Consider the following 226870-nt stretch of genomic DNA (forward strand, 5'->3'; position numbering starts at 1 on the left):
TGTTCAGCCACAGTTGCTTGATCTTGGATTGTGACGGGTGCTAGCGACGTCATTGAGCGCAGGTGGCTGATATGGACGTGCCCGAGCGCTCCCTGAGGATGAAGCTCGCTGGAACACGACGGGCATTCGGAGCCAGCGCTCGGTCGAAAAATACGCCTTAGTCCTCACCTGCGAATCTGAAGTCGCCTTAAGACCAAGAAGAAAATTGAAGATATTTCCGCTGCCGGCTTCGCGCGTGAAGCTGAGATAGGAGCCGAATCGTTCGTATTCGACATCTTGAAGGTTTTGGATGGACGCAAGAGCATCCTCGAAATCACGCCAGCACGCCTGCTTCACGATGATCTCGAAAATCCGCAGGACGGCTGGGGCGAGACGCCCCTGAGCGTCGGTCGTCGGCCCAATGATCTTGGCGCGGAGCTCAAGAATATTGCCCAATTCATCTCCACGAACCTTAACGAAGGTCGAGCTGAGTGGACGCACCTCGTCCCGTTCGTAGATGCGCTGAAAATAACATTCATAGCTGCGATTGCGCATCGATGCGGCTTTCCATTCGCTCATATCGATGCCGGCTTCTCGAAGAGCACCGCAAAAGTTCGACCCCGAGACACGCCACATCCGCAGAAATTGACTTGCCAACTCCAACTTCGGGATCTCGATCAGCTGCAGCGATATCGGCGTCGGCGGGAGGGGAGAAGGAGCCGCCGGATCAGGGCGGGCGGCTATGCGAGGTGATCGGGCAGCTTTATTGAGAACTCGATTTTCGAAGGGGCCGACCGGATCTTCGAGGTGATGGATTTCACGGTAAAAAACGACGGTGCCTGCAAGAAGCAAAATTAATATCAAAAGCCCTGGCCAAAGCAGGGACCAGCGGTTCCTCGGCATTGGGAAATTCCCGTGCCAAGGCGGGCTGTCGCGAGGAGGATCGACTGCTGATGGCACTTTATCCACGGCGCGACCTCACAAGCAAATAGGAGCGGCTGCGAGTTCGAACTCAATCAATCTCGATCCTATTTGCCGATCAACCGGTGTCAGTCGGCGCATGGACCAATCAACCCTGCTGACGACTCCCCCTGAGATGAGCAACGGATGCGAAAAAACGGTTCCGTCTGTCCGACTCACCTTCGACACTGCAAGTGTGAAGTCGCGTGCGTGGAGCGTCAAGCAGCTACCCCAGTGGATAGCGCTCGTCCCCTAATATTCCCGTGGCGGCTTTGCAATGTCGGCAGCATCGGCGCGTTTCAAAGAACGAACGCAATCTGCGAGCAGACGGCAGCCTTAGACAATACTTTGAAGCAATGGTGTCATGCCGTCATATGACGCGCTTGACGCCAGGCCTCATAACGTTCGAGGGTCTCTCTGTTGGGCGGGTATACTCCCAAGGTCGATTTGCCTGACTCGATTTCCAGCTTGAGAAACTCTTCCTGCTCCTCCATCGCAACAGCTTCTTCGGCAATGTCATCGACATATTCCCGCGGAATAACGATCACCGCTTCGCTGTCGCCAAAGATGATGTCATCGGGATAAACGGCGACGCCGCCGCAGGCGATTGGCTGGTTCATATCTGACGCATGGTGGGCAACCAGGTTCGCCGGCGCTGCCGGTCCCATGCAGTAGGTCGGGAGCCCCAGCTGCGCGATATCGGCCGTATCGCGGACGCCGCCGTCGAGCACGAGGCCGGCGGCGCCACGATAGACAAGACGACGGGCAAGCATGGCGCCAATGCCGGCGACTTCCGCCAATGAACGGCAATCGAAGACGAGAACATGGCCGTCGGGGATCGTATCGATGGCCTTGCGCTGTTGATTGGATGGATCCGAACTGTAAGTCGAACCGTCGATATCCTCCCGGGCGGGAATGTAACGTACGGTGACGGCAGGGCCGATCATCGGCTTGCCGGCGCTGGCCAGCGGCCGCACGCCGCGAACCGCGGTGTTCTTCAGGCCACGCTTCAGCAACAGAGTGCTGAGACTTGCAGAATTCGTCCGCAAAAGCTTTGCGTAAACTGATGGGTCCAAAGCCGTCATGAGATCCTCCATTGTCCGGTGGAAGCTCTACCACAACAAGAAGATAGTTCAATAAAGAATTTTATGTTTCTTATTTGGATAAAGGTTGCTTGCCGTTAATCGCCTTTGTCAAGATGGCGGCACCCTCCACAACCTCGCGCTTGATTGCCCGTGCCCTGTCCGGCGTCGCTTCACCGATAAACGGGACGCTGATCGTCGCGACGAGTCGACCGTCGGAATCAAAAACGGGCGCGGCAAAGGCCCGGAGACCGAGGTTGGATTCCTGATTGTCCTCGGCGCATCCATTGCGCCGAATTTCAACGAGTGCTTCCTTCAGCGCCTCCGGATCGGTAATCGTATATGGCGTCTTCGACTCCAGTCCGCCGCTGCAATAGGCCTCTATGTCACCGTAGTCCGAATAGGCAAGAGCGAGCTTGCCGGCGGCGCCGACATGTTTGCGCGAGCGGCTGCCGACCTTGATGAAAAGCGAATAATCGCCGGGACTGGAGGCTGCAAATATCGTCATCATCTCGTTGCCTTCGGGGGCGGCCAGCCTGAAGGATTCGAAAATGCGGTCAGCCGCAGCCGTCAGGATCGGCCTTGCCGCCTCGATCACCGTTGCCCTGTCGGCGCCGGGCGAGATGCGCCGCGCAAGCTCGACGAATTTTGGCCCCAACTCGTAGGACGCTCCACCATTCACCCGCGCGACAAGCCCATGCGCGGCCAATGAATTGAGGATCCGATAGACGGTCGAACGCGGAACTCCCAGCTGATCAACCAGCGCGGCCAAGGAAATTCCCGTCTTCGCATCGGCAACGGCCTCAAGCAGGTGGGCGGTCTTTTCGACGACGGGTGATCCATGTTTCGGTTCAATCATGAACTACAAATTCCATATGAGAATTATAATATTGACTTCGCAGGACTGAGCGAGCATGCTCAGTCTTGTGAGTGTCACATTTGACACTACGCGCTTGGCGGAGGAAGTAAAGCCATTTGGATACCCGCTGCGGCGGTGCGCAACCGGATGGGTTTCACAAGACGGCACTGCGATGGACGGGATGCCGCTCGTTTGGATCTGGAGGAGGGATTTCATGAAGAAGATGAAGGGAATTGGCGCGCTGAGCATCGGACTGGCATTTTTGCTGGCTCCGGGCACCGCAATTCGCGCCGACGCTGCCTCGGATAAGCTGACGGTGGTGGTGACCGACGAACCGAAGTCGCTCGATCCTTGTGACACCGACCTTTCGGGCAATTCTCGCATTCTGCACAACAACATCACGGAAGCGCTCGTCAATCTGAGCCCGGCCGACGGATCGGTCGTCCCGAGCCTTGCCACCAGCTGGCGGCAAGTGGACGAGCTGACCTGGGAATTCAAGCTCCGCGGCGACGTCACCTTCCACGACGGCAAGGCGTTCGATGCCAATGCAGTCGTTGCCGCTCTCAAGCGGGCGCAGGATCCGGCACTGGCCTGCGAAGTCGGTCTTGCGACGTTGAAGGGCGTCAAGTTCAATGCAGAAGCGGTGGACCCGACGACCCTCCTCATCAAAACTGATATCGTCGAGCCGATCCTGCCGAACAAGATGTCCGCCGTGGACATCGGTTCGCCGGCGACCGCGAACGACGGCAAGTCGCGCTCCCCGGCCGGAACCGGACCTTACAAGCTTGCAGCGTGGACGCCAGGGCAATCAGTCGACCTCGTGGCCTATGACGGCTATTGGGGCGACAAGCCGGCGATCAAGAACGCGACCATCATCTGGCGGGCCGAATCCGCTGTTCGCGCGGCGATGGTCGCCACCGGGGAGGCGCAGATCGCATATGAAATAGCGCCCCAGGACGGCACCACAGAACAGGATCATGCCTTCCCGAACGCCGAAACCTCGCTGCTGAGGATCGACGCAGAAATTCCGCCGCTCAACGACAAACGCGTGCGTGAAGCCCTTAATCTTGCGATCGACCGGGACGGCCTTGTCGGCACCATCTTCCACCAGGATGCCCAAAAGGCGATGCAGGCGGTGCCGCCGTCCGTCTTCGGCTTCAATCCCGACATCCCCATCTGGACGTATGATCCCGAAAAAGCGAAATCCCTGCTCGCCGCGGCCAAAGCCGATGGCGTGCCGGTCGACAAGGAAATCGTCATCTACGGCCGCATCGGCATCTATCCCAATTCGTCCGAAAGCCTGGAAGCCATTCAGGCGATGCTCGCGGATGCCGGCTTCAATGCCCGGCTCGAAATGCTTGAAACGAGTCCGTGGCTGAAGAAGCTGCTGAAACCTTGGGACAAGGAACGTCAGCCGTCGATCCTGCAGACGCAGATCGACAACACCGAAGGCGACGCCGTATTCACGCTGCCGAACCGTTTTACCACCGACGGCAACCAGTCGACCATCGCCGATACCAGGCTCGACACATTGATTGGCGACGCGTCGAAGGCAACCGGCGACCAACGCAAAAAACTGTTCGAGGAGGCGTTCAGCTACATCGCCGTCGATGCGGTCAATATCGTCCCGCTGTTCCACATGGTCACGATTGCCCGCGTCGCCGAGAACGTCACCTATACGCCCGATGTGCAGGCCGGCAACGAGATCAAGCTTAAATCGATCAGCTACCGCTGACGGCGCAGACTGGTTGCCGAACGTCCCTTGAGGAGAGCGGATGTCCTTCACCTACTTCCTGAAACGTGCGGCCTTTGCGGCACTCGCACTTGCCGCACTGATGACATCTGCCTTCTTCCTGGTGCGGTTGACGGGCGATCCCGTCAATCTCTACCTGCCGGTCGATGCCTCGGATGCGGCCCGCGAAGCCATGCGTGTCCGTCTCGGTCTCGATCGCTCCCTCCCGTGGCAATTCCTCGACTGGGCCGGGGACATGCTGAGCCTCGATTTCGGCACGTCGATTTGGCACAACCGCCCGGCCATGGACGTTGTCCTGGAGGCGTTGCCGAATACTCTGGCGCTCGGTGCCATCGCCTTGACCCTGGCCTTCATCGCTGCCGTCATCATTGGATCGATTGCCGCTGTGAACGCCGGCGGCTGGATCGACCGGGCTATCAACGTGCTGTCGCAGGCAGCGGCCAGCGTGCCGGATTTCTGGCTCGGGCTGATGGGCGTCCTGCTGTTTGCCGTCACCTTGCGCATTCTGCCGACATCGGGTTTCGGCGGTCCGATCTATTGGATCCTGCCGGTTGCCTGTCTTTTTGCCAGACCGTTCGGGACGTTGGTACAGATCGTCCGCGGCTCGATGATCGAAGCACTGAACGCTACATTTGTTCGGACTGCGCGGGCCAAGGGCGCGCGTGGCGGCCGGGTTACCTTTGTGCATGCGCTGCGCAATGCCCTGCTGCCCGCGGTGACCGTCACCGGTGACCTCGCCGCCCAGTTCGCCGGTGGCGGTGGCGTCGTCGAGGTTGTTTTCGGGTTTCCCGGCATCGGCAAGCTGCTGATCGACGGCATCCTGAAGCGCGACTTCGCGATCGTCCAGGCATCGATCTTCGCAGTCGCCGTCGTCATTTTCTTCATCAATATCCTGGTCGACATGCTCTATGCGTCGATCGATCCGCGTGTGAGGGTCGAATGACCAGCACGTCCGCCGACTTCCTCCCGGCCCGCGAGCGCCGCAGCCGCCGCATCTTGTGGTTCATGCGCGCGCTCGCAGGCGACCCGATGGCGGTCGCCGCGACAATCTGGCTGCTGATCGTCGTCCTTGCCATCCTTGCGGATGCATCGTCGCTGCTCGGCGAAAACCGCATTTCGCTGAAGGCGCGCAACCTGCCGCCCTTCGACTTCGGCCAGTTCTGGACGTTGTGGCTAGGCGCCGACGCCCTCGGGCGCCCACTCCTCGTTCGCCTCATCCAGGCGGCATCGACGACGATCGGCATAGCGCTTGTGACTGTTCTGACGAGCCTGATCGGCGGAACGCTGCTCGGCGTGATCGCCGGCTACTTCGGTGGCATCATCGGCAACCTGGTCATGCGGATCTGCGACATCATCCTGGGTTTCCCGACGCTGCTGGTGGCGCTCTTCGGGCTCTACCTGTTCGGCCCGAGCGTCGGCAACCTCATCATCGTGCTCGCCGTTACCCGCATGCCTGCCTATATCCGCGTCGCAAGAGCCGAAACTCTGGAAGTCCGGGAGAGGCTTTTCGTTGATGCAGCGCGCGTCTTCGGCGGCGGGCCTGTCTGGATATTGCGCAAACACATTCTCCCGAGCGTCGCTCCCACGATGCTGACGCTCGCCTCGGTCAATCTCGCCATGGTCATGCTGTTCGAATCCGGGCTGAGCTATCTCGGTCTCGGCATCCAGCCGCCTGCAGTGAGCTGGGGTCTGATGGTGGCGCAGGGCCAGGGATATCTCTCATCCGCCTGGTGGCTGGGCTTTTTCCCCGGCCTGGCTGTGATGCTCACAACCATGTCCTTCAATCTCCTCGCCAACTGGTTCCGGATCGTCAATGACCCGTCGCAGCACTGGCGTCTTGTCAGCCGGAGGCGCTGATGGCTCTTCTCGAAGTCGAGGACTTGCAGGTCAGTTTCGATACGGCCGCGGGCCGCATCCTGGCGCTTAACGGCGTCTCCTTCTCGCTCGAGCGTGGAGAGGTCCTGGCGCTTCTCGGCGAAAGCGGCTCCGGCAAGTCGGTGACCGCATCGGCCATCATGGATCTCGTTCCCAACCCGCCGGGCGAAATCAATAGAGGATCGATCCGGTTCGACGGTGTCGAGCTGTTGCAGCTCTCGCGAAACGAGCGGCGCGATCTCTGCGGCGATCGGATCGCCCTGATCTTTCAGGATGCGCTCGCAGCGCTCAACCCGGTCTATTCCGTGGGTTGGCAGATCGCTGAAATGTTCCGCATTCACGGCCGTACTCCGGAAGGCGGTGTCGAAAAAGCCGTGATCGACCTTCTGACGGCCATCGGCATTCCTGACCCTGAAAGCCGTGCCAAGCAATATCCTCATGAGTTTTCGGGCGGTATGCGCCAACGCATCATGATTGCCATGGCCGTGGCGTTGGAACCGGATGTCATCATTGCAGACGAGCCGACGACAGCGCTCGACGTCACGATCCAGGCGCAGGTGGTCGATCTTCTGGGGACGATCCGCAAGCGCAGCGATGCCGGCATGATCTTCATCACCCATGATCTCGGCGTCGTCGCCGAACTCGCCGATCGGGTCGCCGTCATGTATGCCGGCCGCGTCGTCGAGACCGCAAGCGTCTTCGAACTGTTCGAAGATGCCCGCCATCCCTACAGCGTCGGATTGCTTGCCTCGCAGCCGCGCATGGACACGGATGAAGACGAATTGGTGCCGATCCCCGGCTCCGCCCCCAATCCTGTCGCCCTGCCCTCCGGCTGCGCCTTCAGAACCCGCTGTCCACGCGCCGAAGGGCTCTGTGCCGAGGTCGTCCCCCATCTCGAAATCGTAGGGCCGGGCCGCCAGGCCGCCTGCCACTTCCCGGTATCACCAGTATGATCGAACCTCTGCTCAAGGTCCAAAACCTTTCCCGACACTTCGGCAGCGCCTCGGCGCCGGTGCGTGCCGTCGACGATGTCAGCTTCGAGATTGCCAAGGGAGAGACGCTCGGCCTCGTCGGCGAAAGCGGTTGCGGCAAAACCTCGTTGGTTCGGACGCTCTTGAAGCTTGGGCCGGCGACAAGCGGCAGCGCTTTGCTTGACGGCGTGGACATTACGACAGCCAGCGGCCGGCCGCTGCATGAACTGCGCCGCAAGATGCAGGTCGTCTTCCAGGATCCCTACCAGTCGCTCAATCCCCGCATGCGGGTCGACCGACTGATTTCGGAACCCTGGGCATTGCACCCGGGGGTCGTGCCTAGGAGCAACTGGCGTGAAGAGACGGTCAAGCTGCTCGAATCCGTAGGGATGCGCGCCGAGCATGCGGACCGTTATCCCTCGGAATTTTCAGGCGGCCAGCGGCAACGCCTTGGAATTGCCCGCGCTCTCGCCCTCAATCCGACACTTCTTGTCTGCGACGAGCCTGTCTCGGCCCTTGACGTCTCGGTCCAGGCGCAAGTGATCAATCTGCTCGCCGGACTGAGGCGCGAGCGCAATCTGGCGATGCTGTTCGTCGCGCATGATCTCGCCGTCGTGCGGCATGTCTCGGACCGTGTCATGGTCATGTATCTCGGCAAGATCATCGAAACGGGGCCGAAGCAATCGATCTTCAGCGCGGCGGCCCATCCCTATACGCAGGCCCTGATGTCGGCGGTCCCGACACCGGATCCGAGGCGTCGCGCGCAGCACAAGCGCATCGTCCTGCAGGGAGATCTGCCGAGCCCCGCAAATCCGCCCAGCGGATGCCGTTTTCGAACGCGTTGCTGGAAAGCAACGTCGATCTGCGCAGAACAGGAGCCTGTCCTGACCGCGCGAACGGCGGCCTCTGGTCTTCTGACTGCCTGTCATCACGCCGATCCAGAAATCGCCGAGACGGCGCGTGAATCGGACGCCGCACGAGTTCCCTCGCTTTGATGGGACCTGAACCAACGGCGATTCATGAACTCAGGTCTTCAAAAGCCAACCTACTGGAACGGGGCAACAGGCGCATTCCAGATCATTCGAGATCGTCCGGGCCAGACGACGTCAGAGATCCTGTTTTCCCGCGACTGTGCGCGATCGGTCGGCTTGAGTGGCATCTCTCGCGGCTCGCGATCAACGCAGCGGCATCGCGATTGGCCGCATCGGTGTTCCCGTAGCGCCGCGCAACTTGATGCAAGCTCCGAAAAACGCGAGTTCGTAGAGCTTTTCGGCGGCTAACTCTTCAAGATGGGCCATCTCAAGTATGGGCACGCCTGCTTCTGCCAACAGGTAGGTATGGACGGGGAAGAAATTAAGTTCATGCGCCGATGGCGTCTGCTCCAGCGTCAGATTGTCGGCGCCGATCATGATCGCTCCGTGCTTGGCGATATATTCCGCGCCCTCGCGGTTGAGGCCGGGCGTATTCCTGGTGAAAGCCATATCCGGCCAAAGCAGCATCTGGCCGGTGCGCAGCAGCACCACGTCGCCGGGCAGGATCTTCAGCCCCTGCTTCTTCAGGCAGCCCTCTATGTCGGCCTTGCCGATCGGGTGGCTCGGCGGCAGCGTGTCGACGCCGTGCATCGCCGCGATATCGAGGAGAATGCCGCGTGCAAAGATCGGCGGATATTTTTCCGGGCCGCAAATATCCCAGGCTCGGCTGCCGAGGTGATCCCGTGCCGTAAAGCCATTAAAGATTTCGCCATTGTAGCCGAAGTGATTGAACGTATCGATATGCGTGCCGCAATGGGTGTACATCGAGATACTGTCGCCGGAATAGGCGACGAGCTCGTTCTGTTGGCGCGTGACGCCCATGGTGTTGGCGACGATCTCGCCCTGCGGCGTGTGTGTCATCCAGATCTGATAGGGCTGGTCGCCGGCGCCGAACCAGCCGGGCATGCCGACGAAATGGTCGACCGAAAGGTCAAAGACTTTCGAGGCATCGGTGCGGCCGATGATGGCCGAACGCGAATTGGCGTCGATCAGGTTCAGCATGCCGATCTCGTCGTCGCTGCCATAGGGGCTCTTCGTCACCTTATGGAATTCGGCATTGTAAGCGATAATCTTGCTTTTGGTCGCTTCGTCGACATAACACGCCATGCACATTGCAACTCTCCTTGTTCATGTTCGCAGCCGGAGCGACTGCCTTCAAAGTGTCTCGCCGCGAATGATCGGTTCGGCGATGAGCGCCGCCGACAGCAGCCGCTCATCGGCGTGCGCCAGGCCCGACAGCAGGAAGCCGACAGGCATGCCGGCGTCGCCTGCCCCGCAAGGGATCGACACCCCGCACCAGTCGAGGAAATTGCCGAGCAGCGTGTTGCGCAGTGTCTTGCCGTTGGTGGCGACGAAAAGCTGGTCATCGGTCTTCAGCGGCTCGAGCAGCGGTGCCACATGCGCGACGGTCGGGAAGGCGATCAGCCGGCCACCGACCAGCCGGTCCACCGCCTCGATCAGCCGCGTGCGGGCAGAGAGAATGTCGAGGTAGTGCGAAAGGGTGATCTCCTCACCGAAGCGGGTGCGCGAGACCACACGCGGGTCGATCAGTCCGGCGTCCGGCCCGGTGATCCGCGTTCTATGCAGCCAGTAGGCCTCCGCCGTCACCAGGGCTCCGTGGCTTGCCATCAGCTGCAGAATTTCCGCGAAGGCAGGGATTTCCAGCCGCGTGAACATGACCCCGGCGGCGGACAAACGCTCAACCGCCGCTTCGAAGGCGGCAACGACACCCGGCTCGGCATCATCGAAGACGACGTTGGTCGGAATGACGACCTCCAGCCCGCCAAGTGCGTTGCGACCGACCGCCGGTGCCGCGCCTCCACGCATTGCGGCGTCGATCCAGACGGTACCCTGTACCGAGCGGCAGAGCGGCCCGAGCGAATCGAGGCTGCCGGCAAGCGGAAATACGCCCGCCATCGGATAGCGCCCACGCGTCGCCTTGTAGCCGACGATACCGTTTAGCGCCGCCGGAATGCGCACCGAGCCACCTGTGTCTGAGCCGATCGAGATTGGCACGAGACCTGATGCCACGGCCACGCCCGAACCGGAGGACGAGCCGCCCGGGATGCGGGCGACATCGGTGCTGCGGGGGTTTTTCGGCGTGCCGAAATGCGGATTGATGCCAAGGCCGGAAAAGGCGAACTCGCTCATGTTGACCCGGCCCGTCGCCACCATGCCCGCCGAAGCCAGCGCGGAGACGACCGCGGCATCGCCTGTGGCCGGTGCCTGATCACGTAGAAGCAGCCTGGACCCCGCCGCCGTGACGCTGCCGGCGACGTCGAAAAGATCCTTCCAGGCAACGGGAATACCTTCGAGCCGGCCAAGAGAACGGCCATCCTTCAGCCGCTTGGATGAAGCATGCGCCTCGGCCATCGCCCGCTCACGCGTCAGCGAGATGAAGACAGTCTTGTCGTCATGGCTTTCTATCGCGTCCAAGACCTGTTCCGCCACAGCGACGGGATCGACGCTGCCACCCTGGATGAGGGCAGACAGCTGAGCGATCGAGAGAGCGCCGTAAGAGAGTGTCATTCTGTCTTTTCCACTTTGCTCAAGCCGCCACGAACTGCACCCAGCGGCGCACTAGGTAATTGTGTTCATCCATGGTCGTGTTCCAGACGGCGATCGAGTTGGCGCGCTGCCAGTAGGAGCCGCCGCTGCGCACAGCACCCGCCTTGATGCGGAGGAGCCCGTCAGGCCCGGGCAAGTCGGTCGCAGCCGGCAGGCCTTCATACCAATAGTCCCATTCGGCCGGCGTCATGTGCGGCCGCGAGCGTTCCGGCGTCGACATGTAATAGCCCTGGCGGGCCACGACCGCGCCGGGCCAGCCCGAGATCCACCAGTTGAGATAGTCGTAGGCCGCATCGAGCATGCGGCCGGAAAGCCGCTTCGAAAGGCAGAGCCCGCCATGCCAGGCGCGGTAGCCCTCGGCGGGATTGGCGAGTTCGACGGGGAAGCCACGTAGGTTCAGTTTGCTGATGCCGAGAGACCACATCGACTGGATCTGCGTGTCGCTCTTCGTCATCAGGTTCGCCGCGTCCTCGGCCGAACGCCAGAAGCCGCGGAAGAAGCCGGCCTTCTTGCGCTCTTCGAGAATATCCAGCAGCCGATCGATCTCCTCGATGCTCATGTTGCCGAGGTTGTGGAAGGTCATCAGCCCGGCCGACTGCGCCGCAAGTGCTGCGTCGAAGATGCCGATCGCCGGCTCGTTGACGAGGGCAGCGCGCCCATGCCAGCGGCGGTCGAGCAGTGCCGCCCAGGAGATCATCTGGTTGGAATTTGCCGCATCCGTCCGGTAGGCGAAGCTGTCGAAATTATGCGTCGTCGGCAGCATCGAGATGCGTCGCGACGGCGTTTCGGCAAGCGCCAGGTTCGGCTGCACGAATAGCTTGGTCACCGGCGCATCGCCCTGCCCTATCCGTGCATTCGGGCCGATGCGGCCCGTCTTGGTCAGATCGGTGATCTCGTCCCAGAGGGTGATCCGCCCGATGTCGATCGGCTGCACGGCGCGCCAATACCAGACGATATCGAGGTTGTGGAAGCATTGGTCGTAGATGTCATAGGTCATCGGCTCCAGCGCCGCCTTGTGCTGGGCGGTCATGAAGTCCTGGTTGTCGAATTCGATGTCCATGCCGAGATCACGCTCGGCGCCGAGCCGGAGTTCCTCCAGCAGCGAAATCGCCGTGCCGAGGATGCGCAGTTTGATCCGGCCCTCTGTATGGAGCGCGGGCGTCGGAAAGCTCTTCGGCGTCGGCATTTTTCTCATGGCTGCAGTTCCTCGACCCGCCGCGGCGCAACCTGTGCCGCACCGAGCCCGTTGAAGGCGTTGAACGATCGCTCGATCGCCGCGGGCGCGATGCCGTCGACGATGAAGACGATGCGGGAGCGCTGGTCCTCGCCTGGCCAGGATCGCATATGAACGGGCGTGTGGACCAGATGCTGCACCCCGTGGATCGCCACGGGAAAGTCTTCGCCCTCGATGTTGAGAATGCCCTTGACCCGAAGGATACGGTCGCCGTGCCGGTTGAGCAGCATGGTCAGCCAGATGCCGAAGGCCGTCCAGTCGACCCTGCCTTCGCTCACCAGCACGAAGGACTGGATGCCGGCGGAATGTTCGCCGGCAAGGACCGGCCCCGGGTCGTCGCAATAGAAGCCGCCCGGCGATTGCATCGCCTCGGCGCGGCCGGTTGTTGTACCCTCCAGCAGCCTGGCGACACCGAAGGCGTCGTCCGATGCCAGGACGATTGGCGCATCCGGATTGATCCGCCGGATCATCGCCGTGACGCGCGCGACCTGGCCGACCTCGGCGATATCGGTCTTGGTCAGCACCAAAAGGTCGGCCACCGCCACCTGCCGCATCGGCTCGCGATAGCCGGCAAGCTGCGTCCCCGCATTGACGGTATCGACAGTGGCAATCACGCCCGAGGGCTTGAAATGATGCCGCAGAACCGGATCGGCCTTCAACGTGGAAAGAACGGGGAAAGGATCGGCAAGCCCGGTGCTCTCGATGATGATCCTGTCGAAGGGCGGGACGATGCCGCGCTCGCGCTTCGAATGCAGATCGCGGATCGCATCGGCCAGTTCGCCCCGCACCGTGCAGCAGAGGCAACCGGATTGCAGCAACACCATGTTCTCATCGATGCGCTCGAGCAGGTGATGGTCGAGGCCGACCTCGCCGAATTCGTTGATCAGCACAGCGGCGTTCGAGAGCGCCGGATCGGTCAGCAGCCGGCGCAGCAGCGTCGTCTTGCCGGATCCGAGAAAGCCGGTCAGCAACGTGACGGGCGTGAAGGCCGGAAAGGCGTTATCCATGGCCGTTCGCCTCCAACCGGTCGAGAAGCGGCTCGGCCAGCGGATCGAGCGGCCGGCCCGCAAGCCGCTCGGCCGCCGGCCACAGATGTCCGAGATCTTCGATGATCTCGGTCTTTCCGGTCCGGGTCGACAGCAGGAAGGAGGATCCCTGCCAGTCGGAGATGGAGAGACCGAAGGTCTCGAGAATGCAGTTGGCGATCGCAACACGGCGGGCGCGCTCGCGCCGGCGGTCGATCCGCTCGGCGGAGCGGGTATAGACCCCGGGCCGCGCGACCGCGTCGGCCCAGTGCTCGTTGCCACCCAAAATGCCGCAGAGCGAACACATCGGCTTTGCCTCTTACTTCTTGCGCGGGAAGCGTTTGGCGAAGTCGTCGGCGATCTCGTTCATCGTTACGAACTTGACGCCGGGATGTTTGATCATGTGGGCGTAGAGACGCTCCAGCATCATCAGAACCTGCGGCCGGCCGGCGACATCAGGGTGGATCGTGATCGGGAAGACGGCGTAATCCATTTCGCGATAGACCCAGTCGAACTGGTCACGCCACATCTGCTCGATGTCGTGCGGGTTGACGAAGCCGTGGCTGTTCGGCGCCTTCTTGATGAACATCATCGGCGGCAGGTCGTCGAGATACCAGGATGCCGGGATCTCGATCAGGTCGGTCTCGTGACCGCGCTTCAGCGGCACCATCCAGTCCGACGGCTTCTTCGAATAGTCGATCTTGGTCCAGCTGTCGCCGACGCGGACATAGTATGGGGTGAAGTCGTTGTGCATGAGCGAATGGTCGTACTTGATGCCACGCTCGAGCAGGAGTTCGTTGGTGACGTTGGAGAACTCCCACCAGGGCGCCACATAACCGGTCGGCCGCTTGCCGGAGAGCTTGGTGACGAGCTCGATGCACTTGTCGAGCACCTCCGTCTCCTGCTCGCGCGTCATGGCGATCGGATTTTCATGCGTGTAGCCATGGATGCCGATCTCGTGGCCGGCATCGGCGACGGCCTGCATCTGCTCCGGGAACGTCTCGATCGAGTGGCCGGGGATGAACCAGGTGGTCTTGATGCCGAAACGCTCGAACAGCTTCAACAGCCGTGGGCTGCCGACTTCGCCGGAAAACAGGCCGCGCGAGATATCGTCCGGCGAATCTTCGCCGCCATACGAGCCGAGCCAGCCGGCAACGGCGTCCACGTCGATGCCGAAGCTGCAGAAGATTTCTTTTGCCATTGCGGGGTCTCCTTGTGATGTTCTCGTTGGTCCGGCTTTGATCGGCCGGCTGTTCAGTGGGCGGGAATGACCGTGGCGTTTTCCGGCCTCCAGGCGAGCGCGACCGGCGCATCGACTGGAAAGGCGCCGGGCGGATACTTGTCGACATGGGCTTCGAGCGCCAGCAGGCGTCCATCCGGCAGGGCGACCGAAAGATGCGAGATATGCCCGACCACGTCGAAGCGGCGGATCCTGGCGTCGATGACATTGCCGCCGGAGGCCTCAGTGATCGCGTCGCGGCCGCCCGTGTCGAGCGCATGTACCTCGATCGCTTCCGCCGGGATCACGACGCTCACCGCATCTCCGTCCGCGACCGCGCCATTGGCATCGCCGGCGAGAACCCCGAGCGGCGTGTCGACCATGACATGCCCCTTCTCATGACCCTTGACCGCACCCTTGAAGATCGTATTCCGGCCAATAAACTGCGCGACGAAAGGCGTGTTCGGCCGCGTATAAAGCTGATGCGGCGGGCTGATCTGTTCGATCCGGCCTTGGTTCATCACGACGATCCGGTCGGAAAGCGCCAGCGCCTCGGACTGCGCGTGCGTAACGAAAACGAACGTCACGCCGAGCTCGCGTTGCAGCAGTTTCAATTCGCTCTGGATCGTCTTGCGCAGGTTGGCGTCCAGGGCGCCGAGCGGCTCGTCTAGCAGCAGGATATCAGGCTCGACCACGAGGCCGCGCGCAAGCGCGATGCGCTGTCGCTGGCCGCCGGAAAGCTTGTCGCAGCGCTTGTCGGCGACGTCCGCAAGACCGAGCTTTTCGAGAATGCGGTCGACCTTTGCATTGCGCTGGGCCTTCGGCATGCGCTTCACATCGAGCCCGTAACCGATATTGTTGCGCACCGTCATGTGCGGGAAGAGCGCATAATTCTGAAAGATCATCGAGGTCGGCCGCTGCGCCGGGCCGATATCGTTGATCCGCTCGCCCCTGACCATCAGATTGCCGGAGGAGATGCTCTCGAAGCCGGCGATCATCCGCAGCGTCGTCGTCTTGCCGCAGCCGGACGGACCGAGAAACGCGATGAACTCGCCCTTGTCGACGGTGAGGTTGAAGTCGATCACGGCCGGCGTTCCGTTATCGTAGACCTTGCCGATCTGGTAGAGTTCGAGGTCATGTATCATGTCGGTCGTTCCGGGTTGCGGGTAAAGGACAGGCGACCGGAGCCGCCTGCCAGGTGGCGCCCTCACCGCATCTCGCGTGGGATGCCCGGGCGCTGGGAGTACGCATCAAGCGCTGAGGAATTCGTCCCACTTCTGGATGAGGTGGTCGTATTCATCCGGCCACTGGTGCCAGTAAGCGACGTTTGCCGCGCGAGTTTCGAGCGAACCGCCGTCGCGGAGATCGCCTTCCTTGATGCCGCGCTCAGCCGCACCGACCCACGGCTTGCCTTCGTACCAGAAGGCATATTTCTCCGGTGCCATCTTCTCCTTGATGTTGGTGGTCGGCGAATAATAGCCCTGCTCGGAGACCGTGATGCCCGGTTCGCCCGACAGCCAATAGTCAGCATAGGCGACGACGGCTTCCTTGTTCGGCGTGCCCTTCAGCATGGTGTTGCCGATCGACCAGGCGCGATAGCCTTCCTTCGGGATAGCGTATTTGCAGGGCTTTCCTTGCGCCTTGACGGCCATAACCGCCGGCTGCCAAGCGTCGCAGACGACGATTTCGCCGGATGCCAGGAAGTTGACGAGTTCGCCGAAATCGCCCCAGAGCGCGCGGAACTGGCCTTCCTTCTTTTTCGAGATCAGGAACTTCGCGGCTTCGTCGATTTCCGCGGCGGTCGGATTGCCGGGGTTCTTGACATTGGAGAGGCCAAGCGTGTTCATCGCCATGACCGCCTGGCCGAAGGCCGTCAGCGGGTCGGTGTTGAGGCCGGACTTGCCCTTGTACTTGCTGTCGAAGATCGCCGTCCAGCTGTTGGCTTCCTCGTCGGAGAGCACCTCCGGATTGTAACCGACAGAATCGAAGTTGAAGACCGAAGGTACCATCCAGAGCGCCGTCTGCGTCTCGTCCGTCCAGATCTGACCGACGATCTGCGCCTTGGGGTCGAACTTCGGATCAGGCTTGGTGAAGATCTCGCGGATATTCGACCAGCTCTTCAGGCCCGAGGTCTCGATCGGGTCGGCATTGTCGGTCATGACAACGGAGGGAAGGCGCTCGCCGATCGTTTCCCAGACGTCATAGTCCTTCGAACCGGAGAGGATCCGGGTCTGCGCGTCCGGGAAGGTCGCCGCGGTGCCTGATGTCGTGCCGACGCCGCTTGCCGCCTTGAAGTCAGCCAGGATGCGTTCCTGCACGGTGACCGAAAGACCGATCGTGCGCAACTGCTCGCCGGCGAGGCTGGCGGCCTGCGCATAGGCTACCCGCGAAGAAAGGAAGTGCGTGCCGCCGCCGATGGCAAGCGCCATCGCGCCTGCGGATCGCTTCAGCAGTGAACGTCGATTCATGTCCATCGAAATTGTCATTGTCGTTCTCCGGTTTTTTGTTCCCCGGGATGGCCTTCATGACCACCCATCGTTCTCGTCCAGCCTCGGCGTCAGGACGGGATCGGTCCTGACGCGCCCGCCGTCAGTATCGGCCCACGAGGAGCCCTCCATCCACGACCAGCGTCTGGCCGGTCATGTATCTTGCGCTGTTTGACGCCAGGAAGACGATCACGTCGGCAATGTCCTCCGGTTCGCCGAGCCGCCCCATCGGGATGAAGGCGCTTGCCGCTTCCGCGCCCTTCGGTCCGAGCGAGTTCTCTTCCGATAGAAGCTGTGCGGTGCGGATGTAGCCGGGCGCCATGCCGTTGACGCGGATGCCGTCGCGGGCGAGTTCGACAGCCAGGCCGCGCACGAGGCCGACGACACCGGCCTTGGCGGCGGAATAATGCACGTGCTCGTCCCAACCGTAGGCAACACCCATGATCGAGGAAAGAGCCACCACCGCGCCTGATTTGCGTACCTTCATGCCCGGTACGGCCGCACGGACCACGCGGAAGATGCCCTTGAGATCGATGTCGAAGGTCAGCTCCCACTTGTCGTCGTCGAGCACATCGAGCGGTGCCTTGTGAGCGATGCCGGCATTGGCGATAATCACGTCGAGGCGGCCGTAACGTTTCTCCACGTCGGCGACCAGGGCATCGACGGCCGACGTCGAGCGGACGTCGAGTTCGATGAATTCGGCCGCGCCGCCCGCATCCTCGATCTCCGCCACGGCGGCGCGCCCCTCGACCTTCAGGACATCCGTGACGATCACGTGGTCGCCGAGCGCAGCGAATGCCTTGGCGGTCGCCTTGCCGATGCCGATGCCGGCGCCGGTGATCAGTACGATGCGGGGTGTCGAAGAGATCGTGGTCATTCTGTTTTCCTGACTAGAGCATGACGTCGCCGGAGTTCGGGCCAAGCGTCTGGCCGACGAACAGGCTGGCGGCGGGCGATGCGAGAAACGAAACGGTGGCGGCAACCTCTTCCGGCTCGCCGAAACGGCCGAGCGGCAGCTCGGCAGCCTTGCGGACGCGCCATTCCTGCGAGAGTTCGCGCACCAGTGGCGTGTTGATCGGCCCCGGGGCGACGGCATTGACGCGCACGCCGCGGTTCGAGACCTCGCGGGCGAGCGATTTCGTCATGCCGATGATCGCCGCCTTGGCTCCGGCATAATGGACGAGTTCGATGCCACCGATCTGGCCGAGCTGAGAGGCGACGTTGATGATGACGCCATCGCCGACGGCGAGCATCGATGGCAAAGCCAGCTTGGTCATCAGAAAGGTACCGCGCACATGGATCGCGAACATCCGGTCGAAATCCGCGAGCTCGAGGTTCTCGAACAGTGCCTGGTGGACGATGCCGGCACAGTTGACGAGCAACCGGGGATGGCCGAAGGCCGAGACTGCGACGTCGTAGACGCGCGCCGTATCCGTCTCGGAAGAGACGTCGCCGGCAACCGCCGCGGCCGTGCCGCCGGCAACTGCGATCTCGTCGGCTACCGCCTGTGCGCGGTCGAGATGGAGATCATTAACGAGCACGGCATAGCCGTCCTGCGACAGCCGGATGGCGATGGCACGACCGATGCCGGAACCGGCGCCCGTGACGATGGCTGAAGGTATCGGCATCACGCTTCCTCCTGGATCGCTACTCGCTTGGCGCGGCGTATGGAAAGCATCATCAGGACGGCGTAGACGCCGAGCAGCGCGAAAGAGAAAATCGTCGTCAGCACCCCAAAGGCGAAGACGTTTGGATGCACCTCCACCGAGAAGGTGCCGTAAATGGCGAGCGGCAGCGTCAGGTCGCGGCCGGACGCAAACAGCGTGCGCGAGAATTCGTCGTAGGACAGCGTGAAGGCAAAGAGCATGGCCGAGAGCACGCCCGGAAAGATCAGCGGGAACGTCACCTTGCGGAAGGTACGCGCCGGCGACACGCCGAGTGACCACGACGCCTCCTCGACGCTCTGGTCGAAGCGGTTGAGGATCGCCAGCATGACGAGAAAGGCGAAGGGGTAGGTGTAGACCACGTGCAGCACGAAGGCCGTTCCCCACCAGTGCCGGTCGATGCCGAGCGCGTTGGCGACGAGCGCCATGCCGAGGCCGACCAGAACGCCGGGGACCATCATGCCGAGAACGATCAGGTAGAAGACGACGCCCGAGCCAGGGAACCGGCGACGGAAGGCCTGCGCCGAGGTGACGCCGAGCACGGTGGAGACGATCATCGTCATCACCGAGAGCGCCAGCGAGCGGACCAGGGCTTCGTTGATCGGCAGCGGCGCGATGCGCGACGGTGGCGTCAGGCCGAAGAGATGCTTGTACCAGTAGGTCGACCATTCGATGATCGGGAACTGCGGTCCGCCTTCCGGCCCTGTCTGGAAGGACAGAATGGCAAGCACCACCATCGGTGCGTAAAGAAAGATCAGGAAGAGCGCGGTGTAGACGCCGAGTGAGAGCTTGATGCCGCCGGCCTGCATGTCAGAGCTCCTTCCTGAGGTCGACGACGCGCAGGAGTGCTGCGACGACAATGCCCATGAGCACGGTAAGCACGACGCCGACGACGGCGGCGAAGGCCCATTTCAGCGATCCGACCTGGGTGACGATGATATTGCCGAGGAGGTTTACCTTGCGGCCGGAGAGGGCGGCGGCGGTCGCGAACTCACCAAGCACCATGACGGAGACGAAGATCGCGCCGACCACCACGCCCGGCATGGTGAGCGGCAGGATGATGGTGCGGAAGATGCGCCAGAAGCCCGCACCGAGATCCTGCGCCGCCTCGATGACGCTCTGGTCGATGCGGCCCATCATGAAGGCGATCGGCCCGACCATGAAGACGCAATAGATCTGCGTCATGCCGATGATGACCGAGAGTTCGGAGAACAGCAGCACCTCGATCGGCTGATTGATGATGCCGAGGCCCTGCAGGATGAGATTGATCGCCCCCTCCTTGCCCAGCATCGGCCGCCAGGCGAGCACGCGGATCAGGAAGGAGGTCCAGAAAGGGATGACGCAGAGGACGAGAAGCGCCGTCTGGATCGTCTTGTTCTTGACGAAGAGGCCGACATAGAGGGCTGCCGGATAGCCGACGACCAGAGTCGAGACAAGCACGATCAACCAGATCCTGACCGTCGTCCACAGCGCGCTGAGATAGGTGTCCGTGGTGAAGAAGGTCACCCAGCTCTTGATGGTCAGATCAGGCGTGATCTTGAAGGTGGTCTGCGTCCAGAAGGACACGTAGATCATCATCAGGATGGGCGTTACCAGGAAAAGCAGCATCCAGATGACGCCCGGCGCCAACAGCCAGAGCGTCTTGCCGGATGCGTTCCTGAACGGTTCCACGGTGGTCTCGGTCTCGGCTGTTGTGGCACTTATCGACATCAATCAGTCTCCCGTCCCGCGCTGCGCGGTAAGAGTGTCAGGCGTAAACGAGGGCATCCCGGCGCTTCCAGACGAGCGCGTAGCGCGACTGCGGCCGACAGGCAGGTGGCAGGCTCTGGCTGAGATGCGATTCCACTTCGAAGACGCGACCGTCATCGAGCGAGAAGAAGGAGTTTATCGCGGCGCCCGAATATTCGTCGGCGACGAAGGTCGCCTCGAGCTTCACCTCGTCATCGGCAACAGGCGCTTCGGCCGGGCGGATCGCAACACGGTCGTAGCGGATCGCGTAGCCGGTGCGGTCGTCGCGGAACTGCATTTGGTCGCCGAGCGGGAAAGCACCATAGGGACCGAGGAAGCTCTCCCCGGCGAGCCGGCCTTCGAAAAGATTGTAGCAGTTGAGAAAGCCCGCCACCGACAGCGACTTCGGCTGGTTGTAGATCGTATCGGCGTCTGCCGCCTGCGCGATCCGGCCGCTGTCGAGCACCAGCACCATGTCGCCCATGGCAAGCGCCTCGCTCTCGCTGCCGGTCACGTGCAGGAAGGTGACGCCGCAGCGTTCGCGGATCAGCCTGAGCTCGCTGCGCATGCGGGCACGAAGATTGGCGTCGAGTGCGCCAAGCGGCTCGTCGAGCAACACCAGCGACGGTTCGGTTACCAGCGTGCGGGCCAGCGCCACGCGCTGCCGCTGACCGCCAGAGATCTGCGCGACGCCACGATCCTCAAGGCCCGATAGGCCGACAAGCGCAATCATGTCCTTGACCCTAGCCTGCACGATAGCAGGATCGGTCACCGGATTTTCGACGCGGTTTTCCAGCCCGAAAGCGATGTTCCTGGAGACCGACAGATGCGGAAAAAGGGCAAAATTCTGGAAGACGAAACCGATGTCGCGCCGGTGCGGCGGTACCGTCTCGATACGCTGGCCCTTGAAGATCACCGTGCCGGAGTCCGGCTGCTCGAAACCGGCGATGACGCGCAGCAGCGTCGTCTTTCCCGATCCGCTCGGCCCCAGAAGCGAAACGTAGCTGTCGTTCGGCAGCGACAGGTCGATGCCGTCGAGCGCGTTCAGCGTACCATAAGCCTTGGTGACACCTGCGAGCTTGAGAACCGAAGACAAGAGCCTCTCCATTTTGCACCAGCCACGGATCGCTCCTATGCCGCCGCGCGCCTTGCGAAACGGCAGCCGAAATCGTTCGTGGGCGGCAAGGCACACGACGGAAGATCGATCGGCAGTCTGACGTTTTTTGTCGTTCACCCTCGGAATGCTTCTAGCAGCGTCCCTATGCAGAATTGATGACATAAATGATTTTTGTATTCAATAGGCTTTTCATGAAACAGTCGACATTTTGTGCAGAGCAACAACAAATCACAAAATCGGGGCATTCATGCAGGGATCCTGAAAGGAACGAGATGCGCGGTTATGCGCGGCTTTTCAGCGAATCGTTGCCAGAAACCGCGCATTTCTGCATCATCCGAGCCTCGACGCGAGGGCTGTTCGCCCCGTCTGACCATCTGCAGGGCAAAATGGCCTAGACGAAGATGAAATGCCGCCTCACGCGACGCTCTGCGAGAAAATGCAATTTTGGTATGCAAAAGACATTTATTTTGACATAGTCCGGAACGGCAAAATACACTAAAGAGAATTCCGACTTTGTTGCCATCCGCGATTGGATGGAGGATGCCCCGCCCAATGATACGCAATCTCCCAGCACAGACGGCCCAGCGTCGGTACGAGATTGCCGAGCATATCCTGCGCGACAATATCGTCGGTGGACAGTTGCCGCTGGGTCTGGTCCTGCTCGAGGGGCCGATCGCCGATATTCTCCAAACCTCGCGCGCGCCGGTGCAGCGCGCCCTCCTCCGTCTGGAGGCCGATGGCCTCGTCCACCGTTTCCAGGGACGTGGCTTCCTGGTCGGCCCTCAGGATGAGGGTCTCACGCCGAACCGCACGGACATCAAGTCCTTTGGCCTGGTCATAGCCCAGCATGCCGATGAGGCGTTGCAAAGCCGGTCGTCCTGGGCGCGCATCTACAACACCGTCGAGCGCGACGTGGCCGGCTGCGTCGTCTTTGGCCAGTACCGCATCATCGAGATCGAACTCGCCAATCATTTCAAGGTCAGCCGCACGGTGGTGCGCGACGTCCTCAGCCGGTTGCAGGAGCGCGGCCTTGTCCGCAAGAATCAGAGCTCCCACTGGATCGCCGGTCCGCTGACGGCCCAGACGATCAAGGATCACTTCACGCTCAGACGCATGCTGGAGCCCGCGGCGCTTAAGGCTGGCGCTGCCGCCGTCGATCGCGAACGCTTGACCGAACTCTTCACCCGCTTGGCCGGTCTTGAAGCTTCGCAGCCGGTCGACCACCTCGAAAAGCTCGAGGAACTCCAGGAGCAGATGATCGACATCTGCGTGCTGACGACGGCAAACGAGAAGACGCGGGAACTGATCCGCAACAACCTTTTGCCCGTCAACGCCGCTGAGCGGCTGCTGCGTCATCTCGGCCTGCCTGATGATCCGACCGCAATCACCGAGATGCGGCTGATCGTCGAGCTTTTGATGCGCGGCGCCGTCGATGCGGCCGCGGCCATGCTGGAGACCCATCTCGACGCCTCGATGAAGCGCATGATCGCCCAGATGAAGATCGTTGCCATCATCCCTGGCCCCAGCGTGACTGCCGATTACCTGACGCACGTCGAGTGATCGACCGGCCCTCATCATCACCTCACGACAGGCTTTGGCGCAGGCGGTCGAGCAGTGCTGCTCGATCGGCCCTCGCCTTCAGCGCTTCGTCCATCGTCACCTCGACAAAGCGCGCCGGCGTATGCGGCTGCAACTGGCCGATGAGGTCCATGTCCGCCGAGATCACCGTGCCGACCATGAAATAGCCGCCGCCAGAGACCGCGTCGCGATGGAGGATGATCGGCTCCGTCCCGCCTGGTATCTGGATCGAGCCGTAGGGATAACAGCTGTCGACGATGTTCGACGGATCCGAACCGGCGCCGAAGGGCTGCTTGCGGTCCAGAAATTCGAGCCTGCGCCCGCCGCGGAAGCGGTAGCCCATGCGATCGGCCTCAGGCGCCACCTTCCACTCGTCGGCGAAGAAGCTCGCCTTGGCGGCATCCGTCAGCCGGTCCCAGTAGAGCCCTGGCAGCACGCGCAGCTCTGCCGGGGTTCGGGGCTTGCGCCGCAGCTCTTCGGCGACGGTTTTTCCTTCTTCGGCAAGGTCGGCCTTTCCGACCGGCAGTTCGTCACCGGCCGCCAGTGCCCTGCCCTTGAAGCCGCCAAGCGCACCGATCGGATAGGTGGAGCGACTGCCCAGTGCTTCCGGCACATCGATGCCGCCCGAGACCGCGATCAGAATGCGCGCGCCGGATTTCAGGAAGTCGAAGCTCAGCACCTGGCCGGCCTTGATTTTGAAAGCCGTCCAGCCGTGCTGCGCCACACCATCGACCTTGGCCGGCATGTCGGCGCCGGTGATAGACACCAGAGCATCCTCGGTGAATTCGAGCTTCGGTCCCATGAAGACCGCCTCCAGACCCGCCGCCCCTTCGTCGTTGCCGACGAGCAGATTGGCGGCGCGCATGGCGTAGCGGTCCATGGCGCCGCCGATCGGGATGCCGAGGTGGAAATAGCCCGGACGGCCGAGATCCTGAACGCTGGTCGACAGTCCCGGGTGCAGCACCTTAATGGCCATGGAGAACGCCCTCCAGCGCGGCGTTGTAACCGTCGATATCCTTGCTGAATTCGCGAAGGTCGAACCGGACCTCGCGGATCGGCGGGCTGAAGAGCCTCTTGTCGACCTCTTCGACTGCCGTGTCGTAACCGTCGCGATCGACCGGTTTGAACTTGACGATATCGCCAGGACGGAAGAACACCATGAAATCGCGCAGGTAACTTGTTTGCTGCGTCGGGTCGAAGATCGGCATCGGCGTGACGCCGAACATCTGGTAGCCGCCGGCGCCGCGCACCGAATAGATGCAGCCGAAGCAGCCGCCATGGCCGACCGTCAGTTTGGGCGTATCGGTGCGCGGTCTCAGATATTTCGGCACTTCGATCTGCCGCTGCCGCTCGACCATCTGGTACATGAAGGGTAGCCCGGCCACGAAGCCGACCATCGACACGAACCAGGGCGAACCCGCATGCGCGGCAACGAAATCCTCGACAGCGCCATAGCCATTGATCCGCGCAGCATAATCGAGATCGGTTCCACCAGGATCCTGATGCCGCTCGCGAAAGCGCATCAGCGTCTCGTGCGTCCATGGATCATTGTAGAAGACCGGGATCTCGATGATGCGGGTCCTCAGGACCGGCTCGGATTTTTCCGCAACGCCCTCGATCGCCTGGACCTCCTGCAGGATGTCGTCAGGCTTGATGAGATCGGGATTGAACTTCACCTGGAAGGAGGCATTGGCCGGGCAGATCTCGGTGACGCCCTTGATCCGGCTTTCGCGGACCGCCGTCGCCATGGACAGGCTCTTGAAGAAGGCCTCGAGTGACATCTCGTTGCTGCATTCGACGAAGAGGTGTTCGTCACCTCCGAACGTATATCGCGCAGGCATCAGGCGACCTCCTGGGTCCGGCCGGCCGAAGCGGGGAAATCGTGCTCCAGCCATTGTTCGAGAAAGCGGGTATGAAAGGCGCCGGTGGCGACGATTGCGGCGCGGGCGAGCGCCAGATGCAGCGGCACTGTCGTCGGCACGCCTTCGATGGTGAGTGCCGCGAGCGCTGCGGCGAGCTTTTCAAGGCAGGCCTCGCGTGTCTCTGCGTGCACGATCAGCTTGCCGAGCAGGGAATCGTAGAAAGGCGGGATCGTGTAGCCCTCGTAGAGCATCGTATCGAACCGGATGCCCTCGCCTTCCGGAATGGACAGCGACGTGATCATGCCCGGCGACGGCTGGAAGGCCTTGAACGGATCCTCGGCATTGATGCGGCACTCGATCGCATGGCCGCTGACCGCGATGTCTCGCTGTGCGACCGAAAGGACCGCGCCGCCCGCGACCTTGAACATCTCCTGCACCAGATCGAAGCCGGTGATCATCTCGGTAACAGGATGTTCGACCTGGATGCGGGTGTTGACTTCGATGAAGTAAAAGTCGCCCGTTTCGTCGTCGTAGAGATACTCGACCGTGCCGGCGCCGCAATAGCCGACCTCGCGCGCGAGCGCCACCGCACTCATGCAAAGCCGTTCGCGTATGTCGGCAGGCAGCAGAAAGGCGGGCGCCTCTTCCCATACCTTCTGGCGCCGCCGCTGCAGCGAGCATTCGCGTTCGAAGAAGTGCACGAAATTCTGTCCGTCGCCGAAGATCTGCACCTCGACGTGCCGGGCGCGGCCGATGACCTTTTCCAGATAAAGTCCGCCGTCGCCGAAAGCGGCCAGCGCCTCGGCCGAAGCCAGCGGAAGCTGCTGCTCGAGCTCGGCGATGCTGTCGGCGATCCGGATGCCGCGTCCGCCGCCACCGGCCGCTGCCTTGATCATCAAGGGAAAACCGATCTCGCCTGCGAGCAACCGCGCGTCGTCGAGCCCGGCGACACGCCCGTCGCTGCCGGGTACCGTCGGTACATCTGCGCGTTTTGCCACCTGCCGCGCCGCAACCTTGTCGCCGAGCGTGCGGATCGCATCGCCGGAGGGGCCGATAAAGATCATGCCGGCGTCGCGCACCGCATCGGCGAAATCGCCGTTTTCGGACAGAAAGCCGTAGCCCGGATGCACGGCATCGACGCCGGCCGCCTTGGCGGCGGCGATCACTGCCGCAATATCGAGATAGGATTTCTTCGGCGCCGGCGGGCCGATGTTCACCGCCTCGTCGGCAAGCCGCACCGCCTGCATATCTGCGTCTGCTGCGCTATACACCTGCACGGTCCGGATGCCGAGCGCCTTCGCCGCCTTGATGACGCGAACGGCGATCTCCCCGCGATTGGCGATGAGCACCGAGCGGATCGTCATGCCTCGACCTCCGCGATGATCTGCCCGGCCATGACAGGCTCCTCATTATCGACGAGGAAGGTGATCGTCTTGCCGGTAACACCGGCCGGAACTTCCTGGAATGTCTTCATCACTTCGATCACGCCGATCGTCTCGGCTTCGGTGACGTCATCACCGTCCGCTTTGAAGGGCGGAGCATCGGGCGCGGAAGCCCGGTAGAAAGTGCCCGGCAGGGGCGAACGAATTTCAATCTTGCTCATGGTCGGTCTCCGCAAAATCTATTGGCCAAGGATCTGCGACACCGGCGCGATCCGGATTCCCGCACCGATCAGAAGCTCGCGCATGCTGAGAACGATATCGAGCGCGCCGAGCGTATCGGAATGAAAGCAGATGGATTCAAAGTCGATGTCGATATCGTTGCCCGTGACCGTGCGGACCTTGCCTTCCTGGCAGGCGCGCAGGACTTTCTGCGCCAGCACCATCGGGTCCGGGCGGCCGGCATCGCGAGTAAAGACGATCGAACCGCTGTCGTCGTAGTCGCGGTCTGCGTAGAATTCGCGCACCACAGGCTGGCCGGCATCAAGCGCCGCCCTGTGCGTCGCCGAGCCGCCCATGCAGAAGACAAAGGCGTTCGGCGAGACGGTGCGCAGATACTGGACGAAGATCTGTGCGAAATCCGAATTGACCGCCATCTCCATGTAAAGCGCGCCATGCGGCTTGACATGCTGCACCGGCACGCTGTGACGGCGGGCGAACTCGCGCAGCGCCCCCACCTGGTAGATGATGTCGTTGACCAGTTCCTTGCTGCTGCCGACAATCTTGCGGCGGCCGAAGCCCTGCAGGTCGTTATAGCCGGGATGCGCGCCGATCCCGACGCCATGGGCGGCGGCCAGTGCCACGGTCTCGTCGATGAGGTTCGGGTCGCCCGCATGGAAGCCGGTGGCGATATTGGCCGAGCTGATGTGAGAGATCAGCAGCGAATCCTGCGTATCGCCGATCCGCCAGCGACCGAAGGCCTCTCCCATATCGCAGTTGATGTCGACGATATCTTTCAAACTGTCTTCCCGCCATTGTCATCTGACGAAAACGTACGCGACGAAACGGGAATTGAAAAATTCAATTTTTGCGCCATCGTTATCGATAAAATAGATACTAGCGCTCAAATCAAAGGCAAAAGCGTTTTGTTTATTTCCAAAGAGTTAGTTTGATTTCGCCTCCGAAGTGCGAGGCCCTGCGCATAAACTAAATGCAGCCGATCGGATTTTTTGAGGTTGAATTCAGATAAATTGATGGGAAATACCGAACCATGAGCCTCAGTTTCCGCCAACTCCGCTATTTCGTCACAACGGCCGAGCAGGGACAGATTTCCTATGCGGCTGCACAACTATCTATCTCGCAATCGGCAGTAACGACCGCAATCAAGGAACTGGAAAAGTCAATCGGCGTCGCACTGTTTACCCGCATGCCACAGGGCATGGAACTGACCGTCGCTGGCCGGCAGTTTCTTTCCTACGCCTACGAGATCCTCGCCAAGGTCGATGAGGCGACGCACCTCAACTATGTCAGCAGCGACATCGAGGGCGATCTGACTGTCGCGGCCACCTACACCGTCATCGGCTATTTTCTGCCACTCCACATCGAGCGCATGCGCCGGCTCTATCCCAAGCTCCGTATCCAGCTTTACGAGGTGAACCGCGAGTCGATCGAGGAAGGCCTGCTGGTCAACCGCTACGACATTTCGGTGCTGCTGACCTCGAATATCCTGAATAACGCACTTACCACAGAGACGCTTTTGCGTTCCGTCCGCAGGCTCTGGGTGCCGGCGCAGCATCCGCTGCTGAAGCGCGCGGGCGTTGGCCTGCAAGACGTCGCCGAGGAGCCCTACATCATGCTGACGGTGGACGAGGCGGCCTATTCATCATTGAAGTATTGGAGCACGACGCCCTATCAACCCCGCGTGATGCTGCGCACCTCGTCGATCGAGGCGGTACGCTCCATGGTCGCCAACAACCTCGGCGTGGCGATCCTGTCCGATATGGTGCACCGCCCCTGGTCGCTGGAAGGCCGGCGGATCGAGACGATCAACATCACGGATCCGGTGCCACCGATGGATGTCGGTCTCGCCTGGCGCGCCAACACCGACTTCACTCCGGCCATGCATGTCTTTCGCCGATATTTTCAGCAGGCTTTCGGCCTGCCGGGCACCAATGGATAAACTCTCATTCGTGGAAAGATCTATGATTTTCGGGCCTGCTACGGTCTGTGTGTAGCTCGAAAACCTAAACGGCGACGCAGCGTGAACAGGTGCAGATAGCTTCAAAAAAAAGGGCGCCGGGATGATGCCCTCATCCCGGCAGCTAACTGGCCTTCACAGCTAGCTGGTAGCCTGACTACCACTCCCATTGCGCCTCGACGCCGCGTTCAACCGTCAGACGGCAATCTTGCCGCCGCCGGCCTTGGTGATTGCAACGACCGCAGGTCGCACTGGCATGTCGGGCTTGAAGTCCGGCCAGCGGGTCGAAAGGTCCTCGTAATAGGACGGGCGGCCATGGCCCGGCCAGTCCTCGCCGCCATCGGCGGGATGCTGCACGGCGACGAAAGCGGTCTCGTCGTCCGGCGTGAAAAGCGGGCCGCACATTTCGGCGCCGACCGGCACGCGGAAGAACAGTTTCGAGGTGGCGCGCGCCGCCCCTTCCGTATCGACGGCCCACAGACCGTCGGTGCGGCCGGTGGCCTTGTTGTTGTTGCCGTCGGTCGACACCCAGAGGCGGCCGGCAGCATCGACGGCGCAGTTGTCGGGCATGCCGAACCAGCCGTTCTTGGTCGTCTCGGTCGAGAAGGTCGCACCGACGGCCGCAACCGAGGGATCGCCGCACTTCAGCAGCACTTCCCACTTGCCTGATGTGGCAGTGAAGTCGCCGTCGTTTTCAGAGATCTCGATGATGTGGCCGAAGGCGTTTTCCGCGCGCGGGTTGGCGGCATCAACCTGGTCGGCCTTGCGGCGGGTGTTGTTGGTCAGCATGACATAGACCTTACCGTTGACGCCGTTCGGCTGGACGTCTTCCGGGCGGTCCATCTTGGTGGCGCCGAGCGCGTCACCGGCGCGACGACATTCGATCAGCACGTCGGCCTGGCTGGTGAAACCGTTTTCCGCCGTCAGCGGACCCTGGCCGAAGACCATCGGCAGCCACTGCATGGTGCCGTCCTCGTTGAACTTGGCGACATGGAGCGTGCCGCTGTCGAGCAGGTTCATGTTGGCGGCGCGATCATTCGGGTTGAATGTCCCGTCGGTCACGAACTTGTAGACATAGTCGAAACGCTCGTCGTCGCCGAGATAGAAGACGACTTTGCCGTTCTTGGCGACGATCGACTCGGCGCCCTCATGCTTGGTGCGGCCGAGCGCCGTGCGCTTCTTCGGCGCCGACGTCGGGTCCATGACGTCGACCTCGACGATCCAGCCGAAACGGTTCGGCTCGTTCGGCTCCTTGGAAAGATCGAAGCGGTCGTAGAAATTGGCCCACTCGTAGGCGCCTTCCGGAACGCCGTAACGCTTATAGTTCGGGGCTTCCTTGTGGCCTTCCGGCAATGCGCCGGAGAAATAGCCGTGGAAATTCTCTTCGGCCATGATGTAGGTGCCCCAGGGCGTCACGCCGCCGGCGCAGTTGTTGATCGTGCCGATGGCGCGGGTGCCGGTCGTGTCGGCACTGGTCTTCAGGCGATCGTTTGCGGCGGCGGGGCCGGTAATTTCCATCGGCGTGTTGGCGGTGATGCGGCGATTATACTTGCCGTCGGCGACGACCCGCCACTTGCCACCCGTCTTGCGGATCTCGACGATAGTGCCGCCGTGGGCCGCCATCTCGACATCCACCTGTTCCTTGCTGAGCGCGCCCTGCTTGATCTTGCCGTCGACCACCTGGACGAGGCCGGGGAACATCAGATGCGGGTTGGTGTATTCATGATTGACGACGAGCAGGCCGTGCTCGCTGGATCCTTCGAGCGGAATGAAGCCGACATAATCATTGTTGTAGCCGAACTGCTTGTTCTGTGCATCGGCCGTCTGCTTCGCCGGATCGAATTGCGGGGCACCCGGCAGCACGGCATCGCCCCAGCGCAGCAGAATTTCGGCATCATAACCTTCAGCGATAATGCGGTAACCGGGCCGGTGGCTTGCAGATCCTGATCGTGGACCCGTTGCGCCGTTCCGGTACGACTACTTTCCGTCCGTGTTGCCCGATTGTTTTGCGGCTGCCTTGAGCACGCCTTCCTGCAGATCCGCCTCGTCTGCAAGAATGGCGGCGGCCTCGTTCAGCAAGACGTCTTTTGCATTCTTGCGGGCATTCTCGATGGCAATATCAGCGCTCAGGCTGCGCTCGCCTGCCTCCAGGCCGTCATCTCCAAGATCCTCGCCATCCCCTGCTTTCGCTCGATCCTTGAACCGTTTCTCGCGAGCCGTCGCTTCTTTGCGACGTTCGACTTCATTGAGGGAAACGACCCCTTTTTCGCGCTGCACCTTGAGGTCGGCAATGTCTTTTATCAGGCGTTGGTAGTCCGGATCGCTCTCAACCCGCGCATCATGGCGGCTTTGCAATGTCGGCAGCAACGTCGTGACCGTGTCGACAGCCGTGTACTTCGCAGGTTTGATCTGCGCCCACGGCAGGGCATTGTCATAACTGGTCTCGCCGAAGCTCGCCGGATCGAAAAGTCCTGGCAAGCTGATATCGGGCGTCACGCCGTGCAGCTGCGTCGTACCGCCGTTGACCCGGAAAAACTGGGCAATCGTCACCTTTAGCTCCCCTAACTCGGGTTTGCTGTTGCGGACGATCCGGTCAAGATCGACGACGGTCTGAACGGTGCCCTTCCCGAAACTTGGTTCGCCGACGATCACGCCTCGGCCGTAATCCTGGATTGCCGCGGCAAAAATCTCGGAGGCCGACGCCGACCCGCGATTGATCAGGACACCCACCGGGCCTGTCCAGACGGGCGCTGCAAGCTCCGAGCTCCTCACCTCGACCTTGCCATCGCTGCCGCGTTGCTGAACGACCGGGCCATTGCCGATGAACAGACCGGTCAAATCAATTGCCTCGTCCAATGAACCGCCGCCATTGTTGCGCAGGTCGATGAGAACGCTGTCGACTTTTTCTTCCTTCAGTTCGTCGAGAAGCTTGGCGACATCGCGGCTTGCGCTTTTGTAATCCTCATCCCCTTTGCGCTTGGCTTCAAAATCCTCATAGAATACCGGCAGAGTAATGATCCCGATTTTACGCGTGACGTCGCCCGCTTTTACGGACAGTACAGTCTTCCGGGCGGCCTGCTTGTCGAGACTGATCTTATCGCGCACCAGGCTGATGACGCGATGCGTGCCCTCAGCTCCGGCATCTGCCGGCAGGATGTCCAAACGCACGACGGAACCTTTTTTCCCGCGTATCATCTGCACGACTTCATCAAGGCGCGTGCCCACCACGTCCTTGATTGCGCCGTCCTTGCCTTGGCCAACGCCGGTAATTCGATCTCCGACCGAGAGCTTGCCGGACAGCTGTGCCGGCCCGCCAGGCACGAGCTCGCGGATCGTCGTGTAATCGTCGCGCTCCTGCAGGACCGCACCGATACCAAACAGCGAAAGCTTCATCGAGACATTGAAGTCGGCTGAAGCGGCCGTACCGAAATAGTCCGTGTGCGGATCGATCGACGTTGCGTAGGCGTCCATGAACGATTGGAAAACGTCGTCGCTTTTGAACTTGTAAGCGCGCTCGAGTGTGTTTTCATAACGTTTGTCGAGTGTTTCGCGAATGGCCGCGTCGTTTTGGCCGCCCAGTTTCAACCGCAACCAGTCGCTCTTGACGCGCTTGCGCCAAAGCTCATTGCTCTCGGCCTCCGACTGCGGCCACGGCGCTTTATCGCGCAGCACCGAATAATCTTCCTGCGCGCTGAAATCGAAGTCCTGCTTAAGCAGGTTGCGCGCATAGTTCATGCGGTCGACAACGCGCTGCTGATACGCTTTGAAGATCGCAAACGGGATCTTCAAGTCTCTCTCCTCGATGGCATCATCGATCTCGCTGCGGTCGGACATGAATCCGTCGATGTCGGCTTGCAGGAAGAGCATGCGGTCCGGATCAAGTGACTTGATGAACCCATCCATGATCCTAGCCGACAAGGCGTCGTCGAGTGGGACGGGCTTGTAGCTATACCGCGAAAGAAATTGCGCGCTCAACTCAGCGGCTTGCGCCTGTCGCTTTAGCGGCGCCAGAGCAGGCGGTGATGCAACTTCAGCATATGCGGACTGTGCAATTGCAAGAAATGCACCAAGGAAAAAGTAGGCTATGCGCATTCAGCGTTGATCCAATTCTTGATGCCGAGTGTCGATGTGCGATCTATGTGACGCAATCATGGTTTTTTGGCAACCAAATGGCAAACGACATGGTTTGCAAAGCTGCGGACATATCCGGCGCCTGGTCGGCGTCTCCGCAGCCGGCGCTCAATCCGCCTGCACGTCTTGCCAGGAATCGAATGTCGCAGCCTGACCGCGACGGCATCCGCTGCGGTCGACAAGATCCCAAACGATGGCTTTTTCGATATAGAAACGCCGCCCTGACTTGGCGATGCGAAGTCCGCGGTAGTCGGCGATAAAGCCATTCGCCGCCACGGCATTCAACAACCTCTCACGTTCGGCGCGATCGGGCGCCTCCGCCGAAAGACGCGATGGCAAAGTGACGAACTCGTCCCATGAATATTCGAAGCAGGCCTGGGCAGCGCGGTTTGCGTAGATGAAGCGCGGATCGGCGTCGGTGTTGTGGGCAAGGACAACTGCCGGCGACCGGTCGTAAAGCCATTCGGCGCCTTGGCTTTCCGGCGCCAGACGGCGTCCTACGCTTCGTTCGAAGCTTTCCGCCATAAGGGCGTAAAATTCGGGGTCGTATGACAGGTCGAGTCCGGCGTCGTTATAGTTGGCAATCATGCTGCGCATCCTGCATTGCGGCGAGAGATGTTGACGTGATGGTCTCGCTACAAAATCCTTTTGCGCTACTGAAAGTGCAAGCTCCAAATGCGATGCCGTCAAACTGGGCGACCGGGACTTCATGCATCATCCTGGAGGTAGCGTTCCGCGAGCCTTGCCCACATGGCCGCGCCAACCGTCAGGCCGGCATCGGCGAAATCATATTTGGGGCTATGCAGCATGGCGGAATTCATGCCATTGCCAAGTCGCAGGAAGCTGCCCGGCTTGTGCTCGAGAAAGTGCGAGAAATCCTCGCTGCCGGGAATGAGCGGGCACGTCGCGACCTTGTCTTCGCCGACCAGTTCCATCGCGACGATCCGGGCAAAATCCGTCTCATCAGGCGAATTGACCACGACAGGATTGCCGCGATCGTAGTCGATTTCGATGGAAGCATTGTGCCCTTCTGCCACCGAGCGGGCGAGCTTGGTGATGCGTTGCTGCAGGAGGTCGCGAATGCCAGGCTCGAAGGAGCGCACGCTCAATGCGAGCTTGGCATATTCCGGAATGACATTGACTGCATCGCCGGCATGGATCGTGCCGACGGTGATGACCGCCGTCTGGGCCGGATCGAGGTTGCGCGAGATGATGGTCTGCAGCGAGACGACGAGGTTGCAGGCCACGACCACGGGATCGACGGTCAGGTGCGGCCGCGACGCATGGCCGCCTTTGCCCTTGATCGTAATCTCGACGGTGTCCGACGCCGCCATCATCGGGCCGGATCGCAGCAGGATGGTGCCTTCGGGAGCGCCGGGGTGGTTATGCAGGCCAAAGATCGCGTCGAACGGAAACCGCTCGAACAGGCCGTCGGCGATCATCGCCTGGGCGCCGCTATTCTTGCTCGCCTCTTCCGCCGGCTGGAAGATCAGCGTCACCGTGCCGTTGAAGCGGCGGGTGCGGGCGAGATATTCGGCTGCGCCGAGCAGCACGGTCGTGTGGCCGTCATGACCGCAGGCATGCATCTTGCCGGGGGTGCCGCTGGCATAGGCAAGTCCGGTTTCCTCGACGATCGGCAGCGCATCCATATCGGCGCGGATGGCGATGCTCTTGGTGCCCTTGCCCGCGCTGAGTCGGGCGACGACGCCATGACCGCCGACATTGCGGGTCACGTCATATCCCCAGCCTACCAGCTTTTCCGCGACGTAACGGGCCGTTTCCGCTTCTTCGAAGGAGAGTTCCGGATGAGCATGCAGGTATTGGCGGGTCGCTTTCAGCTCCGCCTCCATGGCTTCGAAGTCGGAAACGCGGGCATAGGCATTGTCGAGCGTGGGCATGAAAACATCCAGTCTTGATCGAAAAGGGCATTGCTCCGGCCTAAGTGTCGAAGCAGAAGCTGACATCAGTCAGAGAAAACGGGCGAGAAAAGCCTGGGTCCGGGGATGTTGCGGATTGCCGATAACATCCTCGGGCTTGCCCATCTCGACGACATTGCCGCCGTCCATGAACACGACCCGATCGGCTGCCTCACGGGCGAAACCGATCTCGTGGGTCACGACGATCATCGTCAGGCCCTGTTTGGCGAGATCGCGCATGGTGGAGAGAACTTCGCCGACCAGCTCCGGGTCAAGCGCCGAGGTGGGCTCGTCGAACAGCATCAGCTTCGGCTTGATCGCGAGGGCGCGGGCGATGGCGACGCGCTGCTGCTGACCGCCGGAGAGCTGGCGGGGATAGCTGCCAGCCTTTTCCGACAGACCCACCCGCTCCAAAAGCCGCAGGGCGTTCTCGGTTGCGGCCGTGCGGCTTTCTCCGTGCACGCCGATCGGAGCCTCGACGATGTTCTGCAGCACCGTCATATGCGGATAGAGATTGAACTGCTGGAACACCATGCCGATCTTGCGCCGCTGGCTGGCGATTCCGTTGCTGGACAGCTTTTCCAGTCGGTCTTTGCGAAGGCGATAGCCGATCTGTTCGCCATCGACTTCGATGAACCCTTTGTCGATCGCCTCGAGATGGTTGATGCAGCGCAGGAAGGTCGATTTTCCCGACCCGGACGGGCCGAGCACGACGACGACTTCACCCGGCATGACGTCGAGGTCGATCCCCTTCAGCACTTCGAGCTGGTCGAAGGACTTGTGGACGTTGCGGGCTCTGACGAGAGGCTTTGCAATTTCGGCACCGGTCAATGGCTTGCCTCCTCGGCAAGGGTCTCGGATTTGGCGGCAGTGGCATTGTTGCGCCGTTCGCTGCGGCCGTAATAGGCCTCGATATAGCTCTGGCCGAGATTGAGGATGGAGGTGATAAGCAAGTACCAGAGGACCGCGACCAGCAGCATCGGCACGATCTCGAAGGTGCGATTGTAGATCGACTGGACGGAATAGAGCAGATCGGCCATGGCAATGACGCTGACGAGCGAGGTTGCCTTGATCATGCTGATCAGCTGGTTGCCCGTCGGCGGCACGATCGAGCGCATCGCCTGCGGAATGATGATCCGCCACAGCGCCCTCGCCTTGGTCATGCCGAAGGCTTCCGCCGTCTCGAACTGGCCGCGATCGACTGAGAGCAGGCCGCCGCGGATGATCTCGGCCATGTAGGCCGCTTCGTTCAAGGCAAGGCCGACGATTGCCGCCGTCATCGGCGTGATCACCGAATTGGTCTCCCAGCTGGCGAGGGTCGGGCCGAACGGAATGGTGATCGAAAGTTCGGGAAAGAGGGTCGAGAGATTGTACCAGAAGATCAGCTGCACCAGGAGCGGCGTGCCGCGAAAGAACCAGATGAACAGCGACGCCAGCGAACGTGCCAGCCGGTCATTCGACAGCCGGGCGATCGCCAGTCCGAGGCCGAGAACGATGCCGATGGCCATCGCGACCACTGTCAGGCCCAGGCTGACATAAAGGCCACTGATGACAGTTGGATCGAAGAAATAGGTCGCGACGACCGGCCAGCCGAAATTCTCGTTATGAGCGACGATCCACAGGAAATTCGCGGCAATCAAGAGCACGGCCACCCATAGGACGAGCCGGCCCGTTTGAAAGGGCTTGTGGGCATGGGCAACGTCCCGGAAGTCTGCACCGCCCAAAGGCGGTGCAGCAGTCGTGCGATCGTTGCTCATTTCGGCAGGGCTCCACCAAGATTGATGCCGGGCTGCTTGATCATGTTGTTCTCAAGACCCCACTTCTTCATGATGGCGGCATAGGCGCCGTTATCCATCAACGCCTTGATCGAGTCGAGCAGAACGGGGCCGAGTGGCGAGCCCTTCGGCACGACGGCGCCCTGATAAAGATCCTCGAACCCGTTTTTCTGGCCGACGCCGCTCAATTCCAGCTGGCCATTTGCCTGAGACACGAAATAGGTCAGCGGTGCCTGCGAGGAGAAGAAGGCATCGGCGCGTTTGGAGCGGACTGCCAGGATCGAGCTCGGCTGATCGGTATAGGACTGCACTTCGGGCGCAGACTTGCCGTCCGTCTTGCATTTTTCAACCTGGGCCTGGATCACCTTTTCGGCGGAGCCGCCGGCCATAACTGCAATGCGATTGCCGCAGGCGCTTTCGAGCGAGGTGATGGCCTTCGGATTGCCCTTCTGGACGGAGAAGACCACGTATTCCTGAACCCAGTCGACGAAATCATTGGCCTCTTCACGGCTCTTGAAGTCACCGATCGGGCCGAAGGCGAACTGGTATCGGCCGGAATTGATGCCGGCGAGCAACGCGCTCAACCCGCTGACGGTTTCGTGCTCGATCGTAACGCCGAGCATCTGGCCGATTGCATCGGTCAGATCGGCGCTGGCGCCGGTCAATTTCGTACCGGTGACGATCTCATAGGGAGGAAAGGAACCGTTGTTGACGGAGATCATCTTGCCGTCCGTGCGGATCTTCTCCGGCAGGCGGGCGCGAAGAGCGTCGTTGACGGTCTGCTTTGGCACGGCCGCCTCCTGGGCGAAGACCGACGTCGTCATCATCAGACCCAGCAGAGCGGCGGAAGCGATCAGTTTCGAATGCATGTCATTCCCCTTTTTGGTTTTGCGAAAATGGTAATTCAGCGATGAGGCCTGCGAAGGGTTTCCCAAGGCCTTGTTCATCGGGCTTTGGTGTGCCACGGAAACAGATCGGCGGGCGTCAAAAGGCGCGGCATGATCTTCTGTTCGTAGAGTTCCTCGGCAAAGTCGGCGATCATTGCCTCGTTCTCAGCAAGCCCGCTGGCTCTCCAGGTCGGCGGCAGATCAGCCGCGCAGCGGCGCAGTTCGTCGATCAACCAGGGCGTGGTGTCGGCGTATTTCTCACGCTTTTCCAGCCACAGACGCTGGGACTCGTCGATCAGCGCACTGAGTTCATCCATGATCCAGGGATGCTCCTGGACGATATCAGCCTTGAAGCCGATCAGATGCATGCCCGGGATGTAGCCAACTTCGTGGAAGTAAGCGACTTCAGCGGCGCGGAAATCATCCAGCACTTGGCGGAGCGGCGATTCCTGATCAAAGAAACCTTTCGGCATGAAAGGCGTGAACACAGCATCGAGCCCGCCATCCAGCAAGAGATCGACCATCGGGCGCTCGCCGGGAGCAGCCTCGATGCGGCCAGGCCGTCCAAAACCATCGAGACGGTCGACGATCGGATGAGCCTCCGTCAGGCGCCCGGCATACCACATGGCATCCTCAACGCCGACGCCTTCCCGGCGCAGAGCGGCACGGGTCCAGGTATTTCCGGAATCACGCCAGCCGGTCACGCCGATGTTCTTACCGGCCAAATCGGACAGCTTGCGGATCGGACTGGCCTTGGCGGTGATAATGCAGCGATGGCGGAAGCCGCGCATGATGAAGTTCGGCATGCCAATGACCCGATCATCGCCCTCATGACGCATCTGCGAATAGCGGCTGAAGGACATTTCCGCGGCGTCATGCGCTATGTCATCGGCAAGGTTGGAGACCAGCGTGCCCACACGATCCACTTTGATATCGAGGCGGGAAGAGCTGACATCACCGAGCACAAGCGGTGTCATGTAATCCCAGTCTCTAAGGGCGATGCGAAGCGTCACAGGCATGCAAAAACTCACAAAATTGCTCGACGAGGGGCAAATTAAATGTTCAAAATGGTGAGTACAAATGTTATTACGTTATTGAACATTTAAAGTGAGAAAAAAATGGGCGACGCGGTCGAAGCCTCCTGGTTTGCCGAAAAAATAGCCGACCGGAGCATCAGGGGGATCGCTCTCGAAACGAGTGCGCTGATCCGTGCCGGTGTCCTGCCCATTGGGACGCGCCTGCCGGCGATCCGCGATATCGCTTACGAATTGCAAGTCAGTCCGGCAACAATCTCCGAAGCCTGGAGCGAATTGCGGCGGCAGAAGATCATCAGCGGCCGGGGGCGCAACGGCACCTGGGTCAGCGGCGACCGCTTTGTCGCCAAGCCGGAACGTCTCGCCAGCTCGGGAAATTATGCGGCAGGTGTGCTCGACCTCACCTTAGCCGGACCGGATGCAGCACTTCTTCCTCGTCTCGCCGAAGCAATGGCCTATGGCGCGTCCGTTGATGACCTCAACAGCTATGAGCGCAGCCGGATCGTCCCTGAGTTGAAGGACGCCGTTTCAGAGCGATGGCCCTATGAGGCGGAAGCCTTTCTGGCCACCAATGGCGGTTACAACGCCGTCTATACGATATTGCATGCACTGGTGTCCTCAGGTTCGTCGGTCGCGATCGAACATCCGACCGCGATGCGGCTGCTCGATATTCTGGAAGATCTCGGCGTGAAAATCATCCCTGTCGCCTGCGACGGCGAAGGCCCCCTGCCGGAGTCGCTGCGCGAAGCATTGCAGCAGCGTCCGACGGCTTTTCTGTTCCAGCCGCGGCTGCATTCGGTGACCGGCGTTACGGTCAGTTCATCCCGCCTCGATCAGCTCGGAGATGTGCTGGAAGACAGCGATACGCTTGTCATCGAGGATGACGGCGTCGGCGACGTGTCAGCGGCACCTCCGCAGTCGCTGGGCGGCCGGTTTGCGGAGCGGACGATCCATATCCTCTCACTCTCGAAAAGCCTCGGCCCGGATCTGCGTCTCGCGGTCCTGTCGAGTTCCGCGCCGATCGTCGACCAGATCCAATCTTACCGTTCCTTCAGCGCCGGCTGGACCAGCCGTATCCTCCAAGGTGCCTCCGCCTGGCTATTGCGCGATCCGGCAACCTGGCAGCTCATCGCCGAGGCGCGTGAGATCTATCAGCAGAGGCGGGACGCTCTTGCCGACGCGCTCGGCGAACGGGGCATAGCGATACCGGCGGGCCAGGGCCTATGCCTCTGGGTGCCCGTCGTCTCCGAACCATTCGCGATGGTGACGCTCGCCGCACGCAATATCGCCGTCAATCCGGGCAGCAAATTCTCGGTCCTGCCAAGCAGTCATATCCGTGTCGCGACCAGCACGCTCGGCGATCGCTACGAGGAAGCCGCCGATGCGATCGCGCTGGCTCATGCGCCGTGAAAGGCAGGGCCGCAGCCCGCCTCTCTGATCCCCAGTCATTCCTCCCATGTCTGGAAACTACTTTCCCTCCAGCCACTCCTGCAGCTCTGCCTCGGCCCGCTCCAGAGCGCTATAGTTCAGGAGTTTGCGCAGGAAAGCGACGGTGACGGCGCGGGCGCGCAGATTGAAGCGGCCGTCCTCGTGGTCGTCGCCAGCGCTCTGGTAGACGTCGAGCTTGTCGTAGAGCTGCTGCAGGCGGTTCTGCACGCTGCGCAGCGAAAGGCCCCGACGTTTGGCGATGGCCCGGTCGGTGAGGCCAAGCGCGATATCGACGAGGATCTCGTATTCGGAATCGGTAAAGCCGTTCGTCTGGCCGAGGCTCTTCTGCTGCAGGCCCCGCACCTCGCGGTCGATGACGCATTGGCTCTCGATGAAGATCGAGCGTAGCGCAAGTTTCAGTCGCTCGTCGGAGGCGGATTTCAGCACATAACCATAGGCGGCGCCATCCGGCACGATGCGGGAGACGCCGCGCACATAGGCCTCGTCCGAGTAATTCGACCAGAACAGGATCCGGGTCTCCGGCCGCTCCTTCCAGATGGTGCGCGCCGCTTCGATGCCGTTGCGGTTCGCCATCTGCAGGTCCATGACGATATGCGCCGACTTGTGGTCGCGGGCGAGCTTCTCGCCGACGGTTCCGTTCTCCGCCTCGATCACCGTGTCGCATTCCGGCAGAGCCGCGTTGACCGCCTCGTGCAGATAGGACCGGTGCAGCGGGTCGTCCTCGACGATCAGAACCTTCATCATGCCCTTCTCCTCAGTTTGGCCCGCTCGGCGGGTCGTTCGGTACGAGCGGTAGCACGACGCGCACCACAGTGCCGCGATTGTTGTGGCCGGGGCCGGTCGTGAACCGCGCCGAAATCAGCCGCGCACGGGTCTTCATATTGTCGATGCCGCCGCCGATCCGTCCCCGCGCCTTGGCGAGGCCGGTTCCGTCGTCGGAGATTTCGATCGATAGCCGGTCGTCATCGGCCTCGAGCCGCACCGTGACGGCCAGTGGCGCGGCATGGCGCACCGCATTGTTGATCGCCTCCTGGGCGATCCGGAACAGCGCGACGCTGACGGTCGGTTCCAGTCGCTCCAGTGCGCCGTGCGTCTCGTCGACAAGGCCCCACTCGATCCCCGATCCCGTGTCGCGGGTCGATCGGTCCAGATGATGTTCGATTGCCTGGGCGAGGCCGAAGAGCTGGAGCACGGAGGGTTTTGCCTGCTCGATGATCTGCCGCAGATCCTGCATGCAATGCTGCAGGGAACGGGAGATCGGCTCCAGCGCCTCGGGCGCCACCTCGCCGTTGCGCGACAGCCGATCGATCCGGCGGGCGAGCCGCGTCAAGTCGGCGAGCGTCTGGTCGTGCAGGTCCATGCCGATGCGCTGGCGTTCCTGCTCCAGCGCTTCGGTAAGCTTCAGCGCACCTTGCCGCAAACCCTCCTCGCGGGCGCGGGCCTCTGCCTCGACAATGGCCGAGCGTTGCGCCTGCTCGGCCGCCTGCAGCGCGAAGAAATAGGGCGTCAGCAGGTCGGCGATGATGCGGGCGCGTTCAATATCCTCCATCGTATAGACGCCCGCCCTGTGCGACGAACAGGAGAGCGCTGCGATGATCGTGCCCTGCACTTTCATCGGCACATGTAAGCGGCTCCTCAGCGACTGTTCGACGATCGGCCGCTTGAAGGCGCCCTCGAAGTGGAAACGCGGGTCGGTCATGGCGTCGTCCGCCAGCAGAAAATCCACCTCGCCCCAGAGCAGCGAACGGATGGGGCTGTTGACAACAGGCGCGCCGGCAAGCCCGCCCCAGGCAGTTTCGATGCCCGTCTCGTAGGCCGTGTGGTAGTTGCCGCCCTCAAGCAGCACGCAGACATCGAGGTGGTCGTGCGGGATGATATGGGCGACCTCGGCGGCAACGGAACGGATAGCCGAGCGAAAGTCGAGCTGGCCCGCTAGCAGCCGGGAGATGCCGAGATAATGGTCGAACATGGCTGCGGGTACGAGATGCAGCATCGTCAGTTCCTCCCCGAGGCGGCGGCAGGCTCCTCAACCGGCCGCGACCCTTCGCAGTAAGCGCCCGCGGAAGCGCCGCCGTCTTGCGTAAACCCGCAGCTTGTTGCGCAAATCCCGCAAACGGATTGCCGCCTTGCCCCTGTACAGGCCGGTCGATCTCCCGCATCCTGCCCTTACTGAGAGGAGGAAGCTCAGTGCAAGAACAATTTTCACTCAGACCCAATTGGGCCGGCAGGAGTGAAGCGATCCGCCGACCAGCGCGATCATCAGGGAGGAAGACATGACAATCCGTAAGATGCTTCTGGCATCGGCCGCTATTGCTTGCGCCGCGATGCCCGTTTCCGCCTTTGCCGACACGTCGGCCAAGAAGATCGCCCTTTCCAACAACTATGCCGGCAACTCGTGGCGCCAGGCCATGCTGACGAGCTGGGGCAAGGTGACGGGCGAAGCCGTAAAGGCGGGCACCGTTGCCGCAGCCGACCCTTTCACCACCGCCGAGAACCAGGCGACGGAACAGGCCGCGCAGATCCAGAACATGATCCTGCAGGGCTATGACGCCATCGTGCTGAACGCCGCCTCGCCGACGGCGCTGAACGGCGCGGTCAAGGAGGCCTGCGACGCCGGCATCACCGTCGTCTCCTTCGACGGCATCGTGACCGAGCCCTGCGCCTGGCGCATCGCCGTCAACTTCAAGGAAATGGGGCGGAGCGAGGTCGAGTACCTGTCGAAGAAAATTCCGAATGGTGGCAACCTGCTCGAGATCCGCGGCCTTGCCGGTGTCTTCGTGGACGACGAGATCTCTGCCGGCATTCACGAGGGTGTCAAGCAGTTCCCGCAGTTCAAGATTGTCGGCTCCGTTCATGGCGACTGGGCGCAGGACGTGGCGCAGAAGGCTGTCGCCGGCATCCTTCCGAGCCTGCCCGACATCGTCGGTGTGGTAACGCAGGGCGGCGACGGCTACGGCGCCGCCCAGGCGATTGCCGCGACCGACCGGAAGATGCCGATCATTATCATGGGCAACCGCGAAGACGAACTGAAGTGGTGGAAGGAGCAGAAGGACGCGAAGGGCTACGAGACCATGTCCGTGTCCATCGCGCCCGGCGTTTCCACGCTCGCCTTCTGGGTGGCACAACAGATCCTCGACGGCAAGGAAGTCAAGAAGGACCTCGTCGTGCCTTTCCTGCGCATCGACCAGGATAATCTCGAAACCAACCTCGCCAATACCCAGGCCGGCGGCGTCGCCAACGTGGAATACACGCAGGCAGACGCAATCAAGGTCATAGAGTCGGCAAAGTAATTCTCCCGGCGACTGCCGCGCGGCCGCAGAAGGTCGCGCGGCATTTTTTGCAGCAGGCATGGCGGGCAGCATGGATGACGTTTTGAAGGCGGTGATCGCCGTCGATGGCGCCAAGGTGAGTTTCGGCGCAGTCAGGGCACTCGATGGCGTGACCCTCCACGTCATGCCGGGCGAATGCGTCGGGCTGGTCGGACACAATGGCGCCGGCAAGTCCACCATCGTCAGCGTGATCAACGGCGGTCTCGCGCCGCATGAAGGAAGTGTGGCGAGCGACGGCGAGCGGCTGGAGCGCTACGGCATCAACGCCGCGCGTGCCCGCGGCGTGCGCTGCGTCTTCCAGGAGCTTTCGCTCTGCCCCAACCTTTCGATCATCGAGAACACGCGCATCATGCATCGCCATCTCGGTGGTTTGGGTTGGCGGAAGCGCGCCGCAAAAATCATTGAGACGAGCCTCGACGCCGTCTTTCCCGGCCACGGCATCGACAGCAGCCGGGCCGTGGGAGATCTTTCGATCGCCGAGCGGCAGATGGTCGAGATATCAATGGCCTTTTCCGACTCCGGCATTGCACCGAGGCTGGTGATCCTCGACGAACCGACCTCGTCGCTCGATGCAAGCCTTGCCCGCCAGATGCTCGACCATGTCCGCCGCTTCATTGCCGAGGGCGGGTCCGTCATCTTCATCTCGCATATCCTGCACGAGATCCTCGAAACCGCCGACCGCATCATCGTCATGAAGGACGGTCGCGTCGTCGCCGAGCGCCCGGCGCGGGGCTTTGACCAACACGGCCTCGTCGAAGCCATGGGCACGGTTGCGAAGGAGGAGACAGGGCAGCGCTCAGTGCGCGAACTGTCCGCCGCTCCGGTCATCCTATCCCATCAGGGGAAGGGCCTTTCCTTTGCGGCGCGCAAGGGCGAGATCATCGGCCTGGCGGGTCTGGCGGGCCATGGGCAGACGGAGCTCCTGCTCGCCCTGCATGCCGCCCAGTCCGGCAACTGGCTGCCCGAGCGCGATCCGCTCGTCACCTTCGTCGCCGGCGACCGCCGCCTCAACGGCATCTTCGAACTCTGGAGCATCCTGCGCAACTTCTCCATCGCCTCGCTCGGTGACCTCTCCCGACGCGGCCTCATCCTCGCGGGCGAGGAGGGCACGAAAGGCGCCGACTGGAAGCGGCGGATCGAGATCCGCACGCCCGATATGGACAACCGCATCCTGTCGCTTTCGGGCGGCAACCAGCAAAAGGTGCTCTTTGCCCGCGCGCTTGCAACGCGCGCGCCTGTTGTCCTGATGGACGATCCGATGCGCGGTGTCGACGTCGGCACCAAGCAGGAGGTCTACGCGATCATCCGCGAGGAAGCGGCGCGCGGCCGCACCTTCATCTGGTACTCGACGGAGATGGACGAGGTCCGCCTCTGCGACCGCGTCTACGTCTTCCGCGAAGGCCGCATCACGGCCGAACTCGCCGGTGATGCCGTCAACGAGAAGAACATCATCGCCGCCTCCTTCGAAGGGGTCGCCGCATGACGTTCCGGCTGTCGTCCGACGCCCTGCGTCTAGCCATTCCCGCCCTATCGCTGACGCTGCTGCTCGCCGCCGTCTTCTGGCTGCAGCCGCGCGCCATGAGCTATGTCGGGCTCAACCTGCTGTTCAACCTGGCTGTGCCGATCGCGCTTGCGACGATCGCCCAGATGATCGTGATGGCGGTCAACGATCTCGATCTCTCGATGGGCGCCTTCGTCAGCTTCGTCGCCTGCGTCACCGCGACCTTTCTGCGGGATGCTCCGGTGATCGGCGTGCTGATCCTTGCAGGCGCGATCGCAACCTATGCAGGCCTCGGCGTCGTCATCTATCTGCGCAACCTGCCGTCCATTGTCGTCACCCTCGGCATGAGCTTCGTCTGGGGCGGCCTTGCCGTCCTGCTGCTGCCGGCACCGGGCGGGCAGGCGCCGGACTGGGTGCGCTGGCTGATGACCGTCAAGCCGCCGCTGGCGCCGATGGCGATCGTCGCCAGCATCGTCATCGCCTTGGTCGCCCATCTTCTCGTCATGCGGTCGTCGCTCGGCGTGCTGATGCGTGGCATTGGCGGCAACCAACGCTCGGTCGAGCGCGCCGGCTGGTCGATTGTCGGAGCGCGCGCTGCCGCCTATGGTCTTGCCGGCCTCTTTGCCGTGCTCGCCGGCATCGCCCTCGTCGGCCTGACCACCTCGGCCGATGCCAATATCGCGCTGCGCTACACGTTGCTGTCGATCGCCGGCGTGATCCTCGGCGGCGGCGAGTTCATCGGCGGCCGCGTCTCCCCGATCGGCGCCGTCATCGGCGCGCTGACGCTGACGCTTGCCGGCTCGTTCCTGTCCTTCCTGCGCATCTCGCCGGACTGGCAGATCGGGGCTCAGGGCGCGATTCTGATCATCGTGCTGGCACTTCGGCTGATGCTGAACCGCCTGGAGAAGCGGGAGAAACGCCGATGACCCCGCTCCTTCGCCTATTCCGCAAACCCTGGATCTGGTCGTGGCTTGCCGCCTTTGTCGTCTGGTTCCTGACGATCATGGTGACGCTCGGCGCCAGCGCTCTTGGCCTGTCGCAGGCAGCCCTCACCTTCGCGGCCTTCTCGGTCATCGTCGGCATCGGCCAGATGTTCGTCATCACGCTCGGCCCCGGCAATATCGATCTCTCGGTTCCCGCCACCATGACGCTTGCCGGCACGGTGGCGCTGAAGCTGATGAATGTCGAAAACGGCATGATCCTGCCCGGCCTTCTCGTCGCCATCATCATCGGTGTTGTCGTCGGTCTCGGCAATTATGCACTCATCAAGGCGCTGCGCATTCCGCCGATCATCGCCACACTGTCCATGAGCTTCATCGTGCAGTCCGCCGCCATCTGGACGAACCGGGGCTTGCGCATCAAGCCTCCGAGCGTGCTGGCGGAATTCACCACGTCGAACACGCTCGGCGTGCCGAATGTGGCGATCGTGGCAACCCTCATCTCGCTGCTTGCCTGGTTCCTGCTCGAAAAGACCATCTACGGGCGCTGGATCTCGGCGATCGGCCAGAGCATGCCGGCTGCGCGCATGGCCGGCATACCGGTCGATGGCACGCGCTTCGTCACCTATCTCTTCTGCGCCGTGCTCGCATCGGTCGCAGGCTATCTGCTCGCCTGTTTCTCCGGCGGCGCGGCGCTCAACATGGGCTCGGAATATCTGCTGATGTCGATTGCCGTCGTCGTGATCGGCGGCACGGCAGTCGCCGGCGGCGATTCCAACGTGCCGGGCATCTGGGGCGCATCGCTCTTCATGTTCCTGGTCGTTTCCATGCTCAACACTTACGGGCTCGGCGCGGGCATCCGCCTGATCATGACCGGCCTCATCATCATCAGCGTCATCATGCTCGCCGGCGGTCGCCGGGCCGGCATGCGATAAACGGAAAGACCGCCATGGCCGAGGCCAGCATTTACGAAATCCACGACCCGCGCTTCCGGCAGATGATCGTGACCAGCGCCGGTCTCGACGAACTCCATTCCGGCTGCCGCTGGGCGGAGGGTCCGGTCTGGTTCAACGATGCGAACCAGCTGTTGTGGAGCGACATTCCCAACCAGCGCATGCTGCGATGGACACCTGACAGCGGCGTCTCCGTCTATCGGCAGCCGTCCAACTTCACCAACGGCCATACGCGCGACCGGCAGGGACGGCTGATCTCCTGCGAACATGGGGCGCGCCGCGTCACCCGCACCGAGGTCGACGGCTCGATCACCGTGCTCGCGGACCGTTTCGAGGGCGCCAGGCTCAATTCGCCGAACGATGTGGTGGTGAAATCAGACGGCTCGATCTGGTTCACCGATCCGACCTACGGCATCATGTCGGACTACGAAGGTTTTCGCGCCGAGCCGGAGCAGGCAACGCGCAACGTCTATCGGCTCGATCCGACGACAGGCGCACTTGCGGCTGTCGTCACGGATTTCACCCAGCCGAACGGCCTCGCCTTCTCGCCTGACGAGACAATCCTCTACGTCGCAGACTCAGCCGCCAGCCATGACGAAAGCCTGCCGCGCCACATCCGCGCTTTCGACGTGGTTAACGGCAGCAGCCTGGCAAACGGCCGCGTCTTCTGTCTCATCGACAACGGCATTCCGGACGGCATCCGCACAGACGTCAACGGGAACCTCTGGTCGAGTGCGGCCGATGGCGTGCATTGCTTTGACCCGACGGGCAAACTGATCGGCAAGATCCGCGTACCCCAGACCGTCGCCAACCTCACTTTCGGCGGGCCTCAACGCAATCGGCTGTTCATTGCGGCGACGCGGTCGGTTTATTCGGTCTATGTCGCCGTGAGTGGGGCGCAGGTGCCGTGAGGTTAGTCGCCTTGAACCAGTACAAACCCGTTGCTAAAAAAGCTCGGCGGCCCACGCATGCGCCGCCGAGCTCCACATAAATCTCTTCATCATATGAGCTGATTGAACCCTCCGCTCGAGTCCGTAAGGCCATGCATTTCCCGGATCAGATCGGCCGCCCGCTCTCCAATGACAACACAAGGCGCCATCGTGTTGCCGGTGGTGATGCGAGGCATGATCGAAGAGTCTGCGATGCGAAGGCCATCAATACCATACACTTTGAGCTCGTTATCGACCACCGACATGCTGTCGCGCCCCATCTTGGCTGTGCAGGATTGATGCCAATAGGTGACGGCCGAACGCCGTATAAAGTCGATCATCCCCGATCGGTCGCGCGCACCCGGAGCAGTCTCGGCCGTTACCAAGGGCTTGAAAGCGTCGCTATTTCCCAATTCCCGGCATAGCTCCACCGCGGCCAGGGCAGCAGCCATGTCTTCTGGTTCACTCAAAGAGTTGGGTTCGATCAGGATGGGATCGTTTGTATCCGGCCCGGAAAGCCGTAGTCGGCCACGGCTTTGCGGTTGGGCGAGACCGTTAAACATAGTCCAGCCATGTTCGGGCGTTTCGAGACCCGTCTCGATCGGCGATGGCACTGCGAACTCCAGCTGGCACTGAAGAATGTCCGGCTGGGCAAGACGCGAGTCGCTCTTCCAATATAGTTTTGCTTCGCAGCCGCTACCACCGATTGTTTCAGGTTTTCGATATGCCCAGGTGCAGCCGAATGCGAGGTGATCCTGATGATTGCGACCGACACCAGGTAAGTGCTGAACGACAGGAATGCCATGAGCGTGTAACTCATCTTCCGGGCCTATACCGGACTGCATCAGAACTTTCGGCGTGTTGATCGCGCCAAGCGAAAGCACCGTCTCGCAACGCGCCGTGAACTGACGTCGCTGACCTTCGACGAGAACCTCGACCCCAATCACCCGCTTGCCATCGAAGATGAGACGCGTGACCAGCGCATCGGTCAGCACCGTCAGGTTCGGCCGCGACATGAGCGGACGCACATAGGATCCGAACACGGATTCCCGCTTGCCATCGCGGATCCGCAGTTCAGCGATCGATGCCCCTCCTGGCCCCTCCATCATTTCACCGTTCGAGCTATCGTAGACGGGAATGCCGATAGTGGATGCCGCACGCAACAGGGCCTCTGCGATCGGTTGGGGCGCCTGCGGCTGCGCTACGTAGGCAGGTCCTCCCACGCCGCGACGCGTTGGGTCCGGAGCGCCGTGCCAGTCTTCGATCCGGCGATAGTAGCCGAGGATCGACTGGTAGCCCCACGCGTCATCGCCGGCTTCAGCGGCAAAGTGGTCCCAATCTCCCTTGTGTCCTCTGGCCCACACCATGACATTGATGCTCGAACCGCCACCGAGCCCCTTGCCCATGCTGAGAGGGAGACGTCGTCCATCTAGGCCGGGGGTCGGTTGTCCAACAAGACCCCAGTCCCGGCTCGAGCCGAGATTGAGCGGCCACTGCGCAGGGTCCGTAACGGTTTCGGCCGCATCGTCCCCACCTGCCTCGAGCAGCAGAACGCTCGCGTTCCCATCCTCTGCCAGTCGCGCAGCGACAACGGAGCCGCTGGACCCGGCGCCGCAGACGATGAAGTCGAAAACAGCACCGACCTCGCGCTGAGGAATGGGCGGATTTTCGGGTGCATTTTGGTCATGACTATTCAGCTTCACGTGACTACCTCCGTGAATGGATTCAAAATAATAGCGAAATTGCTGGGGATCCCGGGGGCGAATGCGGGCAATGGATCCCAGTCCGAGATCGTGCGGCCTTCCATGTGCGCGCTTCGGCCCGACCTCGCTCGGTTCGACAGCCCCTGCTCGTCGTCATCGGGACAGTGCGGACTGTCCCGATGAGGCTACGTCTGTCATTGCTTCTTCGCCGAGACGGCCTTAGCGGCCTGATCAATGGTATCGGCGACGACCTTCGGCTGCGTCATGAACAGGGCGTGGCTTGCCGAAACCTTGGTGATCTTCGCCTTGATGCGCTCTGCCATGTGGATCAGCATCGCCTGATCGAATGCCTTGTCTTCGGTAGCGATGACGGCCCAGCTCGGCTTGGTGCGCCATGCAGCATTTTCCAACTTCGTGCCGAACGCCGACATGTTGATCGGAACCTGCGCATCCCTCATGAATGCAACATCCGCATCGCTGACGTCATGAGCAAAGCCAGTCTTGAACTTTTCCGGGCTGACATATCCAAAGCCATCTTTCGTGGTCTCAATGACGAATGCCGATGCAGGAGCAAATCCTTGGTATTGCTGTGCCGTTGTCTCGCCGGCATCGGGGGACAGAGCAGAAACATAGACGAGGCCAGCAACCTTTGCGTCGACGCCCGCTTCCGTGATGACCGTGCCGCCCCAGGAATGTCCAACGAGAATGACCGGACCATCCTGCCGTTCCAACGCACGTTTGGTGGCGGCAACGTCGTCTTCGAGGGAGGTTAGCGGGTTCTGGACGATCGTAACGCGATAGCCGCGCTTGGTGAGATTGTCGTAAACACCCTTCCAGCCAGAACCGTCCGCAAAGGCGCCGTGGACAAGCACAACGTTTCTGACGGACTGGTCTTGAGGGATGGTGTCCGCTGCGTTCGCCGGCAATGCGGCAGCGGACAGTGAGGCTGCAGCAGCAATTGCGGCTACGGTGGTCGTGGTCTTGCGTGTCATGGCTATCTCCTATAACTGCGATAACTGTTATCGCGATATATGTAAGCTCGCAGACTTTAGATTGCTCGTCAAGATAATTCTTATCGCGATATTTAATTTTGCTATTGCATAGGCTATATGGAGGTCTACAGGAGCTTAAAATGACCAAACCTCACAACGATCCACCGCCTTTACACGACCAATTGTGCTACGCGATTTACACCGCCGGCATCGCCATCCAGCGTGCCTACAAGCCCCTTCTCGATGAGTTGGGCCTGACTTACCCGCAGTATCTCGTGCTCAACGTGTTATGGAGCGAAGATGGGCAAACGGTGGGCTCAATTGCCAACGCCCTTGCTTTGGAATCCAGCACGTTGACGCCGCTTCTGAAGCGCCTCGAGGCATCCGGCCTGCTGCGCAGGACCAGAAACCTGAGCAACGAGCGGCAAGTGGTGATCGCGTTGACCGAAGAAGGCCGCGCCTTGCAGCACAAGGCAGGTTGTCTCAGCGACACTTTGCTTGCAGTCTCGACCCAAACACCGCATGAGTTGGCCGCGCTGAACCGCGACGTACGTCATCTCCGCAATGCAATCTATTCCCAAATTGGCGGGTGGGACGCACCCGCCTGATCTGCACGTGCATGGCAGCATCTATGCAGTGGGGACCGTCCCCCCATCAATCGTGAATTCGCTACCGGTGATCGAAGCAGCGCGGTCGGAGGCGAGGAATGCGATCAGATTCGCGACCTCTTCCGGTTTGGCCGGACGACCGAGCGGAATGCCGCCAAGCCCATCCATGATGATCTTTTTGCCGCCTTCAAGGTCAGTTCCGGCCTGCTTCGCCAAGCGCTCAGCAAGGCGAACGGAGGCTTCCGTTTCGATCCAGCCCGGCGACACCCGAACGACGCGGACACCCTTCGGCGACACCTCCTTGGACATGGCCTTGCTGTAGGTAGAAAGTGCTGCCTTGGCTGCAGCATAGGCGGTCGTCGATTCTGGAAGCGGCAGCACCCTCTGTATGGAAGTGACATGCACGACCACGCCGCTCCCTCGGGCGACCATGTCCGGGACGAGCAGCCGATCCAGTCGAACAGCTGGAAACAGATTGAGAAACAGCTCCTTTTGCCATTCGTCGTCTGTTAAAGCGGAAAATCCACCGCCGGCCGCTGACGAACCGCCCAGCATGTGAACGATGATATCAACGCCGCCGAGACGTTGGCGCGCGGCATCCGCGACCATTGCACAGCCTTCCTCGGTGGTCAGGTCCGCTTCAACGAACAATTCATCCGGCAGGGCTTCCGGACGCGCCCGCGCTGTCGTCAGAACCCGCGCGCCGAGTTCCCGAAACAAACTAACGGACGCAGCGCCGGCGCCCTTGGTCCCAGCCGTAATGAGGACGCGTTTGCCTTCCAAATCGAGAAAGTCAGTCATTATCGGATCTCCAGGCTGACGATCTTGCCGCCTTTGATGGCGAAGTCGTAGGCGAGCGTCACCGGGCTACCGGGAAACTGGCCGCTCACCTTGGCTCGGAGAAGCGCTTTGTCGCCGTCGACCGTGCATTCCAAAGGTTCAGCAACGTACTGAGCCGCCTTCTTCGCAGCCACCCACCATTCTCGGATTGCGGCGACGCCCTGATGGCGCGCTCCTTCGTCTTCGACGACGGCTTCGATCGCAAAGGTGTCCAGCAGCGCATCCGCGTCATTGCGACGGTCTGCTTCAAAGTACGTGTTTATGATTCCGGGCGTATCCATTGTGTTCTCCTCATAACCTAACCGATACTTATCCCTCGACCATTGCATAAATAAGTGGGATAAACCGGCATGCGATGATGAACAGTGCGGGACAATGGAGCTAGCCAGCCTGAAGGAACTTGAAGCTGCCATTGCAATTGCGAGGCGCGGGACTTTTCGAGCAGCGGCCATTGATCTCGGCATGTCCACGACCGCGTTGAGCCATACGATAAGCCGGCTCGAGGCTGGACTTGGCGTGCGGTTGTTCAACCGTACCACCCGCAGTGTGTCGCTGACGGATGCCGGCCGGTTGTTTGTGCAGCAGGTAGGGCCCACGCTTAAGGATCTCCATGCTGCTCTGGATCTGGTACGCGCCCACCGCGAGACTCCTTCCGGAACAATACGGATCAACGCAGCGCCGTTTGCGGCGCGCGCCATCATCTCACCGCTCGTGCTGGAGTTCCTGCGCCGCTATCCCGACATGAATGTCGATATCGTCACCGAGGGTAAGTTGGTCGATATCGTCAAGGACGGGTTCGATCTGGGCGTCAGGGTTGAGGGCCTCGTTCCCAGCGACATGATTGCCGTTTCGCTCGGCCGGCCTCAGCGACACGCAGTGGTTGGGTCTCCCGAGTATTTCGGGAAACATGGTAAGCCCATGGTGCCTCCGGATCTTCTCAATCACAGGTGCATTCGTGTGCGCCTGCCGGACGGCTCCTTGTTTCGATGGCGGTTCGAAAAAGACGGCGAGCCGGTGCAGATAGACGTGCGGGGGCCAATCGCACTCGATGAGGCCAGCCTTACGCGGACTGCTGTGCTCGAAAGCGCCGGCGTGGGCTACCTCTTCGAACAAGACATTCTCTCGGACATAGAGGCGGGGCGCGTTATTCGTGTTCTGGAAGATTGGACGCCGCCCTATCCAGGCCTATGCCTCTACTATCCTGGACGCCGGAATCTATCGGCCGGCGTCCGAGCATTCCTCGACTTAGCTCGTGAGTTCTCCCGAAAAGCTGCGTGAGCCACTGCCTTCACCTTGAACGGTTTCGAACCGTTCAAGGCGAATCCTCCTGCGTCGCTCCTGTCTACCGTCCGCCCTTCTACTGCGCCGGCTCCAGCATCGCGCAATCTTCCCCGCCGGTGCACTCGCCCGAGAGGGTACGCTGACCGAGGGTAATGATAAGGACGGTTACGGCCCCGGCGGCCGCAGACACCCAGAATCCGCTCTGGGGACCGTAGGTGTCGACGACCCAGCCCGAGACGAAGGCGCCGAGCGCCATACCGATGCCGATGCCGGTCATCACCCAGGTGACGCCCTCGGTCAGCACCGATTCCGGCACGCGACGCTCGATCAGTCCGAAGGCCGTTATAAAGGTCGGCGAGATCGCGATGCCGCTGACGAAGACGGCGACAGCAAGCAGGGTTACCGAGCTGCCGGCGACGAGCAGCGGTAGCGAGGTCAGTGCGAGGATCGCAACAGCGATCAGCAGCTGACGGTGCAAGGGGATGCGCAGATTAAGCGCGCCGAGGGTCAAACCCACTAGGAAGGAACCGAGGGCATAGACACCGATCACCAGGCTTGCCGCATTCGGCTGACCAAGCTCCTTGGTGATGGCGACAACACTCACTTCCGCCGTTGCGAAGATCGCGCCGACGAAGATCAGCGCGAGCGTGATGATCTGCACCGGACGCTGGCGGATCGCGGAGCCAACCGAAGCCGCGCCGGCGACATGACGCACCTTCGGCTCGGTGCCGCGCTGCAGGATGAAGGCGACCGTCCCGAGCGCCAGAAAAGCTGTGCTCACCATCATGCCGGCTTCGGGGAATAGGGCGACGGCCAGCCCGACCGACAGCGAGGCGCCGGCGATATAGACCAGTTCGTCCGCGGCACTTTCGAACGCGAAGGCGGTGTTGAGCTCGGGCCGGTTGCGAAACAGTTCCGTCCAGCGCGCCCGCATCAGCGCCGGAATGCTCGGCATGGCTGCCGCGAGGAAGGCTGAGGCAAACAGCGTCCACACCGGCCAGTTCTGGTTGGTCGCGGCGATCAGCGCGATGAAGGCCAGCACGGATACGATGGTTGTGGGAACGACGACCGCGGTCTGGCCCAGACGGTCGACCGCTCGCGAAATCTGCGGCGAGATCACCGCATTGGTAAGCGCATAGGTCGCCGACACGGCGCCTGCCAGCCAATATTCGCCATGTGCCTGAGAGAGCATGGCGACGATGCCAATCGGCGCCATGGCGATGGGAAGACGTGCGAAGAAGCCGGCTGCGGAGAAGCCCTTGGCCCCAGGTGCCGCGAATATTTGTTTATACGGATTTGACATGGGACGATCCTTCCAGATATCGGGTAGAACACTTATATACGGAGCGTATGCGTTTAGATAATGCATACGTTCCGTATGTCAATGAAAAAAGATACGCGGCGTATGCCAATGGAGAAGACATGCGCAAACCGCGCCAGGAGATGATCGCAGAGACCCGCGGCAAACTTATTGCAGCCGGGCGGCGTGCCTTTGGTACGATCGGCTACGCGGAAGCCTCGATGGACGATTTCACCGGCGAAGCGGGACTGACGCGCGGCGCCCTCTATCACCACTTCGGTGACAAGAGGGGCCTGCTCCAGGCCGTCATCATGGAAATCGACGCGGAAATGACGGAGCGGCTGAACGAGGTCTCGGCCGCCGCTCCCACGCGCTGGCAGGGCTTTGTCGACGAGTGCTCCGCTTATATCGAAATGGCGCTTGAGCCCGAAATCCAGCGTATCATGTTTCGCGATGGCCCGGCTGTCCTCGGCGATATCTCGCAATGGCAGAACACCCCCGGCTGTATCGCCGCCCTCTCCCGCAGCCTCGACCGTCTCAAGACCGATGGCGAGATCATCGACATCGACACCGAAACCGCCGCTCGCCTCATCAATGGCGCCAGCAGCCACATGGCGCTTTGGATCGCCAATGCGGAGAATCCGGAGGCGGTTTCGAAGCGGGCGGTTACGGGATTTAAGGCTATGCTGGGCAGCCTCCGCAGGCAGCAGTGAGGTGCTTGATTTCCTATTCAGGCTTCGATAGCGGCGCGAGACCGGTGCTGCGCGCTGTCTTCCGCGGGTCAGTTCATTGCGCCGCCGGCCGCCAATACCTCGTCCGGCGTGTCGAGGTCGAGCAGGGCCGCGTCGCCAACATCGACATCAAGCACTGGCAGGCCTGATGTGGCGATGATGTCGCGCGCGCCGACGTCGCCTTGAAGTCGGAGGACTGCCTGGTTGAGAGAGCGTGGTAGGATAACGGGATTGCCAGGCTTGCCCTGTGAAGCGGCGCGCACGACGGCCTCGCCGCGCGAGTTGCGAAAGGCGGAAATCAGGGCGTCGAGATGCGTCGTGGAAATGTCGGGCATATCGGCCAGCATGACGAGAATGCCTTCGGCGCTGTCAGCCCACCTTGATGAGTATCCCGCGATGAGTGAGCTCGCCATGCCGCTGTCGTAATCGGGGTTGTCGACGAAAGTCAGATCGACCCCATCGAGCGCGGCCTCGATCTCGCTCCTGCGATGCCCCGTGACGACAATAACGGAGGCTGCATCGGCAGCGAGCGCGGTCAATGCTGACCGCCGCACGAGCGGCACGCCGTCGAACTCGGCCAGCAGCTTGTGCTTCCCGCCCTCACCCATCCGGCTTGCCTTGCCGGCAGCGAGAATGACAATCGCGACTGACGCCTTACGCATAAGCCACCAGTCTTGCCGCAGCGATATCAGCAAGAACCGACAGGGCGAGCGAGGTTGCATCCCGTGTCGGGCCGAACATCCCAATGGGCGCCTTGATACGACGGATGTCGTCTTGTCCGAAAGCCATGGCTGTCAGACGCTCGACACGCCGACGATGCGTCCGAGTGCTGCCGAGCGCGCCGATATAGAATGCCGGCGAGTGAAGCGCGGCCTCGAGAATGGCGGCTTCGGCGTCGATGTCATGATGTAGGAGCACGACGGCGGTGAAGGGGTCGATGGTGTCGGCGGCACCCTCGCCCCGTCCTCTGACGATCACGTCGTAGCCGGAAGCCTCGGCCAATCGTGCGACGGCCCGCGCTTCAAGCTTCTGTCCGGAAAGGACGACACGAGTACGAGGACGATAGACGGTCAGGAAATCACCCTCGGTCCAGCACGTCCGCACCGGCGGGTCGACCGATATAAGCGTCTGCCGCTCCGGCGAGTAGACAAGACCGGCTGACTGCCTTTGTCCGAGACGATCCAGAACATGCTGCAGAGCGCCGACATCTTTCAGAACATGGATAGCGATGGAGATTCCTCCGCCGCAGGGAAGAACGATGTCGAAGAAGGGCGAACCTTCGCCGAGCTTGATCGTACGGTCCTGTCCGTCTTTCATGGCAAGCAGCGCTTCTGCGGCGACGGCGGCTTCGACGCATCCGCCCGAGACATAGCCGCAGAAACGCCCGTCCGCGGCAACTGCCATATGGGCGCCAAGCGAGCGCGCAGCGCCACCGCGGATTTCGACAAGGGTTGCAAGAGCCGCCGCGCCGAGGCAACGGGCGTCTATCGCGAAGCGAAGCAGTTCCGCAGGATCGTCGGTGGACGAGGCCCTGACGGGAATTGGTGCCGCAATGGGCGCAAGTGTCTGATCCATGCAAGATCCTACAGAAATTGACGGCGGTCCGGCTTTAAGGCCGCCGCCGACTAATCAGGCCACATCCGGCAAGCCGCCGATCAGTTTGTCAAGGGTCAGCGGGTAATGCCGAACCCTGACGCCGGTTGCGTTGTAGACCGCGTTAGCAATCGCGGCCGCCACGCCGCAAAGGCCAAGCTCGCCGACGCCCTTGGCCTTCATCGGCGAGGACATCGGATCGGTCTCGTCCATGAAGATCACCTCCTGGTGCGGAATGTCGGCATGCACCGCCACTTCGTAGCTGGCGAGATCGTGGTTGACGAAGAAGCCGCGACGGGTGTCGACCGCCAGTTCCTCGGACAGCGCGCCGCCCGCCCCCATCGTCATCGCGCCGATGACCTGGCTGCGGGCCGTGATCGGGTTGAGGATCCGACCTGCCGCGCAGACTGCGAGCATTCTGCGAATACGGCTTTCTCCTGTGGCAACGTCGACGCCAACCTCCACGAAGTGTGCTCCAAATGTCGATTGCTGATGGGTCTCGGTGAGCTCGCCCCATTTGATCGTGTCCTCGCCGACAAGGCCATCGGGACCGGCAGCCTCGGCAAGCGGCACCGAACGATTGCCCGAGCGGACCTCGCCATTCTCGAAGACGATGTCTTCGGAGTTGAAGCCGAGCTTCTTGGCAATGGTCTCACGCAGCTTGACACAGGCTGCGTAGACGCCAGACGTGGAAGAATTAGCGCCGAACTGTCCGCCGGAGCCCGCAGAAACCGGAAAACGCGAGTCGCCGAGTTGGACGGCGACCTTGTCGATCGTCACTCCCATCATCTCGGCGGCGGTCTGGGCGATGATCGTGTAGCTGCCCGTCCCGATGTCGGTCATGTCGGTTTCGACCGTTACGACGCCTTCCTGGTCGAGCTTTACTCTTGCTCCGGAGGGAAGGACGAGGTTGTTGCGGAAGGCAGCGGCGACGCCCATGCCGACCAGCCAGTTGCCGTCCCGCCTGGAACCCGGCCTTCCCCTTTCACCCCAGCCAAACCGCTCGGCACCGAGCGTCAGGCAGCCGACGAGATTGCGTTGGGAAAAAGGCCGCTGCGGCTTTTCCGGATCGACCTGCGTGTCGTTGACGATCCGAAACTGCACAGGATCGATCCCAACTTTTTCGGCAACCTCGTCGATGGCTATTTCGAGCGCCATCAGTCCGGGGGCTTCGCCCGGAGCGCGCATGGCATTGCCCTCGGGAAGGTGAAGTGTCGCCAGCCGCATCGCGGTCATGCGGTTTGCCCCGGCATAGAGAAGACGGGTCTGATTGACGGCGGTCTCGAGCTGGCCGCCGGGTTGGTCGCCGGACCAGCTTTCGTGCGCAATAGCGGTTATCTTGCCGTCACGCTCGGTTCCAATACGGATCCGCTGGATTGTCGCCGGCCGATGAGTTGTGTTGTTTGGCATGAGCGGTCGTGGAAGAGCGACTTTTACCGGACGCCCAACAGCCTTCGCTCCGAACGCGGCAAGCACGGCGTCGGCTCGCAGGAAGAGCTTGCCGCCGAACCCGCCGCCGATGAACGGCGACATGAGATGGACCTTTTCCTTGTCTATGCCGAGTGTGGTCGCCAGATCCGTGCGCCACCAGTCGATCATCTGACTTGACGTCCACACCGTCAGTTCATCGCCGCTCCAGGCGGCGATGGAAGCATGCGGCTCCATCATGGAATGGGATTGGTCGGGCGTCGTGTAGGTCGCGTCCAGAGTGACGGGCGCTGACTTGAAGGCAGCATCGAAATCGCCGACCGCAGTATCGGGCTGCTGCGATTCGTCCGGCTTGACGGCGTTATCCTTTGCCTGCCCGAGGTCGTACGCACCCTTTTCTTCGGCGTAATCGACCTTGACCAGAGCGGCTGCGGCACACGCCTGCTCGAAGCTCTCGGCAACGACGACGGCGACTGTCTGGTGATAGTGCTGAACCTCGTCGCCACCGAAGAGCTTGGCGGTGTTGAACTTGCCCTTCTTCCGCTCGCCGACGTCGAGCGTCGTCACCACCGCAAGCACACCAGGAGCCTTTTTGGCGGCGGAAACGTCCATGGACGTGATGCGGCCTTTGGCGATGGCCGCGCCAACGGGATAACCATAGGCGTAGCGCATGTTCGGATCGTGCCACTCATAGGCGTACATCGCCCGGCCGGTGGTCTTGAGCTGGCCGTCGATGCGGTGGATCGGCTGGCCGACAACCTTCAGATTGTCGATCGGGTTGGTTGTCGCTGGCGTATCGAACTGCATGGCTCAACCCCTTGCTTCGGCAATGACCGCGCCGAGCGTACGCTCGACCAGGTCGACCTTGAAACGGTTCTGTTCGGTCGGATGGGCATCGGCAAGAAGAACGCCTGCAGCCGCTCGCGCGCCTTTAGGCAGCTCGGTTTCGGCTGCCTCGATGCGCCACGGCTTGTGGGCGATGCCGCCGACGGCGATACGTCCTGTCCCGTCCGGCTGGATGACCGCTCCGACCGAGACGAGTGCGAAGGCATAGGAGGCGCGGTCTCGCACCTTGCGATAGATGTGCTTGCCGCCGATCGGGGGCGGCAGCAGGACCGCCGTGATGAACTCGCCGCGCTCGAGAACGGTCTCGATGTGGGGCGTGTCGCCGGGCAACCGATGAAAGTCGGCGATCGCGATCGAGCGGCGACTGCCGTTGGCCTTGACCGTTTCCACAACGGCATCAAGCGCCCGCATGGCGATGGCCATGTCACTCGGATGCGTGGCGATGCAAGCTTCGCTTGTGCCGACGACGGCATGCTGGCGGCTGAAGCCGCCGATGGCGGAACAGCCGCTGCCCGGCTGCCGCTTGTTGCACGGCTGGTTCGGGTCATAGAAATAGGGACAGCGCGTGCGCTGCAGGAGGTTGCCGGCAGTCGTTGCCTTGTTGCGCAATTGCCCGGAGGCACCCGCGACAAGCGCCCTGGAGATCAGGCCGTAGTCACGGCGAACGGTTTCATGGGCGGCAAGATCGGTGTTGCGGACCAAAGCGCCGATGCGCAGCCCGCCCTCTGGCGTGGGTTCGATCTTGTCGAGGCCGACACCATTGACGTCGATCAGATGCGTTGGCGTTTCGATCTCGAGCTTCATCAGATCGAGGAGGTTGGTGCCGCCGGCGATGAATTTTGTTTCGGGATTGGAAGCGGCTGCTTTGGCCGCGGCCTCAACGGAGGAGGCGCGTTCATAGGTGAAGGCTCTCATGCTTTGATCCCCGCGACTTCAGCAATGGCATCGACAATGTTGGAATAGGCGCCGCATCGACAGATGTTGCCGCTCATGCGTTCGCGGATCTCGGCCGGAGTGACGGCCGCCTGAGCCGTAAGATCGCCGGTGACGTGGCTCGGTATATTCGCCTTGATCTCCTCGAGCACCGCCACGGAGGAACAGATCTGTCCCGGCGTGCAGTAGCCGCACTGGAAGCCATCATGCTTCACGAAGGCCGCCTGCATCGGATGAAGGTTTTCAGGCTGGCCGAGGCCCTCGATGGTGGTGATTTGATCGCCTTCGTGCATGACCGCCAGCGTCAGGCAGGAATTGATGCGGTGGCCGTCGACCATGACGGTGCATGCGCCGCATTGGCCGTGGTCGCATCCCTTTTTCGTGCCGGTCAGATGCAGGTGCTCGCGCAGCGCGTCGAGCAGCGACGTTCTGTTGTCGACCTCGAGATCGCGGTTCTCACCGTTAACTGAGAAGGAAACTTTCGATGTATAGGCCATGTCATTTCCTGGGGACTGTGCCGCCGCGGGCGCGACGGCTCCGGTGACCGCAATCGTTGCGGCCGACGAGATAAGTAGGTCTCGCCGGGAAATTTCCAGTTGTGTCTGGCTTGGCATGAACTGTTCCACCTTGCTCGTTGGACATAGGCGCGCGTCAACGCCGTCTGCAGACTTAGTGCAACTCTGCCTTCTGATTAGGTCCTTTATTCTGCATACGGTTATCGATCTGGCTCATGAATTCCCCGAGCCGCGGTCATAAGATGCCGCGAGCCACAACTTCAATGAAGTTGCCTTGGACGCGGAAGCGCCAGCGGAGCAACGCCCGCCGATGCGCGCGAAAAAAAGCAGCGCCATGCGCAAAAAATGATGCTTTTCCGGCTCATCATTATTTCCTACTCCCTATCGAAGCAGGTGACGAAAGGGGAAGACCGCATGCCCACGCCGTTTTACTGGAACGAGCTCAATACATATGATTTTGCCGGCCTCCCCCCCGAGACCACGATTGCCGTTCTGCCCATCGCCTCGACGGAACAGCACGGCCCGCATCTGCCGATCGCAACGGATGTCGCCATCGCGACCGGCATGCTGGCGGAGCTGAAGAGGCAGCGGCCGGAGGATCTGGACATGCTGGTCCTTCCGACACAGGAGATCGGCAAGGCCAACGAACACATCTATGGCCCCGGCACGCTGTCGCTCAGTGCAGAACTGCTCATCCCCTTCTGGACGGCTATCGGCGCAAAGGTTGCCGAAGCCGGGGTGCGGAAGATGGTGATCGTCAATTCCCACGGCGGCAATGTCGACATCATGAGCATCGTCGCGCGCGAACTGCGCGTGCGCTATCAAATGGCGGTGGTCTCCACGCAATGGGGCCGCTTCGGCCATCCGGAAGGCATGGTCAGCGATCACGAGAGCAAATACGGCATCCACGGCGGCGATGTCGAGACGTCGTTGATGCTGCACTTCCGCCCCGAGCTGGTGCGGATGGACAAGGCGCAGAACTTTACCTCGAAAGCCGAAGGGATGCGGGAGCAATCCAAATTCCTTCAGCCTCTGCCGCCGCATTCGCTGGCCTGGATCGCGCATGACCTCAATCCCTTCGGTGTGGTCGGCGATGCCTCGATTGCCACTGCCGAAAAGGGTGAGGCGATCTGCCGCCATCAAGTCAACGGGTTCGTCGAGCTGCTCCGGGACCTCAAGGCCTATCCGCTTTCGAATCTCTATGTGAAATAGGATCAGCCGCCGGTTTCACATCTGGTAGGATATGACCCTTGGCCTGCAATTCCTCTACCAGGCCGAGCAGTTCGGCGAGCAGATATTCGACGAAAAGGCTGGTGGCCGCGTCGAGGGGCGCACGGGCACGGGCAAACAGCTTCATCTGCTGGTAACGCGCATGCGGCTCGGCGATCGGCCGGAAGACAAGTTCACCGCGCCGGCATTCGGTGATGACGTCGAGCGGATTGAGCAGCGTCAGCCCGGTGCCGCATTTGACGAGCTGTTTCAGCATCTCCGATGCATTGGTTTCCAGTACCGGCTCGACCGAGATGGGCAGGCGCGCAAAAGCAAGGTTGATCACCTCGCGCAGGCTGGTGCCCGGCTGCGCCAGAACCAGTTTTTCCTGGGTGACATCGGCGAGGTTGATCGGCCCGGAACCGATCAGATGATGCCCCGGCGGCAGCACGACGCCGATCGGGATATCGAAATTTCCGAGCGTGCGGATGCCGGGCATGGCGGGGATGTTGAAGCCGAGACCGATATCCACCTCGCCTGATACAACGGGGCTGGCCGTCGTGCCGCCGGTGTCGTTGCGCAGCTGGACGAAGACGCGCGGATGCTCTGACAGAAAGCGCGCGATGATTTCAGGCAGCGGCCCGGCGGCTAGCCCAACGGTCGTCACCATCCGCACCTTGCCTGCCTGCTGCATCTTGAGGCTGCGGATGCGTCCCTCCAGGCGCTCGTAATTCTTCAGCACGTCGCGAATATGCTCGATGCAGAGCTCGCCGGCAGCCGTCAGCCGCAGGCCACGCGGCAGCCGCTCGAAAAGCGGCGCCCCAATCTCCTCCTCCAGCGCCAAAATCTGCCTGTTGACCGCCGATGACGCCACGTTGAGGCGCGCGGCCGCCTTGCGGATCGAACCGCAACGGGCGATCTCGTTGATGTAGAGAAGGCGTCTTGAGTGCAGCATGATCTCTCCGATGCATAAATTTTGCGCAGGCCGCCCAAATTATCTTCAGCTTTCCTAGGGATGCCAAAAAGGCATCAATGCGCACGAATTTTGATGCTTTTCAAAGCGCATGGCAATGGCTCAAATTCTCTCAAAAGGGAGCCGGATAAGGCTTCCCTCGGTTACAAAAGGGGAACTGCCGACCATGTTGAAAGCACAGACGAAGATGCAATTCCTGAGCTGCCTCGGCCTCGCCTCGATGCTTGCCGCCGCCGCGCCGGCGCTTGCCCTCGACAAGGTGAGCTATGGGACGAACTGGCTTGCCCAGGCGGAACATGGCGGCTTCTACCAAGCCGTCGCCGATGGCACCTATGCGAAATACGGCCTCGACGTCACCATCGTCCAGGGCGGCCCGAATGCTGCAGGCAGCGCGCTGCTGATCTCCGGCAAGCTCGATTTTTACATGGGTGGTCCTCAGGGAGAGATATCCGCCGTCGAGCAGGGCATTCCGCTGGTCGATGTCGCCGCGATCTTCCAAAAGGATCCGCAGGTGCTGATCGCCCATCCGGACAACGGCGTCGACAAGTTCGAGGATCTCGCCAAGCTGAAAACGCTGTTCCTCAGCAAAGACGGCTACCTCACCTATTTCGAATGGATGAAGGCCAACTTCAAGGGCTTCAAGGATGAGCAGTACAAGCCCTATAACTTCAGTCCGGCTCCTTTCCTTGCAGACAAGGAGTCTGCCCAGCAGGGGTACCTGACCTCCGAACCCTACGAGATCCAGAAGCAGGCAGGCTTCGAGCCGAAGGTCTTCCTGCTCGCCGACAACGGCTACTCGCCCTATTCGACGATGATCACGACGACGCAGGCGATGATCGACGGCAAGTCCGATGTCGTGCAGCGCTTCGTCGATGCTTCGATCGAAGGCTGGTACAACTATCTCTACGGCGACAACACCAAGGCGAACGAACTGATCAGGAAGGACAATCCTGAAATGACGGAGGGCCAGATCGCCTATTCGATCGCCAAGATGAAGGAATACGGCATTATCGAATCCGGCGACAGCCTCGACAAGGGCATCGGCTGCATCACCGACGCCCATTACAAGAAGTTCTTCGACGAGATGGTGGCGATCAAGGTCTTCAAACCGGAAACGGATTACACCAAAGCGTTTACGACGAAGTTCGTCTGCAAGGGCGCCGGAATGGCACTGAAGAAGTAGGCCGACCGACGGCTCTCCTGGTCCGCCATCGACGATGTGGCGGGCCGTATCCTCCCGCATGAACGAGACAGCAATGCTCCCAGCAGACGCCCAGGCGGTATCCCCGAAAGAGACGCGCAAGCGGCCGCTTGTTGTCATGCAGTCGGTCTCGAAGGTCTTTTCCAGCGGCACTGTCGCCCTTTCGAACATGTCGCTCACGGTCGAAAGCGGCGAGTTCGTCAGCCTGCTCGGCCCTTCCGGCTGCGGCAAGTCGACGGCGCTGCGCATCATCGCCGGTCTCGGCGATGTCACCTCGGGAACGATCGACTGGCCGAGTTCGCGCATCAATTCCAGAGGTCTGCCGGAGGGCGATATCGGCTTTGTCTTCCAGGAGCCGACGTTGATGCCCTGGAAGAACGTGTTCGACAACGTCCATTTGCCGCTGAGGTTGAGGCGCGTTTCGAAGGCCGCCGCGCATGATCAGATCATCGAAGTTCTAACCACCGTCGGCCTTCAGGATTTTGCCAAGGCCTATCCGCGCGAACTTTCCGGCGGCATGAAGATGCGCGTCTCGATCGCCCGTGCGCTGGTGACAAAGCCGAAGCTGCTGCTGATGGACGAGCCTTTCGCCGCGCTCGATGAGATCACCCGTCAGAAGCTCAACGACGACGTGCTGCGGCTGTGGAAGGCGACCGGCATTACGGTGATTTTCGTGACGCACTCGGTCTTTGAGTCCGCCTATCTCTCGAACCGTATCGTCGTGATGAAGGCAAGGCCCGGGCGCGTGCATGCCGACGTCCCGCTGATCACAAGCCTCGAACGCGACGCGCACTACCGCACCTCGGAAGAATACCGCAAGGCCTGCGAAACGGTGTCGCATTCGTTGATCGGGGCGATCAATTCGGCAGGGGATCATTGATGAGTGACGAAACAGACACATCGCCGCTGCTCGTTAAGGGTACCGCAAGCGCAAGGCGCCGCGATCTTGCGCTGCGCATTGCCATCCCCTTCCTCGTCATCGCCCTGATGATCCTCGTCTGGTACGCCTATGTGAAAATGTCCGGCGTGCCGCCCTATATCCTGCCAGGACCGGCCGCTGTGGCAAACGCCTTCGTGACGGATTGGGGTACGCTTGCCCCTGCCCTCTGGGTCACCACCAAGATCACCTTCATGTCGCTGATGCTGGCGCTTGTCGGCGGCGTCGGCTTTGCGATCTTTCTCGTGCAGTCGCGCTGGGTCGAGCTTGCCTTCTATCCCCTTGCCGTCATCCTGCAGGTAACGCCGATCGTCGCCATCTCGCCGCTGATCCTGATCTATGCGCCGTCGACGCAGGTCGCTCTGCTCATCTGCGCCTTCCTCGTCGCCTTTTTCCCGATCCTTTCGAATATGGTCCAGGGACTGAAGAGCGTCGACCACAATCTGATCAACCTCTTTGAGCTCTACGGCGCTTCGCGCTGGCAGACGCTGCTCTTTCTCAAACTGCCTGCCGCCCAACCCTATTTCATGACCGGCCTCAGGATCGGCGGTGGCCTTGCGCTGATCGCCGCCGTCGTCGCCGAATTTGCCGCAGGCTCGGCCGGTGCCGGTTCCGGCCTCGCCTTCCGCCTGCTCGAAGCGCAGTACCGGATGAACATCCCGCGGCTCTTCGCAGCCCTTTTGATGCTCTCCATGCTTGGCGTAGCGATCTTCGGCCTCACCACACTGATCGCCTGGCTGAGCCTGCACCGCTGGCATGAGAGCAGCATCAAACGGGAAAACTGATGACCTATTCCTTCATATCCCCGCCGAACGCGGCCCGCTTCGTGCTGAGCAATGCGACAGTGCCTGCCGTCAGCCTCGAGCATGTCGACGTGCCGGTCACGGAAGGGCTGGCAACGGTCGATATCGTCATCAGTGACGGCATGATTGCCGCCATCCGGCCGGCCGGCGCCGCACCCGCCGATTATGCCAGGACCGATCTTAAGGACGGCATGGTCTGGCCGTGCTTCGCCGATATCCATACCCATCTCGACAAGGGCCATATCTGGCCGCGCCAGGCCAATCCCGACGGCAGCTTCATGGGGGCGCTCGATGCGGTCAGGGCCGACCGGGAAGCCAACTGGTCGGCGGCAGACGTCAAACGGCGCATGGAATTCTCGCTGCGCTCCGCCTATGCCCATGGCACCAGCCTGATCCGCACGCACCTGGATTCGCTTGCGCCCCAGCATCGCATCTCCTTCGAGGTCTTTGCCGAAATCCGGGATGCCTGGAAAGACAGGATCGCGCTGCAGGCGGTTGCCCTCCTCCCGCTGGATGCCATGGCAGACGGCATCTTCTTTGCCGATCTCGTCACAACAATCCGACAGACCGGCGGCCTGCTTGGCGGTGTCACCAGGATGGGGCCGGAGCTTGTCTGGCAGCTCGACACGCTCTTCAGGACTGCCGCAGAGCATGGCCTGGATATCGATCTGCATGTCGACGAGACGGATGATCGCGGCGCCGAGACGCTGAAGGCAATTGCCGAGGCCGTGCTGCGCAACGGGTTCGAGGGCAAGGTGACCGCCGGCCATTGCTGCTCGCTCGCCCGCCAGGACGAAGACACCGCCGCGCGGACCGTCGAATTGGTCGCCAAGGCAGGTATCGCGGTCATCGCACTGCCGATGTGCAACATGTATCTGCAGGACCGCTATCCCGGCCGCACCCCGCGCTGGCGCGGCGTCACCCTGTTCAAGGAACTGGCCGCCGCCGGCGTCGCGACCGCGGTCGCCTCCGACAATACCCGCGACCCCTTCTATGCCTATGGCGATCTCGACCCGGTGGAAGTCTTCCGCGAGGCGGTGCGGATTCTGCATCTCGACCATCCGCTCGATACCGCCGCCCGTGTCGTCACCACCTCGCCCGCCGCCATCGTCGCACGGCCGGACAAGGGCCGCATCGCCGCCGGCGATCCGGCCGATCTCGTGCTTTTCAGCGCGCGGCGCTGGAGTGAATTCCTTTCCCGTCCGCAGTCTGACCGCGTCGTGCTTCGCCGCGGCAAGGTGATCGACCGCAGCCTGCCGGATTACCGTGAACTCGATAGCGTCGTTGGAGCCTGACATGACCGATTATCAGAAGATCAAAAAGGAGCTCGAAGGCATCGCCGTCGAGGACAATCCGGCGCTCGTTCGCCAGAAGAGCCGGGATTTCTATTGGTACTCGCCGATCCTGAAGGCGCAGCTCGACAATGTTTCCGCCGATCTCGTCGTCACGCCGAAGACCGAGGAAGAGGTCATAAGGACGCTGAAGGTCGCCTATGCCCATGGCGTGCCGGTGACGCCGCGTGGCGCCGGCACCGGCAATTACGGCCAGGCCATGCCGCTTTCCGGCGGCATCGTGCTGAACCTTGCCGCCATGGACAAGATCAAGGAGATCCATCCCGGCCGCGTCATCTGCGAACCCGGCATCGTGCTTGCCCATCTCGACAAGCAGACCAAGGCCCATTCCGGCCAGGAGCTGCGCTTCCACCCCTCCACCGCCCAGACGGCGACGGTCGGCGGCTTCATCGCCGGCGGCTCGGGCGGCGTCGGCTCGATCACCTGGGGCGGCTTGCGCGACCTCGGAAACATCCTGCGCCTGCGCGTCGTCACCATGGAGGCCGAACCGCGCGTGCTCGACCTCACCGGCTGGGATCTCCAGAAGGTGAGCCACGCTTACGGAACCAACGGCATCATCACCGAGATCGAGATGCCGCTTGCACCTGCCTATGACTGGGTCGATGTCCTGGTTGGCTACGATGATTTCATGGATGCCGTGCGCTTTTCCGACGCGCTGGCGAAATGCAACGGCATCCTCGTCAAGGAGATCGCGCCGATCGCCGCTCCCATTCCTTACGACTATTTCACCCGCCACAAGCCCTACATCCGTCAGGGCCAGTCGATCGTCGTGCTGATGATCGCGCCGCACTCCCTGGATGCCTTTCTGGCTTTTACGGCGGCGCAGAAGGGCGAGATCATGTTCCGCTCCGACAAGGTGGAAAGCATGCGCGGCATCCCGCACGCCTATGAGCTTGCCTGGAACCACACGACATTGCGCGCGCTGAAGGTCGACCCGAGCTTCACCTATCTGCAGGTTCAATATCCCGGACCGGATCATGTCGCGAAGGTTCGGAAGATGGTCGAAATCTTTGGTGACGAAGTGCCGGGTCATCTCGAATTCATCAAATTCGGCGGCCAGATCCAGTGCTCCGGCCTGCCGCTGGTGCGCTATACCACCGAGGAGAGGCTGGAGGAGATCATCAAGATCCACCAGGACAATGGATGCCCGATCTTCAACCCGCACCGCTATACGCTCGAAGAAGGCGGCATGAAGCGCACCGACGCGGTGCAACTCGCTTTCAAGCAGGAAACCGATCCGAAGGGCCTGCTCAATCCCGGCAAGATGATCGCGTGGGAAAATCCCGATTTCGACTTCAACGCCGGCAAGAACTATCTCTTCCCCGGCCTGGCGGCCCTGATGGAGGCTTCATGAGGGTTCTCGTCCTCCACTCTCACCCGGTCGAGGAAAGTTACGGCAAGGCGCTTTACCGGCAGACCGTCGAGAGCCTCCGCAAGGCCGGGCATACGGTGGATGGCTGCGACCTCTATGAAGAGCAGTTCGATCCAGTGCTCTCGCGCCACGACCGGCTCGTCTATCACGATTATCCGGAAAACTTGAAGCTGGTGGGATCGCACGTCGAACGGCTCAAGGCGGCCGAGGGGCTGGTGATCTGCACCCCGATCTGGAACTTCGGCTTTCCGGCAATCCTGAAGGGATATTTCGACCGAGTTTGGCTGCCGGGCGTTTCCTTCGAACTGGTCAACGGCAAGGTGGAATCGCGGCTGCGCCACATCCGCAAGCTGGCAGCCGTCCTGACTTATGGCGCAACGCCTTTCCGGGCGTTTGCCGCCGGCAACCCGCCGCGGAAGATCGTCAAGCGCGTGCTGCGGGCGCAGATCAATCCGGTGAGGCCGGTGACGTTCCTCGCCCATTACGACATGAACAATTGCACGCCGGAAACGCGGGCAAAATTCCTCGCCCGCGTCGGATACGCGATGGAGCGCTTTTAGAAGATTTTCGCGGCCGTCACTTCGACCTCTACGAGGAACTCAGGGCGCGTAAAGCCGCCGATGACGAGCAAGGTGGAAACCGGCTTCGGATCGAGCGTATAGCGATCCCGCACAGCCATATAGGCCGGGAAATCCTCGCGGCGGGTGACGAAGCCCGAAATGCGGATGACATCGGCAAAACTCATTTCCGCCTCTTCGAGGATCGTCTTGATCGCCTTGAAGCAGAGTTCAGCCTGAGCAGTGATGTCGCTCGGAACAGTATCGTCGAGACCGATACCAAGCTGGCCCGAAGTGACCAGGAGCGATGCGCCGGGCGGCACCAGCAGGCCGTGATTGTAATTTCCAAAAGGCCGGCGTACCGAGGTCGGATTGAAGGTCTTCTTCATCGATCTGAAATTCCTGAGGGCTGCAGATATGGAGCCTACAGGATGCGGCGGAATATGAGAATATCGCTGTGTCCATAATGCTTTGCCACAAAAAGCAGGACGACCGCCGTGAAAGGTAACGAACCGCGGAACCGGACCAGCCCACCGCGGCACAGTGCTCAGCGCCTTTCGTTGTTTTCACATCGACCAGAGAATTGAAAGGGGCGCGGCGTGCAACTTCTCTCCGAACGGGGTCACGCGATCATGATCGTGGAGCACCAGGCCACGGATAAAGCGCTCCCCAACAGCTTCCTGCAGTTGCCTCAACCCTTTGAAGTCGTCCGATTTGACCGTGGCTGATGCTTTCACTTCAATTCCGACGATCCGCCCGCGACGGTCCTCGATTACCACGTCCACCTCGTCCTGATCCTTGGTCCGGTAGTGCGAGAAGGTTAGGCGCCGCTCCGACCAGGACGCGAGTTTCAGAAGCTCGGAAACCACGAAGCTTTCCAGAAGTGCTCCAAACCTGGTTCTGTCGCGTCGCAGAGTTTCCAGATCGTCTTCCCGGAGGCTAGCGAGAAGGCCGGTATCGACAAAGTGAAGCTTTGGGGTTTTCACGAGGCGGCTGAGGCGGTTGTTCGACCACGGCGCGATAGTCCGCACCAGAAAGAGCCGCTCAAGGATTGCTACATATTTCTGGGCCGTTACGCTCGACAATCCGAGCGCTGATCCGAAGCTGCTGTGGTTCACCAGTTGCCCAGAATGTTCAGCGAGAACGTCAAGCAATCGCGGCAGCCGGTCAAGCTGGTCGATGTTGGCTATATCCCGCACGTCACGATCGAGAATGAGAGACACGTAGTCCTCAAGCCAGGCCGTCCGGCGCGCCGGTGTCGATCGGCGTAGAACTTCAGGATATCCTCCCTTTAGGACGACATTCATTAAATCATCACCAAAAACGGCCCCTTCACTAGGCGTCGGCTCATCACCAGCGAACAAGCCATCCAGCAACCGGCCAGGCGTCGAGAGAATTTCGGATTGTGCAAATGGAAGCAGTGAAACGACTGCCATTCGTCCCGCCAGGGAATCGGCAATACCCGGCACCGTTGCAAGCTTGGCAGATCCAGTTAGCAAGAACCGGCCGGGCTTTTCGTCACGATCTACGCTTTCCTTGATGGCGAGCATTAAATCAGGAGCACGTTGGACTTCGTCTATGACAGCGCGGTCGATGCCGCGAATGAAGCCGGTTGGATCAGACTTCGCGGCGTTCAGCGTACCAGCGTCGTCCAGGGTCATGTACGGACGATTGCCGTCGGCAAACTGCCGTGCGAGCGTCGTCTTCCCCGCTTGACGCGGGCCCAATATAAGAACGACGCGCGTGTCGGCCAACGCGGTCTCCACAATGGGCCGAGCTTTTCTTTCTATGTAGGACTTTGCCTTAGGATTGGTCTTCATCCGACCATTCTTAGTTCACATCCCGCCTAATTTAAAGTCTAGAGGCGGCCAATTTAAATTGCACGTCCCAATACCACTGAAGGCCTGCGTGGCGCGAGTCTGGTCATATATGGGCTCCCTGTTGATGAAATGTGAGAAGATACCAGCATCAAGGCCGCTGGCTGATCGAAGCCTGATTAGGTCTCCAGAAACACAAAAGGCACCATTCGCGAGCGACCTTTCTTGGTACCGGCCAAAGCAAGCGAGGCCAGCTAGCGCCTTGGGCCGTGCCCCTTAGCTTGATGGTCCTCCTTCCACCGCGGCTGCTCAATCTTCGATCAAGATGATCCACCCCGGGCAGGCGCTGCTGCTATCGATGCTCGCCGGACAAGGCTTTGGGAACTCGCCAGCCTGCCATGCGCTGGATGAATTCCAAAGGACGGACTGCCTCTGCAGGCGGACAATATAGGACGCTATGGTGAAACCCTTTTGATTGTCCGGATAGAGGCATGTTACGACGCTGCCGTATCGCGTGTCGAAGAACCCTTAGCAAACAACGATCTTTCCCTTCGAACTGCCGCGGTGAGTAAGTCGACAGTCTTGCGAATTCGGGCATGACGCCGAAGGTCCTCATGAACCGACAGCCAGTAGCTGCGGCGCAAGAGGAACGAACGCTGCAGGACCGGGACAAGCAGGTGTTTTCCGGCAGCCAGATAGGCCGGCAGAACGCCCATTGCCATGCCGCTTTCAATCATGGCGCATTGGGCAATGATGCTCGTACTCGTGAACCGCATCGCCGGCTTCAAATCCGCAATGTCGAGATAGGCAAGCTCCCTCGTGTGCAGAAGCCCCGCGATGTAGCCGCAGAGCGTGTGGCCGGTCAGATCGTCCAGCGTCTGGGGAACGCCGTTTCGCCCGAGATAGTCACGGGTGGCGTAAAAGCCCAACTCATAGTCGGTCAGCTTGCGTGTCGCCAGGCTGCCTTCTTCCGGGCGATCGAGTGAAATAGCGATGTCGGCTTCCCGCGAAGAAAGCGAATAAGTCTGAGGTAAAGCAACAAGCTCGACGTCAAGGTTCGGATAGTCTTGCATGATGGCTGCAATGCGTCCGCCGAGGTAACCTACGCCGAGCCCCTCCGGTGCACCGATCCGCACGCGGCCCGTCATGCCTTTCGTCGTCTCGGCACCGAGCCCGCCGATCTCCTGGAGGACGATCGATTCCAGCTTGGCCGCCGATCGTCTGAGATCTTCGCCGGCCGACGTGATGCGCAATCGCCGCCCGGCCCGTTCGAATAGCTGAACCCCAAGGCTCTCCTCGAGCTTGGCGAGACGGCGGCTGATAGTTGAGTGGTCAAGCGCCAGGGCCTTTGCCGCATCGATAACCCGGCCAGTTCGAGCAATGTGCAGAAATACCCTGATATTGTCCCAATCCATTTTTCCAGAACTCCTTTTTACACATAGTATGTGCTTCTTCGCGCCTTGTCTTCAGCGGCGTCGCCGATAAACCGGTTTGGGATATCGATCGTAAGGCGGAGAAAAGCGATGGAGGGGGATTATGATTACATTGTCGTGGGGGCAGGGACGGCGGGGTGTATCCTTGCGAACAGGCTGTCTGAAAGTCCCAGAAACCGCGTGCTGCTCCTTGAGGCCGGCAGCAAGGACAACTGGATTTGGTTTCATATCCCCGTCGGTTATCTTTTCACCATCGGCAATCCCCGCTCCGACTGGATGTTCAAGACGGAGGCCGAAGCCGGCCTGAACGGCCGCTCGTTGTCCTACCCGCGCGGCAAAGTCATCGGCGGCTCCTCCGCGATCAACGCAATGATCGCCATGCGTGGTCAGGCGGCGGACTATGATGGATGGGCGAGCCTTGGTCTTGCGGGCTGGGGCTGGCAGGACGTTCTGCCCCATTTCCGGCAGATGGAAGATCATTTTATGGGGGAAAGCGTGCATCACGGCATAAGCGGCGGCTGGCGCGTCGAAGCCCCGCGTCTCTCCTGGCCGATCCTCGACGCCGTTCGGGAGGCTGCAGCGGAACTAGGCGTCGCAAAGATCGCGGATTTCAATACGGGTGACAATGAAGGATCCGGCTATTTTCACGTCAATCAGAAACGTGGTCGTCGGTGGTCTTCGGCAAGGGGTTTTCTGAAGCCGGTCTTAGCGCGGGCGAACCTGCGGCTTGAAACAGGTGTTCTGGTGGACAGGCTGGTCATCGAAGACGGGCGGGCAACGGGGGTGCGCTATATCCGCGACGGCGTCTTAAGAACGGCGAGGGCAAGAGGTGAAGTCGTGCTGAGTGCCGGCGCCATCGGCTCCGTCCAGCTATTGCACCGGTCTGGCATCGGGCCGGTTGAATGGCTTTCTACCGCGGGCATAGAGCCGGCTCTCGCGCGGCCCGGCGTCGGGCGCAATCTCCAGGATCATCTGCAGCAACGCGCCGTCTACAGGATCAGCGGCGCCCGTACGCTTAATGAAACCTATCACTCGCTTCTGCGCCGTGGCCTCATGGGGATCGACTACGCCCTGCGTCGCCGTGGACCGCTAACCATGGCGCCGTCCCAACTCGGTCTGTTCATGCGCTCTGATCGGTCGCACGATCGCGCCAACATCCAGTTTCACGTCCAGCCCCTGTCTTTGGACAGGTTCGGCGAACCGTTGCATCGTTTTCCTGCGATCACCGTCAGCGCCTGCAATCTGAGGCCAACGTCGCGCGGCGAGGTGCGGCTGCGCTCAGCCGATCCCTACGCACCGCCGCTCATCGCCCCGCACTATCTGACGGCAGCGGAAGACAGGCGGGTGGCAGCGGACGCTATCCGTGCGACGCGGCGGCTGATGGCACAGCCCGCGCTGAGACCGTACCGGCCGGAGGAAGTTCTGCCGGGCATTGCCGTCGGCGACGATGAAGCATCGCTTGCGAAGGCCGCCGGCGATATCGGCACCACCATCTTCCATCCGGTCGGGACCGCGAAGATGGGTCGCGCGGACGATCCGCTGTCTGTCGTTGATGCACGCCTGCGCCTCCACGGGATAGCGGGTCTTCGCGTGATCGATGCGTCGATCATGCCGACGATCACCTCCGGCAATACCAATACCCCGACGGCGATGATCGCGATGAAAGGTGCTGCGATGGTCCTTGAGGATGCACGCCGATAACCATGTACGGCCTTTCGTTCCGCTATTGTCACTGGACACGGAAACTGACATCATGGATCGGCAGGCTTCAATGAGCCGCTGATATTCCATGAGCAGGGTAGCTCTCGACCGGAAACGGGCGGGAGCTTTTTTATTTTTTGGTGGGCGATGATGCATTCAGAAAACTGGCGGGTCGGTGTGCTGTTCTCCGAAACGGGTGTGACCGGAGCCGTAGAAAAAACCCAAAAGGCCGCGACCGTGCTGGCGATCGATGAGATCAACGCGGCGGGCGGCGTGCTCGGCCGGGCGATCGAACCCATCGCCTACGATCCGCAATCGACGCCCAATCTCTACAAGGAACTTGCAGTCAAGCTTTGCGACGAAGACCGGGTCCGGGTCGTTTTCGGCTGCCATATGTCGAGCACCCGCAAAGCTGTTCTGCCCGTCATCGAGGCTCGTGATGCACTGCTGTTCTACCCGACGCTCTATGAGGGGTTCGAATACTCCCGTCACTGCATCTATACAGGTGCTGCCCCCAACCAGAACTCCGTCCAGCTCGTCGACTTCCTGGCCGAGCACTATGGTAAGCGGGTTTTCCTTGTGGGATCGAACTACGTCTATCCTTATGAATCCAACCGGACGATCAGCGACCTGTTTCTTCAGCTGGGTGGACAGGTCCTGGACGAGATGTATGTTCCCCTAAACCTCAAAACCGAAGACGTTGCCAAGATCATCCGGCACATTCGCGCGGCACAGCCGGATGTCATCTATTCGACGATTGTCGGCGACGGTATTATTCCCTTCTACACGGCGTTCAAGGAGGCCGGATTCGATTCGGTGAAAATGCCGATCGCGAGCCAGTCGACCAGCGAGGCGGACGTGATCCGTATGCGACCGGAGGTGGCCGAGGGTCATATCACCGCAGCCCCCTTCTTTGCCTCTCTGGATACACCCCGCGCTCGCGCCTTCGTCTCGGCTTACCAACAGCGATACGGCCTACAGATGCTGCCAACCGCGCCGGCCGAAGCGGCTTATTTCCAGGTTTATCTCTATGCGGCTGCTTTGCAGCGTGCCGGTGGCGACGGGCTTGAGCAGCTTCTGCCGGCTCTCTATGATGTCGAGTACGATGCCCCGCAGGGCGCGGTGAAGATAGACCCGATGACAAACCACACGCATCTGTGGCCAAGAGTGGCAAGGGTGAATCCACAGGGCGACTACGACATCGTCTATGATCCATCGCTCCGGGTGGCGCCAGACCCCTTCATGCGAGAATATCGCCCGGACTTGACGCAGACTTTCCCACATCGTGTTCAGGTTTGAGAGGGAGCGACGATGTCTTTCGCCCTTCTCAGAGATTTGCGGGATCTCAAGGTTTTGGTCATCCATCCCTGGACATCCGAAGGAGAGTTTCTCGTCGATCACCTGCGCCGTATCGGTTGTACGGTCAGTTGCCTTTGGCCGGTGCCTGCCGAGTTGCCGCACGGCACCGATGTCGTGTTCCTTGCCATGGAAGATGAGGCGCGACCGGAAATCGAACGCCTGCTGAAGTCTTTCCCCAATCCTGCCCCGACCATGCTTGCCATCGTCGGTTACGAAAACCCCTCGACCTTGCAGATCGTCCTGGAAAGTGGGGCACTCGCCATTGTCGAAAGACCGATCAAACCCTTTGGTCTGCTGACAAATCTCGCCATCGCCCGCAACCTCTGGCTGGAGCGCCAAAAGCTGGTCAAGGAAGCACGCAAATACAAGCGCAAGGTACTGGGAGACCAGAAACTTGCCCGGGCCAAAGCCATTCTGATGGCCAATCGCGGCACAAGCGAGAATGAGGCGTACCGCGAAATGCGCGACCAGGCGATGGCTCGGCGCGTGCCGATCGATGAAATCGCCAATTCGATTATCAACGCCGAACAGCTCTTGCGCCCGTCCCAAAAACATGATTAGTTTTTCACGTGTTTCCAACAAAACACCTCCGGCACATCCCTTCGTTTGACGAAGCCATGTGCCGCTGTTGCACGCGGCGCAGCCGTGATGCGGTGATGGCAAGGGTGCCCGCAGGCTGTGACAAGCCTCGCGGGTTTTTTGTTGTCTGCTGACAGTGACGTCAGTTCTCTACTCATTTCCGGCATGAAAGCCTTGCCGTTCGGCGGGCCGTGCCGCCGTGCGCGCCAATCAAAAAAGGGGAACCAAGATGGTGTTCAACAGACGAGAATTTCTGAAAACCGCAGCGACCGCTTCCGCCGCACTCGCCCTGCCGTCTCTGGGCAGCCGCGCCTTCGCAGCCGATGCCATCAAGGTCGGCGCGCTCTACTCGCAGACGGGCGGGCTTTCCGTTGCCGAGAAGCTTCTGGCAAACGGCGTCATGATGGCCGTGGCCGAAATCAACGCGGCCGGCGGCGTTCTCGGTCGCCCCGTCGAGGTAGTCGTCGAAGACGGTGCTTCCGATCCGAAGACCTTCAGCGAGAAGGCTTCGAAACTGATCCTCAAGGACAAGATTTCGACCGTGTTCGGCTGCCACACATCAGCAAGCCGCAAGGCCGTGCTGCCGATCTTCGAGCGACGCGGCGCGATGCTGTTCTACCAGACGCATTACGAAGGCTTCGAGTGCTCGCGCAACGTCGTCTATTCCGGCGCCGTTCCGAACCAGCAGCTCTCCAACTACATTCCCTGGATCGTCGAGAAACTGGGCAAGAAGAAATTCTTCATCGTCGGCTCGAACTATGTCTATCCGCGCGAAATGGCCAAGGTTTCCAAGAAGCTGATCGAGGCAGCCGGCGCCGAATGGGTGGCGGATGAATATCTGGAACTCGGCCATTCGGAATGGGCCGTCATGGTCAGCAAGATCAAGGAGTCGGGCGCCGACGTGGTCCTGTCCAACGTGGTCGGCGACTCCATCATCGCCTTCTACCGCGAGTTCAAGAACCAAGGGCTCTCGCAGGAGGTTCTGCCGATCTGCGCGACGGTCACCTCCGAAATCGAAATCGCGGCGATGGGCGCCGAATATGCGGCAGGTAGCTACACCTCCTTCCCCTATTTCATGTCGATCGACACTCCGGCGAACAAGAGCTTCATCTCCCGCTTCAGGAGCTTCGTCAACGATCCGAAAGCCGTCACCTACCATTCTCTCGAAGCCGCCTATTTCCAGGTCTTCCTGTGGAAGCAGGCCGTGGAAAAATCCGGCGATCTTTCGGCTGACGCAATCAGAGCCGGCATTCGCGGCCAAACCTACGAAGCGCCCGGCGGCAAGGTGACCACCGATCCCGACAACCTGCATTGCTGGCTGACGCCGCGCATCGGGCAATGGCAGGCGGACGGCCAGAGCAAGGTGGTCAATGCCTATCCGGCGCCGATCAAGCCGCTGCCCTATTCGGCCTATGGCGAGACGGAGAACAATCTGTTTTGCACCAGCAACGGTCTCGACGCCGCAAAACTCAAGGGCTGACCCCTCCCCGCGTCGTCCCGCCATCCATGGGTGGCGGGATCATGTCTCGAAGGCAGGCCCCCTCTTCCTCCGCGAGCTGTCATCCTGCCGTCAGGATGGGTAAAGCGCAGGAGAGTTCGGCCCGTCCTTCTCACGAACGGTGGCGCTATGCTCGACATTCTGTTTATCGGCCTCAGTCTCGGCTCGATCCTTCTTTTGGTGGCGCTCGGCCTTGCCATCACCTACGGCGCCATGGGCGTCATCAACATGGCCCATGGCGAGATGGTCATGATCGGCGCCTATGTCGCCGTCCTCTCAGGCATCTGGCTGAAGGCAAACCTTCTGTTTGCGATCCCGCTGGCCTTCGTTGTGACGGCCCTGCTCGGTCTGCTGATCGAGCGGGTGGTCGTGCGGCGGCTTTATGGCCGTCTGCTGGACACGCTTCTCGCCACCTGGGGGATCGCCATCCTCCTGCAACAGGCCGTGCGGCTCGAATTCGGCCTGTCCTTTTTCGGCATTCATGTCGAAGGTCTTGGGGCCGGCCTGCAGAACGTCGCAGTGCCCGCCTACCTGCAGGGCACGTTCAGACTTGCCGGCGCTGACATCAACGCCTACCGCACCTTCATCATCGCCGTTACCGCCGCGCTGACACTGGCGACATGGTTCATTCTCTACCGGACGGCGGCCGGCATGCAGGTTCGCGCCATCATCCGGAACCCGAATATGGCCGCAGCCTGCGGCATCGACGTGAAACGTGTCAACGCCATGACATTTGCTTTCGGTTCCGGCCTTGCCGGTGTTGCCGGCGTCATGATGTCCGGCTTCAAGACGGTCTTTCCCGACATGGGCACGACGATGGTCGTCGACGGCTTCATGGTCGTCGTCACCGGCGGGGTCGGCAGCCTTTTCGGCACCATCCTGTCGTCAGGGCTTCTCGGCGAAATCAATGCGCTGGTCGCCATCGGTACGAACGACATCCTGGCGCGTGCCGTCGTGTTCGGGGTCGTCATTCTCGTCATTCTCGTCAAGCCCAGCGGGCTGTTCTCGTTCAAGGGGCGCTGACATGAGCATCGAACGGAAATTCCAGGTCGCAGCCTATGTGCTCTTCATCGCGGTGATTTTTGCAGCGCCCGTTTTTGGCGACGAATTCTGGCTGAACCGCATTTCGAAATACCTGGTCTACGGCATGCTGGGCGTCGCCATCGCGCTCACATGGGGATATGCCGGTATTCTCAATCTCGGCCAGGGACTGTTTTTCGGTCTCGGCGCATACATGCTGGCCATGTCGCTGAAGCTGTCGAGCCTGACCAGTCTCCAACAGGGCTCCGACAAGCCGGTCCCTGATTTCATGCTCTGGAATGCCGAGCCCGGCGCGCCGACGGAACTTTGCTGCATCAACAAGGGCTCCTTTCTCTGGCTTCCGTTTCAAAGCCAGTCGGTGGGGCTTGTGCTCGGCATCGTGCTTCCGGTAGTGATTGCCGGAGCACTCGGCATGCTGGTTTTCCGCAAGCGCATTTCCGGCGTTTTCGTCTCGATCATCACCCTGGCGCTTGTTCTGCTTGTCCGTCTCGTCGTGGTCGATGCGCAACCGGTGACAAACGGCTTCAACGGCCTGACGGATCTTGGCTGGCTGACGATCGGCGGCATCGAATTCGATCCCTACAGCCGGGCGACCTATTATCTGTGCGCCGCATGCCTGTCGCTGACGCTTATCGGTGCCCGTCTCATCGTTGAAACCCGCGCGGGCATGATTCTGCAGGCAATCCGCGACGATCATGTGCGCGCCCGCTATCTCGGCTTCGATGTCTCGCTCTACCAGGTGTTCTTCTTCGTGATTTCGGCGGGTATCGCCGGCGTTGCCGGCATGCTCTACGTGGTCGTCGCGGAGTTCGCCTCTCCGACGTTCATGGACCTGTCCTTTTCCGTGACGATGGTGGTCTGGGCTGCCGTCGGCGGCCGCTCCTCCCTGCTTGGCGCCTGCATCGGCGCGATCCTAATCAACATGATCGAGGCTGAGGTCAGCGAAACCGAAGCGCTGGTCGAGGCGTGGAAAGCGATTATCGGCCTCATCTTCGTGCTCGTCGTTCTGTTCATGCCGCGTGGCCTTGGCGGCCTTGCGCATGATGTGCTGCGGCAGTCTGTCCGCCGGCTCAAACCCGGCACTGCACCTTCATCGTTGCAGCAACAAAGCGAGGCATTGTGATATGAGTGCAATCGCATTGACCATCGACGGTCTCAGCGTCGATTTCGGCGGTTTCCGCGCCGTCAACAATGTCAGCATCACCGTCTTCGACGGCGAGCTGCGTGTGCTGCTCGGCGCAAACGGCGCCGGCAAGACGACCTTGATGGATCTGGTCAGCGGCAAGACACACAGTACGCAGGGCAAGGTCTTCGTCTACGACACCAACATCACCAACTGGCCCGAACACCGCATCGCCCGCGCCGGCATAGGCCGGAAATTCCAGATCCCCAGTGTCTTTCGCGATCTTACCGTTCGACAGAATCTGGAGGTCGCCAATTGCCGCAACCCTTCAGTGCTCGCCAATCTGCGGTTTGGGTTTTCGCGCGCCGAGGCAAGGTGTGTCGACGACGTCCTTGCCCTTATCGGCCTCGATGCCGAGCAGGACGTGATGGCCGCCTATTTGAGCCACGGCCAGACGCAGTGGCTGGAGCTCGGCATGCTCATCGTTCAGGATCCCAAAGTGGTTCTGCTCGACGAGCCGACAGCCGGGATGACCCAGGCTGAAACCCGCAAGACGGCAGAGATCATCAACAATCTCAAAGGTCGCCATACGATTCTCGTTGTCGAACACGACATGGGCTTCGTCCGCGAAATCGCCGAGCGCATCACCGTTCTCCATCTCGGAGAGGTTCTGGCGGAAGGAAGCGTCGAAGATATCGAACGCAACCCGAAGGTTCGCGAAGCCTATCTCGGTTCGAAAGGAATATCCTGATGTTGTCGTTGAAAGACGTGCACAGCTATTACGGCCGCAGCCATATCCTGCACGGCGTCACGCTCGATGTTCCGGCCGGCAAGGTGACGAGCATTCTCGGCCGCAACGGCACCGGCAAGACGACCTTGTTGAAAACGCTGATGGCACTGACCGACCGCATGACGGGCGAGATGCGTCTGCAGGGAAAGGACCTGGTCGCATCCCCAACGCATGAAAGGGCAAGGGCCGGCATTGCCTACGTCCCCCAGGGCCGGGAGATCATTCCCGATTTTACTATCCGTGAGAACATCCTGATGGGCGCCTTTGCCCGCACCGATGGCATACGCGAGATTCCTGCGCTGGTGCCAGAGTTTTTTCCATACCTGATGGCCAATCTCGATCGGCCGGGCGGCGTGCTTTCGGGCGGCCAGCAGCAGCAGCTCGCCATCGCCCGCGCGCTGGCCGCAGATCCGAAAGTGCTGCTTCTCGATGAACCCAACGAAGGCATCCAACCCTCCATCGTCGAGGAGATCGAAAAGATCATCATTCGGCTCAATCGCGAGATCGGCATGACGATCATCCTCGTCGAGCAAAACGTCGCATTTGCGCGGCACGCGTCTCACCAGTTCGCAATGCTGGAGAAGGGAGGCGTGGTCGCGGCCGGCGCCATCGACACGCTCTCCGACGCGCTTGTTCACCGGCATATGGCTGTCTGAAACAAACCGATATCCTTTCATAGAGACAATGGGAACAACCATGACATCGACACAAAGCTACACTGCGGCCACCATCCAGTTCGAACCGACCATGTTCGAAAAGGCGCGCAATATCAGCCGGCTTGCAGCCCTTTGCGAAGAGGCAGCGGAGGCAGGCGCACGCCTGATCGTCACGCCCGAAATGGGCACGACCGGCTATTGTTGGTTCGACAGGGCCGAGGTGAAACCTTTCGTCGAGACTATCCCTGGAGCGACCACGGATGTTTTCCAGGCCATTGCCCGCAAACACCGCTGCTATATCGTCGTCGGCATGCCGGAAGTCGACCCTGCAAGTGATCTTTACTACAATACCGCCGTTCTGATCGGTCCAGACGGCGTCGTCGGCCGGCATCGCAAATCGCATCCCTATATCGCGGAGCCGAAATGGGCTGCCAACGGCGACATCGTCCACGAAGTATTCGAAACCGAGATCGGCCGGATCTCGATGCTGGTCTGCATGGACCTGCACTTCTTCGAGACAGCGCGCCTGGAGGCACTCGCCGGTGCCGACATCATCTGCCATATCTCCAACTGGCTGCAGGAGCGCACGCCGGCACCATACTGGATCAACCGCGCTTTTGAGAACGCCTGCTACGTCATCGAGAGCAACCGTTGGGGGCTGGAGAGAACGGTGCAGTTCTCAGGCGGAAGTTGCCTGATCGAGCCCGACGGTACGGTTGCCGCATCGATCGATACGGGCGACGGGATTGCCTACGGCACGATCGATCTTGCCCGCGCCCGCCGCCGCGAGGTCTTGTTCGAACCGGTCTTCAAGTCCCGCCGGCCCGAGCTCTACATGAACATGATGACCAACAGCTTCACCTGGAATCCGGGCGACTACTTCCGTCTCTATGGCTACCAGCCGATCCCGCGCGGACGCGCATCGCGCGCAGCCGTCGCCCAGTTCGCCCCCACCTCCGTCATCGCCGACAATCTCGCCCGCATCGCCGATCTGGCAGCCGAGGCGAAGGCAACGACAGCACCGGATATTCTGGTTTTCCCGGAACTGTCGCTGACCGGACTGGAGGCCCCGCACAGCCGGGCGGAACCGCTCTCGGGCCCGACGGTATCGGCCTTCGTTCGTCTTGCGATGAAGCTTGGTTTCTATCTTGTCGCCGGATTTGCCGAGGCGGATGACGACAAGGTTTACAACAGCGCCGTTCTCGCTGGCCCCGAGGGGCTCGTGGGCAGCTATCGCAAGACGCATCTCGGCATTGCCGACAGCTGGGCGACGGCCGGCGACGAATGGAAAGTCTACGATCTTGCCATCGGCCGGGTCGGCCTGGCGGTCGGCCATGACGCGCTCTATCCGGAAGCCATCCGTTCGCTCGCGCTGATGGGATGCGACGTGGTCGCTTGCCCATCAGCCATAGCAGGCACTTTCACCGGCAGCCACAACGGCACGAAAATTCCGCATAACTATCCGATCCCCAAGGGCGCCGATCCCTATCACTGGCATGCGTTGCGCGTGCGCGGCGGCGAAAACAACCTCTATTTCGCCTTCGCCAATGTGCTGGATGCGGCGCGGGGATACCTGGGCAAGAGTGCGGTATTCGGGCCGGATTCCTTTGCCTTTCCGCGCCAGGAATCGGCAATACTGGACGAGGACGGGATTGCGGCGGCAACCGTCGACACCACCAATCTCGATACGCCGTATCCGACGAACATCGTCCGGCGAAAGGATCTTGTCGTCATGCGCCAACCGCATCACTATCAGCCGCTCGTCAAATGGCATCAGTGAGAGACCGGCAAAATGTCCACATTCACATTCGCGACCGTCCCGCAGATCATCGCGGGACCGGGTTGCATCGCCAGACTTTCGGAGCTGACGAAAACCCGGCTTGGGCCGCGCGTCATGGTGATTTCGGACGAAGGCGTCGTCAAGGCGGGGCTCATTCAGCCGGCCCTGCCAAACCTTGCGGACGGCGGCGCTGAAATATCGGTCTTCACCGGCGTTGTCGCCGATCCGCCGGAAGCTATCATTCATGCGGCTGTGGCGCAGGCGATCGGTTTCGGCGCCACGGGTGTACTTGGCATTGGCGGCGGCTCGTCGCTCGATGTGGCAAAGCTGGTGGCCCTGCTCTGCAAAAGCGGTGAAGCACTCGATGACATCTATGGCGTAGGCAAAGTAAGCGGGCATCGCTTGCCTCTGGTGCTCGTGCCGACAACGGCAGGCACCGGCTCCGAAGTCACGCCGATTTCCATCGTCACCACGGGTGCGCACGAGAAAAAAGGCGTCGTATCGCCGGTGCTACTGCCGGATGCGGCACTTCTCGACGCTGAGTTGACCCTCGGCCTTCCTCCAGCCGTGACGGCCGCAACGGGGATTGACGCCATGGTGCACGCCATCGAGGCTTTTACCTCTGCGAGTACGAACAACAATGCTGTTTCCCGTGCCCTTGCCAAAGAGGCGCTTCGGCTTCTCGGGGCGAATATCGAGATCGCCGTGATGAACGGAACTGATCTGGCCGCCCGACAGGCGATGCTGCTCGGCGCCATGTTGGCCGGTCAGGCCTTTGCCAATTCACCGGTCGCTGCCGTCCATGCTCTCGCCTACCCGATCGGTGGCCGCTATCACGTTCCGCATGGCCTTTCCAACAGTCTGGTCCTTCCGCATGTGCTGCGCTTCAACGTGATCGCGTGCGGTGATGCCTATGCGGAACTGGCGCCGTGCCTTTTTCCTCACCTTGAACCCACCGGCAAGGCCGAGCGGCTTTCCGGTTTCATCGAAGGATTGGCGATGCTGCCTGTGCGCCTGAACCTGCCCGTTCGCCTGAGAGATATCGGAATTCCCAAGGACGGCCTTCCTCTGCTAGCGCAAAGTGCGATGGAGCAGACCCGCCTGCTGGTCAACAATCCGCGCACGATGTCGCTGTCGGATGCCGCCGAGATCTACGAAGTCGCTTGGTGATCACCTGTGAGGTGACGCCTGACCCCGAACCCATGATATCGGTGACATGTCCGGCAGCATCGATTGACAACGTCACTCCCACGTCGACCGTTGATCAGCGTATAGCCGTTCGCAGCGATGTCGGCTGCCTGTTTTCCTACCTCAGGGGCAAAGAAATCGCCTTAGCTGCAACGAAAAAGCCGGGAGAGGTCGTTGCGTCGGCAATGGGTAGGAACTCGGGCTGGCCCGGACATTCGCTGAGTTCATAGACGCGATGACCGACGGACGCGCCTCCTAGCTGAAAATCGAATATCGTGTCCTCGACCGAGTCAGACGACGATCGCGCAAAATCTATTGTCCTCGCGCGCATGGAGGATTAACAATCGTTCCATGAAGCTGCTTGTGTCCACATACGGATATGTCAAGCGCGGGGGCTGGTGGCCGCCGCCGTCGGAATTTCGGGTTCATACGCGATCCTGAAACCGACGGAGAAATTTCATGAATATCGAACGTGTAGAAGCGCGAGAACGCGTTATCGCCGTGCATTGGATTGACGGCACCACGTCATTCTATCCAAACCTTTTCCTGCGTGACAACGACCAAAAGGGCTTCCACCCACAGACCGGTGAACGGCAGTTCGATCTGCTGTCCGTGCCGCTCGACCTGACAGCCGAAGCGGTCACGCTCGATGGCGACGCCGTTCACATCGATTGGCGAGGAGATAACGACAGAACGACACTGGCCGCTGATTGGCTTTACAACCATCGCCCGGGTGTACGCGCGGCCGACCCCGCCGATATAGCCGCCGAGATCTGGGAAGCGGACTTACAGATTCCCAAAGTGTCCGTCGACGATCTCTCGGAGGACCGCGTCTTCTTTGAATGGCTTTGCAGCACAAAGAGGCACGGTCTTTCGGTGGTCACCGGACTTGATGATAACGAGGAAGCAGGCGTGGCACTCGGGGAACGCATCGGGTTTCTGAGGCGCACGAATTTCGGCCTGACTTTCCGTGTCGAGACCATTCCCGATCCCAACAATCTTGCGTACACCTCGCACGCCTTGCCCCTTCATACCGACCTTCCGAACCAGGAAATGCCGCCGGGATACCAATTCCTTCACTGTGTGCGGAACGGCGCGGAAGGCGGCGAGTCCGTGTTCGCGGACGCTTACATGATTGCCGAGAAGGTCCGCCGCAAGGACGCCGAGGCGTTTCGGCTGCTGACGTCGGTACCAATTCCGTACCGCTTCCACGATCGCCAGTATGATATTCGCGTGCACAGACCGATGGTCAGCGTCGATGAGCGGGACCGCGTTTTCGATGTCCGCTACAGCGCCCATCTCATGGACAGCTTCGATATACCCGACACCGTGATGGCCGACTACTATGCCGCCTACCGGAGGTTCATGGCGGAGACGCGTGACCCGGCCAATATCATCACATTCAAAATGAAGCCTGGAGAGATGGTCGTCTTCGACAACAGGCGGATCCTACATGGCCGAACCGCTTTCGATCCGATGACAGGTCACCGGCTGCTCAAGGGCTTTTATGTCGACCGTGGCGAGTTCGACAGCCGGATCAGGTTGTTGGAGGAACAAACATGAACGGTTGCGCCGACCCATTCTCATAAAGACGACAATCGCGAACAGCCAGGCGGCGGCCGACTGCGGGTTCGACGGCGTTATGACCCGCGCTAACTCAATTGGCATCGGCCCCGCGGTGCATAGCGCTTGGCATGCTTACAGCGCTTGATAGCAAGGAAACCGCGGGCACAGCTATCCGCCAGGTGGCTCGCCTTGAAGGGATCGAACCTCGGGCCTGCTTTCATCGACACCGTCGAATTTTCAGGACTGCTCGGGTCTGGAGACTGAAGCGAAATTCGCAGGCGCTAATGCCACAACGCCGAAATTGGCTACAGCGCCACAGCTTCATTCCTTTAATGACTGTTTGAAGCTACGGTGATGACCGATTGAAATCCACATGGCGGCTGATTGAAACGAGAAACCCAAAGTAGGTAGCATGCCAGATTGCGGCATGAGGTAGGCGAGAGGCCACGCAGGCGCTGTTGAAGCTTTCGCGGCGGTCACCGGAACTGACCTGGCTGATCCTCAACGGAGGGTACCTGATCAGGAGGGAAGCGAAAGCAAGTTTGTATACATTTCCATCGCGCCGCCAAGCCGACCAGCTTCTAACAAACGGAAGGAATGCATTGCAGTTGAAAGGAATCGAACTTTAGGCACGGATTACCAGGTGAGCAAATGCCTGGTTTGAAATCGAATTCACGCAGCACGGGATCAAGCGAAACTCATCGAGAGAAACGGGCCAGCCGACGGCGGATTTCACCTGCCGGTAATCGGCAACGCGGTTGGTTTGCCAAACGACTTGAGCCCGCATACGGTCGAATTCCACATGATCGCCATCGGCGAACTGATCAAGTACCCAGCACACCATCCCGCGGGCCCCATGCTACTACAACTGCAAACGGTCCAGGCACGGAAGGGCGGGCGTGAGCCCGGCTCTGTGAACGAGCATGAAGTGGTGCGAACGTTTCAGTGTGCGGTTCCTGGTTTCTTTTTGCCCTCACAATGGCGTCCGCTTCCTTGCCGTATAGTTCCTCGAAATGATCGAAGGTCTTGGAAAAATAACCAATGCCCTGTGTTGCCGAGCGCAGCGCCCGTGCCAGATCGTTAAGTGCGCCACCCGGAACGAGCGCCCGGAAGATGTCCCATCCCTTGGCGGTTTCATCACGGTCGAAGCCGAGAACCTGACCGTTGAGAGCGGAGACGATCTGGACAAGGCTGCCTGAAAAGACCGCCGGGATGTGGAACTCGCCGCGGAAGACCGGCTGCATCAACACCGTCGATCCTTTGGAAAGCGCCTGTCGCACCCCCATTTTCGACGCTGTCCGGAAGGCGTGTTCCGAACTGTCGACGGTATGGTGCTGACCATCTAACAGCGGTACGCCGACATCGATGACCTCGAAGCCTAGCGGTCCTTTCTCCATCGCTTCGCGCGCGCCCGCACAATACCGAAGCGCGTCGACAGCTCTTTGAGTCCTGCCGCATTGAACCTCAGCCTCGCCGGTCCGCAACGCTTGCCCATAGTGTCGGCGGGCACCCGATAGGGTTAGCGCGGTAAGTATTGTAGAATATGCGGATATGCGCATAATTTCCGCGGCTGCCGCTGCTAGGTAAGATTGATCGAGGGCTCTGGAGATCCCATGGAAACAATCGTCGAAGACGCCGGTGTTGGCGTAGTGTCGCCCGAACTCGTAGTCGATGCACTGTTTGCGTGCCGAAAGACGGCGGCGATGAGGGCGGCCATCGAGCTTGATCTCTTTACTCATATAAACGAGGGCAAGACGGCAGCATCGCTAGCGTCGGCAACAAGCACATCGGAGCGTGGGGTGCGCATCCTGTGCGACTACCTTGTGGTCCATGGTTTCCTGACAAAGGAGAGCGGACAGTACCGAATGACGCCCTCGACCAGAATGTTCCTCGATCGCAATTCGCCGGCCTATATGGGCGCGGCCGTCGAGTTCGCGGCCGCACCGGAAATACTGGATAATTTTCTGCGCGATCCGGCCGCCGTAGTGCGAAACGGCGGTTCGGCCGGGCTTGCCAACGTGTCGGCAGACAACCCCGTCTGGTTGAAGTTTGCGCGCGGCATGGGCTCCTTTACCGGGCTCAGCGCCAAAATGCTGGCTGGCGAAATCTCCGGCTGGCCGAGGCCTCCCAAAAAGGTTTTGGACATCGCTGCAGGTCCAGGCGTTTTCGGGATCGAAATTGCGAAGGCCTTTCCAACGGCGGAGATCGTCGCCGTCGACTGGGCCGCAGTGTTGGAGCTGTCGAGGCAGAATGCGGAAAAAGCCGGCGTGGCTGACCGGTACCGGACGATAGCCGGCAGTGCTTTCGATGTTGAGTGGGGCACGGGTTATGACCTTGTCCTGCTTCCGAATTTTCTGCACCACTTCGATTTGCCGACATGTGCCCAACTGTTACGAAAGATCATCGCCAGCCTTGCAGAGCATGGTCGGATCGTCGCGGTCGATTTCGTGCCGAACGAAGATGGCGTGTCGCCGCCTTTTCCCGCAGCGTTCTCCTGGGAGATGCTCGCCAGCACGCCGGCTGGCCAGGCTTATACGCAAAGTGAGTTGACTGAGATGGCAAGACTTGCCGGTCTTGCCGGCGTTACGGTCAAATCGATGCCGCCAACTCCGGCAAGCATTATTCTCTTTGAATAGCCGGTCGGCCGTCGTCTGCGTCGCCTACCTGACACCTGCCGAGTCGCTTTCTAGATTGCTCATTTTTGCTCTGTCCGCGCTGCTTGCGACGGCTGCGCGTCATCTTTGCATCACGCGCCGCTGAGCGACCAAGTGGATTCGGCTGTTGCCTTCAAAGGCCCGTCCGCTGCGCTGCCCGCCCGCCGCGCTTTTGTCGCCGTCCAATTGAAACTGGTTGACCAGATCCCGCAGGCGGCCTGCCTCGGAGGACAATGAAGCAACGGCAGCTGTCGACTGCTCGACCATCGCTGCATTTTGCTGGGTCGCCTGGTCCATCTGATTGACGGCCGTGTTGATCTCGGCAAGTCCAGTCGACTGCTCGCGCGCCGATGTGGCAATCGCATCCATGAGTTGGTTGATCTGGACCACGTACTCACCGATCGACTTCAGCGAGGTTCCGGTTTCAAGAACCAGTTTCACGCCATTTTCCACGTCAGTTGATGACTTTTGAATAAAGCCTTTGATTTCCTTGGCCGCTTGAGCGGCACGCTGGGCAAGCTCACGGACTTCCTGGGCGACGACTGCAAAACCCTTGCCCGCCTCACCCGCACGAGCAGCCTCAACGCCGGCATTCAGCGCCAGCAGGTTCGTCTGAAAGGCGATTTCATCAATTGCACCGATGATGTTCGAAATCTGCTGTGAACTGTCCTCGATGCGTCGCATGGCCTGTTCCGCCTGAGAGACAACATTTGCCGACCGCTGGGCGCTGATATCGGCTTCTTTGGCGACATTGCGCGCCTCGTCGGTGCGTTTGGTCGCCATCGTCACATTCGACGTGATCTCTTCCAGGGCTGCGGCCGTTTCCTCGAGAGAGGCGGCTTGTTGTTCGGTGCGCTTGGAAAGATCCTGCGCGGCAGATGCAATCTCACCAGTGCCATTATCGATGCTGTATACCGTCTGGAGCACGGCGCCGATCGTCGCGCCCAATTGCCGGAGCGAAGCGTTGAAGTCTTCGCGCAAGGCTTCGTATTCGGCCGCAAATTGCTCCGAAAGCTGGAAGGATATGTCGCCTGATGCAAGCCGCCGGAGACCTTCGCCCAATGTCGTGGTCGCGAAGCGCAGTTGTTCCGCCTCGCGTTCGGCGCGCTGCTGGGCTGCGGCGCGCGCTGCTTCGCTCTCGCTGCGGGATTCGGCGGCTTCCTTCTCGAGCCTGACGACGTTGAGGGCGTTATGACGGAAGATTTCAACCGCCCCGGCCATTTCGCCGACTTCGTCGGTGCGACCGGCATAGGGAATATCGCTGTCAAGATCGCCATCGGACAAGCGCCTCATGGCGGAGGCGATGCTTCGGATTGGGCTGGCGATGCCCGAAATAGCAAAGAAGATGCCGGCTACGGCAAGAAGCACGGCCAGCGCTGCGATCGTGGCCGTCAGCATGAAAGCGGATTGTGCGGAAGCACCGCTCGCGGCCACAAAGCCTTCGGCCTGGCTGAGAATAAAAGCGGCCAGATCTGCCACCGCCTTGTTCACCAGCTCGGCTTGTGGCTCCATATTTTCCTTGAAGAAACGGATTGCTTCAGGCGTCTTTCCGCCATTTTCAAACGCGATCATTTGCGCTGCCAGCGCGCGATATTTGGCCAGTTCCGGCTTGATCTGATTGATCAGTTCGCGCCCTCGCTCGGTGCGGACGCCCTTTTCGTATTCGGTGACAACTTTCTCGACCGCGGCGCCGGCGGCATCGATTTTTTGCTGCCCGACATTCCGCTCTTCCGCTGTATCCTCAAGGAGGTATTGGGCATAGACCAATTTCAGGTCGAGGAAGTCATCCTTGATCTCGCGAGCCGTCACAAGCCTCTGCATCCAGAAGGTCCCGATCTGCTCGGTATTGGCGCGAAGTGTCGAAATCGTGCTCAGCGAGACATAGGACAGACCAACTAGGAATAGGCTGATGATCGAAAGCTTTAAGATCAGGGCTTGCTTGATGCTCGGGCGCTTCATGCGGGTCTCCTCGAAGGTAGCTGGGACGACCGGCGTGCCGGCTGATGCAAGATCTCGCACCGGATTCAATAATTTAGTATTAACTAAAAAATGTTCCGGCCTCATTTTCGAAGATCTTCTGAGTTGACCCATACTTCCGCGATCAATTAAACGCGCTACGACCCTGAGTTCTTGAAAATTCAGGGAGATAGCAGCCACGGCGAGCGAAAATGCACCAACCTGAAAACCAACCTGCCGGCATTGAAATCGCGCTCTGGCAGTATTCTAAGAACGAAGGCGACCGAAACCGCTGGATGCAGTCGCTTTCAGCGGATGAACGGGAGCGCGCCGCGACCTACCTGTTTGACCGGGATCGGGCCTCTTTCGTTGCCGGCCGGTATCTCTTGCGGCGGCTGTTGAGCATGGAAACTGGGACGCCGCCGGCCAAGCTTCTGTTGTCCCCGGACAACCACGGCAAGCTGAGGCTTGAGGGGCATGAAAGGCCGCAATTCAGCCTCGCCAATGCCGACGGGCTTGTGGCGGCCGCTGTCGCTTCTGGATGTGATCACTTGGGAATAGACTGCGAACGCGCCGATACCGAGATCGAAGCGGCGGCAGTGGATAGCTATTGCAGCGCAGACGAACGGCGCTGGCTCGCGGAATTGCCTGCGCCCGAACGCGGGCGCGCGGCGGTCGCACTCTGGACGCTCAAGGAGAGCCATCTGAAGGCACTCGGCGTCGGGCTGCGCGAGGATCCCCGCAACGTCGCCTTTTCCTGGAAGGATAGCATCCCCGTCATGGTCGATGGCGGCGATCGTGACCGGCAATGGCATCACCGTCTGGTCGAAAGTGGCAGCCAGCACGTCGTTGCGCTGGCTGTTTGCTCTCAATCCGGGTTTCCCGGCATTTCGACACGCCTGTTTCAGGACGACAGCATGCCGTCCGAATAGCCGGTTCGGAGCTGATGAGGCATTGCGGAAGCGATCTCCGTCGCCCAGGCGAGTTGCCCGTTGTCGGGTTCCGCATCGAAATGCTGCCGGCCGAGAAGCGTATTGACGATGGTTGCGCTGCGCCAAGCCATGAGGCTCAGCTGCGAGTCGGCGATACCGTGCGAGTACCGCCCCGCGTTCTGCGCAAACAGCCGGTTGGCCCTCGGACCCGTCCACTGCATCGTGTAGTCGTCATTGAGAAGCGGATAACCATTTCTATCGAGCGTTATCCTGTCGCCCAGCGAGCCGAGAGCATCCGGCAATCGGAACCGGTAGCCGGTTGCCAGAACCACCGCATCCGCATGAAGCACCTCGATCCCACCGTCGAATTGGTTCCTGACGATGAGCCGATAGGCATTGCCGTTCCGCTCCATCTGGATCACATCGCGATTTGGCGCCAGAGATGCATTGAGCGTGCTCGGTTCGAGATAACGCAACGCATAAAGGCGGCGATAGATCGAATGAATCGTCGAAATCGACAAGCCGTCGCTGGTCAGGATCGAGTTCCTCAACGCGGCCTGCTTCTGCTCGCCGCTAAGCTTCAGATAGGCCTGCACGTATTCCGGTGAGAAGACCTGGTTTGAAAACGGTGTATCGTTGATCGGCTCGAAATTATGACGCCGGCTGATCCATGTCAGCTCCTTCATGGAACCGGGATCGGCAAGCAAGGCTTCGACGACCTCGCCGCCGCTTTGACCGCCGCCGACCACGACGATGCGGGCGGCGCCGAGATCGCTGAGACGCGACTTGGCCACGCTGTTATGAAAGCAGTCGGCGCCTAGAAACGGTTTTGCCCAGTCGGGCACGAAGGGTGAAGACCCCGTGCCGATCACCAGGTTTCGCGCCTCTTCCTGCCCATTGTCGAACCGCAGGAAGAAGCGGTCGTCGCGGTGCTCGACGTTGCGGATCTCCGTTCCAAAGCGCAGGCCGTCCACGCCGTTAGCGACCCAAGCGAGATAGCGCGCGAACTCCTGCCGGGGAACGGCGTCATAATTGGCGTTCAGGAAGGCGTAGAGCCTCTTATGGGCAACCAGATAGGAGACAAATGACCAGCGGCTGGTCGGCAGGACCGGAGTGACGAGGTCTTTCAGAAAGGACGATTGCAGCTCGACGCCGGGCATCATCATGCCCGGATGCCAGTCGAACGAGTCTCGTCGCTCGAAGAAACGGCTTCTGATCTCGGGCACCGACTCGAACAGGCAGGCGAGGCTCAGATTGGAGGGGCCGATGCCGATCCCGGCAATATCCAGCGGTTCGGCATCCTTGCGGGCAAAAGCGACGGTCATGCGATATCCTTCTCTGTTTCCTTGAGACGCAGGGCGAGCCTTGAGTGGAAGGCGGGAGACCCGATCATGTGCAGATGGTTGGTGCCGGTGATGATTTCGGCCGCACGTGCCCGCGGCGACAGGCGGCGCCAGTCGATCAGGTTGAGGCCGCGATTGAGGCTGTCGTCGGCAGCCCAGGGATAGATCGGCACATCGTGAGGAACCAGCCGGTGCTTGCGGAAAATCAGGGCATTGTCGATCAGCACCCAGAACGTATGCTCCCGGCTGCTGATATCAGGCCCGTCGTTCGGAAGCGGGTCCTTCTCGTCGCCGACGAAGCGCAGGAATTGATCGTAAGTATCCGCGTCCATCGTTGACAGCAGCCGGTCCCATTCGGGGCGCATCGCCGTTTTTCCAAGCCATGCCTGTACGTCTCGATGGAGCGCATGGCGCTCGCCCGGCCTGAACTTCGGCTTTGCGCCGATCGCGAATTCCGATCCGAGATCGCAAACGTCGACCATCGCCATCATCCTGACGTCGACCTCGTTGCCGAGGGTGCGGGCAGCCTCGTAGGCCAGCAGACCGCCCCAGGACCAGCCGAGGAAATAGCAGGGTGCTCCCTGACTATGTGTCCTGATATGGTCGACATAGCTCTCGATGATCTCTTCGATCGGAGCGCCAACCTCCTTCTTCTCGGAAAGCGAGTGGCAAATGAAGCCGGTCGCCGGCTGATCTGCCCCGAGATAGTCGACGAGTTTGACATATTCGCGGGTGCTGACGAGCAAGCCCGGGAAGCAATAAAGCCGCGGCTTGGCGCCGGAAGCGCGCAGCACGATCACCTCCGACAGATCCCGTTGGTCCCCCTGCTCCATCACCCCGGCAAACGAGCGTATGGTCGGGTTGTTGAAGATATCGGCGACAATGAGCCGAATTTTCGGCCGGCGCTGCCGCAGCAGCGAAAGGATGCGGATCGCGCCGAGCGAATTGCCGCCGATCGCGAAGAAATTATCCTCGACGCTGATTGCTTCCAGCTTGAGAACCTGCCGCCAGACATCCAGCACCTCCTCTTCGAGCGCGGTCGTCGGCTCGACGATTGTGCGTTTGACCGGTTGTGGCGCTGGCAGCGCAAATCGATCGAGCTTGCTGTTCGGATTGGTCGGCATTTTCTCCAGTTCGATCACGGTCGCCGGCACCATGTAGGATGGCAGGCTGCGCTCGAGGCCGGCGCGGATCGTCTCGACGTCCAACCTCTCGTGTTTCTTGGGAACGACATAGGCAACGAGCGCCTTGTCGCCGCCGGCATCGTTATCGCGCAGGACGACCAGGGCTTCGCCGACGCCGGGCTGCTGGAGCAGAGCCGCTTCGATCTCGCCGAGCTCGATCCGGTAGCCGCGAAGCTTCACCTGATGGTCGACACGGCCGACGAATTCGACGGTTCCGTCATCACGCCAACGCGTCAGGTCGCCGGAGCGATAAAGCCGGCCGCCATCGCTCGAGAACGGATCGGGAATGAAGCGATCGGCCGTCGTGTCCGGCTTGCCGAGATAGCCGCGTGCGATGCCTTCGCCGCCGATATAGAGCTCGCCGGTCACGCCGATCGGGCACGGATTGAGATCGGGGTCGAGCACATAGACGCGCCTTAACCCGACAGCGCGACCGAGCGGAGCATAGACACCCTGGAACTTCGTTCCGGCCCTCACCTTCCAGACCATCGGCGTCATGATGGTTTCGGTCGGCCCGTAGCCGTTGATCAGCCATTCCGATTTCAGCACCCGCGACAGAAGATCGAAGGTCGGTTGCGCCAGCCCCTCGCCGCCGAAGGAGTAAAGCCGCATCGGCGGCGCGCCGTCTGTTATGTCAGCCCATTCCGCCAGTTGCTGCAGATAGGTTGTGGGAATGCTGGCATTGTTGGCACCGTGCTTGCGCATGGCGGTCAATGTTTCTTCCGGTGTCCAGAGCGGCTGGTCGGGAAGAATGATACTGCCGCCCTCCATCAGCGGGTTCATCCACCGCTCATGGCCGCCATCCGAACTGAAAGGCAGGAACGGCAGCTCGCGGGATTCGGAGCTCATGCCATAGACACGCGAGGTGTTCTGCAGATGGTGCGTCAGCGGACCGTGCTCGACAGCCACGCCCTTCGGCAATCCGGTCGATCCGGAGGTGTACATGACATACGCGAGCTGATCGTTGTGAGTGGGAATATCAAGCGGCGTATCCGGCTCGCCGTCGAGGTCGATCTTGTCGAGTTCGAGGATAATGGTGTCGAGCTCTTCCGGCAGCCGATGGCGAAGCCAGCTGTGGGTCAGAACGATTTTGACACCGCCGTCGCGCAGAATGTGATGGTTGCGGACCGGTGGATGGTCGGGCTCGACCGGGATATAGGCGCCGCCCGCCTTCAGCGTCGCGAGGATTGCGACGATGGCCTCCGGCGATCGCTTGATGAAGATGGCGACCGTCACCTCGGCGCGAACACCGAGCTGCCGCAGCCGATGTGCGAGGCGGTTGGTGCTGGCCTCCAGCCAGCCATGGCTCCATTCCTCGTCACCGTAGACGATCGCCGTCTTCTCGGGCGTCCGGCGCGAATGGGCCGAGATCAGCTCGTGCACCGGCCTGTCATCGTTGACCACCTCGTCTTCGTAGGGTGCCGACAGCTGGTTGAGCTCATCGCTCCCCACGAGTTCGATGTCCCTGATCCGCACATTCGGCTGTGCGACGAATTGTTCGAGCACAAGGGTGAAATGCCGGGAGACACGGGCAATCAGGGCGCTGTCATAGAGATCCCGTGCATAATCGATCAGCCCGTATGCGGCGCCATCCCGGCCCGCCTCGATCACCAGGGATAACTCGCTGTCGGCGCGCGCCCCCAGCGGCTCCAGATTGGTTGCGTGCCTGGGGACCGGATACGGCTCCCGGAACTCGAACAGGGCCTTGACCACGGCTTCCTGGGCAGCGGCTTCGTCGACGACCAGTTCCTGGGTGATGCGCTCCAGCGGAACGAGCCGGGCAAACCCCTCCTCCGTTGCCGATGAGATCGCTGCGATGACATCGTCGAGAGAGCTTCTTGATGTCAGCGACAGGATGAGGGGAAGGACCTGTTCGGCACGGCCGCGGTTCGCAAGGTGTTCTTTCCCCGGCCGCGCGACCAGGAGCCCGGTCAGCAAAGCATAATTGCCGCTGTAACGTGCCAGCAGCGCGCAAAAAGCGGCATGAGGCACGCGCTCGACCTGATATCTCTTTTGCTGCGCATGTCGACCGATTTTTGTCCAGAGATCGGTCTCGATCGAAAATCGATGCTGCGCGCGCGCCACACCTGCCAGCCCGCCGCTGTTGAAGCGGGTTGGAAAGGTCGATGCCGAATAGTCGAGACCGATCGTGTTCCGCCAGTATGAGAGGGATTCCTGCGCCTGCTCCGACTGCAGCCACTCAGCCTCCCGCGCTCCGGCCAAGGTCTCAGTCAGTTGCGTGTCGCCGGCGGGTGCGCCGTCGAGAATTCGCGTCAGGGAGCCGGCAAGAATAGACTTCTCGCGATCGTCCGAGATCACAGGATGAAGCACGATCGTCAGAAGCGACTGGCCATCGGCAAGCAAGACAATCTGAACACGCGCCGGTGGACCAGCAAGGAGATCGAAGCGCCTGTCGCGGAAGGCTTTCTGGGCAGCCAACGCGTCGGCCTCCGCAAGAGCAGCGCCTTCGTCGACAATCTCGATCGGTACTGCGGTCAATGCGCCGCAGTATTGCTCGACGCGGCCGCCCGCCAGCCGGCGGAAGCGGGTGGCAAGCGACGGATGTTGCGCCACGAGCGTCCGGCAGGCGCCGGCAATGGTCTTGACGCCGACCGCCGGGCTCAATCGCAGCGAAATGACCTGGTCGGGAAACACCGTGTCATTGCCGATCTGCTCCAGCGACCAGATACGCTTCTGCGCGATCGTCAGCGGGAAGCTCTCGAAGACTGCGTCCGTCGCGACATCGGTCGGGTAGGCATCTGCGAAGTTTGTGATCTGTTTGTTCATCCGTGCCATCCAGCCGTTTTCAAAGATGTGCATCGCCGGCAATTGCCGAGCGCAAGGAGAGGGGGCGCGGATCCGCCCAGACGTCAGCGATATGCGCCAGGCATTGCTGGCGCGAACCGGCAAAGCCCGCCGGCTCCCAGCCCAGGGGAATCCGCTTGTCCTGCGGCCAGACCGAGTAGCGACGCTCGGCGTCGATGACGGCGATCCAGAGATCGTCGTGAGGTTCAAGATTGTCCATTCGCAGCTCCTGCGGTGATGATGGTCATGCGCAAGTGACGGATCCGGCAGGCTGCAGTTTAGAAAATCGATGGGAATTTTTTTCTTCGTTTATCCCTAAACCCAGCGGGAGATGGATCGTCATTCTACTAAATCGGCGCATGAGCACGCTTCATGCTCGCAGTGCCAAAAGCCCGATCGAACCCCGACTGGCTAAGGAGAACATCATGGATTTCGACGCCGTCAAACAGAGGCGCGCTCTGCAGTCGCGCAGCTACGTCAGCCTCGCCCCCAATCTCATCCACCTCAAGACCGCTTACGGCCACCACGAAGCCGCATTCGAGGTCGAGGCCGGCATCGCGTCGGTGACCTTCTACCATGGCGATTCGGTGCAATCGGCAGAGCTTCTCATGGCGGCCGCCGAAGCCGTAACGGCAGAAGATCGCTCGATCACCTCAGTTGTCTTCGAAGGGCATCAGGCAAGCCTCCCACCCCATATTGCGGATGCAGACGGAACTCTCGATTCGGTGATCTTGTGGCAATGGCCTTCACTGTGGCTGCCGCAGCTGTCCTATCCGCTGCCGCCCGTGCAGGGGATGACTGCGGGCCGGTATCATCCGCGTCGACCCGCAAAGCCGAAGGGCACGATCTACAGGCGTTTCATCCCCTGGCTGGAACGGGAAATCGCCTTCACGGTGGCCGATCCCGAGACCGATCTCGCAGCATTTCATCGCTGGATGAACGACGAACAGGTCAACACGATCTGGGAGGATGCGGGTTCGATCGACAAACATCGCGAGATCCTGGAAGAAAGGATCGCAGATCCGCATGTCCTGCCGCTGATCGGCAGTTTCGCGGACATTCCCTTCGGCTATTTCGAAGTCTATTGGGCAAAAGAGAACCGGCTCGGCCCCTTTTACGACGCCGACGACTATGATCGTGGATGGCATGTGGCGATCGGCGAGCCCGATTATCGCGGCAAGAAATGGATCAGCGCATGGCTTCCCTCGCTAATGCATTTCATCTTCCTCGACGATCCACGCACGATGCGCATCGTCGGTGAGCCGCGCGCCAGTCACGAGCAGCAGATCCGCAACCTCGACCGTTCGGGTTTTGCCAAGGTCAAGCATTTCGATTTTCCGCACAAGCGGGCGCTCCTGGTGATGCTCGGCCGCGAGCGTTTCTTCGGCGATCGTCTTTGGGTGCCTGCGTCATGAACGATATGAGCGACGTCAGCGGCAGCTTTCGGAGACGGCAGCGCCTCGCACCAGAGGACCTTGCCAGTCCTGAGCTTCTCAGGCTGCTGCTTCGGCTCGGACTGCCGGCCATGTTCGGGCTGTCGATCAACGCCGCCCATCATACGATCAACATGATCTTCGTCGGCATGATCGGTGAAGACCAGATCGCGGCGATCATGATCGTCCTGCCGATCCTCATGCTCATAGCCGCCTTCGGCGAGGGGATCGGCGTCGGTGTTGCAACGGAGGTCGGACGCACGCTCGGAGCCGACAACCGATCCCGGGCCGGCGCCATTGCCTCGATCAGTCTTGCTGCCGGCGTCGTTTTCGGCGCGGCCAGTGCCATCGCAATCGTCGCATTTCCAGATTTTTTGCTGTTCGGCGCCACGCCTGCCCTTCAGCCGCTCGCGCAGCATTATCTGATGATCATTGCGATCTCGGTGCCGCTGACGATGGCGCAGATTATTCTCGATTTCCTGGCGATCGCAGAGGGCAATGCCCGCTTCAGCATGTGGACGCTGGTCGCCTGCTTTGCGCTGAACATGATTCTCGACCCGATCATGATCTTCGGCTTCGGCCTCGGCCTGCAGGGCGTTGCAATCGCAACCATCCTGTCCCAGCTCGTCGCGCTTTGCATCTATGCTGCCTACCACGCCAGGCGACTTGGGACGGTCCGGCTGACGTTTGGCTGGCGGTGGGGAGATATCGGCTTTCTCAGGCCTGTCCTTGCTGTGGGCGCACCGACGACGCTGACCAGTCTCGCAACCGCAGGCGCGATTGCGGCAATGGTATCGCTCGCCGGCACCTATCACGGAGAAGCCGGCATCGCCGGCGTCGGGATTGCCTTGCGGCTGCTGGCGGTCGGAACCCTCCCCGTCATCGGCATCTCGCTCGGAGCCCAGTCGATCCTGAGCTTTTCCTGGGGTCGAGGCGATACCGCCCGGATGCTGTCGGCAGCCCGTATCCTCACAGTGGTCACAACTGCCATGAGTGGCGCCTATGGATTGGCCGCGCTCGTTTTCTCCGAAGAACTTGCCTCGTTCTTCACCGACGATGCGGTGGTGATCGGGATCGCAGGGCAAGCGATCATCGCGACCCATCTTCCGCTTCTGCTGTTCGGCCTGCGGCAAACGGTGCTGATCCTCTTCCAGGCCCAGGGCAGACCAAAAGCGGCGGTTGCCATCGGTCTGGCGCAGAACGGCTATCTTCTCTTTCCGCTGCTTGCTCTTCTCACGCCGTTCTTCGGCTTTTCAGGCTTGCTGGCGGCAATGTTCCTGGCCTCTGTCCTGACCGGCCTGTTGTCGGCCGTCTGCCTGGCGAGGACGCTCAGCGCGCTCCGGCAGCACTCTGCCGACCATCTGACCTCCATCCGTCCATATCCCAGCTTTTGTCCATGAGAGGATGACCATGAACCAGTCGATCAACCCGCACGACCTTGGCGCCCATGCGGTCGCTGACGATCTCTTCACGCCTGTCGATCCGGCGGCATTCAACGCCGTGTCTCCGCCGATCTTCCAAACGTCGCTCTTCACTTACGACAGTTACGAGGCGATGGAGGATGTCTTTGCCGGACGCACGCGCAACTACATCTATTCGCGCGGCGACAATCCGACGGTTCGCGAATTCGAACTGCTGGTCGCCCGCCTCGAGGGAGCAGAGGACGGACGTGCCTTCTCCAGCGGAACGGCTGCCATTACATCGACAATTCTCAGCCTTGTTGAGGCAGGCGACCGGGTCGTTGCGGTCCGCCATCTCTACAACGATGTCTACCGCCTTCTGGTGAAGCTGCTTGCCAGGCTCGGCGTCGCGGTGGATTTCGTCGATCCCGCCGACCACGACGAGGTCCGCAAGGCCCTGTCGGGTGCCAAGCTGCTCTACCTTGAAAACCCCACATCCTTCGTCTTCGAGCTTCAGGACATTGCGGCGCTGTCGGCCATGGCAAAGGAGGCCGGCGTCACCACCATCATCGACAATTCCTGGGCAACGCCGCTCTTTCAGAAACCGATCCAGCATGGCGTCGATATCGTCATTCACGCCGCCTCGAAATATCTCGGCGGTCACAGCGATACGGTCGCCGGCGTCGTCGTCGGCTCGAAAGAGGCCATCGCCAGGATCAATGCCACATCCTACCCCTATGTCGGTGCCAAACTGTCACCGTTCGAGGCCTGGCTGCTGCTGCGCGGCATGCGCACGCTGCGTGTCCGTCTCAAGGAGCATGAGCGCAGCGGGCTTTTGCTGGCCGGGCGGTTGAAGGAGCATTCTGCGATCGGACGCGTTCGTCACCCGGCGTTTCAGGAGCACCCCGGGCGGGCGACGTTGACGGGTTATGCCGGGCTGTTTGCCTTCGACCTCCATCCCGATATCGATGTCGCACGCTTTGTGAATAGCCTTCGCGACATCCGTCTCGGTGTCAGCTGGGGGGGACCAGAAACGCTGGTGGTCCCCGCCAAGGTCGCGCTGCAGATCCCCGACCGGATGACCTCCTTCATCCGGTTCGGCGTGAGCGAGCAGACGGTTCGTTTCGCCGTTGGCCTGGAAGAGCCGGAACTGCTGTGGAGCGATTTGCAGCAGGCGCTGCACGCGGCGAAACGCTAGGCTGCTGCCGGTGTGCATGATCGGGGCGGAAGGCAGGTTCGGCGATCGCCAGATGGCAATGTTCCTCTGCCGCCTTGATCATGAAGTTGACGAGCGTCCTTGAGACGCCGAGCTCGGCTGCAATATCCTTCTGCGGCACGCCGTTGAGGCGATGGCGAATGAAGGCATCGTTGGTTCGCTTCGGCAGCGCCTCGAGCGAGGCAAGCACATTGCGCAGGGTCTCGGCAGCGACGAGCTGGTCGAGCACGGTGGGGACGGGAGCCGTGATCTCCTGAATCTGGTCTATCGACCTATGGTTGTTCATCTTTTGGCGTCGCCGGCGGCTCTCATCGAGTGCGAGATTATAGACCATCCGGAAGGCGTAGCCGATCGGGCAACGAATGTCGTCGGTTTTGACCCCATAGGCTTTGATGACTCCATCTTGAAATATATCCTCGGAATATGACCTTGATTTGACAACGCTTTCAATCGTTTTAAGGAGCTTGTCCTTGTTTTCGATCATGGCATTGACTACGGCATTTCCGTTCACATCACGATGCAATGTGTGCATTGTCCTGTACCCTTTTTACAAATGGAAAATCAGGCTCTGTCGTTGCTGGCTGGTTCGGTCTTAGCCATCCTTTTTCGAGGAAAGTACACGACTTGATTGCAGTGTCTATTTTAAGGTGATAACAGGAGTCAAGTTTAAATCGACCGATCGGAGGCGAGAGAAAATGGGAAAAACAATTGAGATCCTGACCGGCAAGGCAGAGCTCTGCCGATCGATCATGGGGGCTTTACCCGACTGGTTTTCAGAACCTGAGGTCATCGAAGCGAGCGCCCACGCGATCGAAGACCTGCCGGTGTTCGGCTATGTCGAAGCGAATGTCGTGACCGCGTTGATCGCCTTGAAGCCGCACCCGCCCGACGCCGTCGAGATCGCGCTGATTGCGACCCGACCGGAACATCACGGTCGCGGCGCCGGACGCCATCTCATCGATGCGGCCGAACGTTTCGGCCATGAATTGGGTGCGCGGCTGCTGACGGTCAAGACGCTCGCCCCGCGCGGCCTCGATGAACCGCAGTTCGAGGCGACGCGGCGCTTCTATGACCGGAACGGCTTTGTGCGGGCGGAGGTCTTTGCAAAGCTCTGGCACGAGGACCATCCATGCCTGTTCATGGTCAAGTCACTCGCCGACGTCGAGGCAGGTGAGGCTATGCTTTGAGACGACGAGACTTTCTGCTTGGCGGGCATTGGCAATAACTGGGGCGCAGGGCACCGTCTCTGCGCGCGGTGGGCCTAGGAGCTAGTGGCGCCCCTCCGGCAGCGGGCAGGCTTCGCCGCAGCCGCCGACGCCCGGCAGGTTATAGCGCAGGCAGCAGACTTTCCGGCGCACGAATTCGAGCCCGCATTGCTGGCGCGCAATGCGGATCATGCCGAACATCGGGTTGCGCCCGCCGCCCGGCCATTGAGCTTCTTCCAGCAGCGCCAGGCCGCCTTCGACGAGGGCGGGCTCATGGCGATGAGCGATCTCTTTCAGAATCCAGGAGAGATAGGCCGCGACATTGTTCCAGAGAAGCTTCGGCGCAACGCCGGCATTGACGGCGATCGCCGCGATGACGGGCTCGGCATGACCGAGCATCAGCCGGTGAAGCTCGCCGGCCGGGTCACTCGTCACCTCGGGCCTGCCTGACATCACGAATGCTTCCGGCTCGCCTGTCTGTTCGTTGCAGACGAGCGAAAGCCGATCGACCTCCAACGGTAGCGCGATGCGGTTCATGAACATATGGACGCTCGGAGCAATCGTCAGCATGCTGAAATAATAGAGCGTCCACATGGAGACGATCGCACGACGGTCGCTGCCCGGGAATTTTTGCGCATATCGGCCAATGATCTCGTCGAAGATCGCCGGGTCGCAAAGATCCCTGCAGGAAACAACGATGCCCGTCTGCGGGAGAGTGCTGATCAGCTTGCCGCGGCAATAGGAGAACGCGCCGTCGCCCACCAGACCGTCGAGGTCGACGGCCCGATGAGCGACGGGGTGTTCAGCGATCAACGTCGCGGGCTGGAGCGCTCCATTCGTCTCCGCCGCCATGTATTTACCACCGATACTTCAGGGTGCCGGTCATGTTGCGGCCCTGGCCGAGATAGCAGAAGCCCTCTTCGCAAACTGTTTCGCGCTCATCGGCTATGTTGCGGATGTTGAAGGCGGCTGTCAGGCCCTCGTATTTCTTGTCGACAGCGCCGAAATCATAGGAGGCCGATGCATCGACGTAGAAAGTCGCAGGATTCTTCGAGGTATTGGCCACATCCGTCCAGGTCTCACCGATGTAGCGGACGCCGGCGCCAACCGACAGACCGTTGAAGGGGTTGCTTTCCTGGAACGTGTAGTTCGCCCAAAGGCTTGCAATATGGGTCGGGGTGATGGCCGGAGTATTTCCGACGTTGTTGCCCCCGGTCACTTCGGAGTCGTTGTAGGTATAGGCCGCAATAATATCGAGACCGTCGGCGATCGCCGCGCGGGCTTCAAGCTCGATGCCCTTTCCGGTCACCTCTCCTTGAGAATCGTAGGCAAATGTCAATGGGTCGGCGAGCCTCGGCTTATTCTGCTCGACGATGTGATAGGCGACGGCCGACAGCAGGATATCGGAGCCGGGAGGCTGGTACTTCACGCCGACTTCGTATTGCTCGCCCTTCGTCGGCGGAAGAATTGTGTTGGTAGCCGATCGGTTGGTGACCGGATCGAAGGAGGTCGCGTAGGAAACGAATGGCGCGATGCCGTTGTCGAAGAGGTAAAGGGCGCCGGCCTGTACAGAGAAGGCGTTCTTGTCGACCTCCTCCGAGCTGACCGTGGGCAAGGTCGCATCTCGCGTCTGATTCACCCAGGTCTGCCGGCCGCCGAGGTTGAAGCGCCAGTTTCCGACCTCGATTTGGTCCATGACGTAAATGCCGACCTGCCGCATGTCGGCATCGGAAGCCAAGACATTATAATCCGGCGTGGCGCCCGAGACTCCATAAGTCGGATTGGCGATATCGAAGTCGAATGCCGGATCGGCGGCTCCGGCGCCATAGCCAAAACTCGACTGGAGATTGGTGTAGTCGACCCCGAACAGCATCGTATGCGCAAGCGGGCCTGTGTCGAACTTCGCCTCGAGCTGATTGTCGACCTGGAAAACGTTCATTTCGTCCCGGATCGCATTTGTGCCACGATGCGCGACGGTCCCGGTCCAGCTGGAAACGCCGAGGTAGCGAGCCCTGAGATCGAGATGCGAATAACGCAGGTTCTGCCGGAATGTCAGGCCATTGTCGAATTCATGCTCGAACTGATAGCCGACCTGCTGCTGCTTGACCTTCTGGTAGTCATAGTCGGGATCGCTCGCCCTAATGTCGAGGATCCTCCCGTCTGAGGTCGTGATCGCGCCGACGTTAGAGTCGGTCTCGTCGGCCTGCGCCAGGCCATAAACCGTAAAGGACGTGCCCTCGTCAGGCCTCCAGGTAAAGGACGGCGCTAGCAAATAGCGGTCGTCGGCAATATCGAAATTGGTGTCGCCGCGGCGGGCGACGCCGACGATGCGATAAAGAAAATCCTCGTTGTCTTCGCTTATCGGCCCGCCGAAATCGAACATCCCCTGCACCCGATCCTCGGTGCCGTAGCTAATGCCGACTTCGCGGATCGGCTCCTCGGTCGGAAGCTTCGATATCTTGTTGACGAGGCCGCCCGGCGAACCAGAACCGTAAAGAACGGAAACCGGCCCCTTTATCACTTCGACCCGCTGCAACTGATAGGGTTCGGTACGGAACGTGCCGTAATTGATATAGGGCTGGCGCAATCCGTCACGATAGTCGCCGACCGTCGTGGCGTTGTAGCCCCGAATGTAGATCTGATCGAAGCGCGGATCGAAGCCGCTCGTTCCTGTCGTCACGCCGGCCGAATAGCGCACGGCCTCGATGACCGTCTGCGCGCCGCGTTGCTCGATTTCCTTCTCCGTCGTCACCGAGATCGAACGCGGCGTCTCAACGAGCGGCGTGCTGATCTTGGTTGCGCCGGCGCTGTTTTTGGCTGTCACCGACGTCCGGTCGGTCTTGCTATCAGAGGCTGCACCTTGAATGACGATCGGTTCCAGCGCAGTCGCGTTGGCATCTGCGGAAGCGGTCTGGGCGAAGGCCGGCGGCACCGCAACGCCAATCAGGAGGATCGCTGTCGTGGCAAATAGCGTCTCTCTGTAAATTGTTAGTAGATTATTAGAAACGTTCAAAAAAACATAAGCCATTGCTTGGTCCCTACGTCACGGATGCGGGCGGAACCTATGGAGCGAAATTGGCCTTGTCAACATAAGATGATTATTTTAGTCACCTTTTAATCCATAGATTCCCGCGCCCACATTCTCGAAGAGGTTGCACGTAGCATCGAGGCCTCGTAGCATTCTGTGCTAGGTGAAATGCCCAACGCAGGCGGTTCTGTCGTGCGAGGAAGGGGCCTAACAGGGGACCGAGACGACTGTCAACCTACCGCTCTTGATGGGTCGAGCTGGCGATTGCGGCTCCGCAATCATCTGACGCTTTGTCGCTGCTATGTTGGTGCGTACCACGGGTTGATAACGTTAAGTCCTGCGGCTTCGAAGGGACTAGTGTCGCGGGTGGCGACAATAAATCCGTTCGCAGCGGCAGTTGCGGCGATATAGGCATCTGCTTTACCGATTGCCCGACCTGCTAGGCGTGCTCGCGCCATCAATTCCGAATAGCTCTGTGACGCAGCCATGTCGAAGGATAGAACGCGCCCTAAAAATAGAGGCAGAACTTCCTGTTCTAGTCGATCGTAGAGGACGGTCTTTCGTCTTCCGCTAGGCATCGCGGCAATGCCGAACCGCAACTCAGCTACTGTAATCGCCGAAACGAACAGGGTTTCCACTGCTTGAGCATCGATCCACGCCAGCACCTGATAATCGGGTGTGGGCTTCCATGGCTCCGAGATGACGTTGGTATCGATCAGGATCATTCGAAACTCATAGGTTCCGCAGCTGCTTTGTCTCGGACTAGCTGCAGATTATCCACGTCGTTGTTGGAAAGTCCTGCCTCGCGGCCGATCGATGCTAGCAACGAGCCCAACATGACGCGCTCAGCTGGCCGTACCGCTGTTTCAAGGATGTCACGGATTTCTGCTTCTGTACTGCGGCCGTGATGAGCTGCCCTCACTCTTAAGGCACGGTGTGTCTCGTCAGACAAATTGCGTATTGTAACTGCAGCCATCGATTGCACTCCCTTAAGGCTGATGGTTATGCTATCAATATATGGAGTGCGATATCACCTGGCAACTCCTCGCGTGGTTTGGAATGGCGCTTTTGGAACTGCGACAAATTGCAGCCGTCATCCACCGTCCATTTGCCGCTGAAGTGGCTCGCCGGATAGGTCGTCCGCCGGATTTGCGCAAAACCCTATCGCGCTCAGTTGAGCAACTGCCACTCCCATTACAGCCGCCGGTCAAGAGGCCCGTATTGTCCTGTCATAGATGCCGATGTCAGCGATGGGAAGGAGCAGCCATCGAGATGCACCACAACGCAGTGCAGACGGTCAAGATCCTGCTCAACGAGGGCTGGCTGGAAATCAGGTCACGGCGTGAGCGGCCGTCATTCGGAAACCAGACGTCAAGTCGAACGCTTACTATCCCGCTCTGACGGAGGGCAAATCACGTGTCGGTCTACCGACTGAAAGGTGATCGCCGTGAAAAGAATTGAATCGTGAGTTCGGCCTGGCACGAACGAGACTTTGACCCAATATGATACGGTAACGACATACTGTTGTCCCGTGGTACAAAATCATTAGGGCAAGCATATGGTCTTTTGGGGCGGAATTCGCGGCTCGTCTTGCCTCCAGTCGTCTGCTCCCTAGATCCGACACATGGATACCGAGCGAACCACAGCTCCTATCAAACCGGTAAGGGCGTCTTCGCGGAAACCTCTTCAGAGGTTGAGCCCGGCCATTGTAGAGCAAGTCGAGCGCCTGCTCGGTGGACGCACGCGTGATATCCGCCTCAATGGGGAACTGGCCCAGCTTTTTGGCGAACGCTCCTGGCCGCGGACTGCCAAGATCATCCGCGCGTGGATGGTTTGGGTTATCGTGCTCGACGTCCTGACGTTGGGTCTCAACGCGATCTTGCTTCCGACCGAAACCGTCATGTCGATGCTTTGGCCAGCGTCTATCCTTCCCCCAGCGGCTCTTGTCGCCGCGATAGCCTTCCTGCGGCCGCATGCTTTGTGGGTGCAGGGAGTTTTCCTCCTCTCGGCCGTTTTTCTCATCCTCCTGTCGGTAGCCTTGGTTGGGGTTAACAGCGGTGGTGAGTTTTACGAGCGGCATTTGACCATCATGCTTTTTGTGGCCGTCACTGCTATTATCATATTTCCGATTCCACTCAGTTGGGCGATGGCGATCGGCGCTGCTGCCCTCGGTCTCTACCTTGTGTTTCAGCTGCGCAATCCAGACATTGAAGCGGGAAGTGCTCTGGCCGGGACGCTGTTTTTCGCAAGCGGTGTGGCTGCAACCGTCGTTGCCCGCCGCACCGCCACCATCTTCGCTCAGAAGACTTTCTTGCTCGAGTTACGAGATCGAAGTCGCCTCGCGGAGCTTACAGACGCCAACTCGCAGCTGGAATTGCTGGCGCGGACCGACCCGTTGACGGGTGTCGCCAACCGGCGTTCGATGATGGAAACGCTAAATCATTTCTGGAACGAAGACCTCAAAAGAACGAACGGCGCGGCGATGCTGATGTGCGATGTCGACGACTTCAAGCATCTCAACGATAATCTCGGACATGCCGAAGGCGACCGCTGCCTGGTGAAAGTTGCCGGCATCATTCAGAGCAGCATGAGAGACGAGCGGGACCAGGTCGCCCGGTACGGAGGCGAAGAATTTCTCGTCTTTCTCCCAGGCTCCGATCAACAGGAGGCCGGGGTGATCGCTGAGAGAATTCGCAGCCGAGTAGAAGCTGCGTCTCTTCCAAATCCTACTTCCCGCGTCGGTCCCTGGGTCACTGTCAGCATCGGACTAGCGATATCGATGCAAAACGGTGAACCCGTGTCAGCAGAGCACATGCAGCGACAAGCGGATGCGGCCCTCTACCTTGCCAAAAAGACCGGCCGCAACCGCGTGGTGGTCCACTCTCCAGAGGTCGATCAAAGCCTCCAATGAAGTAATTCCGGCAAAAGTGCGCCGTTCTTGTGGTCCTTCCGGTGCCCAAAAACTCCCGCCTCAAACGGCTGCCAGCCGGGTTCGGCGGCAGCTCTCCAAACCTGACCATTTGACAGATATCCTACAAGTCGATATGTAACTTCAATCTTATCGGCGATGCGGGAAAGTGACCGGCATGACATTGAAATCGATGAAGCCGCTAACGCGCGCGCCGCTGTTGCATGTCTCCGTGCAGGAAAGTCTGCGCGCCTATATCGACGACAATGGCCTTGCGCCCGGCACCCTGCTTCCGGCGGAAGGAGAGCTCGCCACCCAGCTCGGCGTCAGCCGCAATTCGCTGAGGGAAGGCATAAAGGCGTTGGAATCGCTCGGCGTGCTGGAGACGCGGCGCGGCGTCGGCATCTTCGTGAAGGCCTTTTCCTTCGAGCCGCTTCTCGACAACCTCGCTTATGGCCTCGGCGGCGCCCTGCGGCAGATCGAGGAGGTCCTCGAAATCCGGCGTACGCTGGAAGTGGGATTGATCGGCAAGACGATCGACGTGATCGGCGAGGAGGACATCGCCGAGCTGCGCGCCACCGTCAATCGGATGCGCGCCCATGCTGAGCGGGGCGAAACCTTTGCGCAAGACGACCAGTTGTTCCACCGACTGCTGTTTCGCTGCCAGGACAATGAAACGCTGGTGCGGCTGATCGATGTCTTCTGGCTCGCCTTCTATAAGGCGTCGGATTTCGTCAACCTTGAAAATGCCGATCCGATGGCGACGTGGCGCGACCATGCCGCGATCGTCGATGCGATCGAGGCAAAAGATCTGGAGGAGGCGCGCAGACGCCTGGATCGTCACTACGAAGGCATTGCCCGGGTGATTGCCAACAACAAGACAAGTTCAAACGTGGGAGGAACACATGAAAAGACTGTCTAGATTATCCGTCATTGCGCTTGGCGCCCTGCTGTCGACGGCTGCCGTTCCGGCTCTTGTCGTTTCGGGCGTTGCAGCTGAGGCTCAGGCAGCCACGCTGTCGGGCGGTTTCGATGTCGGCCCCGGAGGCTTCCAGGGCAACTTCAATCCGCTCGCCGCGACCGCCGGCTTCACCTGGCTCAGCGTCTACTACGAACCGCTGATCACCTATGACGAGAAGCTGCAGAAGGTCGTCGGCGCGCTGGCAAGCTCCTACGAGGTCAGCTCCGACCAGATGACCTACACGTTCAAGCTGGCGGACGCCAAATGGCATGACGGCAAACCGTTCACCGCCAAGGACGCGAAGTTCACCATGGGCCTTGCGATGGAAGCGAAAACCGGCTCGGTGCTCGCTGCCCGGCTGAAGGGCATATCGTCGGTCGAGACACCGGACGATCACACTGTTGTCATCAAGCTCAGCGCCCCCAGCAGCAGTTTTCCCGACACGATGACCAAGGTGATGATGCTGCCCGAGCATGCCCTCTCCTCGATTCCGGCCGACCAACTGGCGAAGAACGCGTGGTGGTCCACGGCCCCGATCGGCACCGGTCCGTTCAAATTCACCAAATACGTCTCGGATCAATATGTCGAACTTGCCGCAAATACCGATTACCGCGGTGGCAAACCCGCACTGGAACGCGTCATCAATCGCTATTTCGCCAACCCGGCCGCAGCGATCGCGGCGCTGAGATCCGGCGAAATCCAGTTCACCTATGTCGATTCCAACGACGTGCCGACCTTCAAGGACAACAAGGACTTTAAGGTCATCGAAGGCAACTCTTTCGTCGTCAACTATCTCGGCTTCAACCACGATTCCCCGCTCTGGAAGGACGTGCGCGTCCGCCAGGCGGTGATGTACGCGATCAATCGCGATGCCATCATCCAGAGCCTCTATGGCGGCGCGGCCAAGCCTGCCAATTGCGCCTATGTCGCCGAACAGCTGATACCTCAGGGCATCGACACCTATACCTACGATCCCGAGAAGGCCAAGCAATTGCTGACGGAAGCCGGTTGGGACCAGATCAACGGCAGCAAACCGATCACGCTTCTGACCTATTACACTACGCCGCTGGCGACCAACGTGCTTGCCGCAGTCCAGGCAATGCTTGCCCAGGTCGGCATCAACATCGTCCCGCGCGCCGTCGATGCGCCGACCTATAACAGCATCGTGCTCAATGCGACGCCGGATATTGCCCAGTTCCAGTTGGTTTATGCCGGGCTGCAGAACGGGCCGGATGCCGGAAGCATCAATGTCGGCCTCAACGAGAAGCAGATCCCTCCGGCCGGACCGAATGTCGCCAGGGTTCGCATGCCTGACCTCACCAAGGCGCTCGATAGTGCCTTGGCCGAGCCTGATAGCACCAAGCGGGATGCCGCCTACCAGGACGTCTGCAAGGCGATGAACACGAACCTGCCCTGGGCGACGCTCTGGGTGGCAAACCGCTACGGCATCGTCTCGACCAAGGTGAAGGATTTCGTCTGGACGCCGGCGCCGGGCGGCGGCCCCTACCAAGCCAATCCGCAGAAATGGTCGATTGCCGAATAGGCGTTTGCCGGGAAAGCCTCGAGGGTGGCCTCGGCCACCCTCACAAGACGGCCCGATAAGACGGATTGCCGATGCTCCAATACAGTCTCAGACGTCTGATCATAGGAATAGGCATGCTCGTTGCCCTGAGCATGCTGATCTTCCTGCTGCTGCGCCTGACACCCGGCGATCCGATCGATGCCTATATCGATCCGAATCTGCCGATGTCGCCGTCAGATCTTGCCGATCTGCGCCGAAGCCTCGGGCTCGATCAGCCCTTGCCCGTGCAGTATCTGGGCTGGTTGCAGCAGGCGCTGACCGGCAATCTCGGCTATTCGATCAAGCGTCTCGATCAGCCGGTTCTGGGTTTAGTGCTGTCACGGATCGGCCCGACAGTGCTCTTGATGGGCACCGCACTTGCCTTCGCCATCGTCGCCGGCATTACCTTCGGGGTGATCGGCGCCGTCCGCCGCAATTCGCTTGCCGATCTCTCCTTGTCGGTGGTTGCGCTTGCCGGCATTTCGAGCCCTGCCTTCCTCAGCGCGCTGATCGGGCTTTATATTTTCTCCGTCCGCCTGCACTGGATGCCATCCGGCGGCATGCTGACGCCGGGCGAGGAATTCTCGCTCGGTGATCTCCTCCACCATCTGATCCTGCCGGCGGCACTTCTGTCTGTCGCGCAAGCCGCATTGATCATGCGTTACATGCGCGCGTCGCTGCTCGAAGTCCTGAACCAGGATTACGTGCGCACGGCCCGCGCAAAGGGCGTTCGCGAGTTCTGGGTCATCACCAAGCATGCCTTGCGCAATGCGCTTCTTCCGATCGTGACGCTGATCGGCTCCACCATCGGGCTTGCAATCGGCGGCGCCATCTTCATCGAGAGCGTCTTCAACTGGCCGGGTATGGGTCTCTTGCTTGTCGATGCCGTGCAGACTCGCGACTACCCCGTCATCATGGGCGCGACGCTCGTCATCGGTGCTTGCGTTATCGTCGTCAATCTTCTGACCGACATCACCTATGCGGTCGTCGACCCGCGCATCAAGGTGGGCTGATCATGCTGGCACGCTCTTCCGAACGCCGGAGCCCCGGACCATTGGCTCGCGCCTTCAGTCGGTTTCTGCTCAACCGCGCAGCCGTTGCCGGCGTCTGTATTGCCATTCCAATGCTGCTGCTGATCCTCTCCTATCCGCTATGGTGGGCTTTCCGGCCGAACGACATCGATCTTCTGGCGATGAATAGCGGCCCGACGGCAACGCACTGGTTCGGAGCCGATGGCGTCGGCCGCGACGTCTTCGCCCGCGTGCTCGAAGGCGGCCGCATTTCGCTTCTGGTCGCCGTCGCATCGACCGCGCTTTCGGCAGTCATCGGGTTTCTCTTCGGGGCAATCTCGGCGCTTGCAGGACGATGGACGGACGCCGTCTCGATGCGCTTCGTCGATTTGGTAATGACCCTGCCGCCCGTCATCTTCCTGCTTGTGCTCGCCTCGATTGCCGGTACCGGCATTTGGCCGACGGTGCTCGTCATCTCGCTGCTTTCCTGGCCGCTGCTGGCGCGCATGATCCGTTCGCGGCTGCTGGAATTGCGTGAACGCGACTTCGTCATGGCCGCCCGCGGCATGGGCGCCGGCATCGGACATCTGCTCTTTCGCCACGGCCTGCCGAACTCGATCGATATCCTCGTGGTCTATGCAACGCTGCAGATCGCCAATGCCATTCTGCTCGAGGCGGGCCTGTCCTTTCTCGGTCTCGGCATCGCCCCGCCGGCGGCAAGCTGGGGCAACATGCTGAACGCGGCCCGCTCGACCGCCGTGCTCGAACAATATCCGTGGCAATGGCTCTTCCCCGGCGCCGCGCTCATCCTTGCCGTCCTGGCAATCAACTTCATTGGCGATGGCCTCAGAGATGCCTTCGACCCGCGTGCCGAACTGAACTGACAATCGAAAGAATCGAAAATGACCAAATTCAAGGGTGTCATCCCCCCTGTCGTAACACCGCTCAATCCCGATCTCACCGTCGACTATCCATCCTATACACGCGTGCTCGAGCATCTGATCGATGCCGGTTGCCATGGCGTATTCGTGCTCGGCTCGACGAGCGAGGTGATCTTCCATGACGAAAAGACCCGGCGGGAAATCATCGAACATTCGGCCAAGGTGGTGAATGGCCGGGTGCCGCTGATCGTCGGCGTCATTGACCCGACCACGGATCGCGTCATCGCCCATGCGAAGGTCGCAAAGGCCGCCGGCGCCGATGCGGTTGTGGTGACGGCCCCATTTTATACGGTCACCAGCCAGTCCGAGATCCTCGACCACTTCCGTTATATCCGCGACGCGGTGGACATTCCGCTGGTCGCCTACGACATTCCCGTCTGCGTTCACGTCAAGCTGCAGCGCCACACCGTGGTCACGCTCGCCAGGGAAGGCGCGATTATCGGCCTCAAGGATTCCAGCGGCGACGACGGCAACTTCCGCTACGCGCTCCTCGATCTTGCCGAACACAAGGACGTCTTCCTGATGACCGGCTCCGAGATCGTCGTCGATACTGCCCTGCTGATGGGCGCCCATGGCGTCGTTCCCGGTATCGCCAATGTCGATCCGCACGGCTATGTCCGCCTTTGGGATGCTGCCCAGCGCGGTGATTGGGTCGCCGCGAGGAAGGAACAGGAGCGTCTCTGCCGCCTGTTCGAAATCGTCTGGGTCGCGCAGGGCCGCGTCAGCGGCGGCGCAGCCGGCATCGGCGCCTTCAAGGCGGCGATGCGCAGCCTCGGCATCATTGATTCCGCCGTCATGCCGCGGCCGCGTGCCTCCCTCAACGATGCCGAAACGGCGCGGATCGACGAGATCCTGCGTGCAACCGGTCTGCTGAACTGAGCCGGCTGATGGAACAGACCGCCGAACCCGTACTCGACATCAGGGGATTGCGAACGGTCTTCCGCATCCGCGGCGGCGAGATCACGGCGGTCAACAATATCGACCTGACCGTTGCCGCCGGTGAGACGCTTGCACTGGTCGGCGAATCCGGCTCCGGCAAGTCGGTCACCAGCCTATCCGTCATGCGGCTGCTCACCCGCAACATCGGCGTGATCGCTGCAGGCAGCATCCGCCTTGCGACCAGCGACGGCGTGGTCAGAGATCTGGTCTCCCTAGATGACGAGAGCATGCGCAGGATCAGGGGCGACGACATCGGCATGATATTCCAGGAGCCGATGTCGAGCCTCAATCCCGTCTTCACCATCGGCGACCAGATCGCCGAGCCGATCCGCATCCATCGCGGAGCGGACCGCAAGGCGGCGATGAACGCAGCCGTCGCGTTGCTTGAAAGCGTCGGCATACCGGATGCCCAGCGCCGCGCCCGCCAATATCCGCACGAACTGTCGGGCGGCATGCGGCAGCGTGCCACGATCGCCATGGCGCTCGCCTGCGATCCGGCGCTGCTGATCGCCGACGAGCCGACAACGGCGCTCGACGTGACGATCCAGGCGCAGATTCTCGACCTGCTCCTCAAACTGCAGCGCGAGCGCGGCATGGCCATGCTCTTTGTCACCCACAATCTCGGCGTGGTCGCCGAAATCGCCCATCGCGTCGCGGTAATGTATGCCGGCCGGATCGTCGAAGAAGGGCCGGTCGGCGAGGTTTTCCGCAATCCCAAGCACCCCTACACGATGGGCCTTCTCGCCTCCATGCCGCGCCTTGGCGATGCCGCGCGGATGAAGCTGGCCGGCGAAAAGCTTGCGGCCATTCCCGGCATGGTTCCGAGCCTGATGAACATGCCGAGCGGCTGTGCCTTTTCCCCGCGCTGCAAGTTCGCGATCGATGCCTGTCGCGCTGCCGTTCCCGCACTCGAACAGGTCAATCCGCAGCATCGCAGCCGCTGCATCAGATGGCAGGAGATCTAGATGAGTGCACCGCTGCTCTCCGTCCGTGACCTTTCGAAACATTATACTTCCCGCGGCACGCGGCTGAACATTCTTGAGGGTATCTCCTTCGACATCGGCAAGGGTGAAGTCGTCGGGCTTGTCGGCGAATCCGGCAGCGGAAAGACCACGATCGGGCGCTCTGTCCTTCGCCTGGTCGAGCCGTCGTCAGGCAGCGTCCGTTTCGACGGCACAGAACTCACGGCACTTTCCGCCTCCGCGCTCAGAAGGCAACGGCCGCGCATGCAGTATATTTTCCAGGACCCCTTCGCTAGCCTGTCGCCGCGTATGACGATCGGCGAGATCCTGACGGAAGGCCTGAAGATCCAGGGGATCGGCACCGCCCGTGACAGGCTCGAACGGGCGCAGTCGGCCTTGACCCAGGTCGACCTGCCCGCCGATGCGATCAATCGATATGCCCATGAATTTTCCGGTGGCCAGCGCCAGCGCATCGGCATTGCCCGTGCGTTGACATTATCGCCAGAATTCATCGTCGCCGACGAGCCGGTCTCGGCGCTCGACGTGTCGATCCAGGCGCAAGTGATCAACCTGCTGCGCGATCTGCAGCAGCAGCTTGGCCTGACCATGCTGTTCATCTCGCATGACCTTGCAGTTGTCGAATATATCTGCGACCGGGTGATCGTGCTTTATCTCGGCCGCATCATGGAAATCGCGCCGAGTGTTGATCTCTATGCGAGACCGCAGCATCCCTATACACGCGCGCTTCTCTCGGCGATTCCGTCGCCTGATCCGGATGCCCGCCGTAACAGGCAGATCCTGAAAGGCGATATTCCAAGCCCGGCCAATCCGCCGAGCGGATGTGTTTTTCGCACGCGTTGTCCGAGCGCGCTTGAAGCCTGCGCGGGCGCCGTTCCGCAACTGCGGGAAATCGCTCCCGGCCACTTCAAGGCCTGCATCCGCGACGACCTCAACTGATCCGTCATCCATCGGAGAAACAAGAGATGAATGCGAAGACGCCGCGTCCCGCCATCGGCGGAAATTGGGCGAGCCTGCTTCTGCCGATCGCAGCCGATGACAGCATCGAATTCGACAAGCTTGGTGAAGAGATCGACATCCTCATCGATGCCGGCGTCGATGGTATCTATTCGAACGGCACTGCCGGCGAATTCCACAATCAGACGGAGGCGGAGTTTGACAGCATCCAGGCAATGCTGGCCGAACGCTGCAAGGCATCTTCAACGCCATTCGTCATCGGTGCCTGCCAGCCCGACCCGCTGATCATGCTCAATCGCGTCCGCCGCGCCGCCGTGCTCGATCCCCGCGCCATTCAGGTCATATTGCCCGACTGGTGGCCGCTCAACGATGCCGAAGCGGTCGACTTCCTCAAACGAGCGGCCGAGGCTGCCGACGGCATTCCGCTCATCCTCTACAATCCGCCGCATGCAAAACGGGTGCTGGCGCCAAAGGACCTCGGCATGGTCTGCGCGGCGGTGTCTGAGGTGATCGGCATCAAGCTCGCCGATGGCGACGCTTCCTGGTATGTCGAGGCGCGCCTGTATCTGTCCGGGCTGTCGCTCTTCGTCCCCGGCCATCATCTCGCAACCGGCACCAAGGAAGGTGTGGCAGCAGGCTCTTTTTCCAACGTGGCCTGCCTTAGTCCCCGCGGTGCTCAGACCTGGACGGTCTCGATGCGAAACGATATAGACGCCGCACTCGATTTGGAGCGACGCATCTGCACGTTTATGGACGCGCATATCGTCCCCTTTCGCCAGGAATTTGGCTATTCGAACGCCGCTCTCGACAAACTTTTGAGTGCGATCGGCAATTGGGGACCCGTAAGCACCCGCTTGCGGTTTCCCTATCGCTCGATAGACATGGCAGAAGCGGTCAGATTGCGACGCATCGCACGCGCCGAACTCCCCGATCTTTTCCCCTGAGTTTGCCTAAAGAAGGGGCCTTTCCGCATGGCGCGCAACGAAAACTTCTACCATCCCAGCCGGGCGGATATCTTGCTGGAGGCCTCCTTCAGCAGAACGATGAAGCGGTCGACGTCGCTTTTTTGTGTGCGGAAGGCCGGGGCGCCGACATTCACCGCGGCGATCACGGACCCGTCGAATGCCAGAACCGGCACTGAGACGGAGACGAGTTGCTCGCTGACTTCACCATAACTCACACAAAATCCCTGGCGGCGGATTTTATCCAATTCAGCAACCAGCTTGCCACGATCCGTGATCGTGCGCTTGGTCAGCCGCGGCAAAGTCTCCGGGATCATTTGTAACTGCACCTGGGGGTGGAGATAGGCGAGAAGCACCTTGTACGAGCCGGCCGTGAGCGGCCGTCTTCGACCGATCATCGCCTGCACCCGCAAGTCGCGCATCGGTTCGAACTTTGCAATGCACAGGGATTCCCCATTGTCGATGATCCTGAGCTGGGTCGTTTCGTTCGCCTTTTGGCCGACTTCTTCAAGGATAGGATTGGCTATTCGCACCAGATCAACCTGTGTCGAGGCAGCGGTCCCGAGAATGATCGCAGTCGTCCCCAGCCGATAAGTGCCCGTATCGCTCTTCCGCACCAGGCCGCGCCGTTCCAGTGTGCGTAACATGCGCAAAATTCTCGGCTTGGTTTCCCCGAGGTTCTGCGCCACCTCAGTCAGTCTGATATCCGGGTTTTTGGCGACATTCAGCAATACGTCAATGCAGACATCAACAGATTGCACGGTATCGCTTTTTGATGGTTGTCTTTTGTCCATAAGACCAGAAGTTTCTCCGCGACTAAGGTCGAAGGATTGGCATACTTTCAAGTTACGCCTATCGTAACGCGCTTGTTTTCCGTTTGACAGCCCCCTTGAGGCCCCCTTACCAATTTGTGTCAAGAGCGGACGGGAACCTGCTCGCACCGACCAAGCAAGGTCGGCCCAAAAACGCTAAACCGGGATGGATGAAATGGCCGCAAAAACATTGACGCGGGCAGCGATCGGGCTGCTCGGAACGATTGCTATTCCTGCAATGGTCGTCGCACAGGAAGCCCCGCTGACGATCGGGATGTCGACGACGCCGACGACGCTGGATCCCCATGAAGACAGTTCGGCGCCAAACAATGCGACCTCGCGCCATATCTGGGACAGCCTCATAAACCTCACGGGAACCTCGGCAAATGCTCCGGAGCTCGCCACCGAATGGAAGGTCGTCGACCCAACCCACTGGGAATTCAAGCTGCGGAAGGGCGTGAAATTCCATGACGGCAGCGAGTTCAACGCCGATGACGTCATCGCTTCGCTTCTGCGTGCCCGCGACAAGCCCAGCCAGAGCTTTGCTTCCTACACCCGCAATATTGTCAATGTCACGGCCACGGATCCCTATACCATCGTCGTCGAGACGAAGGTTCCGGATCCGATCCTGCTGAATTCCGTCAGCCGAATTCGCATTATCAGCGCCGATTGCAAGGAGGCGCCGGTCCAGGATTTCGACAACGGCAAATGTGCAATCGGAACCGGGGCCTATTCCTTCGTCTCCTATTCGCCAGGCAGCAACCTGACCTTGAAGCGCAATGACGGCTATTTCGCTGGCCCCTCGCACTGGTCGAACGTCACGCTGCGCTTCCTGCCCGATGACGGCGCCCGTCTGGCATCGCTTCTTTCCAACGAGATCGACATTGTCGAAACTCTTCCTGCCGATGGAATGGCACGCGTCGAAGCGAGCGATAATCTGCAAGTCATCAACGGCCTATCTTCCCGCTTCGTCTATCTTGGGCTCGATGTCAGCCGCGATGTTTCACCTTTCGTGAAGGCTGCGGATGGTTCCGATCTCGACAAGAACCCGCTCAAGGATGAACGGGTGCGTCGCGCAATGCTGATGTCGATCAACCGGCCGGCAATCGTCGACCGCGTCATGCAGAAGAATGGCACGGTGGCCGACCAATTCGTCGTCCAAGGCTATGCGGGCTATTCCGAAAAAGTCGAGAAGGTGGGCTATGATCCTGCTGCAGCCAAGGCGCTTCTGGCTGAGGCCGGTTATCCGGATGGCTTCAGCCTGACCCTGCATGGCCCCTCTGGCCGTTACGTCAAGGATGCCGAAGTTCTGCAGGCGGTCGGCCAGATGTTCACGCGCATCGGCATCAAATCGAAAGTCGAGGTCCTGCCCTGGTCGATGTATTCGGAAGCCTATTCAAAGGGCACCTACAGCACCTATTTCGGCTCCTGGGGTGTGAACACCGGCGAAACCACCAATCCGACTGTTGCACTCGTCGCCACGCGCGACGAGAAAAAGGGGACCGGCAGATATAACGGCGGCGGCGTGTCCGATCCGAAGATCGACGAGGTGCTGGCCAAGGCGAGTTCGACACTCGATGAAGCTGCACGCGCGCCCCTTCTCAAGGAGCTGTCGACAGAGACCTTCAACAACCTCTGGCTCCTCCCAATGCATTACGAAAACGTCGTGCTGGGCGCAAAGAAGACCGTGTCCTACACCCCGCGCGGCGACAAATATACGCTCGCTTACGACGTGAAGCCGGCGGACTGATGCATCTCGTCCAAAAGCGTGCAGCGGTTTTGGGACAAATAAAGATTTGAAGTGCGTCGCATCGATCCAATCGATGCGGCGCGGTTTAAAACAGCAGCATGGGGCCGCCCCGAGGCCACCCTTTCTTCATCTCCCAGGAGACATTCATGCAGGAACTTGGAACGGGCGAAGCCGTCGCCCGGGCGAAGGCCATCTATGACTATGGCCAGACGGCCATCTTCGCCTCTCAGGCCGATCCCCGCCTCCATATGGTGCTTTATGTGCCGCCGACGGCGGCAGACGGCCGCAAGCTCGACCTCCTAGTCGCGGTCCACGGCACCGGGCGCACGTCGGCCATCGACTTCCGCGACGGTTTTGCCGAATTCGGACTCTACAACGACTGCGCCATCCTTTGCCCGATCTTCCCGGTTGGCGTTCTCGGCGATGGTGCGCGTTCCGGCTACAAGTTTCTTGAGGAAGGCGACATCCGCTACGATCAGGTCGTCCTTGCCATGGTCGCGGAGATGGCCGACAAATACCGCCAGGACTGGTCCAAATTCGCCATGTTCGGCTTCTCCGGCGGCGGGCATTTCGTGCACCGTTTCACCATCCTGCATCCGGAAAAGCTCTGGGCGGCATCGATCGGCGCACCTGGTTCCGTCACCCTTCTGGATCCGACGCGTGACTGGTGGGTCGGCATTCGGGATCTGGAGGCACGCTTCGGCAAGGCCTTCCGGCCCGAGGATCTCGCCAAGGTGCCGGTGCATATGATCGTCGGCGACGCCGATCTGGAGACCTGGGAAATCACCCATAAGCCGGGCGGCAAATATTATATGGATGGCGCAAACGACGCCGGCAAAACCCGGCCAGAGCGCCTTGCCGCCTTGGCGAGCTCATTCCGCAAAGCGGGTGTCGATGTGACATTCGATCGTGTTCCGGGCGTCTCTCACGACCGGATGAAGGTTCTCGGTCACGTCAAGACCTTCCTGGCAAAGGTACTGGAGGGCCGTCGCGCGAAATGAGAAATGCAACGATCGTGGCGCCTCAGCCGGAGGCAGTCGAAGCCGGCGCGGAAGTTCTCGAACGCGGCGGCAATGCCATCGACGCAGCACTTGCCTGTGCTTTCGTCCAAGGTGTGGTCGACCCGCAGATGGCCGGCATCGGCGGCTTCGGCTCCATGCATGTCTATATGCCGAAAAAGGGCGTGCACGAGATCCTCGAATTTTATGCGCGCGCGCCGTTGAAGGCTGCGCCGGACATGTGGCTCGACAAGATCAAGTACCAGAGCCGCGACGGCTTCGGCTACGTGCTTGAAGGCAATATTTCCGATATCGGCTACCTTGCCGTCTGCACTCCCGGCTCGCTAAAGGGCTATGAGACCGCGCTACGCAATTACGGCACCTTCGATTGGGCCGATCTCGTCAAGCCGGCCATCCGCCTGGCCCGTAACGGTTTCATGATCCGAAACCACATGCACTGGTATTGGGCCAAGGACCAGTCGAATGACGGTTTTGCCAACACGCTCGACAAGCTGCGCTTTTCTGCAACGGGCCGGAAAGTCTATTTCCACGACGACGGCACGCTCAAGAATGTCGGCGACCTGCTCGTCAACAAGGACATGGCACAGACCCTCGAACGCATCGCGCGAAGCGGCGGCTCGGACATCTTCTATCACGGCGAACTGGCCGAGCAGATCGCCGACGATTTCAAGGCAAATGGCGGCTTGATCGATCGGCAGGATCTGGCGCGTTACGAATTGTCGAAGGTAGAGCCCGTTTGGGGCGACTACCGCGACAACCGCATCGCCACCTCGCCTCCACCAGGCTCGGGCTTCCCGATGCTTGAACTCCTGCATATCATGGAGCAGTTCGATGTCGGCTCGCTGCAGCATGGCAGCGCCGAGCATGTCCGCATCCTGTTCGAGGCGATGAAGCGGATGACGATCGACAAGGACGCACATATGGGCGATCCCGCATATGTCGACGTGCCCTATGAAAAGCTGGTTTCGAAAGAGCATGCAAAGGCGCATGCCGGCGCGATCAAGGCGGGTGAGATCGCCAGCGTATCGCGCCTTGATGGGTCGCAACGCGACACCACCCATATCTCGGTGATCGACAAGGATGGCAATGCCGTCGCGATGACCCACACCCTCGGCAGTCCCTCGGGCGCGATCACCGATGGCCTCGGCTTCATGTACAATGGCACGATGAGCCGCTTTAATCCGCTTCCGGGCAAGCCCGGCTCCATCGCGCCCGGCAAGCGGCGTCCCAGCTCGGCGGCACCGACGATCGTCTTTAAGGGCGACGAGCCCAGCATCGTCATCGGAGCGCCAGGCGGCAGCTATATCGCGCCGGCCGTTGCGCAATGCCTGATGAACATGATCGATTTCGACATGTCCGTGATCGAGGCCGTCTCGGCGCCAAGGATCGTAGGAGTGTCAAACACGATCGACATCTGCAATCGCATTCGCCACTCTGTCGAAGATGAGTTGCGGGCGCAGGGCTACCAGGTGGCGCGGTCGCCGCAGACATATGCGTTCGCCGCAGTCCACGCGATCAAGATTGACGGCGGCATCTCGAAAGGCGCGGCCGATCCGCAGCGCGACGGGATGGCGATCTCCGTCGCCTAGATTCAAAAATGTTACAGCGTCCTTTGCGGCTCTCGAAAAGACGCGCGGTGCTGTGGGAGAGGTTCAATGGTCACATCCATTATCAGGCGGTTGATACAGGCGCTGCTCGTCGTTGTCGCGATGACGATCATTGTCTTCATCGGCGTCAATGTGATTGGCAACCCGGTCGACATCTTGATCAACCCGGACGCCAACCAGGCGGAGCGGGCACTCGTTATCGCGCATTACGGCCTGGATCAGCCGCTGTGGAAACAATATCTGCTGTTTCTCCAAGGACTTCTGCACGGGAATTTCGGCAACAGCTTCGTCTATGGGCGGCCGGCGCTGGGTCTGATCCTTGAACGTCTCCCAGCGACACTCGAACTGGCGATCACGGCTCTCGGCATCGCGCTGCTGTTCGGCTTACCGCTTGGGCTGTATGCAGGGCTCTACCCCAATCGAATTTCCTCCCGGCTCATCATGAGCGGTTCGATTCTGGGCTTCTCACTTCCGACCTTCTGGGTCGGTCTCATGCTGATCATGGTATTTTCCGTCGAGCTCGGCTGGTTGCCGACGAATGGCCGCGGCCCGACGCAAGAACTGCTTGGCGTACAATGGTCGTTTCTGACCGCAGACGGCATCAGGCACCTCTTATTGCCCGCCTTCAACTTGGCTCTGTTTAAAACGTCGCTCATTCTTCGGCTGACCCGCGCCGGTGTGCAGGAGGTCCTTCCCCAGGACTATGTGAAGTTTGCCCGCGCCAAGGGATTGCGAGAGCGGCGGATCATTTCCGTGCACGTTCTCAAGAACCTGATGATCCCGGTGGTGACCATCATCGGCCTCGAGTTCGGGTCACTGATCGCCTTTTCGGTCGTCACCGAAAGCATCTTTGCGTGGCCCGGCATGGGCAAGCTCATCATCGACTCGATCAATCTTCTCGATCGCCCTGTCATCGTCGCCTACCTGATGATGATGGTGCTGCTCTTCGTCGTCCTCAATTTCATCATTGATATCTGTTATACCCTTCTGGATCCGCGGGTCCGGCTGGAAGGAAAGGCTTGACCCATGGCCGAACCAAACACCCAAGACACAAGCGCTCCAGCGCCCGAACCCAGTCGTCTGTCGAAAGGGATTGCGGATTTCTTCAGCTCTCCTGCAGCCGCGATCGCCTTCCTCACGCTGGTGATCATCTGTTGCCTGGCGCTGTTCGCGCCATGGATCTCTCCGCAAAACCCCTATGATTTGATGCAGCTCGACATCATGGACGGACGGCTGCCGCCGGGGTCCGAATCCATGACCGGGCTTGTCTATCACCTCGGTACCGACAGCCAGGGCCGCGATATTCTGTCCGGCATCCTCTATGGCCTGCGCACCTCGTTGCTGGTGGGCGTTCTGTCGGCTTTCGCTGCTGCCATCATCGGAACCTCGGCCGGACTGTTCGCCGCTTACATGGGAGGTCGCACGGAAACCGCGATGATGCGGCTCGTCGACCTTCAGCTCTCGTTTCCGACCATATTGATGGCGCTCATGATGCTCGCTGTGCTCGGCAAGGGCGTGCCCAATGTCGTGATCGCACTGATCATCGCCGAGTGGGCGACCTATGCCCGCACCGTCCGCGGCACCGCTCTGGTCGAGCGCGAGAAGGAGTATATCGAGGCGGCCCGGATGCTGCGCCTGCCCGGATGGCGCATCCTCTTCAGGCACCTGCTGCCGAACTGTCTTGCGCCGGTCATCGTCATCGCCACCATGCAGATCGCCAGGGCAATTGGCCTCGAAGCAACCTTGTCCTTCCTCGGCCTCGGTGCATCGGTGACCGAACCCTCGCTCGGCATGCTGATCTCGACGGGCTACCAGTATCTTCTGACGGGCCTCTACTGGATCAGCTTCTTTCCCGGCATTGCCCTTCTGGTCACGATCGCGGCGATCAATCTCGTCGGCGACCGGCTGCGCGATGTCCTCAACCCGAGGAACATGTCATGACCCCATTGCTGCAAGTGAGCAATCTCGTCACCGAATTCGGCGGCGGCAGGGGACGGCCCAGCCTTTGCGCCGTCAATGATGTGTCATTCACGGTGGAGCGCGGCAAGGTCCTTGGTCTTGTGGGAGAATCCGGATCCGGAAAGTCGGTGACCGGCTTCTCGATCATGCGGCTCCTCGATAAGCCCGGGCGGATTGTCGGCGGCAGCGTCATCTTCGACGGCGCCGACATCGCGAAATATTCGGACGAAGAGATGCGGCAGCTGCGCGGCAAACGGATCGCCATGGTATTCCAGGATCCGATGATGACGCTCAATCCGGTTCTGACGGTCGGCACGCAGATGGTGGAAGCCGTGCAGGCACACGAGCGAGTCTCGAAGGATGCTGCCCGGCAGCGGGCGCGCGATGCTTTGGCGCTGGTCGGAATACCAAGCCCTGAAGAAAGGCTTGCCGCTTATCCGCATCAGTTTTCCGGCGGAATGCGCCAGCGTGTGGCGATTGCCATCGCGCTTCTTCACAAGCCGGACCTTATTATCGCCGATGAACCGACAACGGCGCTGGATGTGACGATCCAGAGCCAGATCATTTCCGAATTCCAGAAGCTCACCGAAGAGGGAAATACGGCGGTGATCTGGATCACCCACGATCTGGCGATCGTCTCAAGATTGGCCGACGAGATCGCCGTCATGTATGCTGGCCGCCTCGTCGAGACCGGACCCGTGGGCAAGGTTCTGACCGATCCTCATCATCCCTACACGGCCGGTCTGATCGCGTCCGTTCCTTCGCAAAACAGACGCGGAGAGCCGCTTCGCCAGATCCGCGGCATGACGCCGGCCATCAACCGCCTCCCACAGGGATGCAGTTTTCGTACGCGCTGTGATCGGGCAACCGACGGCTGTCTGGTCATGCCGGCGCTCGTGCCGGAAGGCGATCGCTCCTTCCGCTGCATTCATCCCGTAACGAAAGAGGTAGCATGATGACGGCGACCGCCGCGCCCCTGATCGAAGCGAGGAACGTGTCGCAGCGCTTCGGAGCCAAGCCCGATCTCGCCGCTAAGATCGCGCTCAAGCTCAAACTGGCCAAACCGGCGCCTGTCGTTCACGCGCTTGATAATGTCAGCCTCAGCATTCGGCCCGGAGAGGTTGTCGGCCTCGTCGGCGAAAGCGGTTGCGGGAAGTCGACGCTCGGCCGCGCCATTGCCGGGATCACCTCGCCGAGCCAGGGCCAGATTCTCTGGAAGGGGATGGATCGAAGCGCCATGTCGAAAGGCGAGCACCATCAGTTCGGTCTCGCCAGCCAGATGATCTTCCAGAACCCGATGGCGGCTCTCAATCCGCGCATGACCGTCGAGGAGCTTATCTGGGAGGCGCCTCGAACGCATGGGCTTGCCCGCTCGACGGAACGCGACGTCTATGTCGACAGATATTTGATGCTGGCCGGTTTCGACCCGGCCATGAAAAAGCGATACCCGCACCAGTTTTCCGGTGGCCAGCGGCAACGTGTCAATATTGCGCGTGCGCTTGCCGTGCAGCCGAAATTCCTCGTCTGTGACGAAAGCGTCGCCGCACTCGACGTTTCCATCCAGGCCCAGGTGATCAACCTGTTCATGGAACTTCGTGACAAGCTCGACCTGACCTATTTGTTCGTCAGCCATGATCTCGGCGTCGTGGAACATATTTCCGATCGCGTTGCGATCATGTATCTCGGCCGCATCGTCGAAGAGGCGCCCGTCGAGGAGGTTTTCAGGCGGCCCAATCATCCTTACACGAAAGCGCTCTTGGCCGAGGTGCCGCGCATCGAACCCGGCAAGCGGCAGTTCAAGCCCGTCGTTGGCGAACTCCCCAGCCCGATAAACCCGCCGAAAGGCTGTCACTTCCATCCGAGATGCCCGTTTGCGATGGACCGCTGTCATATGGAAGCGCCGGTGAAAAAGGAAATTGCACCGGGGCACCTGTCGGCTTGCCACCTCAACGATGAATGATCTCAAACGACAGGATGCTGATTGCTTCAGGCCTAAAATCATCCTCGTCTAATGTGCATGAGCACCGCCCGGTCGGGAAACCTTTTTCAACCCGGCTCCTGCTGCAGCGGTGTCCGCCAGGGACGCGTCGCCGAGCGAGATGACGCCGGTAAGGCGTTTGTCACGATTGACGACGGGAAGGCGGCGGACCTGGACCTGCCCCATATTGCGGGTTACGTCGTCGACATCTTCGTCTTCGAAACAATATTTGACATCGCGCGACATGACTTCGCGCACCTTTGCATCGCCCCCTAATCCGTCGGCAAGCCCGCGCACGACGAGATCGCGGTCGGTGATGGTTCCGACGAGCCGGTCGTTGTCGCCGACCGGCAGGAAGCCGATCTGCCTGTCGGCCATGCATCTCGCGATTTCGGCTATCGTCTGGTTAGGGTTGGCGATTTCTACATCGCGCGACATGATCTCTGACACTTTCATGGTCTTTCCTCCTGCCTTTTGCGGTTAGTGGACGTCGAATGTTCCGGTGAGAGTCGTTTCCGAAACGATGTGGTTGCGGCTCCTGCCACTCTCTTGATGCCCTAATGGCGCATATCCGGATCCGGCCAGAGCGCCTGGACTTCTGCCGGCAGTCCGTGGCGCACTTTCCGCACCTCGCCCGGATCGATGTAGTGGGAAAGCACACGGAAAACCGACCGCACGGCCTCCTTCGCGTCTACCGGATGCGTCGATGAAAGCTCGTGGTTCACCTGCTCCAGGAACTCATCCAGGGAACGGGAGCGGACGGGTTGTTTGGAAGGATCGTATCGATCGTAATAGGCGCCGCGCACAAGGAGCGGCAGCTGAGCCGACAGATGCGCAGCCAGATCGATCGGCAGACGATCTCTCAACGTATGAAGAACCGCGCCAAGCACATGCCAGGCGAGCTGCCGATCAGGTCCTTGGTCGGCCATCAGATCGTCGAGCCATATATTTGTGGTTTGCAGCGTCTTATCGAAGACGGCGACACCCGAAGCGCTCATGGCTTCACCTCCATGATGATGGTTCGAATCTGTTGAACCATTGAGGGAGATGAAAGTTCCGGAAGCCATCGTTAAATGCTCCGGCCGCATCGTCAGGAATCCGACGTGCCCTCCTCCTCCACGAATATCCCCCAAGCGGCGATGAAGAGAGCGGCTATTAACGGGCCGATCACGAAACCATTGATGCCTACGAGAGAGATGCCGCCAATGGTGGAAATGAGGACGACATAGTCGGGAAGCTTGGTCTCCCTGCCGACCAAGGATGGCCTCAGAAGATTATCGACAAGACCGATGACGAGGGCGCCGACCGCAACCAGCACAATCGCCTTCATCCAAAAGCCGGCCAGGGCCAGGTAAATGGCCGTGGGCACCCAGATCAATGCGGCGCCGACCGCAGGCAGCAGCGACAGGAAGCTCATCAGTACGCCCCACAGAAGGGCTGGCTCGACGCCGAGGGCCCAAAAGGCGATGCCGCCGATCGAACCCTGGATGATGGCGATGATAATATTGCCTCGCACGGTCGCGTGAACGACCGAAGTGAATTTGGAAGTGAAGCGAAGGGTATGGGCATCGCTGAGAGGCAGCGCTCTTCTGATGGCGCGGGCAACGGCGCGCCCATCCCGGAACATGAAGAACAGGAGATAGAGCATCACGCCGAAGGTGACGAAGAACCGCAGGGTGTTCTGACCGAGGCTTAAGGCGCGTCCGGCAAAAAAACCGCCGCCCTGCATCAATGCCGAGGAAACGCGATCCTGTAACGTATCGACGCCGTTCAGCTCGATGCTCCGGAGCCAGTCGCGGAGGAACAAGGGCAATGCTTCCTGCAGATTATGAATAAAGCTCCGGACGTCGATCTCGCCAGTGTCCATACGTTGGTAGAGATGGTTGCCCTGCTGGACGAGTGAACTGAGGACGATCAGCCCGGGAATGATAACGACGCAGAGACAGATCAACACAGAGAGCGCTGCAGCAAGGTTTCCGCGCCCACCCAGCCGAGCCTCGATACGGGCGTGAAGCGGGAAGAAGATGATAGCGAGGACGACTGCCCAGAATATCGCCGAATAGAACGGTAGCACGACGGCGACGAACGCTATGGTCACGAGGACCAGAAGCACATAGAAACTGACACGCTGAAGGAGCATTCGATCTTTCCGCTTCGAGACCGCGATGATGGTAGCACAGATAAGGCGGCAACGCTGGGCCTCCCTTCCATCCTACTCTAACCGTTCATTGCCGTAGGCGCCGTCCCCCAACCGGCCGGAACTTCTTCTTCGGATTTTAGTTATGCGGTTCATGTTAGTGAAGCCACTCCAGCCGACGCTCGGAACAACAATTCACGTTGAAGATCAGGATGTTCACATCCTTGACGGTGGCAACTCACATGGCATCCCAGTCCTCCTCCTGCATGGCTGCGGCAGCCTTGCGCAGGAAATTTTGCTTCCCTTCGACAACAGCGATTTCCGGATCATTGCACCCGACCGGCCTGGCTATGGACTGAGCACGCCGCTTGCACCGGCTGAGCGCGGACCTGAGGGACAGTCCTTCTGGCTTGAACGCCTTCTCGCGTCTCTTGATCTGCCGGAGGTGAGGATCGTCGCGCACTCGATCGGCAGCGCAGCGGCGTTACACCTTGCTGCAAGAAGACCAGACCTCGTCAGCGGACTTTTTCTCATGTCCCCGTGTTGCGCCCCTGTGCCATCGAAGCCATTGATTGTGCTTAGATCGGCGGTCGCTCCGGTGGTCGGGCCGTTGATCCGCCAGCACGTCATCGGTCGGTGGCCAGCATTCTTTCTGGATCGAGGTCTGAGGTCGTCCTCTTTTCCCAATCCCCTGCCTTCTCATCTCTCGGGCCTGCCGGCCTCTCACGTGGTCAATCCCATTACCATCCGCACGATGGCCGACGAGTTGCGCGCCTTCAACCGAGACATGGAGCGCCTTCCAGATCTGCCTGGCGATCTCCCCCTGCACGTTCTCTTCGGGGTGGCGGACCGCGTGATTTCACCGCACTGGCATATTGATTGGCTTTGCAGGAAGCATCCGAGGCCGATCGTCAGATTGCTGGAAGGTGTCGGGCACTTGCCCCATCATGTGGTCCCTGGCGTGGCGCGAGAGATGCTTTGTGCTCTTGTGGAGGCATTCGAAGAAGCGGAACTGCCGCGTGTGAGGAGCATCGGCTCGCAGGCGGTTGCGGAAGAGTACATGCCGATCTTCAGAGGAGATGAATGCCCGGCTCCTTAACTCGAAGCGCCGCGGCATTCCAGAGTAACGATGGGCAATACCAGACACAGGAGGACTGTGACCCGATCTCCGCCTTTGGGGAGGAGATGATTTTTCTGTTGTGGCAAATGAAAAATCTGATTTACTGACGCTTCGCTGCTTGGCTTTAAGGGGGATATTGCCGATGCCGTGGACTCGCAGAAATATTGTGCTGGGTGGTTTGGCGTTACTTGGCGTCGGTGCAATCCGGAAACCCGCATTTGCCGCGGCGTCTTCCTATTTCGACGGCACCGCTGTCGACAATGGCGTGACGTTCCGAAGGACCAACTTCGCCAAGATCGACAAACAGTGGCACCGCCAGGTTGTCAAATATTTCAGCAGCGAGCCGATCGGCACCGTCGTCGTCGACACGAGGCACCATTTTCTCTACGTGATCATGGAGAACAAGACGGCCATTCGCTACGGCGTCGGCGTCGGTCGCGAGGGCTTCAAATGGTTTGGCCGCGCGACGATCGACAGCAAATCGCTGTGGCCGCGCTGGACGCCGCCGCCGGAGATGCGCAAGCGCCATCCGGAACTGCCCGAATTCGTGGCGGGAGGCTCACCGAAAAACCCACTCGGGCCACGCGCCATGTACCTGCATCGCGACGGCGTCGATACCGGTTATCGCTTCCACGGCACGCTGGAGCCCTGGAGCATCGGCAAGGATGCCTCCAGCGGCTGTATCCGTATGTTTAACGAAGACGCCATCGATCTTTACCAGCGTTGCCCCATCGGCACTGCGGTGCAGGTCCTGCCGCATATCGCAGACCAGGCTGAAAGCGCCACTCAGGTCAGCCAGACAACCCCGGTCGAATAAGGAATATCACCTTGATCTCTATTGCGACCGGATTTACGAGGCGCCTTCTCGCCGCGACAATGCTCTTGGCGCTTGCCGCCTGCTCCACCACCGAACTCGCCTCGCTCGAAGAACCTGCGGCGGTGCCAATGACCGGCCAGACGAACGATCCGGCGCCTGGTTTCGAAAACGTCGCGGCTGGCAGCGAGCAAGATTTTATCCTGAATGTCGGCCGACGGATCTATTTTACGCAGGACTCCGCCAAGCTCGATTCCGTCGCCATGGCGACGTTGGACAAACAAGCCAGCTGGCTCAACAACAATCCTACCTGGATGCTCAAGCTGCAAGGATTCGCCGACGATTCAGGGTCTGCGTCCAATATGGAGACCCTGTCGCAGAAGCGTGCCGACGCGGCAATGGCTTATCTTATCTCAAAGGGCGTGGACGCAAAGCGGATGTGGGCCAAGGGTTACGGGAACGAGCGCGAAGTCCGCGATTGCACGGAGCGCTCCTGCAAAGTGCAGAACCGGCGCGTCGTCTCCAATCTTCGCAAGCAGCCCGACGCTGTCTGATCTCTTCGCGAATGCTCCTTGTGCAAAAGGGGATGAAGCCACGTAATTCGCGGCAAGACGACGTCGCTTAGGGGCATTTGCGGGGGATGCGGCGAAGCCATTATGGTGGTCCGTCGGACAAAGGGCCGGCCACCAAGCCGGCCCTCCTTGCATGCAACTCAATTCAGGATCGCGCTACCGGAGCCGAGGCTCCCGAGCGGAGCTTGTCAAGAAGCTTCGAGAGCACACGCTTTCCTGCGTCCTTTGCACTTGCCCCGCGGCGTTTCCTGATTTCGACCGTGAACGGCTTTTTCCGGGACTTCATCGAGAAGCGCTCCTTAAGCCACCTGGCGCTCTGCTTCGATCTGAAGAGGCGCCTGCTGAAAGGAGCCGTCTCCAATGGCGATTTTGCGCGGCTTCATGGCTTCCGGCACCTCACGCTTCAGCGCGATCGAGAGAATACCGTTCGTCAGGGAGGCATTCTCGACCCTGACGTGGTCCGCGAGTTCGAAGCGACGTTCAAACGCGCGCCCGGCAATGCCGCGATGCAGATATTCGCCATCCTTCCCTTCGGCCTTCTGGCCTTTCACCACGAGCACGTTCCGCTCCTGGGTGATCTCGAGATCGGCCTCGGCGAAACCGGCGACTGCCATCTGGATACGATAGTCGTCTTCGCTCGTCTTGACGATGTCATAGGGCGGCCAGGTCTCGATCGCCTGCAGCCGCTGCGCATTGTTCAAGAGGTTGAAGACCCGGTCGAAGCCGATGCTGGACCGGTAAAGGGGTGCGAAGTCAAGTTCGTTTCTCATAGCCATATCCTCCGTAAAGCAACATGGAATGGAGACGCGTCGAAAACGCGTCCCCGGTCTGGTCGACCCGACTTTGCGCTGTCGACGAAAATGATCTGGTTTTGCGCGTTTTTCGATTCAAGAGGACATCAAAAATTTTTTTGGCCGAGGCTCGAGGCCGGCTGTAAGCCGCTTGAATGCTGTTTTCCTTCACCTAAATCGAATGGTGCCTGAAGATGTTCTTCGCTTGTGTGGAAATTTTTGGGAGAAGTTCATGACCGGCAAAAGCATCAGCACGACGCCTCCGGATGGCGTTATCGAGGCGATCTCTGCCTCGCACATTCTTCATCCCCATCACCATTTCACCTCTCCGAACGAAGTTCTCGCCGCCGACATCTCTGCGCAGGAGAAGAGAGCGATCCTGGCGTCGTGGGCTTCGGATCTCTATGCGATTGAGTCCGCTCCGGCTCTACGGCAGCCGCCTGGCGTACCGTCGCCGGTGCGTTATGCCGACATCCTCGCCGCGCTCAAAGCCCTTGATGGCGAAGGACCACCTCGGGAAAGGACTGCGACGCGCGCTTCCCTGACGTCCAAGGCCCAAGCCGGTTGAAATTCAGTTGAGAGATCGGCGCGCCCGAAATTGCCCTGTCGAGCGCGCACCTCGTCGGTCGAATAGGCGGAATAGTCGAGGCGGCGAGCTATCCGAAGAGGGTGGCCGCTGCGTATGCAGGCGGCAACAGGGTGTCGAGCGGTGACGGCAGATCGATGATGAACCTGATATCCGCGGCATTTGCCGCAACGACCAGCTGGTAGCCGCCGGGCTCGGCGCGGAAGGCGCCGGCCTCAACGTCGAAATAAGCAAGATCACGCGGCAGGATCTTCATCACGGCTGTCCCTGTTTCACCGGGCAGCAGCGAAAGCTTTGCGAAGGCGCGCAGTTCCTTGTCCGGCCGCTCCACCTTGGACTTTGGCGAACGCACATAGAGCTGGACCAGTTCCGACCCGGCCCGGTCGCCGATATTGATCAGATCGACGCAGACAGTCACGCCTTCGGCACCCATGTCGCTCGTCGACAGGCGCGGCTCGCCCCAGCTGAAGCGTGTATAGCCAAGGCCGAAACCGAAGGGGAAGAGCGGCTCGACAGCGCGTGTATCGTGGTGACGGTAGCCGACGAACACGCCTTCGGCATAGCGCACATGTCCATCCTTACCCGGATAGACGGCCGGATCGCCCGTCATGGCGGAATTGTCGGCAAGCGCCTTCGGGAATGTCTGCGGCAGGCGTCCGCCGGGCTCGACGTCGCCGAAGAGGACATCAGCGACGGCATTGCCCAGCTCCTGCCCAGGATACCAGATTTGCAGCACGGCGCGAACCTTGCCGTGCCAGGGCATTTCCACCGGACCGCCGGTCTGCAGGACGACCACGGTGTTGGCGTTGACGGCTGCAACCCGCTCGATCAGCTCTTCCTGCCGGCCCGGAAGCCGCATGTCGGGCAGGTCCAAACCCTCCGTATCCCATTCGCCGTCGCGGCCGACGAAGAGAAGCGCCACATCAGCATTCAGCGCCGTTTCGACGGCGTCCTCGATATCGGCCTCGCCCAAGGGCTTTTCGACGCCGAAGCGGATGGCCGTGAGGTTGATCCCTTCCCCGGTCGCCACCGGCGTGTCGTACTCGACGGTTACGGTATGGGCCTTGCCCGCATCGAGCGCCATCGTGCCGCGTTGTTCGTCATTGGCGGTGCCGAAATAGTTTTCGCCACGTGTCCAGCCGTCATGGCCGTCGACCGTGAGCCTGCCATCGACGAAGAGCCGCGCCAGTCCGGCATTGGTCATGCCGAAGAGGTGATCGCCGCTTTCCTCCGGCACGAATTGCATCGTCATCCGCGCCGAGAAATCGGCCGGGTCGAGTTCGCCTGACGGCAACTCGAACCAGAAGAACTCACCCTTGTCGACGGTCTCGACATGAAGCGGATTGCCCCCGCAGCCGCGCCCCTTGAAATATTCGACGGTGATCTTTCCCCTGGCCACCTCGATCAGACGGTTATGGCGGCAGCCGACGGCGTGGCTGACGCTGTTGGCATTGGAAAGGGCCGCTCGAATGCCGTCGAGCGGGCTGACCGTATAATGCGCCGCGATCTGCGCGCTGCCGCCGCCCATCACGCGCGCGCTCGCGGCGTTGGGTCCAATGACGGCGATCCGGTCGAGAGACGTCTTGGCAAGCGGCAGGATGCCATCGTTCTTGAGCAGGACTGCGCCTTCCGCGCCGAGACGCCGGATCAGCGCCCGGTCTTCCGGCAGGTCGACCGCCTGCTCCGTAAGGTCAGGCTTCTTCTCGAACGCGCCGACCCGCTCGAGAAGCAGCAGGATCCGCCGTGCCGCCACCCGCACGGTCGCCGCTTTGACCCGGCCCTCGTGCACGGCCGCAACCAGCTTCTCGCCGCGATCACGCGCCGGGCCAGGCATTTCGAGATCAAGACCGGCATTGATCGTCTCGGCCGTCGAATGCGAACCGAACCAGTCGGACATGACGATCCCGTCGAATCCCCATTCCTCGCGCAGCACCTTGGTCAGCAGCCACGCATGCTCGCTCGTATAGGTACCGTTGAGGCGGTTGTAGGAGGACATCACGGCCATTACGCCGGCGCGCCTGACAGCCTGCTCGAAGGGCGGAAAGTAGATTTCGCGCAACGTCCGCTCGTCGATATCGGAGGACATGGTCTGCCGCTCGATCTCAGATTCGTTGCCGGCGAAATGCTTGACCGTTGCTGCGATCCCCTGGCTCTGCACGCCCTTGATATAGGCGACGGCCAGTTCCGCGGTCAGCATCGGATCCTCGGAATAACATTCGAAATTTCGCCCGTTGAGGCCGGAACGATGGATATTCACCGTGGGGGCGAGCAGCACGGCGGCACCCTTGCTCTTTGCCTGGTGGGCAAGCGCCACGCCCATGCGCTCGACGAGATCGGGATTCCAGGTGGCGCCGAGCGCAATGGCGACAGGAAAGCAGGTCGCCTTGACGCCGCCGACCAGCGAACCCGCGCCGCGAGCCCCATTCGGCCCGTCCGTCACCTTGATCTTCGGCACATTAAGACGCTCGACGGGAACGGTCGTCCAGAAATCGGCGCCTGATAGCAGCGAGACCTGCTCCTCGAGCGTCATCTTGTCGAGAATGGAATCTATCATGCAAACCTCTCGTTCAATGGAATTCGGGCGTTGCGAAGTGCTGGGCGAGCACGCTCGATGCCAGTTCATCCGGCGGCGACGCCAACTTCTCCACGCGCCATGCAGTTCTTAAACCTACCGATTACTCGGTATTTTTAAGATGTCAACTGTCGAGTTGTGATGTATGGATGGAGGACGGAAGAAAGAGGCAGGCGGAAGAGACGATGGCAGAGGTTTCCGAATCGAATACCGGACAGGACGAAAAGCGACGGCGCCGATCTCGCAAGGGCGAAGCACGCCGCACGGAGATCCTGTCGGCTGCGATGCAACGTTTTGCCGAAGACGGCTACCAGAATTCGGCTATCGGCGATGTGGCTCGCGACGTCGGCCTGTCGCTGCCGGGCCTGCTGCACCATTTTCCGACCAAGGTCGATCTCCTGCTTGCCATTCTGGACAAGCGCGATCTCGAATGTGAAAGCTTCATCGGGCCCTATCGTTCCGATCTCCGCGGCCTGCTCAAGGGCATGATCCAGGTCTTCCGCCGCAACGCCGAAATGTTTGAGGTCGTCAGGGCCTTCGCCATCCTGAACGCCGAGAGCCTTATGAAGGATCACCCGGCCAAGGCATGGTTTCTCGATCGTGCCACCCAGCTGCAGAACGACATCGCCGCCACCTTCGAACTGGCCGTCGCCGATGGCTCGATCGACCGCAAGATTAATGGCAAGGCGATGGCGGCTGAACTGATCGCCGTGATGGATGGCCTTCAGATGCTCTGGCTGCGCGATCCCACCCGCTTCGACATGGTCGGCGGGTTGGAAGCTTATGTCGGCCGCCTGCTGGCGAGCCTTGGTTTAGAGGGCTGAGCTTGGCTGAGCGCCGTTGATCATTCCGCGGCACCGAAGGGGCCATCTGCCAAGACATGGCGTCAGCCATTTCGCAGCTTCCAGGTCCGGATTTCGAACGGCATGATGTCGGCAGGTCCCTTCCGCTCCATCGGCTCTTCGAGAATGTTCAGCGGCTGTGATGCTGCCCATCCGGAAGGTAGGTCGAGGGCGAGCCTGCCGCGCCGGCCGGCCGGTTCGTAAAGACGCAGGATGAGGCCGTCGCCCTCTTCCGCCGGTTTCAGGCCTGAGAAAGCAACGGGGATGCCGGTGACCGCAAGCGGCGTGAAAGTGCCGGCGGAGAGGCCGCTGGATTCAGCCGAGACGAGCGGTTGGTTGAGATCGATCGCCTCATCGAGAACGCCGCCTTCATGCCAGGCGCCTTCATGCGGCATCAGCGCATAGGTGAAGCTCTGCTCGCCTTCATCGGCCAGCGGATCCGGATAGATCGGCCCGCGCACGAGGCTCATGCCGATCACGTTGCCGCGCGCGCTGTGGCCGTATTTGGCATTGTTGAGCAGCGCGACTCCGAAGTCCGGCTCGCTGATATCGACGAAGCGGTGCGCGACGGCCTCGAACATCGCCTGTTCCCAGGACGTATTCGTGTGCGTTGCCCGCTCGACGATGCCGAAGGCGCATTCGAAGGTCGCCTTGCGGGCCTGTGCGGCGACCGGGTTCAGGGTTCGCAGAAGCGTGCGGCGATCATGCCAGTCGATCGTCGTTTCGATGTCGAGCCGCCTGGCGTTGGCCGTCAGCACATAGGTCTGCGTGACGCTCGAATTCCGGTAGCGGTAAACGACGCGGATCGCCGCGCGGTGCGGGCCGTCTTCCACGAGGGTGATGCTATCAGGCGCATCGAGGCGGACGGCCTTTTCGGCATAATCCGCATCGATATCCCAGGCGTCCCAGTTGCGCGGCTTGTCGGCCGGATAGACCCAGAGCTGATTTGCCGAGCTGTCGACCGCCTCCCGGCCTGTGGCCTTGTGAACGAGGCTTGCAACCGCCCCGTCCCTGCCGATGGAGACCGAGAGGTGCTCGTTTTCGAGACGCTCGGGGCCCGCCTTCAGCTCGCCCGCCGGCTTGAGCGAGCCCTTGTCGAAGACCGCGACGGACAAGGGCGCGACGAGATCGGCAGCTGCGATGACCGTGCCATCGGAGAGTGTCGCGCTGAGCGGCCTCGGCGCAAGAGACGGATTGACGACGACGAGGGCATCCCCAACCCCACCCTTCGGCAGCTTGGCCGACAGCGCTTGCAATCCCCCCACCTGTTCGGCCTTGGCATGTTCGATGACGCCGTCCAGTTCCTGCTCGGCATCCTGATAGACTTCACGGATGCTCGAGCCTGGCAGAATGTCGTGGAACTCGTTTTTCAGCACCACGCGCCAATCCGCCTCGAGGCTTCGGGGCCCATCTGCTCCGAGCATATGCGCCAGCGAAGCAATGGTTTCGGCGGTGATCAGCGCACGTTCGGCCTGGCGGTGCTTGCGCTTGACGCCGCTTTGCGACGTCAGCGTGGCGCGGTGCAGTTCGAGATAGATTTCACCATCCCACACGGGAAGGCTCTTTTCCCCAGCGGTGCGGTGCGCCTGTTCGTAATAGCTTTTGACGGTGCCCCAGCGTGCCTGCGGGATAGCCGGGAAATCGCGCAGCTGCACTTCGCGCTCGACCATCTCCGGCGTGACGCCGCCGCCGCCGTCGCCATAGCCGACGGCCAGCAGCGAAGTATCGTGCTGGGTCTTGCCGCGGAAATTCTTCCATGTCGGCACGTAGCAATCGGGTTGCACGAAGCCGTTATAACCCTGCATCGGATTGTCGAACGTGTGGGTCAGCACTTGGCTGCCATCGAGGCCCTTCCACCAGAAGAGATCGGAGGGGATATGGTTGGTCTCGCTCCAGTTGACCTTGATCGTGAAGAAGCTGTCGATGCCGCCCTGTTTCAGGATCTGCGGCAGCGCGCCGGAAAAGCCGAAGCAGTCTGGCAGCCAGCAGACCGTATGGCGGGTGCCGAAGGTTTTTTCGAAATAACGCTGGCCATAGAGAACCTGACGGGCGAGGCTTTCGCCGGTCGGCATGTTCGTGTCGGGCTCCACCCACATGCCGCCGACCGTTTCCCACTTTCCGTCCGCGACTTTCTTCTTGATGCGCTCGAGAAGCTCCGGGTCTTCCTCTTCCATCTGCGCGTAATAATGAGCGGTCGATTGATTGAAACGGAAATCGTCGGAGCGCTCCATCAGCGAGAGCGCCGTATTGAAGGTGCGCCGCATTTTCCGCCGCGTCTCGCGATAGGGCCAAAGCCAGGCGAGATCGATATGCGCATGGCCCGTCAGCAGCAGTTCTCCGTTCGGGGGAAAGCGCTTCTGCAGCTCCTTCAACCGCGCCGTCAGAGCCTCGAAGGCCGTGGCTGCCGAGCCGCTCTGCTCTTCCGTGAGGCCTGCAGGATTTGCCTCAAGCTCCGGTAGTTCCCAGATCTTCTGCTGCATGACGGCGCTCGATGTGCGGGAGATATAGGCCGCCGTATCCGACGGCCAGTCGAGGCTGCGCAACGTATGCTCGGCGGCATCCATCAGGTGCGGCACGACTTCATGCTCGCCCAGCACATCGATTGCCTCGGCAACCTGCTTTAACAGAAGGTGCAGGCGGTGAGCTGGACCATCGAGCCAGATAAATTGGGCCTTGTTGAGCCGTGGAGCGCGATTGGGCTCGCCGAATGGAAACCGGGCGACGGTTTCCGTTGCGATCGAAAAGCGGCGGCCCTTTACCGGGAATTCCTGATGGTAGGGATCGAGACCGAATGTTTCCGTCTCGCCGTCGGGGTAGCTGAGCGTAATCAGGCTCTCGCCGCCGAGGTCGAGCTGCAGGCGAATATCTTCGAGAGGCCACGCCTCCGGCGCTTCAGCGGTCGCGGCAAAATGCACCACTCCCTGGCGGTGCGGCCAATCCTGGTGATGGCCAATCGGCTCGCCCTCGAAAGTCCAGCCGTCGATCGCAGCACTTTGTCGATCTCGCCAATGCGCCAACTCGGCAATGCGAACTTTCAGACGATCGAGGCGCTGGGCAATGGTCAGAGGCATGGCTTATCCTGTTGAAAAATCGACGGCTGACAATCTTGTCGTCATGCTTTTGGGGTCGTGGTCATTGGTTTGGGGGAGATGAAGATGGCGCGACCGACGTCGCGATTGCCCGGCCCCTCCTCCAAGCGGGCTTGCAGGGTCTTAGATTAAGTAACTTTGATTTCCCGTCAAGCCCGGAAGAACTGAACCGCTCCGGGCTTGCGGTCGTCCCAGCCGTTCTCGATCGGAAGCCGGTGATGGGCCTTCACCGGATAACGAGATCTTGATCGAGGACAATAGTTATCGAAACCCCTGTCGGCCCTATTTGACCGAGAATTGCACTGATATGGCAGATTTCAGGCAGCTGGGGAGGGTGGGATGTTTCAAGTCCGCAAATTATTGACAGCCACGATAGCCGTCATCGTGATTGCCGTATCGTCGTCATCCTGCACGACGGCCTCGAATGATTCGATGCAAACTGGCTCGGTTGGATATAGCAGCGTCGACTATGGGCTCAGACCTGCCTGCCGCGACGGCTTCGGCAATGATCGTCCTTGCAGCTACTAACGACCGATAGAGTGAAGCTCCGATTGCCGTGTCGTTTCGAGGTCTGTTGACGCATTTTGCGGCATTCGCCCCGCGGCGCTTCGTCAGCGCCGTGATGGCCCTGATCCCGGTTGATAGGACGTTCAGCTGAAAAAGCGGCTGCTAAGCGCGGCTTTCCCATAGCCCGTGGATGAAGTACACAACCCGGAAAGGCTCTAGGAAAGACAGTCATGCGGTATCTTCGGTCAGGGCCGCGTCGGCTTCACACTCAGGAGATGGGCGCCCAGCGCGCCAAAACGGTCGGTCTGCGGTCCGGCGAAATCGCCGATCGAAACATTCGCGTCATTCTGGAAGCCATCCGCCGCCATGGCCCGCTGACGCGGATGGAACTCGGCCGGCATTGCGGCCTGACCGGCCCCGGCATTACCAATATTCTCCGCCGGTTGGCTGACGAAAAGCTTGTCACCTCCAACCGCCGCAACGGCGTTGGCGGAGGGGCCACCGCTACCGAGTTTGCCTTGCGCCCGGAAGGTGCTTTCTCGATCGGTGTCAAGCTTCGCCAAAGACGTGGTGAGGCCGTGCTCATCGATCTAAGTGGCCAGGTCCACGACCGGGTCTACATCGAGCTGGATCCCGCTGACAAAGTCGGCGTGGTGCATGCGGCGGTCATGGATATGGTCGATCACCACGCCGCATTGCCGATCATCGGCCTCGGCATCGCCGCCAACGACTGGACAGAGGATCAAAGCGAGCAGATCGCCGCGATGTCGACGATCGCGCGTCCCTATGTCGAGAACGAGTGCACGGCGAGCCTTCTCGCCGAACGCACGATCGGCAGCTCCGGCAGGGAAGGCGGACTTGCGATGATCATCATCGACGACGACGTTCAGGCCGGCTTTCTCATTCGCGGTATTCCCTATTCCGGCGTGCATGGCCGGGCAGGCAGCATCGGCGAAATGCTGACAGGCCCGGACAATGTCCAATTGAACACCGTCGTCGGTTTCGAATCCCTGAGATCACGGATCGGCGACCAGGCATTCACCCGCCTGCTGCAAGGAGAGGAATTCTCCTCGCCGTTACTGTCGCAATGGATACGCGAAGCCGCAGGCCATCTGCTCGACCCGATCATCGCCATGGCCGGTTTTCTCGCCCCGAGCGTCGTCATGATCGGCAGCGACCTGCCGCAGGGCGTGATCGAAGCGCTGATCCATCAGCTTTCGATCGAGCGGCGCGACACCTCGACGAGACCATTGCTGACGCCCTGGATTTCGCCGATGAAACCCGCGAGCTTCAGCGGCGGCGGCGTTGCGCTCGGTGCAGCCCTCCTGCCCTTCCTCAACACGTTGCTGCCGCCGCCGGCTTCGGCCTGATGGCCCAACCAGCCGCTTTGGCGTGACTCAGCCGAGCGCTTCATCGGCGTGGCTGAGATCGGAGGCCAGCGCCTTGTCCAAGACTTTCTGGATATTGGCCGCCCGCCGGAACGAGGGTTCTTGGGTCCTGCCCGCCCGCACGGCCTGGACGAAACGCTGGTAGTTCGTCTCGACCGGATCGAAGGGGACGTCACGCCAGGTCGCCGTGTGGACGTCTTCGCCGAGACAGGCGCGTAGCGTCGATTTTCCGGTGTCGTAGATTATCTCGATCGAGCCGGTTTCGCCATAGACCCTGAGGCGCAGCTGATCCATCTGTCCGGCCGCCGTGCGCGTCGCCTGGATCGTCCCGATCGCTCCGCCGAAGAAATCGACATTCATCGTAAAGCTGTCATTCGCATCGAGATCATACTCGCCGATCTTGTGGCCCGGCGCCTTATCGAAGGTCTTCAGCCGGGCGAAGACATGAGCAACGTCGAGCCCGGAACCGTATGATGCGAAATCGACGATATGAATTCCGATATCGCCGAGCGCGCCATTGGATCCGTGCTTCTTGCTCAGCCGCCACAGCCATTTGCTTTCGCTCTTCCAGTCGCCCCAGTGACGACCGACCAGCCAGCTTTGCAGGTGGGAGGCCTCGACGTGCCTGATCTCCCCGATTTCGCCGGCGAGCACCATCTGTCGGCCTTTCTGAAGAGCGGGCGAATTGCGATAGGTGAAATTGACCATGCCGACCTTGCCCGATCGCTCGATGGCCTCGGTCATCTCCATGGCCTTGACGGCATCGGTGGCGAGCGGCTTTTCGCAGAATACATGCTTGCCGGCTGCGATCGCCTGCAGCGTCGTCGGGTGGTGAATGCGGTCCGGCGTGACGTTTGCCACTGCGTCGAACTCGCCCCAGGCGAGAGCATCCTCGAGGGTCGTGAAATGATTGGCGATGCCATGTTCGGTGCAAAAGGCCGCGAGCCTTTCCGGGACAACATCGACGCCGCCCACGACATTGACGCCTTCGATCGCCTTGAAGTTGGCGGCATGCTGGTTGGCCATTCCGCCGGTACCGAGAATGAGTAGACGCATCTTATCCTCCATGGAATTAACTGCCCGCGGCAGCTCAGCCGGGCAAAACCGCACTCGCGCCATCGCAGCCATCCGCGATTGCCTCGTGCTCTTCTTCAGGAAAATTGCGGTGGATGCGCCGCGCGTGCCGCGGGACGCTCCATCACTTTCACGGCGCACGTTGTTTTCCGGAAATCGATCTCGATTTTCCGGAACTGTGCGCTAGCTGCTGTTGATTGTCGCCAGCATCTCAACCTCCCAGGTCTGGCCTTCCAAGCTGTGGCTTGACATCAAATCAAAGTAACTTAATCTAATTAATGCAGCACGGAAATGAGGAGAGGTCAACTGACCGCCAGGCTGCATCCGTTCAAAATGGGGAGGAGACCCATCATGAAGAGCGCCACCGTCAGCGCATTTGCGCTGAGCACCATGTTATTTTCAGCATCCGTTTCATTTGCCCAGGAACTTGCCACGAAGGACAGGATCGGCCTTGCCGATGCGCCGAAATCCCTCGTCGTCCGTCTGACGAACGATAGTCCGAACAATTCGGATCCGGCGATCGCCGAAGGTTATCAGAAGCTGTTCGTCGATTTCATCAAGAAGCATCCGGACTGGAAATTGCAGATGCAATTCATGTCGTCGGACATCGGCACGGAACAGGCCAAGATGCTGGAGCAGGCCAAGGCCGGCAACGCGCCTGACTGCGCTGCTGTCGACTCCTTCGTCCTCTCGCAGTTCATGGTCAATAAAGTTCTTGCGGACTTCACGCCGTATTTTTCGAAGGAGGAAGTGGATGACCTGTTCCCCTTCATCCGCAGCGGCATCACGGATAAGGACCAGACGGTCCGTGCCTGGTGGTGGGATACCGATCTTCGTGTGCTTTACCGCAACAAGTCGATCGTTGCGGATGCGCCGCAGACATGGGACGACCTGAAAACGGCCGCGCTTGCCTCCACCAAGGAAGGCATGGAAGGCGTTCTCTTCAACGGCGGGCGCTGGGAAGGAACGACGTTCGACTGGCTCGCGAATTATTGGGCGCTGGGTGGCAAGCTCGTCGACGACTCAGGCAAGCCAGTGTTCGGCGAAGGCGAGAACAAGGAGAAATTCCTGAAGGCGCTGAATTATTTCAAGGATCTCGTCGATTCGGGTGCCGCGCCGAAGCGCGTCAGCACGATCGCGAATTATGACGATATGAATGCGGCGGCCGCCGCGGCGACGACGGCTCTCTTCATCGGCGGCAACTGGCAATATGCGCAGCTGAAGGCCACGCTCGACGAGGACGAGTTCAACAATTGGACCTTCTCGCCGATCCCCGGCCCCAGCGCCGATCAGCGTTCGACCGGCACCGGTGGCTGGACGATCGCCTCCTTCAGCAAGGACAAGGACAAGATCGAGATGTGCGCCAACCTCGCACGCGAGGTCTATATGGGGCCGGCAAATGCGCTGCAGCAGCAGTTGCCGACCAGGAAGTCGCTTTTCGACAAATATGAGGTCTTCTCCACCGAAGCCAACAAGACCTTCGCCGCGGCTCTGGTCGATGGACAGGCACGCCCGGGTGTGCCGATCTATCCTGAAATCTCCAACCAGATCCAGATCATGATGGGCGACGTGCTCTCGGGGACCAAAAAGCCGGAAGACGCCTTGAATGCCGCCTTCAATGCGGCGCTGGAGGCCTACAAGCGTCTCTAGTGCTTCCGACCGTGACGGCGCCTGCCCGCCAGGCGCCGTCGACATTGCGAAACCCCGCACAGAGAAGCCAATGAGCCCCATTGCCATCGAGGCTGACAGCCCGCCTCAAAGCAGAACGTTCATGCGCCGTTTCGCCGGTGCGCCCCTGCCCTGGATCATGCCTGTGATCGTCGTCATCGGCATCTTCTATCTTTACCCCGTCATCGACGTTTTCAGGCTTTCATTCACCAATGCCACGCTGATCGGCGACAATCAGGATTATACGCTGGGGTCGATCACCAATGCGCTGAGTTCGCCGCAGCTGCCCGACATTTTGTGGGCGACCCTGATCTTCGTCGGCGGCAGCGTCATCGGTCAGCAGATCCTGGGCCTTGCGGTCGCCGTCGTGGTCATCCGCGGCGAAAAGCGCGGCCTGTTCGGCACCACCATTCTGAGGACAACGGCGCTGGTTGCGTGGGTCGTTCCCGGAATTGCCGGCGGCATCATCTGGCAGATGCTCTTTTCCGAAGCGCCTTATGGTGCGCTGAACAGCATACTGCGGTTGATGCACATGCCTGTTGTCGCCTGGCTCTCGGACCCTGCTATTGCGCCGTGGTCCACCCTGATCTCCAACATATGGCGCGGCACTGCATTTTCGATGGTCGTCATGTATGCGGCGCTGAAGTCGATCGATCCCTCGCTCTATGAAGCGGCCGAGGTCGACGGTGCGACGGCATCACAGCAGTTTTTCTTCGTGACGCTTCCCCAGCTGCGCGCGGCGATCCTGGTCAACATGATCCTCATCACGATCCAGACGGTGAATACTTTCGATGCGATCATCACCCTGACGGGCGGCGGTCCGGGGCGTGCGACCGAGGTTATCTCGCTCTACGTGTTCAATATCGTCTTTAGAAACTACGACCTGTCCGGCGGCAGCGTGCTCTCCGTGCTCATGCTGATCATCAGCCTCGGGCTAGCCTTTATCTATGCGTCGTTCCTGCCGAAGGAGGAAGAGCAATGAGTGGACGGACCGGAACGCGGCTCGGCGATGCCATGAGCTATCTGTTCATGCTGGTGATGTTCGTGTTCTTCGCCGGCCCCCTCACCTATCTCCTGTCGATGGCGATGCGCGACAAGCGTGAGATCTATCGCGGCGCGGCGCGGTATATTCCCAACAACCCCACCATCGACAATTTCATCACCGTTTTGAACAACAGCTATTTCCCGATCTATCTCTGGAACGGCCTCAAGCTTGCCGCCCTCAGCGGACTGGGCGTCCTGATCGTCGCACTGCCCGCGGCTTACGCCTTTTCCCGCTTTCAGTTCCGGGGCAAGGGCCTGTCGATGATGGGGCTGCTGCTTTTCCAGATGATCTCGCCGCTCGTCATCATGGTGCCGCTCTACCGCTACATGAACCGCCTCGGCTTGCTGGATACGCATTTTGCCGTCGTCATGGTCTATATCGCCCTTGGCGTTCCGCTGGCGACCTGGCTCTTGAAGAGCTCGGTCGACGGCATCCCGCGCAGCCTCGACGAAGCGGCGATGATCGATGGCTGCAATCGATTTTCGGTCTTCTGGCGTATCATTCTGCCATTATCGGCGCCGGGCATCGCCTCCGTCTTCATCATCACGGTGATTGCCGGCTGGTCGCAATTTCTGGTGCCTTTTCTGTTGCTCACGAAAAATGATCTGATGCCGATCGGCGTCGGCATCTTTAACTTCCGCGGCATGCAAACCGACTCATCCATCCAGCTGCTTGCCGCCGCCTGCCTGATCGCGGTTGTTCCGGCGATCGTCGCCTTCCTGTCGCTCCAGCGGTTGATCCTCGGTGCGATGACCAGCGGCGCGGTCAAGGGATGACGAGTGGTTCAAGCTATGCGCAAGGAAGGATTTCGGGCATGAACCAGACACTCGGCGCCAGGCTCTCCCCGGATCTGACCGGCGCCAATGTCGAAGATGCAGGTGAGCACAACAGGGCTGTCGTCCTGCGCTGCATTCATCGCCAGGCGCCGATTTCGCGAGCTGAAATCGCCAGGCGGACGGGTTTTACCAAACCGGCGATCGCCCGGATCGTCGATCGCCTGCTGGACGAGGGCCTGATCATGGAAGCCCGCCGGCGGCATGGGCTGAGAGGTCAGCCGGCGATCGAACTCGAAATCAATCCGGATGCCTGTTTTGCCATCGGCATCAACATCGATCGCGACCATCTGACGATCCTGGCCGTCGATGCCGTCGGCAATGTCCGCGCCCGCGTGCATCACGAGAAACGCTTCATCCTGCCGGCGGAATTCCTGCAGCTCACCGCCGATGCGATTTCGCATTTCCAGCGCAGCCGGCTCATCGACGACGCGCGCCTCGCCGGCATCGGTCTGGCGATGCCGGATTGGCTTGGCGAAATTTCGCTCCTCGGCAAGCCCGAGGCTTATCAGGAATGGACGGAATTCGATGTGCGCGCCGCACTGGAGAACCTGACACAGCATCCCGTCTTCATCGAAAACGAAGCCAATGCCGCAGCCCTTGCCGAACTCGATTATGGACTGGGTGCTGAAAGCAGCAGCTTCTTCTACATCGCCATCAATCCATGCCCGGGCGGTGGCCTCGTGCTCGACGGCAACGGTCATCGTGGCGCCATGGGCCTCAGCGGCGAAATCGGCTGGCTTCCGATTGCCGATGGCGGGGGCGGGAAGGCCCAGAAGGTCCAGCTTCTCGGCGAGATATTCTCGTTGTTCTTCCTTTATGATTTCCTCGCGCGGCACGGCGTCGAGGTGAGTGTTCCCCACGATCTCCTGACGTTGGATGCGCATGGCAGGCGCCTTGTGTCGCAATGGCTGAAGGAAATGAGCGCGCATCTGGCTGTCGCCGTCAAGCATATCGGCATGGTCGTCGACCCCGACGCCGTCCTCGTCGGCGGCAGATTGCCGATCCGCATCGTCGACGAATTGCTGCGCTATGTGCACGAGCATCTCGATGCCGAGGACACCAACCTTCCCTCGCTTCATCGCGCCTCGCTCGGAGAGGATGCCTCTGCCATGGGGGCGGCGGTCATGCCGATGGCAGCAGCCCTCATGCTCGCATCGGCGGACGCTGCGCAACGCACACGTTCGCCACTCAAGAACATGGATCGCCTGAACGGTTGAAACGGCCGCAAGGCCCACGGATTTTGGTGAAGGAGGATTTTGGTGAAGATCGGCTTTTACACTTCGACATTCAACGATCGCCCTCTGGAAGAAGTGGTGGATTTCGCAGCATCGGCCGGTTTCAACTCCATCGAGATCGATGTCGGCGGTCATATCAAGACGCCCGATCGGGTGGAGGCCGCCGTCGCGCTCGCACGCAGCCGCGACCTCTTCGTGTCGTCGATCACCTATTTCGGCAATCAGCTCGATGCCGACCGCGCAAAGCGTGAGGCACTTCGGGCGAAGACCGCCGAATTTGCCGACGCGATCGGGCGAGCAGGTGTCCCGATCTTCGTGATTTTCCCGGGCCGGGACGACACAGCAAGCGACGAAGCCAATTATGATGACTTCGCCGATTTCGCCAACGGGCTGATCCAAGAGACGCAGCCCTATGGCCTGACCTTCGCAATCGAGAACTGGCCGGGTCCGAAGGACAATTTCATCGGGACGACGCCGAAAGGATGGCAGGAGCTTTTTCAAAGGATCGAGAACCCCCGCTTCGGCTTGGAATTCGATCCCTCGCACCTCATCCGCATCGGCGTCGATCCCTATCAGGCGATGGAGGCGGTGAAGGATCGCATCGCCATCCTGCATGCCAAGGACACGGCAATCGATCCGGAGAACCTGCAGGCTGTCGGCTATCATGGCAAGGGCTGGTGGCAATACAAGCTGCCAGGGCTCGGCCTCATCGATTGGCCGAGGTTTCTGCGCCAGGCCCGCGGGGCTGGTTTCGACGGCACGCTGTCGATCGAACACGAGGATGCCGCCTATGGCTGGCCGGGCAAGGACTTAGCCGCGCGCAAGGACGGCGAGCGCCTCGGCCTCGATTATTTGAGAAATGTCCTGAGCGGACTTTGACAGCGATTTCGGGAGGACGGCAATGGCTCATGTTTCGGTCAACAATGCGCGCAAGGATTACGGCGCGTTCAAAGCCATCAAAGGCGTATCCGTCGACATCGGCGACGGCGAGTTCGTCGTTCTGGTCGGCCCTTCGGGCTGCGGCAAATCCACGCTTTTGAGGATGATTGCCGGCCTTGAGGGCATCACCTCGGGGCAGATCCAGATCGGCAAGCATATCGTCAACGAGCTTGCCCCCAAGGACCGGGACATCGCCATGGTGTTTCAGAACTATGCGCTCTACCCGCATATGACCGTTGCCAAGAACATGGGCTTTTCGCTGCGGCTGAAACGGATGCCGAGGACGGAGATCGATCAGCGGGTCGGCAACGCCGCGAAGATCCTCGGTCTCGAAACTCTCCTAGAGAGATATCCCAAGCAACTGTCGGGTGGCCAGAGACAGCGTGTGGCGATGGGGCGGGCGATCGTGCGCGACCCGGCCGTCTTCCTCTTCGACGAGCCCCTGTCGAACCTCGACGCCAAGCTCAGAGTGCAGATGCGCTCGGAGATCAAGGAACTGCATCAACGGCTGCAGACGACGACCATCTATGTCACCCATGACCAGATCGAAGCCATGACCATGGCCGACAAGATCGTCGTCATGAAGGACGGCCTGATCGAGCAGTCGGGTTCTCCGCTGGAATTGTACGATCGTCCGAACAATCTTTTCGTCGCCGGTTTCATCGGCTCACCGGCGATGAATTTCATCAGCGGCAGCATGACGGAAGACGGGTTTCGAACCGCCGACGGCCTGCTCCTGCCGAGCGACCGGCATCCGCCTGCAGCAGTGACCTACGGTATTCGACCCGAGCATATCCGGTTGGACCCGGGCGGCATCGAGGTCACGACGGTGGTCGTCGAGCCGACGGGCTCGGAAACGCTGGTCATCGTCCGGCTGGGGACACAGACGCTGACCTGCGTCTTCAGGGAACGGATCAGGGCAGCCCCCGGCGAGGTGCTGAGGATCGCGCCGATCCACGATACCGTCCACCTGTTTGGCGCGGACGAGCAGCGGATCACATCAGGCGAAATCCCGTTGAACTGACCCGGCCGATTGCCCCTCCCCTTCGGTCGGCGCCGGCCGGGGGCGCGTTTTCCGCGCCCCCGATGCGGCCAAGTTCAGAGAGCGACTCCGTCGCCCTTGTGAAGGACGGTCGCACGACGCAAGACCGCGCAATGACTGCAAGCGAGACGCTAATGTCATCCCGCTCTAGCTGGCGGCGTTCCTTTTGCCGAGGAGGGCTGCGCGGATCTGTTCGCTTTTGCTCAACAGGGGAGCGGGGATCGGTGCTGTTTGCTCGGGCGCGTCTGTCTTACCGGTGGTCTGCTTGAGGCTCAGAAAGCGTTTTTGCGCGACCAGCCGGTCTTCGGACGACAGTGGTTCGACAGGTTCACCGTCAAGACTATGGCGCATGGAATCGGGTTGGGCGCTGGCGAAATAGTAGCGCCGGCAGTGGACATAGGCCGCGGTCGCTCGCCTGAGCGTCGTGACGCCGGCATCGGGCTTCAGGAGCGGACGGAGTTCGTTGAAAAGGCCGACGGCAAAAGGAAGGACGGGATCTCCCGCCTTGGCCGGAAGGACGCCGACCGGCCGGATCAACAGCACATTGATCGCGTTTGCCTTCTCCACGTCGAGCTCGGTTGCCGCAATCGGTCCGCGGCTGATCTTCCAGGGCTTGTCCATGCGTCCTCCATGTAACGTCCATAGCGATCGACTGTGATGGTATCTTGACGGACAGGGCGAGTAACGGAAGTCGCACATCGTCGGTTCCACTGCAAGCAGGTGAGATGTGGAACAGGAGCCAAGTGACGAAAATCAGTTCCCCGGGGCTGATATGGTCCGGTGTCATCGGCTTGGCGTTTCATCTAATCGTTTTTATCGAGGAATATGCATTGACCTGCCGCATCGATTACACTTCTTATCCGCGCCCAAGATGGAGTGACCGGCCAGGGGAGGATATATGCGGGTTTTCTCGAGCATTGACGAGCTGCGCCACACGCTCGACGCGCTGAGGCGGCAGGGGCGAACCGTCGGCCTTGTTCCGACGATGGGCTATCTCCATGCCGGTCATATGGAGCTCGTTTCGCGCGCTCGAGCCGAGAATGACATCGTCGTCGTCTCGATTTTCGTCAATCCGCTGCAATTCGGCCCTGCGGAAGACCTCAGCAAATATCCGCGCGATTTGGAACGCGATGCCGCCATGCTGAAGCAAGCCGGCGTCAATTTCCTTTTTTCGCCTGGCGTCGAGGACATGTATTCCCGCCCGATGTTGACCGTCGTCGACGTTCCCGATCTCGGGCGCGAACTCGAAGGAGCGGTACGGCCCGGGCATTTTGCCGGCGTCGCCACTGTCGTCTGCAAGCTTTTCAACATCGTGCAACCGCAGACCGCTTATTTCGGAGAGAAGGATTACCAGCAGGTCGTCATCATCAAGCGCATGGTGGACGATCTGGCCATGCCGGTGCGCGTGATATCGGTGCCGACGGTCAGGGACAGCGACGGCCTCGCATTGTCGTCGCGCAACGTCTATCTCAGCGAGGCAGAGCGGCGTTCCGCGGTGATCATCCCTCAGACCCTGGACGAGGCCGAGCGTCTGGTCGCCGACGGCCTTACCGATCCGGTGGAACTAGAGGCAAGGCTCACGGCATTTCTCAATCGCGAGCCGCTGGCAAAGCCCGAAGTCGTCGCCGTCAGGGATGCCTCGACACTGCAGCCGGTCACGTCGATCGCAGATCCTGTCGTCGTGGCGCTCTTCGTTCGAGTCGGCTCGACGCGGCTGCTCGACAACAGGACTATCGGCCGGCCGGGCTTGCCGGGAAAGGGAGTGACCAGATGAGTGCCGTCGGAATTCAGAAGCGCCTTACACCAAGGCACATCTCAGCCATGAAGGGCGGCAAGCCGATCGTCTGCCTGACCGCCTATACAACACCCATGACGCGGCTGCTCGACGAGCACTGCGACCTCCTCCTGGTCGGGGATTCGCTCGGCATGGTACTCTACGGCATGGAGACCACCATCGGCGTCACGCTCGATATGATGATCGCACACGGCAAGGCGGTGATGCGCGGCGTCGGCAAGGCCTGCGTCGTCGTCGACATGCCGTTCGGCAGTTATCAGGAATCCAAGGAGACCGCCTTCCGCAATGCTGTTCGCATCCTGCAGGAAACCGGTTGCGATGCCGTCAAGCTGGAGGGCGGCGAGGAGATGGCCGAGACCATCGCCTTTCTGACGAAGCGGGGGATACCGGTTATGGGCCATATCGGCCTGATGCCGCAGCAGGTCCAAACCGCAGGCGGATATCGGTCCGTCGGCCATTCCGAACACGAGACGTCGAAAATCCGTCGCGATGCCCACGCCATTGGCGGCTCGGGCGCCTTTGCCGTCGTCATCGAGGGCACGGTGGAGCCGCTGGCCCGGGAAGTGACGGCCGCGATGCACGTCCCGACCATCGGTATCGGCGCTTCTTCCGCCTGCGACGGTCAGGTTCTGGTTTCCGACGACATTCTGGGGCTCTTCAACGATTTCACTCCGCGCTTCGTGAAGCGCTACGACGAACTCGGCAAAAGGATTTCGGCCGCCGCTGCCGCTTATGCCGAAGAGGTCCGATCGCGACAGTTTCCGGCAGCGGAGCATACGTTCAAACGGCGATCTTGAGGCGGGGCCATATCAGGTCCATCACCGGGCGGCATACTGTTCGCGCATGCTGTCGGCCGACCGGCGAACCGCCTCGGAAACCTGCTGGAGCTGTTTGGCCATGGGCGTCGAATTGCGCCAGATCATGCCGATCGTTCGCGACGGCCGCGGAGACTGAAAACGGGAGATCGAGACATGCGCCGAGCGCGTTTCGAGGGGAACGGCCATCTCGGGAATTAAGGTGATGCCGATACCGGCGCTGACCATCTGGACCAGGGTGGAGAGAGAGCTGCCTTCCATGACTTCCCGGGGACGGGCCTGCCCTATCTTGCAGAATGACAAGGCCTGATCGCGGAAGCAATGGCCTTCCTCGAGCAGCAGCAACCGCATTTCGCGCAGCGCCTCGCGTTCGGGCACCGGCTTACCCTCGTCTTCGGGCCGCCGAACCAGCACGAACTCTTCCTTGAAGAGCTCGAGTTCTGCCAGGGAGGGTTCCGACACGGGCAAGGCAACGATTGCCGTGTCGAGTTGACCTTGCGCCAGCTCCTGAACCAGCTTCGACGTCTGCGTTTCGCGCACTTCGATCTGAATGCCTGCAAAGCTCCTGTTCAGATCGTTGATGATTGCCGGCAACAGATAGGGCGCAATCGTCGGAATGATGCCGATGCGCAGCCGCGTCAGAAAAGGATCGCGCGCGGCGCGCGCCAGTTCCGCCAGTTCGTCCACGCCACGCAGGATATCGCGGATCCTGAGAGCGACGGTCTGACCGAAAGCGGTCAGCTTCACCTCACGTGCGTTGCGTTCGAAAAGCTCACCGCCCAACTCTTGCTCAAGTTCTTTGATCTGCATTGACAATGCCGGCTGGGAGATCGCACAGGCGTCGGCAGCGCGTCGGAAGCGGCCATCTCTTGCCAGTGCTTCAAAATAACGTAGCTGTTTCAGGGTAAGGTTCTTCATAACCTCAGCTTATCGCAACGATCAGTAAATCAAACTTAAATTTATGAAGCGCTTCCGATATGAAGACTGCAGGGAGAGAGTGGGGCGCCAGCTCGGCTCATCTTTTTGCACCGCAGACAGATCAAGCAATCAAGGAGACGATCATGGACAATCCCACTGATAGCGCAGGCAAATGTCCTGTCGCGCACGGCAATACGCCTCGCGGCAGATCCAATCGCGACTGGTGGCCGAACCAGCTGAACGTGCAGATTCTTCACCAGAATTCCGGCCGCGCCGACCCGCTCGGCCAGGCCTTCGATTATGCCGAGGAGTTCAAGAAGCTCGATCTCGACGGCCTGAAGAAGGATCTTCACGCGTTGATGACGGATTCGCAGGACTGGTGGCCGGCCGATTTCGGCCATTACGGCGGCCTGTTCATCCGCATGGCCTGGCACAGCGCCGGCACATACCGCATCACCGATGGCCGCGGCGGCGCCGGGGCCGGCCAGCAGCGTTTTGCGCCGCTCAACAGCTGGCCTGACAACGTGAACCTCGACAAGGCCCGCCGCCTGCTGTGGCCGATCAAGCAGAAATACGGCAACAGGATCTCCTGGGCTGACCTGTTGATACTCACCGGCAACGTCGCGCTCGAATCCATGGGTTTCAAGACCTTCGGCTTTGCCGGCGGCCGCGCCGATGTCTGGGAGCCGGAGGAACTCTACTGGGGTCCTGAGGGTACCTGGCTGGGTGACGAGCGCTACAGCGGCGAACGCGAGCTGGCAGAGCCGCTTGGCGCCGTGCAGATGGGCCTCATCTATGTCAACCCGGAAGGCCCTAACGGCACTCCGGATCCGCTGGCGTCTGCCCGCGACATTCGTGAAACCTTCGCCCGTATGGCGATGAACGACGAAGAAACCGTGGCGCTGATCGCCGGCGGGCATACCTTCGGCAAGACACATGGCGCTGGCGATCCGTCGTTTGTCGGTGTCGACCCGGAAGGCGGCGAGCTCGAAGCTCAGGGCCTGGGTTGGACCAGCAAGTTCAACACAGGCGTCGGTCGCGATGCCATCGGCAGCGGCCTCGAAGTGACCTGGACCCAGACGCCGACCCAGTGGAGCAACTACTTCTTCGAAAACCTGTTCGCTTTCGAATGGGAGCTGACCAAGAGCCCGGGCGGCGCGCATCAGTGGCAGGCCAAGAACGCCGATGCCTCCATTCCGGATGCCTATGATCCGTCGAAGAAGCATCTGCCAACCATGCTGACCAGCGACCTGGCACTGCGTTTCGATCCCATCTACGAAAAGATCTCGCGCCGCTTCCTGGAGAACCCTGCCGAGTTCGCCGATGCCTTCGCCCGCGCATGGTTCAAGCTGACCCACCGCGACATGGGGCCGAAGGTGCGCTACCTCGGTCCGGAGGTTCCGGCCGAAGACCTGATCTGGCAGGACGTGATCCCGGCCGTCGATCATCCGCTTGTCGACGACAAGGATATCGCCGACCTCAAGGCAAAGGTGCTCGCAACGGGTCTCACCGTGCAGGAACTGGTCTCGACCGCCTGGGCGTCCGCCTCGACCTTCCGCGGCTCTGACAAGCGTGGCGGCGCCAATGGCGCGCGTATCCGCCTTGCCCCGCAGAAGGACTGGGAGGTCAACCAGCCGGCGCAGCTCGCCAAGGTCCTCGGCGTTCTTGAAGGCATCCAGAAAAACTTCAACGCCGCCCAGACCGGGGCGAAGAAGATCTCGCTCGCCGACCTGATCGTTCTGGGTGGTGCAGCCGGTGTGGAAAAGGCGGCAGCGGCCGGCGGTCATGCCGTCAGCGTGCCGTTCACGCCGGGCCGCATGGACGCTTCCGAGGCACAGACCGACGCGCATTCCTTCGCGGCGCTGAAACCCCGCGCCGATGGTTTCCGCAACTACATCGGCGGCCGGCAGTTCATGAAGCCGGAAGAAGCCCTGGTGGACCGTGCCCAACTGCTGACGCTGACCGGACCTGAAATGACCGTTCTCGTCGGCGGCCTGCGTGTGCTGAAGGCCGGCGCGCCCGAACATGGCGTCTTCACGTCCCGTCCGGAAACGCTGACGAACGACTTCTTCGTCAACCTGCTCGACATGGCCACGCAGTGGTCCCCCGTTGCCGGCAAGGACGGCGTTTACGAAGGGCGCGACCGCAAGACCAGCGAAGTCAAGTGGACCGGCACCCGCGTCGACCTGATCTTCGGCTCGCACTCGCAGCTTCGCGCCTTTGCCGAAGTCTACGGCCAGGCCGATACCAAGGAGAAGTTCGTCAGGGACTTCGTCGCGGCCTGGACCAAGGTCATGAACGCCGATCGTTTCGATCTCGTCTGATCGGCAGCATTTTGCCCGGGCGCAGTTTCGGCTGCGCCCGGGCATCTTTTATCGGAGACCGGACCTACCGCCCGACCGTCCAGTCGATGAGATGGGTATCACTTGAACAGATCCTGAAGACCAGGCCTCTCTTGCCCCTTCGGCTGCTCTCGCCCTTCCGCCATGAAATCGTCGCTGAGGCCGCGCTCCAAGGCGCTATGCAACAATGCCCACCGCACGCCGCGATCTGCCCGTGGCCGAAGGATCACAGCATCCCCTTCCCGCGTCACCTCCACCTGGTCCACGTCGAAGCGGAACTCCTTCGGCAGCCGGACGGCCTGCGAATTGCCGGATTGGAATACACGCGCATATAGCGGCATGAGAACCTCCGCAGTTTATATATGCCGTAGTATATACGCATTTGGCGGCATCCATGCCAGAAACCGTCTCTGAGACTTCCACTAGCGAGGCAGAATGCCGAAAGGCGAAAGTGACAGCAGATCGGGATCGGTCGCCGCCGTTACTGTCGCTACCTGGGCATGATTTATGCTGTAGCCGTAGGTGAGGACGCGGTCACCGTCGACCATGAAGAATTGCGCCTGATCCAGGCCGGGCCGCAGAGTTCCCGTCACGGTGACGGTCTCGTACATTCTTGCCAGGTGCAGAGGCTCTTCCGGAACGACACGAACCAGTTGGTTGGGCGGAGGGGAAGGCATGTGGCTGCAGGCTCCGGCCCAAGGTACCAGCATGAATTCGTAGACAAGATCGCCGTCCTGGTCGATCGGCAGAACGAAGCCCGTCAATTCGATCGGATGCTCCTCGCCATGCCAGGCGAGTGTTTCTCCCTCTGGGCCGTTCGCCGCCTTGCCCGACAGCGGCACCGTCGCCTTGGCCTGATCGGCCGGCCGTAAAGCGCTCCAGAAGATAGGCTGCGCCGCAGCGAAAACGTTAGAAATTGGCCATGCGGAACAAAATGCCAGCGCCGCGAACGTCAGGAGGAAAGGTTTGTGCTTCATCATTGGATCTCCACCGGGCCGGCCGCTTTGACCACCTTGCCGCTGCCGCATGGATGCTACTCCCGATCCCGCTTCGCCGTCAAAGCTTCGAACCGTCCTGCTGCTGTTCGGCAAGAAAGCGACCGCAGCGCCAAGGGATCGCTGCCATCGACCGGAGGCAATAGCGCGAGAGAGCGACGACCGAGTGGCTGGAAGTCAGGAGATCCCGCGTGAGGTGAATACGGGGATCTCCCTGCCGGACCGGCAGGCTGGTGAAGCCTTACTTCTCCGGCATCATCGAAGAGTGGTGCGAGGTGATCAGCCAGTTCCCGTCCTTGAACTCATAGGTATAGGTGTAGCGGGCGGGAACCTTCGAACCGTTTTTCATGGTGAAGGTGTAGGTGCCAAGGTCGACGGCCCAGTTGCAGCCGATCTTGATGTCGCGGCTGTCGACATGGCCCTTGGGCTCATTTGCCAGGAAGTGCTCGAAATAATCGATCCGTTCGGCCTGGGTGAGGCGGGGCTTGTTCGACAGCGTCGCGAGCAGCACGGAGTCCTCACTGTAGTTCTTGGCGACCTCCTGGGGGCTCAGCGTCGCGAGTGAGGTATTCCAGCGGTCGAAGAGCTTGGCGATTTCCGCCTCGCTTGTCGGCGCACAGGTTGCGGTTTCGGCAGCCGCTGCGGCCGACTGGACCTGAACGAAACCGAGAACGAGGGCGGCAGCAATGATGGTACGCATTTTGACTTCCTATGTGGCGGTTCCGGCGGACATCGCATCGGTCGACCGCATGATCGACATCTAAGGCGCCCAGTGCCGCCGCCCCATCTGCCGGGTGGCTCCGATCGGGTCTGCCGAACGGCATAGATGACATTCCCGCCGGAATGACTATCGTGCCGGCGTCATTCATCTTCGGAGCAATCCTGTTTGGAGCACGATACAAGTACGACGCATTCGCCTGGTGTCGCGGAACTGAGGGCGCTTTATCGGGCGGCGGAAGCGCGGGCGGCTCGTCTGCGTTTCATCATCGAAGTGCAGAACCTTCTCGACGCCGCGGCATTCGAAACGGCTGCCCAGGAAGTTCTGTCCCGGCTTGCCGACTTCGCGGGAGCATCGTACGCCAGGCTCGGTTTTCCGCCACTGCAGGGAACCGCGCCGCCCATGCAGCTGACGGTGGGCAAGTCGACGAACCCGGGGCACGACGGCATCCTGTTCGCTTCGCAAGCCGGTTCCAATCTTCGTTTGATGCTTATCGGGTCGCCGGGAGGGCGCGCCATGGATCCCGACGACCGGCAGACATTGGAGGTGGTGGCGGGGCAACTCGATGACGCCTACAATCTCAATCGGCAGGCAGCGGAAAACCAAGCGCTTCTCGGCGATCTCCAGCGGCAGCGAAGTGAACTCGCGGCCCTTGTCGCGCAATTGATCCAGGCGCAGGAACAAGAGCGGCAGCGGGTGGCGCTCGATCTTCACGACGGCTCGGCACAGCTGGCCGCAGGCCTCAGCTATCGCCTGCAGGACCTCGCGGCGCGCATCGGCGAGGCGCATGTCCTGAAGCCCGAGATCGACCAACTCGCTGCACTGGCGCGCCATTCCGTTGCCGATCTCAGGGCGGCCATTGCCGATCTTCGCCCGCCCGAACTCGATGATCTCGGTGTCGCTGCTGCGCTGCGCACGCGTCTCGATGCGCTCGACGGTCTCGAAGTGATCGCCGACCTCGATGCCGCCTCCGACCGCTGGCCGACATCGACCGGGATCATCTTCTATCGCGTCGCGCAGGAAGCGATCACCAATGTAATCAAGCACGCCGAGGCGAGCCGATTGGTAGTGCGCCTCTTCGAGGACGGCAAGGGCGAAGCGCATCTCGAAGTGATCGATGATGGCAAAGGCATCGGCGAGTTGCGCCATCCCCAGATGCGGGGCGGGCAACTCGGCATCGTCGGCATGCGGGAACGGCTGGCGCTGCTCGGCGGCCGGATCGAGATCGACGCCGGGTCTTCGGGCGGCACGCATGTCCGCGCCGCCGCCCCCCTTGCGCAGGACACGACATCAGAATGACGGCATCGATCCTTGTCGCCGACGATCACGACATCGCCCGCGCAGGTCTTATCGCCATGATCGGCGGTCAGGACGATTTCCATGTCGCCTTAGATGTGCGCGACGGCGTCGAAGCGGTGGAAGCCGCAGCTCACCACAAGCCGGATCTGGCACTGCTCGACATCCGCATGCCGCGCATGGACGGCCTCGCCGCGACGAGGGAGATCCGGCGCGTATCGCCGGCAACACGTGTCATGATCATCACGATGCATGACAGTCTCGATTACCTGGAAGCGGCGATCGAAGCAGGCGCCACGGGCTATCTGCTCAAAGATGCCAGCCGGGAAGGCATTCTCCGCACGATCCGCCGCGTGCTTCAGGGCGACGCCTTCTTCGACGGTCCTCTCGTTGCCAAGCTGCTGCGCCGCGCCGCCACCAAGCCGCAGACCAACAGCAGCGCCCTGGAGACGCTGACGATCCGGGAGCGCGAAGTCTTGTCGAAGGTGGCCGAGGGCCTGACCAACAAGGAGATTGGCAGAGCCTTGAAGATCTCGCCCGGCACCGTGAAGATTCACGTCGAGCGCATCATCGGCAAGCTGGGTGCCGGCGACCGGACGCAGGCCGCGGTCATGGCCGTCCGCGGCGGGCTCGTCGCGACATCCCGGGAGGAAGAGCCATGACCCTGCGTTTCGCCGATCTGCCGCTGAGGGCGAAGGGCATAGTCATCATCACGGTGCCGCTGGCGCTGCTGCTTGCGGCTCTCGCCTCCGTCTTCGTGGCCGACCGGCAAAGCCGGATTGCCGAGGATCAGGTGCGGGTCACGCTCGAAATCCAGTCGGGCATCCAGGAGATCCACGCCTCGATCGCCGAAGCGGCCACCGCGATGCGCGGTTATCTGCTGACCGGCAGAACCGATTTTCTCGATCCCTTCAACCGGGCCGAAGACAGGCTGCCCGTCGTGCTCGACGAGGTCGGTCGGCGGTTGCGGGATGAAGAGCAAAAGAGCCGTCTCGAACGCATCCGCACCCTCGTCGTCGCGAAAGTCGATCGTCTTCAACTCCTGAAACAGGCCGACATCCTGCGCGCCGATGGACGCGAGGACCTTGCGGCCAAGCTCATCGAGGGCAAGCAGGTCCTCGATGAGCTGAGACAGGAAATCGACGCGATGAGCCGGCGGGAGGCGGATCTGCTTCACGCGAGGACCGAGGCCGCGGAGCGGGTTCGCACTCTGTCGCGAAGCCTGATGATCGCAGCCGGCTTTCTTGGTTTTGCCGGCGCGCTCGTCGCCGTCTTCCTGTTTTCGGCAAGCATCGTGCGCCGTGTGCATGCGCTGAAAGCTGAGGCGCATCGGCTGTCGCAAGGCAAGGTCGTGACGGTGGCGGACCCCTTCCGCGATGAACTCGGAAGCCTCGGACAGGCGCTCGAGGATGCAAGCGTCCTTCTGAAAAAACGCGAGGCGGACCTGACCGAGAGCGAGGAGCGTTTTCGGCAACTGGTCGAAGGCGTCAGCGACTACGGCATCTTCGGGCTCGATACTTCAGGACGGGTGATAAGCTGGAATGCGGGTGCCGAGCGGATCACCGGTTATGGCGCCGAGGAGATCGTCGGGCAGCATTTTTCCCGCTTCTATCCCAAGGAAACCAGGGACACATTTCCGGCAGAAGAGCTTGCGGAAGCAGCTCTTCACGGACGCACCGAAACGGAAGGCCGGCGCGTTCGCAAGGACGGATCGCAATTCTGGTCGCACGTCGTCGTGACCGCACTCCATGACGAGACGGGGCGGTTGCGCGGCTTTTCCAAGATCACGCGCGATATAACCGAGCGCAAGCAAATCGAAGAAGCCCTGCTTGGTGTCCGTGAGGACGCGATCCGCGCGAGTAACGCCAAGAGCGAATTTCTGTCGCGCATGAGCCACGAACTGCGCACGCCGCTCAATTCCGTGCTCGGTTTCGCGCAGCTTCTGGAAATGGACGTCACCGATACCGAGACCAGGGAGAGCGTCGCGCAGATCTTGAGGGCCGGACGGCATTTGCTCAGCCTCATCGACGAGGTTCTCGACATGGCGAGGATCGAGGCCGGGCACATGGATCTCGCTGTCGAAGCACAGCCCGTCGCCGAGGTGATCGATGAAGCCGTGTCGCTTGCAAGACCGCTCTGCGGCAAGCAGCAGATCACGATCGAGGTCGTCGAGCCGGCCGAGCCGGATCTTTCGGTGCTCGCCGACCGACGGCGTCTGCTGCAGGTGTTCCTCAACCTCCTCTCCAATGGAGTGAAATACAATCGCCCCCGGGGAAGCGTAACCGTCAGCCACCGCGCGATGGATGGCGGCCGTATCCGCATCGAGGTCAGCGATACCGGTCCCGGCATTCCGGCCGGACGCGTCTCCCGGCTTTTCACCCCCTTCGATCGGCTGGGAGCAGAACGGATCAGCCAGGATGGAACGGGTCTCGGGCTCGCGCTGTCGAAACATCTAACAGACGCCATGGGCGGAACGCTCGGTTTCAGCAACCGCGAAGGCGGCGCCACTTTCCACGTCGATCTGCCGCGCGCGCCTGCAGCGGTAGAGGCAATACCGGTTTCGATGGGAAGCCCGCCGTAAAGGCATCGCCCTTGATTTGGCCGCGCCGCTTGATATCAGTCGGCATCGCTTCAACGAAATATTGGGTCCATGACAGATTCCACCGATATCGTGCGCCGATCGACAATCCTCATCGTCGACGACGAGCCCGCCAATGTCTCGCTGCTGGAGCGTATCCTCAAGCGCGAAGGCTTTACGGCGCTGATCAGCACCACCGAACCACGCGAGGCCTTGCGGCTCTTTCGCGAACATCCTGTCGATCTTGTTCTTCTCGATCTGATGATGCCCGATCTGGACGGTTTCGCCCTGCTCGAGACCTTTGCGAGGCTCATCCCGGAAAACAGCTATCTGCCGATCCTGGTGCTTACTGCCGATGCGACCTTGCCGACGCGCCGGCGGGCGCTTTCTCTCGGCGCGAAGGACTTTCTGACGAAGCCCTTCGATGCGATCGAGGCCATTCTGCGCATCTTCAACCTTCTCGAAACCCGCATCCTGACCCTGGAGCTTGCCAAACACGGACTGACAACGCCGAAATCGGAGCGTCCCCGGATTGATTGATGCGGATCGCGCCGACAATGGGGGCCAGTCAGGACGCCGGCCCCGCACAACTCAGAACATGGTGTTCTTGTTTGCCGCCTCTTTCGGAACGGCCTGGATCACGTCCCAGTGCTCGACGATCTTGCCGTCCTTGACGCGGAAAATATCGACGATCGCCTGGCCGCGGTCGTCGGCGCCGTTCGTCGCGTGCACATGCAGCCAGACGAGATCGCCATCGGCGGCGCTGCGGACGATCTCGGCCTTCGATTGGGCATTCTCCTTGAAGAAGCCGGTGAAGAAGGAAATCAAAGGCTTCTTCCCGTCGGGAACTTGGCGATTGTGCTGCCGGTAGTCGTCAGCGACGACCGAGGCGGCCTCGATATCGTGCTTGTTGAAGAACCTGTCGTAGAATTCCACCACTAGCTTCCGGTTGGCTTCCTCGATCTTCAAATCCCGCGAGGCCGATTCAGCAAAAGCGCCGGCCGGCGCGGCGACACCTGCCAAAATGACGAGTGCAAAAAGCGATTTCCCGAATGTCATGCATCAAGCTCCTTGGTGTGGATTCGCGATCTAGTCTAGAAGGAAGACTATGAGAGCTGGTCTATGAAACCGCGGCATGCCGAGCAAGAAGGCAGGTTTTAGTGGCAAGGTCAGCCGACGATGACCGAGGACGGAGCATGCCCAAGGAAACGGACGAGCCGAAACAACAGCCCGGGGCGGGATGCCCGATCAGAGGCGTGCTCGATCGTATCGGCGACCAATGGAGCCTGCTCACCCTCGAGGCACTGGAAGGCGAAAAGAAACGCTTCAACGAGCTGATGCGCGAGATCGGGGACATCTCGAAACAGATGCTCTCCAAGACGTTGAAGCATCTGGAGCAGGACGGCTTCGTGCGGCGCACCGTCTATCCGGAGGTTCCGCCTCGCGTCGAATACGAACTGACGGAGCTGGGGCGATCCTTCCTCATCCCCATGAAAACCCTGATCGGATGGGCCGAGCAGAACCATGCGGCAATTACCATCGCGCGGCAACGGCACGAAGACGCCTAGGGCGAAGCCCTATCAGGCCAGGAGCACCTTGCCGCCCGTTCGCAAGGGAAGCGCGGACTGCAGGGCTTGCCGGACCTTTTCCAAGGGGAATACCTCCCGCACCTCGGTCGCGATGACCTTCGAAACGATCTGCGCCGCGACCTTGGAATAGGCGTGCTGCACGTCGTCCATGGCTTCGGAATGAACCCATTCCCTGAGGTGAAAATAGGAAAAGGAAATATCGGGATGGGACGCCCAGAATGAAGCCGGGATGCTTTGGCCCGAAAGCAGGCCGTAATGCACGAAGCGTCCGCCCGGCCGCAGCGCATCGGCGAGGACTGCGGCGCGCGCGCCTCCGACGCAATCGAGCACCGCGTCGAGCCCATGCCGACCGGCGAGCTCGGCAACCAGATCACTTTCGCTTTCTTCCCTATCGATGATGACAGCCTCGACCCGGCCGAGCAGGCGCTCAAGTGATCCTTCGCTGCGGACGATGGCGACCGGCTCCACGCCTGCGGCGTTGGCGAGACCGATCAATATCGCTCCGATCGAAGAGGCGGCGGCATTGATGGCGATGCGCATGCCCGGCCTCAGTCCGATCTTGGCATGCAGCATAAGCCAGGCCGTCATCGGATTGACGTAGCTCGTAGCAGCTTCGAGGTCGGTGAGATCGTCTGGAACACGAAGGCACCAATCGGGATCGGTATCCTTGAATTCCTGCCAGCCACCGGCACTGCGCACCGGTAGCACGCGTGTTCCCGGGGAAAGCCCATGAACCTCCTCGCCGCACTGTTCGACCACGCCGAACGCTTCGAAGCCGGGAATGAAGGGCAATGTCGTGCGTCCGCTATAGGCTCCTGATATGGTGATGATATCGGACGGATTGATCGCCCGCGCCAGCAGGCGCACCCTCACCTGGTCACGCCGCAGCAGCGGCAGCGCAGCCCGCTCGAGCTCGACGACATCCTGAGCCGAGCCGAATTTTCGCACGACCGCCTGATATTGCATTGCATCCCCCACACACTGCGGTTAGATCACCCCGTCGAATTGGTGATCGAATGAACTTTGACGACAGGCCTTTAGCATCGTTCCGGGTCTCGATGCGAGACATCGACATCTATGGTCATGTCCACAACTCCCGTTATCTCGACTATTGCGAAGATGCGGTCGTCGAGTTCCTGCGGCAACGGCAAATTCTCAGCCATTTTCGTCACACTTCCTCCGGCGTTGCCTATCACGTGAAGAAGGCGGAGATCACCTTTCACAGCCCGATCGACCTCGATGATGTTGTCGAGGCAAAGGTGGAAGTGGAGAAAATCGGGCGCACGAGCCTGTCCTTTGCCATAGAACTCTTTCGCCAGCGCGATGGCGCCCATTGCGCATCGGCCCATTTCGTTTGGGTCTGCGTCGGCCTCTCCGACAGCCGCCCGACGCCGATCCCGGAAGCGACCAGAGCCGCTCTGTCTCCCGGCTGATTGCCGATCATTCAAACCAGCGGGTGTCCATGCCGATCCATGCGCAGCTCCTTCGACATGCAACGGTGACACCGGACAAGCCGGCGCTGGTGATCGACGGGCACTCGCTCAGCTATGGCGAGCTCTATTCGCGCGCCAAGGCAATCTATCGGTTTCTCCAAGATCTGCCCCGCTCCAACCGCCGCATGCTCGATCTGCCCGGCGTTGAGACGCTTGCCGCTCTCAGCCTTGGCAACCATATCGGCTTTGCCGAGTATTTTGCGGCGGCGACGGCTTTCCCGAACGCCTGCGCGGTCATCGACCCGATGATGCCGTCGGAAACGGTCGAACGCATCATCGAGCGCCTGGCGCCGGAGGTTTTGATCGTCGACGACGATGCGGGGCCGAGCGCTGAAATTGCCCGAAGACTCGGCATCCCCCTCGTCGTCGCCGGAGCGGAGGCTTTCGACCTCGCCGCGGCGGGAGGTGAAGCCGAGCTGCCGCTCGATGCCGACAAGATCTTTCTGATCGGCTTCACCTCAGGGACTACCGCCGAGCCGAAGGCCTATTATCGCTCGCGCGAACAGTGGCGCCGGAGCCTCGATCGCGGACGCGTCGTTTTCGAACTCGAAGACGCGCCGTCGACAATGTGCCCCGGAGCCCTCGCGCATGGCCTGGCGCTTTATGCATTGGTCGAAGCTTTGGATGCCGGGGGGACCTTTCATTCGGTCCGGAAATGGGATCCGGGCGTGGTCGCACGCACGCTCTCCTCCTGGCAAGTCGAACGGCTGGTTGCTGTGCCCACCCATATAGCCGGAATTGCAACGGCCTGGGCGGGTGAACCCGCTCTGACCTCTCTGCGCGATGTCCTCACCGCCGGCGCAAAGCTTGACAGGAACGAGGTCGACTCCATGCGCCGACTGTTTCCCAATGCCCGTATCCGGGAATATTACGGCGCCTCCGAGCTCGGTTTCATGACGGTCTCGACCCTTGTCGGCGGCGAGATCGATTTTCCGATCGAGCGGGTCGGACAGGCCTATCCCGGCGTAGAAATTTCCATTCGCGACCCCGATGAAAACGACGTCGGGACCGATGTGCCGGGAACCATATTCGTCAGGAGCGACCTGATCGCTGATGGATATCTCTGGGGCGACGATGGTCAGGCCTTCCGGGTCACAGAAGCGGGAGCGACGGTCGGAGACCTCGGCGAACTCGATGCCGATGGCATGCTGCGGGTGATCGGCAGGGCCGGCGGCATGATGATATCAGGCGGCAACAACATCTATCCCGCCGAAGTCGAGAGCGCGCTGAAAGCCTGTCCCGGGGTAGAGGATGCCGTTGTCTTCGGACTGCCGGACGCCTATTTCGGCCAGCGGATCGTCGCTGTCGTCTCGGGGGAGACGGTGGACCCGAAAATCCTGGCTGATCATTGCGCGCAGATGCTCGGGAAGTACAAGATCCCCAAGCAATTCTACCATATAAGGTCCTGGCCGATGACGAGCAGCGGCAAGATCTCGAGGGGGCAAGTGGAGCAGGCCGTGATTTCTGGAGATGATCTTGTCCTACGCCTTTCAGCCTGACGAGGATTGGCAGCCAGTCGTGGTTGCCGCCTACCGGTCGCCGATCGGCCGGGCGTTCGGATCGCTGTCGACCGTCGCGGCGGAAGACCTGCTTGCGCCGATCATCCATCGGATCCTGTCCGAGACGGGAATTGCGCCCGAAAGGATCGACGATGTGCTGGTGGGCAATGCCGCCGGCGGCGGTGGAAATATCGCGCGGCTGGCAGCGCTGACCGCAGGCCTGCCGATGACGGTTCCAGGTGTTGCGATCGATCGGCAATGCGGCTCGGGCCTGGAAGCGATCATCATGGCAGCCCGCCTGATCCAGGCGAAAGCAGGCGCGTGTTTTCTCGCCGGCGGCGTGGAGAGTGTCAGCACCGCGCCATGGCGCGTCGAAAGACCAAAGGCGAATGGGGCGCTGCCGCGTTTTTACGGGCGCGCCCGGTTTTCGCCTGACACGATCGGCGACCCGGAAATGGGTGTTGCTGCCGAAAACGTCGCCCGTCAGTTCGGCATATCGCGGCAGAGACAGGATGAATTCGCCCTGCGCAGCCATAGGCTCGCCGTAGCGGCGGCCGAGGCAGGCATCTTTCGCCCCGAGATCGTTGACATTTCCACCGGCCACGGTCTGATCGAACGGGACGAATGCCCACGTGCGGCTACATCCTTCCAGGCGCTCGCAAACCTCCGGCCGGTCTTCCTGGCCGATGGTTCGGTGACAGCCGGCAATGCCTGCCCGCTGAACGACGGCGCCTGCCTGGTGCTCGTCATGAGCCGTGGCATGGCGAAAAGCCTCGGCTTCGAAAAGGGCCTTGCCTTCATCGACGGCGCCGCTGCCGGCGTAGACCCCAATCTGCTCGGCATCGGCCCGGTCGCCTCGACCAGGAAGTTGCTGCAGCGTCAGCCCGGGCTCTCACTTGTAGACATCGATGCCATCGAATTCAACGAGGCCTTTGCGGCCCAGGTTCTGGCATCGCTGGACCAGCTCGCTATCCCTGCCGACGCGATCAACAAGGACGGCGGAGCCATTGCGCTCGGCCATCCATTCGGAGCCTCCGGCGCAATCCTCGTTACCCGACTATACAGCCAGCTGATCCGCGACATCGGCGGATGGGCGCCGGGCGCGACCGGCCTGGCCATGATCGGTATCGGCGGCGGCATCGGGCTGACCGCCATGTTCGAGGCTGCCCAGCTTTCCTGACCCGGCGATGGCGCAGACCGTCAGGCGGCGGCGCGTTTGTGATCGGCCGGATGCTGAAGCCGAAAGCCGATCGCTAGTCTGTTCCAGGCATTGATCATCGCAATACCGATCGAAAGCGCCACGAGCTCGTCATCCGAGAAGTTGGTGTGTGCCTCTTCATAAACATCATCTGGCGCATGGCTTTTCGCGATCTGAGTAAGAGCCTCCGCCCAGGCGAGTGCCGCCCGCTCCCGTGTGCTGAAGAGCTGCGACTCCCGCCATGCATTGAGAAGCAGCAGCCGGTCATCCGTTTCGCCGAGCTTCAGTGCGTCCTGGCGGTGCATGTGCAGGCAATGCGCGCATCCGTTCATTTGGGAAACACGCACTTTGACGAGTTCGAGCAGCTTCGGATCGAAGCTCTTGGCAATCCAGGCTTCAACAGCCACGAGGCCGTCGATGCCGCTGTTCTTATGGGCCATGAAGTTCAGACGCTTGGTCATTCTTATCTCCATCGTGAGGATTGACGGCCGAAGTCACCGGCTTGCAGACCGGTGAATACGCCTTGCCTTCCGGGTCCGTCATCTGCCCCGACGGTAGGTTCGGCCCATGCCTGTCGACGTGATGGTCCTCTATTTCAGCCAACCGGCTCGTCGCAGAGCCAGTTGGCCTACTGCGTTCGCATAGGGTGACAGCGACCGAGGGAGAATAGTTTGGGACCGCGATCGGGCGCATTCTCTGCCCATCGGTTACACCGGCCGTACCGGCGACGGTCCCGATGAAGCCGCTTCACTCATAGAGGACGCGGTTTCGCCACGCCGAGCAGTCGCCTGCTCGCTTTCAAGTCAACAAAGGCAAGTCAACAGAGGAAACTCCTCGTAAAGGACAAGGAGACTACCCATGAAAATCGTCGTTATCGGCGGCACCGGCCTCATCGGCTCGAAGACCGTGGAAAGATTGCGCAAAAAGGGGCACGAGGTGTTGGCGGCTTCGCCGAATTCGGGCGTCGACACGATCACCGGCAAGGGCGTGGCCGAAGCGCTCTCTGGCGCGCAGGTGGTGCTCGATCTCGCAAATTCGCCCTCGTTCGAGGACAAGGCCGTCCTGGAATTCTTCCAGACCTCGGGCCGCAATCTGCTCAAGGCAGGGGCTGCCGCCGGCGTCAAGCATCATATCGCGCTGTCGATCGTCGGCATGGAGCGGCTGCAGGGCAGCGGCTACATGCGCGCCAAGATGGCCCAGGAAGAGCTGATCAAGACGTCCGGCATACCCTACACCATCGTGCACTCGACACAGTTCCATGAATTCATGGCTGGCATCGCCCAGTCAGGCACCGTCGGTCAGACCGTGCATCTATCGCCGGCCTACGTGCAGCCGATCGCCTCGGACGACGTCGCCGACGTCATGGCCGAGGTGGCGCTCGGTACGCCTGTGAACGGCACGATCGAGATCGGCGGGCCGGAGAAAGTCCGCCTCACCGAAATCGTGACGCGTCTCTTCAAGGCGACGAACGATCCGCGCCAGGTGGTCGCCGATCCGCACGCCCGCTATTTCGGCGTCGAGCTCGAGGACAATTCGCTCGTGACCGGAGCCAAGGCGCGGCTTGGCCAGATCCGCTTCGACGATTGGCTCAGCCGGCAGCCGCCGCAGAAAAAGAGCGCCTGACGGACTTGGTGCGCCGGTGCGTTCGTTTATCAACGAAAGGAGACCAGACATGCTCAGGAAAATGATCTCGGCAGCGGCCTTCGCCCTTGTCCTTGCCGCCGGCACTCAGGCTCACGCCGGAGGTGGGAAAGCGAAGATAAGCGTCGTTTTCGACCAGAAGCTTCCCAATGTTCCCGGCAAGAGCATGAGGGCTGTGATGGTGGAATATGCGCCCGGCGGCATGTCGCCCGGCCATACCCATCCGAATTCCGCTTTCATCTACGCCACGGTTCTCGAAGGGGCGATCCGCAGCGCGGTGAACGACGGACCGGTGAAAACATATAAGGCCGGAGAAAGCTTCGCCGAATTTCCCGGCGATCATCACAGCGTCAGCGCAAACGCCAGCGACACCAAGCCGGCGCGCCTGCTTGCGGTCTTCGTGCTGGACACGGACGAGACAGAACTGACGATCGACGACAAATAATGTGGTACGCGATGCCCGCCGCCGCCGGGCATCGTTTCCTCCCGATCACGCAGCCTGCAGCGCTATCTCCAGGTCGGCGATCAGATCGTCCGGATGCTCGATGCCGATCGAAAGGCGGATCGTCGATTCCAGAACGCCGATGCGCTGGCGGACATCGGCGGGCACGCCGGAATGCGTCATGGTGGCAGGATGGCTCGCAAGCGATTCCGTGCCGCCGAGGCTGACCGCGAGCTTGAAGATCTGCAGCGCGTTCAGGAATTTGAACGAGGCTGGCTGACCGCCGCGAATGTCGAAAGAAAAGGTGGAGCCGGCGCCGGTGCATTGCGCGATGAAGGTCCGGCCGGCCGGCGATTCCGGATCGTGGTAGGGCAGATAGTGGACCTTCTCTACCTTCGGGTGGTCGCGCAGATAGTCTGCGACGGCCCGCGCGTTGCTGTTTGCCCGTTCCATGCGCAGCTGCAGCGTTTCCAGCGAACGGCCGAGCATCCAGCAGGAATGTGGATCGAGCTGGGTGCCGATCGCGCCGCGCAGGGCCTTGATCTGCTTGATGACCGCCTTGCGACCAAGAACGGCGCCGGCGATCAGATCCGAATGACCACCGACATACTTCGTCAGCGAATAGAGCGAGATATCGGCTCCGTGCTCGATCGGCCGCTGGAAGACCGGCCCGAGCAGGGTATTGTCGCAGACGATAATCGGCATGTGGCCTTGTCTTGCACCGATCGCGTCGGCCACGCGCCGGATCATCGCCACATCGACCAGGCTGTTGGTGGGATTGGCTGGCGTCTCGATCAGAATAACGGAAACGCGGCCGTTGGCCATCGCCTCTTCAGCCGCCTTCTGCACCGATCCTTCGCTGATGCCGTCGGCAAACCCAATAGCGGCGACGCCGAAGTTCAGAAAAGTCTTTGCCAGCAACGTTTCGGTTCCCCCATAGAGCGGCTGTGAATGCAGGATCGCATCCCCCGGCCGGACGAAGGCGAACAGAGTGGTGGCGATCGCCGCCATGCCGGATGAAAACAGCACGCCGCTTTCCGTCCGTTCGTAGACGGCGAGCCTGTCTTCGACGATTTCGCTGTTTGGGTGGTTAAAGCGCGAATAGACGAGGCCGGCACCCTTCCCTTCGGGCGGCTCGCGGCGGCCAGACACGTAATCGAAGAAGTCGCGGCCATCCTCGGCCGTGTTGAACACGAAGGTGGAGGTGAGGAATACCGGCGGCTTGACCGCCCCTTCCGAGAGCTCCGGATCGTAGCCGTAATTCAGCATCTGGGTTTCGGGATGCAGGGCATGATTGCCGATATGGGTTTTGGAAGGATGCGGGGCAGTCATCATCGTCTCCTCTATCGGGACTGGCGAAATGTCAGAATACATCAAAACTATAGGAGAGGAGCAATCTTCGCGGTCAGTTCCTGATCTCGCCCAAAGTATCCGCGACATAGGCGCCTCGCGCTCCCATTGGCAGCGGCGTTCCTGTCGTCGTGTCCCTCGCGGTCTGATGCTCTAGTTCTGCGTTGAGCTCTCCTCCGACGATGAGAATGACGACGGAAAGCCAGATCCAGATGAGGAAGCCTATCAGCGCCCCGAGCGTGCCGTATGTCGCGTTGTAATTGGCGAAATTCTCTAGATAGAAAGAGAAGCCGAGCGACATGGCGGCCCAGGCGACCGTGGTCAAAACCGCGCCCCACGTCATCCACCGGACCTTGGCAGCCTCCCGGCTTGGGCCAAAGCGGTAGACCATTGTGACGGCCACCGCAACCACGAGCAGAAGCAGCGGCCACCTAAGGAGAAGAGCCATGTGCTCCTTGAATTGATCGAGCCAAAGATAGGAGAGCACAACTGGCATCACACCAACGAGGGCCACCATGACGATCGCAAAAGCTATCGCACATAGGGTAAAGCAGAGGCCCGTCAGATTAAGCCGCACCAGGCTTCGCTTCTCCTTTTCCTCGTAGGCCACGTTCATAGCGTCGAATATCGCCAGCGTGCCATTATGGGTGCTCCATAGCGCGACCGCGAGGCCTACGAAAAAGGTTAGGCCAAGTGTGCCGTCGCGCCGCTCGACGAGCGCCTTGATCTGATCGGCAAGAAGATCGAATGCGCCGGGTGGCAAGAGGACAGCCAACTCGCGAAGATGTTCGGATATGGTAACCGGATCGGCAACCAACCCATAGAGAGCGACGAGGGCCGCCAGGGCAGGAAATATCGCCAGCAAGAGATAGAAGGTCACGCCCGCCGCGATGAGAGTGACGCGGTCGTCTAAAATTTCATGGAAGACGCGCCAGAAGACGTCGCGAAGGCCGCTGAAAGGGATAGCCTCGGGCGTACTGGCGCTGCGGCCATGATCGTCACCTGCGTGGCCAGTATCCGCAGACGGAGCGGCCGACCTGCGCTCGACTGCCTGCATGTAGACAAGCGCGCCGATCGCTGCGGCCATCATTGCAGCCGCGGTGGAGAATCTCTTACGTTGAACCACATCACGCATGTGGATGGTCTCCGATCTAGTGCGGAGATAACGCGGCGCGTCGCTAAAGGATGCAAGCCATTGCTTTTCTGCGGACATTTGATGCAAGACCGAGATCGTCCGTTTCCCTAATCGGGTGAGGAAGCAGGGATTGAAACGATTGAGCCGCGTCGCCACTGCGCTCAGTATCTCCTAAAGCAAGGCCAATGGTGTAGTTTCAGAAATCATAATACATTGATATTGCCGCACAAATCACCATTCGCGGAAGCAAACGAGGGCTTTAGTTCCCTTGCTGCCTGCTGGTGCTTGGGCGCCGCCAGAGGGTAGATCCGGTGCGGAGCCAAAATCGGAAGCGGCGCTTGGCCCTTGCTGTCACCCGATTCCCGCGCCTATCAGGCATCTGCAACGATGCTTTCTGTATCGGTCCGCAAAACAATAGCGCCGCTGACAACGACGTGCAATAGCCGCTTCTGGCTTCAACGCGCAAGTGCCGATCCGTGGCTGCGAGCCGATTGTTTTCGCTCCGTGTACCCCGTGGCAAGCGTCGGTGATACCGAGAGAATGCCCGCCTGCAGACGCGATCTCGATGGCGTCGGTGGTTGCTTGATAGTGTCTCGGCGGTACGCGCTTAAATCGATCAAGTGGCCACGCGTGGGCTGAGCTGAGCGCCCGGTGGTGGAGATGCGGTGCGCGCCGCTTCGGACACAGCGTGGCGCTACTTTGCGGTAGCGGCCCCTCCCCGACCGGCACTGCAAGAGTTGCTCCGGCATCCCGTTTGTAGGTGCAGGAACATCTTCCGGCGTATCGGCCGGGGATGAACGCAGCTCTTCTGCAGTGGCTGGCAGCGGGCCGGCACGCTATCAAATGCCTGTATCGGAGACGGGCGCCGCCCATTCGGGCATGTGGGACGGTCTGGGCTCTACGGTCGGCGATCTCAGGACAAAGTGGACCCAACGCTGTCCCCACATATGCTCGGCTCGCTGCCGCAGGCATATCGACGATAGTCGCCGCTGCGTCGGTGCGCTGACGGACGTGCTTTACCTCAGCGAATGCCTGTTCGCAATGGGCTGATGCGCCCGACGGGTTCGACCGCGTGAGCTGCCGATCCTGCAGAATGAAAGGATGCCCCTGCCCTTCCGCTCGGCCGTACGAAGAAACGCATGACAGCGAGACGGTCGGACTGCTGGCCGACTTCTAAGGAGCCGACTCCATGGCCGATGGAGCAGCCGACCCTCCGCCCTTTCCCCGGTGAAATCCCCAAATCCCAGCTGCAAGGCCTAGCGTTGGCTCATCCTGTTGTTGTCCGCGGACAACCGGATGTTCCGCCAGGTCGTTTGATCGCGAAGCGGGTTCCGCAGCAACTGGTTCGCAAGGGTATTGCGGCCGCGTCAACGGCTCTGCCTGACGTCATCGAAAAGCGGTTTCATACGCCGGCCGAACAGGCGTGGCGTATACGGCTTGAAGATCTCTGACAGCTCCGCAATGCCTAAGCCTGTACTATGTTTGGCGAGGAGAAGAGCGCCGTCCAGTCGAAAAAATGCGGGGCTGTTGGCGCTTCGGTTTCATTCATCGAGAGAGATGTACGGCAAGGATGCGGGCAGCCGCAGCCCCATCGTCCTTGCGGCTCTTGCGTCCCCATGGTGGGGCGGCAATCGATGGCTCCCATCGCTTAAGGAAAAGCTGGCTGACTAAGGGCAACGCGGCGCTCCGGCAGAGCGGGTGCCCCAACTGAGTTGATCGGGAAGACGGGCAGGCCCGTCCTTCGAGGCTCCCGCTGGCCGCCTCAGTCCGGGTAGAGAGGGTGGCGCGTGACGGCAGACACTGTAGGCCAAAGGCTGAACCCTTGGGTGATGCAGCGGATAGCCGAGCGCCGGCCGCAGCATTCGCAAGTGTGGGCGGATGGTGGTTGTTGTCGCCGTCGTTGGTGATCGGCGCCCGATCTGTCAGGTTGGTGATCGCCTTGTCCGGCGCCTCGACCAATTCGGCCGTCAGTCGGGTGGAGATAAGTGAGGCAACATCATGATCGGGCGAAGGATGGGGCACTGCGCGGCCAAGACGGATCGTTGTCGATCTTTGAGACGATCTCCCTCGCGGCAGGCTTGGTGCACCCACAGTGCGATCCTGGTGCCCCATCAATTATTTCGCGGTGGACCAGATCGTTCTGCAGGAAGTCGGAGGGAATCGCTGCCCCAGATCCCCCGCTCGGCAAGTTGTCCGCGGACAACCCGCGCGCCCAGGCCCAATCGCGTGCCAGAAAAGGCTGAATTCGCCTGTGGCTCGTCTATGATATCGGTGCGGCCGCTAGGCTTGAATTTGCCGCATTGCGGCACTACCTCGTGACAGACCGAAGCGCTTAACCCCTCCGAGCCGCTTCGGTCCGACGGACAGCACTCCTCCTCCCAGGCTGTCGGTCCCTATCGAAGCCCGGCGCACCTCTCCCGCGCCGGGCTTTTGTCATTCTGGCAATGCCCGGCGGGCGGGCAATGAAGCCTCGTTTCCCATGAGAATCGATCCGCTCCTGGTAAGATGTACAGGCATCTGGCGTTCTTTGGTCCGATTATCAAAGATGAAGGCCGACAAATCTCAGGCTGGAGGTTCTCCGGCACCGGATAGGGCAGGGCTCTGATAGCCAGCTTGCGCGGAGCTAGAAATGGTCCAGTTCCGAGCCTGCTTTTGAGCGTGCTGCCGTGCGTGCTCCTGCGCCAGATGTGGGTGTGTTGACGGCGCCGTCGGCCAGAAACGAGGCGAGCTGACTGCGTCGATCGAAAGGCAGTATCGCCTCGAGAACGTCGAGCTCTTTGGCGAACTGCACCACGTCGCTCTCGTTCCTCGCTGAGATCAGGCAGTGGACTGCCGCACGGATGGTTCATTCGTCGTCATAGCACAGCGCCCATTGGTCGCCGATATACCAGCAGCGTCCTATCCGTGGCTCCGTTTTCCAGAGCAGGCTTTTGACGAACTCGATGCCGCCGCGCCTAAATGCGGCTGTCAGCGCCTCGATCTCGTTGTCACCGATAGACAGGCCACCATTGGCGCAGACGAAATAGGCCGTGCCGATCCAACGCGCCGCAAATCCACTCTCGCCGCGCTCAATCCGAAGGGCGGCCCCATGGGATGCATGACGGCCGCCTTTCGGCGGTCGGTCCTGGCGCGGCACGCCGAGTGGCAACACGAGGCGCCCTCCAGGCCGAAGCCTTTCGATCCAGGGTTCCGCGGGTCGCGCGACGGCGAAATTCACATAGATCGCATCCACCTCTTCCTGCGGCCATTGACTGCCGTCGGCGTTTATGACGCTGACATTGGCGCGATCGGCAAGTGCTGTTTGAGCGTGGGCAGCCAGATCGGGATCCATCTCGACGGCATAGACATGACCGGAAGTTCCCACAAGCTCCGAAAGAATGGCGCTGTAATAGCCGGTGCCGGCACCGATATGCGCGATGCGATCCCCGATTTGTATGTCCAGCTCTGCCAGGAGTCGGGCATGCAGTGAGGGACTGCCATTGTTGACACCTTTGTCGGTCTGCAAGGCAAATAGCACGTCCTGATAGGCCAGAACCAAGTCGGAGGAGGGGAGGGGGCGATATCCTCCGCCCAGATTGGCGATCTGCCATGGCGGCGCGCCGAGGAATTTTTCGCGCGGGACGGTGGCAAAGGCGGCTTCGATCCGCGGGTTCGTCGTCGCGGCGGTTGCCACCACCTGATGGGCGTAAGCGCGGCGGATCACCGCCAGTTCGTCGGCCGTAAACATCGCAGTTGGCATGGACAAATCTCTGGGCATGGCTTTGACCTGTTCCCTTTTTACGTCCTTGCGGCTCCAAATCCATCTCTATCCCAAATGCTTGATTTCATGGGTAGGAACTCATGACGGAAGTTAAAGGTCACTTCTCTTCCATTGTGGAAAACTACGTTGTTACTTCATAAGCTTAATACTCGATGCGTGGCCTGCAACGATGCAGTATCGGCCGTAAGCGGGGCTGATTTGGTGGCGATGCCGAGACAATCAGCATGTCTGACGCAGAGCAGGGTGCTCGCAGGGCCGAGAGCGTTCAGGCGCGAGCTGCAACCAGGGAGGCGAGGGGTGCAACAGCATGATCTTCGTCACTGATCCCCAGCCGATCGCCGAGATAGTGCCAGAACGACAGGCCGAGCTTTTGGCAGGTCTTCATCAGGCCGAGCATGCTGTCACGCGCCTGCCGACCGTTGCGACTGACCGTGCCGCCGGAAATCTTTCGCTTGATGACAAATCCGCGCAGATCTCTTTCCGACGCATTGGTATGGAGCGGGGTTTCAGGCCGCTCGAGAACCCGCAGCAGTTCTGCCTTGCGGCGTCTCAGTCGAAACAGCAGTTTGTCGAGGTCGCCATAACCGGTGCGCAGCGAGAAAATCCGATTGAACCGGGCCTGAATGCCCCGGGCTGCACGCGGATCAGGTCTTCGCTGATAGGCTTTCAGGGCCTTGTAAAAGCGCCAGATGAGATCCCGCAGGGTTTCGACATGCCGTACTTGGCCGGGCGTCGCCGGCATCAGCTTGTGCAGCAACCGCTCGGCGTGGACCCAGCACAGCGCATGGGTGCCGACGCGGAATTGTCCGGCATCGTCGGATACGATCACCGCATTGCCGACCAGACCGTGATGGCGGATGGCGCCCCAGATGCCGGCCTCGGCAAACGGGCGGATTATGTCCTTGTCGAAGATGTCGATACCATTGGCGGCCAGATACTCGAGAAACGGAACCTGATTGGCAAACCGCCGCGGCTCACATGTCTTCAACCGCGCCAGAAGGGCGGGGTCCACCTGACGGTTTTCCAGAAAGGTGAAGGCGGCATCGTTGAGAACATAGTCCTGATAGTTGCCGCGCAGCAGGGCCAGGAAGTTCAGCCGCGACTTCGACGGCGCCGTGCGGAAGGCAGTGAAATGCTCGCCTCCGATCTGTGTCGTATGGAAATTGCGGTTGGCATGACGGGCGCCAGTGTCGTCAACCGTGACAAAGGGAGCCGAGACCAGGCCCGCATGCAGCACGGCAGCATCCTCGGCATGAAAGCCATCCAGCCGCTCTGTCAAAAACCGGATGACCTGACGTTTGGAAATCTCGACACCGACATCGTTCAGCAAGGTCGTCAATCGCTGCGTCGTCACCTGCCCATGGCTATGAAGCATCAGGCAGAAGCGACGCAGACTGGCGCCGTAGCCGCCCTTTATCCCCGCAGGCAGCGGCGCGACGATCGTGCGTCCATCCGGAGCCACCCAGCATTCGCGGCGATAGCGCACCACTTCGGCCCGCACGACCAGATCCCGCACCACGCAATCCTTGTAGCCCTTGAAGCGCGATCCGGGTGGTGCGTTGGCAGGCAGCACCTCTTCGCGCGTGACGCTGCCCTTGTCGCCTTTCGGGCCGCGACGCCGCGCAGGCTTTCGGCTGCCGGCAACCGTTTTGTCACTCGTTGCCTGTTCCATGCCCGACGGCCTGAAGGGTGGGCGCGGCGGGAGGTTTTTAAGCCGCGCAATCTCGTCGCGCAGAAGCTGGTTGTCGACCTTCAGCCGCGTGTTCTCTATCCTGAGCAGGTCGTTGTCTTCACGAAGCTTTCGGTTGTCAGCCTCAAGCTTCTCGGTCCGGATTTCTGCCCGATCAGCCCGCGCCACAAGTCCCGTCACCAATTCCCGCAGCGCCTTCAGCGACAGCGTATCAGCATGCTCGACCATCGGGAGGCGGCGCTTCGTCATAAAGGAAGTGAATCATGATTCACAAAAAATCGGAATCCCCCGTGCCACCAGATCTGCTCCAGTTACGTATCGGCCCCGTTCCCTTACAGCAGGCGACGCTGGGCAAGGCGGTCCGGCCCTTGGATGCCAAGCGCTCCCACAGCGCCATCGACACGTTTCAGGCGTCGGGTATCGTGAGGTGTCTGACGTCTAGTCTGAAACGCTTCTTGATCCTGTCGACGGGCGTCCCGTCCTGAAGCGGAACCTGGACCAGCCGGTCATAGGTCTCGAAGCCCATCTTTGCGTAATAGCCAAGGCCGCTGACATTGTCGGCGCGAATGATGGCATTGATGAATTCGAGCCCGAACTCTTCCGCTGCGGCTCGGGTTGCGGGGAAGAGAGCGGTGCCGACGCCCGGGGTTCTTGGATTCATGCGGGCAAAGGTCGCGATGTCGGCGAAGCCTTCCGGCGGATCGCCGTATAAGCTGAGCGATTGAAAGCCGACGAGTAACTTATCGTGCTCTGCAACATGGCAGGTAAGCGGAAACTCGCCGTCGATGAACCAGTCCGCGAACTCGGCAGCCGAAAGCGGCGTTTCGAGTGCGGTCGTTCCACCGGCAAGGATGATCTCGTTCAGGAGACTGCTCAGCTCCGCCGCGTCGGCGGAGACGGCCCTTCGAATGTGCATGCCTTGGCTACCTCGTTTTGGAGGTACAGCCTATCGGCGAGATCAGAGATTGCAAGTCGCCAATTCGCTGCGAAGACGAGGAATCATGAAGCACGCCCGATGCCGTCAAATTCCGGTTTCGTGTTCGACGGACTTGCTCCGGGCCCTTCATCTTCAGGCGCTCAAACGCTGCTGCGTCTGCCGGTCGAAAAAGTGAACCTTGGCCGTTTCGAAAGAAAGCTTCACCGGCTGTTCCGGCACCAGCTCGACACGTTCGCGAACGACCCATGTCAGCTCCCTGCCTTCGAGCTCCACCGCGACATGGGTTTCCGATCCCGTGGGTTCGACCACCTTGACCACGGCATCCACACCGTTTTCGCCACCGAGGGTGATGTCTTCGGGACGAATACCCAGCGTCAGCGGCCTGTTGGCGGAATTGGCTGGAGCCCGCGAAAGCGCTACGCGTGACCCACCCGACAGCGACAATGCCGGGTTGCCTGCGCCCTCAAGGGTTCCCTCGAGAAAGTTCATCGCGGGGGAGCCGAGGAAGCCGGCGACAAAGATGTTGCGCGGCCGGTCGTAGAGTTCGAGCGGACTGCCGATCTGTTCGACGCGACCGCCGTGGAGCACGACGATCTTGTCGGCCATGGTCATGGCTTCGATCTGGTCATGGGTGACGTAAACGATCGTGGTCTTCAGGCGCTGGTGCAGAGCCTTGATCTCCGCTCTCATCTTCACCCGCAGTTTCGCATCCAGATTGGAGAGCGGCTCGTCGAAGAGAAAGACTTTCGGATCTCGAACGATGGCTCGGCCCATGGCGACGCGCTGTCGCTGTCCGCCCGACAGCTGCGCCGGCTTTCGATCGAGAAGCGGCTGCAATCCGAGAATTGCTGCAGCCTCACCGACCTTCTGTTCGATTTCCGGCCGTTTGACCCCGGCGAGCTCGAGCGCAAATCCCATGTTCTGGGAAACCGTCATCTGCGGGTACAACGCATAGTTCTGGAAGACCATCGCAATATCGCGATCCTTCGGCTGCAGATTGTTCACGACCCGGCCGTCAATGCTGATTTGACCGGCGGTGATATCCTCGAGCCCGGCAATCATGCGCAACAATGTCGACTTGCCGCAGCCGGAGGGGCCGACGAGAATGGTAAACTCACCGTCGGCAATCTCGACGTCGACACCATGAATGATATCGACCGTACCGAAGGATTTCTTGACGTTTCTGATACTCAAGCCAGACATTTCGTACCCCTTGTCATCTTCTAGCGCTTCCTGCGCACACGCAGCGCCTGGTACGGCTTGCGCGGAATTTTGACGCCGAAGGCTGCGTCCGGCTTGCCACCGCGCACGACCGAGCCATGGCGCGTCGGATGCGGAACGGGAGCCGCCACCTTTTCGACCGGTGTGATCGTCATCTCCCACGTGTCGATGAGATCGACATCATAATCGTCGCTGTCGACCGGCAGACCCGTGGACCAGATCACCGGCTGATGCTCGCCGAAATAAATCAGGCGGAAATCGCCGTCGCCGTCGCGCGCGCCCGACACGCGGGACCAGGGCCATTCGCCGATGATGCCCAGCGGTTCGAGGCCGTGCTTGACATCGGCTTCCAGGAGGTCGCGGAGGAAGGCGATGCGCTTCCACGCTTCGCCGCGCAGTTCCCCGCCTTTGGCCCACCAGATCAGGTCCTCGGGATGGGAATAGGTTTCGCCATGGCCGGCATAGCCGCCGCGTGCCATGGTGATCCAGAAGCGATGCACGAGCTCCTGCGCATTGAGATTGCCCCATGACTGCAGGATGTCGCCTTCATATTCCGGCTCGTCGTTAACGACAGGCTTGCCGTAAGCATCGCGCCATTCCTGGGTCCGCTTGACGTCGGGGTTTTGAATGCAGGTGTGCGTGACCCATGGCTTGCGGTGATCGAAATTCGCTGTCACGTCGCCATTATGAATGGAGCGCAGGTGCTGGTAGGGGTCGTTCTCTTCCAGGATGTGGAAGTAGCGATCCCACTGCTCCATCGGCTTCGTATCGATGAGGAAATCATATTCATTGGCAAGCGACCACCAGACGTTCCGGTAGGCGGCGAGACGAGCGGCGAGATATTCGACATAGCGAAAATCCTGTTCGGCCGACATGTCGGCATAGCCCCACCGGTCATAGGGGTGGAAGATGATGATATCGGCTTCGATCCCAAGTTGGCAGAGCGCTGCGACCTGCTTTTCGAAGTGCTGGAACGAGGCGGGGTTCGGACGGTCGAAGTCTTCCCTTCCGTCGCCCCCGCGTTCAAAGCAGGCGTGCAGCGGCTCGTTGACGTTATAGGGATAGTCCTTCGGAAACACGCCCATCCGCATCTTGTTGAAGCGGGCCTTCTTGAGGGTTTCGAGGGTCTGCTTCTGCATATCGAGCGGCTGGTGCGTCCAAGCATAGCAGGTCGTCCCGAAGGATAGGAAGGGGGTGCCGTCGGCATAGGCGAAGTGGAACTTGTTGCGCACGCGCACTGGGCCGTGATTGCCGGCCGAAGGCCTGGTCGCAATCAGTGCGCCGGTCTTGCCGTCGAGTGCGGTTGTCTTGGAACGGGTCAGAAACGACCATTCGCCCTCACTATCCGGCATGAAGCGGATGCGGTAGGTGCCGTTGCCATCATAAAAGCCCGGCACGCGAACTTCGCGGCTCTTGTGGGTGAACACGGCATCGAATGCCACGTCGAGATGGGGATTTCCATCGGAGGGTCCATCAAAGGAGGCCTCGAACACGCCCCATTTTTCGACTGTTGCATCAGACATAGAATATTCTCCTCGTGCATGCTTTTGTGGTCGCTAGCCTTTGACGGCGCCGGAGGTCAGGCCAGAGACGAAGTAACGCTGGAAGATGAGATAGACGATCGTGGCCGGCAGGACGGTCATCACGATGGCCGCATTGAGCTGGCCGTAATTGCTCGAGAACTGCCCCTGAAACGACATCAGGCCGAGCGGTAAGGTCCACATGTGCTGATCCTGGAGCAGCACCAGCGCCATGGCGAATTCGTTCCAGGTGGAGACGAAGTCGAGGATGAGCAGTGCGGCGAGCACGGGCAGGCACACCGGCAGAAAGATCCGTCTGAAGATGATGAAGTGGCTGGCACCGTCGATCAGTGCTGCTTCCGACAGCTCCTTGGGAATGCTCTTGAAGAAGCCGTGCAGGATGAAAACCTGATAGGGAACGCCGAAGGCGATGTAGGGAAGGATGACGCCGGGATAGGTGTCGATCAGGCCGAGTGAATTGACCAGGGTGAAGAGCGGCGCAAGCATCACCTGGAAGGGGATCATCGTGCCGAACACGACGAGCAGCAGCAGGGCCTTGGTGATCTTCAGCTTGATCTTGGCAAGGGCATAGGCGGCCATCGCCGAAAGGAACAGCCCGAGCGGCACCTTGATGACGGTGATGATGACGCTGTTGAAGAAGGAGTTTGCGAAGTTGCCGCGGCTCCATGCGGCGCTGTAGTTTTCGAAAGCGAGCTCGGTTGGCGGCACGAAGGCGCCCGTACCTGTCACCGCCGCCGGCGTCTTCAAGGAGGTGAAGACGATGAAGACGAATGGCGCGACCCAGACGAGCGCCACGATGACAAGCGTGATCCAGAGGCCGATCAGAATCGGATCCCGCTTCACCGACGATGGTTCGACCTGCAGATGCACTGCGGTCTGGTCGGTCGGTACTGCTGTCACGATTCAACCTCCTCGTGCTTCTGGGTCCATTTGAGATAGGGAATGACGACAGCCATGGTGATCAGCAGCAGCACGACCGAAATCGCCGCGCCTCGTCCGAAATCGAAGATCTGCATCGCCTGCGTGAATGCCCAGAGCGCCAGCATCTGGGTGGACTGCGCCGGCCCGCCGCCGGTCAGGCCATAGACGATGTCGAAGGCCTTCAGCGAGGAGATGACGGAAAGAACGAGAACGATCGTGATGGTCGGGCGCAAGGCCGGCAATGTCACATGCTTGAACACCGCCCAGCGGCCGGCGCCATCGATGCGGGCGGCCTCGACGAGTGTCTGAGAGACGTTCTGCAGGCCCGCCAGGAACAGGACCATCGAGAAGCCGACCGTCTGCCAGAGATAGGCGACGAAGACCGAATAAAGGGCGATATCCCTGTTGCCCAGCCAGTCATTGATCCAGCCCTGCATGCCCCACGAGGTGAGCAACTGGCTGAAAAGGCCGAAGAACGGATCGTACATCCACTTCCACATGGTGGCGACGGCAATCGGCGCGATGATAACAGGCAGATAGAAGATGGCCCTGAGGCCATTTCGGCCGAATATCTTCTGATTGAGGCTGAGCGCCAGCAGCAGTCCGACCATAGGGGGAAAGATCAGGCTCATCACGGTCCAGATCACGGTGTTGCGGAAGGCAACCCAGAAGACCGGATCTTTGGTGAAAATCGCCGCGTAGTTTGCAAGCCCCACGAATTGACGCTGTGGATCCAGCCCGTTCCATTTCTGGAAGCTCAAGATGACGACATTGAGCATCGGATAGAGGGCGAAGACGGCATAGATTGCCAGGGCTGGCACGAGCAGGATGAGCGCTTGTACGCGCGGATCATGTGTCGATTGTCGAAGTGACATGCTTTCCTCCTGGCAGTGAAGCGGCTGCCAGCTGATGAAAGAATGTGCCGGTCGATCGACAGCTGGGTCGATCGACTGGCACCTCGGGAGGAATCAGGTTCTGCTTGCGATGAAGCTCTGCAGCTGCTTGGCGGCATCGGCCGGCTCGGTGTTGCCGGAAGCGACGTCATTGATAACGCGGAAATATTCCGTCGTGACATCGAGCGGGAACGCCTGGTCGCCGTTCATGTAGACCTTGCCGTATTTCTGGAAGATCCCCAGCCATTCCGCCTCGAGTGGCTTCTGGTTGGCATATTGTACGTTCTTGTTGACGGAGGTCGAACTCAGCTGGCCGAGCAGGTCCTGCTGGACCTTCGTCGACAGGAAGTAGTCGAGGAACTTCGCCGCTACGTCAGGGCTCTTGCTCTTGGTGCTGATGTAGTTGTACTCGGCGAAACCGTAGAGACGATCGGTGTTGGTCGGGAAGGGGAAAATCCCGTAGTCGTCGAGATTGGCGCCGGAGCCGTTAAGCTGGCTGACCAGCCAGTCGCCTTCGAGCATCATCGCTGCACGGCCTGCGGTGAAGAGGCTGTAGGACTGTTTATTGTCGATGCCCATGAATGGCTGCAGCGTATAGTCCTTTGTCCATTTCGCAAATTCTGCGAATGAGTCCGCCGCGCAGGGTTCCTTGGTCCAGTCCAGCGTCATCGCCTTCAGCGCGTCGTGCTTTTCAGCGCCGCACTTCGTTTCAAGAATAACGTCCATGAGACGCATGACGTGCCAGTTGACCGTACCGCCGAAGGTGAAGGCGGGAATGCCAGCGGCCTTCAGCTTGTCGGCTGCGGCAAGGAGTTCTTCGTAGGTCTTCGGCTCTTCCTTGATGCCGGCCTGTTCGAACAGCTTCTTGTTGTAGTAGACGGCCTCACCCTTGAAGGTGAAGGGGACGCCGTGCTTGCCGCCGGGATAGAGGTCCGCGAAAGCCGCTGCGGAGGGCAGCAATTCGTCGTTCCACTTATATTCGGAATAGTACTTGTCGAGCGGCAGGGACAGTCCGGCCTTCACATACTCGCCGCCGAGGCCGAGGCCCGCCCAGCTGAAATAAATGTCAGGTCCCTTGTCGGAGCCCGCAGCGACGCGCAAGGCAGTCTTGTGCTCGTCGACGGCGCGCTGGACGATCTCGACATGCGTCCCGGGGTTTGCAGCTTCAAAGTCTGTCGCCACCTTCTTCAGGGCCGTATTGGCGGCATTGTTGTCGAAGTTGAGGGTCCACAGTGTGATGTCTTCAGCAAGAACCGGCGTGGCCGATAGCGACGCCACGGCGATCGCAATGATGCTCGCATTCTTCAATTTCGCAGAAAGGGTCAGCATTACCGTCCTCCTCTTGTAAAGCCGGGCCCCTTGTTGCAGATAGTCATCGACATGTCAACTGGTATGACGAGCTAACCATTACGACGTTGAGTAAATTTGGCCATCGCGGCGATGATGATGACGGCGGACGCGGCGCCGGGATCGATGTGCCCGATCACGCGGTCACCCAATCGCGAAGCCCGTCCCTTGGCCGCCGTCATATTGCTGGTCGCTTCACAGCCTGCCCGCGCTGCCCGCTCGGCTGCCTCGAAGCATTGGGGGAGGGGCTTTCCCGACTGCCAGGCATCAAGTGCCGCGTCAGCCGCGGGTCTCCAGGCGTCAACCATCGTCTTTTCACCAGGTTCGGCCTTTCCGCGTTCCTGGATTCCCTGCGCCATCGCCGCGAAGACACGCAGGAAGTCGTCGTCGCTCAATACCTGCTTGTCTTTGGCGGCCGCTCCGGCGCGCATGAAGGCCGTGGCATATAGAGGGCCGGACGAAGCGCCGACCGCATTCAGGAATGCCTTTGCCGCGACATTGAATGCGGTTATCGGGGCAATCCCGGCGTCAAGCTCGCCGACCGCTTTCGCCGCGGCCTGGCAGCCCGCATCCATGGCAAGGCCGTGATCTCCATCGCCGATGGCACCGTCCAGGTCGCAAAGTTGATCTCGTTCCGCCGCGATATCCTCTGCAATCCCGGCAAACATGCGCTGCAGGTCTTCGGTCGTAAACGTCATCGATTACCTCGCAAACATCGCGCAATCACAGGGGTAGTCGATCAATTGCTGAAGCTCGTCGTCGAGATGCATGACCGTGATCGACGCGCCGGCCATTTCGAGCGAGGTGCAGTAATTTCCTACGAGCGATGTATGGAGGATGAGCCCGGCATCGTCGAGCCGGGACTTCACGCGCCGCATCATAATGTAGAGTTCCATCATCGGGGTCGAGCCCAGCGAGTTGACGAGTACCGCGACACGATCGCCCCGAACTGCTTTCATCTCGCGAAGAATGCTGTCCATGAGTTCGTCGGTCACCTCGTCGGCCGGCCTCAGCGGCTCGCGCGCCACGCCAGGCTCCCCATGGATTCCCATTCCGATCTCCATCTCCCCTTCGCCGATCAGGAAGTTCGGCCGGAGGGTCTGGGGCAGCGAACAGGGCGAAAGCGCCACACCCATCGTATAGGTTCGCGCATTGGCATGGCGGGCGACACGCTCGACATCGTCAAACGAGTAGAGAAGATCGCAGGCTGCGCCAGCGGCCTTGAAGATGAAGACGTTGCCCGCCACGCCCCGTCGCCTGTCCTTCTGATCGGCAGGGGCGGATGCCACGTCATCCGTGGTGAGCACGGTGCGTACCTCGATCTCGTCAAGCGCAAGCATTTCGGCAGCCATGTCGAAGTTCATCACGTCGCCGGCATAATTGCCATACATGAACAGCACGCCGGCGCCGCCGTCGACCGCCATGGCGCAGGCGATGATCGGATCGGGTGGCGGCGACGCGAACACGTTGCCGATTGCGGCCGCGTCCGCCAGCCCCTTGCCGACAAACCCCAGAAATGTCGGTTCGTGCCCCGATCCGCCGCCGATGACCAAGCCGACCTTGCCCTTGCGGGGTCCGTTTCTGGCAATGATCGCGCGGGGCATGTTCTCCACGGCGTACAGATGGCGCGGATGCGCCGCCAGAACGCCTTGCAGCATCTCATCGACGGCATCTGCGCCGGCATTGATAAGCTTCTTCGTCTTCATGCTGATCCTCCCAGTGCGAGCTCCACCTGCATAAATGCGGTTGCACCGCCGAAGGTCAATCCGCCAGCGGGAGGGCTGCGGTCGCAAACGGCGCGAGCAGCAACTCTTTGCCCGCATCTGCCGGCCGGCATGCGCCGCTATCGACCTTTCGTTCTTCGCCCGTCAGATTGACGACGTGAAGCCTGGCGCCTGCGGCATCTCGTGCAGTGAAAGCCAGGACCTCGGAGGGCGAGGAGGAGACGCATTCCTGCCAGGATGCGCCAGCCAATCGGGACAATGTCCGCACGGTGTTGAACAACGGGCGCAGCCCGCCTTGCTCGGTCGGTTCGGCCGGACCGGCGATCAAACCGAACGGGCCTGACAAGGCCGAGAGCGTCAGGCATTCCAGATCGGCATCGAGCACCCGTATCGCGTAACCGAGCGCGAAGGCCTCCGCGAAGCATCCATTGTGACGCGGGTCGCGATTGGCCATCGGGATGCGTGCGCCCACCGGATTGTCCATCGTACGGCTGCCATAGGGGTTCTGCCGCATCGGGATCGTCGACGGGCCGATCCGGTAGGGCTTGTCGCCGTAGATCGCACGCACCGACCGCGTGATGAAGGGCAACGCTTCCAGTGTCTGCATGACGCTGAGATCGTCGGCCGCATGCACGATCGGATTGGTGCAGTGGCTGACGAAGTCGAGCTGTCCGTCCGGCACACGCTTCCGGTTGAGCTCGGTGAAGTAGCTCAGCATACCGCCGCCAATGCGAATATCGGGAAAAGCAGTGCGGGCGGCGGAATAGACCTCATCCAGCGGCGGGCAGTCCGGCCATTTGCTGCCGGGCGGCGTCGATTGCCGGTCGATGGATGGCGATATCATGATCGCATCCGGCCGGAATTCCGCCAGCCGCATCTGGCGGGCGATCTCGGCCGCCTCGCTTGACGGCGACGATTTGCAGGGAAGGGCGATCTCCAGCGTTGAGCGGCCGCGATGGACTATGGCGATCGCAGCAAACCGTCTGAGCGCGTCGGTTCCGTGCCCAGCGCCCGGGTCGAAATGGAAGAGGAGTTCCTGGGGAGCGATCTCCGCCAGGACGGACTTTGCCGACAGCGTCGCATCGGCCTCCTCGGGCGTAATGATCACGCCGATATCAGGCATGGTGCCGGTTCGCGTCCCGAGTTCGAGGTTTATGGGGACACCCGAGGTCGCGGCCGGAGGGCGTTGCGCGGAACGGCTGATATCCTTGATAACAAGCGACGTTTTCTGCCGAACGGGCCGATTGGCGACAATCTCATACGGCCAGGGAAGCGCGAGCGGTCTGACATAGGTCTTATAGGATGCGTCCGACCAGTTCCTTTGATCTTCCATTTCAAAGGTGTCGCCCTCCATCCGGCATTCCGCCCGAACGCCAGGCATGACCTCGTGGGTGATGGCCCGCATATCCTTGAACGGCTGCCACGGCTCGATGACATCGGGAAACCGTGTCGCCACGATCTGCCCGTCGACCTGCTCGACCGTCGCCGGTGAACCCGCCACGCCGACGATCGGATGCAGGATGCAGAAGCCGCAACGGTTGGTCTCGAATCCGGTCGGGGCGATGGCTTCGGCCTCGAAGGCAAGCCGGTCCGGACTCCCGACGATGCGAACGTCGATGATGAGTTTGGTATCATCCGGTCCATCGCAACGGGCGAGATAGGTGACCTCGAAACGATCGTCACTCTGCTCGATCTTGAGATCGGCGATCTCGGGGCTGTAGGTGCCCCAGTCCCGATCGCGAACGAGATAGGAAATCCCCCTCAGCACCTCGGTTCCATCGTAGCGGATCGTGCGGAGGTTGCCGTTGGCGAGATCGGCTTCCAATTTTCCCGCTCTCAGGCGAACCGGTGGCGGATCGACGATATGGGTGCCGTAGAGCTGGAACGCATCGATCGTCATCGCAGCATCGCTCCGACATCGATTGTCTGTCCCCCGGCAGCGCTGTCATAGGCTGCCTCGACCAGGGCGAAGGTCTTCAGATTGTCCGCCCCTGACGTCGAATGCTCCGCGCCGCGCTCCAGCTGGTCGACCCAATGCTGCTGGATCGCGTAGACGCTCTCCTGGATATTGTGCCAGGGCCGCGAGGCCCATGACAAAAGCTTCGGCGACACGTCCATGGTGGTGATGCCCTTGGCGTTGGTGACTTCGAGGCCGTAACCCTGGGTCAGGCGGATCGTGCCCTCAGAACCGTCGAGCTCGATCAAGGTCTCGGGAAACGGCTCCCTGGAAAGCCTTGTGGCGTAGCTGACGTCGACGACCGACGTGGCGCCGTTTTCGTGATCGAGCAGAATGGTCGCGACATCCTCGCCCTTGATTCTCGGATTGACCCGCTTGGTGCGGGCGGTGAGCGATCGAACGTCACCAAGGATATAGCGGGCGACATCGAGCGTATGAATGCCGAGGTCTTCGATGATGAACCGTTCGCCCTCGGCCAGATAGGGCTGCCCGGAAAAGACGTCATAGGCCGAACGGAAGGAGAAGCGGCCCCAGAAGGGTGTGCCGATGACATCGGCCTCCAGCGCCTTGCGCACCGCCTGGATCGGCGTCTGCCAGCGAAAGTTCTCGTGCACCATCAGCGGTATGCCGGCATTGCGGCAAGCCTCGACCATCGCCTTCGCGTCCGACAGGGTCTTGGCGAACGGCTTCTGGCAGATGGCCGGCACCTTGTTCCGAGCCGCCATATCGACGAGAAAGCGATGGCTTTGGACCGTCGTGGCAATGTCGACGAAATCAAAACCGCCATCGGCAAACAAAGCCTCGGCATCGCTATAGCGACGATCGATGCCGAATTGGTCGCCGACGATCTTCAGCCGCTCCGGATCGCGATCGCAGATCGCGACGATGCCGGCACCTCGAACGTCGTTCCAGGCATGCATCTGGTTGATCGCAAAGAAACCGCAACCGATCAAAGCCCCTTTCAATTCCGTCATATCAACCTGCCTTTGCCATCTGCATGAGGGTGACGCGCTGCTGCAGGCGGCGCTGCGCCTGGTCGACCACGACGGCGATGATGATGACGAGGCCCTTGATGACCATCTGCCAGAAGGAGGAGACGCCCATCATCACCAATCCGTCGGATAGGATGCCGATGACGAAGGCGCCGATGATCGTGCCGCCGATCGTGCCGCGGCCGCCGGACATCGAGGTGCCGCCGAGCACCGCTGCGGCAATCGCATTGAGTTCGAAGCTTTCGCCGGTCGCCGGATGGGCTGCCATCAGTTCGGAGGAGATGACGACGCCGACGATGGCCGCGCACAGTCCGGAGAACATGTAGACGAAGATTTTCACGACATCGACCCGGATACCGGACATGCGCGCGGCCCGTTCATTGCCGCCGACGGCGAAGATGTGACGGCCGATCGGCGTCGAGCGGGCGACATAGGCGGCCAGCAGCGCCAGCACGATCAGGATCCAGATCGACACCGGCAGGCCGAGAATGCGTCCCGCGCCGAAGAAATCGAAGCCGGTCGTCGCATATTCCGGCCGGCCGACAAGGTTCGGAAATGTCTGGCCGTCCGACGACAGCAAAGCCAGACCGCGGGCGATATAGAGTGTGCCGAGTGTGGCGATAAAGGGCGCGACGTTGAGCTTGGTGATCAGCAGGCCGTTGATCAGACCGATGAGCAGGCCGATCGACAAGGTGATCAGCACGATCTCGAAGAGGTTGAAAAAGATCGTGTAGCCGATCGGCAATTCGATGCCGTAAAGGATCAGGCCGCCGGCGACCATGCCGCAAAGCCCGACGATCGATCCGACCGAGAGATCGATGCCGCCAGTGATGATGACGAAGGTCATGCCCATGGCCAGGAAGGCGTTCAGCGCCACATGCTTCGACATCAGGATCATGTTCGCGGTCGAGGTGAAGTTTGGGGCGAAGATCGCAAAGAAGATGATGACGGCAAACAGCGCGATGAAGGTCCTGAGCTTCATCAGCGTCAGAAGCACGGAGCCGTTGGCGCCCTTCGGCGCGAGAGTGGTTGATCTAGCCGCCATCATGACGCGAGTTTCCCTTGATGTCCGTGTCCCTTGGACGAAGCCGCGATAATGGCTTCTTCCGTGGCTTCGTTGCGGTCGAAGACGGCGACCAGCTGGCCGTTGCTCAAGACCGCGATGCGATCGGAAAGTGCCATGACCTCCTCGAGGTCGGAAGTCGAAAACAGAATGGCGAGCCCGTTTGCCGCCAGCCGCCGCATGGTGCGGAAGACATCGGCCTTGGCGCCGACATCGATGCCACGGCTCGGCTCGTCCATCAGCAGCACTTTTGGATTGGTCATCAATGCCTTACCGATGACGACCTTCTGCTGGTTGCCGCCCGACATCGAGGTCACCTCGAATTCCGGGTTCGGCGCCTTGATCGAGAGATCGCGGATTGCATCGCGAATGGCATTCTTTTCCGCACCCCTGTCGATATGGAAGAGCCGGGTGAAGCGGCCAAGGCTCGCCAGCGTCAGATTGGAGGCGATCGAGAGCACCTGGACCAGACCTTCCCGCTGCCGGTCTTCCGGAATGAGCGCAAGGCCCCGGCGGATACGCCGCGTGGTGTCGCGGGCGCGAACATGCTTGCCGTCGATGAAGATCTTGCCGGTCGAGTGTGCGTGACGGCCGATCACGCATTCGAAGAATTCACTGCGCCCGGCACCCATCAGGCCGTAGATGCCGAGAATTTCGCCCGCCTTGACCGACAGGGAGACATTGTTGACCGAAAGACCGCCTGTCGGCCGCGGCAGGCTGATATTTTCGGCGCGAAAGACCTCGGCTCCGAGGGCGTGGTCCACGGACTTTGCAAAGTCCTTGGCATCCGAGCCGATCATCGAGCGCACGATCCAGCGTGTGTCGATGTCGCGGACCATTGCCTCACCGGTGACCTGACCGTCACGCAGCACCGTGATGTAATCGCCGATCCGCATCAGTTCTTCGAGCCGGTGCGAGATATAGACGATTGCCACACCCTGGGCCTTCAGTTCCGCGATCACCTTGAACAGGATTTCGACCTCGGCTGCCGAAAGAGCCGACGTCGGCTCGTCCATGATCAGGATCCGGGCGTCCAGCGACATCGCCTTGGCGATCTCGACGAGCTGCTGCTGGCCGATCGGCAGGTCCTCGACCATCGTATCCGCCTCGATCCCGGCATCGAGACGCTTCAAAAACGCATTGGCCTTTTGCACCTGTGCCTTGTGATCGATCCCGAAGATGCCGCGTGTGATTTCACGTGTGGTGAAGATATTCTCGGCGACCGACATGTTGGCGAAGAGATTGAGTTCCTGGAAGATCATGCCGATGCCATTCGCCTGCGCGTGCGCCGGACTGTCGAAGGATACGGGCTTGCCGTCCAGAATGATGCGGCCGAGCGTTGGACGCTCGACACCGGCGATGATCTTCATCAGCGTCGACTTGCCTGCTCCGTTTTCGCCGACAAGGACGTTCACTGCGCCGCGGCGCAGCTCGAGATTGGCGCGCTTGACGGCGACGATACCCGAATAGACCTTCGACACATCGTCGAGGCGCAGGATGACATCGTTTTTTTGTGCCTCTCCTTCGGTCATGGGCCGACCTTCAGTTCCGAAGGTGTGACGAGCGGCAGCTCACCGCTCTTCGGCAACGGAAAGGCGCCGATCGCGGTCACCGTCTTGCCGGCGAGGTCCTCTCGCGGGATGGCGGAGAGAAAGGTGGTATTGGCCTTCTCGTTGAAGGCTTTGCCGAACTGCGCCCACTCGATCTGGTTCTTGAATTCGTTGAAATTGACGAATTCCAGCGTGTCGCGCAGCGCCGTGCCGCGCAGCGCCGGCCCGATCTGCACCTTCGCATCGGCCTTGCCGTCGCCATCGGCGTCGACATCGAGCGTTGCCGCGCGCGAGGCTGTATCGGCCGCGACAACCTTGCCGGTGATCTTCACCGCATAGGTCCATGGCGAGCTGCTCTGCTTGCGGGGATTACCGTATTTCTCGCCTGCGGCGTCGGGACTGGAAGCGGAAAGCTGCATGACGTCCTTCAGGTCGCCGGCGCGCTTCTCGAAATAGGGTACTGCCTCGGACTGCCAGATCGCCTCGACCTTGGCATTCGGGTCGAAAGCGGTCTTGGCCGCTGCCGCAGCCTTCTCCTCGGCAGTCGGCGTCTTGATGATCTTGCAACCGGGCAATGCTGCCGCCACGACGGCAGCGAGCAGGGCGCCCTTCACTCTCAGCATGCTTTGAACCTCGACGTCTTGCAAAATGCACTGCGGAGGGCGCAGCGCTGCGCCCTCCGCAAGTCGCTGCTGATCAGTTCTTCAGGGCGAAGGTTTCGAGCTTGTCGGCATTGTCGGCGTTGATGAGAACGCAGTCCATCAGCTGCTTCTCTTCCTTTGGCGTCGTCTTGTTCTTGATGTAGGCGTCTGCCTGTTCCACCGCCAACTGAGCCTGTGCATAGGCGGGCTGCAGGACCGTTGCCTTGATGCCGCCCGACTTGATGGAGTCGCGCACGTCGTTGGAACCGTCGAAGCCGACGACGATCACGTCCTTGCGGCCGGCCGCCTGCAGCGCTGCGATCGCGCCCATGGCCATGGTGTCATTGCCTGAAATGACGCCCTTGATGTCGGGATTTGCCTGGAGGATGGTTTCCATCTTCGAATAGGCTTCCGTCTGGCTCCAGTTGGCAGACTGCTTGGCGACGGACTTCAGGTCCGGATAGTCGTCGATGACGTCGTGATAGCCCTGCGAGCGGATGCCGGCATTGGTGTCGGACTCTTTGCCAACGAGCTCGACGTAATTGCCCTTCTCACCCATCAGCTTGACGAATTCTTGCGCCCCGAGCTGGGCGCCCTGGTAGTTGTTCGAGACGATCTGGGCGACGGCAACGCCGGTGGCGTTGATTTCACGGTCGATCAGGAAGGAGGGAATGCCTGCATCCTTTGCCTTTTTGACGGCGGCGACGGAGGCGTCGGCGCCGGCATTGTCGAGGATGATCGCCTTGGCGCCGCGCCCGATTGCCGTGTCGATCATTTCGGACTGCTTGTTGGCGTCGTCGTCATGCGTCATGACGAGCGTTTCGTAGCCGAGTTCCTTCGCCTTGGCTTCAGCGCCGACGGCTTCGGCCTTGAAGAAAGGATTGTCATGCGCCGGCGTGATGATGGCGATGAGATCGGCCGCAAAGGCCGGAAGAGCTGTTCCGAGCGCCAATGCTCCGGCAAAAGCTGCAAGTGTCAGTCTGCGCGTCAGTTTCATTGTTTCCTCCCTGTTGTGAATGAAGCCCCTTCTCCCTGGGGCGGTTGAGGGGAGGGTTTGCCTCCCCAAGCCGGTTCAGGTGATGCGCCGGATGCTTTCGGCGATCTCCTGCGGTTCGAATACCTTTTTCCAGTCATCGCGCATCAGAGCCGGGATGCCGAACTCTATCGCCTTGTTGCAGGCATCCGAGAATACGCCGTCGACTTCCTTGAAGATGACCGCGCCGAGCACGTTCATATGACCGAGCAGGAAGTCGCGGGCGGCCTGTTCCGGAACGCCGCGTGCCACGCATTCGTCCATGGCCTGTCGCATGACGACGAGCAGCGATGCGCAGACGGTTTCCGACAAGCCTGGTTCGAGCATGGCAAGCTGATCGACCGTGACCCGGTGCGAGCGCATGACAGGGGCCCAGATCAGCTTGGCGATTTCCTCGCCGAGCGCGTAGGCGCTTTCCGGACCCTGCATCAGTGCCGAGACGATATGCTGCTTGGCGAAGAGGCCGCCGAAGTGGTCCTTTTTCGCCTGCATGTCCGTCTCGTCGTTGAAGATCGGCGGATGGCAGGGATGGGTGACGAAGTAGGTGAGATTATCACGCTTCGGCAGGTGGCCGGCAAAGGGAGCCGCAGCGTCCAGCGCGATCACCATGGTACCTGATGCGAGCTGATCGACGATGCCTGCCGCGACTTTGCCGATCGCCGTGTCCGGCACGGCAAGGATCACCACCTCGGCGCCATCGAGCCCGACATCGACGGGCACGCAATCGACACCGAGATCATTCTTCAAACGGGCCTTGCCTGCGTCGCTCACCTCGACATGGCGGACGTCGAAACGCGAGCCTTTGAGATTTTTGGCGAGCCGGTATCCCATTTTCCCGCCTGCGCCGAAGAGGGCAATCTTAGTCATGTTTCCTCACCTTTTCCGTTTCTGGATAGGATCATATACTGGTATGATGAGTCAATCACCATATCACTTAAATAATATGATCCACACGTTTTTCTGGGTCGAGCCGGATCAGGGAAACCATCAGTGTTTCCTTCCCTCGCGGATCTGCGTGAAATAACCGTCAGTCCCGACCTGGCCGCCTTTGAGTGCGATCTGCAGGCCGTTTGTCGGTTGATAATCGCCATGCGCAAGGCAAAGCGGAGAGCCTGGCGTCTGAGGCAGTGGAAGGAGCGTCGTCAGCGCGTCGATCTTCAACTGCCTGAGCGCGTGACTGGATGTGTCGCCGCCGGCGACGACCACACGTGATAGTGCTTCGTTCTCGATCAGGCGGCGCAACATCGTGCCGAGCGCGCTCCCGAGCCGGTGACGAGCGCCCGGAAGCCTGTCTATGTCGGCGCCACGGTCCGCAGACGGGCCAAGCGCGGTATACAGGATGACGCTCTTGCCTTGCCTGAGCTTCTGGATGCCGGCCTCTACCGCCGCATCCATCGCGGCTTCGCAATGTTCCGAGACCAGCGCAAGGGGATCGAGCGCGATGCTCTCGAAGCCGTTCTCGACAGCCGTCCGGATCTGGCGCTCGGTCGTCGGCGATACGCTGCCCGACACGACGGCGAGGCGGTCGACCGGGCCGACATCCGGAAACTCGGCGCCGGCGTTGGCGATGAAGCCGCTCCGCCGCCAAGCGCTGAGCATGGCATATTCAACCCCGGAGGAGCCGGCGACAAAACTTCCCGAGCGGCCGGTGACACGAAGCAGCTGTCGGCCCGCGGCCTCCTGCGTCGCCTCGGAGTCGACATCGATGAGCAGGATCCCTTCTGAAGCAGACGCCAGATCGTCGACACGCGCATCCGCGTCCGTCGCGGTGATGGCGACGAGATCGGCGACCAGGACGGGAAGCCGGGTCTGCTTCGACAGGTGGACCGAAAGGTCCGCTTCGTCCATCGGGGTCACCGGATGGCGGCTCATGACGGGATGGCGGTCGATGCGAAAGACCCGGCCCTGGTAAGCGGCAAAGAGATTGCCGAATGCCGTGTAGCGTTTCAATTGCGGCGCGCCGACGATGACGGGCACGACGGGTTGCCCGAATACCGATCGGCCGATTTCGATCGCCTTGCCGATGTTGCCGATTTCGGGGCTGGAATCGAAGGTCGAGCAGACCTTGTAGTGGCAGATGCCGGCACCGAGCGAATTCAGCCACTCGAAAGCGCGCGCAAGGTGCTCTTGCATCCATGCGGGGGTCTCGCTGCGGCTCGTCCCGGCAATGCCGATTGCCCGGCAATTCCCAAAGCGTCCATGCAGTTCCGGCGTCGGAACGTCGAGGAAGAGCACGGTCGGGATACCGTTCGAGGCCAGGGCCTCCATGACATCGGTTGAGCCGGTGAAGTCGTCCCCGTAATAGCTGATGAGAGGTCCATCCATGGCGGTCACGCGCCCTTGCCGTCGCTGAATTTCGCAATCGAAGCGGCGAGCTCCGGATGATCTTTCGCGTAGGTCTCCAACGGGATGTCTGCGACGGCTGCCTGCCAGGCCTGCTGCACGGCCCGAACGCCGGCCGCCGGGCCGCCGGGATGGCTGACGATGCCGCCGCCGCAGAGATAAAGAAGATCGACGGTGCGGCCGGTCCGTTGATAGGTCTCGGGCGCCTGTCCTCCCCACTGACCCGAGCCGGCAACCGGAAGCGGGCAATCGGAGGCGTCGAAGAGCGGCGTGCTGACAGCCTTGAAGGAGGACACGAAGCTGTCGTCCGGCTCCCAATACTTGACCCTGATACCGTTGATCTGAAACTGATCGACCCCGAGCAGCCGCCAGAACTGCTGGTAGACCCTGAAGTCCATGCCGGCGCCCGGATCGCGTGTCAGCACGTCCCAACCGTTTCGATGCGCGTGCAGCACCAGATTGGAGCGCTTGCGCAGAAAGCTCATGCCGCCGAAGCCGATCGAGTTGATGTTGACGACGGCGCAATTGCCGCCGGCCTTGGCGACGATGTCGTGGTTACGCATCATCTCGTCTGGGTCTGCATGCGAGATGCCGAAGGCATACATGACCTTCTTGCCGGTCTTTTGCTCGTGATCGAGAATGCGCGGCATGATCGCCGCAACGCGGTCCTTGAGCGGTGAATAGGCCGGGCTCATCAGTTTCTCGTCATCCTTGATGAAGTCGACGCCGGATGAGATCAGCTCGCCGACGAGTTCCGCCGTTTCGTGCGGTCTGAGACCAAGTGCCGGCTTGACGATCGTTCCGATGATGGGCCGGCCTTCGACGCCGGTGAGGCGGCGGCTTCCGGGGATGCCGAACTGCGGTCCGGGATGCTCGCTTTTGAAGGCTTCGGGCAGTGTCATGTCGACGATGCGGATGCCGGTCATGCCCTTGATGGAGTAGACGCCGCCGATCGCAATGGTCATCAATGCCGAAAGGTCTGTCCCGATCGCGTCCAGCGGAAAGGCGATGTCGACATCGGCGCGATGAAGCAGCGTGCCGGGCGCGACCTCGGGCCAAGTCGGATGACGCGCATCTTCGAGCGGGCGGATCGCCAGCACACGGGCGGCGACGCGCGATTTCAGCTCTTCTGTCTCGCCGGGGACCGGAACGAAGGTTCCGGTCGACTGGTCGCTCGCGATCTTTTCCGCCATCGCCTCGACGTTGCCGGGCGTTTCGATGCGGTAGGTCAGGGTAATCATCATGAAACGGACGGTTGCTCCTCTCGCCACGCAGATTGCCGTGGCGTCAACTCGTGATCTGGTATAATGAGTATTCCAAATTATGAAAAGTAGAATCTCCGGATCCGCAAATTTTCGCCGACAGCTTTGTTCTCGACCCGGAAACTGTTAGGAGGAAACATTTTGAGCCAGCGAGATGTGATGACCCAGCCCCTCGAACAAATCGTCCGCCGGAAACTCTCTGACGAAGTGTTTGATCGACTTGAGCGAATGATCACCTCGGGCGAGCTTCAGCCCGGCGACGAAATGCCGTCCGAGCGCGTGCTGATGGAACGCTTCGGCGTCGGCCGGCCGGCGATCAGGGAGGCCATGCAGTCCCTTGCCAATAAAGGTCTTGTCAGCATTTCGCATGGCGAGCGGGCGAAGGTCCTCAGGCTGACGGCAAAATCGATATTCCGCCAGGTCGATCTCACTGCCAAGATCATGCTGTCGCAATCGTCGGACTCGCTGGAATATCTGAAGAGCGCCCGCATCTTCTTCGAGCGGGGCATGGCGCGGGAGGCCGCGCAGCGCGCCTCGGCAAATGATATCGCCGACCTCAGGAACATTATCGAGCGCCAGCGAATGTCGCTTGGCCGGGCCGAAGAGTTCATCGACGCGGACATGGAATTCCACACCCGCATCGCGCAGATATCCGGCAACCCGATCTACATCGCCGTCAGCGAAGCGATGCTTGCCTGGCTGAAGGAATATCATACCGAGATGCTGATCTGGACCGGCAAGGAGAAATTCACTCTCGCCGAACACGACGAGATCGTCGACCGCCTTGAAGCAAACGACGTCGATGGCTCGGAAACGGCGCTCCTCAAGCATCTCGAGCGGTCGCGAGCGCTTTACGCGAAGTAGTCGCCATTCCCCTTGCGCGTCATAGCTGTCCCTTTTGCTGTTTCAGACCTCAACCCGACTGCGCGATGGCTGTGGGCGCGGCAGTGCATTTTGTCGGCTGCAGCCGGAACAATGATCCAAGAATGAGGTTCTGAGTGGGTCAAGTATGCAAGGATCCCAAGGAGGACATCACAATGCGTATGAAACTCGTAGCAGCGTCACTTTTGGCTCTCGGCATGGCCACATCCGCCTTCGCACAATCGAATCCGGCGCCGGCAGGTGCGACCATTGATAAGAGCCAGGCCGACCAGGGTGGCGGCGCAGGCACAGACACGAAGGCCAAGAAGCCGATGGCAACGGATACCACCACGACTGGTTCCACCACCAGCGGCACGAAGGACAAGGTCAAGTGCCCCAATCCGGTCAATAACTCTGCCAATCTTCAGACGCAGGGCGGCACGAGCAATGCCACCCCGATGGACGAAGCCTGCGCAGCCCACAACAATTGATCGACCTCTTCACGCAAACCTCGCCGGATGGACTGACCCCGTAATTGGGACGGTTTATCGACCGAGAAGATTCAAGGGCTGGATCCTGTGTGTTACAGGACCCAGCCCTTGGCGTTTCGGTCTGCAATCGTTTTCGTTTAAAGTATCCGACAGTTTCAGCGAAAGGCGTCGTTACCGGATTTGCCGGGCTTTGCCGGGTCAAGATCGTAACGACCGCCTTTTGGCACGGCAATGTCGCGGAACGACTTGGCTAGACGATGCAGCTTGTCCCTGGCATTTTGGCCTTTTACCGGTAGGCCGTGTCCGCTGATGATAAGCTCCGGCTCCAGCGAAGCGACAAGTGCCACGGATTTTTCCGCCTCTTCCCAGTCGGGCGTGAAATACCGGGGCGGCCCGTGCATTTCCGGGGTCTGCACGATCGCCTCATATGCCGATTCCTGTCCTGTCGTGATAATGGCATCGCCTGAAATCAGCGTGCGGTCGCTTTCGCGCCACAGCGAGATATGGCCTGGCGAATGGCCGGGCGTGTGGATCCATTTCCATCCCGGCATTCCAGGGACGGTTTGGTCGGCGGGCAAGATTTTGAGCCACGGGCGGACGTCGACCGGCGAGCGCGGGTAAAGTGGTGAAAGCAACGTCATCGCACCTCCGCCAGCCATGGGATCGGCGGGAGGATAGGACGCCTGTCCTTCCAGATATGGCCTTTCCAGCGGATGCGCAAAGACCGGAACCTCCCAAAAGCTAGCGAGACTTTCGACGGAACCGGCGTGATCGAAATGCGCATGGGTCATCACGATCGCGGCAGGTCGCGCGTCGCCGAAGCGCAGGGACGCACAAGCCTTGATCTTGTCGGCCGAGGGCGAAAGTCCCGTATCGATCAGGACCCAAGGCTCCGGACTCATCGGATCGCCATAGAAGACGACGTTGACGATCGACATGGTGCGATAAGCGAGATCGGCGGCGATAACGTTTGTTCCATCCGCCGATTTCTGCGTCGGGGCAAGGTCCGTCTCGGACAAAGGAAGTTGATTCACCATGCCGGACCTAGACCTTCGCCGTTTCGCCCACCTGCCGCAGCGAGAGAAACTTTGCCGTGACCGCGGCCAGATTGTCATTGAGCCATTCGGCCATTGCCAACTCCTCGTTCAGATTTGCCTGAAGGCCAGTGATGGCGGCGCCATGTCCCCCTGCCTCGGCAACCACCAACAGCGACTTGTAAGCTGCCGCCTCGTAATTTTCGAAGGCGAAATTGGCGAAGGAATTCTTCAGGATTTCGTCGCCTGCAACCGTATGGCCGAGGGCTGCCATCGATCCTGTGAACGACAGCGCCATATCTTTCAGCGTCGAATTGTCCTCGTTCAGACTGTCAAGGATTTCCTCCAGACGGACGATCTGCCCGTCGGTTTCCCGGATATGGGCGTCGAGCCGTTGGGCAACCTCCGGGTAATTCTCTATACGTTTGAGCTGCGGTTTCATGATGCTAAGCGCTTGGTTTTCCATCGCATGGGCATTTTTCAAACCGGCGACGAAGATGTCCCTAATGTCGGTTCCTGGCATTTTAGGTCCTCCTTGTTGGTTGATGCCTAACTGCGATCAACCGCCCTGGTTCCGCGACCTCAGCCCGGAAAACAGCTTCAATTCCAGGATATTTCCAAGAGGCGGGAACCGTCTCTCACATTTCTTGTTGGGGCCGCTTCTGGATGTCAGGTCCACTCGCCGAACGTGGCGAGCAACCCTCAAGAAGGAGAAATCGATGTTTTACACGGACGGAAAGCTGCAGTTCCCGGTTCGGGTCGAGACCCCCGATCCCCACTTCGCCCGCGCGCTGCAACAGGCGATCGGCGGGGTCGAAGGCGAGATCAGGGTTGCCATGCAATATTTCTTTCAAGCCTGCGGCGCCCGCGGCAACCCGAAGTTTCGCGACCTGTTGATGAACACGGCGGCGGAAGAACTCGGGCATATCGAGATGCTGGCGACCGCGGTGGCGCTAAACCTCGAAGGCGCGCCTGTCTCGGTCAAGGAACAAGTTGCGGGTGACCCCGTGGCAAGCGCGGTTCTCGGTGGACTGAATATGAAAAACCTTCTTTCGGCAGGTCTTTCGGCGATGCCCGTCGATTCGGATGGCGTCCCGTTCGACATGTCGCACATCTATGCCAGCGGCAATATCGCAGCCGATATGACCGCGAATGTCGCGGCGGAATCCACCGGTCGCGTGTTGGCGACGCGGTTGTTCAATCTCACCAATGATCGCGGGATGAAGGAGATGCTTTCCTACCTCATCGCCCGAGACACCATGCACCAGAACCAGTGGATGGCGGCACTCGAGGAGCTTGGCGGGCCATCGAAGGTCTTCCCGATCCCCAACGGCTTCCCTCAGGAGCAGGAGTTGCAGGAATTCAGCTACGCCTATCTCGGGTTTCAGCAGGATGGCAGCGAGCCGGTTCCGGGACGATGGTCGGACGGCAAATCAATCGACGGCAAAGGAAGCTTCAAGACAATGGTGCCGCAGCCCATGGGACAAAAGCCCGTTCTTGGGCCGGCAAAGCCTGATAGCGGCGCACAAGCCGAGCAGAGTTGAGCCGGCAAGTGGGCGGGCGACCAGTCGTCGCTCGCCTTCGCCCTGCGCATTTGGAGAACAATGATGAAGCTCACGTTCAATCTTTGCATTCTTTTGTTCGTTGCAGCGCCGGCCTTTGCTGCCGATGACGCTGCCCGTCAAAAGGCCGTGGATTTCGCCACCCGCGCCGCCATGTCAAACATGTTTGAGCTGAAAGCAGCCGAGATTGAAGTCGCCAAGGGCGCGGCCGAAGATGCAAAGCAGTTTGCAGGCGACATGTTGAAAGATCATGGGCGAGCCGGCCCGATTCTGGCGGACGCCGCCAAGGAAGATGGCGTTCAACTGCCCGCTGGCCTCGATGACGAGCACAAGAAGAAGCTCGAAGCGCTGCAGCAAAGCGATCCGCAAAACCTGGACCAAGCCTATCTTTCGACGCAAGTGACCGCGCATCAGGAGGCCGTGGCGCTCTTTTCAGATTATTCGAAAAATGGCCCGGACGGGGCATTGAAGCGCGCCTCGCAGAAGATTTTGCCCGATCTGAGAATGCATCTGACGAGGATAGAAGGGCTGACCTCAAAGTGAGAGGAGCGACGATCGGGGACGAAGCAGGCGACGGGACACTGTCCTTCACCACGCAGGAACTCAGCGGCGCCCGAAAGTTCAATGCCTTCCTCGGCCTTCTTCCCCGCTATCATGTCGACCGGCGCTGGAACGCCAGATGCGTTCAAACAATGACTAAGGCGGCGCAGTCGCTCGTGCCCGACGGACCGATACGCCGCGGCGAAGCCGTCAGTCGCGTCGTCGTTGCCAACGGCAGGGAGATCGGCTTGAGGTTGATCGTTCCAAAGGGGATTCGCCATGGTCTCTATGTCCATTTCCATGGTGGTGCCTGGGTGATGGGCAATGCCCGTCTCGACGACGGCATTACCCGCCCGATCGCACGGCGTTGCCAGACACTGGTGGCCGCCGTCGATTTTCATAATGCCATCGATGATCGTCTCGACGTCACTGTGCACGACTGCAGGACGGCAGTCGATTGGCTCGTCGACCATCTCCCCGAACTCCAGGTCAAGCGCATCATCCTCGGTGGAGAGTCGTCAGGCGCGCATCTTGCGGCAGAGGCGCTGCTTCATCTGCGCCAACGCGGCAAGGCGGAATTCGTCGCGGGGTTCATTTCCATGTGCGGCGGCTTTGATCTGACGGGCTCGGAAAGTCTGCGACAGTCAACGGGAAGAAGCCTTGTCATCGATGGACCATCGGCACTTCGAAACCTGCAGCGTTTGACGCCGAGCCTTTCCGGACGGCAAGCTCGCGGCCCCCGGTTTGCCGATCTGTCCAGCCTTCCACCCGCTTTGTTCATCGCTGGAGCACTCGATCCGATCATCGATGACAGCCTGTCAATGAGCCTCCACTGGCAACAGCAAAACGGCAACGCCGACTGTGCCGTTTTTCCGGAGGCGCCGCATGGCTTTAATCGATTTCCAACGAAGTTGGCGGCAAAGGCAAATGGCCTTGTCAGAGCGTGGATCTCCCGCCGCCTTGAAACAATTTGGATCTCCCCGGGCGGGTTAGGCGGCCAATCGCGGTAGCCAACCGCGCTGCGAAAAATCCGACCCCAGTATCACAAACATGTTTCGTCCGGAGACGCGATAGCAGCCGGCTTCGTCTCTGCACGCGTGGATCTCTCCGTCGAGCGGATGTTGGTTATGACCGTCGAATCCTGCCGGCCTGTTTGTTGCGCGGCGCATTGACGCACCACCCGCGGAATGATACCTCTAGATTAATTGGTCAGGCCAGTTGACCAGCTGCGGGGCTTGAGGAGAAGTCCGCCGGGGAGGCCATCATGTTTTCGCCTGTTGAATCACGCCGCCTTTATCGGCAGGTCGCAGATCAGATCCGCTTGATGATAGCAAGCGGCGAGCTTGCTGTTGGTCAACGGCTGCCGGCCGAGCGAGACCTGGCGGAGCAACTGTCGGTTTCACGCCCGACCGTCCGTGAGGCGCTGATCGTCCTGGAGGTCGAAGGTCTTGTCAACATCCGCATGGGATCCGGGATCTATGTGATACGCCAGAATGCCGCGATCGTCGCAGGCGCCGAACGGGAGCCTGTAGAGGGGCCTTTCGAGCTGCTGCAGGCGCGCGCCCTCATCGAATGCGCCATCGCCGAAGAAGCTGCCGGTCGCGCCAAACCGGACGATATCGCCCTGCTCGATGAAGCTCTGACGCGCATGAGTGGCGTCGTCAACGATGCAATCGCGGTGCTCGATGCCGATCGCGCTTTCCACACCGGAATTGCTGCCATCGTCGGAAATGCAACATTGATCCGGGTGACGGGCGAGATGTTCGACATGCGCATGACCCCGTATTTTGCAAGGCTTGCCAGCCACTTCGAGGGGCCGACGACCTGGCGAAGGGCATTGGACGAGCATCGGGTTATCCGCGATGCGATCGCAGCCGGCGATGCAGGCGGCGCCAAGGCTGCTATGCGCGCGCATCTGACCATGTCGCAGAAGAGGTTTTCCGAGAGCTTCGGGGAGGAGTTTTCGGGGGAAGAGGAGCGCGGCCGCAACGAGCGGCCGTCGAAAGGAATGAACAAGACTTAACCCAAGCTCAGGAGGAGAGAGCAATGAAGAGCAGACTGGCAACCATACTTTGCACCGCAGCCGCGATCATGGCGAGCACCGCGATTGTGCAAGCTCAGACAGTGCTGAAATGGGCGCATGTCTATGAAACGTCCGAGCCCTTCCATACGGATTCCGTATGGGCTGCGGAAGAGATCAACAAGCGCACCGACGGGCGCTACAAGATCGAGGTCTATCCGGCATCGCAGCTCGGCAAGGAAGCAGACATCAACCAGGGCCTCAAGCTCGGGACGGTCGACATGATCATCTCGGGATCGAGCTTTGCGGCCCGCGACTACAAGCCGATCGGCGTGACCTACTTTCCCTATATCTTCCGCGGTCCCGATCATCTGATCGCCTACACCAAGAGCGATGTCTTCAAGCGCCTTGCGAAAGGCTATGAAGACAAGACCGGCAACCACATCACCGCCGTCAGCTATTACGGCACGCGCCATACGACATCAAACAAGCCGATCGCCAAATGCGCCGATATGCAGGGCCTGAAGATCCGCGTGCCTGACGTTCCCGCCTATCTCGCCATGCCGCGCGCCTGCGGCGCCAACACGACGCCGATCGCCTTTGCCGAGGTCTATCTCGCCTTGCAGAACGGCACGGTCGAGGCGCAGGAAAACCCGCTGACGACAATCGAGGCGAAGAAGTTCTACGAAGTCCAGAAGAACATCATCCTCACCGGTCACATCGTCGATCACCTTAACACCGTGGTCTCGAAGACACGGTGGGCGAGTCTTTCCGATGAGGACAAGAAGATCTTCGGCGAGGTCATGCAGGAGGCGGCCGAGCGCACAAGCAAGACGATCGCTGGCAAGGAAAACAGCCTGATTGCGACCTTTAAGGAAAAAGGCCTGAATGTCACCGAGGTCGACAAGGCCGACTTCGAGAAGACCGTGATGGAAAAGGTCAACTTCGAGGATTTCGGCTACGAGAAGGCCGATTGGGAAGCAATCCGCGCGATCCAGTAAACTCCGTGGCGCGGCGCCGTAAGGCGCCGCGCGTCTTTCGGACGCGCAAAGCACGCTGTCGCACTGTGGCTGCTGCAGGCGCTGCGCTCCTTCATTCCGAACCGGAACAGGATCGATCATGTCGCAAGAAATTCATACGCAAATCACCGCTGAAGAAATCGGCCAGGAGTTCGAGGGGCATGCGCCGACCGCAAACGTTTCGGACTATGCCATCGAGGACTGGATCACGCTGATCGTCTTCTGGCTGATGGCGGGTTGCGTCTTCCTGCAGTTTTTCACGCGCTATGTGCTGAACGACAGCTACGCCTGGACCGAAGAGATCGCCATCAACTGCCTGATCGGCGTCGTCTTTCTCGGTTCCGTCATGTGCGTGCGCACATCCCGGCATATCCAGGTCGATGTATTCTATCACTATATGCCCGCAGGTCTTGCGCGTGTGCTTGCAACTTTCGTCGATATCGTCCGGATCGGCTTCTTCGCCTATGGCTGCCATCTGATGTGGCGCTATGTCGACATCGTGGCGGAAGAGCAGATGGTGACCATCGACCTGCCGCGCAATATCGTCTTCTACACCGTTCTCGTCTCCTTCGTGCTGATGCTGATCCGTGCGGTCATCGTCTTCATCGCCAATATCCGCCGCGGCTACTCCGTTCTGGAGCGCCCCGAAGAATTCCAGACGATCGAGGGTTGATCTGATGCTGCTGCTTCTTGGCTCGTTCCTGGTGCTGATGCTGGTCGGGGTGCCCGTTGCCATCTCGATGGCCGTCGCATCTGTGCTTTACATCGTCCTTTACGGTGTCGCTCCCGACATCATTGTCGCCCAGCGCATGATCGCCGGCGTCGAAAGCTTCCCGCTGCTTGCCGTGCCGTTCTTCATCCTCGCCGGCAACCTGATGAACTCGGCCGGTGTCACCGGCCGCATCTATTCCTTTGCGGTGGCTCTCGTCGGATGGATGAAGGGCGGTCTGGCGCAGGTCAACATCATCGGTTCCGTCATCTTCTCCGGCATGTCCGGCACGGCGCTCGCCGATGCGGCGGGTATCGGTACGATCGAGATCAAGGCGATGAAGGATCACGGCTATCCGGTCGAGGCTGCGGTCGGCGTGACGGCGGCGTCAGCCACGCTCGGCCCGATCTTCCCGCCGTCGCTGCCTTTCGTGATCTACGGCATGATGGCGAACGTCTCGATCGGCGCTCTTTTCATGGCGGGCATCCTGCCCGGCATCGTTATGACACTGCTGATGATGATCACTGTCGCCGCCTTCGCCTATAAGAAGCGCTGGGGCTCGGACGCGCCGTTCGATGTGAGGCAGCTGCTGTCGGCCGGGATGGAAATCGTCGTCGTCCTGGCGGTGCCGCTGGCCATCTATCTGATGATACGTGCAGGTGTGTCAGTGAATGCCGCAGCGGGCATTGCTCTTCTCGTCCTTCTTGCCCTCGACTGGTATTTCCGCTTCTCCGCCGTCATGGCGCTGATGACGCCCGTCATCCTGATCGGCGGCATGACGATGGGCTGGTTCACGCCGACGGAGGCTGCCGTCGCAGCCGTCCTCTGGTCTCTGTTCCTCGGTCTGGTGCGTTACCGCACGATGACGCCCTCAACGCTCGCCAAGGCAAGTTTCGATACGATCGAGACGACGGCATCCGTTCTCTTCATCGTCACCGCGGCATCGGTCTTTGCATGGCTGCTGACGGTGAGCCAGGCCGCCCAGCTGCTCTCCGATGCGATCCTGTCGATCACCGACAATAAATGGGTTTTCCTCATCCTGGTGAACCTCTTGATGCTCTTCGTCGGCTGCTTCCTGGATACGATCGCCGCCATTACCATCCTCGTGCCGATCCTTCTGCCGATCGTCCTGAAATTCGGGATCGATCCGGTTCAGTTCGGCCTCATCATGACGCTGAACCTGATGATCGGTCTGCTGCACCCGCCGCTCGGCATGGTGCTTTTCGTCTTGTCGAGGGTGGCGAAACTCTCCGTCGAACGCACGACCATGGCGATCCTGCCCTGGCTGGTGCCGCTCTTCCTGGCGCTGATCCTGATCACCTTCGTGCCCGCGGTATCGCTGTGGCTGCCGCAGCAACTCGGGCTGCTAAGATAGGAGCGCAAGATGCGGACACGTGTGGCACGGCTTTACGAAAAGGGCGATCTCAGGATCGAGACCGCCGCGGTTGCGGCCCCCGGTCCCGGCGAGGTGCTTCTCAAAATGGCGGCCGCCGGGATTTGCGGCTCCGACCTGCATTATTATCAGGACGGCGGTTTCGGGCCGGTCCGTGTTCGTGAACCGATCATACCCGGCCATGAGGCCTCGGGGACTGTGAGCCAGACGGGCGAGGGGGTCGACCTGAAGGCCGGGACGCTGGTGGCGGTCAATCCAAGCCAGCCCTGCGGGCATTGCGAATATTGTCAGAAAAACATGCCGATCCACTGCCTGGAAATGCGCTTCATGGGCAGTGCGATGCGCCTGCCGCATGAGCAGGGCATGTTCCGGGAATGGCTGGTGGTGCCGGCCAGGCAATGCTTTGCGGTCGGAGCTGCGACACCTGCGGCGGAGGCGGCCTGCAGCGAGCCGCTCTCGGTCTGCCTGCACGCGGCATCGCGCGCTGGAGATATCACAGGCAAACGCGTGCTGGTCACCGGCACCGGCCCGATTGGCGCCCTGATGGTTGCCGTTGCCTCCTATCACGGCGCAAGCGAGATCGTGGTCACAGATCTCGCCGACGCAGCGCTGGACAGGGCAAAAGCCATGGGTGCCACCCGCACGATCAATGTTTCCAAGAATGCCCAGGCGCTTGCTGAATACGAGGCGGGAAAGGGCTATTTCGATCTCGTTTTCGAATGCTCGGCCGCCGCTCCGGCCATCCGCGGCGCGATTGCCGCCATCAGGCCGCGTGGGACAATCGTGCAGGTTGGCGTCACGGGAGACGTGCCGATCCCGCTCAACGCCATCGTCGGCAAGGAGCTTCAACTTCACGGCACGCAGCGCTTCCACGAGGAGTTCGGTACGGCCGTCGAGCTGATCTCCAGCCGCAAGATCGATGTGCGGCCGATCATCAGCCATAGCCTGCCGCTCGAAGAAGCCAACGCGGCCTTCACGCTCGCTGGCGACCGTGCGGCCGCCTGCAAGGTACAGCTGACTTTTTAGGGCGCGGCACGGGGGCTGGCCTGTCGGCGCAGTAGAAGACTGGCTCTTAGTGGCAGGCAGTCAGGCCGCCGCCTGGTGGCCGCGGTTCAGCGTCTGCCCCTCGTGCGGGTCGCCAGAACATTGCGGATCGAGAAGCTGGAATGAATCCTGAGGACGCCGGGCAAGGTCGACAGGATCTCTTTGTGGATCCGCTCGAACTCGCCGGCATTGGCGACCTCCACGCGCAGCAGGTAATCCGAACCGCCGGTCATCAGAAAACATTCGCGGATCTCGGGATGCCGGCGTACCGCCGCCTCCAGGCGGTCGAGATAGTCTTCCGTTTGTCGTTCGAGAGTGATGTTGATGATCACGGCGATCATCTCATCCGCATTGCCGGTGTCTACCAGCACCGTATAGCCGCGGATCACGCCTAATTTTTCCATGATCTTGATGCGCCTGAGACAGGCGGATGGAGAGAGACCGATCTCGGCGGCGAGCTTGGCATTGCTCATGCGGGCATCGAGGCGCAGCAGTCTCAGGATATTGCGATCGATGGCGTCGAGAGCGGGCATAGTGGATCATTCCAAATTTTTATCGATTATGCGGATAACAGGCAGATCATGCAATAATCAACTACTGAATGATCGGCAATTTCGCTCATTATTTCATAAACTTCCTGAGATCGAAAAGGGGTGGACATGGATAGCGATATTTTGGTTTCCCGCACACGCATTGCGACGACCACGCAGGGAGCCACGGGTTATCTGACAATCGATCTTGCCGCCCTTGGCCGAAACTATCGCAAGCTCGTATCGATGCTGGCGCCGGTCCGCGCCGGCGCCGTCGTCAAGGCTGACGCCTATGGCCTTGGCGCTGAGCGGGTGGCGAGAACGCTTCACAGTGAAGGTTGCAGGCATTTCTTCGTCGCCCAGTTTGTCGAGGCCGTGAGGCTCCGGCCGGCACTTGCGCACGACGCCCAGATTTTCGTGCTGAACGGCTTGCAGCCGGGCAACGAGATCGCCTGCGCCGAGATGGGCATTGTCCCGGTTCTCAATTCACTGGCGCAGTGGCGGCAATGGTCGGCGGCTGCGCGCATTCTGAAGCGCTGCCTGCCAGCCGTCCTGCAGTTCGACACCGGCATGTCGCGGCTCGGTTTTCCCCGGGAAGAGCGAGCAGAGCTGGCGGCGGCTCTTCGCGATGGCAGCAATGTCGAAATCCTGTTCATCATGAGCCATCTGGCTTCGGCCGATGACATCGACAGCGAGCAGAACGGCGAGCAGTTTACCGAGATGTCCCGCATCGCCGAGGAATTTCCCGGCTTCGATGTTTCCTTCGCCAATTCCGGCGGCGTTTTCCTGGGCCACGCCTATCACGGCGTGCTCGCTCGCCCGGGCATCGCGCTTTATGGCGGCGCTCCGAACGCCGGCGAGAAGAACCCGATGGAGCCGGTCGTCAGCCTCAATGTCGCCGTCGTGCAGAGGCGCACTGTGCCCGCGGGTGCGAAGATCGGCTATGGCGGCGCGCATGTGACGCAACGGGAAACGCGTCTCGCCACCATTGCCGCCGGCTATGCCGATGGCCTGCCGCGTTGCCTCAGCGACCGCGGCGCCGTCTATTTCAAGGGCATCCGCCTGCCGATCGTCGGCCGCGTGTCGATGGACAGCGCGACCGTCGACGTATCAGCACTGCCCGAAGGCGCGCTGACCTTTGGCAGTCTCGTCGAAGTGCTTGGCTGCCATCAGACGCTCGACGACATCGCTCGAGACGCCGGCACCATTTCTTACGAAATCCTAACCGGCCTGGGCGATCGTTACGACAGGCAATATCGCTAAGAGCCGGCGGCTCCATCATGGGGAAAATCATGAAAGTCATCGTTCTAGGAGCCGGCATCGTCGGCGTCACATCCGCTTATCAGCTCGCCAAGGCCGGCCATGAGGTCACGGTCGTCGACCGGCAGCCGGGTCCGGCGCTGGAGACGAGCTTTGCCAATGCCGGCGAAGTCTCCTTCGGCTATTGCTCGCCATGGGCGGCGCCCGGCATTCCCATGAAGGCCATGAAGTGGCTGTTCATGAAACATGCGCCGCTCATCCTGCGCCCGAAACTCGACATGGCCATGCTCTCCTGGATGGCCAGGATGCTGTCGAACTGCACCTCCGAGCGCTACGCGATCAACAAGAGTCGCATGCTGCGCCTTGCCGATTACAGCCGCATTGCGCTGGCTGATCTTCGCGCCGAGACTGGCATTGCCTATGACGAACGCATGCAGGGGACCCTGCAGCTGTTCCGCACGCAGCAGCAGCTCGATGCCTCGGCAAAGGATGTCAAGGCGCTGGCTGCCGACGGCATTCCCTATGAGGTGCTGGACCGGGACGGCTGCATCCGCTTCGAACCAGCACTGAAGCATGTGCGCGACAAGATTGTCGGCGGTCTGCTGACGCCGAAGGACGAAACCGGCGACTGCTTCAAGTTCACCAACGCGCTGGCGGCCAAAGCCGAGGCGCTCGGCGTCCGTTTCGCTTACGGGGCGACGATCAAGGCGCTGGATGTCGAGGCCGGCCGGGTGCGCGGGATCATCACCGATCGTGAGCGGATGAGCGCGGAGGCGGTGGTGGTCGCGCTCGGCAGCTATTCGCCGCTGCTGCTCAAGCCGCTCGGCATCAGGCTGCCGGTCTATCCCGTCAAGGGCTATTCGCTCACCATCCCGATCACCGATGCGTCACGCGCGCCGGAATCGACCGTCATGGACGAGACCTACAAGATCGCGATCACCCGGCTCGGCGACCGCATCCGTGTCGGCGGCATGGCCGAAATATCAGGCTACACCAATGACCTTGGCCTCGCCCGCCGCAGCACGCTGGAATATTCGGTCACCGATCTCTTCCCCGGAGGCGATATTTCCAAGGCCTCATTCTGGTCCGGCCTGCGTCCGATGACGCCTGACGGCACGCCGGTCATCGGCGGGACTGATGTTGCCGGCCTGTTTCTCAATACCGGTCACGGCACACTCGGCTGGACCATGAGCACCGGTTCGGCCCGGCTCATCAGCGATCTCGTCAGCGGCGGCCGGCCGGAAATCGACGCAAAGGATCTCGCAATCAACCGCTACGGCTGAACCTGTCCTGGCAACGCAAACAAGATGAGCATGATTGCGCAAGTCCACCATCATTGTGTAAATCGAATTCAGAGGTCCCGAATGTCGGTCAATTCTCATATCCGGAACAACGGCGGCCTCACCCGACAGCTGGCGGAGCAGGGCATGTCGTTTCGGGAGACGGCACACAGCGGAACAGACCCGGACGAGCTCTCGGAAATATTGTCGACGCCGAACTCCCCGATCAAGGTTGCGGCCGAAGGCAATATGCCGATTGCATACCGCTGCAATTTCGTTTCCGTGGGAGAAGAGGTAACGGTAGCCGACTGCACCTACGAAGGCACAATCCTGATCAGGCGTGAGGCGCCCAGCGACAGGATGATCGTTTTTATGCCGATGGAAGGAAACGCATCTTTCGAAGGCATGCGGGAGCAAATCTATTCGGTTCCAGCCCGCGGTACGATCCTGGAGGCAGGTCGCGCCGCCGGTGCCCGGCTGTTTGGGCCACGCCGTCACTTCGGCCTGTTCGTCGATCAGGCGAAGATCGTCAGTCACCTCACGCATATGTTCGAGAGAACGATCAGCGGCGACATCGATTTTCATCCTCACATCGATCTGACGAGCGGCCCGGGGCTCGTGTTGCAGCAAATTGTCTCGAGCCTCCATCGCGGCCTCAGCGGGAACGGACCGCTACAACGGTCGCCGCTGGCCGCCAGCTCGCTCTGCGACGCGGCGATCTATCTGCTTCTGGAGACCTGCCCCAATCGCTATTCGAACGAGCTTGCGCTCCCCGCTCCGGCACCGGCTCCACGCCATGTGAAATGGGCCATCGACTTCATGCAGGAACACATCGCCGAACCGATTTCGCTCAGCGACATCGCGATGGCAGCCAAGGTAAGCGTTCGGACTTTGCAACAAGGTTTCCGGCAGTTCAGGAATACGACCCCAATGTCCTACCTGCAGGACCTTCGGATGGCCGCCGCCCATCGCGATTTGCTCGATTCTAATGCCAACCAAGGCATTGCCGACGTCGCCCTGAGATGGGGCTTTACGCATCTGGGGCGATTTGCGGCCGAATACAGAAAGCGTTTCGGCCAGCTGCCGTCACAGACATTGAAGCGCTGAGCTCCATTTCAACGTGCCGGATGGTTCCGCCGACGATGAACCAGGTGTCCGATCGCCGGCGGGAACGGCAAGCCGTGCGGGTCTATGCTGCGTGCTTCAAGGCGTCGCTGAGGATCGAAACGATCGTGTCGATCTGGCTTTTCTCGATAATGAGCGGCGGGGAGAGGGCAATAATGTCGCCGGTTACCCGGATCAACAGGCCCTTGTTGAAGCAGTCAACGAAGATGTCATAGGCGCGGGTTCCAGGCGCCCCGTCACGAGAAGCCAGTTCGACTGCGCCGACCAGTCCGAGATTGCGGATGTCGACGACATGAGGCAGGCCTTTCAGTGAGTGGAGGGCCTCCTGCCAGTACTCGGCCAAGTCGGATGCGCGCGTCAGCAGGCCTTCCTCCTCGTAGATCTCCAGCGTAGCGAGACCGGCTGCGCAGGCGACCGGATGGCCGGAATAGGTATAGCCGTGGAAAAGCTCGATCGCATTGTCCGGTCCGACCATCAGCCCGTCGTAGATCTTGCGGCTGGCAAAGACTGCGCCCATGGGGATCGTGCCGTTGGTGATGCCCTTTGCCGTGGTGATGAGGTCGGGCACGACGCCGAAATAGTCGGTCGCGAAAGGCGTACCGAGACGGCCGAAACCGGTGATGACCTCGTCGAAGATCAGCAGGATGCCGTGTTTGTCGGCCGTCGCACGCAGCTTCTCCAGATAGCCCTTCGGCGGCAGGACCACGCCCGCCGATCCCGACATCGGCTCGACGATAACAGCCGCGATTGTTTCGGCGCCGTGCAGCTGCACCAGCCGCTCGAGATCGTCCGCCAGTTCGACGCCGTGGGCGGGAAGGCCCTTTGAAAACGCATTACGCTCGACGTCGAGCGTGTGGCGCATGTGGTCGGCCGGTATTTGAGGGAAGACCCGCCGGTTGTTGACGAGACCGCCGACGGAAATGCCGCCGAAGCCGACGCCATGATATCCCTTCTCGCGTCCGATGATCCGCGTGCGGGTGCCTTGGCCGATCGCCCGCTGATAGGCGATGGCGATCTTCAGCGCCGTATCGACCGATTCCGAGCCCGAGCCGGTGAAGAAGATCCTGTCGAGCTTGGCTTGCGGACCGCCCGGCGCGTTCGCAGCCAATTTCGCGGCGAAGTCGAAGGCGATCGGATGCCCCATCTGAAAGGTCGGCGCATAGTCCAGTGTCGCAAGCTGTCGCTCGACGGCTTGGGCGATCTTCTTGCGGCCGTGGCCGGCATTGCAGCACCAGAGACCGGCCGTGCCGTCAAGCACCTGATGTCCATCGATGTCGGTGTAGTACATTCCCTCCGCTGCTGCCAAAAGGCGCGGCGCGGCCTTGAATTGCCGGTTCGCGGTGAACGGCATCCAGAAATTTTCGAGTACGGGCGCGTTCGTTTTGCTGAGCTGGTCCATCCTGGCCTCCTTTGGGATGGCGCCGAGAATGACAATTCCTCCCTTTCAAGCAAGTCCTTTTCTTTGTCGGCGCAAGCCGTTGAAATTAAACAGATCGAAAGATATGATTTTGGATATTCTGGACAACACAAACGAACCGTATCATGTCAGTCGACATCGGCAGCCGCCTTCGCCATCTCCGCATCGCCCATAAGCTTTCCCAGCGCGAGCTCGCCAAGCGCACCGGCGTGCCGAACTCGACGATCTCGCTCATCGAATCGAACGCCTCCAACCCGTCGGTCGGGGCCTTGAAGCGAATCCTGGACGGCATTCCCATCGGTCTGGCGGAATTCTTCGCCTTCGAGCCCAAGCGTCCCAGGAAGGCCTTCTATGCGGCCGAGGAGCTGGTGGAGATCGGCAAGGGCGCCATTTCCTACAGGCAGGTTGGGGAAAATCTCTTCGGGCGCAGCCTGCAAATACTCAAGGAATGTTACCAGCCGGGCGCCGACACTGGAAAGGTTCCCCTCGTTCACGAAGGGGAGGAGGGCGGGATCGTGCTCTCGGGAAGGCTCGAGGTGACGGTCGATGACGAGCGGCGGATCCTTGGAGCGGGTGACGCCTATTATTTCGAAAGCCGGCGCCCGCACCGCTTCCGCTGCGTCGGACCGGTGCCCTGCGAGGTCATCAGCGCCTGCACGCCGCCGACTTTCTAGTTCTTGCCCTCGATGCGGGCAAGCACCCCGTCGAGTGCAGCGGCCAGCGCGGCAAGGCCGCCCTTCTTCTCGAAGTCGGAGAAAACCTGCTCGTTCAGTCCGCCCTTGGTCGCGAATTCGCGGCTCAGCGCGCTGAACGGTTCGTTGCCGGGGCTGTTTGCTTTCTGCGCGAGGCTTGCAAAGAGCGGGGCGATGTAGGCCTGTCCCTTCGCTTTTTCGAGGCCGCTTCTTTCCAGCCAGACGGCAACCTGCTCCATGATGCCGAAATAGGTCGACATCATTGCGCTCGCTGCCGCGAGAAGATCGTATTCCTTCCTCGACTGGCATTGAACAGCCGTTCCGAGCGCATCGAAAAGCGCTGCGACGGCGGTATCGGCCGGATAAATGGCAGTGACGCCTTGCCGGTCGGCGACGAAGGGCAAGGGAATCGCCTGCACCAGATGCACGTCGGCGGCGATCCATTCCAAGAGGGCCTGGCGCTCCGTCGCCGCAACGAGGCTGACGACCATTTGGCCATTCCTGAACGATAGCGCGCGCACGACCTCCTCGGCGACCTGCGGCCGTATCGCCAGGAACACCATGTCGCTGCGCTCGACGACGTCCTGGTTGTCCTTGGCAATTCTGACGGCGGCGAATTCGTCGGCCAGCGTCGCGGCGATGTGAGCGCTTCGGGGAGACACGTGAATTGCGGAGGCATAGGCCGGCTCAGTGAGAAGCCCGCGAACCATCGCTTCGGTAATCGCGCCGGTGCCGACGAATCCGATACTGTCGATTTTCATTTGACTACTCCGCAGCCCGCAGCGGGCCTAGCGCGACATCCCTGCGCCGAACCAAATCGCCTACAAGACGGCAAAGGCGGCGGTTGCCGCCTTCACCAGAACCTCGCCCGCGACTATGCACTCGACAAGCTGCGGGTCAATGCTGTCTGCCCCAAAGCCGGTATGCGCTTCGGCGGACGGACGATCGCCGATCTCCACAAACTCGCGGAAGCCTCCAGCCCAATTCGACAGATCCTGGAGCTTTAGTTGTAAGTGATCTTGTCGCCGACCCTTGGGCGATTGAAGTAATGGCGATCGAAGCTGTAGCCATTCTGCCCGGTGAAATTTGAAAAGAACGCCGAGACTGGCGTCGTCAATGTGTACTGCACCCTGGTCAGCACCACCTGCACACCGTCATCCTGGATCTCCGAAGGGACCTCGATCGTGCTCGCCGAGCCGGAGTTAAGTGCGGAGGTGTTGAGTGCTGCAGACCAGTTGACCGTCGCGCTGCCGCTCTTGGCGATATCGTCCACCGCGACGGTGATCGTCAGCCCGGTCGTGTCATAGGGCTGCAGGATAAAGCTGGCGCCGGAGAGAAGCTTGGCGACGTCGGACTTCGTCCAGGAGCCCTGCTGTGAAATCATATCGCCGGTGGAAGAGGCGATCTCATCTATCTTCCGGCTGACTGTGAGCGCATGGCCGAGATCGACGGTGCCGAACAGCAGCATCACCAGGATCGGCAACACCAGCGCGAACTCCACACCCGATGCAGCCGACCGGTCGTGCATGAGATGACGGGCGCGGGATCGGGCAAGGCGAAAGAAGGTCAGGCTCCGGTTCATCATGTCAGAAAGGCTCGTTGCGGAACAGAACGGAAGATCCAAGGAGGTAGCGACCGTCGGAAAGCTGGGCGCTCGACAGGCTGAAGAAGTTGACGACGGCTGTCCATGGCAGGAACGTCTGAACCAGGATGTAGTCGCTGCCCTTACCGATATCATAGGTCTCGCTGACAGCGAGATTGCCGCTGTCGTCGATGGGGTCGGTACTGGCGGCGGACGAGAGGTCGGAAAGCACGATCACCTTGACCAGGAGACCGCTGGAGCAGCTGAACGACAGAAGCATGTCGTTGCAGATTCTGGCCTTGAAGTCTGCCAGCGTGATGTTGGAGGACGCAACCTCGCCGGTGCGGATCATCCGGGAGATCTTGTGCACGGACGCGTCCAGTGCCGAGTTGACGAAGAACATCAGCGACACTTCGATAATGCCGAATATCATGATGAAGAGCGGCAGAGCCAGGATCGCAAATTCGATCGCAGCGACCCCTTTGCGATCACCAAGCAGGCGGCGCAACGATGCGAAGCGTTTCCCTTGCCTCATTGGGTCAGCCGGACGGATGCGAGATATTGGTTGAAAAGCGCCGACAGGCCCGCCGTGATCTCGGTCGACGAGGACGCGAATATGAACAGGCTCTTGGAAGATGCGCAGTCGGAAAGAGCATAGGGGATGTAGTCGCGTCTGGTGATGCTGTTCGACACGCCGGTTTGCATGGTGCCGCCGTAAGTGCTCTTCCAGCTGGCGCTTGCCATGGTCGAGCCGACTGTCGCGCTGTAGCCCCAATCCGAGGTGATCGGCAGGTATTCGGTGTAAAGAACCGCCATGGTGGCGGACTGGTTTTTGAGGTAGGCGCACCAGTCCGGATTGAGCGGCGCCACCTTGTTCCAGTATGCTCCGTAGGTGGCCTTTCCGTTTTTCCATGTCACTTTGTCGGTCACCCATTCCCGCTGCGACTGGACGCCGTCCGTCAGCAGGAGAACCAGCTTGAGCGGCGAGCCCGAGGAGGCTCCGTCCCCGCCGGTGCCGACTTTCTGCTTGAGCGTCGCAAGCGACACGTCAAAATAGGTGGCTGCCTTCGAGGTCGCGCTGGTAAGGCCGTAACTTGCGTCCGCAAGGCGATTGCGCGCCGTGTCAGTGCTGAGCGTCGGGGTCAGAACTTCCGTGAGGGTATCACCAAGACTATATAATCCGACCTTGATACGTTGATGATTGCTGTCGGACGTGTCGATCATGTCAAGCACGTCTCTGACGGCATCACCGGCAACATCGGTGCGAAGCTTTATGCTCTTGGCCTTGCTGTATTCGTAATTGTTGGCGTATTTCGTCTTGCCGATCGTGTGTGCATCGCCGGTGTGGCAGGCGAACTGGCATCCGAGGCCGGAATACATTGTCGCCTGGCCGGCCGTTGTCGCCGCCAAAAGCATCGACGGCGATGTGTCGATGACAATATAGACATTGAGATAGGAGGTGGCCGGCCCCTTGACGGCGCTTGCCACGCTGACGTCAACGGTGTCGATGTTGGCGATCTTCATCAGCGTCGTCGGAACCGTGCCGCTGGCCGTCGCCGTGATCTTATGGTTTGACGTGTCAATGTTGATGTCGCCAAGCGTATAGCTGTTTTCCACCTGCGCGTGAAACCAGTCGGAGACCTTTTGCTTGAGAGCGACGGCGTCGTCGGTATCGATCTCTTTGACCGCCGCGATCAGGGCCGTGTCCAGGTCGCTCTGCATCCTCTGGCGGACATTGTAAGCCCTGATGTAGTCAAAGCTCGCGCCGACTGCGACGATCATCGGCACCAAGGTGAGGGCAACGACGATTGCCACATTGCCGCCCCTGTCCTTGCCGAGACGGTGAAAGCCTTTGAAGGCTCTAGCAAATGAATATGAAAGACCCGAGCCCAAAACAGCCACCGCCACATAAAGTCATACTTATGTGCAAGAAGTATCCAAACTGCTTAAGTCTCTGTTAATTTTTATGTTTTCCGGGCAAATGCCGACTGTCGAATCCGTGTTTCGTGCGCAAATCGTATATGTCTGCGAGTTATGGATATTTGCAGGACGACATATCAACTCTCTCTGCACTCGCATGGCAGTGTCGCGCGTTGGCGTCCAGCGGGCGGCACTGGTCAAACGCGCCGATCAGCGCATCAGGCCAGCCGGTCGGCTTGATCCTTCCGATCACCGAGACTTTCCCGCTGAGTGAGACTTTAGGCACTGACCGATTGTTCTCCTATGCCGGCCGGCCTGGAACCGTTGACCTGGCCAGGGCTGGCAAAAGTCGCCGCGAAGGACTTCTTTGATTCCTGACCGCGCATGCGACCGGATCCGCAATCTTTTGCTGGCGGTGCACGATGCCTTGGGCTGGCTCATGACATCGAAAACAGCGCCGAGCGAGTTGTCGACGTTCCGCAGTGAAGCTGGCATCGGTGGCGCAGTATTTCGAAATCACTTCGGCCCCCGAAAAGGCGGCTCTCTGTTCGATGTGTCGAGAACCGGCCGAGGCGTTGCAATCATGTCCCAGCCCTGCGGTGACTTCTCAATTGGCTGATTTAGAACGACCAAAAACGCCAGTTAAATCGATTTCATCCGCTTCCGAACGAGTTCAGTTTCTCCAGAAGAGCCTCTGAAATCTCGAACTGACGGGCCGTTCCACGTCCCATCGAATTCTTGACGATCGTCTCGTCCAGCATCCCCCGTTTGACCAGGAGATCGACCGTCTCCTTGACGCCGCTGCGCGTTAGTGCGGTGATTTCCATGATGTTGGAAAGGGTTAGCTTCTGATGCGCCTGGTTCATGCTGTACAGAACCGTCATCATGCCGACCTGCTTCAGCCTTGCCTGAGGCGTCTCGTCTTCGAGCGGATGGTCGAGGATTTCGTGCAGGATGAGACCTGAGAAAGCCAGATTGCGCCATTGGGTTGTAAGTGCTCTTGTCATGCTCTTTTACTGTGTTATATAAATCAGTATAAACGCCGTTACAGGCAAGCCACCTCTTCCGCTATGGGCTGTCCTCTGGAGGGTCGTACTCATGAAAAACCTTCTGCTCAACTCGGTCGTCGCGACCTGCTGCATATTGCCACCCTACCTTACTTCACCTGGCCAGGCTCAGGCAAATGAATGGGGCTGCGAGGTTATCCTGTGCCTTTCCAACCCTGGAGGTGCGACGCAGTTCGCGGCATGCCGCCCGCCGATCCAGAAGCTGTGGCGCGAGCTTGCCCAGGGACATCCGTTCCCGACATGCAGCGGCTCCGGCTTTACAAGTTCGCGCCCCGGCTATGAGCCCTATTACTGCGAAACGGGTTACCGGCTGGAAACCGATTATGGTCCTCGCGGACAGGAAACTACCTGCGTGTCGACGTCCCTCCAGCCGGTGAGCAATGCATACTGCCCCAGTGTTTTTGGAGATGATCACAAATTCAACAAGGATTTGGTGCGGTCACCACGCTGGCAACGGGAGGATGGGCGCCGCCGGTGCATGGGCTATTCGACGGCTCGCCCGAACGTACGCCCGCAGCCCCACTATGTCGACGTCACCATCGACGGCGCGGCAACGCAGCGGGTCTGGTACTGAACGATGGCCGTCACTTTCGTGGATCTCGCGCAGAACTGCGCACCCATGGTGGAGGTGAGAACGCTTGCCGCCGTCATCAGTCTCGAGAGCGGCTTCAAGCCCTTCGCCATTCGTATCAACAGTGGCCCACCGCTTGAGCGTCAACCCGCGTCGAAAGCGGAAGCCATTGAGCTTGCGACCTCGCTTACCGCTGATCATCAGGACATCCAGATCGGCCTAGGTGGCATCGGCATGGAAGAGTTGCGCAAGCTGAAGCTTTCGATTTCGGATGCGTTCGATACCTGCCTGAACCTCAAGGCGACGGCTACTCTGCTCAACAGCTATTATCGCCTCGCATTGCATGCCGGCGCCGATACCACGCAGGCCGAGAAGGTCATGCTCCAATCCTATTATGGCCGGAACGACCCGTCGGTCGGCCAGATGGTCAGATATGACGAGCAGGTCCGCAAGGAAATGGTCCGCCTGTCTTCCAACCTGGCCTCTGTCGCCATCGGCGAACCGCGCGAAGAAAGCCCTCCTGATGAATCGGCAGAGAGGCGGCAGGCGTCAGTAATCAAAGAATCCATTCCGCAGCCCAATGAAGCCGCATCGTGGGACGTCTTCAACGCCCGGCGGCAGACTCAGGTTCTCGTGTTTCAGAATGAACGATTGGAGCAAAGCCAATGATCTCAACAGCAACCCTTCGCCCTGTCGCGGCTCCCGCGTTGATGGCAGTCGCCATTGTCGCCTGCCTGGCAGAACCGGCTTTTGCCCAGGCAGCCGGCGTCGAAACCGTGTTGCAGAACATCGTCGACATGCTGACCGGCAACATCGCCCGGCTGCTTGCCGTCATCGCCGTCATCATCATCTGCATCGCCTGGATGTTCGGCTACATGGATCTGCGCCGCGCCGGGTTCTGGATCATCGGCATCGGCGGGATTTTCGGGGCGACGGAACTCGTCAATACGATCGTCGGAAGCTGATGACATGGTGATAGCTGCCGCCATCGAGGAAGACACCCTGTTCCTTGCCTGCACCCGCCCGGCGATGATTGCCGGCGTGACGATGGAGGCGATGGGTATGAACGTCATGCTGACGACGATCCTTTACATCACCGCGGGATCGATCGCCTACGCACTGGTCGGCGTCGTCTTTCATTTCATATTCCGGACGCTCGTCAAGCACGACCACAACATGTTCCGGATCCTGATCTCGTGGATCGACACCCGCGGCCGGTCACGCAACACCGCCTATTGGGGCGGCGCCACGGTCTCGCCGCTGACGCTCATCCGGCACTATGACGAAAGGGATCTGAGCCTTGCCTAGCATCGCAACGCTTCGCTCACGCGAACTCGGCCCCGAAACCTTCATTCCGCACGTCCGCCATGTCGACGAGACAACGATCGCGCTGAAGTCCAGAGCGCTGATGGTGATGCTCGCGCTTGATGGCGTATCCTTCGAAACCGCTGATGTTCTGGACCTGAACAGCCTTCACCGCGACCTCAATACGCTTTACCGCAACATCGCCGACGAGCGACTGGCACTGTGGACACATGTCATTCGCCGTCGCGACAACGCCTATCCGGATGGAGAGTTTGCCAATCCATTCTCACGGGGGCTGAACGCAAAATACCGCGAACGTATGATCGATGAGGACCTGTTTCGAAACGATCTTTACCTCTCGCTCGTCTGGCATCCGGGCCGGGATCCAGCCGAAAAAGCCGCCAACCTTGTTTCTCGCCTGCGCAGGGCAGGCCGCGCCGGCGTCGAAGTCGACGAAGATGGCTTGAAGCACCTGAAGGACAAAGTATCCGACGTCACCGCGGGCCTGAGGCGCTTCGAGCCTCGAGTGCTCTCCCTTTACGAGCAGGACGGCATCCTCTTTTCCGAACCGAGCGAGGTGCTGCACCAGATCGTCGGCGGCCGGCGGGAGTGCGTCCCGTTGACGGAGGGCAGGATATCTTCGGCGATCTATTCGGATCGGGTGATCGTCGGGCGCGAAACCATCGAGATCCGTCATGAGGCCGATAGCCGCTATGCCGGCATCTTCGGGTTCAAGGAATATCCGGCGACGACCCGCGGCGGCATGCTCGACGGCATCCTGACCGCCCCCTTCGAACTCATCCTGACGCAGTCTTTCGCCTTCGTCTCGAAAGCCGACGCGCGCACGATCATGGGGCGCAAACAGAACCAGATGGTCAGCGCCGGCGACAAGGCGGCCTCGCAGATCGAAGAGCTCGGCGATGCCATGGACGATCTGGAGTCGAACCGGTTTGTCCTCGGTGAGCATCATCTCGCGCTCTCGGTCTTCGCGCCTTCAGTGAAGGAGCTTAGCGACCACATGGCCAAGGCACGGGCATACCTCACCAACGGCGGTGCGGTCGTCGCCCGCGAGGATCTCGGGCTCGAGTCGGCCTGGTGGGGGCAGTTGCCAGGCAATTTCCGCTTCCGGGCAAGATCCGGCGCCATCACCTCGCGAAATTTTGCAGCACTCTCTCCCTTTCATTCCTATCCGACCGGCAGAAAGGACGGAAATGAATGGGGACCGGCCGTCGCCATGCTGAAGACCGCCTCCGGTTCACCCTTCTATTTCAACTTCCATCATAGCGACCTCGGCAACACCTTCGTCTGCGGACCGTCGGGCGCCGGCAAGACGGTGCTCTTGAACTTCATGCTCTCACAGCTCGAAAAACATGATCCGCATATGGTCTTCTTCGACAAGGATCGGGGCGCCGATCTCTTCGTCCGGGCCGCGGGCGGTACCTACCTGCCGCTTCGGAACGGTGTTCCCACCGGCTGCGCACCGTTGAAGGCACTCGACCTCACGCCGGAAAACAAAGTGTTCCTCACAGGCTGGGTTGGCAGGCTAGTGGGAGCGGCGACGCGGGAACTGACCGTCACCGAGCTGCGCGACATCGCCTCGGCTGTCGACGGTCTGGCTGACCTTCCTGCCGAGCGCCGCTCCATTGGCGCCTTGCGCACCTTCCTGAACAACACCGATCCCGAGGGCATCGCCTCGCGGCTGAGGCGATGGGAAAGGGGAGGTCCGCTCGGCTGGGTGTTCGACAACGAGACCGACGACATCGGCATCGGTGCCAAGTTCATCGGCTACGACATGACCGACTTCCTCGACAACGTGGAAATTCGCGCTCCACTGATGGCCTACCTGTTCTTTCGCATCGAGCAGCTGATCGACGGGCGGCGCATCATCATCGTCATCGACGAGTTCTGGAAGGCCCTGCAGGACGAAGGCTTTCGCGACCTCGCGCAGAACAAGCTGAAGACGATCCGCAAACAGAACGGGCTGATGTTGTTTGCGACCCAAAGCCCGCGCGATGCGATCGTCTCGCCGATCGCCCATACGATCATAGAGCAGTGCCCGACGCAGATCTTCCTCCCCAATCCGCGCGGCGATCATGCCGATTACGTCGAGGGGTTCAAACTGACGGAGCGCGAGTTCGAGCTTGTCTCCCGCGAGCTTCCGGTCGAAAGCCGCCGCTTCATCGTCAAGCAGGGGCACAACAGCGTTGTCGCCGAATTGAACCTCAGGGGTTTCGACGACGAGCTCGACATTCTCTCCGGCCGCACCGCTAGCGTCGAGCTCGCCGAGGCGATTCGGAAGGAGGTCGGCGATCGGCTCGAAGACTGGCTACCGGTGTTTCAGCAAAGAAGGAGGATGGTTTGATGGAAAGGATCAGAATGGGATTTGCTCTGGCGATGACGGCTGCACTGTTGCCGGTTGGAGCGGCATTCGCACAGGGTATTCCGGTCATCGATCAGACCGCGATCGCCAAGCAGATCGAAAGCATCACGCAGCTGAAATCGCAGCTCGATGCGCTCAATCAACAGCTTCAGCAGGCACAACAGCTTTACGCATCGCTGAACAAAGTCACCAACATGGCCGATGTCGCCGGTCTGCTGAACGACCCCTCGATCCGCAAGGCGTTGCCGCAGGATTTTGATGACATCGAAGGGCTGTTGAAAGGCTCGGGCACCGGCGCCATCGCAACCTCCGCCTCGAAATTCCTCGAGAATAATTCCACCTATCGCACCGATGCCAATGACTTCTATGCGCAGGAACTGGCGCGCGCCCAGAACCGCAATGCCGGCCAGATGAGCCTCGGCCAGCAGATCTACGATGCCGCCACCAAGCGCATCGACGGCATCGATCAGCTGCGCCAGCAGATCTCCAGCGCCGCCGATGCCAAGGATATTGCCGATCTCCAGGCACGATTGCAGGCCGAAACCGCTTTCCTGCAGACCGACGTGCTGCGCATGCAGGCACTGCAGATGGTCCAGCAGGCTGAGGTTCAGGTCGACGATCAGCGCAAGGCCGAGGATTGGCGCAAGCGCCTGGATGCCATGGGAGAGGCGCTCAAATGAAACATCTCCTGCTTGGCATCGTCATGCTCACCCTTTCTGGCTGCTTCGGCGACGAAGACAGGATCTATACTGTCGACGAGCTGATGGATGATGAGGTCCTGCTGGCGAAGATCACGAGTGAATGCCGCAACAACCCCGGCGCCTTGCGTCAGACGCCCAATTGTCAAAACGCCGCGGCGGCGGACTGGAAGTTGCGGCTTGAACGCATGAACAGGGCGCTTGGAGGCTGAGCTATGTACCAGGTCTTCAGCTTCGTCGACGGCCAGTTCAAGGCGCCGCTGGAAAATTTCATCTCGTCGGGCACGTCGAACATTGCCAGCTGGATCGGCGGCCCGCTCACCGCGGCGCTGACGCTCTATGTCGTGCTCTATGGTTACCTTGTCCTGCGGGGCTCGGTACCGGAGCCCATCCTCGGATTCGCGTTCCGGGCGATGAAGCTTGCCATCATCGTCATGCTGGTGCGCAACGCCAGCGAATATCAGACCTATGTCACCAACATCTTCTTCGAGACGCTGCCGCGCGAGATCTCGCAGGCGCTGAACTCCGGGACGGCGCCCAGCGCTTCCACCTTCGACAGTCTCCTCGACAAGGGCCAGAAATGTGCTCAGGAAATCTGGGCGCGGGCGACCTGGCCGGCCGACATCGTCAACGGCATCGGCGGGATGATGGCGATCGGCGCGAGTTTCACCGTGGCGGCGATCGGCTATATCGTCTCGCTCTATGCCCGGCTGGCGCTCGCCATCGTGCTGGCGATCGGCCCGATCTTCGTCGCGCTTGCGATGTTCCAGTCCACCCGCCGTTTTACCGAATCCTGGATTGGTCAGCTCGCCAATTTCGTCATTCTCCAGGTCCTGGTCGTCGCCATCGGTTCACTGCTGATCAGCTGCATCGACACGACCTTCACGGCAATCGAAAGCTACACGGATGTCATGATGCGTCCGGTCGCCCTTTGCGCCATCTGCCTTGCCGCCCTTTACGTCTTCTACCAGCTGCCCGGCATTGCCTCCGCGCTCGCAGCGGGCGGGGCGTCTTTGACCTACGGCTATGGTGCCAGCCGAGACGCCCATGAAAGCACGCTTGCCTGGGCTGCCTCGCATGGCACCAGAGCAGTTGGGCGAAGCGTCCGTTTCGTCGGCCGCCGCCTCAGATCTTGAGGGGCCGGATAACGCCTTCTTCACGTCAAATGTTTCAGAGGTTTGCATTTCAATGATCCGCATTATCGTCTCGCTCCTCCTTGCCTTGGAGCTCACTGGCTGCGCATCGCGGTCCCACCCTTTGCCCAAATGCGACGGTTATTCGCGCCGGCCGCTCAACCGCGCCATGTGGCAATGGGGGGACAACAAGCCCGCCAAGCAAAGCGGCAATGACGCAGTCCCGGCGACAGCGACCGGCCCGCTGTCTTCCTATGGCGAAGTGCCGCTGACGGAGGAACCTGCCGCCTTCGCGCATTTCGATGCTGTGGGTTCGTATCGGCCATGCCAGGAGGGGTGAGATGGTGAATGAGGACAGTCTGAAGAGCTATTTCGACAAGGCGCGCCGCTTCGATCAGGATCGGCTTATCCAGGTGGAGCGGTCAGCACGCATCGCCTGGTCCATCGCGATCGCCGCAAGCGTGCTTGCCGCCACCTCGATCGTCGCCGTTGCCGGCCTCACCCCCTTGAAGACGGTCGAGCCCTTCGTGGTTCGGGTCGACAATTCGACCGGCATCGTCGACGTCGTCTCGGCGCTTACCTCGACGGCCGGCAGCTATGACGAGGCGGTGACCAAGTATTTTGCCGCCAAATATGTGCGTGCGCGGGAAGCCTATGTCTGGAGCGAGGCCGAGGAGAATTTTCGCACGGTCGCGCTGCTCTCGACCCAGCCGGAACAGACGCGTTTTGCGGCAATCTACCGAGGCGGCAATCCGGACTCTCCGCAGAATATCTATGGCCGCGGCGCGACGTCCCGCATCAACGTCGTCTCGATCTCTCTGATCAACGCGAATGTGGCTTCGGTTCGCTATACCAGGACCGTCACGCGCGGTGACGAGGTCAGGACCACCCATTGGGTGGCGACGCTCACCTTCTCTTATGTCAACGCGCCGATGTCCTCGACAGATCGGCTGACCAATCCGCTTGGTTTTGCCGTCAGCGAATACCGCGCCGATCCGGAGGCCATCAATTGAAGCAGACTGTCCTGATCGCCCTCCTTCTTGCCGGCCTCTCCACGACAGCGTCAGCGCTCGATATTCCGCGCGGCGCATCGCAGGATAGCCGCATCCGTTTTGTCGACTACCAGCCGTATAACATCACGAAGATCGTCGGCACCTTGCGGTCCTCGGTGCAGATCGAGTTCGCCGCCGACGAGGAGATCGCCCACGTCGCGCTTGGCAACAGCGTCGCATGGGAAGTGGCGCCTGCCGGCAATATCCTGTTCCTGAAGCCCCGCGAAAACCAGCCCGTGACTAACGTCTCGGTCGTCACGGCCAGGCGGGACGGGTCGACCCGCAGCTACCAGATGGAGCTGACGGTTCGCGACGGCACCGTCGAGGCCGGGCAAAACACCTACTTCTATGTGAAGTATCGCTATCCCGCCGATGAGGCCGAACGCCGAAGGCTCGATGCCGCTGCTCGTGCGCAAGCGGCTCAGGCCGGCGAAGCGGACAAGGTTCTTGCTCTTCACGAAGCCTATGGTCCACGCAACTGGCGCTATTCGGCGCAAGGGTCGGCGGCACTTGAACCGCAGGCGGTCTACGACAACGGCAAAGTCACCACCTTCGCCTTTGCTGGCAACCAGGAAATGCCGGCGATCTATATCGAAAATTCCGACGGCAGCGAAAGCCTCGTGCCGAAGACCGTCGAGAACAAGCTGGTGCTGGTGCACGCCATCAGCCGCAAATTCATCCTGCGCAGGGGAGGCGACGTGCTGTGCGTCTTCAACGAGGCCTATGATCGGATCGGCATCAATCCCGACACCAAAACGACCTCACCCTCGGTGGAGCGTGTTGTGAAGACGCAGGCAGCGAGTGGACAATAGGAGGCGTCATGGCCGAGGAAGACAGCACCCAAATTCCTGGTGAGCGCGCGGAAACGTCGACAGGCCGCAACCTCGACACCAATCCCACGGTGAGACGCGGTGTCGTGGCCCTGGCGATCATTGCCTTCGTCGGCTTTGCGCTCTGGTCGATGCGCGGACAGGATAAGCCCGTCGATGCGGTCCAGCCCGAACGCGTCGTCATCCGCCAGACATCCGATTTCGAGCCGGCGAAGGAGCCGGTCCAACCCGTCGCCCCGCCGCCGGGAACAATCCTGCCAACGCCCGGAGTGCCCCAGCAGGACGGCGAGGATGAGAAGCTTCTCGATGCTGCCCGCCGCGCGCCGGTCATCGCCTATGGTGGTGAAAAGTCCCGGCAGTCTCATCCCCGAGAACAGGATGCCAGTGCCGATGCCGCGTCGAATTACGTTCCCCTCGGAAATAATCCAGGCGGCTTCAGTGCCGAGGCGGAAAACGAGGACCAGCGCTTCAATCGCATGCTGGCGCCGACACAGCTGCAAGGCTCGCGCGCCGGAACCCTTGGAAATCGCGACTTCATCGTCGCCATGGGGACCTCCATTCCTTGCGTCCTGGAGACGGCACTGTCCTCCGACCAACCCGGGTTCACGAGCTGCGTCATCAACCGGGACGTCCTGTCAGACAACGGCCGCGTCGTGCTGATGGAGAAGGGCACGCAAGTCGTCGGCGAATATCGTGGTGGCCTTCGCCGGGGCCAGAAACGGCTGTTTGTTCTCTGGAACCGGGCAAAGACACCGACGGGCGTGATCATCACCCTGGCGTCGCCCGCAACGGATGCCCTTGGGCGTGCCGGTGTCGACGGCTATGTCGATACCCATTGGTGGGAGCGTTTCGGCAGCGCGATACTGTTGTCGATCGTCGGCGACGCGACCTCCTATGCCAACAGCCAGCTGCAGGATAGCGATTTCGAGGCAGACAACACGACGAGCGCCGGCAAGCAGGCCGCGACCATCGCCGTTGAGCAGTCGATCAACATTCCGCCGACCCTGTTGAAGCATCAAGGCGAGCTGGTCTCGATCTTCGTGGCGCGTGATCTCGATTTCTCGAGCGTCTATCGACTTCGCGTGAGCGAACCGCGCAATCGCATCTACGATCGGGCGGTACTTGGAGATTTCAGTCCAGCTTCGACCCTGGTCACGAAATAATCCGGCCATGACAGAGGGAGCAGACTCCGGCGTTGTGCGCGAGCTGCTGGTACCGCTGTCGCCTTTTCTCCGCGACAAGTCCCTCTACGAGGTCATCGTCAACTGGCCGACCCAGGTGGTCACCGAGGGCACGGCCGGCTGGCAAACGCACGAACTGCCGGAGCTGTCGTTTGACAAGCTGATGCGCCTGGCGCGGGCTGTCGCAAGCTATTCCAACCAGTCGATTGACGAAACCCGGCCCATCCTTTCGGCAACGCTGCCGGGCGACGAGCGCATCCAGATGGTCATCCCACCGGCGACAACGAAGGGAACAGTCAGCATCACGATCAGAAAGCCCTCGTCGGTGTCGCTGAGCCTGAACGACCTCGATCAAGGCGGCTTGTTCGCCGAGGTGGCACGGGAAGACGCGGACATCCCCTCAGTCGACCGTAGGCTCCTGGAATTTTACCAAAATGGATCCTACCAGGCCTTTCTTCGTGAAGCGGTCCATGCGCGCAAGAACATCATCATCTCCGGGGCGACCGGCTCCGGCAAGACGACGCTTTCCAAGGCGTTGATCCGCCATATTCCCTCGAGCGAGCGCATCATCTCCATCGAAGACACGCCCGAACTCGTCATCCCCCAGCCGAACCATGTCCGTCTCTTCTACTCCAAGGGAGGCCAAGGGCTGGCGAAAGTCGGGGCGAAGGATCTGCTCGAATCCTGCCTGCGCATGCGGCCGGATCGCATTCTCCTGCAGGAACTGCGCGACGGGACCGCGTTCTACTACATTCGCAACGTGAACTCAGGCCATCCGGGCTCGATCACCACCGTCCACGCCGACTCGGCCAGGCTTGCGTTCGAACAACTGACGCTGCTGGTGAAGGATTCCGACGGCGGGCGGGACCTGGAGCGAAACGACATACGAGAGATGCTGAAAATTGCGATCGACGTCATCGTCCAGTGCAAACGCATCGATGGTCGGTTTCGGGTGACGGAAATCTATTATCGGGCCGCCGTGGGAACCAAGACCATCGACGCTGCTCGCAGCGATCGTCGAAACTGCTGACGCCGTGGTTCCCACCACGCCAGGACTGAAGCAAACTGGACTCTTGAACGTCTCCCAGCTAGCTTGCGCGGGCTTCGAAACCGGAGGCGGACAGTGCTCAACGAAGACGCCCAGGCGGAACTTACGAAAACCTTGTCTGGTCGCGATGTCGCGCAGGCTGGTGCTCTTTGCTACCGTCGGAGCGAAAACGGTGGACTTGAAATCCTTTTTGTAGGCAGCCGACGGAACGGTCGATGGGGCATTCCGAAGGGGCACGTCGAAGATGATGAAACCAGCAGTGCTGCGGCGCTGAGAGAGGCCTTCGAGGAGGCCGGAGTAGCAGGCATCGTCGACAAGACCGTGTTCGGTTGGTTTTCGTATCGCAAGGACACGAGTCCCAACCGCTACCATGTGGCCGTCCATCTCCTCCAGGTGTCGAGGATCGCGGACAGGTTTCCGGAGAAGAGCATCCGTAAAACACAGTGGTTCCCACTGAGGGACGCCGTGCGCGACGCCGCCCAGCCAGGTCTGCGAACGCTCCTGTCGCGGGTTGAGAACCTTGACCTATGAAGGTCAGTCTCGGCAGATCGCTGTTAAAGGTCCTCAGAGCCCAAAAGAAAATCAGCAAGCGGATCGAGAAAGCTCTCGAAACGACCCGAAGTAGAACGAAACGTTCAACATCCCGTCCCGCGAAACCGATTTTGGTCGAGACAACCGCGTTCGGAAGTAATCCGGGCCGCCTGCTGATGAAATCCTTCGTCCCGACCACGCGGCTGCCGAAAAACCCCGCGCTTGTCGTCTTGCTTCATGGCTGCCATCAGACTCCCGAAAGCCTGGATGCTGCGGCCGGCTTCTCCAAGCTTGCGAAAGAGCGCGGTTTCGTTCTTCTTTATCCGCAGCAGAAAAGAGCAAACAATTCGCAAAATTGCTTCAACTGGTTTCGACCAAGCGCGGTCGCTCGAGACCGCGGCGAGGTGCGTTCGATCAAGCAGATGGTCGAGCACATATGTGAGCGACATCGCATCGACCGTTCGAGGGTTTTCGTCGCGGGGCTGTCCGCCGGCGGGGCGCTGACGGGCGCACTCGTCGCGAACTACCCGTCATTGTTTGCCGGCGCCGCGATCATCGCCGGCATGCCATTCGGATCTGCCCGCGACGCGATGTCGGCCCTGCGCGCGATGAAGTCAGGTGCGCCGTCGCCACCGGGCGGATGGGGAAGACCCATTGCTGAGATTTCCCCGGAAGCCAAGGTATGGCCTGCGATAACCATCTGGCAGGGCATGGACGACCGGGTGGTCAAGCCCGTCAATGCGCTCGCGTGTGTTGCTCAGTGGCTCGAAATCCAAGGCATTGCAGAAAACAGCGGCCGTTTGGAGGAAAAACCATGGGGCAGGTTGCAGTCATGGAAGGTGAGCGGCGAGCTGAAAGTGGCCCTCTATTCAGTCAGCAACATGGGCCACGGACTTCCGATCAAGAAGCGCAAGAGCCTCACGGCGCTAAGATCTGCAGACCCCTACGTGATCCCGATAGAAATCTCAGCTCCAGCAGAGATGATGCGATTGTGGGGTTTGTCCAGGCTTCGAACATAACCAGTTCGCAGCAAGTTCGGCCGTAG

General features: G+C 60.7%; 211 protein-coding genes and 2 pseudogenes. 111 read left to right on the forward strand and 102 right to left on the reverse strand.

The features are described 5' to 3' along the window. Positions 1–3: 3 nt before the first annotated feature. The 3 genes from HFO71_RS25450 to HFO71_RS25460 form a co-directional block, all read right to left on the reverse strand. Positions 4–882, reverse strand: coding sequence for a DUF6030 family protein (locus tag HFO71_RS25450; RefSeq protein ID WP_206988409.1), 879 nt, complete (start codon positions 880–882; stop codon positions 4–6). A gap of 419 nt (positions 883–1301) precedes the next feature. Continuing rightward, positions 1302–2024, reverse strand: coding sequence for a ribonuclease activity regulator RraA (locus HFO71_RS25455; RefSeq protein WP_131663455.1), 723 nt, complete (start codon positions 2022–2024; stop codon positions 1302–1304). Positions 2025–2094: 70 nt separating this feature from the next. Further along, positions 2095–2880: an IclR family transcriptional regulator gene (locus HFO71_RS25460; RefSeq protein WP_026158174.1), complete on the reverse strand. Its 786-nt coding sequence runs from the start codon at positions 2878–2880 to the stop codon at positions 2095–2097. 214 nt (positions 2881–3094) lie between these two features. Between HFO71_RS25460 and HFO71_RS25465 the strand changes: the two genes are divergently transcribed. From HFO71_RS25465 to HFO71_RS25485, 5 genes are read left to right on the forward strand one after another with little or no spacing between them, the layout of a single operon-like run. Next, positions 3095–4615 (forward strand): ABC transporter substrate-binding protein, encoded by a 1521-nt coding sequence (locus HFO71_RS25465; protein WP_168255593.1) that lies wholly within the window; start codon positions 3095–3097, stop codon positions 4613–4615. A 40-nt stretch (positions 4616–4655) separates the two neighbouring features. Beyond that, a complete protein-coding gene (locus HFO71_RS25470; RefSeq protein WP_168341213.1) occupies positions 4656–5576 on the forward strand; it encodes an ABC transporter permease in 921 nt (306 codons plus the stop codon). Continuing rightward, a complete protein-coding gene (locus HFO71_RS25475) occupies positions 5573–6490 on the forward strand; it encodes an ABC transporter permease (protein ID WP_168341212.1) in 918 nt (305 codons plus the stop codon). The genes HFO71_RS25470 and HFO71_RS25475 overlap by 4 nt, the downstream gene beginning before the upstream one ends. Then, positions 6490–7461, forward strand: a complete 972-nt coding sequence (locus HFO71_RS25480; RefSeq protein WP_221976211.1) for an ABC transporter ATP-binding protein — start codon at positions 6490–6492, stop codon at positions 7459–7461. Before HFO71_RS25475 ends, HFO71_RS25480 begins: the two co-directional genes overlap by 1 nt. Further along, positions 7458–8474: an ABC transporter ATP-binding protein gene (locus HFO71_RS25485; protein WP_131641108.1), complete on the forward strand. Its 1017-nt coding sequence runs from the start codon at positions 7458–7460 to the stop codon at positions 8472–8474. Before HFO71_RS25480 ends, HFO71_RS25485 begins: the two co-directional genes overlap by 4 nt. Before the next feature lie 180 nt (positions 8475–8654). Here HFO71_RS25485 and HFO71_RS25490 read toward each other — a convergent pair whose 3' ends face one another. The 13 genes from HFO71_RS25490 to HFO71_RS25550 all read right to left on the reverse strand — a co-directional run bounded on the left by HFO71_RS25490 (position 8655) and on the right by HFO71_RS25550 (position 21542). Continuing rightward, positions 8655–9623 (reverse strand): cyclase family protein, encoded by a 969-nt coding sequence (locus HFO71_RS25490; protein WP_221976212.1) that lies wholly within the window; start codon positions 9621–9623, stop codon positions 8655–8657. A 42-nt stretch (positions 9624–9665) separates the two neighbouring features. After that, entirely contained in the window at positions 9666–11039 is a 1374-nt protein-coding gene (locus tag HFO71_RS25495) for an amidase (RefSeq protein WP_221988563.1), read from the reverse strand. Between the two features lie 19 nt (positions 11040–11058). Further along, positions 11059–12273: an ABC transporter substrate-binding protein gene (locus HFO71_RS25500; protein ID WP_221988565.1), complete on the reverse strand. Its 1215-nt coding sequence runs from the start codon at positions 12271–12273 to the stop codon at positions 11059–11061. Continuing rightward, on the reverse strand, positions 12270–13319 hold the full coding sequence (locus HFO71_RS25505; protein ID WP_221976215.1) for a CobW family GTP-binding protein: 1050 nt from the start codon (positions 13317–13319) through the stop codon (positions 12270–12272). Before HFO71_RS25505 ends, HFO71_RS25500 begins: the two co-directional genes overlap by 4 nt. Further along, positions 13312–13644: a hypothetical protein gene (locus HFO71_RS25510; protein ID WP_131663446.1), complete on the reverse strand. Its 333-nt coding sequence runs from the start codon at positions 13642–13644 to the stop codon at positions 13312–13314. Before HFO71_RS25510 ends, HFO71_RS25505 begins: the two co-directional genes overlap by 8 nt. A gap of 12 nt (positions 13645–13656) precedes the next feature. Further along, positions 13657–14538 carry a polysaccharide deacetylase family protein gene (locus tag HFO71_RS25515; protein ID WP_131641102.1) on the reverse strand — a complete coding sequence of 294 codons (882 nt, stop codon included), beginning with the start codon at positions 14536–14538 and terminating at the stop codon, positions 13657–13659. A gap of 53 nt (positions 14539–14591) precedes the next feature. Then, the gene (locus tag HFO71_RS25520) at positions 14592–15701 is read right to left on the reverse strand and encodes an ABC transporter ATP-binding protein (protein ID WP_131641101.1); all 1110 of its coding nucleotides are present in this window, start codon (positions 15699–15701) and stop codon (positions 14592–14594) included. Between the two features lie 105 nt (positions 15702–15806). Further along, positions 15807–17042, reverse strand: coding sequence for an ABC transporter substrate-binding protein (locus HFO71_RS25525; protein ID WP_029875722.1), 1236 nt, complete (start codon positions 17040–17042; stop codon positions 15807–15809). A 103-nt stretch (positions 17043–17145) separates the two neighbouring features. Beyond that, positions 17146–17919, reverse strand: a complete 774-nt coding sequence (locus HFO71_RS25530) for an SDR family NAD(P)-dependent oxidoreductase (RefSeq protein WP_131663444.1) — start codon at positions 17917–17919, stop codon at positions 17146–17148. Between the two features lie 13 nt (positions 17920–17932). After that, positions 17933–18670 carry an SDR family NAD(P)-dependent oxidoreductase gene (locus tag HFO71_RS25535; protein WP_131641098.1) on the reverse strand — a complete coding sequence of 246 codons (738 nt, stop codon included), beginning with the start codon at positions 18668–18670 and terminating at the stop codon, positions 17933–17935. Next, complete coding sequence (locus tag HFO71_RS25540; protein ID WP_131641097.1) at positions 18670–19515, reverse strand: ABC transporter permease; 846 nt, start codon at positions 19513–19515, stop codon at positions 18670–18672. The genes HFO71_RS25535 and HFO71_RS25540 overlap by 1 nt, the downstream gene beginning before the upstream one ends. Position 19516: 1 nt before the next feature. Then, positions 19517–20416 carry an ABC transporter permease gene (locus HFO71_RS25545; RefSeq protein WP_221988566.1) on the reverse strand — a complete coding sequence of 300 codons (900 nt, stop codon included), beginning with the start codon at positions 20414–20416 and terminating at the stop codon, positions 19517–19519. 37 nt (positions 20417–20453) lie between these two features. After that, complete coding sequence (locus HFO71_RS25550) at positions 20454–21542, reverse strand: ABC transporter ATP-binding protein (protein ID WP_206113882.1); 1089 nt, start codon at positions 21540–21542, stop codon at positions 20454–20456. 549 nt (positions 21543–22091) lie between these two features. On the opposite strand from HFO71_RS25550, the gene HFO71_RS25555 reads away from it, so the two are divergent. Continuing rightward, positions 22092–23111 carry a GntR family transcriptional regulator gene (locus HFO71_RS25555; protein ID WP_029875715.1) on the forward strand — a complete coding sequence of 340 codons (1020 nt, stop codon included), beginning with the start codon at positions 22092–22094 and terminating at the stop codon, positions 23109–23111. A 22-nt stretch (positions 23112–23133) separates the two neighbouring features. On the opposite strand, the gene HFO71_RS25560 is transcribed toward HFO71_RS25555, so the two are convergent. Genes HFO71_RS25560 through HFO71_RS25580 form a run of 5 tightly spaced genes read right to left on the reverse strand, consistent with a single transcriptional unit; the run spans position 23134 to position 27389 of the window. Then, positions 23134–24105 (reverse strand): 5-oxoprolinase subunit C family protein, encoded by a 972-nt coding sequence (locus tag HFO71_RS25560; RefSeq protein ID WP_168255583.1) that lies wholly within the window; start codon positions 24103–24105, stop codon positions 23134–23136. Then, positions 24095–24970 carry a 5-oxoprolinase subunit B family protein gene (locus HFO71_RS25565; RefSeq protein ID WP_221988567.1) on the reverse strand — a complete coding sequence of 292 codons (876 nt, stop codon included), beginning with the start codon at positions 24968–24970 and terminating at the stop codon, positions 24095–24097. The genes HFO71_RS25560 and HFO71_RS25565 overlap by 11 nt, the downstream gene beginning before the upstream one ends. Next, complete coding sequence (locus HFO71_RS25570; protein WP_131663438.1) at positions 24970–26355, reverse strand: acetyl-CoA carboxylase biotin carboxylase subunit; 1386 nt, start codon at positions 26353–26355, stop codon at positions 24970–24972. The genes HFO71_RS25565 and HFO71_RS25570 overlap by 1 nt, the downstream gene beginning before the upstream one ends. After that, positions 26352–26594, reverse strand: coding sequence for an acetyl-CoA carboxylase (locus HFO71_RS25575; protein WP_131641092.1), 243 nt, complete (start codon positions 26592–26594; stop codon positions 26352–26354). The genes HFO71_RS25570 and HFO71_RS25575 overlap by 4 nt, the downstream gene beginning before the upstream one ends. A gap of 18 nt (positions 26595–26612) precedes the next feature. Next, complete coding sequence (locus HFO71_RS25580; RefSeq protein WP_131641091.1) at positions 26613–27389, reverse strand: 5-oxoprolinase subunit PxpA; 777 nt, start codon at positions 27387–27389, stop codon at positions 26613–26615. Between the two features lie 251 nt (positions 27390–27640). On the opposite strand from HFO71_RS25580, the gene HFO71_RS25585 reads away from it, so the two are divergent. Continuing rightward, positions 27641–28549, forward strand: a complete 909-nt coding sequence (locus HFO71_RS25585) for a LysR family transcriptional regulator (protein WP_131641090.1) — start codon at positions 27641–27643, stop codon at positions 28547–28549. A gap of 213 nt (positions 28550–28762) precedes the next feature. On the opposite strand, the pseudogene HFO71_RS25590 reads toward HFO71_RS25585, so the two are convergent. The 8 genes and pseudogenes from HFO71_RS25590 to HFO71_RS25625 all read right to left on the reverse strand — a co-directional run. After that, positions 28763–30478: pseudogene (locus HFO71_RS25590) on the reverse strand (PhoX family protein); the annotation flags it as partial. A 66-nt stretch (positions 30479–30544) separates the two neighbouring features. Beyond that, the gene (locus HFO71_RS25595) at positions 30545–32659 is read right to left on the reverse strand and encodes a carboxy terminal-processing peptidase (RefSeq protein WP_221988568.1); all 2115 of its coding nucleotides are present in this window, start codon (positions 32657–32659) and stop codon (positions 30545–30547) included. A gap of 147 nt (positions 32660–32806) precedes the next feature. Next, positions 32807–33286 carry an MEKHLA domain-containing protein gene (locus tag HFO71_RS25600; protein WP_165503781.1) on the reverse strand — a complete coding sequence of 160 codons (480 nt, stop codon included), beginning with the start codon at positions 33284–33286 and terminating at the stop codon, positions 32807–32809. 119 nt (positions 33287–33405) lie between these two features. Beyond that, on the reverse strand, positions 33406–34596 hold the full coding sequence (locus tag HFO71_RS25605) for a M20 aminoacylase family protein (protein ID WP_131641087.1): 1191 nt from the start codon (positions 34594–34596) through the stop codon (positions 33406–33408). A 69-nt stretch (positions 34597–34665) separates the two neighbouring features. Then, positions 34666–35445 (reverse strand): amino acid ABC transporter ATP-binding protein, encoded by a 780-nt coding sequence (locus HFO71_RS25610; RefSeq protein WP_131641086.1) that lies wholly within the window; start codon positions 35443–35445, stop codon positions 34666–34668. Continuing rightward, positions 35442–36371 (reverse strand): amino acid ABC transporter permease, encoded by a 930-nt coding sequence (locus tag HFO71_RS25615; RefSeq protein ID WP_131641085.1) that lies wholly within the window; start codon positions 36369–36371, stop codon positions 35442–35444. Before HFO71_RS25615 ends, HFO71_RS25610 begins: the two co-directional genes overlap by 4 nt. Then, on the reverse strand, positions 36368–37258 hold the full coding sequence (locus HFO71_RS25620) for an ABC transporter substrate-binding protein (RefSeq protein ID WP_131641084.1): 891 nt from the start codon (positions 37256–37258) through the stop codon (positions 36368–36370). Before HFO71_RS25620 ends, HFO71_RS25615 begins: the two co-directional genes overlap by 4 nt. A gap of 74 nt (positions 37259–37332) precedes the next feature. Beyond that, the gene (locus HFO71_RS25625) at positions 37333–38295 is read right to left on the reverse strand and encodes a substrate-binding domain-containing protein (RefSeq protein WP_221988569.1); all 963 of its coding nucleotides are present in this window, start codon (positions 38293–38295) and stop codon (positions 37333–37335) included. 99 nt (positions 38296–38394) lie between these two features. On the opposite strand from HFO71_RS25625, the gene HFO71_RS25630 reads away from it, so the two are divergent. Further along, positions 38395–39720, forward strand: coding sequence for an aminotransferase-like domain-containing protein (locus HFO71_RS25630; protein ID WP_131641082.1), 1326 nt, complete (start codon positions 38395–38397; stop codon positions 39718–39720). Between the two features lie 57 nt (positions 39721–39777). On the opposite strand, the gene HFO71_RS25635 is transcribed toward HFO71_RS25630, so the two are convergent. Together HFO71_RS25635 and HFO71_RS25640 are read right to left on the reverse strand one after the other, a co-directional pair. Next, a complete protein-coding gene (locus tag HFO71_RS25635) occupies positions 39778–40500 on the reverse strand; it encodes a response regulator transcription factor (RefSeq protein ID WP_003562390.1) in 723 nt (240 codons plus the stop codon). A gap of 13 nt (positions 40501–40513) precedes the next feature. Continuing rightward, complete coding sequence (locus tag HFO71_RS25640; protein WP_020046916.1) at positions 40514–41752, reverse strand: GAF domain-containing sensor histidine kinase; 1239 nt, start codon at positions 41750–41752, stop codon at positions 40514–40516. Positions 41753–42032: 280 nt separating this feature from the next. Between HFO71_RS25640 and HFO71_RS25645 the strand changes: the two genes are divergently transcribed. The 5 genes from HFO71_RS25645 to HFO71_RS25665 all read left to right on the forward strand — a co-directional run bounded on the left by HFO71_RS25645 (position 42033) and on the right by HFO71_RS25665 (position 47391). Then, positions 42033–43049, forward strand: a complete 1017-nt coding sequence (locus HFO71_RS25645) for an ABC transporter substrate-binding protein (RefSeq protein WP_131641081.1) — start codon at positions 42033–42035, stop codon at positions 43047–43049. Between the two features lie 70 nt (positions 43050–43119). After that, on the forward strand, positions 43120–44571 hold the full coding sequence (locus HFO71_RS25650; protein WP_168285749.1) for a sugar ABC transporter ATP-binding protein: 1452 nt from the start codon (positions 43120–43122) through the stop codon (positions 44569–44571). Then, on the forward strand, positions 44568–45515 hold the full coding sequence (locus HFO71_RS25655) for an ABC transporter permease (protein WP_003550647.1): 948 nt from the start codon (positions 44568–44570) through the stop codon (positions 45513–45515). Before HFO71_RS25650 ends, HFO71_RS25655 begins: the two co-directional genes overlap by 4 nt. Continuing rightward, positions 45512–46462 (forward strand): ABC transporter permease, encoded by a 951-nt coding sequence (locus HFO71_RS25660; RefSeq protein WP_131641079.1) that lies wholly within the window; start codon positions 45512–45514, stop codon positions 46460–46462. The genes HFO71_RS25655 and HFO71_RS25660 overlap by 4 nt, the downstream gene beginning before the upstream one ends. 14 nt (positions 46463–46476) lie before the next feature. Beyond that, on the forward strand, positions 46477–47391 hold the full coding sequence (locus HFO71_RS25665) for an SMP-30/gluconolactonase/LRE family protein (protein WP_131641078.1): 915 nt from the start codon (positions 46477–46479) through the stop codon (positions 47389–47391). A gap of 89 nt (positions 47392–47480) precedes the next feature. On the opposite strand, the gene HFO71_RS25670 is transcribed toward HFO71_RS25665, so the two are convergent. Continuing rightward, the gene (locus HFO71_RS25670; RefSeq protein WP_077980646.1) at positions 47481–49112 is read right to left on the reverse strand and encodes a GMC family oxidoreductase; all 1632 of its coding nucleotides are present in this window, start codon (positions 49110–49112) and stop codon (positions 47481–47483) included. A gap of 194 nt (positions 49113–49306) precedes the next feature. After that, positions 49307–50104 carry an alpha/beta hydrolase gene (locus HFO71_RS25675; protein WP_131641077.1) on the reverse strand — a complete coding sequence of 266 codons (798 nt, stop codon included), beginning with the start codon at positions 50102–50104 and terminating at the stop codon, positions 49307–49309. 140 nt (positions 50105–50244) lie between these two features. Between HFO71_RS25675 and HFO71_RS25680 the strand changes: the two genes are divergently transcribed. After that, positions 50245–50712 (forward strand): MarR family winged helix-turn-helix transcriptional regulator, encoded by a 468-nt coding sequence (locus HFO71_RS25680; RefSeq protein ID WP_077980644.1) that lies wholly within the window; start codon positions 50245–50247, stop codon positions 50710–50712. Between the two features lie 21 nt (positions 50713–50733). On the opposite strand, the gene HFO71_RS25685 is transcribed toward HFO71_RS25680, so the two are convergent. Together HFO71_RS25685 and HFO71_RS25690 are read right to left on the reverse strand one after the other, a co-directional pair. Beyond that, positions 50734–51513 carry an SDR family oxidoreductase gene (locus tag HFO71_RS25685; RefSeq protein ID WP_131661228.1) on the reverse strand — a complete coding sequence of 260 codons (780 nt, stop codon included), beginning with the start codon at positions 51511–51513 and terminating at the stop codon, positions 50734–50736. Next, the gene (locus HFO71_RS25690; protein WP_077980642.1) at positions 51513–51833 is read right to left on the reverse strand and encodes a nuclear transport factor 2 family protein; all 321 of its coding nucleotides are present in this window, start codon (positions 51831–51833) and stop codon (positions 51513–51515) included. The genes HFO71_RS25685 and HFO71_RS25690 overlap by 1 nt, the downstream gene beginning before the upstream one ends. Positions 51834–51927: 94 nt before the next feature. Between HFO71_RS25690 and HFO71_RS25695 the strand changes: the two genes are divergently transcribed. Further along, positions 51928–52830, forward strand: a complete 903-nt coding sequence (locus HFO71_RS25695; RefSeq protein WP_077980641.1) for a LysR family transcriptional regulator — start codon at positions 51928–51930, stop codon at positions 52828–52830. A 79-nt stretch (positions 52831–52909) separates the two neighbouring features. Here the strand turns inward: HFO71_RS25695 and HFO71_RS25700 are convergent, their stop codons facing one another. Continuing rightward, complete coding sequence (locus tag HFO71_RS25700) at positions 52910–54136, reverse strand: MFS transporter (protein WP_131641075.1); 1227 nt, start codon at positions 54134–54136, stop codon at positions 52910–52912. A gap of 119 nt (positions 54137–54255) precedes the next feature. On the opposite strand from HFO71_RS25700, the gene HFO71_RS25705 reads away from it, so the two are divergent. Further along, the gene (locus HFO71_RS25705) at positions 54256–54846 is read left to right on the forward strand and encodes a TetR/AcrR family transcriptional regulator (RefSeq protein ID WP_131641074.1); all 591 of its coding nucleotides are present in this window, start codon (positions 54256–54258) and stop codon (positions 54844–54846) included. Between the two features lie 68 nt (positions 54847–54914). On the opposite strand, the gene HFO71_RS25710 is transcribed toward HFO71_RS25705, so the two are convergent. The 5 genes from HFO71_RS25710 to paoA are packed head-to-tail and all read right to left on the reverse strand — an operon-like array spanning position 54915 to position 60290. Beyond that, positions 54915–55526 (reverse strand): nucleotidyltransferase family protein, encoded by a 612-nt coding sequence (locus HFO71_RS25710; protein WP_221988570.1) that lies wholly within the window; start codon positions 55524–55526, stop codon positions 54915–54917. Then, positions 55519–56439, reverse strand: coding sequence for an XdhC family protein (locus HFO71_RS25715; RefSeq protein WP_131641072.1), 921 nt, complete (start codon positions 56437–56439; stop codon positions 55519–55521). The genes HFO71_RS25710 and HFO71_RS25715 overlap by 8 nt, the downstream gene beginning before the upstream one ends. 54 nt (positions 56440–56493) lie before the next feature. Further along, a complete protein-coding gene (paoC, locus tag HFO71_RS25720) occupies positions 56494–58692 on the reverse strand; it encodes an aldehyde oxidoreductase molybdenum-binding subunit PaoC (protein WP_221988571.1) in 2199 nt (732 codons plus the stop codon). A 3-nt stretch (positions 58693–58695) separates the two neighbouring features. Beyond that, the gene (locus HFO71_RS25725) at positions 58696–59646 is read right to left on the reverse strand and encodes an FAD binding domain-containing protein (protein WP_131641070.1); all 951 of its coding nucleotides are present in this window, start codon (positions 59644–59646) and stop codon (positions 58696–58698) included. Then, entirely contained in the window at positions 59643–60290 is a 648-nt protein-coding gene (gene paoA, locus HFO71_RS25730) for an aldehyde dehydrogenase iron-sulfur subunit PaoA (RefSeq protein ID WP_025396878.1), read from the reverse strand. Before paoA ends, HFO71_RS25725 begins: the two co-directional genes overlap by 4 nt. 234 nt (positions 60291–60524) lie before the next feature. Between paoA and HFO71_RS25735 the strand changes: the two genes are divergently transcribed. Further along, the gene (locus tag HFO71_RS25735; protein ID WP_206102987.1) at positions 60525–61391 is read left to right on the forward strand and encodes a creatininase family protein; all 867 of its coding nucleotides are present in this window, start codon (positions 60525–60527) and stop codon (positions 61389–61391) included. Here the strand turns inward: HFO71_RS25735 and HFO71_RS25740 are convergent. Beyond that, complete coding sequence (locus HFO71_RS25740) at positions 61354–62343, reverse strand: LysR family transcriptional regulator (protein WP_168285747.1); 990 nt, start codon at positions 62341–62343, stop codon at positions 61354–61356. The two genes, HFO71_RS25735 and HFO71_RS25740, sit on opposite strands and share 38 nt — an antisense overlap. 184 nt (positions 62344–62527) lie before the next feature. On the opposite strand from HFO71_RS25740, the gene HFO71_RS25745 reads away from it, so the two are divergent. From HFO71_RS25745 to HFO71_RS25770, 6 genes are all read left to right on the forward strand, one after another. Then, complete coding sequence (locus HFO71_RS25745) at positions 62528–63544, forward strand: ABC transporter substrate-binding protein (protein WP_221988572.1); 1017 nt, start codon at positions 62528–62530, stop codon at positions 63542–63544. A gap of 73 nt (positions 63545–63617) precedes the next feature. Further along, entirely contained in the window at positions 63618–64442 is an 825-nt protein-coding gene (locus HFO71_RS25750; protein ID WP_025396882.1) for an ABC transporter ATP-binding protein, read from the forward strand. After that, a complete protein-coding gene (locus HFO71_RS25755) occupies positions 64442–65284 on the forward strand; it encodes an ABC transporter permease (protein WP_077980630.1) in 843 nt (280 codons plus the stop codon). Before HFO71_RS25750 ends, HFO71_RS25755 begins: the two co-directional genes overlap by 1 nt. Continuing rightward, on the forward strand, positions 65284–66597 hold the full coding sequence (locus tag HFO71_RS25760; RefSeq protein WP_168259357.1) for a cytosine deaminase: 1314 nt from the start codon (positions 65284–65286) through the stop codon (positions 66595–66597). The genes HFO71_RS25755 and HFO71_RS25760 overlap by 1 nt, the downstream gene beginning before the upstream one ends. Before the next feature lies 1 nt (position 66598). Further along, a complete protein-coding gene (locus tag HFO71_RS25765) occupies positions 66599–68008 on the forward strand; it encodes an FAD-binding oxidoreductase (protein ID WP_221988573.1) in 1410 nt (469 codons plus the stop codon). Continuing rightward, entirely contained in the window at positions 68005–68586 is a 582-nt protein-coding gene (locus tag HFO71_RS25770; RefSeq protein ID WP_168255563.1) for an NAD(P)H-dependent oxidoreductase, read from the forward strand. The genes HFO71_RS25765 and HFO71_RS25770 overlap by 4 nt, the downstream gene beginning before the upstream one ends. Here HFO71_RS25770 and HFO71_RS25775 read toward each other — a convergent pair. The 3 genes from HFO71_RS25775 to HFO71_RS25785 form a co-directional block, all read right to left on the reverse strand. Beyond that, positions 68583–68972, reverse strand: a complete 390-nt coding sequence (locus HFO71_RS25775; protein ID WP_131663420.1) for a RidA family protein — start codon at positions 68970–68972, stop codon at positions 68583–68585. The genes HFO71_RS25770 and HFO71_RS25775 overlap by 4 nt on opposite strands. A 177-nt stretch (positions 68973–69149) precedes the next feature. Next, a complete protein-coding gene (locus HFO71_RS25780; protein WP_168285742.1) occupies positions 69150–70403 on the reverse strand; it encodes an ATP-binding protein in 1254 nt (417 codons plus the stop codon). Between the two features lie 491 nt (positions 70404–70894). Further along, positions 70895–71815 carry a LysR family transcriptional regulator gene (locus tag HFO71_RS25785; protein WP_168255559.1) on the reverse strand — a complete coding sequence of 307 codons (921 nt, stop codon included), beginning with the start codon at positions 71813–71815 and terminating at the stop codon, positions 70895–70897. Between the two features lie 108 nt (positions 71816–71923). Between HFO71_RS25785 and HFO71_RS25790 the strand changes: the two genes are divergently transcribed. The 11 genes from HFO71_RS25790 (at position 71924) to HFO71_RS25840 (ending at position 85111) form a co-directional block, all read left to right on the forward strand. After that, the gene (locus tag HFO71_RS25790) at positions 71924–73534 is read left to right on the forward strand and encodes a GMC family oxidoreductase (protein ID WP_168285740.1); all 1611 of its coding nucleotides are present in this window, start codon (positions 71924–71926) and stop codon (positions 73532–73534) included. A gap of 147 nt (positions 73535–73681) precedes the next feature. Next, entirely contained in the window at positions 73682–74833 is a 1152-nt protein-coding gene (locus tag HFO71_RS25795; protein WP_168259360.1) for a transporter substrate-binding domain-containing protein, read from the forward strand. A gap of 12 nt (positions 74834–74845) precedes the next feature. Further along, positions 74846–75454, forward strand: coding sequence for an ANTAR domain-containing response regulator (locus tag HFO71_RS25800; RefSeq protein ID WP_065283348.1), 609 nt, complete (start codon positions 74846–74848; stop codon positions 75452–75454). 247 nt (positions 75455–75701) lie between these two features. Beyond that, complete coding sequence (locus tag HFO71_RS25805; protein WP_131641056.1) at positions 75702–76952, forward strand: transporter substrate-binding domain-containing protein; 1251 nt, start codon at positions 75702–75704, stop codon at positions 76950–76952. 147 nt (positions 76953–77099) lie between these two features. Then, positions 77100–77993 carry an urea ABC transporter permease subunit UrtB gene (gene urtB, locus HFO71_RS25810; RefSeq protein ID WP_168255551.1) on the forward strand — a complete coding sequence of 298 codons (894 nt, stop codon included), beginning with the start codon at positions 77100–77102 and terminating at the stop codon, positions 77991–77993. Position 77994: 1 nt separating this feature from the next. Next, positions 77995–79134: an urea ABC transporter permease subunit UrtC gene (urtC, locus tag HFO71_RS25815; RefSeq protein WP_131641054.1), complete on the forward strand. Its 1140-nt coding sequence runs from the start codon at positions 77995–77997 to the stop codon at positions 79132–79134. A gap of 1 nt (position 79135) precedes the next feature. Continuing rightward, positions 79136–79885, forward strand: a complete 750-nt coding sequence (gene urtD, locus HFO71_RS25820; protein ID WP_221988575.1) for an urea ABC transporter ATP-binding protein UrtD — start codon at positions 79136–79138, stop codon at positions 79883–79885. Continuing rightward, entirely contained in the window at positions 79885–80580 is a 696-nt protein-coding gene (urtE, locus tag HFO71_RS25825; protein WP_221988576.1) for an urea ABC transporter ATP-binding subunit UrtE, read from the forward strand. The genes urtD and urtE overlap by 1 nt, the downstream gene beginning before the upstream one ends. 28 nt (positions 80581–80608) lie before the next feature. Continuing rightward, the gene (locus tag HFO71_RS25830; protein WP_168285738.1) at positions 80609–82360 is read left to right on the forward strand and encodes a nitrilase-related carbon-nitrogen hydrolase; all 1752 of its coding nucleotides are present in this window, start codon (positions 80609–80611) and stop codon (positions 82358–82360) included. A 12-nt stretch (positions 82361–82372) separates the two neighbouring features. Continuing rightward, on the forward strand, positions 82373–83530 hold the full coding sequence (locus HFO71_RS25835; protein ID WP_168255545.1) for an iron-containing alcohol dehydrogenase: 1158 nt from the start codon (positions 82373–82375) through the stop codon (positions 83528–83530). Positions 83531–84007: 477 nt separating this feature from the next. Beyond that, positions 84008–85111, forward strand: coding sequence for a TauD/TfdA family dioxygenase (locus HFO71_RS25840; RefSeq protein ID WP_168285736.1), 1104 nt, complete (start codon positions 84008–84010; stop codon positions 85109–85111). 945 nt (positions 85112–86056) lie between these two features. Here the strand turns inward: HFO71_RS25840 and HFO71_RS25845 are convergent. Then, a pseudogene (locus HFO71_RS25845) lies at positions 86057–86529 on the reverse strand (elongation factor G); the annotation flags it as partial. Between the two features lie 198 nt (positions 86530–86727). Between HFO71_RS25845 and HFO71_RS25850 the strand changes: the two are divergent. After that, complete coding sequence (locus HFO71_RS25850) at positions 86728–87750, forward strand: class I SAM-dependent methyltransferase (protein ID WP_131641049.1); 1023 nt, start codon at positions 86728–86730, stop codon at positions 87748–87750. 99 nt (positions 87751–87849) lie between these two features. On the opposite strand, the gene HFO71_RS25855 is transcribed toward HFO71_RS25850, so the two are convergent. After that, positions 87850–89727 (reverse strand): HAMP domain-containing methyl-accepting chemotaxis protein, encoded by a 1878-nt coding sequence (locus HFO71_RS25855; protein WP_221988604.1) that lies wholly within the window; start codon positions 89725–89727, stop codon positions 87850–87852. Positions 89728–89936: 209 nt separating this feature from the next. Between HFO71_RS25855 and HFO71_RS25860 the strand changes: the two genes are divergently transcribed. Continuing rightward, on the forward strand, positions 89937–90656 hold the full coding sequence (locus HFO71_RS25860) for a 4'-phosphopantetheinyl transferase family protein (RefSeq protein ID WP_168255541.1): 720 nt from the start codon (positions 89937–89939) through the stop codon (positions 90654–90656). Here the strand turns inward: HFO71_RS25860 and HFO71_RS25865 are convergent. From HFO71_RS25865 to HFO71_RS25875, 3 genes are read right to left on the reverse strand one after another with little or no spacing between them, the layout of a single operon-like run. Continuing rightward, positions 90629–91981: a lysine N(6)-hydroxylase/L-ornithine N(5)-oxygenase family protein gene (locus HFO71_RS25865; protein WP_131641047.1), complete on the reverse strand. Its 1353-nt coding sequence runs from the start codon at positions 91979–91981 to the stop codon at positions 90629–90631. The genes HFO71_RS25860 and HFO71_RS25865 overlap by 28 nt on opposite strands. Further along, on the reverse strand, positions 91978–95970 hold the full coding sequence (locus HFO71_RS25870) for a non-ribosomal peptide synthetase (protein WP_221988577.1): 3993 nt from the start codon (positions 95968–95970) through the stop codon (positions 91978–91980). The genes HFO71_RS25865 and HFO71_RS25870 overlap by 4 nt, the downstream gene beginning before the upstream one ends. A 19-nt stretch (positions 95971–95989) precedes the next feature. Next, entirely contained in the window at positions 95990–96208 is a 219-nt protein-coding gene (locus tag HFO71_RS25875; protein WP_025396893.1) for an MbtH family protein, read from the reverse strand. A gap of 205 nt (positions 96209–96413) precedes the next feature. On the opposite strand from HFO71_RS25875, the gene HFO71_RS25880 reads away from it, so the two are divergent. Genes HFO71_RS25880 through HFO71_RS25890 form a run of 3 tightly spaced genes read left to right on the forward strand, consistent with a single transcriptional unit; the run spans position 96414 to position 100019 of the window. Beyond that, the gene (locus HFO71_RS25880; protein ID WP_131641045.1) at positions 96414–97403 is read left to right on the forward strand and encodes a GNAT family N-acetyltransferase; all 990 of its coding nucleotides are present in this window, start codon (positions 96414–96416) and stop codon (positions 97401–97403) included. After that, complete coding sequence (locus HFO71_RS25885; RefSeq protein WP_221988578.1) at positions 97400–98821, forward strand: MATE family efflux transporter; 1422 nt, start codon at positions 97400–97402, stop codon at positions 98819–98821. The genes HFO71_RS25880 and HFO71_RS25885 overlap by 4 nt, the downstream gene beginning before the upstream one ends. A gap of 10 nt (positions 98822–98831) precedes the next feature. Beyond that, complete coding sequence (locus tag HFO71_RS25890; protein ID WP_221988579.1) at positions 98832–100019, forward strand: PLP-dependent transferase; 1188 nt, start codon at positions 98832–98834, stop codon at positions 100017–100019. On the opposite strand, the gene HFO71_RS25895 is transcribed toward HFO71_RS25890, so the two are convergent. Further along, a complete protein-coding gene (locus tag HFO71_RS25895) occupies positions 99910–100569 on the reverse strand; it encodes a sigma-70 family RNA polymerase sigma factor (protein WP_221988580.1) in 660 nt (219 codons plus the stop codon). The two genes, HFO71_RS25890 and HFO71_RS25895, sit on opposite strands and share 110 nt — an antisense overlap. A 163-nt stretch (positions 100570–100732) precedes the next feature. On the opposite strand from HFO71_RS25895, the gene HFO71_RS25900 reads away from it, so the two are divergent. Continuing rightward, positions 100733–101224 carry a GNAT family N-acetyltransferase gene (locus HFO71_RS25900; RefSeq protein WP_077980617.1) on the forward strand — a complete coding sequence of 164 codons (492 nt, stop codon included), beginning with the start codon at positions 100733–100735 and terminating at the stop codon, positions 101222–101224. 81 nt (positions 101225–101305) lie between these two features. Here HFO71_RS25900 and fhuF read toward each other — a convergent pair whose 3' ends face one another. The 4 genes from fhuF to HFO71_RS25920 all read right to left on the reverse strand — a co-directional run bounded on the left by fhuF (position 101306) and on the right by HFO71_RS25920 (position 105246). Further along, positions 101306–102094 carry a siderophore-iron reductase FhuF gene (gene fhuF, locus HFO71_RS25905; RefSeq protein ID WP_077980616.1) on the reverse strand — a complete coding sequence of 263 codons (789 nt, stop codon included), beginning with the start codon at positions 102092–102094 and terminating at the stop codon, positions 101306–101308. Positions 102095–102098: 4 nt separating this feature from the next. Then, positions 102099–104270 (reverse strand): TonB-dependent siderophore receptor, encoded by a 2172-nt coding sequence (locus tag HFO71_RS25910; RefSeq protein WP_221988581.1) that lies wholly within the window; start codon positions 104268–104270, stop codon positions 102099–102101. A gap of 299 nt (positions 104271–104569) precedes the next feature. Continuing rightward, a complete protein-coding gene (locus HFO71_RS25915; RefSeq protein ID WP_077980614.1) occupies positions 104570–104995 on the reverse strand; it encodes a type II toxin-antitoxin system VapC family toxin in 426 nt (141 codons plus the stop codon). Next, positions 104992–105246 (reverse strand): FitA-like ribbon-helix-helix domain-containing protein, encoded by a 255-nt coding sequence (locus tag HFO71_RS25920; RefSeq protein WP_065282799.1) that lies wholly within the window; start codon positions 105244–105246, stop codon positions 104992–104994. The genes HFO71_RS25915 and HFO71_RS25920 overlap by 4 nt, the downstream gene beginning before the upstream one ends. Before the next feature lie 648 nt (positions 105247–105894). Here HFO71_RS25920 and HFO71_RS25925 point away from each other — a divergent pair. From HFO71_RS25925 to HFO71_RS25965, 9 genes are all read left to right on the forward strand, one after another. Further along, positions 105895–107181 (forward strand): GGDEF domain-containing protein, encoded by a 1287-nt coding sequence (locus HFO71_RS25925; RefSeq protein WP_077980613.1) that lies wholly within the window; start codon positions 105895–105897, stop codon positions 107179–107181. Positions 107182–107356: 175 nt separating this feature from the next. Further along, positions 107357–108100 (forward strand): FadR/GntR family transcriptional regulator, encoded by a 744-nt coding sequence (locus HFO71_RS25930; protein ID WP_168255521.1) that lies wholly within the window; start codon positions 107357–107359, stop codon positions 108098–108100. Then, positions 108084–109682 carry an ABC transporter substrate-binding protein gene (locus tag HFO71_RS25935; protein WP_077980611.1) on the forward strand — a complete coding sequence of 533 codons (1599 nt, stop codon included), beginning with the start codon at positions 108084–108086 and terminating at the stop codon, positions 109680–109682. The genes HFO71_RS25930 and HFO71_RS25935 overlap by 17 nt, the downstream gene beginning before the upstream one ends. Positions 109683–109753: 71 nt before the next feature. Then, the gene (locus tag HFO71_RS25940; RefSeq protein WP_077980610.1) at positions 109754–110713 is read left to right on the forward strand and encodes an ABC transporter permease; all 960 of its coding nucleotides are present in this window, start codon (positions 109754–109756) and stop codon (positions 110711–110713) included. Between the two features lie 2 nt (positions 110714–110715). Beyond that, on the forward strand, positions 110716–111594 hold the full coding sequence (locus HFO71_RS25945; protein ID WP_003550548.1) for an ABC transporter permease: 879 nt from the start codon (positions 110716–110718) through the stop codon (positions 111592–111594). Between the two features lie 18 nt (positions 111595–111612). Next, positions 111613–112530 (forward strand): dihydrodipicolinate synthase family protein, encoded by a 918-nt coding sequence (locus tag HFO71_RS25950; RefSeq protein WP_077980609.1) that lies wholly within the window; start codon positions 111613–111615, stop codon positions 112528–112530. An 8-nt stretch (positions 112531–112538) separates the two neighbouring features. Then, positions 112539–113555, forward strand: coding sequence for an ABC transporter ATP-binding protein (locus HFO71_RS25955; RefSeq protein ID WP_077980608.1), 1017 nt, complete (start codon positions 112539–112541; stop codon positions 113553–113555). Beyond that, positions 113556–114509 carry an ABC transporter ATP-binding protein gene (locus HFO71_RS25960; RefSeq protein WP_077980607.1) on the forward strand — a complete coding sequence of 318 codons (954 nt, stop codon included), beginning with the start codon at positions 113556–113558 and terminating at the stop codon, positions 114507–114509. It begins immediately after the preceding gene. Positions 114510–114535: 26 nt separating this feature from the next. After that, the gene (locus HFO71_RS25965; RefSeq protein WP_077980606.1) at positions 114536–115471 is read left to right on the forward strand and encodes a dihydrodipicolinate synthase family protein; all 936 of its coding nucleotides are present in this window, start codon (positions 114536–114538) and stop codon (positions 115469–115471) included. A gap of 47 nt (positions 115472–115518) precedes the next feature. On the opposite strand, the gene HFO71_RS25970 is transcribed toward HFO71_RS25965, so the two are convergent. Beyond that, on the reverse strand, positions 115519–116283 hold the full coding sequence (locus tag HFO71_RS25970; protein ID WP_077980605.1) for an IclR family transcriptional regulator: 765 nt from the start codon (positions 116281–116283) through the stop codon (positions 115519–115521). 193 nt (positions 116284–116476) lie between these two features. Between HFO71_RS25970 and HFO71_RS25975 the strand changes: the two genes are divergently transcribed. From HFO71_RS25975 to HFO71_RS26005, 7 genes are all read left to right on the forward strand, one after another. Continuing rightward, entirely contained in the window at positions 116477–118051 is a 1575-nt protein-coding gene (locus HFO71_RS25975; protein ID WP_077980604.1) for an ABC transporter substrate-binding protein, read from the forward strand. Between the two features lie 146 nt (positions 118052–118197). Then, a complete protein-coding gene (locus tag HFO71_RS25980; RefSeq protein WP_077980603.1) occupies positions 118198–119052 on the forward strand; it encodes an alpha/beta hydrolase in 855 nt (284 codons plus the stop codon). Continuing rightward, positions 119049–120659 carry a gamma-glutamyltransferase gene (gene ggt, locus HFO71_RS25985; protein ID WP_221988582.1) on the forward strand — a complete coding sequence of 537 codons (1611 nt, stop codon included), beginning with the start codon at positions 119049–119051 and terminating at the stop codon, positions 120657–120659. The genes HFO71_RS25980 and ggt overlap by 4 nt, the downstream gene beginning before the upstream one ends. Before the next feature lie 66 nt (positions 120660–120725). Beyond that, a complete protein-coding gene (locus HFO71_RS25990; RefSeq protein ID WP_221954157.1) occupies positions 120726–121700 on the forward strand; it encodes an ABC transporter permease in 975 nt (324 codons plus the stop codon). A gap of 3 nt (positions 121701–121703) precedes the next feature. Beyond that, positions 121704–122618, forward strand: coding sequence for an ABC transporter permease (locus tag HFO71_RS25995; RefSeq protein ID WP_077980600.1), 915 nt, complete (start codon positions 121704–121706; stop codon positions 122616–122618). After that, entirely contained in the window at positions 122615–123592 is a 978-nt protein-coding gene (locus tag HFO71_RS26000) for an ABC transporter ATP-binding protein (protein WP_077980599.1), read from the forward strand. Before HFO71_RS25995 ends, HFO71_RS26000 begins: the two co-directional genes overlap by 4 nt. Continuing rightward, a complete protein-coding gene (locus HFO71_RS26005) occupies positions 123592–124596 on the forward strand; it encodes an ABC transporter ATP-binding protein (RefSeq protein WP_221988605.1) in 1005 nt (334 codons plus the stop codon). The genes HFO71_RS26000 and HFO71_RS26005 overlap by 1 nt, the downstream gene beginning before the upstream one ends. A 48-nt stretch (positions 124597–124644) precedes the next feature. Here the strand turns inward: HFO71_RS26005 and HFO71_RS26010 are convergent, their stop codons facing one another. The 3 genes from HFO71_RS26010 to HFO71_RS26020 all read right to left on the reverse strand — a co-directional run bounded on the left by HFO71_RS26010 (position 124645) and on the right by HFO71_RS26020 (position 126754). Next, positions 124645–125070, reverse strand: a complete 426-nt coding sequence (locus HFO71_RS26010) for a CBS domain-containing protein (protein WP_017957358.1) — start codon at positions 125068–125070, stop codon at positions 124645–124647. 101 nt (positions 125071–125171) lie between these two features. Further along, entirely contained in the window at positions 125172–125612 is a 441-nt protein-coding gene (locus HFO71_RS26015) for a DUF2267 domain-containing protein (protein ID WP_131641184.1), read from the reverse strand. 92 nt (positions 125613–125704) lie between these two features. Continuing rightward, positions 125705–126754, reverse strand: a complete 1050-nt coding sequence (locus tag HFO71_RS26020) for an AI-2E family transporter (RefSeq protein WP_077980597.1) — start codon at positions 126752–126754, stop codon at positions 125705–125707. A gap of 142 nt (positions 126755–126896) precedes the next feature. On the opposite strand from HFO71_RS26020, the gene HFO71_RS26025 reads away from it, so the two are divergent. From HFO71_RS26025 to HFO71_RS26035, 3 genes are all read left to right on the forward strand, one after another. Next, entirely contained in the window at positions 126897–127850 is a 954-nt protein-coding gene (locus HFO71_RS26025) for an alpha/beta fold hydrolase (RefSeq protein ID WP_206111696.1), read from the forward strand. Positions 127851–128013: 163 nt separating this feature from the next. Beyond that, positions 128014–128688, forward strand: a complete 675-nt coding sequence (locus HFO71_RS26030; RefSeq protein ID WP_221988607.1) for a L,D-transpeptidase — start codon at positions 128014–128016, stop codon at positions 128686–128688. Positions 128689–128702: 14 nt separating this feature from the next. Beyond that, entirely contained in the window at positions 128703–129239 is a 537-nt protein-coding gene (locus HFO71_RS26035; protein WP_025396922.1) for an OmpA family protein, read from the forward strand. A gap of 317 nt (positions 129240–129556) precedes the next feature. Here the strand turns inward: HFO71_RS26035 and HFO71_RS26040 are convergent, their stop codons facing one another. After that, on the reverse strand, positions 129557–130027 hold the full coding sequence (locus tag HFO71_RS26040) for an Hsp20 family protein (RefSeq protein ID WP_025396923.1): 471 nt from the start codon (positions 130025–130027) through the stop codon (positions 129557–129559). Positions 130028–130280: 253 nt separating this feature from the next. On the opposite strand from HFO71_RS26040, the gene HFO71_RS26045 reads away from it, so the two are divergent. Then, the gene (locus HFO71_RS26045) at positions 130281–130616 is read left to right on the forward strand and encodes a hypothetical protein (protein WP_221972479.1); all 336 of its coding nucleotides are present in this window, start codon (positions 130281–130283) and stop codon (positions 130614–130616) included. A gap of 88 nt (positions 130617–130704) precedes the next feature. Here HFO71_RS26045 and HFO71_RS26050 read toward each other — a convergent pair whose 3' ends face one another. Continuing rightward, positions 130705–133188 carry a glycoside hydrolase family 3 C-terminal domain-containing protein gene (locus tag HFO71_RS26050; RefSeq protein ID WP_221988583.1) on the reverse strand — a complete coding sequence of 828 codons (2484 nt, stop codon included), beginning with the start codon at positions 133186–133188 and terminating at the stop codon, positions 130705–130707. Between the two features lie 203 nt (positions 133189–133391). Here HFO71_RS26050 and HFO71_RS26055 point away from each other — a divergent pair, with 203 nt between their 5' ends. Then, positions 133392–134030, forward strand: coding sequence for a TetR/AcrR family transcriptional regulator (locus HFO71_RS26055; protein ID WP_221988584.1), 639 nt, complete (start codon positions 133392–133394; stop codon positions 134028–134030). 62 nt (positions 134031–134092) lie between these two features. Here HFO71_RS26055 and HFO71_RS26060 read toward each other — a convergent pair whose 3' ends face one another. Further along, positions 134093–137119, reverse strand: coding sequence for an alpha-mannosidase (locus HFO71_RS26060; protein WP_221988587.1), 3027 nt, complete (start codon positions 137117–137119; stop codon positions 134093–134095). 357 nt (positions 137120–137476) lie between these two features. Here HFO71_RS26060 and HFO71_RS35925 point away from each other — a divergent pair, with 357 nt between their 5' ends. Together HFO71_RS35925 and HFO71_RS26065 are read left to right on the forward strand one after the other, a co-directional pair. Beyond that, a complete protein-coding gene (locus tag HFO71_RS35925; RefSeq protein WP_025396930.1) occupies positions 137477–137665 on the forward strand; it encodes a hypothetical protein in 189 nt (62 codons plus the stop codon). A 209-nt stretch (positions 137666–137874) separates the two neighbouring features. Continuing rightward, complete coding sequence (locus HFO71_RS26065) at positions 137875–139014, forward strand: ROK family transcriptional regulator (protein ID WP_221988588.1); 1140 nt, start codon at positions 137875–137877, stop codon at positions 139012–139014. Positions 139015–139041: 27 nt separating this feature from the next. On the opposite strand, the gene HFO71_RS26070 is transcribed toward HFO71_RS26065, so the two are convergent. Further along, positions 139042–140088, reverse strand: coding sequence for a Gfo/Idh/MocA family protein (locus HFO71_RS26070; protein WP_077980589.1), 1047 nt, complete (start codon positions 140086–140088; stop codon positions 139042–139044). Positions 140089–140457: 369 nt separating this feature from the next. Between HFO71_RS26070 and HFO71_RS26075 the strand changes: the two genes are divergently transcribed. The 6 genes from HFO71_RS26075 to HFO71_RS26100 all read left to right on the forward strand — a co-directional run bounded on the left by HFO71_RS26075 (position 140458) and on the right by HFO71_RS26100 (position 146853). Next, positions 140458–141756, forward strand: a complete 1299-nt coding sequence (locus HFO71_RS26075; protein WP_027664475.1) for a type 2 periplasmic-binding domain-containing protein — start codon at positions 140458–140460, stop codon at positions 141754–141756. A gap of 70 nt (positions 141757–141826) precedes the next feature. After that, entirely contained in the window at positions 141827–142756 is a 930-nt protein-coding gene (locus HFO71_RS26080) for a carbohydrate ABC transporter permease (protein ID WP_003550501.1), read from the forward strand. Further along, positions 142753–143595 carry a carbohydrate ABC transporter permease gene (locus HFO71_RS26085; RefSeq protein ID WP_011649125.1) on the forward strand — a complete coding sequence of 281 codons (843 nt, stop codon included), beginning with the start codon at positions 142753–142755 and terminating at the stop codon, positions 143593–143595. The genes HFO71_RS26080 and HFO71_RS26085 overlap by 4 nt, the downstream gene beginning before the upstream one ends. A gap of 38 nt (positions 143596–143633) precedes the next feature. After that, positions 143634–144872, forward strand: coding sequence for an ROK family transcriptional regulator (locus HFO71_RS26090; protein WP_077980588.1), 1239 nt, complete (start codon positions 143634–143636; stop codon positions 144870–144872). Between the two features lie 42 nt (positions 144873–144914). Continuing rightward, positions 144915–145769, forward strand: coding sequence for a sugar phosphate isomerase/epimerase family protein (locus HFO71_RS26095; RefSeq protein WP_077980587.1), 855 nt, complete (start codon positions 144915–144917; stop codon positions 145767–145769). Between the two features lie 22 nt (positions 145770–145791). Then, positions 145792–146853 carry an ABC transporter ATP-binding protein gene (locus HFO71_RS26100; RefSeq protein ID WP_077980586.1) on the forward strand — a complete coding sequence of 354 codons (1062 nt, stop codon included), beginning with the start codon at positions 145792–145794 and terminating at the stop codon, positions 146851–146853. Between the two features lie 165 nt (positions 146854–147018). Here HFO71_RS26100 and HFO71_RS26105 read toward each other — a convergent pair whose 3' ends face one another. Next, the gene (locus HFO71_RS26105; protein WP_077980585.1) at positions 147019–147492 is read right to left on the reverse strand and encodes a ProQ/FINO family protein; all 474 of its coding nucleotides are present in this window, start codon (positions 147490–147492) and stop codon (positions 147019–147021) included. Positions 147493–147769: 277 nt separating this feature from the next. On the opposite strand from HFO71_RS26105, the gene panC reads away from it, so the two are divergent. Together panC and panB are read left to right on the forward strand one after the other, a co-directional pair. Beyond that, positions 147770–148645, forward strand: a complete 876-nt coding sequence (panC, locus tag HFO71_RS26110; RefSeq protein ID WP_221988589.1) for a pantoate--beta-alanine ligase — start codon at positions 147770–147772, stop codon at positions 148643–148645. Further along, on the forward strand, positions 148642–149463 hold the full coding sequence (gene panB / locus HFO71_RS26115) for a 3-methyl-2-oxobutanoate hydroxymethyltransferase (RefSeq protein ID WP_077980583.1): 822 nt from the start codon (positions 148642–148644) through the stop codon (positions 149461–149463). The genes panC and panB overlap by 4 nt, the downstream gene beginning before the upstream one ends. 21 nt (positions 149464–149484) lie before the next feature. On the opposite strand, the gene HFO71_RS26120 is transcribed toward panB, so the two are convergent. Further along, complete coding sequence (locus HFO71_RS26120; protein ID WP_132611671.1) at positions 149485–150399, reverse strand: hydrogen peroxide-inducible genes activator; 915 nt, start codon at positions 150397–150399, stop codon at positions 149485–149487. A gap of 143 nt (positions 150400–150542) precedes the next feature. Here HFO71_RS26120 and katG point away from each other — a divergent pair, with 143 nt between their 5' ends. Continuing rightward, positions 150543–152723, forward strand: a complete 2181-nt coding sequence (katG, locus tag HFO71_RS26125; RefSeq protein ID WP_165503777.1) for a catalase/peroxidase HPI — start codon at positions 150543–150545, stop codon at positions 152721–152723. 98 nt (positions 152724–152821) lie between these two features. Here the strand turns inward: katG and HFO71_RS26130 are convergent, their stop codons facing one another. The 3 genes from HFO71_RS26130 to HFO71_RS26140 form a co-directional block, all read right to left on the reverse strand. Continuing rightward, the gene (locus HFO71_RS26130; protein WP_221988590.1) at positions 152822–153082 is read right to left on the reverse strand and encodes an antitoxin; all 261 of its coding nucleotides are present in this window, start codon (positions 153080–153082) and stop codon (positions 152822–152824) included. Positions 153083–153163: 81 nt separating this feature from the next. Then, on the reverse strand, positions 153164–153721 hold the full coding sequence (locus HFO71_RS26135) for a DUF3299 domain-containing protein (RefSeq protein ID WP_221988591.1): 558 nt from the start codon (positions 153719–153721) through the stop codon (positions 153164–153166). Positions 153722–153977: 256 nt separating this feature from the next. Next, positions 153978–154436 carry an SgcJ/EcaC family oxidoreductase gene (locus HFO71_RS26140; protein ID WP_027664488.1) on the reverse strand — a complete coding sequence of 153 codons (459 nt, stop codon included), beginning with the start codon at positions 154434–154436 and terminating at the stop codon, positions 153978–153980. A gap of 186 nt (positions 154437–154622) precedes the next feature. Between HFO71_RS26140 and HFO71_RS26145 the strand changes: the two genes are divergently transcribed. The 4 genes from HFO71_RS26145 to HFO71_RS26160 all read left to right on the forward strand — a co-directional run bounded on the left by HFO71_RS26145 (position 154623) and on the right by HFO71_RS26160 (position 158868). Then, entirely contained in the window at positions 154623–155753 is a 1131-nt protein-coding gene (locus HFO71_RS26145) for a sensor histidine kinase (RefSeq protein ID WP_221988592.1), read from the forward strand. After that, positions 155750–156412: a response regulator gene (locus tag HFO71_RS26150; protein WP_221977167.1), complete on the forward strand. Its 663-nt coding sequence runs from the start codon at positions 155750–155752 to the stop codon at positions 156410–156412. The genes HFO71_RS26145 and HFO71_RS26150 overlap by 4 nt, the downstream gene beginning before the upstream one ends. After that, the gene (locus HFO71_RS26155) at positions 156409–158331 is read left to right on the forward strand and encodes an ATP-binding protein (protein WP_221988593.1); all 1923 of its coding nucleotides are present in this window, start codon (positions 156409–156411) and stop codon (positions 158329–158331) included. Before HFO71_RS26150 ends, HFO71_RS26155 begins: the two co-directional genes overlap by 4 nt. A gap of 69 nt (positions 158332–158400) precedes the next feature. Beyond that, complete coding sequence (locus HFO71_RS26160; protein WP_029874570.1) at positions 158401–158868, forward strand: response regulator; 468 nt, start codon at positions 158401–158403, stop codon at positions 158866–158868. A 51-nt stretch (positions 158869–158919) separates the two neighbouring features. Here the strand turns inward: HFO71_RS26160 and HFO71_RS26165 are convergent, their stop codons facing one another. Beyond that, a complete protein-coding gene (locus HFO71_RS26165) occupies positions 158920–159387 on the reverse strand; it encodes a nuclear transport factor 2 family protein (RefSeq protein WP_221988594.1) in 468 nt (155 codons plus the stop codon). 137 nt (positions 159388–159524) lie between these two features. Here HFO71_RS26165 and HFO71_RS26170 point away from each other — a divergent pair, with 137 nt between their 5' ends. Then, a complete protein-coding gene (locus HFO71_RS26170; RefSeq protein WP_168259600.1) occupies positions 159525–159896 on the forward strand; it encodes a winged helix-turn-helix transcriptional regulator in 372 nt (123 codons plus the stop codon). Between the two features lie 12 nt (positions 159897–159908). On the opposite strand, the gene HFO71_RS26175 is transcribed toward HFO71_RS26170, so the two are convergent. Continuing rightward, entirely contained in the window at positions 159909–160883 is a 975-nt protein-coding gene (locus HFO71_RS26175; RefSeq protein ID WP_168259601.1) for a zinc-dependent alcohol dehydrogenase family protein, read from the reverse strand. 50 nt (positions 160884–160933) lie between these two features. On the opposite strand from HFO71_RS26175, the gene HFO71_RS26180 reads away from it, so the two are divergent. From HFO71_RS26180 to HFO71_RS26190, 3 genes are read left to right on the forward strand one after another with little or no spacing between them, the layout of a single operon-like run. Continuing rightward, positions 160934–161350, forward strand: a complete 417-nt coding sequence (locus HFO71_RS26180) for an acyl-CoA thioesterase (RefSeq protein WP_132611679.1) — start codon at positions 160934–160936, stop codon at positions 161348–161350. 29 nt (positions 161351–161379) lie between these two features. Then, on the forward strand, positions 161380–162909 hold the full coding sequence (locus HFO71_RS26185; RefSeq protein WP_221985440.1) for a class I adenylate-forming enzyme family protein: 1530 nt from the start codon (positions 161380–161382) through the stop codon (positions 162907–162909). After that, complete coding sequence (locus tag HFO71_RS26190) at positions 162887–164089, forward strand: thiolase family protein (protein WP_168259603.1); 1203 nt, start codon at positions 162887–162889, stop codon at positions 164087–164089. Before HFO71_RS26185 ends, HFO71_RS26190 begins: the two co-directional genes overlap by 23 nt. A 20-nt stretch (positions 164090–164109) precedes the next feature. On the opposite strand, the gene HFO71_RS26195 is transcribed toward HFO71_RS26190, so the two are convergent. Beyond that, positions 164110–164568 (reverse strand): carboxymuconolactone decarboxylase family protein, encoded by a 459-nt coding sequence (locus tag HFO71_RS26195; RefSeq protein ID WP_077980570.1) that lies wholly within the window; start codon positions 164566–164568, stop codon positions 164110–164112. Between the two features lie 397 nt (positions 164569–164965). Between HFO71_RS26195 and HFO71_RS26200 the strand changes: the two genes are divergently transcribed. Both HFO71_RS26200 and HFO71_RS26205 read left to right on the forward strand, forming a co-directional pair. Beyond that, on the forward strand, positions 164966–165730 hold the full coding sequence (locus HFO71_RS26200) for an SDR family oxidoreductase (protein WP_168255482.1): 765 nt from the start codon (positions 164966–164968) through the stop codon (positions 165728–165730). Between the two features lie 49 nt (positions 165731–165779). Further along, a complete protein-coding gene (locus HFO71_RS26205) occupies positions 165780–166193 on the forward strand; it encodes a cupin domain-containing protein (RefSeq protein ID WP_025396952.1) in 414 nt (137 codons plus the stop codon). 45 nt (positions 166194–166238) lie between these two features. Here HFO71_RS26205 and HFO71_RS26210 read toward each other — a convergent pair whose 3' ends face one another. The 22 genes from HFO71_RS26210 to oiaX all read right to left on the reverse strand — a co-directional run bounded on the left by HFO71_RS26210 (position 166239) and on the right by oiaX (position 193532). Beyond that, positions 166239–167522, reverse strand: coding sequence for a cystathionine gamma-synthase family protein (locus HFO71_RS26210; protein WP_077980568.1), 1284 nt, complete (start codon positions 167520–167522; stop codon positions 166239–166241). A gap of 73 nt (positions 167523–167595) precedes the next feature. After that, the gene (locus HFO71_RS26215; RefSeq protein WP_077980567.1) at positions 167596–168675 is read right to left on the reverse strand and encodes a YihY/virulence factor BrkB family protein; all 1080 of its coding nucleotides are present in this window, start codon (positions 168673–168675) and stop codon (positions 167596–167598) included. A 2623-nt stretch (positions 168676–171298) separates the two neighbouring features. Then, the gene (locus HFO71_RS26220; protein WP_168285453.1) at positions 171299–171469 is read right to left on the reverse strand and encodes a hypothetical protein; all 171 of its coding nucleotides are present in this window, start codon (positions 171467–171469) and stop codon (positions 171299–171301) included. Positions 171470–171520: 51 nt separating this feature from the next. After that, positions 171521–172414 carry a protein-L-isoaspartate O-methyltransferase family protein gene (locus HFO71_RS26225; protein WP_376775140.1) on the reverse strand — a complete coding sequence of 298 codons (894 nt, stop codon included), beginning with the start codon at positions 172412–172414 and terminating at the stop codon, positions 171521–171523. 286 nt (positions 172415–172700) lie between these two features. Next, complete coding sequence (locus tag HFO71_RS26230) at positions 172701–174374, reverse strand: IS66 family transposase (RefSeq protein ID WP_221988595.1); 1674 nt, start codon at positions 174372–174374, stop codon at positions 172701–172703. 157 nt (positions 174375–174531) lie between these two features. Next, positions 174532–175041, reverse strand: a complete 510-nt coding sequence (locus tag HFO71_RS26235; protein WP_221988596.1) for a GNAT family N-acetyltransferase — start codon at positions 175039–175041, stop codon at positions 174532–174534. Between the two features lie 153 nt (positions 175042–175194). After that, on the reverse strand, positions 175195–176265 hold the full coding sequence (locus tag HFO71_RS26240) for an ABC transporter ATP-binding protein (protein WP_077980563.1): 1071 nt from the start codon (positions 176263–176265) through the stop codon (positions 175195–175197). Between the two features lie 20 nt (positions 176266–176285). Beyond that, positions 176286–177806 carry a DUF5060 domain-containing protein gene (locus HFO71_RS26245; protein WP_221985443.1) on the reverse strand — a complete coding sequence of 507 codons (1521 nt, stop codon included), beginning with the start codon at positions 177804–177806 and terminating at the stop codon, positions 176286–176288. Positions 177807–177839: 33 nt separating this feature from the next. Continuing rightward, positions 177840–178724 (reverse strand): carbohydrate ABC transporter permease, encoded by an 885-nt coding sequence (locus HFO71_RS26250; RefSeq protein WP_131641004.1) that lies wholly within the window; start codon positions 178722–178724, stop codon positions 177840–177842. Further along, positions 178721–179620: a carbohydrate ABC transporter permease gene (locus HFO71_RS26255; protein WP_025396961.1), complete on the reverse strand. Its 900-nt coding sequence runs from the start codon at positions 179618–179620 to the stop codon at positions 178721–178723. Before HFO71_RS26255 ends, HFO71_RS26250 begins: the two co-directional genes overlap by 4 nt. 93 nt (positions 179621–179713) lie before the next feature. Beyond that, positions 179714–180967, reverse strand: coding sequence for an ABC transporter substrate-binding protein (locus HFO71_RS26260; protein ID WP_131641003.1), 1254 nt, complete (start codon positions 180965–180967; stop codon positions 179714–179716). A 71-nt stretch (positions 180968–181038) separates the two neighbouring features. Next, complete coding sequence (gene dhaL / locus HFO71_RS26265; RefSeq protein WP_221985444.1) at positions 181039–181683, reverse strand: dihydroxyacetone kinase subunit DhaL; 645 nt, start codon at positions 181681–181683, stop codon at positions 181039–181041. 3 nt (positions 181684–181686) lie between these two features. Beyond that, on the reverse strand, positions 181687–182691 hold the full coding sequence (locus HFO71_RS26270; protein WP_221985445.1) for a dihydroxyacetone kinase subunit DhaK: 1005 nt from the start codon (positions 182689–182691) through the stop codon (positions 181687–181689). A gap of 55 nt (positions 182692–182746) precedes the next feature. Next, positions 182747–184609, reverse strand: coding sequence for a D-apionate lactonase (gene apnL, locus HFO71_RS26275; protein ID WP_221985446.1), 1863 nt, complete (start codon positions 184607–184609; stop codon positions 182747–182749). After that, positions 184606–185640, reverse strand: a complete 1035-nt coding sequence (locus HFO71_RS26280; RefSeq protein ID WP_168339537.1) for a Gfo/Idh/MocA family protein — start codon at positions 185638–185640, stop codon at positions 184606–184608. Before HFO71_RS26280 ends, apnL begins: the two co-directional genes overlap by 4 nt. Position 185641: 1 nt before the next feature. Beyond that, positions 185642–186706 carry an ABC transporter permease gene (locus tag HFO71_RS26285; protein ID WP_168259611.1) on the reverse strand — a complete coding sequence of 355 codons (1065 nt, stop codon included), beginning with the start codon at positions 186704–186706 and terminating at the stop codon, positions 185642–185644. Then, positions 186703–188253 (reverse strand): sugar ABC transporter ATP-binding protein, encoded by a 1551-nt coding sequence (locus HFO71_RS26290; protein WP_221985447.1) that lies wholly within the window; start codon positions 188251–188253, stop codon positions 186703–186705. The genes HFO71_RS26285 and HFO71_RS26290 overlap by 4 nt, the downstream gene beginning before the upstream one ends. Then, positions 188250–188894 carry a DUF2291 family protein gene (locus HFO71_RS26295; RefSeq protein ID WP_131640996.1) on the reverse strand — a complete coding sequence of 215 codons (645 nt, stop codon included), beginning with the start codon at positions 188892–188894 and terminating at the stop codon, positions 188250–188252. The genes HFO71_RS26290 and HFO71_RS26295 overlap by 4 nt, the downstream gene beginning before the upstream one ends. 73 nt (positions 188895–188967) lie before the next feature. Next, positions 188968–189909, reverse strand: coding sequence for a D-ribose ABC transporter substrate-binding protein (locus HFO71_RS26300; RefSeq protein WP_131640995.1), 942 nt, complete (start codon positions 189907–189909; stop codon positions 188968–188970). 75 nt (positions 189910–189984) lie between these two features. Further along, entirely contained in the window at positions 189985–190812 is an 828-nt protein-coding gene (locus tag HFO71_RS26305; RefSeq protein WP_221985448.1) for a phosphogluconate dehydrogenase C-terminal domain-containing protein, read from the reverse strand. A 120-nt stretch (positions 190813–190932) separates the two neighbouring features. Further along, positions 190933–192270 carry a four-carbon acid sugar kinase family protein gene (locus HFO71_RS26310; protein ID WP_168337334.1) on the reverse strand — a complete coding sequence of 446 codons (1338 nt, stop codon included), beginning with the start codon at positions 192268–192270 and terminating at the stop codon, positions 190933–190935. Positions 192271–192275: 5 nt separating this feature from the next. Next, the gene (gene oiaX, locus HFO71_RS26315; protein WP_131661201.1) at positions 192276–193532 is read right to left on the reverse strand and encodes a 3-oxo-isoapionate-4-phosphate decarboxylase OiaX; all 1257 of its coding nucleotides are present in this window, start codon (positions 193530–193532) and stop codon (positions 192276–192278) included. Positions 193533–193709: 177 nt separating this feature from the next. Here oiaX and HFO71_RS26320 point away from each other — a divergent pair, with 177 nt between their 5' ends. Both HFO71_RS26320 and HFO71_RS26325 read left to right on the forward strand, forming a co-directional pair. Beyond that, positions 193710–194414 carry a transcriptional regulator NanR gene (locus HFO71_RS26320; protein WP_025396973.1) on the forward strand — a complete coding sequence of 235 codons (705 nt, stop codon included), beginning with the start codon at positions 193710–193712 and terminating at the stop codon, positions 194412–194414. Between the two features lie 173 nt (positions 194415–194587). Beyond that, positions 194588–194902 carry a hypothetical protein gene (locus tag HFO71_RS26325; protein WP_168337335.1) on the forward strand — a complete coding sequence of 105 codons (315 nt, stop codon included), beginning with the start codon at positions 194588–194590 and terminating at the stop codon, positions 194900–194902. A 155-nt stretch (positions 194903–195057) separates the two neighbouring features. On the opposite strand, the gene HFO71_RS26330 is transcribed toward HFO71_RS26325, so the two are convergent. Both HFO71_RS26330 and HFO71_RS26335 read right to left on the reverse strand, forming a co-directional pair. Further along, positions 195058–195939, reverse strand: a complete 882-nt coding sequence (locus tag HFO71_RS26330) for an MBL fold metallo-hydrolase (RefSeq protein ID WP_168337336.1) — start codon at positions 195937–195939, stop codon at positions 195058–195060. Positions 195940–195946: 7 nt separating this feature from the next. Further along, a complete protein-coding gene (locus HFO71_RS26335; protein WP_131663348.1) occupies positions 195947–196459 on the reverse strand; it encodes a ferritin-like domain-containing protein in 513 nt (170 codons plus the stop codon). Between the two features lie 196 nt (positions 196460–196655). Here HFO71_RS26335 and HFO71_RS26340 point away from each other — a divergent pair, with 196 nt between their 5' ends. The 8 genes from HFO71_RS26340 (at position 196656) to HFO71_RS26375 (ending at position 204205) form a co-directional block, all read left to right on the forward strand. Further along, complete coding sequence (locus HFO71_RS26340; RefSeq protein ID WP_168337337.1) at positions 196656–197480, forward strand: manganese catalase family protein; 825 nt, start codon at positions 196656–196658, stop codon at positions 197478–197480. A gap of 63 nt (positions 197481–197543) precedes the next feature. Next, complete coding sequence (locus HFO71_RS26345; protein ID WP_221982773.1) at positions 197544–198041, forward strand: DUF4142 domain-containing protein; 498 nt, start codon at positions 197544–197546, stop codon at positions 198039–198041. Further along, on the forward strand, positions 198038–199048 hold the full coding sequence (locus tag HFO71_RS26350; protein WP_312884355.1) for an alpha/beta hydrolase: 1011 nt from the start codon (positions 198038–198040) through the stop codon (positions 199046–199048). Before HFO71_RS26345 ends, HFO71_RS26350 begins: the two co-directional genes overlap by 4 nt. A gap of 254 nt (positions 199049–199302) precedes the next feature. Continuing rightward, positions 199303–200061, forward strand: a complete 759-nt coding sequence (locus HFO71_RS26355; protein ID WP_221985449.1) for a FadR/GntR family transcriptional regulator — start codon at positions 199303–199305, stop codon at positions 200059–200061. 23 nt (positions 200062–200084) lie between these two features. Continuing rightward, positions 200085–201059 carry a sialic acid TRAP transporter substrate-binding protein SiaP gene (locus HFO71_RS26360; protein ID WP_077980542.1) on the forward strand — a complete coding sequence of 325 codons (975 nt, stop codon included), beginning with the start codon at positions 200085–200087 and terminating at the stop codon, positions 201057–201059. Positions 201060–201177: 118 nt separating this feature from the next. Beyond that, positions 201178–201750, forward strand: coding sequence for a TRAP transporter small permease (locus HFO71_RS26365; protein WP_168337340.1), 573 nt, complete (start codon positions 201178–201180; stop codon positions 201748–201750). Between the two features lie 4 nt (positions 201751–201754). Beyond that, complete coding sequence (locus HFO71_RS26370) at positions 201755–203161, forward strand: TRAP transporter large permease (RefSeq protein WP_025396983.1); 1407 nt, start codon at positions 201755–201757, stop codon at positions 203159–203161. A 9-nt stretch (positions 203162–203170) separates the two neighbouring features. Beyond that, on the forward strand, positions 203171–204205 hold the full coding sequence (locus HFO71_RS26375) for an L-idonate 5-dehydrogenase (protein WP_221982771.1): 1035 nt from the start codon (positions 203171–203173) through the stop codon (positions 204203–204205). 86 nt (positions 204206–204291) lie between these two features. On the opposite strand, the gene HFO71_RS26380 is transcribed toward HFO71_RS26375, so the two are convergent. Beyond that, positions 204292–204756: an Lrp/AsnC family transcriptional regulator gene (locus HFO71_RS26380; protein WP_168259621.1), complete on the reverse strand. Its 465-nt coding sequence runs from the start codon at positions 204754–204756 to the stop codon at positions 204292–204294. 126 nt (positions 204757–204882) lie between these two features. Here HFO71_RS26380 and alr point away from each other — a divergent pair, with 126 nt between their 5' ends. The 3 genes from alr (at position 204883) to HFO71_RS26395 (ending at position 208400) form a co-directional block, all read left to right on the forward strand. Next, on the forward strand, positions 204883–206016 hold the full coding sequence (alr, locus tag HFO71_RS26385) for an alanine racemase (protein WP_221985450.1): 1134 nt from the start codon (positions 204883–204885) through the stop codon (positions 206014–206016). Positions 206017–206045: 29 nt separating this feature from the next. Beyond that, positions 206046–207296 (forward strand): D-amino acid dehydrogenase, encoded by a 1251-nt coding sequence (locus HFO71_RS26390; RefSeq protein ID WP_221985451.1) that lies wholly within the window; start codon positions 206046–206048, stop codon positions 207294–207296. An 81-nt stretch (positions 207297–207377) separates the two neighbouring features. Beyond that, positions 207378–208400 carry a helix-turn-helix transcriptional regulator gene (locus HFO71_RS26395; protein WP_221985501.1) on the forward strand — a complete coding sequence of 341 codons (1023 nt, stop codon included), beginning with the start codon at positions 207378–207380 and terminating at the stop codon, positions 208398–208400. An 82-nt stretch (positions 208401–208482) separates the two neighbouring features. Here HFO71_RS26395 and aptA read toward each other — a convergent pair whose 3' ends face one another. Beyond that, positions 208483–209817: an omega-aminotransferase AptA gene (aptA, locus tag HFO71_RS26400; protein WP_221985452.1), complete on the reverse strand. Its 1335-nt coding sequence runs from the start codon at positions 209815–209817 to the stop codon at positions 208483–208485. Between the two features lie 143 nt (positions 209818–209960). On the opposite strand from aptA, the gene HFO71_RS26405 reads away from it, so the two are divergent. After that, positions 209961–210509 (forward strand): cupin domain-containing protein, encoded by a 549-nt coding sequence (locus HFO71_RS26405; protein ID WP_131640977.1) that lies wholly within the window; start codon positions 209961–209963, stop codon positions 210507–210509. On the opposite strand, the gene HFO71_RS26410 is transcribed toward HFO71_RS26405, so the two are convergent. The 5 genes from HFO71_RS26410 to HFO71_RS26430 form a co-directional block, all read right to left on the reverse strand. Next, positions 210506–211288, reverse strand: coding sequence for a pyrroline-5-carboxylate reductase (locus tag HFO71_RS26410; RefSeq protein WP_221985453.1), 783 nt, complete (start codon positions 211286–211288; stop codon positions 210506–210508). The two genes, HFO71_RS26405 and HFO71_RS26410, sit on opposite strands and share 4 nt — an antisense overlap. Positions 211289–211530: 242 nt before the next feature. Next, complete coding sequence (locus HFO71_RS26415; protein WP_168340784.1) at positions 211531–212112, reverse strand: TadE/TadG family type IV pilus assembly protein; 582 nt, start codon at positions 212110–212112, stop codon at positions 211531–211533. Position 212113: 1 nt separating this feature from the next. After that, complete coding sequence (locus HFO71_RS26420) at positions 212114–212644, reverse strand: TadE/TadG family type IV pilus assembly protein (protein WP_168340785.1); 531 nt, start codon at positions 212642–212644, stop codon at positions 212114–212116. Next, on the reverse strand, positions 212641–214002 hold the full coding sequence (locus HFO71_RS26425; RefSeq protein ID WP_221985502.1) for a TadE/TadG family type IV pilus assembly protein: 1362 nt from the start codon (positions 214000–214002) through the stop codon (positions 212641–212643). The genes HFO71_RS26420 and HFO71_RS26425 overlap by 4 nt, the downstream gene beginning before the upstream one ends. A gap of 680 nt (positions 214003–214682) precedes the next feature. Beyond that, positions 214683–215036: a MarR family transcriptional regulator gene (locus tag HFO71_RS26430; RefSeq protein WP_221985454.1), complete on the reverse strand. Its 354-nt coding sequence runs from the start codon at positions 215034–215036 to the stop codon at positions 214683–214685. A 91-nt stretch (positions 215037–215127) separates the two neighbouring features. Between HFO71_RS26430 and HFO71_RS26435 the strand changes: the two genes are divergently transcribed. From HFO71_RS26435 to HFO71_RS26505, 15 genes are all read left to right on the forward strand, one after another. After that, positions 215128–215670 carry a hypothetical protein gene (locus HFO71_RS26435; RefSeq protein ID WP_221985455.1) on the forward strand — a complete coding sequence of 181 codons (543 nt, stop codon included), beginning with the start codon at positions 215128–215130 and terminating at the stop codon, positions 215668–215670. Positions 215671–215673: 3 nt separating this feature from the next. After that, on the forward strand, positions 215674–216336 hold the full coding sequence (locus HFO71_RS26440; RefSeq protein ID WP_131640971.1) for a lytic transglycosylase domain-containing protein: 663 nt from the start codon (positions 215674–215676) through the stop codon (positions 216334–216336). Continuing rightward, positions 216333–216632, forward strand: coding sequence for a TrbC/VirB2 family protein (locus HFO71_RS26445; protein WP_065282894.1), 300 nt, complete (start codon positions 216333–216335; stop codon positions 216630–216632). The genes HFO71_RS26440 and HFO71_RS26445 overlap by 4 nt, the downstream gene beginning before the upstream one ends. A gap of 4 nt (positions 216633–216636) precedes the next feature. Further along, entirely contained in the window at positions 216637–216975 is a 339-nt protein-coding gene (locus HFO71_RS26450) for a VirB3 family type IV secretion system protein (RefSeq protein WP_077980516.1), read from the forward strand. Beyond that, positions 216968–219334, forward strand: coding sequence for a VirB4 family type IV secretion/conjugal transfer ATPase (locus HFO71_RS26455; RefSeq protein ID WP_221988598.1), 2367 nt, complete (start codon positions 216968–216970; stop codon positions 219332–219334). Before HFO71_RS26450 ends, HFO71_RS26455 begins: the two co-directional genes overlap by 8 nt. Further along, complete coding sequence (gene virB5, locus HFO71_RS26460; protein WP_221985456.1) at positions 219334–220032, forward strand: P-type DNA transfer protein VirB5; 699 nt, start codon at positions 219334–219336, stop codon at positions 220030–220032. Before HFO71_RS26455 ends, virB5 begins: the two co-directional genes overlap by 1 nt. Then, positions 220029–220262: an EexN family lipoprotein gene (locus tag HFO71_RS26465; RefSeq protein WP_077980513.1), complete on the forward strand. Its 234-nt coding sequence runs from the start codon at positions 220029–220031 to the stop codon at positions 220260–220262. The genes virB5 and HFO71_RS26465 overlap by 4 nt, the downstream gene beginning before the upstream one ends. A 3-nt stretch (positions 220263–220265) precedes the next feature. Beyond that, a complete protein-coding gene (locus tag HFO71_RS26470; protein WP_221985457.1) occupies positions 220266–221186 on the forward strand; it encodes a TrbL/VirB6 family protein in 921 nt (306 codons plus the stop codon). A gap of 52 nt (positions 221187–221238) precedes the next feature. Then, the gene (locus HFO71_RS26475; RefSeq protein ID WP_221985458.1) at positions 221239–221523 is read left to right on the forward strand and encodes a hypothetical protein; all 285 of its coding nucleotides are present in this window, start codon (positions 221239–221241) and stop codon (positions 221521–221523) included. 1 nt (position 221524) lies between these two features. Next, on the forward strand, positions 221525–222196 hold the full coding sequence (locus tag HFO71_RS26480) for a VirB8 family type IV secretion system protein (RefSeq protein ID WP_077980510.1): 672 nt from the start codon (positions 221525–221527) through the stop codon (positions 222194–222196). Beyond that, positions 222193–223047: a P-type conjugative transfer protein VirB9 gene (gene virB9, locus HFO71_RS26485; protein ID WP_221985459.1), complete on the forward strand. Its 855-nt coding sequence runs from the start codon at positions 222193–222195 to the stop codon at positions 223045–223047. The genes HFO71_RS26480 and virB9 overlap by 4 nt, the downstream gene beginning before the upstream one ends. An 8-nt stretch (positions 223048–223055) precedes the next feature. Further along, on the forward strand, positions 223056–224228 hold the full coding sequence (gene virB10 / locus HFO71_RS26490) for a type IV secretion system protein VirB10 (protein ID WP_221985460.1): 1173 nt from the start codon (positions 223056–223058) through the stop codon (positions 224226–224228). A gap of 7 nt (positions 224229–224235) precedes the next feature. After that, positions 224236–225276, forward strand: coding sequence for a P-type DNA transfer ATPase VirB11 (gene virB11, locus HFO71_RS26495; protein ID WP_221985461.1), 1041 nt, complete (start codon positions 224236–224238; stop codon positions 225274–225276). Positions 225277–225369: 93 nt separating this feature from the next. Further along, on the forward strand, positions 225370–225825 hold the full coding sequence (locus HFO71_RS26500; RefSeq protein ID WP_077980506.1) for an NUDIX hydrolase: 456 nt from the start codon (positions 225370–225372) through the stop codon (positions 225823–225825). Beyond that, positions 225822–226844, forward strand: a complete 1023-nt coding sequence (locus HFO71_RS26505; protein ID WP_221985462.1) for an extracellular catalytic domain type 1 short-chain-length polyhydroxyalkanoate depolymerase — start codon at positions 225822–225824, stop codon at positions 226842–226844. Before HFO71_RS26500 ends, HFO71_RS26505 begins: the two co-directional genes overlap by 4 nt. Positions 226845–226870: the final 26 nt, after the last annotated feature.

This window comes from Rhizobium laguerreae (assembly GCF_019778565.1).
Classification (GTDB): domain Bacteria; phylum Pseudomonadota; class Alphaproteobacteria; order Rhizobiales; family Rhizobiaceae; genus Rhizobium; species Rhizobium laguerreae.

Excerpts from the sequence above, each read along its gene's own strand:
- HFO71_RS25450 (WP_206988409.1), bottom strand. The coding sequence starts at position 882 with ATGCCGAGGAACCGCTGGTCCCTGCTTTGGCCAGGGCTTTTGATATTA.
- HFO71_RS25455 (WP_131663455.1), bottom strand. The coding sequence starts at position 2,024 with ATGACGGCTTTGGACCCATCAGTTTACGCAAAGCTTTTGCGGACGAAT.
- HFO71_RS25460 (WP_026158174.1), bottom strand. The coding sequence starts at position 2,880 with ATGATTGAACCGAAACATGGATCACCCGTCGTCGAAAAGACCGCCCAC.
- HFO71_RS25465 (WP_168255593.1), top strand. The coding sequence starts at position 3,095 with ATGAAGAAGATGAAGGGAATTGGCGCGCTGAGCATCGGACTGGCATTT.
- HFO71_RS25470 (WP_168341213.1), top strand. The coding sequence starts at position 4,656 with ATGTCCTTCACCTACTTCCTGAAACGTGCGGCCTTTGCGGCACTCGCA.
- HFO71_RS25475 (WP_168341212.1), top strand. The coding sequence starts at position 5,573 with ATGACCAGCACGTCCGCCGACTTCCTCCCGGCCCGCGAGCGCCGCAGC.
- HFO71_RS25480 (WP_221976211.1), top strand. The coding sequence starts at position 6,490 with ATGGCTCTTCTCGAAGTCGAGGACTTGCAGGTCAGTTTCGATACGGCC.
- HFO71_RS25485 (WP_131641108.1), top strand. The coding sequence starts at position 7,458 with ATGATCGAACCTCTGCTCAAGGTCCAAAACCTTTCCCGACACTTCGGC.
- HFO71_RS25490 (WP_221976212.1), bottom strand. The coding sequence starts at position 9,623 with ATGTGCATGGCGTGTTATGTCGACGAAGCGACCAAAAGCAAGATTATC.
- HFO71_RS25495 (WP_221988563.1), bottom strand. The coding sequence starts at position 11,039 with ATGACACTCTCTTACGGCGCTCTCTCGATCGCTCAGCTGTCTGCCCTC.
- HFO71_RS25500 (WP_221988565.1), bottom strand. The coding sequence starts at position 12,273 with ATGAGAAAAATGCCGACGCCGAAGAGCTTTCCGACGCCCGCGCTCCAT.
- HFO71_RS25505 (WP_221976215.1), bottom strand. The coding sequence starts at position 13,319 with ATGGATAACGCCTTTCCGGCCTTCACGCCCGTCACGTTGCTGACCGGC.
- HFO71_RS25510 (WP_131663446.1), bottom strand. The coding sequence starts at position 13,644 with ATGTGTTCGCTCTGCGGCATTTTGGGTGGCAACGAGCACTGGGCCGAC.
- HFO71_RS25515 (WP_131641102.1), bottom strand. The coding sequence starts at position 14,538 with ATGGCAAAAGAAATCTTCTGCAGCTTCGGCATCGACGTGGACGCCGTT.
- HFO71_RS25520 (WP_131641101.1), bottom strand. The coding sequence starts at position 15,701 with ATGATACATGACCTCGAACTCTACCAGATCGGCAAGGTCTACGATAAC.
- HFO71_RS25525 (WP_029875722.1), bottom strand. The coding sequence starts at position 17,042 with ATGACAATTTCGATGGACATGAATCGACGTTCACTGCTGAAGCGATCC.
- HFO71_RS25530 (WP_131663444.1), bottom strand. The coding sequence starts at position 17,919 with ATGACCACGATCTCTTCGACACCCCGCATCGTACTGATCACCGGCGCC.
- HFO71_RS25535 (WP_131641098.1), bottom strand. The coding sequence starts at position 18,670 with ATGCCGATACCTTCAGCCATCGTCACGGGCGCCGGTTCCGGCATCGGT.
- HFO71_RS25540 (WP_131641097.1), bottom strand. The coding sequence starts at position 19,515 with ATGCAGGCCGGCGGCATCAAGCTCTCACTCGGCGTCTACACCGCGCTC.
- HFO71_RS25545 (WP_221988566.1), bottom strand. The coding sequence starts at position 20,416 with ATGTCGATAAGTGCCACAACAGCCGAGACCGAGACCACCGTGGAACCG.
- HFO71_RS25550 (WP_206113882.1), bottom strand. The coding sequence starts at position 21,542 with ATGGAGAGGCTCTTGTCTTCGGTTCTCAAGCTCGCAGGTGTCACCAAG.
- HFO71_RS25555 (WP_029875715.1), top strand. The coding sequence starts at position 22,092 with ATGCCCCGCCCAATGATACGCAATCTCCCAGCACAGACGGCCCAGCGT.
- HFO71_RS25560 (WP_168255583.1), bottom strand. The coding sequence starts at position 24,105 with ATGGCCATTAAGGTGCTGCACCCGGGACTGTCGACCAGCGTTCAGGAT.
- HFO71_RS25565 (WP_221988567.1), bottom strand. The coding sequence starts at position 24,970 with ATGCCTGCGCGATATACGTTCGGAGGTGACGAACACCTCTTCGTCGAA.
- HFO71_RS25570 (WP_131663438.1), bottom strand. The coding sequence starts at position 26,355 with ATGACGATCCGCTCGGTGCTCATCGCCAATCGCGGGGAGATCGCCGTT.
- HFO71_RS25575 (WP_131641092.1), bottom strand. The coding sequence starts at position 26,594 with ATGAGCAAGATTGAAATTCGTTCGCCCCTGCCGGGCACTTTCTACCGG.
- HFO71_RS25585 (WP_131641090.1), top strand. The coding sequence starts at position 27,641 with ATGAGCCTCAGTTTCCGCCAACTCCGCTATTTCGTCACAACGGCCGAG.
- HFO71_RS25595 (WP_221988568.1), bottom strand. The coding sequence starts at position 32,659 with ATGCGCATAGCCTACTTTTTCCTTGGTGCATTTCTTGCAATTGCACAG.
- HFO71_RS25600 (WP_165503781.1), bottom strand. The coding sequence starts at position 33,286 with ATGATTGCCAACTATAACGACGCCGGACTCGACCTGTCATACGACCCC.
- HFO71_RS25605 (WP_131641087.1), bottom strand. The coding sequence starts at position 34,596 with ATGCCCACGCTCGACAATGCCTATGCCCGCGTTTCCGACTTCGAAGCC.
- HFO71_RS25615 (WP_131641085.1), bottom strand. The coding sequence starts at position 36,371 with ATGAGCAACGATCGCACGACTGCTGCACCGCCTTTGGGCGGTGCAGAC.
- HFO71_RS25620 (WP_131641084.1), bottom strand. The coding sequence starts at position 37,258 with ATGCATTCGAAACTGATCGCTTCCGCCGCTCTGCTGGGTCTGATGATG.
- HFO71_RS25625 (WP_221988569.1), bottom strand. The coding sequence starts at position 38,295 with ATGCCTGTGACGCTTCGCATCGCCCTTAGAGACTGGGATTACATGACA.
- HFO71_RS25630 (WP_131641082.1), top strand. The coding sequence starts at position 38,395 with ATGGGCGACGCGGTCGAAGCCTCCTGGTTTGCCGAAAAAATAGCCGAC.
- HFO71_RS25635 (WP_003562390.1), bottom strand. The coding sequence starts at position 40,500 with ATGAAGGTTCTGATCGTCGAGGACGACCCGCTGCACCGGTCCTATCTG.
- HFO71_RS25640 (WP_020046916.1), bottom strand. The coding sequence starts at position 41,752 with ATGCTGCATCTCGTACCCGCAGCCATGTTCGACCATTATCTCGGCATC.
- HFO71_RS25645 (WP_131641081.1), top strand. The coding sequence starts at position 42,033 with ATGACAATCCGTAAGATGCTTCTGGCATCGGCCGCTATTGCTTGCGCC.
- HFO71_RS25650 (WP_168285749.1), top strand. The coding sequence starts at position 43,120 with ATGGATGACGTTTTGAAGGCGGTGATCGCCGTCGATGGCGCCAAGGTG.
- HFO71_RS25655 (WP_003550647.1), top strand. The coding sequence starts at position 44,568 with ATGACGTTCCGGCTGTCGTCCGACGCCCTGCGTCTAGCCATTCCCGCC.
- HFO71_RS25660 (WP_131641079.1), top strand. The coding sequence starts at position 45,512 with ATGACCCCGCTCCTTCGCCTATTCCGCAAACCCTGGATCTGGTCGTGG.
- HFO71_RS25665 (WP_131641078.1), top strand. The coding sequence starts at position 46,477 with ATGGCCGAGGCCAGCATTTACGAAATCCACGACCCGCGCTTCCGGCAG.
- HFO71_RS25675 (WP_131641077.1), bottom strand. The coding sequence starts at position 50,104 with ATGACACGCAAGACCACGACCACCGTAGCCGCAATTGCTGCTGCAGCC.
- HFO71_RS25680 (WP_077980644.1), top strand. The coding sequence starts at position 50,245 with ATGACCAAACCTCACAACGATCCACCGCCTTTACACGACCAATTGTGC.
- HFO71_RS25685 (WP_131661228.1), bottom strand. The coding sequence starts at position 51,513 with ATGACTGACTTTCTCGATTTGGAAGGCAAACGCGTCCTCATTACGGCT.
- HFO71_RS25690 (WP_077980642.1), bottom strand. The coding sequence starts at position 51,833 with ATGGATACGCCCGGAATCATAAACACGTACTTTGAAGCAGACCGTCGC.
- HFO71_RS25695 (WP_077980641.1), top strand. The coding sequence starts at position 51,928 with ATGGAGCTAGCCAGCCTGAAGGAACTTGAAGCTGCCATTGCAATTGCG.
- HFO71_RS25700 (WP_131641075.1), bottom strand. The coding sequence starts at position 54,136 with ATGTCAAATCCGTATAAACAAATATTCGCGGCACCTGGGGCCAAGGGC.
- HFO71_RS25705 (WP_131641074.1), top strand. The coding sequence starts at position 54,256 with ATGCGCAAACCGCGCCAGGAGATGATCGCAGAGACCCGCGGCAAACTT.
- HFO71_RS25710 (WP_221988570.1), bottom strand. The coding sequence starts at position 55,526 with ATGCGTAAGGCGTCAGTCGCGATTGTCATTCTCGCTGCCGGCAAGGCA.
- HFO71_RS25715 (WP_131641072.1), bottom strand. The coding sequence starts at position 56,439 with ATGGATCAGACACTTGCGCCCATTGCGGCACCAATTCCCGTCAGGGCC.
- paoC (WP_221988571.1), bottom strand. The coding sequence starts at position 58,692 with ATGCAGTTCGATACGCCAGCGACAACCAACCCGATCGACAATCTGAAG.
- HFO71_RS25725 (WP_131641070.1), bottom strand. The coding sequence starts at position 59,646 with ATGAGAGCCTTCACCTATGAACGCGCCTCCTCCGTTGAGGCCGCGGCC.
- HFO71_RS25735 (WP_206102987.1), top strand. The coding sequence starts at position 60,525 with ATGATGCTTTTCCGGCTCATCATTATTTCCTACTCCCTATCGAAGCAG.
- HFO71_RS25740 (WP_168285747.1), bottom strand. The coding sequence starts at position 62,343 with ATGCTGCACTCAAGACGCCTTCTCTACATCAACGAGATCGCCCGTTGC.
- HFO71_RS25745 (WP_221988572.1), top strand. The coding sequence starts at position 62,528 with ATGTTGAAAGCACAGACGAAGATGCAATTCCTGAGCTGCCTCGGCCTC.
- HFO71_RS25750 (WP_025396882.1), top strand. The coding sequence starts at position 63,618 with ATGCTCCCAGCAGACGCCCAGGCGGTATCCCCGAAAGAGACGCGCAAG.
- HFO71_RS25755 (WP_077980630.1), top strand. The coding sequence starts at position 64,442 with ATGAGTGACGAAACAGACACATCGCCGCTGCTCGTTAAGGGTACCGCA.
- HFO71_RS25760 (WP_168259357.1), top strand. The coding sequence starts at position 65,284 with ATGACCTATTCCTTCATATCCCCGCCGAACGCGGCCCGCTTCGTGCTG.
- HFO71_RS25765 (WP_221988573.1), top strand. The coding sequence starts at position 66,599 with ATGACCGATTATCAGAAGATCAAAAAGGAGCTCGAAGGCATCGCCGTC.
- HFO71_RS25770 (WP_168255563.1), top strand. The coding sequence starts at position 68,005 with ATGAGGGTTCTCGTCCTCCACTCTCACCCGGTCGAGGAAAGTTACGGC.
- HFO71_RS25775 (WP_131663420.1), bottom strand. The coding sequence starts at position 68,972 with ATGAAGAAGACCTTCAATCCGACCTCGGTACGCCGGCCTTTTGGAAAT.
- HFO71_RS25780 (WP_168285742.1), bottom strand. The coding sequence starts at position 70,403 with ATGAAGACCAATCCTAAGGCAAAGTCCTACATAGAAAGAAAAGCTCGG.
- HFO71_RS25785 (WP_168255559.1), bottom strand. The coding sequence starts at position 71,815 with ATGGATTGGGACAATATCAGGGTATTTCTGCACATTGCTCGAACTGGC.
- HFO71_RS25790 (WP_168285740.1), top strand. The coding sequence starts at position 71,924 with ATGGAGGGGGATTATGATTACATTGTCGTGGGGGCAGGGACGGCGGGG.
- HFO71_RS25795 (WP_168259360.1), top strand. The coding sequence starts at position 73,682 with ATGATGCATTCAGAAAACTGGCGGGTCGGTGTGCTGTTCTCCGAAACG.
- HFO71_RS25800 (WP_065283348.1), top strand. The coding sequence starts at position 74,846 with ATGTCTTTCGCCCTTCTCAGAGATTTGCGGGATCTCAAGGTTTTGGTC.
- HFO71_RS25805 (WP_131641056.1), top strand. The coding sequence starts at position 75,702 with ATGGTGTTCAACAGACGAGAATTTCTGAAAACCGCAGCGACCGCTTCC.
- urtB (WP_168255551.1), top strand. The coding sequence starts at position 77,100 with ATGCTCGACATTCTGTTTATCGGCCTCAGTCTCGGCTCGATCCTTCTT.
- urtC (WP_131641054.1), top strand. The coding sequence starts at position 77,995 with ATGAGCATCGAACGGAAATTCCAGGTCGCAGCCTATGTGCTCTTCATC.
- urtD (WP_221988575.1), top strand. The coding sequence starts at position 79,136 with ATGAGTGCAATCGCATTGACCATCGACGGTCTCAGCGTCGATTTCGGC.
- urtE (WP_221988576.1), top strand. The coding sequence starts at position 79,885 with ATGTTGTCGTTGAAAGACGTGCACAGCTATTACGGCCGCAGCCATATC.
- HFO71_RS25830 (WP_168285738.1), top strand. The coding sequence starts at position 80,609 with ATGGGAACAACCATGACATCGACACAAAGCTACACTGCGGCCACCATC.
- HFO71_RS25835 (WP_168255545.1), top strand. The coding sequence starts at position 82,373 with ATGTCCACATTCACATTCGCGACCGTCCCGCAGATCATCGCGGGACCG.
- HFO71_RS25840 (WP_168285736.1), top strand. The coding sequence starts at position 84,008 with ATGAATATCGAACGTGTAGAAGCGCGAGAACGCGTTATCGCCGTGCAT.
- HFO71_RS25850 (WP_131641049.1), top strand. The coding sequence starts at position 86,728 with ATGGAAACAATCGTCGAAGACGCCGGTGTTGGCGTAGTGTCGCCCGAA.
- HFO71_RS25855 (WP_221988604.1), bottom strand. The coding sequence starts at position 89,727 with ATGAAGCGCCCGAGCATCAAGCAAGCCCTGATCTTAAAGCTTTCGATC.
- HFO71_RS25860 (WP_168255541.1), top strand. The coding sequence starts at position 89,937 with ATGCACCAACCTGAAAACCAACCTGCCGGCATTGAAATCGCGCTCTGG.
- HFO71_RS25865 (WP_131641047.1), bottom strand. The coding sequence starts at position 91,981 with ATGACCGTCGCTTTTGCCCGCAAGGATGCCGAACCGCTGGATATTGCC.
- HFO71_RS25870 (WP_221988577.1), bottom strand. The coding sequence starts at position 95,970 with ATGAACAAACAGATCACAAACTTCGCAGATGCCTACCCGACCGATGTC.
- HFO71_RS25875 (WP_025396893.1), bottom strand. The coding sequence starts at position 96,208 with ATGGACAATCTTGAACCTCACGACGATCTCTGGATCGCCGTCATCGAC.
- HFO71_RS25880 (WP_131641045.1), top strand. The coding sequence starts at position 96,414 with ATGGATTTCGACGCCGTCAAACAGAGGCGCGCTCTGCAGTCGCGCAGC.
- HFO71_RS25885 (WP_221988578.1), top strand. The coding sequence starts at position 97,400 with ATGAACGATATGAGCGACGTCAGCGGCAGCTTTCGGAGACGGCAGCGC.
- HFO71_RS25890 (WP_221988579.1), top strand. The coding sequence starts at position 98,832 with ATGAACCAGTCGATCAACCCGCACGACCTTGGCGCCCATGCGGTCGCT.
- HFO71_RS25895 (WP_221988580.1), bottom strand. The coding sequence starts at position 100,569 with ATGCACACATTGCATCGTGATGTGAACGGAAATGCCGTAGTCAATGCC.
- HFO71_RS25900 (WP_077980617.1), top strand. The coding sequence starts at position 100,733 with ATGGGAAAAACAATTGAGATCCTGACCGGCAAGGCAGAGCTCTGCCGA.
- fhuF (WP_077980616.1), bottom strand. The coding sequence starts at position 102,094 with ATGGCGGCGGAGACGAATGGAGCGCTCCAGCCCGCGACGTTGATCGCT.
- HFO71_RS25910 (WP_221988581.1), bottom strand. The coding sequence starts at position 104,270 with ATGGCTTATGTTTTTTTGAACGTTTCTAATAATCTACTAACAATTTAC.
- HFO71_RS25915 (WP_077980614.1), bottom strand. The coding sequence starts at position 104,995 with ATGATCCTGATCGATACCAACGTCATCTCGGAGCCATGGAAGCCCACA.
- HFO71_RS25920 (WP_065282799.1), bottom strand. The coding sequence starts at position 105,246 with ATGGCTGCAGTTACAATACGCAATTTGTCTGACGAGACACACCGTGCC.
- HFO71_RS25925 (WP_077980613.1), top strand. The coding sequence starts at position 105,895 with ATGGATACCGAGCGAACCACAGCTCCTATCAAACCGGTAAGGGCGTCT.
- HFO71_RS25930 (WP_168255521.1), top strand. The coding sequence starts at position 107,357 with ATGACATTGAAATCGATGAAGCCGCTAACGCGCGCGCCGCTGTTGCAT.
- HFO71_RS25935 (WP_077980611.1), top strand. The coding sequence starts at position 108,084 with ATGAAAAGACTGTCTAGATTATCCGTCATTGCGCTTGGCGCCCTGCTG.
- HFO71_RS25940 (WP_077980610.1), top strand. The coding sequence starts at position 109,754 with ATGCTCCAATACAGTCTCAGACGTCTGATCATAGGAATAGGCATGCTC.
- HFO71_RS25945 (WP_003550548.1), top strand. The coding sequence starts at position 110,716 with ATGCTGGCACGCTCTTCCGAACGCCGGAGCCCCGGACCATTGGCTCGC.
- HFO71_RS25950 (WP_077980609.1), top strand. The coding sequence starts at position 111,613 with ATGACCAAATTCAAGGGTGTCATCCCCCCTGTCGTAACACCGCTCAAT.
- HFO71_RS25955 (WP_077980608.1), top strand. The coding sequence starts at position 112,539 with ATGGAACAGACCGCCGAACCCGTACTCGACATCAGGGGATTGCGAACG.
- HFO71_RS25960 (WP_077980607.1), top strand. The coding sequence starts at position 113,556 with ATGAGTGCACCGCTGCTCTCCGTCCGTGACCTTTCGAAACATTATACT.
- HFO71_RS25965 (WP_077980606.1), top strand. The coding sequence starts at position 114,536 with ATGAATGCGAAGACGCCGCGTCCCGCCATCGGCGGAAATTGGGCGAGC.
- HFO71_RS25970 (WP_077980605.1), bottom strand. The coding sequence starts at position 116,283 with ATGGACAAAAGACAACCATCAAAAAGCGATACCGTGCAATCTGTTGAT.
- HFO71_RS25975 (WP_077980604.1), top strand. The coding sequence starts at position 116,477 with ATGGCCGCAAAAACATTGACGCGGGCAGCGATCGGGCTGCTCGGAACG.
- HFO71_RS25980 (WP_077980603.1), top strand. The coding sequence starts at position 118,198 with ATGCAGGAACTTGGAACGGGCGAAGCCGTCGCCCGGGCGAAGGCCATC.
- ggt (WP_221988582.1), top strand. The coding sequence starts at position 119,049 with ATGAGAAATGCAACGATCGTGGCGCCTCAGCCGGAGGCAGTCGAAGCC.
- HFO71_RS25990 (WP_221954157.1), top strand. The coding sequence starts at position 120,726 with ATGGTCACATCCATTATCAGGCGGTTGATACAGGCGCTGCTCGTCGTT.
- HFO71_RS25995 (WP_077980600.1), top strand. The coding sequence starts at position 121,704 with ATGGCCGAACCAAACACCCAAGACACAAGCGCTCCAGCGCCCGAACCC.
- HFO71_RS26000 (WP_077980599.1), top strand. The coding sequence starts at position 122,615 with ATGACCCCATTGCTGCAAGTGAGCAATCTCGTCACCGAATTCGGCGGC.
- HFO71_RS26005 (WP_221988605.1), top strand. The coding sequence starts at position 123,592 with ATGACGGCGACCGCCGCGCCCCTGATCGAAGCGAGGAACGTGTCGCAG.
- HFO71_RS26010 (WP_017957358.1), bottom strand. The coding sequence starts at position 125,070 with ATGAAAGTGTCAGAGATCATGTCGCGCGATGTAGAAATCGCCAACCCT.
- HFO71_RS26015 (WP_131641184.1), bottom strand. The coding sequence starts at position 125,612 with ATGAGCGCTTCGGGTGTCGCCGTCTTCGATAAGACGCTGCAAACCACA.
- HFO71_RS26020 (WP_077980597.1), bottom strand. The coding sequence starts at position 126,754 with ATGCTCCTTCAGCGTGTCAGTTTCTATGTGCTTCTGGTCCTCGTGACC.
- HFO71_RS26025 (WP_206111696.1), top strand. The coding sequence starts at position 126,897 with ATGCGGTTCATGTTAGTGAAGCCACTCCAGCCGACGCTCGGAACAACA.
- HFO71_RS26030 (WP_221988607.1), top strand. The coding sequence starts at position 128,014 with ATGCCGTGGACTCGCAGAAATATTGTGCTGGGTGGTTTGGCGTTACTT.
- HFO71_RS26040 (WP_025396923.1), bottom strand. The coding sequence starts at position 130,027 with ATGAGAAACGAACTTGACTTCGCACCCCTTTACCGGTCCAGCATCGGC.
- HFO71_RS26045 (WP_221972479.1), top strand. The coding sequence starts at position 130,281 with ATGACCGGCAAAAGCATCAGCACGACGCCTCCGGATGGCGTTATCGAG.
- HFO71_RS26050 (WP_221988583.1), bottom strand. The coding sequence starts at position 133,188 with ATGATAGATTCCATTCTCGACAAGATGACGCTCGAGGAGCAGGTCTCG.
- HFO71_RS26055 (WP_221988584.1), top strand. The coding sequence starts at position 133,392 with ATGGCAGAGGTTTCCGAATCGAATACCGGACAGGACGAAAAGCGACGG.
- HFO71_RS26060 (WP_221988587.1), bottom strand. The coding sequence starts at position 137,119 with ATGCCTCTGACCATTGCCCAGCGCCTCGATCGTCTGAAAGTTCGCATT.
- HFO71_RS35925 (WP_025396930.1), top strand. The coding sequence starts at position 137,477 with ATGTTTCAAGTCCGCAAATTATTGACAGCCACGATAGCCGTCATCGTG.
- HFO71_RS26065 (WP_221988588.1), top strand. The coding sequence starts at position 137,875 with ATGCGGTATCTTCGGTCAGGGCCGCGTCGGCTTCACACTCAGGAGATG.
- HFO71_RS26070 (WP_077980589.1), bottom strand. The coding sequence starts at position 140,088 with ATGCGTCTACTCATTCTCGGTACCGGCGGAATGGCCAACCAGCATGCC.
- HFO71_RS26075 (WP_027664475.1), top strand. The coding sequence starts at position 140,458 with ATGAAGAGCGCCACCGTCAGCGCATTTGCGCTGAGCACCATGTTATTT.
- HFO71_RS26080 (WP_003550501.1), top strand. The coding sequence starts at position 141,827 with ATGAGCCCCATTGCCATCGAGGCTGACAGCCCGCCTCAAAGCAGAACG.
- HFO71_RS26085 (WP_011649125.1), top strand. The coding sequence starts at position 142,753 with ATGAGTGGACGGACCGGAACGCGGCTCGGCGATGCCATGAGCTATCTG.
- HFO71_RS26090 (WP_077980588.1), top strand. The coding sequence starts at position 143,634 with ATGAACCAGACACTCGGCGCCAGGCTCTCCCCGGATCTGACCGGCGCC.
- HFO71_RS26100 (WP_077980586.1), top strand. The coding sequence starts at position 145,792 with ATGGCTCATGTTTCGGTCAACAATGCGCGCAAGGATTACGGCGCGTTC.
- HFO71_RS26105 (WP_077980585.1), bottom strand. The coding sequence starts at position 147,492 with ATGGACAAGCCCTGGAAGATCAGCCGCGGACCGATTGCGGCAACCGAG.
- panC (WP_221988589.1), top strand. The coding sequence starts at position 147,770 with ATGCGGGTTTTCTCGAGCATTGACGAGCTGCGCCACACGCTCGACGCG.
- panB (WP_077980583.1), top strand. The coding sequence starts at position 148,642 with ATGAGTGCCGTCGGAATTCAGAAGCGCCTTACACCAAGGCACATCTCA.
- HFO71_RS26120 (WP_132611671.1), bottom strand. The coding sequence starts at position 150,399 with ATGAAGAACCTTACCCTGAAACAGCTACGTTATTTTGAAGCACTGGCA.
- katG (WP_165503777.1), top strand. The coding sequence starts at position 150,543 with ATGGACAATCCCACTGATAGCGCAGGCAAATGTCCTGTCGCGCACGGC.
- HFO71_RS26130 (WP_221988590.1), bottom strand. The coding sequence starts at position 153,082 with ATGCCGCTATATGCGCGTGTATTCCAATCCGGCAATTCGCAGGCCGTC.
- HFO71_RS26135 (WP_221988591.1), bottom strand. The coding sequence starts at position 153,721 with ATGATGAAGCACAAACCTTTCCTCCTGACGTTCGCGGCGCTGGCATTT.
- HFO71_RS26140 (WP_027664488.1), bottom strand. The coding sequence starts at position 154,436 with ATGCGTACCATCATTGCTGCCGCCCTCGTTCTCGGTTTCGTTCAGGTC.
- HFO71_RS26150 (WP_221977167.1), top strand. The coding sequence starts at position 155,750 with ATGACGGCATCGATCCTTGTCGCCGACGATCACGACATCGCCCGCGCA.
- HFO71_RS26155 (WP_221988593.1), top strand. The coding sequence starts at position 156,409 with ATGACCCTGCGTTTCGCCGATCTGCCGCTGAGGGCGAAGGGCATAGTC.
- HFO71_RS26160 (WP_029874570.1), top strand. The coding sequence starts at position 158,401 with ATGACAGATTCCACCGATATCGTGCGCCGATCGACAATCCTCATCGTC.
- HFO71_RS26165 (WP_221988594.1), bottom strand. The coding sequence starts at position 159,387 with ATGACATTCGGGAAATCGCTTTTTGCACTCGTCATTTTGGCAGGTGTC.
- HFO71_RS26170 (WP_168259600.1), top strand. The coding sequence starts at position 159,525 with ATGCCCAAGGAAACGGACGAGCCGAAACAACAGCCCGGGGCGGGATGC.
- HFO71_RS26175 (WP_168259601.1), bottom strand. The coding sequence starts at position 160,883 with ATGCAATATCAGGCGGTCGTGCGAAAATTCGGCTCGGCTCAGGATGTC.
- HFO71_RS26180 (WP_132611679.1), top strand. The coding sequence starts at position 160,934 with ATGAACTTTGACGACAGGCCTTTAGCATCGTTCCGGGTCTCGATGCGA.
- HFO71_RS26185 (WP_221985440.1), top strand. The coding sequence starts at position 161,380 with ATGCCGATCCATGCGCAGCTCCTTCGACATGCAACGGTGACACCGGAC.
- HFO71_RS26195 (WP_077980570.1), bottom strand. The coding sequence starts at position 164,568 with ATGACCAAGCGTCTGAACTTCATGGCCCATAAGAACAGCGGCATCGAC.
- HFO71_RS26200 (WP_168255482.1), top strand. The coding sequence starts at position 164,966 with ATGAAAATCGTCGTTATCGGCGGCACCGGCCTCATCGGCTCGAAGACC.
- HFO71_RS26205 (WP_025396952.1), top strand. The coding sequence starts at position 165,780 with ATGCTCAGGAAAATGATCTCGGCAGCGGCCTTCGCCCTTGTCCTTGCC.
- HFO71_RS26210 (WP_077980568.1), bottom strand. The coding sequence starts at position 167,522 with ATGACTGCCCCGCATCCTTCCAAAACCCATATCGGCAATCATGCCCTG.
- HFO71_RS26215 (WP_077980567.1), bottom strand. The coding sequence starts at position 168,675 with ATGCGTGATGTGGTTCAACGTAAGAGATTCTCCACCGCGGCTGCAATG.
- HFO71_RS26225 (WP_376775140.1), bottom strand. The coding sequence starts at position 172,414 with ATGCCAACTGCGATGTTTACGGCCGACGAACTGGCGGTGATCCGCCGC.
- HFO71_RS26230 (WP_221988595.1), bottom strand. The coding sequence starts at position 174,374 with ATGACGAAGCGCCGCCTCCCGATGGTCGAGCATGCTGATACGCTGTCG.
- HFO71_RS26235 (WP_221988596.1), bottom strand. The coding sequence starts at position 175,041 with ATGCACATTCGAAGGGCCGTCTCCGCCGACGCGGCGGAGCTGAGCAGT.
- HFO71_RS26240 (WP_077980563.1), bottom strand. The coding sequence starts at position 176,265 with ATGTCTGGCTTGAGTATCAGAAACGTCAAGAAATCCTTCGGTACGGTC.
- HFO71_RS26245 (WP_221985443.1), bottom strand. The coding sequence starts at position 177,806 with ATGTCTGATGCAACAGTCGAAAAATGGGGCGTGTTCGAGGCCTCCTTT.
- HFO71_RS26255 (WP_025396961.1), bottom strand. The coding sequence starts at position 179,620 with ATGTCACTTCGACAATCGACACATGATCCGCGCGTACAAGCGCTCATC.
- HFO71_RS26260 (WP_131641003.1), bottom strand. The coding sequence starts at position 180,967 with ATGCTGACCCTTTCTGCGAAATTGAAGAATGCGAGCATCATTGCGATC.
- dhaL (WP_221985444.1), bottom strand. The coding sequence starts at position 181,683 with ATGACGTTTACGACCGAAGACCTGCAGCGCATGTTTGCCGGGATTGCA.
- HFO71_RS26270 (WP_221985445.1), bottom strand. The coding sequence starts at position 182,691 with ATGAAGACGAAGAAGCTTATCAATGCCGGCGCAGATGCCGTCGATGAG.
- apnL (WP_221985446.1), bottom strand. The coding sequence starts at position 184,609 with ATGACGATCGATGCGTTCCAGCTCTACGGCACCCATATCGTCGATCCG.
- HFO71_RS26280 (WP_168339537.1), bottom strand. The coding sequence starts at position 185,640 with ATGACGGAATTGAAAGGGGCTTTGATCGGTTGCGGTTTCTTTGCGATC.
- HFO71_RS26285 (WP_168259611.1), bottom strand. The coding sequence starts at position 186,706 with ATGATGGCGGCTAGATCAACCACTCTCGCGCCGAAGGGCGCCAACGGC.
- HFO71_RS26290 (WP_221985447.1), bottom strand. The coding sequence starts at position 188,253 with ATGACCGAAGGAGAGGCACAAAAAAACGATGTCATCCTGCGCCTCGAC.
- HFO71_RS26295 (WP_131640996.1), bottom strand. The coding sequence starts at position 188,894 with ATGCTGAGAGTGAAGGGCGCCCTGCTCGCTGCCGTCGTGGCGGCAGCA.
- HFO71_RS26300 (WP_131640995.1), bottom strand. The coding sequence starts at position 189,909 with ATGAAACTGACGCGCAGACTGACACTTGCAGCTTTTGCCGGAGCATTG.
- HFO71_RS26305 (WP_221985448.1), bottom strand. The coding sequence starts at position 190,812 with ATGACTAAGATTGCCCTCTTCGGCGCAGGCGGGAAAATGGGATACCGG.
- HFO71_RS26310 (WP_168337334.1), bottom strand. The coding sequence starts at position 192,270 with ATGGATGGACCTCTCATCAGCTATTACGGGGACGACTTCACCGGCTCA.
- oiaX (WP_131661201.1), bottom strand. The coding sequence starts at position 193,532 with ATGATGATTACCCTGACCTACCGCATCGAAACGCCCGGCAACGTCGAG.
- HFO71_RS26320 (WP_025396973.1), top strand. The coding sequence starts at position 193,710 with ATGACCCAGCCCCTCGAACAAATCGTCCGCCGGAAACTCTCTGACGAA.
- HFO71_RS26325 (WP_168337335.1), top strand. The coding sequence starts at position 194,588 with ATGCGTATGAAACTCGTAGCAGCGTCACTTTTGGCTCTCGGCATGGCC.
- HFO71_RS26330 (WP_168337336.1), bottom strand. The coding sequence starts at position 195,939 with ATGGTGAATCAACTTCCTTTGTCCGAGACGGACCTTGCCCCGACGCAG.
- HFO71_RS26335 (WP_131663348.1), bottom strand. The coding sequence starts at position 196,459 with ATGCCAGGAACCGACATTAGGGACATCTTCGTCGCCGGTTTGAAAAAT.
- HFO71_RS26340 (WP_168337337.1), top strand. The coding sequence starts at position 196,656 with ATGTTTTACACGGACGGAAAGCTGCAGTTCCCGGTTCGGGTCGAGACC.
- HFO71_RS26345 (WP_221982773.1), top strand. The coding sequence starts at position 197,544 with ATGAAGCTCACGTTCAATCTTTGCATTCTTTTGTTCGTTGCAGCGCCG.
- HFO71_RS26355 (WP_221985449.1), top strand. The coding sequence starts at position 199,303 with ATGTTTTCGCCTGTTGAATCACGCCGCCTTTATCGGCAGGTCGCAGAT.
- HFO71_RS26360 (WP_077980542.1), top strand. The coding sequence starts at position 200,085 with ATGAAGAGCAGACTGGCAACCATACTTTGCACCGCAGCCGCGATCATG.
- HFO71_RS26365 (WP_168337340.1), top strand. The coding sequence starts at position 201,178 with ATGTCGCAAGAAATTCATACGCAAATCACCGCTGAAGAAATCGGCCAG.
- HFO71_RS26370 (WP_025396983.1), top strand. The coding sequence starts at position 201,755 with ATGCTGCTGCTTCTTGGCTCGTTCCTGGTGCTGATGCTGGTCGGGGTG.
- HFO71_RS26375 (WP_221982771.1), top strand. The coding sequence starts at position 203,171 with ATGCGGACACGTGTGGCACGGCTTTACGAAAAGGGCGATCTCAGGATC.
- HFO71_RS26380 (WP_168259621.1), bottom strand. The coding sequence starts at position 204,756 with ATGCCCGCTCTCGACGCCATCGATCGCAATATCCTGAGACTGCTGCGC.
- alr (WP_221985450.1), top strand. The coding sequence starts at position 204,883 with ATGGATAGCGATATTTTGGTTTCCCGCACACGCATTGCGACGACCACG.
- HFO71_RS26390 (WP_221985451.1), top strand. The coding sequence starts at position 206,046 with ATGAAAGTCATCGTTCTAGGAGCCGGCATCGTCGGCGTCACATCCGCT.
- HFO71_RS26395 (WP_221985501.1), top strand. The coding sequence starts at position 207,378 with ATGTCGGTCAATTCTCATATCCGGAACAACGGCGGCCTCACCCGACAG.
- aptA (WP_221985452.1), bottom strand. The coding sequence starts at position 209,817 with ATGGACCAGCTCAGCAAAACGAACGCGCCCGTACTCGAAAATTTCTGG.
- HFO71_RS26405 (WP_131640977.1), top strand. The coding sequence starts at position 209,961 with ATGTCAGTCGACATCGGCAGCCGCCTTCGCCATCTCCGCATCGCCCAT.
- HFO71_RS26410 (WP_221985453.1), bottom strand. The coding sequence starts at position 211,288 with ATGAAAATCGACAGTATCGGATTCGTCGGCACCGGCGCGATTACCGAA.
- HFO71_RS26415 (WP_168340784.1), bottom strand. The coding sequence starts at position 212,112 with ATGATGAACCGGAGCCTGACCTTCTTTCGCCTTGCCCGATCCCGCGCC.
- HFO71_RS26420 (WP_168340785.1), bottom strand. The coding sequence starts at position 212,644 with ATGAGGCAAGGGAAACGCTTCGCATCGTTGCGCCGCCTGCTTGGTGAT.
- HFO71_RS26430 (WP_221985454.1), bottom strand. The coding sequence starts at position 215,036 with ATGACAAGAGCACTTACAACCCAATGGCGCAATCTGGCTTTCTCAGGT.
- HFO71_RS26435 (WP_221985455.1), top strand. The coding sequence starts at position 215,128 with ATGAAAAACCTTCTGCTCAACTCGGTCGTCGCGACCTGCTGCATATTG.
- HFO71_RS26440 (WP_131640971.1), top strand. The coding sequence starts at position 215,674 with ATGGCCGTCACTTTCGTGGATCTCGCGCAGAACTGCGCACCCATGGTG.
- HFO71_RS26445 (WP_065282894.1), top strand. The coding sequence starts at position 216,333 with ATGATCTCAACAGCAACCCTTCGCCCTGTCGCGGCTCCCGCGTTGATG.
- HFO71_RS26450 (WP_077980516.1), top strand. The coding sequence starts at position 216,637 with ATGGTGATAGCTGCCGCCATCGAGGAAGACACCCTGTTCCTTGCCTGC.
- virB5 (WP_221985456.1), top strand. The coding sequence starts at position 219,334 with ATGGAAAGGATCAGAATGGGATTTGCTCTGGCGATGACGGCTGCACTG.
- HFO71_RS26465 (WP_077980513.1), top strand. The coding sequence starts at position 220,029 with ATGAAACATCTCCTGCTTGGCATCGTCATGCTCACCCTTTCTGGCTGC.
- HFO71_RS26470 (WP_221985457.1), top strand. The coding sequence starts at position 220,266 with ATGTACCAGGTCTTCAGCTTCGTCGACGGCCAGTTCAAGGCGCCGCTG.
- HFO71_RS26475 (WP_221985458.1), top strand. The coding sequence starts at position 221,239 with ATGATCCGCATTATCGTCTCGCTCCTCCTTGCCTTGGAGCTCACTGGC.
- HFO71_RS26480 (WP_077980510.1), top strand. The coding sequence starts at position 221,525 with ATGGTGAATGAGGACAGTCTGAAGAGCTATTTCGACAAGGCGCGCCGC.
- virB10 (WP_221985460.1), top strand. The coding sequence starts at position 223,056 with ATGGCCGAGGAAGACAGCACCCAAATTCCTGGTGAGCGCGCGGAAACG.
- virB11 (WP_221985461.1), top strand. The coding sequence starts at position 224,236 with ATGACAGAGGGAGCAGACTCCGGCGTTGTGCGCGAGCTGCTGGTACCG.
- HFO71_RS26505 (WP_221985462.1), top strand. The coding sequence starts at position 225,822 with ATGAAGGTCAGTCTCGGCAGATCGCTGTTAAAGGTCCTCAGAGCCCAA.